General features: G+C 39.5%; 217 protein-coding genes, 2 riboswitches and 2 other annotated features (2 of these 221 cut by a window edge). Of the genes, 42 read left to right on the top strand and 175 right to left on the bottom strand.

Annotation, left to right across the window (positions count from 1 at the left end; all coding sequences use genetic code 11):
- The 4 genes from metG to A5888_RS08755 all read right to left on the bottom strand — a co-directional run.
- Positions 1–2: a 2-nt sliver of a methionine--tRNA ligase gene (gene metG / locus A5888_RS08740; RefSeq protein ID WP_086350075.1), read on the bottom strand. It extends 2,008 nt beyond the left edge of the window; just 2 of its 2,010 coding nucleotides fall inside the window; only part of the start codon is in view: it crosses the left edge, with 2 bases visible at positions 1–2; the stop codon falls past the left edge of the window.
- Between the two features lie 227 nt (positions 3–229).
- Positions 230–994, bottom strand: a complete 765-nt coding sequence (locus A5888_RS08745; protein ID WP_086350074.1) for an alpha/beta fold hydrolase — start codon at positions 992–994, stop codon at positions 230–232.
- A gap of 160 nt (positions 995–1,154) precedes the next feature.
- A complete protein-coding gene (locus A5888_RS08750; protein ID WP_086350073.1) occupies positions 1,155–1,964 on the bottom strand; it encodes a TraX family protein in 810 nt (269 codons plus the stop codon).
- A 121-nt stretch (positions 1,965–2,085) separates the two neighbouring features.
- Positions 2,086–3,744 carry a MutS-related protein gene (locus tag A5888_RS08755; RefSeq protein ID WP_086350072.1) on the bottom strand — a complete coding sequence of 553 codons (1,659 nt, stop codon included), beginning with the start codon at positions 3,742–3,744 and terminating at the stop codon, positions 2,086–2,088.
- Between the two features lie 203 nt (positions 3,745–3,947).
- On the opposite strand from A5888_RS08755, the gene A5888_RS08760 reads away from it, so the two are divergent.
- Positions 3,948–4,346 (top strand): VOC family protein, encoded by a 399-nt coding sequence (locus A5888_RS08760; protein WP_086350071.1) that lies wholly within the window; start codon positions 3,948–3,950, stop codon positions 4,344–4,346.
- 208 nt (positions 4,347–4,554) lie between these two features.
- On the top strand, positions 4,555–4,899 hold the full coding sequence (locus A5888_RS08765; RefSeq protein WP_086350070.1) for a hypothetical protein: 345 nt from the start codon (positions 4,555–4,557) through the stop codon (positions 4,897–4,899).
- A 188-nt stretch (positions 4,900–5,087) separates the two neighbouring features.
- On the opposite strand, the gene A5888_RS08770 is transcribed toward A5888_RS08765, so the two are convergent.
- The 4 genes from A5888_RS08770 to thrS form a co-directional block, all read right to left on the bottom strand.
- Positions 5,088–5,825, bottom strand: coding sequence for a hypothetical protein (locus tag A5888_RS08770; protein WP_086350069.1), 738 nt, complete (start codon positions 5,823–5,825; stop codon positions 5,088–5,090).
- A gap of 137 nt (positions 5,826–5,962) precedes the next feature.
- Positions 5,963–6,112, bottom strand: coding sequence for a 50S ribosomal protein L33 (gene rpmG / locus A5888_RS08775; RefSeq protein WP_086350068.1), 150 nt, complete (start codon positions 6,110–6,112; stop codon positions 5,963–5,965).
- Positions 6,113–6,239: 127 nt separating this feature from the next.
- Entirely contained in the window at positions 6,240–8,375 is a 2,136-nt protein-coding gene (locus A5888_RS08780) for a penicillin-binding transpeptidase domain-containing protein (protein WP_086350067.1), read from the bottom strand.
- Positions 8,376–8,650: 275 nt separating this feature from the next.
- Entirely contained in the window at positions 8,651–10,588 is a 1,938-nt protein-coding gene (thrS, locus tag A5888_RS08785) for a threonine--tRNA ligase (protein WP_086350218.1), read from the bottom strand.
- A gap of 541 nt (positions 10,589–11,129) precedes the next feature.
- Between thrS and A5888_RS08790 the strand changes: the two genes are divergently transcribed.
- Both A5888_RS08790 and A5888_RS08795 read left to right on the top strand, forming a co-directional pair.
- On the top strand, positions 11,130–11,387 hold the full coding sequence (locus tag A5888_RS08790) for a zinc-ribbon domain-containing protein (RefSeq protein WP_086350066.1): 258 nt from the start codon (positions 11,130–11,132) through the stop codon (positions 11,385–11,387).
- 468 nt (positions 11,388–11,855) lie between these two features.
- Entirely contained in the window at positions 11,856–12,476 is a 621-nt protein-coding gene (locus tag A5888_RS08795) for a CPBP family intramembrane glutamic endopeptidase (RefSeq protein ID WP_339102043.1), read from the top strand.
- A 289-nt stretch (positions 12,477–12,765) separates the two neighbouring features.
- Here the strand turns inward: A5888_RS08795 and A5888_RS08800 are convergent, their stop codons facing one another.
- Together A5888_RS08800 and A5888_RS08805 are read right to left on the bottom strand one after the other, a co-directional pair.
- Entirely contained in the window at positions 12,766–12,945 is a 180-nt protein-coding gene (locus A5888_RS08800; RefSeq protein ID WP_086350065.1) for a 2-hydroxymuconate tautomerase, read from the bottom strand.
- A gap of 194 nt (positions 12,946–13,139) precedes the next feature.
- The gene (locus A5888_RS08805) at positions 13,140–14,612 is read right to left on the bottom strand and encodes a L,D-transpeptidase (protein WP_086350064.1); all 1,473 of its coding nucleotides are present in this window, start codon (positions 14,610–14,612) and stop codon (positions 13,140–13,142) included.
- A gap of 410 nt (positions 14,613–15,022) precedes the next feature.
- Here A5888_RS08805 and A5888_RS08810 point away from each other — a divergent pair, with 410 nt between their 5' ends.
- Positions 15,023–15,604 carry a YdcF family protein gene (locus tag A5888_RS08810; protein WP_086350063.1) on the top strand — a complete coding sequence of 194 codons (582 nt, stop codon included), beginning with the start codon at positions 15,023–15,025 and terminating at the stop codon, positions 15,602–15,604.
- Positions 15,605–15,672: 68 nt separating this feature from the next.
- On the opposite strand, the gene A5888_RS08815 is transcribed toward A5888_RS08810, so the two are convergent.
- From A5888_RS08815 to A5888_RS08865, 11 genes are all read right to left on the bottom strand, one after another.
- Positions 15,673–17,064, bottom strand: a complete 1,392-nt coding sequence (locus tag A5888_RS08815; protein WP_086350062.1) for an amino acid permease — start codon at positions 17,062–17,064, stop codon at positions 15,673–15,675.
- Positions 17,065–17,523: 459 nt separating this feature from the next.
- The gene (locus tag A5888_RS08820) at positions 17,524–17,730 is read right to left on the bottom strand and encodes a helix-turn-helix transcriptional regulator (RefSeq protein WP_086350061.1); all 207 of its coding nucleotides are present in this window, start codon (positions 17,728–17,730) and stop codon (positions 17,524–17,526) included.
- 4 nt (positions 17,731–17,734) lie between these two features.
- On the bottom strand, positions 17,735–18,061 hold the full coding sequence (locus tag A5888_RS08825; RefSeq protein WP_086350060.1) for a DUF6442 family protein: 327 nt from the start codon (positions 18,059–18,061) through the stop codon (positions 17,735–17,737).
- 182 nt (positions 18,062–18,243) lie between these two features.
- Positions 18,244–19,272, bottom strand: a complete 1,029-nt coding sequence (gene sapS, locus A5888_RS08830) for a two-component system sensor histidine kinase SapS (RefSeq protein ID WP_086350059.1) — start codon at positions 19,270–19,272, stop codon at positions 18,244–18,246.
- Between the two features lie 18 nt (positions 19,273–19,290).
- Positions 19,291–19,965: a two-component system response regulator SapR gene (gene sapR, locus A5888_RS08835; protein WP_086350058.1), complete on the bottom strand. Its 675-nt coding sequence runs from the start codon at positions 19,963–19,965 to the stop codon at positions 19,291–19,293.
- A gap of 113 nt (positions 19,966–20,078) precedes the next feature.
- A complete protein-coding gene (speD, locus tag A5888_RS08840; RefSeq protein WP_086350057.1) occupies positions 20,079–21,620 on the bottom strand; it encodes an adenosylmethionine decarboxylase in 1,542 nt (513 codons plus the stop codon).
- 519 nt (positions 21,621–22,139) lie between these two features.
- On the bottom strand, positions 22,140–22,619 hold the full coding sequence (locus A5888_RS08845; protein ID WP_086350056.1) for a TrmO family methyltransferase domain-containing protein: 480 nt from the start codon (positions 22,617–22,619) through the stop codon (positions 22,140–22,142).
- Between the two features lie 48 nt (positions 22,620–22,667).
- Positions 22,668–23,495: a MerR family transcriptional regulator gene (locus tag A5888_RS08850; RefSeq protein ID WP_086350055.1), complete on the bottom strand. Its 828-nt coding sequence runs from the start codon at positions 23,493–23,495 to the stop codon at positions 22,668–22,670.
- A 25-nt stretch (positions 23,496–23,520) separates the two neighbouring features.
- The gene (locus A5888_RS08855; protein WP_086350054.1) at positions 23,521–23,727 is read right to left on the bottom strand and encodes a hypothetical protein; all 207 of its coding nucleotides are present in this window, start codon (positions 23,725–23,727) and stop codon (positions 23,521–23,523) included.
- A 121-nt stretch (positions 23,728–23,848) separates the two neighbouring features.
- On the bottom strand, positions 23,849–24,973 hold the full coding sequence (locus A5888_RS08860; RefSeq protein WP_249274514.1) for a 3D domain-containing protein: 1,125 nt from the start codon (positions 24,971–24,973) through the stop codon (positions 23,849–23,851).
- A 212-nt stretch (positions 24,974–25,185) separates the two neighbouring features.
- Entirely contained in the window at positions 25,186–26,025 is an 840-nt protein-coding gene (locus A5888_RS08865) for a putative ABC transporter permease (protein ID WP_086350053.1), read from the bottom strand.
- A gap of 204 nt (positions 26,026–26,229) precedes the next feature.
- Between A5888_RS08865 and A5888_RS08870 the strand changes: the two genes are divergently transcribed.
- On the top strand, positions 26,230–27,966 hold the full coding sequence (locus tag A5888_RS08870) for an ABC transporter ATP-binding protein (RefSeq protein ID WP_086350052.1): 1,737 nt from the start codon (positions 26,230–26,232) through the stop codon (positions 27,964–27,966).
- The gene (locus tag A5888_RS08875) at positions 27,956–29,710 is read left to right on the top strand and encodes an ABC transporter ATP-binding protein (protein ID WP_086350051.1); all 1,755 of its coding nucleotides are present in this window, start codon (positions 27,956–27,958) and stop codon (positions 29,708–29,710) included. Before A5888_RS08870 ends, A5888_RS08875 begins: the two co-directional genes overlap by 11 nt.
- Positions 29,711–29,866: 156 nt before the next feature.
- Here A5888_RS08875 and A5888_RS08880 read toward each other — a convergent pair whose 3' ends face one another.
- The 6 genes from A5888_RS08880 to A5888_RS08905 form a co-directional block, all read right to left on the bottom strand.
- Positions 29,867–30,409, bottom strand: a complete 543-nt coding sequence (locus tag A5888_RS08880; RefSeq protein WP_086350050.1) for a folate family ECF transporter S component — start codon at positions 30,407–30,409, stop codon at positions 29,867–29,869.
- A 35-nt stretch (positions 30,410–30,444) separates the two neighbouring features.
- Positions 30,445–30,540, bottom strand: a riboswitch (THF riboswitch).
- A gap of 127 nt (positions 30,541–30,667) precedes the next feature.
- The gene (mgsA, locus tag A5888_RS08885; RefSeq protein WP_086350049.1) at positions 30,668–31,090 is read right to left on the bottom strand and encodes a methylglyoxal synthase; all 423 of its coding nucleotides are present in this window, start codon (positions 31,088–31,090) and stop codon (positions 30,668–30,670) included.
- A gap of 82 nt (positions 31,091–31,172) precedes the next feature.
- Positions 31,173–31,952, bottom strand: coding sequence for an epoxyqueuosine reductase QueH (locus A5888_RS08890; protein ID WP_086350048.1), 780 nt, complete (start codon positions 31,950–31,952; stop codon positions 31,173–31,175).
- Positions 31,953–31,954: 2 nt separating this feature from the next.
- Positions 31,955–32,737 (bottom strand): M15 family metallopeptidase, encoded by a 783-nt coding sequence (locus A5888_RS08895; RefSeq protein ID WP_170924840.1) that lies wholly within the window; start codon positions 32,735–32,737, stop codon positions 31,955–31,957.
- Positions 32,738–33,099: 362 nt separating this feature from the next.
- Positions 33,100–35,052: a KUP/HAK/KT family potassium transporter gene (locus tag A5888_RS08900; protein WP_086351184.1), complete on the bottom strand. Its 1,953-nt coding sequence runs from the start codon at positions 35,050–35,052 to the stop codon at positions 33,100–33,102.
- A gap of 510 nt (positions 35,053–35,562) precedes the next feature.
- Entirely contained in the window at positions 35,563–38,199 is a 2,637-nt protein-coding gene (locus A5888_RS08905) for a cation-translocating P-type ATPase (protein WP_086350046.1), read from the bottom strand.
- A 635-nt stretch (positions 38,200–38,834) separates the two neighbouring features.
- Between A5888_RS08905 and A5888_RS08910 the strand changes: the two genes are divergently transcribed.
- On the top strand, positions 38,835–39,083 hold the full coding sequence (locus A5888_RS08910; RefSeq protein ID WP_086350045.1) for a helix-turn-helix transcriptional regulator: 249 nt from the start codon (positions 38,835–38,837) through the stop codon (positions 39,081–39,083).
- A 31-nt stretch (positions 39,084–39,114) separates the two neighbouring features.
- Positions 39,115–39,447 (top strand): hypothetical protein, encoded by a 333-nt coding sequence (locus tag A5888_RS08915; RefSeq protein ID WP_086350044.1) that lies wholly within the window; start codon positions 39,115–39,117, stop codon positions 39,445–39,447.
- Between the two features lie 230 nt (positions 39,448–39,677).
- Here the strand turns inward: A5888_RS08915 and A5888_RS08920 are convergent, their stop codons facing one another.
- The 3 genes from A5888_RS08920 to queA form a co-directional block, all read right to left on the bottom strand.
- The gene (locus tag A5888_RS08920; protein WP_170924839.1) at positions 39,678–39,845 is read right to left on the bottom strand and encodes a hypothetical protein; all 168 of its coding nucleotides are present in this window, start codon (positions 39,843–39,845) and stop codon (positions 39,678–39,680) included.
- A gap of 59 nt (positions 39,846–39,904) precedes the next feature.
- Complete coding sequence (gene lanM / locus A5888_RS08925; RefSeq protein WP_086350043.1) at positions 39,905–42,823, bottom strand: type 2 lanthipeptide synthetase LanM; 2,919 nt, start codon at positions 42,821–42,823, stop codon at positions 39,905–39,907.
- 201 nt (positions 42,824–43,024) lie between these two features.
- On the bottom strand, positions 43,025–44,056 hold the full coding sequence (gene queA / locus A5888_RS08930) for a tRNA preQ1(34) S-adenosylmethionine ribosyltransferase-isomerase QueA (protein ID WP_086350042.1): 1,032 nt from the start codon (positions 44,054–44,056) through the stop codon (positions 43,025–43,027).
- Positions 44,057–44,355: 299 nt separating this feature from the next.
- Here queA and A5888_RS08935 point away from each other — a divergent pair, with 299 nt between their 5' ends.
- The 5 genes from A5888_RS08935 (at position 44,356) to A5888_RS08955 (ending at position 49,188) form a co-directional block, all read left to right on the top strand.
- On the top strand, positions 44,356–45,246 hold the full coding sequence (locus tag A5888_RS08935; RefSeq protein WP_086350041.1) for a VOC family protein: 891 nt from the start codon (positions 44,356–44,358) through the stop codon (positions 45,244–45,246).
- A 504-nt stretch (positions 45,247–45,750) separates the two neighbouring features.
- A complete protein-coding gene (locus A5888_RS08940) occupies positions 45,751–46,938 on the top strand; it encodes a betaine/proline/choline family ABC transporter ATP-binding protein (protein WP_170924838.1) in 1,188 nt (395 codons plus the stop codon).
- A 5-nt stretch (positions 46,939–46,943) separates the two neighbouring features.
- Positions 46,944–47,582, top strand: coding sequence for an ABC transporter permease (locus A5888_RS08945; protein ID WP_086350039.1), 639 nt, complete (start codon positions 46,944–46,946; stop codon positions 47,580–47,582).
- Positions 47,579–48,517, top strand: a complete 939-nt coding sequence (locus A5888_RS08950) for an osmoprotectant ABC transporter substrate-binding protein (protein ID WP_086350038.1) — start codon at positions 47,579–47,581, stop codon at positions 48,515–48,517. The genes A5888_RS08945 and A5888_RS08950 overlap by 4 nt, the downstream gene beginning before the upstream one ends.
- On the top strand, positions 48,517–49,188 hold the full coding sequence (locus A5888_RS08955) for an ABC transporter permease (protein WP_086350037.1): 672 nt from the start codon (positions 48,517–48,519) through the stop codon (positions 49,186–49,188). Before A5888_RS08950 ends, A5888_RS08955 begins: the two co-directional genes overlap by 1 nt.
- A 102-nt stretch (positions 49,189–49,290) precedes the next feature.
- On the opposite strand, the gene A5888_RS08960 is transcribed toward A5888_RS08955, so the two are convergent.
- The 3 genes from A5888_RS08960 to A5888_RS08970 form a co-directional block, all read right to left on the bottom strand.
- Positions 49,291–50,160: an AraC family transcriptional regulator gene (locus tag A5888_RS08960; protein ID WP_086350036.1), complete on the bottom strand. Its 870-nt coding sequence runs from the start codon at positions 50,158–50,160 to the stop codon at positions 49,291–49,293.
- Between the two features lie 210 nt (positions 50,161–50,370).
- Positions 50,371–51,360: a WYL domain-containing protein gene (locus tag A5888_RS08965; RefSeq protein ID WP_170924837.1), complete on the bottom strand. Its 990-nt coding sequence runs from the start codon at positions 51,358–51,360 to the stop codon at positions 50,371–50,373.
- Complete coding sequence (locus tag A5888_RS08970; RefSeq protein WP_086350034.1) at positions 51,341–52,585, bottom strand: WYL domain-containing protein; 1,245 nt, start codon at positions 52,583–52,585, stop codon at positions 51,341–51,343. The genes A5888_RS08965 and A5888_RS08970 overlap by 20 nt, the downstream gene beginning before the upstream one ends.
- Before the next feature lie 119 nt (positions 52,586–52,704).
- On the opposite strand from A5888_RS08970, the gene A5888_RS08975 reads away from it, so the two are divergent.
- From A5888_RS08975 to A5888_RS08985, 3 genes are all read left to right on the top strand, one after another.
- Positions 52,705–53,982: a class I SAM-dependent methyltransferase gene (locus A5888_RS08975; protein ID WP_086350033.1), complete on the top strand. Its 1,278-nt coding sequence runs from the start codon at positions 52,705–52,707 to the stop codon at positions 53,980–53,982.
- A gap of 3 nt (positions 53,983–53,985) precedes the next feature.
- Positions 53,986–56,547 carry a metallophosphoesterase gene (locus A5888_RS08980; protein ID WP_086350032.1) on the top strand — a complete coding sequence of 854 codons (2,562 nt, stop codon included), beginning with the start codon at positions 53,986–53,988 and terminating at the stop codon, positions 56,545–56,547.
- Between the two features lie 100 nt (positions 56,548–56,647).
- Positions 56,648–57,424 carry a nucleotidyltransferase domain-containing protein gene (locus A5888_RS08985; RefSeq protein ID WP_086350031.1) on the top strand — a complete coding sequence of 259 codons (777 nt, stop codon included), beginning with the start codon at positions 56,648–56,650 and terminating at the stop codon, positions 57,422–57,424.
- Positions 57,425–57,482: 58 nt separating this feature from the next.
- Here the strand turns inward: A5888_RS08985 and A5888_RS08990 are convergent, their stop codons facing one another.
- From A5888_RS08990 to A5888_RS09010, 5 genes are all read right to left on the bottom strand, one after another.
- The gene (locus tag A5888_RS08990; protein ID WP_086350030.1) at positions 57,483–57,962 is read right to left on the bottom strand and encodes a hypothetical protein; all 480 of its coding nucleotides are present in this window, start codon (positions 57,960–57,962) and stop codon (positions 57,483–57,485) included.
- A gap of 105 nt (positions 57,963–58,067) precedes the next feature.
- A complete protein-coding gene (locus A5888_RS08995; RefSeq protein ID WP_086350029.1) occupies positions 58,068–59,231 on the bottom strand; it encodes a cation diffusion facilitator family transporter in 1,164 nt (387 codons plus the stop codon).
- A gap of 570 nt (positions 59,232–59,801) precedes the next feature.
- Positions 59,802–62,501, bottom strand: a complete 2,700-nt coding sequence (locus A5888_RS09000; RefSeq protein ID WP_086350216.1) for a YhgE/Pip domain-containing protein — start codon at positions 62,499–62,501, stop codon at positions 59,802–59,804.
- Between the two features lie 393 nt (positions 62,502–62,894).
- On the bottom strand, positions 62,895–63,116 hold the full coding sequence (locus A5888_RS09005) for a hypothetical protein (protein WP_086350028.1): 222 nt from the start codon (positions 63,114–63,116) through the stop codon (positions 62,895–62,897).
- Positions 63,117–63,433: 317 nt separating this feature from the next.
- Entirely contained in the window at positions 63,434–64,777 is a 1,344-nt protein-coding gene (locus A5888_RS09010) for an FAD-dependent oxidoreductase (protein ID WP_086350027.1), read from the bottom strand.
- A gap of 176 nt (positions 64,778–64,953) precedes the next feature.
- On the opposite strand from A5888_RS09010, the gene A5888_RS09015 reads away from it, so the two are divergent.
- Positions 64,954–66,432 carry a helix-turn-helix domain-containing protein gene (locus A5888_RS09015; RefSeq protein WP_339102044.1) on the top strand — a complete coding sequence of 493 codons (1,479 nt, stop codon included), beginning with the start codon at positions 64,954–64,956 and terminating at the stop codon, positions 66,430–66,432.
- A 320-nt stretch (positions 66,433–66,752) separates the two neighbouring features.
- Here the strand turns inward: A5888_RS09015 and lepB (A5888_RS09020) are convergent, their stop codons facing one another.
- From lepB (A5888_RS09020) to A5888_RS09150, 27 genes are all read right to left on the bottom strand, one after another.
- Complete coding sequence (gene lepB, locus A5888_RS09020; RefSeq protein WP_086350025.1) at positions 66,753–67,634, bottom strand: signal peptidase I; 882 nt, start codon at positions 67,632–67,634, stop codon at positions 66,753–66,755.
- Positions 67,635–67,779: 145 nt separating this feature from the next.
- Positions 67,780–68,184 carry a LysM peptidoglycan-binding domain-containing protein gene (locus A5888_RS09025; RefSeq protein ID WP_086350024.1) on the bottom strand — a complete coding sequence of 135 codons (405 nt, stop codon included), beginning with the start codon at positions 68,182–68,184 and terminating at the stop codon, positions 67,780–67,782.
- Positions 68,185–68,366: 182 nt separating this feature from the next.
- Entirely contained in the window at positions 68,367–69,713 is a 1,347-nt protein-coding gene (locus A5888_RS09030) for a hypothetical protein (RefSeq protein ID WP_086350023.1), read from the bottom strand.
- Positions 69,714–69,765: 52 nt separating this feature from the next.
- The gene (locus A5888_RS09035; RefSeq protein WP_249274513.1) at positions 69,766–70,455 is read right to left on the bottom strand and encodes a hypothetical protein; all 690 of its coding nucleotides are present in this window, start codon (positions 70,453–70,455) and stop codon (positions 69,766–69,768) included.
- Between the two features lie 255 nt (positions 70,456–70,710).
- Entirely contained in the window at positions 70,711–71,091 is a 381-nt protein-coding gene (locus A5888_RS09040; RefSeq protein ID WP_086350022.1) for a type II toxin-antitoxin system PemK/MazF family toxin, read from the bottom strand.
- A gap of 11 nt (positions 71,092–71,102) precedes the next feature.
- Positions 71,103–72,224: an alanine racemase gene (alr, locus tag A5888_RS09045; protein WP_086350021.1), complete on the bottom strand. Its 1,122-nt coding sequence runs from the start codon at positions 72,222–72,224 to the stop codon at positions 71,103–71,105.
- A gap of 35 nt (positions 72,225–72,259) precedes the next feature.
- Positions 72,260–72,610, bottom strand: coding sequence for a holo-ACP synthase (acpS, locus tag A5888_RS09050; protein ID WP_086350020.1), 351 nt, complete (start codon positions 72,608–72,610; stop codon positions 72,260–72,262).
- A 164-nt stretch (positions 72,611–72,774) separates the two neighbouring features.
- Positions 72,775–74,343, bottom strand: coding sequence for a degradosome RNA helicase CshA (gene cshA, locus A5888_RS09055; RefSeq protein WP_086350019.1), 1,569 nt, complete (start codon positions 74,341–74,343; stop codon positions 72,775–72,777).
- Positions 74,344–74,709: 366 nt separating this feature from the next.
- Positions 74,710–76,080, bottom strand: coding sequence for a UDP-N-acetylmuramoyl-tripeptide--D-alanyl-D-alanine ligase (locus tag A5888_RS09060; RefSeq protein WP_086350018.1), 1,371 nt, complete (start codon positions 76,078–76,080; stop codon positions 74,710–74,712).
- A 154-nt stretch (positions 76,081–76,234) separates the two neighbouring features.
- Positions 76,235–77,323, bottom strand: coding sequence for a D-alanine--D-alanine ligase (locus tag A5888_RS09065; RefSeq protein WP_086350017.1), 1,089 nt, complete (start codon positions 77,321–77,323; stop codon positions 76,235–76,237).
- 436 nt (positions 77,324–77,759) lie between these two features.
- Positions 77,760–78,209, bottom strand: a complete 450-nt coding sequence (locus A5888_RS09070) for a YaiI/YqxD family protein (protein ID WP_086350214.1) — start codon at positions 78,207–78,209, stop codon at positions 77,760–77,762.
- Positions 78,210–78,237: 28 nt separating this feature from the next.
- A complete protein-coding gene (locus tag A5888_RS09075; protein WP_086350016.1) occupies positions 78,238–79,242 on the bottom strand; it encodes a hypothetical protein in 1,005 nt (334 codons plus the stop codon).
- A gap of 311 nt (positions 79,243–79,553) precedes the next feature.
- A complete protein-coding gene (locus tag A5888_RS09080; RefSeq protein ID WP_086350015.1) occupies positions 79,554–80,564 on the bottom strand; it encodes a sugar kinase in 1,011 nt (336 codons plus the stop codon).
- Between the two features lie 116 nt (positions 80,565–80,680).
- Complete coding sequence (dagF, locus tag A5888_RS09085; RefSeq protein ID WP_086350014.1) at positions 80,681–81,421, bottom strand: 2-dehydro-3-deoxy-phosphogluconate aldolase; 741 nt, start codon at positions 81,419–81,421, stop codon at positions 80,681–80,683.
- 95 nt (positions 81,422–81,516) lie between these two features.
- Complete coding sequence (locus tag A5888_RS09090; protein WP_086350013.1) at positions 81,517–82,611, bottom strand: DgaE family pyridoxal phosphate-dependent ammonia lyase; 1,095 nt, start codon at positions 82,609–82,611, stop codon at positions 81,517–81,519.
- Entirely contained in the window at positions 82,601–83,710 is a 1,110-nt protein-coding gene (locus tag A5888_RS09095; protein ID WP_086350012.1) for an amidohydrolase/deacetylase family metallohydrolase, read from the bottom strand. Before A5888_RS09095 ends, A5888_RS09090 begins: the two co-directional genes overlap by 11 nt.
- A gap of 9 nt (positions 83,711–83,719) precedes the next feature.
- Complete coding sequence (locus tag A5888_RS09100; RefSeq protein ID WP_086350011.1) at positions 83,720–84,808, bottom strand: DUF871 domain-containing protein; 1,089 nt, start codon at positions 84,806–84,808, stop codon at positions 83,720–83,722.
- Between the two features lie 7 nt (positions 84,809–84,815).
- Positions 84,816–85,064 carry a hypothetical protein gene (locus A5888_RS09105; protein ID WP_086350010.1) on the bottom strand — a complete coding sequence of 83 codons (249 nt, stop codon included), beginning with the start codon at positions 85,062–85,064 and terminating at the stop codon, positions 84,816–84,818.
- Between the two features lie 99 nt (positions 85,065–85,163).
- A complete protein-coding gene (locus A5888_RS09110) occupies positions 85,164–86,474 on the bottom strand; it encodes a PTS sugar transporter subunit IIC (RefSeq protein WP_086350009.1) in 1,311 nt (436 codons plus the stop codon).
- Between the two features lie 116 nt (positions 86,475–86,590).
- Complete coding sequence (locus A5888_RS09115) at positions 86,591–87,292, bottom strand: DUF4310 family protein (protein ID WP_086350008.1); 702 nt, start codon at positions 87,290–87,292, stop codon at positions 86,591–86,593.
- Positions 87,293–87,320: 28 nt separating this feature from the next.
- A complete protein-coding gene (locus tag A5888_RS09120; RefSeq protein WP_086350007.1) occupies positions 87,321–88,100 on the bottom strand; it encodes a DUF4311 domain-containing protein in 780 nt (259 codons plus the stop codon).
- A gap of 116 nt (positions 88,101–88,216) precedes the next feature.
- On the bottom strand, positions 88,217–88,570 hold the full coding sequence (locus A5888_RS09125) for a DUF4312 family protein (RefSeq protein ID WP_086350213.1): 354 nt from the start codon (positions 88,568–88,570) through the stop codon (positions 88,217–88,219).
- Between the two features lie 313 nt (positions 88,571–88,883).
- Positions 88,884–89,240 carry a glycine-rich SFCGS family protein gene (locus tag A5888_RS09130; protein WP_086350006.1) on the bottom strand — a complete coding sequence of 119 codons (357 nt, stop codon included), beginning with the start codon at positions 89,238–89,240 and terminating at the stop codon, positions 88,884–88,886.
- A gap of 27 nt (positions 89,241–89,267) precedes the next feature.
- Positions 89,268–89,609, bottom strand: a complete 342-nt coding sequence (locus tag A5888_RS09135) for a PRD domain-containing protein (RefSeq protein ID WP_086350005.1) — start codon at positions 89,607–89,609, stop codon at positions 89,268–89,270.
- Between the two features lie 4 nt (positions 89,610–89,613).
- Positions 89,614–91,482, bottom strand: coding sequence for a BglG family transcription antiterminator (locus tag A5888_RS09140; protein WP_086350004.1), 1,869 nt, complete (start codon positions 91,480–91,482; stop codon positions 89,614–89,616).
- A gap of 550 nt (positions 91,483–92,032) precedes the next feature.
- A complete protein-coding gene (locus A5888_RS09145; RefSeq protein WP_086350003.1) occupies positions 92,033–92,989 on the bottom strand; it encodes a Gfo/Idh/MocA family protein in 957 nt (318 codons plus the stop codon).
- A gap of 424 nt (positions 92,990–93,413) precedes the next feature.
- On the bottom strand, positions 93,414–93,755 hold the full coding sequence (locus tag A5888_RS09150; RefSeq protein WP_086350002.1) for a type II toxin-antitoxin system PemK/MazF family toxin: 342 nt from the start codon (positions 93,753–93,755) through the stop codon (positions 93,414–93,416).
- A gap of 324 nt (positions 93,756–94,079) precedes the next feature.
- Here A5888_RS09150 and A5888_RS09155 point away from each other — a divergent pair, with 324 nt between their 5' ends.
- Positions 94,080–94,415, top strand: a complete 336-nt coding sequence (locus A5888_RS09155) for a hypothetical protein (protein WP_086350001.1) — start codon at positions 94,080–94,082, stop codon at positions 94,413–94,415.
- Positions 94,416–94,515: 100 nt separating this feature from the next.
- Here the strand turns inward: A5888_RS09155 and udk are convergent, their stop codons facing one another.
- Positions 94,516–95,139 carry a uridine kinase gene (gene udk, locus A5888_RS09160; RefSeq protein ID WP_086350000.1) on the bottom strand — a complete coding sequence of 208 codons (624 nt, stop codon included), beginning with the start codon at positions 95,137–95,139 and terminating at the stop codon, positions 94,516–94,518.
- 128 nt (positions 95,140–95,267) lie between these two features.
- Between udk and A5888_RS09165 the strand changes: the two genes are divergently transcribed.
- Complete coding sequence (locus tag A5888_RS09165) at positions 95,268–95,717, top strand: GNAT family N-acetyltransferase (RefSeq protein ID WP_086349999.1); 450 nt, start codon at positions 95,268–95,270, stop codon at positions 95,715–95,717.
- 141 nt (positions 95,718–95,858) lie between these two features.
- Here A5888_RS09165 and A5888_RS09170 read toward each other — a convergent pair whose 3' ends face one another.
- The 5 genes from A5888_RS09170 to A5888_RS09190 form a co-directional block, all read right to left on the bottom strand.
- Complete coding sequence (locus A5888_RS09170) at positions 95,859–96,638, bottom strand: Cof-type HAD-IIB family hydrolase (protein ID WP_086349998.1); 780 nt, start codon at positions 96,636–96,638, stop codon at positions 95,859–95,861.
- A 159-nt stretch (positions 96,639–96,797) separates the two neighbouring features.
- Complete coding sequence (locus A5888_RS09175; protein ID WP_086349997.1) at positions 96,798–97,814, bottom strand: hypothetical protein; 1,017 nt, start codon at positions 97,812–97,814, stop codon at positions 96,798–96,800.
- 692 nt (positions 97,815–98,506) lie between these two features.
- Complete coding sequence (locus A5888_RS09180) at positions 98,507–99,154, bottom strand: deoxynucleoside kinase (protein ID WP_170924835.1); 648 nt, start codon at positions 99,152–99,154, stop codon at positions 98,507–98,509.
- A gap of 461 nt (positions 99,155–99,615) precedes the next feature.
- Positions 99,616–100,821, bottom strand: a complete 1,206-nt coding sequence (locus tag A5888_RS09185; protein WP_086349996.1) for a hypothetical protein — start codon at positions 100,819–100,821, stop codon at positions 99,616–99,618.
- 97 nt (positions 100,822–100,918) lie between these two features.
- Positions 100,919–101,491 (bottom strand): TetR/AcrR family transcriptional regulator, encoded by a 573-nt coding sequence (locus A5888_RS09190; RefSeq protein ID WP_086349995.1) that lies wholly within the window; start codon positions 101,489–101,491, stop codon positions 100,919–100,921.
- A 123-nt stretch (positions 101,492–101,614) separates the two neighbouring features.
- On the opposite strand from A5888_RS09190, the gene A5888_RS09195 reads away from it, so the two are divergent.
- The gene (locus A5888_RS09195) at positions 101,615–102,523 is read left to right on the top strand and encodes an NADP-dependent oxidoreductase (RefSeq protein WP_086349994.1); all 909 of its coding nucleotides are present in this window, start codon (positions 101,615–101,617) and stop codon (positions 102,521–102,523) included.
- 748 nt (positions 102,524–103,271) lie between these two features.
- On the opposite strand, the gene A5888_RS09200 is transcribed toward A5888_RS09195, so the two are convergent.
- From A5888_RS09200 to A5888_RS09260, 13 genes are all read right to left on the bottom strand, one after another.
- Positions 103,272–103,958: a YjjG family noncanonical pyrimidine nucleotidase gene (locus A5888_RS09200; protein ID WP_086349992.1), complete on the bottom strand. Its 687-nt coding sequence runs from the start codon at positions 103,956–103,958 to the stop codon at positions 103,272–103,274.
- Between the two features lies 1 nt (position 103,959).
- Complete coding sequence (locus A5888_RS09205) at positions 103,960–104,697, bottom strand: 16S rRNA pseudouridine(516) synthase (protein ID WP_086349991.1); 738 nt, start codon at positions 104,695–104,697, stop codon at positions 103,960–103,962.
- Positions 104,698–104,826: 129 nt separating this feature from the next.
- On the bottom strand, positions 104,827–105,192 hold the full coding sequence (locus tag A5888_RS09210; RefSeq protein ID WP_086349990.1) for a hypothetical protein: 366 nt from the start codon (positions 105,190–105,192) through the stop codon (positions 104,827–104,829).
- Positions 105,193–105,239: 47 nt separating this feature from the next.
- Positions 105,240–105,623, bottom strand: a complete 384-nt coding sequence (locus A5888_RS09215) for a hypothetical protein (protein WP_086349989.1) — start codon at positions 105,621–105,623, stop codon at positions 105,240–105,242.
- Between the two features lie 40 nt (positions 105,624–105,663).
- Complete coding sequence (locus A5888_RS09220; protein ID WP_086349988.1) at positions 105,664–105,921, bottom strand: CPCC family cysteine-rich protein; 258 nt, start codon at positions 105,919–105,921, stop codon at positions 105,664–105,666.
- A gap of 242 nt (positions 105,922–106,163) precedes the next feature.
- A complete protein-coding gene (locus A5888_RS09225; RefSeq protein ID WP_170924834.1) occupies positions 106,164–106,337 on the bottom strand; it encodes a hypothetical protein in 174 nt (57 codons plus the stop codon).
- Entirely contained in the window at positions 106,334–107,275 is a 942-nt protein-coding gene (locus A5888_RS09230; RefSeq protein ID WP_086349987.1) for an L-lactate dehydrogenase, read from the bottom strand. The genes A5888_RS09225 and A5888_RS09230 overlap by 4 nt, the downstream gene beginning before the upstream one ends.
- A gap of 71 nt (positions 107,276–107,346) precedes the next feature.
- Complete coding sequence (gene cls, locus A5888_RS09235; RefSeq protein WP_086349986.1) at positions 107,347–108,873, bottom strand: cardiolipin synthase; 1,527 nt, start codon at positions 108,871–108,873, stop codon at positions 107,347–107,349.
- A 117-nt stretch (positions 108,874–108,990) separates the two neighbouring features.
- Positions 108,991–110,001 carry a S16 family serine protease gene (locus A5888_RS09240; protein WP_086349985.1) on the bottom strand — a complete coding sequence of 337 codons (1,011 nt, stop codon included), beginning with the start codon at positions 109,999–110,001 and terminating at the stop codon, positions 108,991–108,993.
- Between the two features lie 10 nt (positions 110,002–110,011).
- A complete protein-coding gene (locus tag A5888_RS09245) occupies positions 110,012–110,650 on the bottom strand; it encodes a GTP pyrophosphokinase (protein WP_086349984.1) in 639 nt (212 codons plus the stop codon).
- A 160-nt stretch (positions 110,651–110,810) separates the two neighbouring features.
- Complete coding sequence (locus A5888_RS09250; protein ID WP_086349983.1) at positions 110,811–112,019, bottom strand: hypothetical protein; 1,209 nt, start codon at positions 112,017–112,019, stop codon at positions 110,811–110,813.
- Positions 112,020–112,039: 20 nt separating this feature from the next.
- On the bottom strand, positions 112,040–112,879 hold the full coding sequence (locus tag A5888_RS09255; protein ID WP_086349982.1) for a YitT family protein: 840 nt from the start codon (positions 112,877–112,879) through the stop codon (positions 112,040–112,042).
- Positions 112,879–114,006: a M20/M25/M40 family metallo-hydrolase gene (locus A5888_RS09260; protein ID WP_086349981.1), complete on the bottom strand. Its 1,128-nt coding sequence runs from the start codon at positions 114,004–114,006 to the stop codon at positions 112,879–112,881. The genes A5888_RS09255 and A5888_RS09260 overlap by 1 nt, the downstream gene beginning before the upstream one ends.
- A gap of 1,166 nt (positions 114,007–115,172) precedes the next feature.
- On the opposite strand from A5888_RS09260, the gene A5888_RS09265 reads away from it, so the two are divergent.
- Positions 115,173–115,784, top strand: coding sequence for a 50S ribosomal protein L25/general stress protein Ctc (locus tag A5888_RS09265; RefSeq protein ID WP_086349980.1), 612 nt, complete (start codon positions 115,173–115,175; stop codon positions 115,782–115,784).
- 157 nt (positions 115,785–115,941) lie between these two features.
- Here the strand turns inward: A5888_RS09265 and A5888_RS09270 are convergent, their stop codons facing one another.
- From A5888_RS09270 to A5888_RS09320, 11 genes are all read right to left on the bottom strand, one after another.
- Positions 115,942–118,566, bottom strand: coding sequence for a YfhO family protein (locus A5888_RS09270; RefSeq protein WP_086349979.1), 2,625 nt, complete (start codon positions 118,564–118,566; stop codon positions 115,942–115,944).
- 16 nt (positions 118,567–118,582) lie between these two features.
- Positions 118,583–119,287: a signal peptidase I gene (gene lepB, locus A5888_RS09275; protein WP_086349978.1), complete on the bottom strand. Its 705-nt coding sequence runs from the start codon at positions 119,285–119,287 to the stop codon at positions 118,583–118,585.
- Between the two features lie 17 nt (positions 119,288–119,304).
- Positions 119,305–120,075 (bottom strand): signal peptidase I, encoded by a 771-nt coding sequence (gene lepB / locus A5888_RS09280; RefSeq protein WP_086349977.1) that lies wholly within the window; start codon positions 120,073–120,075, stop codon positions 119,305–119,307.
- 24 nt (positions 120,076–120,099) lie between these two features.
- Entirely contained in the window at positions 120,100–120,765 is a 666-nt protein-coding gene (locus A5888_RS09285; protein WP_086349976.1) for a hypothetical protein, read from the bottom strand.
- A gap of 21 nt (positions 120,766–120,786) precedes the next feature.
- Positions 120,787–121,875, bottom strand: coding sequence for a DUF916 and DUF3324 domain-containing protein (locus tag A5888_RS09290; RefSeq protein ID WP_086349975.1), 1,089 nt, complete (start codon positions 121,873–121,875; stop codon positions 120,787–120,789).
- Between the two features lie 230 nt (positions 121,876–122,105).
- Positions 122,106–122,867 carry a WxL domain-containing protein gene (locus A5888_RS09295; RefSeq protein ID WP_086349974.1) on the bottom strand — a complete coding sequence of 254 codons (762 nt, stop codon included), beginning with the start codon at positions 122,865–122,867 and terminating at the stop codon, positions 122,106–122,108.
- Between the two features lie 29 nt (positions 122,868–122,896).
- Complete coding sequence (locus tag A5888_RS09300; protein WP_086349973.1) at positions 122,897–123,700, bottom strand: WxL domain-containing protein; 804 nt, start codon at positions 123,698–123,700, stop codon at positions 122,897–122,899.
- A 4-nt stretch (positions 123,701–123,704) separates the two neighbouring features.
- Complete coding sequence (locus A5888_RS09305) at positions 123,705–124,082, bottom strand: LPXTG cell wall anchor domain-containing protein (RefSeq protein WP_086349972.1); 378 nt, start codon at positions 124,080–124,082, stop codon at positions 123,705–123,707.
- Between the two features lie 19 nt (positions 124,083–124,101).
- Entirely contained in the window at positions 124,102–128,496 is a 4,395-nt protein-coding gene (locus A5888_RS09310; protein WP_086349971.1) for a pectate lyase-like adhesive domain-containing protein, read from the bottom strand.
- 245 nt (positions 128,497–128,741) lie between these two features.
- Positions 128,742–129,440 carry a winged helix-turn-helix domain-containing protein gene (locus A5888_RS09315; protein ID WP_086349970.1) on the bottom strand — a complete coding sequence of 233 codons (699 nt, stop codon included), beginning with the start codon at positions 129,438–129,440 and terminating at the stop codon, positions 128,742–128,744.
- 308 nt (positions 129,441–129,748) lie between these two features.
- Complete coding sequence (locus A5888_RS09320; protein ID WP_086349969.1) at positions 129,749–130,840, bottom strand: tyrosine-type recombinase/integrase; 1,092 nt, start codon at positions 130,838–130,840, stop codon at positions 129,749–129,751.
- Positions 130,841–131,361: 521 nt separating this feature from the next.
- Here A5888_RS09320 and A5888_RS09325 point away from each other — a divergent pair.
- Both A5888_RS09325 and A5888_RS09330 read left to right on the top strand, forming a co-directional pair.
- On the top strand, positions 131,362–132,795 hold the full coding sequence (locus A5888_RS09325; protein WP_339102045.1) for a helix-turn-helix domain-containing protein: 1,434 nt from the start codon (positions 131,362–131,364) through the stop codon (positions 132,793–132,795).
- 323 nt (positions 132,796–133,118) lie between these two features.
- The gene (locus A5888_RS09330) at positions 133,119–133,445 is read left to right on the top strand and encodes a DUF960 domain-containing protein (RefSeq protein WP_086349968.1); all 327 of its coding nucleotides are present in this window, start codon (positions 133,119–133,121) and stop codon (positions 133,443–133,445) included.
- Between the two features lie 95 nt (positions 133,446–133,540).
- On the opposite strand, the gene A5888_RS09335 is transcribed toward A5888_RS09330, so the two are convergent.
- A complete protein-coding gene (locus A5888_RS09335) occupies positions 133,541–135,178 on the bottom strand; it encodes a peptide ABC transporter substrate-binding protein (RefSeq protein ID WP_086349967.1) in 1,638 nt (545 codons plus the stop codon).
- Between the two features lie 289 nt (positions 135,179–135,467).
- Positions 135,468–135,693 (top strand) — a binding site (T-box leader).
- A 377-nt stretch (positions 135,694–136,070) separates the two neighbouring features.
- Here A5888_RS09335 and A5888_RS09340 point away from each other — a divergent pair.
- From A5888_RS09340 to A5888_RS09350, 3 genes are read left to right on the top strand one after another with little or no spacing between them, the layout of a single operon-like run.
- The gene (locus A5888_RS09340) at positions 136,071–136,715 is read left to right on the top strand and encodes an amino acid ABC transporter permease (protein ID WP_170924832.1); all 645 of its coding nucleotides are present in this window, start codon (positions 136,071–136,073) and stop codon (positions 136,713–136,715) included.
- A 15-nt stretch (positions 136,716–136,730) separates the two neighbouring features.
- The gene (locus tag A5888_RS09345; protein ID WP_086349965.1) at positions 136,731–137,366 is read left to right on the top strand and encodes an amino acid ABC transporter ATP-binding protein; all 636 of its coding nucleotides are present in this window, start codon (positions 136,731–136,733) and stop codon (positions 137,364–137,366) included.
- Between the two features lie 15 nt (positions 137,367–137,381).
- Complete coding sequence (locus A5888_RS09350; protein WP_086349964.1) at positions 137,382–138,197, top strand: amino acid ABC transporter substrate-binding protein; 816 nt, start codon at positions 137,382–137,384, stop codon at positions 138,195–138,197.
- Between the two features lie 76 nt (positions 138,198–138,273).
- On the opposite strand, the gene abc-f is transcribed toward A5888_RS09350, so the two are convergent.
- From abc-f to A5888_RS09390, 8 genes are all read right to left on the bottom strand, one after another.
- The gene (gene abc-f / locus A5888_RS09355) at positions 138,274–139,887 is read right to left on the bottom strand and encodes a ribosomal protection-like ABC-F family protein (protein WP_086349963.1); all 1,614 of its coding nucleotides are present in this window, start codon (positions 139,885–139,887) and stop codon (positions 138,274–138,276) included.
- A gap of 352 nt (positions 139,888–140,239) precedes the next feature.
- Positions 140,240–140,620 carry a FosX/FosE/FosI family fosfomycin resistance hydrolase gene (gene fosX, locus A5888_RS09360; RefSeq protein ID WP_086349962.1) on the bottom strand — a complete coding sequence of 127 codons (381 nt, stop codon included), beginning with the start codon at positions 140,618–140,620 and terminating at the stop codon, positions 140,240–140,242.
- A gap of 100 nt (positions 140,621–140,720) precedes the next feature.
- Positions 140,721–143,234 (bottom strand): leucine--tRNA ligase, encoded by a 2,514-nt coding sequence (gene leuS / locus A5888_RS09365; protein ID WP_086349961.1) that lies wholly within the window; start codon positions 143,232–143,234, stop codon positions 140,721–140,723.
- 146 nt (positions 143,235–143,380) lie between these two features.
- Positions 143,381–143,595: a binding site (T-box leader), on the bottom strand.
- Between the two features lie 101 nt (positions 143,596–143,696).
- The gene (gene aroD, locus A5888_RS09370; protein WP_086349960.1) at positions 143,697–144,449 is read right to left on the bottom strand and encodes a type I 3-dehydroquinate dehydratase; all 753 of its coding nucleotides are present in this window, start codon (positions 144,447–144,449) and stop codon (positions 143,697–143,699) included.
- Positions 144,450–144,583: 134 nt separating this feature from the next.
- Positions 144,584–145,786: an MFS transporter gene (locus tag A5888_RS09375; RefSeq protein ID WP_086349959.1), complete on the bottom strand. Its 1,203-nt coding sequence runs from the start codon at positions 145,784–145,786 to the stop codon at positions 144,584–144,586.
- An 11-nt stretch (positions 145,787–145,797) separates the two neighbouring features.
- Positions 145,798–146,676 carry a shikimate dehydrogenase gene (locus tag A5888_RS09380; RefSeq protein WP_086349958.1) on the bottom strand — a complete coding sequence of 293 codons (879 nt, stop codon included), beginning with the start codon at positions 146,674–146,676 and terminating at the stop codon, positions 145,798–145,800.
- A gap of 184 nt (positions 146,677–146,860) precedes the next feature.
- Complete coding sequence (locus tag A5888_RS09385; protein ID WP_086349957.1) at positions 146,861–148,903, bottom strand: NADH:flavin oxidoreductase; 2,043 nt, start codon at positions 148,901–148,903, stop codon at positions 146,861–146,863.
- Positions 148,904–149,094: 191 nt separating this feature from the next.
- Positions 149,095–150,324: an MFS transporter gene (locus tag A5888_RS09390; protein ID WP_086350210.1), complete on the bottom strand. Its 1,230-nt coding sequence runs from the start codon at positions 150,322–150,324 to the stop codon at positions 149,095–149,097.
- 140 nt (positions 150,325–150,464) lie between these two features.
- Between A5888_RS09390 and A5888_RS09395 the strand changes: the two genes are divergently transcribed.
- The gene (locus A5888_RS09395; protein ID WP_086349956.1) at positions 150,465–151,370 is read left to right on the top strand and encodes a LysR family transcriptional regulator; all 906 of its coding nucleotides are present in this window, start codon (positions 150,465–150,467) and stop codon (positions 151,368–151,370) included.
- A gap of 79 nt (positions 151,371–151,449) precedes the next feature.
- Here the strand turns inward: A5888_RS09395 and A5888_RS09400 are convergent, their stop codons facing one another.
- Entirely contained in the window at positions 151,450–153,522 is a 2,073-nt protein-coding gene (locus A5888_RS09400; RefSeq protein ID WP_086349955.1) for a LysM peptidoglycan-binding domain-containing protein, read from the bottom strand.
- Between the two features lie 331 nt (positions 153,523–153,853).
- On the opposite strand from A5888_RS09400, the gene A5888_RS09405 reads away from it, so the two are divergent.
- The 8 genes from A5888_RS09405 to A5888_RS09440 all read left to right on the top strand — a co-directional run bounded on the left by A5888_RS09405 (position 153,854) and on the right by A5888_RS09440 (position 161,021).
- Positions 153,854–154,516 (top strand): DUF1700 domain-containing protein, encoded by a 663-nt coding sequence (locus A5888_RS09405; RefSeq protein WP_086349954.1) that lies wholly within the window; start codon positions 153,854–153,856, stop codon positions 154,514–154,516.
- 1 nt (position 154,517) lies between these two features.
- A complete protein-coding gene (locus A5888_RS09410) occupies positions 154,518–155,558 on the top strand; it encodes a DUF4097 family beta strand repeat-containing protein (RefSeq protein WP_170924831.1) in 1,041 nt (346 codons plus the stop codon).
- Positions 155,559–155,769: 211 nt separating this feature from the next.
- Complete coding sequence (locus tag A5888_RS09415) at positions 155,770–156,435, top strand: phosphatase PAP2 family protein (RefSeq protein ID WP_086349952.1); 666 nt, start codon at positions 155,770–155,772, stop codon at positions 156,433–156,435.
- Complete coding sequence (locus A5888_RS09420; RefSeq protein WP_086349951.1) at positions 156,435–157,403, top strand: TIGR01212 family radical SAM protein; 969 nt, start codon at positions 156,435–156,437, stop codon at positions 157,401–157,403. Before A5888_RS09415 ends, A5888_RS09420 begins: the two co-directional genes overlap by 1 nt.
- Positions 157,403–157,966, top strand: a complete 564-nt coding sequence (locus A5888_RS09425; protein ID WP_086349950.1) for a tRNA (mnm(5)s(2)U34)-methyltransferase — start codon at positions 157,403–157,405, stop codon at positions 157,964–157,966. The genes A5888_RS09420 and A5888_RS09425 overlap by 1 nt, the downstream gene beginning before the upstream one ends.
- Positions 157,967–158,669: 703 nt before the next feature.
- On the top strand, positions 158,670–159,929 hold the full coding sequence (locus A5888_RS09430; protein ID WP_086349949.1) for a PTS sugar transporter subunit IIC: 1,260 nt from the start codon (positions 158,670–158,672) through the stop codon (positions 159,927–159,929).
- 300 nt (positions 159,930–160,229) lie between these two features.
- Positions 160,230–160,577, top strand: coding sequence for a hypothetical protein (locus A5888_RS09435; protein ID WP_086349948.1), 348 nt, complete (start codon positions 160,230–160,232; stop codon positions 160,575–160,577).
- A gap of 282 nt (positions 160,578–160,859) precedes the next feature.
- Positions 160,860–161,021 carry a hypothetical protein gene (locus A5888_RS09440; protein WP_170924830.1) on the top strand — a complete coding sequence of 54 codons (162 nt, stop codon included), beginning with the start codon at positions 160,860–160,862 and terminating at the stop codon, positions 161,019–161,021.
- Positions 161,022–161,024: 3 nt separating this feature from the next.
- On the opposite strand, the gene A5888_RS09445 is transcribed toward A5888_RS09440, so the two are convergent.
- From A5888_RS09445 to A5888_RS09670, 46 genes are all read right to left on the bottom strand, one after another.
- A complete protein-coding gene (locus A5888_RS09445) occupies positions 161,025–161,213 on the bottom strand; it encodes a hypothetical protein (protein WP_422389735.1) in 189 nt (62 codons plus the stop codon).
- Positions 161,214–161,297: 84 nt separating this feature from the next.
- Positions 161,298–162,257 (bottom strand): N-acetylmuramoyl-L-alanine amidase, encoded by a 960-nt coding sequence (locus A5888_RS09450; protein WP_086349945.1) that lies wholly within the window; start codon positions 162,255–162,257, stop codon positions 161,298–161,300.
- Positions 162,257–162,520 (bottom strand): holin, encoded by a 264-nt coding sequence (locus tag A5888_RS09455; RefSeq protein ID WP_086349944.1) that lies wholly within the window; start codon positions 162,518–162,520, stop codon positions 162,257–162,259. Before A5888_RS09455 ends, A5888_RS09450 begins: the two co-directional genes overlap by 1 nt.
- Complete coding sequence (locus A5888_RS09460) at positions 162,513–162,800, bottom strand: hypothetical protein (protein WP_086349943.1); 288 nt, start codon at positions 162,798–162,800, stop codon at positions 162,513–162,515. Before A5888_RS09460 ends, A5888_RS09455 begins: the two co-directional genes overlap by 8 nt.
- Positions 162,800–163,168 carry a hypothetical protein gene (locus tag A5888_RS09465; protein WP_086349942.1) on the bottom strand — a complete coding sequence of 123 codons (369 nt, stop codon included), beginning with the start codon at positions 163,166–163,168 and terminating at the stop codon, positions 162,800–162,802. The genes A5888_RS09460 and A5888_RS09465 overlap by 1 nt, the downstream gene beginning before the upstream one ends.
- Complete coding sequence (locus tag A5888_RS09470; RefSeq protein ID WP_170924829.1) at positions 163,165–163,584, bottom strand: DUF1617 family protein; 420 nt, start codon at positions 163,582–163,584, stop codon at positions 163,165–163,167. Before A5888_RS09470 ends, A5888_RS09465 begins: the two co-directional genes overlap by 4 nt.
- A 10-nt stretch (positions 163,585–163,594) precedes the next feature.
- On the bottom strand, positions 163,595–167,122 hold the full coding sequence (locus A5888_RS09475) for a phage tail protein (RefSeq protein ID WP_086349940.1): 3,528 nt from the start codon (positions 167,120–167,122) through the stop codon (positions 163,595–163,597).
- A gap of 13 nt (positions 167,123–167,135) precedes the next feature.
- The gene (locus A5888_RS09480; protein WP_339102046.1) at positions 167,136–167,981 is read right to left on the bottom strand and encodes a phage tail domain-containing protein; all 846 of its coding nucleotides are present in this window, start codon (positions 167,979–167,981) and stop codon (positions 167,136–167,138) included.
- Positions 167,982–167,993: 12 nt separating this feature from the next.
- Positions 167,994–171,926, bottom strand: a complete 3,933-nt coding sequence (locus tag A5888_RS09485; protein WP_086349939.1) for a tape measure protein — start codon at positions 171,924–171,926, stop codon at positions 167,994–167,996.
- A 3-nt stretch (positions 171,927–171,929) separates the two neighbouring features.
- On the bottom strand, positions 171,930–172,196 hold the full coding sequence (locus A5888_RS09490) for a hypothetical protein (protein WP_086349938.1): 267 nt from the start codon (positions 172,194–172,196) through the stop codon (positions 171,930–171,932).
- 41 nt (positions 172,197–172,237) lie between these two features.
- On the bottom strand, positions 172,238–172,708 hold the full coding sequence (locus A5888_RS09495) for a tail assembly chaperone (RefSeq protein ID WP_086349937.1): 471 nt from the start codon (positions 172,706–172,708) through the stop codon (positions 172,238–172,240).
- A gap of 39 nt (positions 172,709–172,747) precedes the next feature.
- The gene (locus A5888_RS09500; RefSeq protein WP_086349936.1) at positions 172,748–174,229 is read right to left on the bottom strand and encodes a hypothetical protein; all 1,482 of its coding nucleotides are present in this window, start codon (positions 174,227–174,229) and stop codon (positions 172,748–172,750) included.
- Entirely contained in the window at positions 174,192–174,782 is a 591-nt protein-coding gene (locus tag A5888_RS09505; RefSeq protein ID WP_086349935.1) for a phage major tail protein, TP901-1 family, read from the bottom strand. Before A5888_RS09505 ends, A5888_RS09500 begins: the two co-directional genes overlap by 38 nt.
- Positions 174,783–174,793: 11 nt before the next feature.
- On the bottom strand, positions 174,794–175,153 hold the full coding sequence (locus tag A5888_RS09510) for a hypothetical protein (protein ID WP_086349934.1): 360 nt from the start codon (positions 175,151–175,153) through the stop codon (positions 174,794–174,796).
- Between the two features lie 10 nt (positions 175,154–175,163).
- On the bottom strand, positions 175,164–175,508 hold the full coding sequence (locus A5888_RS09515) for an HK97-gp10 family putative phage morphogenesis protein (RefSeq protein WP_086349933.1): 345 nt from the start codon (positions 175,506–175,508) through the stop codon (positions 175,164–175,166).
- Entirely contained in the window at positions 175,505–175,786 is a 282-nt protein-coding gene (locus tag A5888_RS09520) for a hypothetical protein (protein ID WP_086349932.1), read from the bottom strand. Before A5888_RS09520 ends, A5888_RS09515 begins: the two co-directional genes overlap by 4 nt.
- Positions 175,783–176,136, bottom strand: coding sequence for a phage head-tail connector protein (locus tag A5888_RS09525; protein ID WP_086349931.1), 354 nt, complete (start codon positions 176,134–176,136; stop codon positions 175,783–175,785). Before A5888_RS09525 ends, A5888_RS09520 begins: the two co-directional genes overlap by 4 nt.
- 1 nt (position 176,137) lies before the next feature.
- Positions 176,138–177,079, bottom strand: coding sequence for a phage capsid protein (locus tag A5888_RS09530; protein ID WP_086349930.1), 942 nt, complete (start codon positions 177,077–177,079; stop codon positions 176,138–176,140).
- 11 nt (positions 177,080–177,090) lie between these two features.
- A complete protein-coding gene (locus tag A5888_RS09535; RefSeq protein WP_249274510.1) occupies positions 177,091–177,723 on the bottom strand; it encodes a DUF4355 domain-containing protein in 633 nt (210 codons plus the stop codon).
- A gap of 127 nt (positions 177,724–177,850) precedes the next feature.
- On the bottom strand, positions 177,851–178,744 hold the full coding sequence (locus tag A5888_RS09540; protein WP_086349929.1) for a minor capsid protein: 894 nt from the start codon (positions 178,742–178,744) through the stop codon (positions 177,851–177,853).
- On the bottom strand, positions 178,731–180,242 hold the full coding sequence (locus A5888_RS09545) for a phage portal protein (RefSeq protein ID WP_086349928.1): 1,512 nt from the start codon (positions 180,240–180,242) through the stop codon (positions 178,731–178,733). The genes A5888_RS09540 and A5888_RS09545 overlap by 14 nt, the downstream gene beginning before the upstream one ends.
- A 12-nt stretch (positions 180,243–180,254) precedes the next feature.
- Positions 180,255–181,541: a PBSX family phage terminase large subunit gene (locus A5888_RS09550; RefSeq protein WP_086349927.1), complete on the bottom strand. Its 1,287-nt coding sequence runs from the start codon at positions 181,539–181,541 to the stop codon at positions 180,255–180,257.
- Positions 181,519–181,998: a terminase small subunit gene (locus A5888_RS09555; protein ID WP_086350207.1), complete on the bottom strand. Its 480-nt coding sequence runs from the start codon at positions 181,996–181,998 to the stop codon at positions 181,519–181,521. The genes A5888_RS09550 and A5888_RS09555 overlap by 23 nt, the downstream gene beginning before the upstream one ends.
- A 307-nt stretch (positions 181,999–182,305) precedes the next feature.
- Positions 182,306–182,824 (bottom strand): hypothetical protein, encoded by a 519-nt coding sequence (locus A5888_RS09560; RefSeq protein ID WP_086349926.1) that lies wholly within the window; start codon positions 182,822–182,824, stop codon positions 182,306–182,308.
- Positions 182,817–184,184 carry a DEAD/DEAH box helicase gene (locus A5888_RS09565; protein ID WP_086349925.1) on the bottom strand — a complete coding sequence of 456 codons (1,368 nt, stop codon included), beginning with the start codon at positions 184,182–184,184 and terminating at the stop codon, positions 182,817–182,819. Before A5888_RS09565 ends, A5888_RS09560 begins: the two co-directional genes overlap by 8 nt.
- Positions 184,181–184,480 (bottom strand): VRR-NUC domain-containing protein, encoded by a 300-nt coding sequence (locus A5888_RS09570; protein ID WP_249274509.1) that lies wholly within the window; start codon positions 184,478–184,480, stop codon positions 184,181–184,183. The genes A5888_RS09565 and A5888_RS09570 overlap by 4 nt, the downstream gene beginning before the upstream one ends.
- A 391-nt stretch (positions 184,481–184,871) precedes the next feature.
- Positions 184,872–187,289, bottom strand: a complete 2,418-nt coding sequence (locus tag A5888_RS09575; RefSeq protein ID WP_086349924.1) for a DNA primase family protein — start codon at positions 187,287–187,289, stop codon at positions 184,872–184,874.
- 19 nt (positions 187,290–187,308) lie between these two features.
- On the bottom strand, positions 187,309–187,515 hold the full coding sequence (locus tag A5888_RS09580) for a hypothetical protein (RefSeq protein ID WP_086349923.1): 207 nt from the start codon (positions 187,513–187,515) through the stop codon (positions 187,309–187,311).
- Positions 187,512–187,793: a zinc finger-like domain-containing protein gene (locus A5888_RS09585; protein ID WP_086349922.1), complete on the bottom strand. Its 282-nt coding sequence runs from the start codon at positions 187,791–187,793 to the stop codon at positions 187,512–187,514. The genes A5888_RS09580 and A5888_RS09585 overlap by 4 nt, the downstream gene beginning before the upstream one ends.
- Before the next feature lie 134 nt (positions 187,794–187,927).
- Positions 187,928–188,260 carry a nucleoside triphosphate pyrophosphohydrolase family protein gene (locus A5888_RS09590; RefSeq protein WP_086349921.1) on the bottom strand — a complete coding sequence of 111 codons (333 nt, stop codon included), beginning with the start codon at positions 188,258–188,260 and terminating at the stop codon, positions 187,928–187,930.
- Positions 188,261–188,268: 8 nt separating this feature from the next.
- Positions 188,269–188,409 (bottom strand): hypothetical protein, encoded by a 141-nt coding sequence (locus A5888_RS09595; protein ID WP_170924828.1) that lies wholly within the window; start codon positions 188,407–188,409, stop codon positions 188,269–188,271.
- Entirely contained in the window at positions 188,402–189,067 is a 666-nt protein-coding gene (locus A5888_RS09600) for a DUF1642 domain-containing protein (RefSeq protein ID WP_086349920.1), read from the bottom strand. Before A5888_RS09600 ends, A5888_RS09595 begins: the two co-directional genes overlap by 8 nt.
- 13 nt (positions 189,068–189,080) lie before the next feature.
- Entirely contained in the window at positions 189,081–191,075 is a 1,995-nt protein-coding gene (locus A5888_RS09605; RefSeq protein ID WP_086349919.1) for a DNA polymerase, read from the bottom strand.
- Positions 191,072–191,515 (bottom strand): hypothetical protein, encoded by a 444-nt coding sequence (locus A5888_RS09610; RefSeq protein ID WP_086349918.1) that lies wholly within the window; start codon positions 191,513–191,515, stop codon positions 191,072–191,074. The genes A5888_RS09605 and A5888_RS09610 overlap by 4 nt, the downstream gene beginning before the upstream one ends.
- 45 nt (positions 191,516–191,560) lie before the next feature.
- Entirely contained in the window at positions 191,561–192,148 is a 588-nt protein-coding gene (locus A5888_RS09615; protein ID WP_086349917.1) for a DUF2815 family protein, read from the bottom strand.
- A 21-nt stretch (positions 192,149–192,169) separates the two neighbouring features.
- Entirely contained in the window at positions 192,170–192,391 is a 222-nt protein-coding gene (locus tag A5888_RS09620; RefSeq protein ID WP_086349916.1) for a hypothetical protein, read from the bottom strand.
- A gap of 12 nt (positions 192,392–192,403) precedes the next feature.
- The gene (locus tag A5888_RS09625) at positions 192,404–192,709 is read right to left on the bottom strand and encodes a hypothetical protein (protein ID WP_086349915.1); all 306 of its coding nucleotides are present in this window, start codon (positions 192,707–192,709) and stop codon (positions 192,404–192,406) included.
- Complete coding sequence (locus tag A5888_RS09630) at positions 192,702–193,883, bottom strand: DUF2800 domain-containing protein (RefSeq protein WP_086349914.1); 1,182 nt, start codon at positions 193,881–193,883, stop codon at positions 192,702–192,704. The genes A5888_RS09625 and A5888_RS09630 overlap by 8 nt, the downstream gene beginning before the upstream one ends.
- Complete coding sequence (locus A5888_RS09635; RefSeq protein ID WP_086349913.1) at positions 193,876–194,076, bottom strand: helix-turn-helix domain-containing protein; 201 nt, start codon at positions 194,074–194,076, stop codon at positions 193,876–193,878. The genes A5888_RS09630 and A5888_RS09635 overlap by 8 nt, the downstream gene beginning before the upstream one ends.
- 4 nt (positions 194,077–194,080) lie before the next feature.
- On the bottom strand, positions 194,081–194,722 hold the full coding sequence (locus tag A5888_RS09640) for a hypothetical protein (RefSeq protein ID WP_086349912.1): 642 nt from the start codon (positions 194,720–194,722) through the stop codon (positions 194,081–194,083).
- Between the two features lie 45 nt (positions 194,723–194,767).
- Positions 194,768–195,061: a hypothetical protein gene (locus A5888_RS09645; protein WP_212647216.1), complete on the bottom strand. Its 294-nt coding sequence runs from the start codon at positions 195,059–195,061 to the stop codon at positions 194,768–194,770.
- 15 nt (positions 195,062–195,076) lie between these two features.
- Positions 195,077–195,358, bottom strand: a complete 282-nt coding sequence (locus A5888_RS09650) for a hypothetical protein (RefSeq protein WP_086349911.1) — start codon at positions 195,356–195,358, stop codon at positions 195,077–195,079.
- 18 nt (positions 195,359–195,376) lie between these two features.
- Entirely contained in the window at positions 195,377–195,568 is a 192-nt protein-coding gene (locus A5888_RS09655; RefSeq protein ID WP_086349910.1) for a hypothetical protein, read from the bottom strand.
- 170 nt (positions 195,569–195,738) lie between these two features.
- Positions 195,739–195,987 carry a hypothetical protein gene (locus A5888_RS09660; protein ID WP_086349909.1) on the bottom strand — a complete coding sequence of 83 codons (249 nt, stop codon included), beginning with the start codon at positions 195,985–195,987 and terminating at the stop codon, positions 195,739–195,741.
- Positions 195,988–195,991: 4 nt separating this feature from the next.
- Positions 195,992–196,216 (bottom strand): hypothetical protein, encoded by a 225-nt coding sequence (locus A5888_RS09665; RefSeq protein WP_086349908.1) that lies wholly within the window; start codon positions 196,214–196,216, stop codon positions 195,992–195,994.
- 127 nt (positions 196,217–196,343) lie between these two features.
- Positions 196,344–196,547, bottom strand: coding sequence for an XRE family transcriptional regulator (locus A5888_RS09670; protein WP_339102047.1), 204 nt, complete (start codon positions 196,545–196,547; stop codon positions 196,344–196,346).
- A 185-nt stretch (positions 196,548–196,732) separates the two neighbouring features.
- Here A5888_RS09670 and A5888_RS09675 point away from each other — a divergent pair, with 185 nt between their 5' ends.
- From A5888_RS09675 to A5888_RS09690, 4 genes are all read left to right on the top strand, one after another.
- A complete protein-coding gene (locus tag A5888_RS09675; RefSeq protein WP_422389736.1) occupies positions 196,733–197,161 on the top strand; it encodes a helix-turn-helix domain-containing protein in 429 nt (142 codons plus the stop codon).
- Positions 197,162–197,172: 11 nt separating this feature from the next.
- Positions 197,173–197,649 carry an ImmA/IrrE family metallo-endopeptidase gene (locus tag A5888_RS09680; RefSeq protein ID WP_086349906.1) on the top strand — a complete coding sequence of 159 codons (477 nt, stop codon included), beginning with the start codon at positions 197,173–197,175 and terminating at the stop codon, positions 197,647–197,649.
- A 40-nt stretch (positions 197,650–197,689) separates the two neighbouring features.
- Positions 197,690–198,508: a hypothetical protein gene (locus A5888_RS09685; protein WP_086349907.1), complete on the top strand. Its 819-nt coding sequence runs from the start codon at positions 197,690–197,692 to the stop codon at positions 198,506–198,508.
- Positions 198,509–198,606: 98 nt separating this feature from the next.
- Positions 198,607–199,734: a site-specific integrase gene (locus A5888_RS09690; RefSeq protein ID WP_339102048.1), complete on the top strand. Its 1,128-nt coding sequence runs from the start codon at positions 198,607–198,609 to the stop codon at positions 199,732–199,734.
- 84 nt (positions 199,735–199,818) lie between these two features.
- Here the strand turns inward: A5888_RS09690 and A5888_RS09695 are convergent, their stop codons facing one another.
- Positions 199,819–201,588 carry an ABC transporter ATP-binding protein gene (locus A5888_RS09695; RefSeq protein WP_086349905.1) on the bottom strand — a complete coding sequence of 590 codons (1,770 nt, stop codon included), beginning with the start codon at positions 201,586–201,588 and terminating at the stop codon, positions 199,819–199,821.
- The gene (locus A5888_RS09700; protein WP_086349904.1) at positions 201,585–203,303 is read right to left on the bottom strand and encodes an ABC transporter ATP-binding protein; all 1,719 of its coding nucleotides are present in this window, start codon (positions 203,301–203,303) and stop codon (positions 201,585–201,587) included. Before A5888_RS09700 ends, A5888_RS09695 begins: the two co-directional genes overlap by 4 nt.
- A gap of 230 nt (positions 203,304–203,533) precedes the next feature.
- Between A5888_RS09700 and A5888_RS09705 the strand changes: the two genes are divergently transcribed.
- Positions 203,534–204,187: a TetR/AcrR family transcriptional regulator gene (locus tag A5888_RS09705; protein ID WP_086349903.1), complete on the top strand. Its 654-nt coding sequence runs from the start codon at positions 203,534–203,536 to the stop codon at positions 204,185–204,187.
- Between the two features lie 127 nt (positions 204,188–204,314).
- On the opposite strand, the gene A5888_RS09710 is transcribed toward A5888_RS09705, so the two are convergent.
- The 15 genes from A5888_RS09710 to A5888_RS09780 form a co-directional block, all read right to left on the bottom strand.
- A complete protein-coding gene (locus A5888_RS09710) occupies positions 204,315–204,557 on the bottom strand; it encodes a GlsB/YeaQ/YmgE family stress response membrane protein (RefSeq protein WP_086349902.1) in 243 nt (80 codons plus the stop codon).
- Positions 204,558–204,611: 54 nt separating this feature from the next.
- On the bottom strand, positions 204,612–205,139 hold the full coding sequence (locus tag A5888_RS09715) for an Asp23/Gls24 family envelope stress response protein (protein WP_086349901.1): 528 nt from the start codon (positions 205,137–205,139) through the stop codon (positions 204,612–204,614).
- A gap of 71 nt (positions 205,140–205,210) precedes the next feature.
- Complete coding sequence (locus A5888_RS09720) at positions 205,211–205,405, bottom strand: DUF2273 domain-containing protein (RefSeq protein ID WP_086349900.1); 195 nt, start codon at positions 205,403–205,405, stop codon at positions 205,211–205,213.
- A gap of 14 nt (positions 205,406–205,419) precedes the next feature.
- A complete protein-coding gene (gene amaP / locus A5888_RS09725; protein ID WP_086349899.1) occupies positions 205,420–205,980 on the bottom strand; it encodes an alkaline shock response membrane anchor protein AmaP in 561 nt (186 codons plus the stop codon).
- A 231-nt stretch (positions 205,981–206,211) separates the two neighbouring features.
- Positions 206,212–207,015, bottom strand: a complete 804-nt coding sequence (locus tag A5888_RS09730) for an alpha/beta hydrolase (RefSeq protein ID WP_086349898.1) — start codon at positions 207,013–207,015, stop codon at positions 206,212–206,214.
- Positions 207,016–207,039: 24 nt separating this feature from the next.
- Positions 207,040–208,521 (bottom strand): DHA2 family efflux MFS transporter permease subunit, encoded by a 1,482-nt coding sequence (locus A5888_RS09735; protein WP_086349897.1) that lies wholly within the window; start codon positions 208,519–208,521, stop codon positions 207,040–207,042.
- 114 nt (positions 208,522–208,635) lie between these two features.
- Positions 208,636–209,823, bottom strand: a complete 1,188-nt coding sequence (metK, locus tag A5888_RS09740) for a methionine adenosyltransferase (protein ID WP_086349896.1) — start codon at positions 209,821–209,823, stop codon at positions 208,636–208,638.
- Positions 209,821–209,933: riboswitch (SMK box riboswitch) on the bottom strand. (Overlaps the previous gene by 3 nt.)
- A gap of 253 nt (positions 209,934–210,186) precedes the next feature.
- A complete protein-coding gene (locus A5888_RS09745) occupies positions 210,187–210,618 on the bottom strand; it encodes a hypothetical protein (protein WP_086349895.1) in 432 nt (143 codons plus the stop codon).
- A gap of 174 nt (positions 210,619–210,792) precedes the next feature.
- Positions 210,793–211,485 carry a DUF1003 domain-containing protein gene (locus A5888_RS09750; RefSeq protein WP_086349894.1) on the bottom strand — a complete coding sequence of 231 codons (693 nt, stop codon included), beginning with the start codon at positions 211,483–211,485 and terminating at the stop codon, positions 210,793–210,795.
- Between the two features lie 321 nt (positions 211,486–211,806).
- Positions 211,807–214,008: an alpha-galactosidase gene (locus A5888_RS09755; RefSeq protein WP_086349893.1), complete on the bottom strand. Its 2,202-nt coding sequence runs from the start codon at positions 214,006–214,008 to the stop codon at positions 211,807–211,809.
- Positions 214,009–214,036: 28 nt separating this feature from the next.
- Positions 214,037–214,864 (bottom strand): carbohydrate ABC transporter permease, encoded by an 828-nt coding sequence (locus A5888_RS09760; RefSeq protein WP_212647215.1) that lies wholly within the window; start codon positions 214,862–214,864, stop codon positions 214,037–214,039.
- A 14-nt stretch (positions 214,865–214,878) separates the two neighbouring features.
- Positions 214,879–215,820 (bottom strand): carbohydrate ABC transporter permease, encoded by a 942-nt coding sequence (locus A5888_RS09765; protein ID WP_339102049.1) that lies wholly within the window; start codon positions 215,818–215,820, stop codon positions 214,879–214,881.
- An 84-nt stretch (positions 215,821–215,904) separates the two neighbouring features.
- Complete coding sequence (locus A5888_RS09770) at positions 215,905–217,170, bottom strand: sugar ABC transporter substrate-binding protein (RefSeq protein ID WP_339102050.1); 1,266 nt, start codon at positions 217,168–217,170, stop codon at positions 215,905–215,907.
- Positions 217,171–217,273: 103 nt separating this feature from the next.
- The gene (locus A5888_RS09775) at positions 217,274–218,407 is read right to left on the bottom strand and encodes an aldose epimerase family protein (RefSeq protein WP_086349890.1); all 1,134 of its coding nucleotides are present in this window, start codon (positions 218,405–218,407) and stop codon (positions 217,274–217,276) included.
- A 175-nt stretch (positions 218,408–218,582) separates the two neighbouring features.
- Entirely contained in the window at positions 218,583–221,861 is a 3,279-nt protein-coding gene (locus tag A5888_RS09780; RefSeq protein WP_086349889.1) for a DUF5107 domain-containing protein, read from the bottom strand.
- A gap of 133 nt (positions 221,862–221,994) precedes the next feature.
- Here A5888_RS09780 and A5888_RS09785 point away from each other — a divergent pair, with 133 nt between their 5' ends.
- On the top strand, positions 221,995–222,924 hold the full coding sequence (locus tag A5888_RS09785; protein WP_086349888.1) for a helix-turn-helix transcriptional regulator: 930 nt from the start codon (positions 221,995–221,997) through the stop codon (positions 222,922–222,924).
- Positions 222,925–223,054: 130 nt separating this feature from the next.
- On the opposite strand, the gene A5888_RS09790 is transcribed toward A5888_RS09785, so the two are convergent.
- The 7 genes from A5888_RS09790 to A5888_RS09820 form a co-directional block, all read right to left on the bottom strand.
- Positions 223,055–224,686 (bottom strand): peptide ABC transporter substrate-binding protein, encoded by a 1,632-nt coding sequence (locus tag A5888_RS09790; RefSeq protein ID WP_086349887.1) that lies wholly within the window; start codon positions 224,684–224,686, stop codon positions 223,055–223,057.
- A 25-nt stretch (positions 224,687–224,711) separates the two neighbouring features.
- A complete protein-coding gene (locus A5888_RS09795) occupies positions 224,712–225,029 on the bottom strand; it encodes a cupin domain-containing protein (protein ID WP_086349886.1) in 318 nt (105 codons plus the stop codon).
- Positions 225,030–225,239: 210 nt separating this feature from the next.
- A complete protein-coding gene (locus A5888_RS09800; protein WP_086349885.1) occupies positions 225,240–225,719 on the bottom strand; it encodes a nucleoside deaminase in 480 nt (159 codons plus the stop codon).
- A 226-nt stretch (positions 225,720–225,945) separates the two neighbouring features.
- A complete protein-coding gene (locus A5888_RS09805; RefSeq protein WP_086349884.1) occupies positions 225,946–226,755 on the bottom strand; it encodes a histidine phosphatase family protein in 810 nt (269 codons plus the stop codon).
- A 90-nt stretch (positions 226,756–226,845) separates the two neighbouring features.
- A complete protein-coding gene (locus tag A5888_RS09810) occupies positions 226,846–228,309 on the bottom strand; it encodes a family 1 glycosylhydrolase (RefSeq protein ID WP_086349883.1) in 1,464 nt (487 codons plus the stop codon).
- A gap of 169 nt (positions 228,310–228,478) precedes the next feature.
- Positions 228,479–229,909, bottom strand: a complete 1,431-nt coding sequence (locus tag A5888_RS09815) for a 6-phospho-beta-glucosidase (protein WP_086349882.1) — start codon at positions 229,907–229,909, stop codon at positions 228,479–228,481.
- A gap of 131 nt (positions 229,910–230,040) precedes the next feature.
- A protein-coding gene (locus A5888_RS09820) for a beta-glucoside-specific PTS transporter subunit IIABC (protein WP_086349881.1) crosses the window boundary here: on the bottom strand, positions 230,041–230,686 show its 3' end. It continues 1,250 nt past the right edge of the window; only the last 646 of its 1,896 coding nucleotides appear in the window; the start codon falls outside the window, past its right edge — the gene reads right to left on this strand; its stop codon occupies positions 230,041–230,043.

The raw sequence follows: 230,686 nt of genomic DNA on the forward strand, positions 1-230,686 counted from the left end.
ATATAGAAACATCCTCCTTCTATTATTTTCCGTGATTCCTGATTTTCACTCCTAAACAGTATACCATAATTCTTTTTATAACTATATAAATCCTAAAAAAGAATTCCTCTCAGAATACGTCTCTATGCTATTGGCTACAACCATACAATGCTGCTACTTCTCTACGATTTACTTCATAAACGGTCGATTCATTTCTCTATTTTCTTTCCTGAAGCTCTTTGGATACTGCTTACAACTCCAGTAAACTTTGAGCGAAAAAAGCGGCTGTTTTATCCATTAATGTTCCCTGTACCAAATGACTTTCTCCGGTACCTGTCAAGAACTGAACGTTTTCAGCATAATCTTGGCCGTTAACAAGCTGTTCAAAGTCAGCCATATCATCATAAGGAATCTTCTCGTCCTCTGTTCCATGCCAGAATAAGACTGGTCTGTCGTCAAGCTTTTCAGGATTTCGGGATAAATCATAGTTTTCTACCCAACTCAACAGCAATGGCAAATCTTCAGGAACATACACAGCCATCCCAGCTGCTTTCGTCATAACTCGCTGGATATATCTTAGTGGGTAAGGCGTCCCCATCAAGCAGGCGGCCGCTTGAATGTTCGGATGCTGCGTCAGCAAGCCGCAGGTCGTGATACCACCCATTGACACCCCGCCAACACCAATTTTATTTTCCTGAATCATCTCAAGCTGTTCAAAGAAATGAACCAGTACAGAAAATTCAATTAGGTTATACTGAATGCTTGACCAAAACGTGATGGAAGGAATCGTTGAGATTGCCCCTGTTTTGCGCTCTCCATGGTTCATTGCATCTGGCAAGATCACGCGAAAGCCTTTAGTTGCAAGCTTTCTGGCTTGTGTCAGTGATAGCTCCTTGACAGACTGCCAGCCATGGTAATAAATGATCAGCGGTAATGCTTGATTTTTCTTTTCCTCCGGTGTAACTTCCAAAACCGGAATCTTCTTTATGTAACGGTGACGAATGCTCAATTTCATAGTTGTGCTTCTCCTATCTATTCAATACACTCATTGTCCATTCTATCATTGATCCTCCGGCAGACAAACTGAAACAACCAACAAAAAAACGATCTTAAAAACAGCTCGCCAAGAGACATGCTTTTAAAACCGTTCAACACCTATATTTGTCGGTTACTTTTTAAATAAAATGAGTATAGATGATTGAGGCAAGAATATACAGCAACCAAATATGTGCTGGATAAAACACATAGAAAAATTGTTTCATACTTTTTCCTCTTTCGCCATTGTATAGAGCAATTGGAATGATTGCAAAAATCATCATCCACTGAGTGTTCCATGTTAATAATGAAGAAACATCACGGCTGGCAAAAAGGCCTGCGACGACTGCAATAGCTAGACATTGCACTGTCCTATTTTTTCTGAACACATACATTGCCGTAGCTAAATAAATCATGATGCTATTTTCAGAGAACATGGTCGACGGAAAAATATAGCTCAATGTAAATAACGCCATTGTGCCATTTGTCAAAGCATATATTAAGATTATTGAAATCAATACGGGGAGTATCAGACATAAAATCCCTTTGAATAATTTACCATACGCCTTTTCCTTGTAGCCTTTACTGATCAGTTCTATCCCATACATTGACAGCACCGCAATAAATAAATCAGAAAAAATATTATTCATCAATCCCACATCACCCAATGAAAAAAAACGCTGGACCAAATAATTGCCAATGTTCATTAGAAAAAAGCCCAGCCAAAGCCGTTTCAAATATTTCTCCTTATTACTAGTATGACTGAATCCTTCTACACTAATGAAGAAAAATAGTGTTGCGACAGGTCGCCCAAACCAATCCAGCCAGGCTGGCGCCCCCATGATCGAAAACATTTCATGGATATGATCGATAAACATAAAAACCACACCCAGTACTTTTAAATCAAAAGTTGTGAATCCTCTTTTCCCGTTTTCTATCTGTGCATGCATCAAATTTTTTCCCTCCTTCCATCCGATTATACGCCGAGCTAGGAGGGAAAATACAGGAACAAAAACATAAGATGACATGACAAAACTGAAAGGTGAGTCCGTTTTTTGAATAACTTTGGAATCACTCAATCACATTCCAGCTACGGTGCTCATCAAAGAAAGCCGCTTCCTTCTTCGCATTGCTGACGACCTCTTCCGGGTAATCCATAATCTTAAGTAATTGGAGCGCATTTCGTGTCCGCGCTTTTCCAGGTTTCAACTCATAATCGAAACGAATACCATCTTCCTCAACCCGTTCCTCAAAATGAACATTCTCACAAGAGTGCTTCAAAATCTCTGTCAGCTCAATGTCATGAGTCGCTACAAATGCTAGAGAAGGATATGTCTTCATCCAATTGACAATGCTAGCAGAAGCAGAGATACGCTCGATCGTATTTGTTCCTTTTAGAATCTCATCAATGAAGCAGTAACACCGCTCATTAAGCTTTATCTGCTCCATCACACGTTTGATGGACTTGATTTCTGCAACAAAATAGCTATCGCCTTCAAATAAATCATCCTCCACTGCCATGGATGTCAGCACATGGCCTCTTTCCATCATGAATGTTTCTGCAGCGGTCGTATGGATTGTTTGAGCTAAGATACAATTGATAGCAATACTTTTTACATACGTTGATTTTCCTGAAGCGTTTGAACCGGTGACCAACGTATTTTTCTGCCAGTTAATTGGGTTAACAACTGCAGCTTCATCCAATAGAGGATGATAACTGGCAGCAGCGACGACTCCACCAGCTTCAAATATTGGAATGGCTACTTGCGGCATATACGAACGGAAATTGAGAATGGCATACGCCGCCTCCAATCGCCCTAAAATATCCCACAATGCAACGGCCTGCTCATGATACTGACCCAAACGTTTCAACACGAAATTATAGGAAATAAAGGGGATCATCAGGGCCATGTTCAAATAATCAAACATCACTTCTGCCTCTGAGTTTGATTTCACTCGAAACGATGCCCCAAAATGCAGAATATTTTTCAGTGGTGCTAAGTGTTTCTGTAATTCTGATTGAACAGGTGACTTCACTTTGCCAATTGCTTTAGCAGTAGCTAATGTCTGAACAAAATAACGCATACTATTCAACTCAGTTTCCAGCAGCTCCTTTTTTCTCAAATAATAAATGACATTGAAGCAGATACTTACCAACGTAAGTATAGCACCCCCGACTAACCCAAAAGCCAAGAGGAGCAACCCAATAACCGGAAGCAGTCCAAGTAAAACATGTAAATAAAAACCGGACAGCTCCTTTCCATTCGTTGTAGACAAATAGTGCTTTACGAAATTATCATCCTTCTTCCCAAGCTGTGCAAATCGAAATTGTATTTCTTCACGCTGCTCTGGATTTTCTTGATAAAAGTGAAGGAGCTCCTCTAGCTGTTCGGCTTCCTGTGAGTTAAAATCAAAGTTTCTCATTTGTTGATAAAGGGCTTCAGAACCAACGCTTGAATAAGTCGCATTGACTGCTTCAAAGACCTCCATCATATCTAAATCATACCAAGTCACATCGTCAATCTCACTATCAAATTTCTGATAGGTTTGCGCATATTTCCAAGCCTGCTTCAAACTTTCTTCTTTATCTAATCGTTGCCATGCCGGCCGTCTTCCCCATTCGAACCGTATTCGTTGCTTTAGTTTATATCCAGAATAGATATCAATAGCCCAAATCACCAATAACACCAGACAAATCAAGCCAATAACCAACCACACCGTTTGATCCATGAACGTTCACTCCTTTATTGTATCTACTTAGTGTAGCACGACAAAAATAAAGTGTAAAATGTGATTGAAATTGTTGCTTTCCATTTCTTCTCCTTTACGAATAACGCTTCCATTCTTTTTTTTTAGGCAATGTCTTTGACAAAATAGTTCGCGCATGAGATTCTTGTCCCGTAATCAATCAATTAAAAATCGGAGGGATTCCCATGGCAACAATGGTATTTGTTAATTTTCCTGTATCAGATGTACAGCGCTCTACCGACTTCTATCAAGCATTGGGTTTTGTTCAAAACAAAGAGTTTTCAACAGAACAAACCAGCTCAATGGTCTGGGATGATAATTTTTGGATCATGCTGCTCAGCCATGATTTCTATAAACAATTCATCAAAGATAAAACAATTGCCGACACAAAAACAACAAGTGGTGCTTTGACAGCCTTTAGTATGGACAGTGCAGATGCTGTGAAAAAATTTGCTGAAATAGCCAAAGCAAATGGTGGCGATTATTTCAAAGTGGAGATGGGCATACCGGAAGATCAGATGTTCGGATTGGAAGTGCAGGACCCGGATGGCAATACATTAGAACCCACATGGATGGCGATGTAGAAAGAAAAGGGGAATATGTTCGACAAGATTTGAGTAAATCATACTTGTATATAAAAAGGTTTGCAGATTCTCTTCTTCAGAGAGCTGCAAACCTTTTTCATGTATGCTTATTTCCAAACAGTGAGGATAACCATATTTATTCAAACATATATGGCAACTGTTTTTCATGCTATACTTGTTTTGATCATAAACAGAAGGGAGCTCTTTTATGAATTTTAGTGATTACAAAAAAAGACTAGATGAACACTCACCCTTTATTGAGGCCTTGCATGAAAAATGGATTTTCGATATCGATCTCTTTGAACAATATCTGGCAGATTGCCGTGGATTGATCCGCTTGATCAAACGTGAGGGTCCTTCTTCCCAGACAAAAGAGCTGGTCTGTCAAATCATCGATATTTTTGAATATACCCTCCTTACCTTTTTCTATCATTTAAAAGAAAATGATTTATCCACAATCAAAAACTATGAGGAGCTAGTCGAAAAAGATTATTTTGAAACATTGGAATATGGGATAAGACAACTATCAAAAGAGCTGATTATGGCTATCTAAACACTGATAAACAAAAAAGTTTTTCACTATTACCATAAGCAACTATAAAAAAGACAGGAGCTGGTTTACTAGACCTTCAGTAAAACAGCTTCTGTCTTTTGATTCACTACACTCCAGTTAGCTTTTTTTATTCTATTGCGTTCGTTTTAAAACCAAGTTCATTTCGTTTAGCTATCTTTAGTGATACGTTATTGCCCATTCCTTATATTCTCAATCAATTGTCGTACCTCTCGTAATGTCGTGGCTCGTAAATCTTTAGATGGATTGTACTCCCTAATAATCGTACCACTTTCATCGTATTCAATAGCAGCTGGTTCCTCATTATCGGGTCCGCTGATAAACCCAAATCCTTCTCCTTCCGGAATCGCTAAGATTTTATAGTCATCATCATCAAAGTCTTCGGTTTTCTGAAAGTACTCAAAATCCTCAGATTGCTCGACCATTTCTTTTATTTTTTGTAACGTAAAATTCAATTCATCCTTCTTTTCATATTCCATCGGTTTACTCAAACCTTCCATTTCAGGATTCGTCGTACCGCGATTTAATACAATGTTTCCATTCGATTTCAGTTCAATCCTATAAGCCACCTGATCGACCCTATTTTCAAAGCGAAAATAGATACTCTCTTTCACCGATTCTTTTGCAACAAATTCTGTCTCTACAGCTGCTTCATCACCGTACTGAATAGTTAACCCTGTCGCGTTACGTTCAATGAATACTGCATCTCCCATCTCAGCTTCATCTAAACATTCCCAGGTACCACCAAGAGAAGCATAGTCCTTTTCAGAAATATTTTCCTTTGCTTTTTCCGAAGTAGAGATCGTATCACTAGATGACTCCTTTGAAGACTCACTCTTTTTATCTAGCGAACATCCGGAAAGAATGAGCAAAAAAACAACCAGACACAAAGCAACTAACTTTTTCATCATTCTCCTCCTTTTCATTTAGTATACCAACAAATCAAGCGAAGCAGAAAGCTATTTTGAGTACATTCTATCCGAAATTTGATAAACAAAAAACTGGAAGCCCTATAATTAGGGATTCCAGCCATATCGTCAAATGATTATTTTGTTTCACGATGTAAAGTAACTTTTCTTTCACGCGGGCAGTATTTTTGTTTTTCGATACGGTCCGGAGTGTTACGTTTATTTTTGCTTGTAAGGTAGTTACGTTCTTTACAAGAAGTACATTCTAGAGTAATGTTTACGCGCATTTCTTTCCCTCCTATGTCTCAATTCATTTTATTCTAAGAGAATTCTTAGCCTTAGCTATCATATCATGTTTGATTATGAATTACCAGACTTTTTAGTAATTTTGTAAAGGAGAACTCCTTTACAAAATTACTTGTTGTACATTTCGGCATAAGCATTGATGACAGCTTTTGCCATGTACTGATTGTTCTTAAAGTTTTCGCTGTTATTATTCAGATTCGGTAAGATTACACTAACTGCAATTTCTGGATCTTCATAGGGGCCATAAGCAATCACATTACTATTGACTGTTTCATGAGCTTCACCATTTTCATCCACATACGTCGTTTCGGCTGTACCTGTTTTAGCTGCTATAGTCATTTTTGCATCACTCATATATTTCCCAGTTGTAAAGCCGCTAGTTCCGTAAACAACATTGTAAAAACCTTCTTGGATCAATTTCATTTGTTCACTTGAAATGTTTACTTCATTCAAAATTTTAGGCTGTGCTGCTTCTTTCAACGCCCCCAAGGTCCCATCAAGATTATTCTCATAAATTCCTTCAACGATATGATTTTCCATCCGTTTGCCATCATTTGCGACTGTGGCTACATACTGTGCCAGCTGCAAGGCAGTATAGTTATCATACTGACCAAAGGATAAGTCAAGTAGGTTACCGGCATTTGGCGCTAAAGCAGGATCATCAAAAGTTTTTGTTACGAGTCCTGTAGATTCGCCGGGAAGATCGATTCCTGTAGATACTCCCATCCCATATTCAGCATAGGCGTTCCGCAAGATTTCAAATACTCGAGAATCTCCTGTCGTATAAGGAACCATCATATTAGGTGTGTATTCTGTCCCTAACATCTTGAAGACTAGCTTCATCATATAGGAGTTAGAGGAGAATTCCAACGCCTGCTGTGCAGTAATTGGGATTTTGGAATACAAGTTAAAGTTTGATGACTTCACATTACTTCCGGCAATCCGTATCGGTTCATCAATCATCCCGTCATTGCCCTGAATCACGCCGCTTTCATAACCAGCAGTCAATGTTGCCCCTTTGACAACAGACCCTGGTACAAAAACTTTGTTAATTGTCGCCAACGGATTGGAGGTCAGCTCATTGGTTTTCACATCATGATCATAGGCGACCATTGCTAAAATCGCACCAGTTTTTGGATTTGTCACAGCAATATACACCCCATCAGAATATGGTGCATTACCACTTGCAAGTATCTGTTCATACTGTGCCTTGACTACTTCCTCCAATTTCTTTTGAAATTCTGTATCAATTGTTAATTTCAGATTTTTCCCTTTTTGGCCTTCTGAAAGTAAGGTTTGACTCGTTACTTTCCCCGTACTGTCAAGAGATACTTCTGATTTTGCTTTTGTTCCCTGTAAAACAGATTCATATTGCTTTTCCAAGTAGCTGGTTCCGACCCGGTCATTACGCGCATAGCCCTTGGCTAAATACTCATCGACTTCTTCGGCTGGCAGACCGGTTTTTTCCGTAGAAATCGTTCCAAGAATACTGCGTAAAACGGAGCCTTCCGGATATTCCCGTGTCCAATCCATACCTGTTGATACTCCCGGAATCTCCGCAGTGTGTTCACCAATGACTGCCACTTCATTCTCAGATACTTCTTCATTTTTGATGAATGTCGTATTCAGCTCAGAGACAGAATTCATTCGTTTGTAAATCGTCGCAGCCTGAAGCGTATGTTCATCAAAATTGATTTCTTCTTCCGCTACTTTATCAACGGTCAAGGAATAAAGCGTACTTTGATCCGTGATTGTGTTCCCGCTCTCATCCGTTTTGTCTTTGTCGGTCAAACGATCCTGCGCCGCTTTCAAGTTTTCTTTGTTTGCCAGCCAGTAATCCTTTTTATCCCGCTCAGTCAAATCATCTGCCGGCACATGAATCAGGTCATTTACTCGATTAGCGATTTCCAGAAGATCATCTGCTTGTACATTTTTTCCTCTAGTATACGTAATGGCCAAATTGGATTTGTTGCTCACCAAAAGCTTTCCTTTCGCATCATAAATCTCTCCACGTGGCGCACCGGATTGAACCACCAAATTTGACCCTTGGGCGATCCGTTCTACATAGCTATCCCCTTCCACGATTTGAAGATAGCCCAGACGGACGATTAGCGAAACAAACAGGCCAAAGATAATAAAAAATAGAAAGTTCAATCGGAAAGGAATGTGAGACTTTCTCGCTTTGTATGTATTCGGTTCTTCTTGTGTTTTCTTCCATTTATCTAAAAAGTTCATGTTTTTCATCGTCGTATCCTTTCACCCAGGAAAAGTCCTGCCTTCTTATTCTAACGAATAATGACAGAAAATCATAGAGGAAACAGCAGGTCTAAGCAAATATTTAAAATTTTTTTCTCAATTCAGCCTTTCTTTCTCTGACCATCAGAAAACAATGGGGCTCACCGTCTATTTTTAACGAAAAGAGGACATTAATAGAATAAGAGAAGGTCAATCATCACAAAGACGACTAACCTTCTCACTATACGCGACGAAATGAGCTATCCACTCGTCTCAATTCCAACCTAACGGCTGAAGTTTTGAACCTCTGACGCCATACTGTCAACAAAGATGTTCAGGTCTTCAACAGAAGTTTCTTTGCTTCCATAACGACGAACATTGACTGTTGCATCATCGGCTTCCTTATCCCCAACAACTAATTGGTAAGGAACCTTTTGTGTTTGTGAGGCACGAATTTTATACCCCATTTTTTCATTACGATCGTCAACTTCAACTCTCAACCCCTGTGCTTGCAAGCGTTCTTTGATTTCGTAAGCATACTCAGAGTGTGCTTCTACAGAAACTGGAATGATTGTTGCTTGAATAGGTGCCAACCATGTTGGGAAAGCCCCTTTATATACTTCTGTCAGGTAGGCAACAAAGCGTTCCATTGTAGAGACGATCCCTCTATGAATAACGACTGGACGATGTGTGTTTTCTCCATCATCACCTACATACGTAAGGTCAAACCGTTCTGGCAACAGGAAGTCCAATTGAATAGTAGATAATGTTTCTTCCATCCCCAGTGCTGTTTTTACTTGAACATCCAGTTTAGGACCGTAGAAAGCTGCTTCACCATCTGCTTCAAAGTACTCAAGCTCCATTTCATCCATTGCCGCTTTCAGCATTGTTTGTGCTTTTTCCCACATTGCATCATCATCAAAATACTTGTCTGTATTGTTTGGATCACGGTAGCTCAAGCGGAAACGGTAATCAGTAATATTGAAATCCGCATATACAGCAACCATCAATTCTAACGTACGTTTGAATTCGTCTTTGATTTGGTCCGGACGAACAAAGGTATGGCCATCGTTCAATGTCATTTCACGTACACGCTGCAGGCCGGAAAGAGCGCCTGATTTTTCATAACGGTGCATCATTCCTAACTCAGCAATACGAATTGGCAGCTCACGGTAGCTATGCACATCATTCTTATAGACCATCATGTGGTGCGGACAGTTCATTGGACGAAGTACCAGCATTTCTCCATCTCCCATGTCCATTGGTGGGAACATATCTTCATGGTAATGGTCCCAGTGTCCTGAAGTTTTATATAGATTAACGTCAGCCATGATCGGTGTATAGACATGCTGATAACCTAAGCTGATTTCCTTGTCTGTAATATAACGCTCAATGGTGCGGCGGATTGTCGCACCTTTTGGCAGCCAGAACGGTAATCCTGAACCAACCTCAGGAGAAATCATAAACAGATCCAGCTCTTTTCCAAGCTTGCGGTGGTCTCTTTCTTTTGCTTCTTCACGAAGCTTGATAAACTCTTTTAAATCTTTTTTATCGAAGAACGCTGTACCATAAATTCGCTGCATCATATGATTATCAGAGTTCCCTCTCCAATAAGCCCCTGCTACAGACAACAGCTTGAAGATCTGAATACGTCCAGTTGAAGGAACATGAACACCACGGCAAAGATCAACAAAATCGCCTTGATCATAGACAGTGATTACTTCATCCTCTGGAAGATCGCTGATCAGTTCAACTTTATAGGGATCATCTGCAAAAAGTTCCAATGCTTCTGCCTTTGATACAACCTTGCGAACGATTGGGTTGTTTTCTTTGACGATTTTCATCATCTCAGCCTCTATAGCTGGTAAATCCTCTACAGTGACAGGTGACTCCCCATTATCAGTATCGTAGTAAAAGCCGCTATCAATAGCAGGTCCTACTCCAAATTTGATAGTTGGAAATAGTCGGCGCAACGCGTTGGCCATCAAGTGGGCCGCCGAATGCCGTAAAATCCCCAGTGCGTCCTCATGATCTGGTGTGACGATTTCAATGGAACCATCTTCCTCAATGGGGCGAACCAAATCAACTAATTCTCCATTAAATTTTCCTGCTAAAGCTTTCTTAGCAAGGCTGTTACTGATTCCTTTGGCGATATCTAACGTAGAGATGCCCGCCTCATATTCTTTGACTGCGCCATCCGGAAATGTGATGTTGATTGACATATTCGTTATTCCTCCTCTGATTCTATTGATTGAAAAAACAATTCCTTTCTTGCCTTCACGTTCCATGTACCTTATCTGCTTCACTAGAATGATAACAGGAATATCAACGAATGAACATTAGCTAGAACTGGAAAACCCAAATAAAAAAAGTCCCAGTATCTATGACGAGATACTAGGACGAAAATTCGTGGTTCCACCTAATTTTGAACAAGACAAATAGTCGTTGTTCCTTGATCGTGATAACGGTACTGGCCGCCTTTGCTTCAACAAAGGTTTTGAAAGTGGTCATTCCCTGCGCCTTATCTGAAAAACTTTCAGCCTTGGTTTTTCTCTCTAAAAGATTGCTCTCAGGTTCAGTTGTCTTTCTCTTCAATCAATTATGTTCTAATTTAATCACTTCTGCTAAAAAAAAGCAAGTACTTCTCGGATAATTCTTTTAAACAATCCTTTCTGTTATTATTGAAACTTGCTTTGTTGTATTGATTGAAGGTGGGAAGTTTGCTATGCTAAAAATCTATAAAAAGGAAAAAGGAGATTACTTATGTTTATTGTTTGGGGATCACGAGGGTTTGAAAAGGATTTAGGAGAAACAGTTGTACGATGCACCTGTGGCAACTGCAACAATGACGTTGTCATGGAAGCAAAGCAAGTGGGCAGAAAGTTCACGCTTTTCTGGATACCGCTTTTCACAACCTCTTCTACTTATTACATGCTTTGTCCGATTTGCCACCACGGAAAAGAAATGACAAAAAATATGCTGGATCAATATTTAGTTGCTAACGCTGAAACTGCTGAATAGAAATATGAGTGCGTGGGATATAACTCCGTAAAAATAATAACTGGTTATGTCAATCGTTTTAAAACTGTAGCAAAAGTCTCTAAAAAGGGATGATGTCTACAGTTTTTGTTTTACACTTAATCTATAAAAATGAAGCACACCATCTGGATCACACATCTTACTATCCTTTACTGGGATACTGTTAACTCAAATTGAATTCGCTTAGTAGTTTGAACAAAGTTCAACTCTATTTTCTGTGTTACCATACACTTTGAAAGCCGCTCCACACACTGTACAATACTTAGCTCCAGCTATGTTTCCCCTTTCCATAAATCCCTTCCATTCTCAAAGACCATCATTTTTTGGACAATAAAAAATGCAATTGTACATGTTGAATTAAGAATTGATTAATACAAAATTAAGAATTGAATTAAGATATGCTTGATATAATAATTTTATCGATAACCTGTAGTTGAAAGGAGACTAAAAATGGACCAATTTATCAATCAATTAATTTCATCAATTTTCCAAGTGATATTTTTTGGACTTATCCCATTGTTTTGGTGGATAGTTTCTAGGAGATCAAATAACTCTTCGTTACTAGATTTCTTAGGTTTGAAAAAAATAAGTACAGAAAATAATTCCAGATTCGTTTCATTTTGTTTAATTGCACTAGTAGGATTTATGTTTGTAGGTTATTTTTCACTTATATCAGTTTCTGATCTCTCGATTTTAGCTAATAGCAAATTTACAGATATCTCTTTATGGAGTACTCTTTCTATTATTTTATACGCATTCGTTCAAACTGCACTATCTGAGGAAATATTTTTTCGCGGTTTTCTTGCGAAAAGATTGATTCATACATTCAATTATAGATTGGGAAACTTTATACAAGCGACATTGTTTGGTTTAACCCATTTCCTTATGTTAATAACTCAGAATGTACATTTTTGGACTCTAATTTTTGTAGGTATCATGACTGGAGTAATTGGCTACATCCTTTGCTATATAAACGAAAAATTGGCTGGCGGTTCACTTTTTCCAAGTTGGATCGTTCACGGAATCACTAATGTTGTTAGCACCTTATTTATCATTTTTTTACTTAACTAATCGCATATAAGATAATAAATCTTGGGTACAAAATACTCAAGTTTTTTACATCTAAAAACTATTTAAAAAGATAATTCTGTTAAAATATGACTTAATTGTGCCATTTACCGAAATAACAAAATAAGTTGGTTTGTACTATGATTTTAAACATAGGAACGCTCTTCTAATTTGATTGAGTTGCTACTTCCATTTTTGAAATAGTGGCATTTTGACAGAAAAAACGACAACGAATTCATTTTTCTTGATTCGTTGCCGTTTTCTATTTTTTATTTACATCCCAAACTCGTTCTTATTTTTTCCACTCTCCACCTTGTGCGTAACGGTCTTTCTTTAACTCATTGACGATTACATGGATGTTCTGCTCCGGAGCACCGGTATTTTTCGAAATTACTTGTGTAACTTCCTTGACCATATTCGTTAACTGTTCTTCACTGCGTCCCTCGATTAATTCAATGTGTACAAATGGCATCTTTTCTTCCTCCTTGCTTCCTATTCTTCATTCAGTATACACTACCTTAACACTCAATTGTTCTATCACCCCATTCACTTTCCAACAACCTTTTGATTGTCTTCAAATGAATTTTTTCGCCTTGAAAAAAATTACTGTTCTCAAAGAAAAACAGATTGAAGAACGTTCATCCTTCAATCTGTTACTTGTTTAAATTATACTGCCACACCATAATCTACAGGCTTATCGAATGCACCTGGCGCATCATCGTAAATTGTTCCATAGATAATGACTGGCATTCCTGGGTAGGAAGCCGCAAATATTTGTGCCATAGCATCGCCCGGTGTATTAATACATCCGTTACTTCCGAAAGTTGTCTTAAAAGCTTCTTTATTTCCAAAGTGTTCCAGTTTGTAGTCTGCATCGTGAATACCGATTTGAGTGACCACTCCGCCCATACTTAACAATGGCATCCAGTAGTTGACCGGCACACTGTAAGTTGAACCATCCAACATTGAGCCTTCAAGGTTTGTATTCGTATCCTTGTAAAGGATCGTATGGAATCCCGGTACAGTAGCTGTCCCTTTATTATAGCGACCTGTAATCACCGGTGTTTCCACCGTTTTAGCACCATTTTGGAAAAAATACATCATTTGATTATTCAAATCAATCTCAACATATGTTTGATTAACCACTGAAGACTGAGCGACATCGCCATCAATCACTGCTGTAACAGTTTCTTCCGCATTTGCACTCTCAACTGCCTGTGTGAGCAATGCAGTTGTTTCAGCAATATTGATCGACCAACCGTAGCTCCCATTATTTTGGTAACGTCTTGTTTCACCATGTACATTTGTAAATGTGATTGGTTGAGTGATAGAAGAATATTCCGGACTGATTTGTGTTAGCCAAGCTTCCACAGCTGCCGCATCCGCAACCCCTTCATTACTAAGGAAAGTTTGCAACGTTTCTTTGGGAATCTCTACTGTTTTATCACTGATCGCTACTGTAATTTTTTTATTTTCTTTCTGTGACAATGCCGTTAACTGATTAGCCAGTTCTTCACTATCCTTAAGAATCGCGGGCTTTTGATAGAAATCAGCAACATTGTAGGTATAATTCCCTGTATTTTGCTCAACATCAGCAAGAACCTTCTTCATTAGACTTTCTTTGTCAACTACGGTTCCGTACTGCTCAGCAACAATCTGAAATCCAGCGTCTCCACGTTCTATGTAGGCATCTTGACTCGGTGTTCCTTCCGCAAAGTTCAGTTCATTCAGCTTTGCTTCCAATTCTGTTTTAAAAGATTCATTGACTGGCAACTTAATTGATGCCTGCCCCATCTTCTCATCTAAAAATTCTTTCGTAACAGCATACTTTTCCGGTAAGTCGATCACCTGCTGCTCGCCATTAGCAGACTCAATGACTACCTGCTGTGTCTCATTGAGCTCTTCCAATTTCTTTTGCGCCGCATCAACGTTCATCCAGCCGATTTTTACGCCATTTGCTTCAGCTGTAGGTAAAAAATGAGACTGGAAAAATACATAGCCGACTACTAAAAATAACGTAAATACCATAACTGCAGCAAGCATGGGTATGTATATAGAACGACTCTTCTTATTTTTAGGTTGCTTGTTGTTTGACCGGGTGCTCCTTGTGTTCTGTGTGTTTAAATCTTTTTCTTCCATCTCATCGATCTTCCTTTTTATTTTTTATACTGTTTCAACCAACTCGTGCCCTTACTATTTCATTCTACAAAATAGATAATTTCTATAACTAGACATTTTCCTATTTTACCACAGATAGTTGGGTTATCGTAGGCTTTCTTTAGGAATTTTAAGAATCTCTATGGAAAAATAGTGAAAAGTGTGCCTCTTTACCTTGAAATACTACCTTCAATCATATAGGAATCGTCAAATGTTTACTACTAATTTGCTTCTGTCATTCCTTCAAAAAAAGTGTGTTTTATGCAGTTCTTTTTGTCTTAATAAGTTTAACAATAGCTAAATTTGGTTAAAAATTATTTAAAGTAGCAAGATATAAAAATAATTGGCTTCTTAATCCTCTAAACTATATACTGAGAGAAAGAAGGGGTCGAATGAAGAAAATGATGAAATTGTTGGTTGTTTTGATTGGAGTTGGCATCCTGTATGCTGCCTCGATGCTCTTTTTGATTGTACAAGGAACAAAGGAGGCACCTGCTGATAATCCAGATACTTTATTGATACTTGGTGCACAGGTACGCGGAACAAGTGAAGGGAATGCATACCCCAGTAGTGTGCTGAAAGAACGATTAAACGAAGCAATACATTTTATTGAAGAAAACCCACAAGCAACAATTATTGTTTGTGGCGGTCAAGGAAAGGATGAGCCTGATTCAGAAGCTAATGTGATGGCAAACTACCTGATTCAGCATCATGTCGATCCAACAAAAATTCTCAAAGAAGACCTATCCACAAGCACTAAAGAAAATATCTCAAATGCAATGGAAAAAACCAACCTCGGAAAAACAGTGATCGTTACAAGTGATTTTCATATTTATCGCTCAAAGCTTTTAGCACGACGCTTAGGGCTTAACGATATCAGTGGCTTACCGGCACAGTCAAACACATCTGTAACAGCAAACATGTACAGCCGAGAAATACTTGCCCTCGGTTTTGCTATGATTTTTTCTTGGTGACAAAGAGGTTGGGTTTAAATACAAATTGAGCGTAGGATTTGAGTTCTATCCTACGCTCAGCTTATTTATTATTTTTGATCTAGCTTATTCAAGTTACTATGACGATAGCCATACGCAAAATAAATAATAAAGCCAACAACCAGTGCCCCAGCAAATACTCGCCATGTTGCTGCTTGCAATTGCAGCATAAGTGCGCCACTTACCAATACTAAGACAAGTGGTAGGACAGGAACAAGAGGGAAACGAAATTCTTCTTTTTTCGGTTCTCCAAACATGCTTCTCAAGCGAATGATCCCAAATCCCATGAAGATCAAATACATCAACGTTACAATATTTGTCAGCTCTGCCAAAAGGTTTAGTGGAAAGAATCCGGCAAATAACATAGAGGCAATGCCAGCTACATAGGTTGCATTTTTAGGTGTCCGTCGTTTTGGATCGATTTTACTCATAAATTTAGGCAACAATCCATCTTTACTGATTGCATAAATGATTCGAGCCAGACTGTACATCATAGCAATCGTTACGGTCAGAAGCGTCAAAATTGCCCCTACAGAGATAATACCGGCAACTGCATCCTTTTCAACAAAACGCATAGCAAAAGCAACCGGGTCCTTCACTCCAAGAGATGTATAAGGAACGATCCCAGTCAGAATCAACGTCACCACAATATAAAGAATTGTTGCGATCAGAATCGACCCAATGATTCCTCTTGGTATATCTCGTTGTGGATTTTTTACTTCCTCTGCGGCCATACTTACCGCGTCAAAGCCAAGAAATGCAAAAAATACAATTGCTGCTCCGCTGATTACACCAGAGAAACCAAATGGCATGAATGGCTGCCAATTAGATGGTTTTACATAGAATATACCTACAAGAATAAACAAGAGAATAATCCCAAATTTCACATAAACCATTAGGTTATTTAAGCGCAATGCCGTCTTCGCTTCCAATGATACCCAGAACGTGACAAATATCAGAACAAGCACTGCAATTAAATCAACGAAAGTGCCTTCTGACGCATTGTACGCCCCGCTCAATATTTTGGGTAGTTCAACTCCCATGCTACTAAGGAAGCCTTGAACATACCCCGACCATCCCGAAGCAACAGATGAAACGGCTAAGAAAAACTCGCAGATAACTAGCCAACCGGTCATCCAAGCAACGATTTCTCCAAAAACGACATACATATAAGCGTAAGGTCCGCCTAATACCGGAATTCTTGAAGCAAATTCCGCATAACATAATCCCGAAAGAATGATTGCTCCAGCTGCGACTAAAAACGAAAGGGTCAACGCCGGCCCCGCCGTTTCATTGGCAGCTACGCCTGTAATGACAAAAATCCCAGTTCCAACAACCGCACCAATCCCCAGCATGATCAGATCGCTGGTCTTTAACTCCTTTTTCATTCCACTGCTGTCAGCCGTGGGCGCTGACAACGCTTTTCTTCTAAAAATAGACATGATATCCTCCAAAAATAATTTTGCATTCCCATATATCCCATAAGATAAGATCAACTTTAGTCACTCGCTGTTTTCTACCTTAATGCCACTCGACAATCAAATAGACAAACCCAAAAAAATGACCGACATCCAGCAGACCATACCTGAGATGAAGTCATTTCTGAACAAGAGTTGTCCAGCTTCTGTCAAATATATTCCTCCAACAGTCTAACAATAAACTGGCATGATGTACAATAAAAATATGATAAGTATTTACACACTAACTTTCGTTTCTTTCGTCGAAACCCTTCCATAGTCTCAGCCTGCCAATTTACTTTTTCGTTACCCGCCAATCTCAATAGCAATGAATCTGTATAGCTTAAAATACCTGAAAAAGATCAAAACAGTGTGCCACTTCAGCGCATGCTTTGATCCTTCCTTCGATATATTTATATGCTATCCTCTTCCTCTATAGCCCAATTAAAAATAGAACAACTCCTCAAATTTCTTTTCTAACGCAATACAAAGAATCAATGCCAGCTTCGCTGTTGGATTGAACTGACCTGTTTCAATGGAACTGATCGTATTTCTGGAAACACCAACAAGCTCCGCCAATTGCGCCTGCGATAGCTTGTTTTCTTTGCGTGCTTTCTTCAAATGGTTTTTAAGAATCAATTCTTCATTCATACCCTCACCAACTCTTGATAAAATAGGAAGCTAACAAACCTAACCCGATAATAAAACAAACAATGACTGTCTTTGTCGGCTTTTGCTTCTTATCTGCTAAACGTGCCATACCGTATAAATTAGCAGGGAAATATAGCCAAACCATAGCCAAAACCAAATTAAGCTCTGTCACCCGCCATTTTAAAAGTGTATAAATCATCAATAGAACTGCCAGAACGCTGAAAACCAAGGCCCCATATCTGGCTCCCTCCAGTACCTGTTGCTGTTCAACTCCTTCTCTTTGATTTTCTTTTGAATGTCGTGCTCTGTGTAATAGCTCCTCTTTATTCATTGTGTTTTCTCCTTTACTTTCTATTGGTACTAAGATCTTATCCAAAAATACCAAGTTTACTTGTCAAAACAAGTATAACATGCCAAGTTTTGTTGTCAATGCTTTTTTTGACAACAAAACTTGGCAATAAAATAGGACTGCTTATCTGTCTCACCTCAGATAAGCAGCCCCTTTTTTCTTTATCAACCTCTTGATTCTTGATAATAGCTAATGACTGGGAAAAACAACTGGACAGTCGTTCCTTCTCCCTGTTCAGATACAACCGTCAGCTGGTGCCCCAGTTTATCAGACAGGCTTTTTGCCAGATAAAGTCCTAAACCGGTAGAGTGCTGTTCGCTTAATCGCCCATTTTCTCCAGTGAATCCTTTATCAAAAATCCTTTGAAGGTCCTTTTTAGGAATTCCTATTCCTGAATCGCTAAGCGCCAAAGCCACTCCCTCTTTATTTTTCGACAGCTGGATATTGATTTCTCCACCAACTGGGGTATACTTTACCGCATTGCTCAATAGTTGCTTCAAAATAAACTCCAACCACTTGCCATCTGTAAGAACCATTTGATTTTCACCTGTCAGAGAGAAACGAATATTTTTCTGGATGAAATAATTGGCTTGTGTTTTTACCACAGATTGGATGAGTTTTTTCAATGAATATTCCTGAATCAAATAATCCCTGGAGAAACTGTCCAGTCTTGAATAGTAAAGAACCTGTTCAACATGTTCATCGATTTTTACCAGTTCATTTTCTGTTTGATAATAGGCCTCATCAGAGATATCATCCTCCATAGAACCTAGAAGCAAGTGAAGTGCCGCTAAAGGAACCTTGATTTCATGGACCCAGGAATCAATGTAGTCTTTATAAGCTTCTTGATTATCGATCACCTGCTCCATCATCTTATTATGTTCTATTAACAGACCATTAACATACTCCTGTACCAGCTTTTCATCTGCTCGAGACGCATTTTTCAGATACTGGTCTAGCATAGGAGGTTGAGCAGTAAGGTCTAGGCCCTTCCACCATCTTTTTTTCAGCAGAAAATCAATGACCAAAACCATTGTCAGCAGCAGAAAGCCCAACAACAATAAATAGCTGATTGATGAAAGGCTAAGATGTAATGTGGGAGACAGCCATAAAATCAAGCTAGTCAACCCCATGAACAGCACCCAACCGGAGATAATGAGCCATTGATCTTTTAAATATTTCCAAAATGCCATATCTGTCTCCTAACTCGCCTAAGGAACAATATATCCTTGCCCCACCTTGGTTTCTATATACCCATTGATACCTGCCTGCTCGATTTTTTTCCTTAATCGATTGATATTCACAGTCAATGTATTATCATCAACAAACCGTTCATCCTCCCAAAGGGAACGTAACAGCTTTTCTCTTGTCAAAATCTTTCCATGCTTTTTCATCAGTAAATACAATAGGCGGTACTCATTTTTACTCAAATCGATGGTCTCTCCCGCGATCTCCATGTTTCCATTATCTAAGTTCAACGTAATTCCATTGTGCTCCATGGTCTCATTTCCAGGTTCAGAATAATTATACGACCGTCGCAACAGCGCATTGATCTTCGCAACCAGCACATCTAGCTGAAACGGCTTCGTCACAAAATCATCTGCCCCCATATTCATCGCCATAATCATATCCATGTTTGTATTTCGACTGGAAATAAAGATGATAGGCACCTTCGATACTTCTCTGATTTTCTGACACCAATAATACCCATCATACACAGGTAGATTGATATCCAACAGAATTAGCTGGGGTTCTTCATTTTGAAAATCTTCAAACACTTGATGAAAGTCTGTCGTACCAACTACTGTCATCTCCCATTTTTCCAACTCCTTCATGATCAAGCTGCGAATCGTTGCTTCGTCTTCAACGATCATGATTTTCGCCATATAATCTCCTCCATTATTCTTCTATATCCCATTTTACATTATCAGAAATCTCCCGTCATTTATATAGGTCTTTCAGCCGATTTTCTCCTCAGTCCATTTAGCAAAGCTATCACTTAACTTATGTTCTGTGTTCTTTCTCCTCGATCAATCTTTCGATAGCTCATTCCTTCCGCTTCAAATAAATCAGCCACTACAGAAATAAACTGTTCGTTCGATGACAACTCTTGACATACAAATAAATCAACTGCCGCGTACCGTTCCTCCGGCCATGTATGGATCGTAAGATGTGATTCCGCTAAAATCACGACCCCACTGACTCCCCATGGCTCAAATTGGTGGAAGTGATGTGTCACAGCAGTCAGCTCACAGACCTCCACGATTTGAAGCATCGCTTGTTCGACGGATAGAACTGATTTTAGCCTGTGTTCTGGGCAATTTTTTAACTCGATCAGATAATGCTCCCCTAAAGGCTGTTTCTCTTTCATAATAGCCGATGGTCCACGAGCAATTCGCAAAAAGTGCGCGCCTTTACATTTTGGACAGTGCCTCGCTTTTAAGTGCTCAATCGTTTTGAATGATTCATTCAGACCTACCAGGTATTGTGTTTGACAGGCATGACACTGATACACGGTACTTCGAGGATTCCGCTCGCCTGTGTAAATAACCTCGTGATAAGGTTTGTCCGCCAAAATACCTGCATAACTATCGTTTTGTGTCGACAGTTCGTAGAGGGTACTGACGCTCCCGAGTATTGAAGCGCCTATATAGTGATTAAATTTTACTTTTATTTGATTGACAATAAGATTCTGTATGCTAAATAATTGTTGAACAGCTAGTTGACTATCCGGATCTTTTTCACCAAAGGATAAATAGATTTTACTTTCACCAAGCTTACTACACGAAACAGCTCGTGATAAGAAGAGTGCTAAGCCTGATTGTGTATAGGGTGGATCAACAAAAATATAATTAAACTGGTGGTCAAATAATTGTGCCGATCCTTGACGAAAGTCTACCTGATGACACGTTAAGCCAATAGCCAATTTTTTTGCAGTCGTCTCAAGACAATGAATAATTGGTTCAGAAAGCTCATATACAGTAAGAGCTGCAAGTGGTTCAGCAGATGCACGCTGAAGCTTTTTCATGAGTAAACCGATTGCCAATGAGGTCAAATCATCATCCCCCAATAGCAATACACGTTTTCCCACAAAATCATGGTTTTCTAGAAGTAAAAAGGCTCGTTCAACAATCGTTTCAATCGTGGCAAACGCTTGATCATAGGCCACTTCGACTGTCGGTCGTTTTTCTATCCCTTCCTCTAACTCATTGACCAGTTCTGTTCTCAATGCTTCTCGTACTTCTGATGAATCCAGTATTCGAAGATAGTATGCGGTATTGATTGTTGCCCAGCCCAGCCGCTGTTCAACATAAAGCCTACCTTTTCTTGTTAAAACCGGTCCTTGCTGCTCAGAAACAAGCCCTAATTGACCTAGCTCTTTTTTGATAGCAGCTATTATTGGAAGCGGAAGATTCACTTTCCTTCCAAGTTGTTTCGTTGACAGCCGCTTTCGTAAATAGAGTTCGATCAATAATTGATCGACTACTTTTTCTGACTCTTTCAATGCTGTTCGTTCTTTGATAATTTTTGCTATATTCATTTTTTTCGGTTCCGCCTTATGCGTTGAACCCGTCCATCCCTTCGATTTTTACTTTCGATGAAATGACTATCTACACTAGTTTAATGAGTTATCTACAATTCTCGTGATGATTGAAAAGACATGGCATATGAAGAAGCTTTTTCTCAAAAGTCACTCCAATTTCAACAGAAAAAGAGCCCAGGATTTTCTCTGTCCCAGACTCTTTCAATACGATTCATTATCACTACATAAAGTAAGTGTACCTGAATTATCTTGAGGATGTAAGAATATCTATAGACACACCAAATAAACAATTGTTTTTTTGGTTATTAAATTAGTCTAGATAGATACCGTCACACTGCTCAAAAAGCACACCTCAGCTATTTTTTATTTTCACTTACTTAACTCAAAATAATTTCCAGTTCACTATAGCATACTGGTTTGTGCAACGCAATAACGGTTTACACAACAGAGAATATCTTTTCCGTTTTTACCATATGAAACCAGATACATAGCTCTTTTTATCATTGGCCATTGGCTTTAAAAATTAAACTCCTTCGACCAATCAAACGCCTCTGAACTTTCTACATTCTTTGGCCAATGAGCGCTCCACTCAGGAACGATCGGCACTTCGACACGATCTTCACTAGGCGTATAGGGCTTCAAATCCAGTAATGGGCTGCCATTCTCCGCATCAATAGACACGATTTGAATTCTACCAATTGCTTCATCCAACGTAACTATTTTCACTGTAGATACGGCTAGAAGATTCGGACGAACAGGTGCTCGCGTTGCAAAAACACCTAATATCTCCGGCGCTTTCTTATAAGGGCTGGCTACTTGCAGGATATCCCTCATTTCCGGCAGATCCATTCCATCCAACCAATAAATCGCTTTGAGATGACTGAATCCCGCCACCCCCTCCAATGCTTCGATATACTTAGGTAACAACTGAATGTAGCTCTCTGTCTCATTTTTTTCAATGTAACCAATTGTCTGTAACGTAAATGTTTGTTCCATATCCATCCCTCCTGTACTAACAGGATAAACGCTCTCACGATGTGAGGGTCAAGAGATTTTTTTTATCGGTATTTGAATCTCAGTTAGATAATTATTCGGGTCCGTTTCTGTATCTGGACCACGGTGACTGACTTGTCGGGAAAGCTCAAGCATCTCATAATCATCATTTTCAGCCAGCCAGTTGGCAAATTGATGATAGGCTTCTTTGATATTGTCGTACGGACCGATGACAAAAATCGACGCAACCAATGAAATACGTTCTGTCTGATAACAGGTCAGCGGCTTCTTAACTGGTGCCACTTGCTTGACCTTTAAACAAATTTCAATATCTACGCCTTCTTCTCGATAACACGCATCATGAAATACAGTAAAATTATCCGGTGTTTGCTTGATATAATCCAGCTGTTCTCCCTTTAAAAGTGTACCAAACTCCTGCCACAATTCGCCCTCATGGTAATAGGTAGGAATCACTTTTCGAAGGCTGACAATTGCCTCACTAGGTAAGGCTCGAAAAATCACATGGATATTCGTCTCCTTCGGTTTTTCTATCCGTTCAATCGTCTTCGCAAGCTGTAACAAACGTCGTTGTTCCTCAAGAATGTCACGTTCAATCTGCCGATACTTCTTCTTTAATCGTTCTTGAAAATAATCGTCCGTCAACTCATCTGTGATCAACTCTTTGATTTCAGCCGTTGAAAACTTTAAATTCTTCAGTAAAATAATTTTTTGTAATTTAGAAAGCTGACTGACATGATAGAAACGATAGCCCGTTTCCTGATCGACTTTGGCAGGTGGAAGCAAGCCTTGCTCATCATAATACCTGAGCATTCGTACCGATACCTGAGATAGCTTTGAAAACTCTCCAATTTTAAACATTCTTTCAACTCCAATAATTGTTATTTCAGAGCATTGCGCCTTGCTCGATCAAGACGGCAAAGACAACTAATGCACTATCCAGCAGCAGAATCAGCATATTGATACCGAAAATAATAGCCCATTTTTCAAGCCCTTGTATCTCTTTTTTTTTCTTAAAAAAACGATAAAGAAGGAAATTCCCTCCATAAGTCACACTAAATAGCAAAACGATCACTTCTAATCCAATAATCATAATTCGTACGCTCCATTTATCTTCTTCTCTTCATTTTAAATGAAAAAGGGCTACTCTTAAACTATTTGTTTATCCAAAAAAGACAAAAAATGAGACAGAGCAAGCTCTGTCTCGATTGTTTTTATTGAACCACAACTCTTACGTTGTGACGGCGTCCCCATTGACGACATTGTTCAACTGAGTTGAAATGAACATCAATGATATGCCCTTTGATTGCACCACCCGTATCACCGGCCACTGCAAAACCATAGCCTTCTACCTCTACCAATTTACCAAGAGGTATGACACTTGGATCAACAGCTATCACATTACTTTGAACGCGTAAGTCGATGCCAATGGCTGTAATATATCCTGAACCTACCTCATTGAATGAATAGGCTGTAGACTCCATATACATAACCTGTCCGCTTCCAGCACTGCCACCACTATTTCCCGAGTTTCCAGGAGCAGATGGTTCAACAGTAGAAGGTTCTGAAGGTTGAACTTCTTCTGCAGTGTTAGCCTCAGCTTCGGCTGCTGCATTCGCTTCAGCACTTAGCCGTTGTTGCTCTTTAGCGGCTGCTTCGGCTGCTTTCGCTTCTTCATCCAAACGTGTCTGTTCAGCAATTTTTTTATTCGTAATCAACTGCAAGGTTTCATCATTGTTCGCTAGCTCTTGTTTCAGCGCTGCGACTTCGATATCCATCGACTGTGCTTCTTCTTGAAGCTTTTCCTGATTCACCTGAAGTTCGGCCTGCGTTGTTTTGATCGTCTCCTGAAGCTCGTTCAGTTTCTCTTTCTCAGCAGCCAGGCTCTCGATTTTTTCTTTCTCAGCGTTTTGTAAAATCGTCATCGCATACGCTCTGTTGAAGAAGTCTGAAAGACTTTCTGCTTCAAGCAACGCTTGCCATGTCCGCGTTTCTCCGTTCAATTGGATCGTTTTCATCCGCTCACCAATCGCATCTTTACGACGATCGATATTTTCCTCTGTTACAATAATCTCTGCTTCAGAGCTTTCAATCGTCTCTTCTGCACTGGCGATATCTCCCTTTAACTTTTCAATCTCAGCATATTTTTCATTAACTTCCGTCAATGCTGTATCAATATTTTGATTAAGAATTTGTCCCAATTCTGTCGCTTGTTGTTCTTCATTTTCCAAAGAATCTAGTGACTCCGCACGAGCAATAACAGAAGGGAAGGCCAGATTTAATAAGATGATTGCCGATAGTAATGGCATCAGCTTTTTAATTCCCACTGAATCCAACACCTTTCCTATAATAAATCCTAACTCTAACTATTATACTAATCTTAGGAGTTTATTTTGTTTCAGTCACGTTACAAATTATTACGTTTTAAAGAAAACTTAAGAAAGTCTGTAATATTGATCTGTATCTATTTGGGCAAAATACTCAGCATATGGAAAGAATTTATTCAATAAACTGCCGTCTTCTTCCTATATAATACACGAAATTCTATCTGTTACATTTTCTTTCTTTTTTCTTTAAACGATGTAACCAGTCGTTTCACGCTTTCCGGATTTTCTAATCCTCTCAAACTCAATTTAGGATAGTTTTTGATCCAACGACGTTGACTGAAGTTCAGACGTTGCAACCGCTGACTCACCGCACTGTTGCTTTTCAGTTCATCTAAAAAGGCTTGCTGCTTGGCTGTCCGCTCCCCAATTTCCTGTTCCAAGGTCTGCTTCCATTCTTCCCACTCCGCTTTCAGCGTTTCGCTTCTTTCCGTCACATTTTCTGATAGTTCCTTGGCTCTCGTTTCAAGAAGATCATTGACCTCCTTAGTGATACGCTGAAAGGCCTGCATATTCGTCACAGTATAGACCAAATCTACGAGTAGTATTACAGAGAGCAAAGTCGGCAACACCCAATGAAATTGGTTGACTAGATATTCCGACACCACTTGAATTCTCGGGTGAATAACTTTGACAATCAATACGCAGGCAATTCCCCAAAATGCTGAAACCGGCAAAGCAATTCTTCCATTTAAATTTAGTGGAACATCTTTATAATCCCACCAAGACGCATGAAACATCTTTTCCAACGCATAACTGGTCAAGTATTCCAGCACGCTGACAAGCACTGCCGAAGAAAAATAGAGCAACACTAGATTATTTTTGAGCGGCTCCAGAAAATAAAGAACCCCCAAGATACCAAAACCATAGATTGGGCAATAGGGGCCTGTCAAAAAACCTCTATACACAAATCGTCCTGCATTGATTGAACAATAGATTGTTTCCCACACCCAACCAATAAATGAATAAATAAAAAATAACAGAATAAGTTCTGACCATTGATCCATTCTCTCCACAATCCCTTCTTTTCGTTCTGCTATACAACAGTGGAAACAGCAAAATGAACTGCCTACTCTCTCCTATAAAAAATAGAACCTATCTGCTGTATGCCAATATTCCTATCCATTGTAGCAAATAAGTGACCAGAAAAGCGAGCAACTTTAATTGCGGGAAAATTTGAGATACAATAGAACAGATAAAGGGGGAAAACGATGTTTCATTTATTGGTTTATGCAAAAAAATACAAAAAACAAATTATTCTAGGACCATTTTTCAAATTTCTTGAAGCCTGTTTCGAACTGGTGCTTCCTTTGATGATGGCTCGACTAGTGGATAACGGGATTCAAGCTAACGATACCAATTACGTGTTGAAAATGGCTGGATGGATGGTTCTTATGTCGTTGATCGGCTTACTCTGCGTGATGATTTGCCAATATTACTCATCAATCGCTTCACAAGGATTTGGGACAGAGTTGCGCAATCAGCTAATCAAAAAAATCAATACCTTCTCCCACGCAGAGCTGAATGATTTCGGTACAGATACCTTGATCACACGTACAACGAATGACATCAATCAGCTACAGTTGGCATTAGCCATGCTGATACGATTGGTAATCCGTGCCCCATTCTTAAGTATCGGCTCAGTAGTCATGGCCTTTTATATCGACACACAGGCAGGTCTGCTCTTTCTTTTCCTATTACCTGTTTTCTGTCTGATCTTATTCATTATTATTCGACTAACAGTTCCCTTATATAAACGAATACAAGGAATGATCGACAAACTGAACCTACAACTAAGTCAGAATTTGAGTGGTGTTCGTGTTATTCGTGCCTTCGCCCGAAAAAACACTGAAATCAAACAAGTTGACCAAACAACCGATGAGTTGGCAGCTGTCTACCTTCGGGTTTCCAAAATTTCCGCTTTTTTGACACCTGCAACGACGCTGATCATGAATGCCGGAATCATTTTTCTTCTATATATCACTGGTTGGAAGGTTTCCATTGGTTCATTACAACAAGGAGAAGTTTTGGCATTGATCAATTACATGAACCAAATGCTGTTAGCATTGATCGTCGTCTCTAATCTGGTACTGATTTTTACTCGAGCCTCTGCTTCAGCAGCCAGAGTCAATGAGGTTTTGTCTGTCACTTCAAGCATCACGACAAGCAATCAAACAGAGTTGCCATCGGAAACAGCAAAGGAAACGAGCGGCATTATTTTTGAAGATGTCTCTTTCCGTTATCAACCAGATGCCGGACTTACGTTGAAATCTATCAATCTGCACATTCCTAAAGGCAGTATACTGGGAATCACTGGAGCAACCGGTAGTGGGAAAAGTACCTTGACACAATTGATTCCACGCTTTTATGACACATCAGAGGGGAGAGTGATCGTTGATGGTCTGGATGTACGCAGTTGGCCACTGGACGAATTACGCCGAAAAATCTCCATGGTTCCTCAAACACCGGTCCTTTTTTCCGGTACAATTCGAGAAAATCTTCAATGGGGAAAAGAAGATGCTAACGATGAGGACTGTTGGGAAGCATTGGAAATTGCCCAATGCAAAGAGTTTGTAGAGGCTTTGGAAGACGGGTTGGACACACCGATTTACGAAGGCGGGAAAAATTTTTCCGGCGGTCAGAAACAACGGCTGACAATTGCTCGTGCATTGATTGCCAAACCTGCTATTCTTGTTTTAGATGACTCACTTAGCGCATTGGATTATCAAACAGACCTCAATCTACGCACTGCTTTAAATGAACGATTAGGTGAAACGACCCTACTCGTGATTTCACAGCGTATCAGCTCGATTCGTCATGCGCAGCAAATACTCGTTTTAGAGGAGGGACGAACAGTTGGTCTTGGTACACATGATCAGTTGATGCATTCTTCTCCTCAATATCAGGAAATCGTTCATTCTCAGGAGGACTCAGACTATGATGAATAAACCAACAACTCGTTCATTCAAAAAGTTCCTCCCTTACCTACTTCGTTATCGACTGGAATTGGTTCTTTCACTCCTACTCGGTGTAGTCAGCGGCCTCACCACTGTTTGGATGACTTACGCTGTCGGAAAAGCGGTCGACACAATGCTTGGAGCCGATCAGGTTGATTTTACTCAGCTTTATGCCATTCTTGGACTACTTGCCGGAATCTTGGTTGTAACGGTTATCAGTCAGTGGTTCATCCAGCTGCTAGGAAATCGCTTGTCCTATCTCTCTGTCGCACAGTTGCGGAAGGATACTTTTTCTAAACTGAATCAGCTACCATTAAACTACTATGATCAGCACTCCCATGGCGATATCATCAGTCGCTTTACCAACGATATGGATAATATTTCCAGTGCAGGAACGGTTGTCTTTAATCAGTTGTTTTCAGGAGCTGCGGTAGTTATTATTGCATTTATCTTTATGGTTCGACTTAGCTTTACACTGACACTTGTTGTTTTGATTACGACACCGATCATCTTTCTTGTCAATTGGCTTGTGGCCACTGCTTCTCAGAGGAATTTTGCAGAGCAGCAAAAAATTGTCGGAACGATCTCAGGCTTCGTCTCAGAAATGATCGGTAATCAAAAAATCGTCAAAGCCTTTCAGCGAGAACAGGTTGTTCAACAGCAATTTGAAACAATGAATCAGGAGCTATATGTACAAGGTCAGAAGGCACAGTTTTCTTCGTCTTTAACCAATCCGCTCTCTCGGTTTATCGATCATCTTTCCTATATCGCTATCGGTTTAGTAGGTGGATTGCTTATTTTGACAGGCAATCCAGCAGTTACAGTCGGAATCATTTCCAGCTTTACGATCTATGCCACTCAGTTTACGAAGCCATTCATTGAACTGTCCGGAATGATCACCCAAATCCAGACTGCATTAGCTGGAATCGAGAGGACCTTCGAAATTCTCGAGCAAGAACCAGAGCTACCTGATCCAGCACAAGCCTTTGTACTCAACGATATCTCCGGTACAGTGACCTTTGATCATGTTTCTTTTTCCTATGTACCAACAAAGCCACTGATTGAAGAGTTTACTTTAACCGTTGAAGCTGGCGAGACCCTCGCAATCGTGGGTAAAACCGGCGCCGGAAAATCCACTTTAGTCAATCTGCTGATGCGCTTTTATGATGTCGATGAAGGATCGATCCTTATCGATGAGCATCCCATCAATACCATAACTCGAGACAGCCTGCGAAAAAGCTTTGGTATGGTTCTACAAGATACATGGCTCTTTGATGGCACGATTCGCGATAATTTAATCTATGGAAATAGTGACGCAACAGATGAAATGATTCTACAGGCATTAAAGAAGACGCACACTGCAGAATTTATCCAGCGACTCCCGAAAGGTCTCGATACAGAAATCGGTAGTCAAGGGATTAAAATCTCTGAAGGACAACGACAGCTTTTAACAATTGCCCGAACGATGATCAGCAATCCACCTATGTTGATTCTCGACGAAGCGACAAGCTCTGTTGATACGTTGACAGAGAAGCACATTCAATCGGCTTTTCTGGAAATCATGAAGGGACGAACCAGCTTTGTTATTGCTCATCGTCTTTCAACAATCAAGAATGCGGATAAAATTCTAGTAATGGAACAAGGGAAAATCGTTGAAATAGGAACACATACTTCCTTGCTCGCTTTACCGAACGGCCACTATCGAGCACTCTACGAAGCACAATTTGAGCAATAAGAGATTGGGTCAAGCGCTTAGCTTCAAGCAACACACCGAAAGAGTTGCCTTGTGAACCCCATTTTATTTGATTTCAAGGGATTCAGGCATAGTTATACTACAGTCTTTTAACAAAAAGAGGTACATTCCGGGGATGGCGGAATGTACCTCTTTTTTCTATTTATTATGAATGGGTGTTAATTTACTCAACAATTGCTTATACGGTAGTTTTTGTCCCATGTAGTAGGTAACAACTACCTGAATCGGTAAGAATATTGCACTTTTAATGATGCGGGGAATCCACCACGCAACGATTTTCAGGTCTACACCATACATCAACCCTAACCATAAAGGTGTCAAAAATAGATGAACGATGATTGTCACGAGTAATGTAGCCATGGTAACCCGAAACCAAGTAAGCTCCTTCTTGTAATAGAAAAAACCGTAAATCGCACCTGTAATAAACGCGTTCAGCGTAAATCCAGGGAAATAAGCACCGGTTTTCGGAAAAAGGATCACACCGACACCATCAGCGATCGCACTGCCGATTCCAGTCCAGAAGGGCCCGAATAGAAGTCCCATCAAGGACTCCGGTATAAAAGTAAAACTGATTCTGAGAAACTGTGTTTCATAAGAAAAGAAACGTGTAAAGACAACGATTACCGCAATCAGTAATGCCAATACAGTCAGCTTCCTTGTTTCTAAAACTCTTTTTTTCATTCCTAGCATCTCCTTTAAGAGCTGCTACAAGTCAATGCAGCGAATGCGAAAATAAAACCGCGGATTTCTCCTTCGTCCACAGGGCGACATCCCATCCCCGTAGCACTTAACGCTTTATCTTCTACTCTGTATTTATTTTTAGGCAACTAAGCCTAAAAGGACTATAGCACAGACTCTACTTAAAGGCAATTGGAGACTTATCTATTAAAGCGCTTCATTCATAATTTTCTCTTCATAGAATGAAAAAACCGGTTTCTCCTATAGAGAAATCGGCCGATTGTCTGTTTCATGTATCACTTCTCGAAAATCCACAAACCCTGCTTCAAGTCCTCGAAGTAAAATCTCAGCTGTTCCGATATTCGTTGCTAACGGAATCTCGTAAACATCACTAAGGCGAATCAACGCATTGACATCTGGTTCATGTGGCTGCGAAGCTAGTGGATCACGTAGAAAAATAACCATATCTATCTTGTCCTCGGAAATCATTGCGCCAATCTGCTGATCTCCGCCAAGCGGGCCTGACTTAAAACGATGAACAGAAAGTCCTGTAGCCTCAGTAATTCTCAATCCCGTCGTCCCTGTTGCAAAAAGCTCGTGCTTCTCCAAAATAGGTAGATACGCCAACGCCATTTTTACCATCAACTCTTTTTTTCGATCATGAGCAATCAATGCAATTTTCATATTCTAACACCCTTCCTTTCTTTCATGCGTCATACTGTCACCATATCATGGCACCAATACTCCCAAGCTGTATCTAAAGGAGCTATTGGTTCCCCACTTTTTTAGAAAAAGGCACAACTCCCTCTTCATCCGCTAAGCTACTCTCCCGATTAGCTAAAAAGCTGGTCGCATCCTTGTTCATTTGCTTCAAATCAACCCCTTGCTTTTGTGCAGCAAATAAACAGCCGCAGTAGCACTGGCGATAGATATCATACTCTTTACACAGCTCGATCGAGCGCTTATACCCGTTATTCTTTTTAAAATCTCCCGGCAAATAATTGGTCTTGTAAAATTTCTGGATATCAATTCCGAGGGTATTGATCAGCTGACTATTTTTCTTCGGTGACAACGTCAAGGCACTGCCAAAGTAATCATAGCTCAACTCCTGCGCCTTCTCCGCTACAAGATCCAATCGCAACTGAAAACAAGAGGTACAACGCTTGCCACCTTCCGGCTCATCAGAAAGTCCCTTTTCCTGCACGATTTTCATAAACTGATTCGGCTCATAAGGTGCTTCTAAAAAGCCCACTTGCTTGCCGGTTTTCTCATTAAAATCCGTGACAAATTGCTGCTGAACCAGCGCACGTCTTTGATACTCAGAACGTGGATGGATATTAGAATTGGCAAAGTAAATCGTCACATCTGCATATTCGGTCAGATACTCCAATGTGTAGGTGCTACACGGAGCACAGCAGCTATGCAGTAAAATCGTCGGTCGAACCTCCTGCTGTTCCCACATCGCAATCATTTTCTTCAGCACACGATCATAATTAATCTTTTGATTGCCTGCCATTTTATCTGTAATCTCGGTTAAATTATACATATCTACGGTTCCTCATTATAGTCTCCGCCTTCAACACCAAGGTATTCTTCCAGCGTGACCTTTTGCTCATAAATTTTTTGGGCATCTTTTTTTCCTACATAGCGAACATGCCAAGCTTCTGCCATGTAACCAGTGATTGCTTCTTGTCCTTCTTTATAGCGAACAATAAATCCGTAGCGATGTGCATTTTCTGCTATCCAATCAGCTTCTGTTTTTGTACTGACAAGCTCTCCGGCAGTGTCTATAAAATCAAAAGCCAGACCAGTCTGATGCTCGGAATAGCCTGGGCGTGAAGAGTAGCGTTCTGCTTCCGATTTCCCATCATCTGCTACATAATTCTGATAAAGAGCTTCTTGATCTGAATAGCTCCGATAACCACTGTACTCCGCAACTATGTTCAACCCAGAATCTCTCATTTCTTTATTCATTTGTTTGAAGGCAGTTACAGCCTCTTTATTTTCTCCCGGATCGTACGACTCCGGAAGCGGGTAGCGCTTATTTACAATAATGATTCCTTTGATCATCATCGGCTCCTCCATCGTCTGAGGCGTAACGTCTTTTGCTGCTGTTTTTTCTTCTTTTGGTGTTTCTTCTGTCGTCGCGGTTTCTTCTTCAGACGTATCAGCTGTTGCAATAATCGTTGCATCACTCGTTGTCGTAGAAGAAACGTTTTCTATCGTACTTGCAAGCTTTCTCTGGTTGTTTTCATAATAGAAAAAGGAAAGCAAAAGCAACGCAATGGCCACCACGCTGAGTTTCAAATATCGTTTATTTCCTCTACCCATCTCTATTCCGCCTGTTCTATATAAAATAATTATCATTTAATCATTTTTTGATCTTTTTCTATTATACTGATAAAAATCTATTCTGGCGACTCAAAACCGAAAATCCAAAAAGAACTTAAGAATTCATCCTAACAAAAATTCTCCGCTCGACAGGCAAAGAGTAAGGAAATCATAGGCGATATACAAGCTCACTCAAAAAAGAAGGGGCTGTGACATCAACATGTCCCAGTCCCTTAAAATTGGATAAACGGTGTTCCAAAAGTAACTTCTTCGCTTTATTGCCTGAAGCTGACCATCTCTGTCACAACCTCTTCCTCTAAATAAAAATCTATGAAAGCGTTGCTTGGGCGCTCGTTCCCTAGTTATTCAAGCTCTTCATGCTTTCGTTCAATCAGATGTGTTTTTCTAGTGGTTCCGATAATCAATGGAACAGACTCATATTTCACATCGCTGTATTCCAGACCAAACCAGTTTTCAGGTAAAATCGTCATCTTCTTGATTGCAAGCTTCATCTGCATAACCTGACGGTCCCATTTCTTCAATTCAGTCACTTTAGACAATTCCTCGCGAATCAAGATAAACTGGAAGTCCCCCACTTCACGCCCTGGCGTGATCGTATATTTCTGCGGCTGCTTCGGCAATCTGCCTTCCTTCATCAAATCATGGACGATTTGACGCAGATAGACATTGACCTCCTGAGAAACTCTGAATCCTAGATAAAGCTGGACTTGAACAATAAAATCTGTTCCCATCATATCTATAGAGTACTCTTTAGTAAACGGTTCATCCGTCACCTCTACATTGACAAACCAATAAACTTTAGCACGCTTTGGACGTTTATCTAAAATAGAATACATGACAGCACGTCCAATTTCATCACTGATCAGATCAGGTGTCATGAAGACAACATTCGTCTGATAATACGGAATACCCTGATCATCTCGGAGTCTATCTAATTGATCGATATAATCTCTAATCGGTACAGTATCTGAGGTTTTCTCTTTGATAAGATTGCCCCATTCCCAAATCGTCATGATTGCCAAAATCAACAAGGCAATTCCTACGGCTACATAACCACCATGGAAAAATTTTGCAATACTGGAAACAAAGAATACTGTTTCAATACTTGCAAAAAACAAAGTAATCAAGTAAACAAACAATTTTGGCATCCCTCGTTGCTTCAAGAAGAACATCAATAGAACGGTTGTCATCAGCATCGTTACCGTGATAGACAGACCATACGCAGCCTCCATATGAGAGGATGTTCTAAAACCAATAACAATAGCAGAACAAGCCAACCAAAGAATAAGATTTAATACAGGAATATACATTTGCCCAATATTTGTTCCCGGATAAATAATTCTCATTCTAGGCAGAAGCTTCAGCTTGATGGCTTCTGAAACAAGAGTAAACGAACCAGAAATCAAGGCCTGTGATGCAATGACCGCCGCCAACGTTGCAAAAATAACACTGAATAAGGTAAATGATTCAGGAATCATTTGAAAGAATGGATTCAACGATTCGATGCCTTCAATGGCAGGATTTCCTTTTGATTCCAATATCCAAGCCGCTTGTCCCAGGTAATTGAGCAGAAGGCAAATCTTCACATACGGCCAACTGAATCGAATATTTTTCTTACCCACATGCCCTAAATCTGAGTACAAAGCTTCGGCCCCGGTAGTTGCCAAAAAGACATTTCCCAGAATAAAAATCCCCAGATGGTTTTCAGAACTGAATAGCAGTTCAATCGCATAATATGGGTTCAACGCCCGAATCACTGTCCAATCCTGACTGAAATTAATCAGCCCCATAAGCCCTAAAAAGCTGAACCAGAGGAACATGATCGGTCCAAAAGCTTTCCCTACAGCATCTGTCCCAAATCGCTGAACAGAAAACAGGATCAAAATAATGACTAGCGTAATCCATACAATAATATTTTGATTCATGCCGAATTTATCAAAAAACAGCGGAATCCCTCGCAGCCCTTCTATTGCAGTTGTGACGGTTACTGCCGGTGTCAACACACCATCCGCCAACAGTGCTGCACCTCCGATCATTGCCGGGATAATCAAGTACTTCCCACTTTTTCTTACTAAGGTGTAAAGAGAGAAAATCCCGCCTTCACCATGGTTATCTGCATTTAATGCAATCATGACATATTTAACGGTCGTCAGAATCGTCAATGTCCAGAAAATCAAGGAGACAGCCCCTATGATAAAATTCTCCGACACCGCTGAAAGTCCGCCATTATCACCGACAATGGCCTTCATTACATAAAGTGGACTTGTTCCGATATCTCCGTAAACAACCCCCATTGCTACCAATACACCCGCAGCAGTTAGTTTGCGGTGATTGTTGGAAGCCTTAAACTGCTTAGTCACTATTCTCTCCTCCTACAGAAAAATCAAAGATATTGAAACAAAAAATACGTCTGAATCCTCCTATTGGCTACAGCTCATCAAACATTGCTCCGCTAATTCAAATGTCCAGTCGTCACAGTTTCATCAATACATGTCCTTCTTTGTCCCTAAATAAATTATCATTCAAAAACAGAACGGACTCATTTGCTACTCACTATAATACTCTTCCTATCTTTTGGCAACTTATATCTTTAAAAAAAAGCGTAAATTTCATGACTTATTTTCATTTTTCATGAAACTGCCTGTTTTCAGGTAAAAAAACTCATTAGCTATTGTTTCCCCCTTCAGATTTTTAAGTGACCTGAAAGAAAAAAGAAACAGATTTCTCAAAAATTACCGAGAAATCTGCTCCTAAATACCTTTTTTTGCGTATTAATCTACTCACCTTTTTCAGAATATACTATTCTACTCCTCTTCCTCTTCATCCGAGTAATGGAATTTGATCATCTCATTCACAAAAATCGGTACAATCGACAAACCGATCGCCAAGGCCCAATGTGTCAAACCAATTGGAACCAAGTAAAACAGCTCTTGAGTAAACGGTAGTAGGGCAATCACTGTTGTGATGGTAATTGCGAGAATCGCCATTTCAAACAACGATTTATTTGATGAAAGTCTGACTCTGAAAATTGATTTTGTACTTCTAACATTAAACACATGTAAAATGGACGAATAAGCTAAGACAAGGAACGCTACTGTTTGTCCAACTTCCGGACTGGCACTTACCCAATGAGAAACTCCATCAACATACGCACCAAGATAGAAGCCAAATAAAGTAACAACGGTAAAGACAAACGCATTCAACCCAATTTTCTGCCACAGACCTCTGGCAAAAATCCCTTCGTTTTTCGGAATCGGTGCCTCATTCATGATATTTTTTTCAGCTGGTTCTCTCCCTAGAGCAAACCCAGGTAAACCATCCGCCACTACATTCACAAACAAAAGCTGAACAGCTGTAAATGGTGCTCCCCAGCCCAACAGCATAGCAATCACAACAATGAAAATTTCAGAAACATTACAGCTCAGAAGGAAATTGATCGCCTTACGAATATTTCGATAGACCGTCCTTCCTTGGGCAACAGCATCAACGATTGTTGCAAAATTATCGTCGGTCAAAATCATATCTGATGCGCCTTGCGCAACATCTGTCCCCGTTATTCCCATGGCACAACCGACATCGCTGGCTTTCAAAGCAGGTGCATCATTGACACCATCTCCGGTCATCGCGACCACCGCTCCTGTTCGTTGCCATGATTTGACGATTCGAATCTTATCCTCCGGAGTAACACGCGCATAGACGGATAAATCCTTCACCCGAGCATCAAGCTCTTCATCACTCAATTTACGTAATTCGCTACCAGTTAATGCCTCTTCTTTACTGGTCAAAATGCCCAATTCTTTAGCTATTGCACCAGCGGTCACTACATGATCCCCAGTAATCATAACCGTCTTAATTCCGGCTTTCCTAGCTTTCTCAATAGCACCTTTACTCTCCGGTCTTGGCGGATCGATCATCCCGATCAAGCCAGATAAACGTAGATTTTTTTCCAATGCCTCTGAAGAAATATCCTGTGGCTCCTCATCATAAACAGCGAAACCAACTGCGATAACACGCAGCGCTCGTTTCCCAAAGCGATCATTAACTATTGCTGCTTGGTCCACATCTCCGTATCGGAAACGAGGATACAATACATCAAACGCACCCTTTGTAATTGAAATATACTTTTTCCCCATTTGATGGACTGTTGTCATCATTTTTCGCTCAGAATCAAACGGCAGCTCACCAATTCGTGGGTATTTCTCTTCCAGCTCTTCTTTTGTATGATAATTTTCCTCTACGGCACGAACAATTGCCGCTTCTGTTGGGTTCCCTTTGATAACTAGATCGTCTTTGTCCTTTTCAACCGTCACGTCCGTACAAAGTGTGGCCATTTTCAATACTTCCATGGCTTCATCCGTCATGGCATCTTCTGTATCTGTCACTTCATCTCCTCGTGACCAAACACGACGAACCCGCATCTTATTTTGAGTTAACGTACCTGTCTTATCCGAACAAATGACATTCGCAGTTCCCAAAGTTTCAACCGCCGGAAGCTGACGAATGATTGCATGTTTTTTAGCCATTTTTTGTACACCGTAGGCTAAAGTTAACGTAACAATAACCGTCAACGTTTCCGGAACTGCTGCTACGGCAAGAGAAACGGCTGTCATAAACATATCCAGCATCGGTTCACCTTGTAGCTCACCGATGATAAACACAAGTGCTGCAGCTGCCAGCGCAAGAATACTGATTCGTTTTCCTAATTGATTCAAACGAATCTGCAATGGTGTTTTTCCAGTCTCGTGATCGCCTAATAGTCCAGCGATTTTCCCCATTTCGGTATCCATACCAGTGGCAGTAACCACCGCTCTTCCCCGACCATTGGAGACTGTACAACCTTTGAAGACCATATTCAACTGGTCTCCTAAAGCCTCCTCCGCGTCAGCTATGTACTCTGCATCCTTTTCGACCGGCTCGCTTTCACCTGTCAAAGCAGATTCCTCTACTCTCATTTGAGAAGTCTCGATTAAGCGAGCATCGGCTGTAATCATTGATCCAGACTCTAATAGTAGGATATCTCCAACAACGATATTTTCTGCATCAACCGCTTCTACTTTTCCATCTCTCAAAACTGAGCTGGTCTGCTTGTTCATATCCTTCAATGCGTCTAACGACTTCTCCGCATTTCCTTCTTGAACGATCGTCAATGCCGAGTTGATAATAACAATTGCTATAATCAAGATTCCTTCAAAATAATCACCATGGTCTGTCACAATCGCCGTATAAAACGAAATAGCTGCCGCAAACAGTAAAATAATCGTAGTGAAATCCTTTAAGCTATGAAGAAACTTTTTCACTATTGATTCTCTTTTGACTTCTTTGAATTTATTGGCTCCATTTTTCTCAAGTCGAGCCTGTGCTTCCTTTGGTGACAGGCCACTTTTCTCCTTAGCTCCTGTCTCTTCAATGACTTCTTTTATGGATTTTTGATAACTATCCATCCTATCCCTCCCATAACTTTTCTTCCTATTTAAATAGGAACTCTCTACATCCACTATAACATGAGCTTTTTCATTCGTTCAATAAAAACGCTTGACTAATCATCTATGCCTGAAAGAAACTTTCCAGCTCTGATTATTCAAAATAAGCATGTACATTCAGTAACCACAACATTGAAAACGCTTTCCAGATATGCTATTATATAGATGAAAGGAAGGTGGCAACTCAGTTATATAGAACAATTTTCTCGAGTTTCAATAAATACAGTACAATCAAGTGAAGTTTGTTGGAAGTAAAATATTCAACCTTTTTATTAAGTTACAAACAGTTAAGTAACAAAGAAACATGTGCATTACACGAAAAAGTATGTCTATATTATCAAGATGAACTTGGTGTTCGCGTACCTCACGAACATTCAACTAGAAAAGAAACAGATTTGTGTTAAAGAAAGAAGCGATAAACACATTTTAGGGATAAAAATTTCTATATAACTGAAGCCTTCCATTTATTTAAGCCAAGCTATTCGAGAAGCTTGGCTTTTTGCTATGTTTTATTTGTAACAAAAACAAAGATATGGTATATTGACTATGCACTTTCTATTATTTGACCACAAATTCGAGCATTGGAGGGATTTGCATTGCCTAAAAAGAAGAACTCATCTTTTGAGAGTTCCATCCACGTCTACAGAGCTATGAAGCGTATGACCCAACAGGAATTAGCTGACAAAGTAGGCGTATCAAGACAAACAATAATCCAGCTTGAGCGTAATAGATACAACCCTTCTCTATTACTGGCTCATGATATCGCTGAGGTTTTTGAAGTGCCAATTGAAAAGATTTTTACTTTCAAAAGATTGACAGACCAACCACAAGAAGAATCAGAATAACTATCCAAACTAGCGGGAGGAAGAAACATTCATGACAACTTCTTTAACAAATTTTTTCGATAACTTACCTGTGAATCATTGGTCTAGCTTATTGGTAGGAGTACTATCACTGGCATTTTTCATCTACTCAATCTACTTCTTTTTCAGTAAAGAAGGCAAAGATGAGCGTGGCAGAAAAATTTTAGCGACTGCCAGCTTTACGGCTTTTGTCGTGACAGTTGCTGCACTTTTCGTATTCAATATTATGTTCTATGAAGTAGCTACTCATAGTTCTAACGCATATTCTTGGATGATGAATTTGATTATGTTGATTGTATCTGCTACAGAAGCTTTAATGATTACTTCATTAAAAAAAGTAATTTAAAAAGTTGAAACCTGAAGTCTCCCCGGCTTCGGGTTTTTTATTTTCTCAAAAACCCACACCTCTCTACCAGATAATCATCTTCCAAAGATAGGACGTAAATAAAAGAGGGCATAACAATAATCGAAACGGAAATAGTCACATGCTCTAAACACGAAAAAGAGAGTGAGCCAGTCTTTAAAGTTTTGTCTAAGACTAGCTCGCTCTCTTTTTATCATGCTATTATATTTTCTTTAGAACAGGCAAATAATTCTTGACCAGCCATAAAAGAAGTCAGATTTTGTTTCATCTGCTCTTTTTGAGTCTTCTGCAGCAGTACGTTCAAATCCCACTCCTACGACTCTGTCCATTCTTTTTTCATCTGTTTTTGCTTCCATTTTTTCAATTGATACATCTCTCATTCTAAAAAACTCCTCCTCTTATTTATTATTTCACAAACAAATTATAAGCCTTTTCCAAATTAAAGTAAAGTAGTTTTTTCATATTGTTCATCAAAATTAAGATGTAGAATAGATCGAACCTCTAAATGGCGATCAGCTTGTAACAACCGATAACCAATTCCAGATGCTCCGGTAAATAAATCTAATGGAAGGCATGCGGCATCAGAAGTCAGATGAACATGGTTCGTTTGTACTAAAGAGCTGCATAACAGCTCCTCAGTGGTTAAAATTCCTGCTTGACCATGGCACAAACAATCATCCAGCTGATTTGCATTTAAAGACCGTATTTTTGATTTAAGATTATCTACATTCAAGACATGAGTCACGCCTGCTAATCCTCTACACCAAGAACGATTGTGAATTCCTTCTTTTTCTAACACGTTCAACAACATGAATTTACATTGATCAATTTTCTTGTCTAACATCTTACACTGAAGAACCTCGTCCATCTTCTCTAAGCTATACAGAATTCCTGCATAGCCATGCGCAAAGCTATAATCCAGATTCTTTTCAAGGACAAATGCATCTGCATAACCATGTAACAGCTTTTTGATAATAGGGTATGGATATACTTTGTAGATTTCACATAGCAAGGTGTACACCCCTGCGGTTCCTCCAATCCACTCACTACTTTCCGGTAACTCCTGTTCTGACAAGGTACATAGATTTTCATAAAGCGCTGCCTCATGTTGTTTATCTTGCAATAGTTCCGCAGCAAAAAAGTGCACCAATAATCTCATGCCTATTCCTGTAAATATCCCTTGAAAGGCTTGATCTGGTTTCCTTTTAAAAATTTGTTGCTCTAATTGAACCAAGGTGTCTTGATACTTGGCTTTTGGTACATAATGATTCAAGGTCAGTAAAAAGAGATAAATACCGCCAAATCCATCATATAAGTTGTCATCCATATAGGTAATGATTGGTTGCTTTTCTTCATTCAGAGTAACTTTTATCCCTAGAAATTGTTGACTTGTATCGTCCCACAAGAGCTGTTCCACGACATGGTCTCCTATTTCACCAGCTCTCTTTATTACTGATGACTGATGTGAATCGTTCACACTACTGGTCGAAATTGAAAAGTCTACAGGAGTATAGTGCAGCAAACCTAGACTTTCTTTCAGCAATAACAGCGAATGCTGGATCCACTGCTTATCAATCATCCGAATGCGACGACACATTACATCAAACGGACTCTCCTCCACAACCTTCACTAACTTACCTGCAACAGGAATGCTTGTTTCAGAAGAATTAAGAAGGAACAACGGAATATCGTTCACCAACATCGCTTTGACCTCTTCCAAAATGAGCCTTTCCGGCACAAACTCCGCCTGCCATAAATTTCCAATCACTCGCTCACGCTCGATATAATTCGACATACACTCGGGATGTGCTGCAAACATCAGATACTCCGCATAATCCTGTGTATCCCGAAAAATCATGCGAACAGGGACATTGGCAAACAACGCTTCTGCTCGTTGCAGAAATATCTCTTTATGCACTAGCAGCTCCTCATTCATGCTATTAAACCCGGAAATAATAAACGTTCGATACGCTCGGTAGTCCACCTCTTTGCCATTTAAAATAGGAATATTCTGTGCACCTTCCATGTGTCCATCGGCCAACTCAAAACAGATCTCACTGGAATTGGCTTGTCGTAGCTGTCTTATTTTATATGGCAGCTTTTGTTTTTGTCCTGACAAAGCATCAATCGCAACCGACTTATTTTCCTGTTTTTTATATGGAACTAAGCCACTTGCTAAAACGGAATTTCTTTCAATTATCTGTTGCGTTGTTTGCGGTTTTTTCTCAGCTAAAAATTTTGGCCGAATGATCGTTTCTATATCGATCAGTACTGGGTAGCTGCCGCAGGCAATGACATTTTCCATATGTAAATCCGTTGATCCCAGCCAATAAGCGACAGCCATCAGCTGACCATAGCGAGAATAAAACTGCTCAACTTCCGTTTTAGTTGTACAGGCAGCATGCATTACTTTTTCCTCGATCGAGTAGGTTGGACCAACGATTCTATTCACTTTATAAAAATCAGCACCTGAAATTGTTTCTTCTAAAAAACGAAGCAGAGCATTGAAACGATTGCCCATTTCAAGGTTTTTAGGCTTAAAGAAGAGGGGCAGATCATTCAATCGAAACTCAATGACCGTTTTCCCCTTCTGATGACTGTCACCTTTGCCAACGTTCAGTTGGTCGATCAGAAAAGGCTGCGCGACAGCAAATTGATTCGACAGTTGTTTGGCACTCGACATAATCCCATCAATGAACATGTCAAAATTATCGCAGGCAAATTGGAGTCGAATAGCCAAGAGCTTCGCTAAAACCGGATACGCACTAAAAAAATTATGCACGCACTCCTTTGTCCCCAAATAATCAAGGATGTATTTTTTAAATTCCTCTTCCTTTGTCAAGCCTTTGAAAGACTCTTGCTCAGTGATTTGATGTACATCCCAAACCAATGTCTTTCTAGCCAGAAAAAATAGCTCTTCCTGAAACTGCTCAACACTGTCTTTCAGTGCTGAAGGGGTGATTACCAGTCTAGTCGCATATTTTTTTAAGGATTGTGTCATCCATTTTTCATAATATGCGACATGATAGCGTAAAGCTGATTGCAAATTCCTTGTTTTTATCGGCTGCTCTACTGAACTAAACAGACTTTGGTGAAGAGAAAACCAAGCCTCCTCTTTCACTTCATGAAAAAGTAAGGCAGCTTTTTCTTCATTAAGTGATGAGAGACCGATATCAAATTGTTTTTCGTCCAATCTATTCATTCGAAACATTTTTTCATAATCTTCAGGAACTAAATGACTGTACCTTTCCTTGTGCTTCTTAAAATTCTGGCAGTCCTCCGTTGCCGAGTACTGCTTTTGCCAACAGTTGATTCTTTGTTTTAGTGAAGCCGCATAGCTATATGTAAGATTTTCCAACTAAATTCCACTCCTAAATTCAATCGCATACTTCCTAATTTAAAGAAAACAAAATATCATCCCAATAACATTATACTTCATACCAAAAGTTAAATATACGTTTTTGATAAAATATAATTTTTATAGACGGAAGATAATTAAAATAAAAAAACAGACATACTCCTCTATAGAAAGTATATCTGTCTTAAATGAAATTCAAGCTTATTTTACAAACATCGCATCGCCAAAGCTGAAAAAGCGATACTTCTCGTTGATTGCGTGTTGGTATGCAGTCAACGTCAGTTCTCTCCCTGCAAAAGCGCTGACCAACATAACCAATGTAGATTTTGGTAAGTGGAAATTGGTCGAAAAGGCCTGAACGATTTTAAACTCGTAGCCCGGAGTGATAAAGATATTTGTCCAACCACTGTCAGCCTTGATTTCTCCATCAAATTTCGTCCCAATCGTTTCCAGGGTCCGAATCGACGTCGTTCCAACTGCAACGATTTTCCCTCCGGAAGCTCTGACCTCATTCAGTTTCACTGCAGCCTCTTCTGTCAATCGATAGAATTCGCTATGCATCTCATGCTCAGAAATATTATCGACTGAAACAGGTCGAAATGTGCCTAACCCAACATGAAGAGTTAAATAGACTAGCTGAACCCCTTTTTTCTGAATTTTTTCCAACAGCTCTTGTGTGAAATGAAGGCCAGCAGTAGGGGCCGCAGCAGAGCCGTTTTCTTTTGCATATACTGTTTGGTAGCGGTCAGGGTCATCTAGACGTTCCTTGATATACGGTGGCAATGGCATCTCTCCAAGAGACTCAATGATCTCAAGAAAAATCCCTTCGTAATCAAAGGTAATGATTCGTCCACCATGATCCAGTTCTTGGATAACTGTTGCCTTCAAGCGACCGTCTCCAAAACTGATTTGTGTGCCTACCTTCGCCCGTTTTGCCGGTTTAATTAAGGTCTCCCATGTATCGCCTTCTGTATTCGTTAATAGAAGAACCTCCAAGTGACCACCTGTATCTGGCTTCTCACCATACAATCGTGCAGGAAGTACACGAGTGTCATTCATAACCAACGCATCTCCTGACTCCAACTCATCAATAATCTCGCTGAAGTGCTTGTCTTCTATTTCACCGGTCGCCCGATCCATTACAAGCAAACGGGAAGCTGTGCGATCAGCTAATGGTGTCTGTGCAATTAGTTCTTCCGGTAAATCAAAGTCAAAATCTTCTGTACTAAGCATTTATTTATCCTCGCTCTCTATCTCTTGTCCTTGGTTATTCTACCATTTTTGAAAGGCTAAAACAAAAGCAAAAACTTCCCTGAACGGAATCCATATAGGTTTTCATTAAAACACCTTAAAATTCGAATACCTCTAAACTTTTCAAGCATGTCCTAACAACTCACAATTAATTATTTCTTTATTGGTCTCTTCCATATTCACTGTAAATGAGTGGTTTTGAAAAACGAGTTACTTGGCAAAGCAGGTAAAAACACCTATACTTATTTTTAGTAAGTGAAAATAAAAGGAGGCAACTAACAATGACACCCTTTATTCATCATATTTCTCTGCTTACACGCCATAGCGAAGAGAATCGAGCAATCTACATTGACCTATTAGGCTTGCGCGTTGTAAAACACACTGTCAATCAAGACAATCACCGAATGATTCATGACTACTACGGAAATTATTATGGCGCACCTGGCTCTGTTATTACCTTTTTTATCGTTCCCTTATTAGGGCATCGCTACGATAATGATCATTTTTTGAGTACAATCGGCTTAAAAATTCCCGCTGGCAGTTTATCATTCTGGAAAAGTAGATTGAAAAATGCTGGAATCGATTATGCTGAACGATCCAATGAAATACGGTTTTTCGATAAAGATCACATTGACATTCACCTTGTGGAAGTTGATCAGCCAGCCTTAGAAAAGGACTCTCAAGTAGACAATGATATCCCGAGAGATAAACAAATTATAGGTTTGCTGTCTACAGAATTCCATGTGGCTGAGCCAACGGAAACACAAAACTTTTTTAAACAGTTACTCGGATGGAAAGCAATAGACAACCGAATCAGACTTAATCAAACAGACTTTATTGATATTCTGGCTACCTCAAATCAGGAGCCCATGCGAATGGGACGTGGCAGTATGGATCATGTGGCGTTTGCAGTGGCTGACGATACCGCTTTGGATGCTCTTTATGAGAAGGCGAAGAATCAAGGTTGGGAAATTGAAAAAATAGCGAATCGTGGTTATTTCAGAAGCTTGTATATTCGTGAACCCGGCGGTAATCGGGTAGAATTCGCTACAATCTCTCCCGGATTTACAATTGATGAACCCTTGGAAAGTTTGGGTGAACAACTCGCACTTCCCCCCTTTTTAGAAGCCCAGCGAGTAGAAATCGAGCAAAACCTTTATGAAGAGAAATGACTTCTCTATCTGTAGCTTTTACAGAAATGTTCTAATGAAACTAGCGGCATAATCAATGTTTCCGCTAGTTTTTTTTGCTTAAATCAGCATTTTTTTAACCCTCGTTTTTCAAAGTTTTTATTTTCTTTTCCTTCCCATATGATTCTTCCGTTTTCTAGCTGTTTTTTCTTCCACAACTAACAAATAGAATAACGAAAGAAATTTATTGTTCTATTTCTTTCATTTTCAGTATTTCCACCGACTTTTTCATTCTCCCAATCCCTTGTCCTTACTACTTTAGAACAACATTCTCCTTTTAAATATATTTGTTTTCTGAAAATAATTTTGAAAATCATTCACAAAAGAAAAATTGAACTGGATTCCTTCGTTTAAGCAAGCCTATTTTTTTCCCTAAAACCTTTTAAACAATCTCAATACCCTCGAAATAAAAGGCATCTCATTTGTTTTTACACTTTATTTGCCGCATACTAATATTGAGGAACTATTACGTTAGAGGTGAGTATATTGATTGAATTTCAACATGTGTACAAAATTTATAAGGGTGGCAAAGTAGCCGTCGAAGATGTCAATTTGTCTTTCGAGAAGGGCGAATTTATTTGTTTCATCGGAACCAGCGGAAGCGGAAAAACAACTTCCATGCGGATGATCAATCGAATGACCGACCCATCCAAAGGAAAAATCTTGATCAATGACCAAGATATCAAAACGATTAATCCCGTTGAATTGCGTCGAAAAATTGGGTATGTGATTCAAAATATTGGGCTGATGCCGCATATGACTATCAGAGAAAATATCACGATTGTGCCAAAATTACTGAAAGTCGATCAGGAGAAACGAAACAAGATCGCTGAGAAAATGATCGATTTGGTCGAATTGCCCCGTGAAATGCTGGATCGCTATCCTCATGAACTATCCGGTGGACAACAGCAACGGATCGGTGTAGTCCGTGCCTTAGCAGCAGACCAAGATATCATTCTGATGGATGAACCTTTTGGTGCCCTAGATCCTATCACAAGAGATTCGCTTCAAGATTTGATCAAGGATCTTCAAGAACGTTTAGGAAAAACGATTATTTTCGTTACCCATGATATGGATGAAGCATTGAAGCTCGCAAATCGTATCGTGATCATGAGTGAGGGAAAAGTCATTCAATTTGATACACCTGATAATATTTTGAGCGCTCCAGCTAATGATTTCGTTGAAGAATTGATTGGTGAGGACCGCTTGTTGCAGGCAAAATCCAATAAGACGACTGTCGGAGAAGTGATGTCTCGAAACGCGATTACCATTACGCCGGAGAAAACATTATCTGATGCCATTAAGGTCATGAGAGAAAAACGGGTAGATACATTACTGGTCGTTGATGCATCCGGTGTTCTGAAAGGTTTTATCGATGTAGAAACATTGGATAGACAGCGGACAAAAGCAACCAGTGTCAGTGATATTTTGAATAGAGATGTTTTCTTTGTAAAAGAATCTTCTTTATTAAGAGATACACTGCAACGCATTTTAAAACGTGGGATCAAGTATGTTCCCGTTGTTGATGCCAAACAAAAAGTCGTTGGAATCCTGACAAGAGCTTCTCTTGTAGATATCGTTTATGACGTAATCTGGGGTGAAGAAGAATTGGCTACGATTGCTTCTGAAAATGTAGCGGATGAAAACAGCGATGCGCCTCAAACGGAGGTGTAAGCAGCATGAATGAATTTTTAATGGAAAAAGGCGGCGAGCTGATTGCCCGAACTGGCGAACATATTTTTATCTCTGCTGTAGCGCTAGGATTAGGTGTACTATTTGCGGTGCCTCTTGGCATTCTTTTGACTCGAACAAAACGGACCGCTTCCATCGTGATTGGTTTGGCTAGCGCATTACAGACGGTTCCTTCGTTAGCTCTATTGGCCTTGATGATCCCTATTTTCGGTGTTGGCAGATTTCCAGCCATCGTCGCATTATTCATCTATTCTCTTCTACCAATTTTAAGAAACACCTATATTGGTGTCAAAGGGGTGGATCCTGATTATAAGGATGCCGCTAAAGGGATGGGTATGACTAATACACAATCAATCTTTATGGTTGAGCTGCCTATCGCAATTCCTACAATCATGTCAGGAATTCGCCTTGCAGCCGTTTACGTTGTTGCATGGGCAACCTTGGCTTCTTATATTGGTGCCGGTGGTCTAGGTGACTTCATCTTCAGCGGATTGAATTTGTATCGTGCAGATCTAATTTTCGGTGGGACGATTCCTGTCGCATTGATTGCTCTTGCAGCTGATTTTTCATTAGGTTTGTTGGAGAAAAAACTGACTCCTGTAGCATTGCGAGGTGAATCAGAATGAAAAAAGTAAAAATTATTTTGCTTAGCTTAACGCTTTTAGTTACAACAGCCATATTAAGTAGCTGTTCTTTACCCGGGCTAGCCAGTGGTAATGACGAAAATACAATTAGTATTGCTGGAGGTTCAACATCTGAAATTCAGATTCTTGCTAATGTCGTAAAAGGAATGATTGAGCATTACACGGAAAAAGATGCTGTTATCATCAATAATCTAGCAACTACAACCGTTATCCATCAATCAATGATCAACGGAGATACCAGTATTTCTGCTGCTCGTTATACAGGAACTGATTTGACTGGTACGTTGCAGCTTCCTCCTGAAAAAGAGCCGGATAAAGCGTTCGATATCGTCAAAAAAGAATTTCAGTCTCGTTATCAACAAACTTGGTTTCCTTCTTATGGCTTTGCCAACACTTATGCGTTCATGGTGACAAAAGAAACAGCTGAAAAATACAATCTAAAAAAAATCAGTGACTTGAAAAATGTCGCCGATCAACTGACTGCTGGTGCTGATACCTCGTGGATCGATCGACAAGGAGATGGCTATAAAGGATTTACCGAGGAATACGGCTTTGATTTTAAACGAGTTTTCCCAATGCAAATTGGGTTGGTTTACGATGCTGTTGCTGCCGGTAAAATGGATGTCGTACTTGGCTACTCCACAGATGGACGAATCGGCAGTTATGATTTGGTCATGCTGGAAGATGACCTCAAGTTCTTTCCACCTTATGACGCCAGTATCGTAGCGACAGATGCTATTTTGAAAGATAATCCTGAACTAAAGGATATTTTAAGTAAACTATCTGGAACAATATCAACAAAAAAAATGCAGGAATTAAATTACCAAGCGGATAATGATTTAATGGAACCCGCCATCGTTGCAGAACGATTTTTGAAAGACAATCACTATTTTGATACGGAAGGAGGCAATAACTAATGGAAAATCTACAAGATATGAATCTTATTGAGCAGTTTTTCTATTACTTCAGCCAAAACGGCAGCTACGTCTTCAGCCAAGTGGTTCGTCACTTTCTAATTTCGGTTTACGGTGTGCTGTTCGCAGCAATCATTGGTATTCCAATCGGTATCTTCATTTCACGGAGGTATAAATTGGCTGGCTGGGTCATCAGCATTGCTAATTTGATTCAAACCGTTCCCTCTCTTGCCATGCTGTCTATTTTGATGTTGGGCTTAGGATTGGGTGTCAACACTGTTATTGTAACTGTCTTCCTTTACTCCTTACTCCCAATTATCAAAAATACGTACACTGGTATGCGCCAAGTAGACAATAATATTCTTGATGTTGGTAAGGGGATGGGTATGACAAAGCTTCAGCGACTCTATATGGTTGAGTTGCCGCTGTCTGTTTCGGTAATTATGGCTGGTATTCGTAACGCGTTAGTTGTTGCGATCGGTATCACAGCAATCGGTGCATTTGTTGGAGCCGGTGGCTTAGGAGATATCATCATCCGAGGGACCAATGCAACAAACGGTACGTCGATCATTCTGGTTGGTGCCTTACCCACAGCCTTGATGGCCATCTTTACAGACTGGATACTGGGAATGATCGAGCATCGCCTTGATCCGGCAAGTAAACATTCTTCTTGATAAAACATAAAAGAACGCCAGTAACGTCTTTTGACAGATACTGGCGTTCTTTTAGTTTCTGGAAAGTTGACCCTCCTCCCCAGTAGGTGGCCCAACAGCTACTCATTCTCTAGGTGTGTTTCCCGTTTTTACTGCAATCCAGATTTCCTTCCTGTTATCCTGCAGATAACATTCGATGACGGGCAGTGGATTCAGCTGATAGCCTGAGCCCAACAACCACTCTGAGTATGCCTGTTGGTATATGCGTTCGGTCGTTCCCGGAATCTTTTCATTGCCATCAAAAACTGCCCAAGTTGCAGCTGGAATTTCCAACTCTTTTACTCCTGAATTATTGGTTGGCGAAACGGCTGCATGCCTCATGACGCCCACCATGTATTCAAATGCACCCTTTGACAAATCTGTCGTTACCCCAAGAAGTCCTGCTGGTCGATGCTCCAGATTTTGAATCAATTCCATTAACTGATCGATCTGTCCACTCTCCCAGATATTCTCCCAAACATCTGCAATCGTCTGATCAGATCGATCGTCCCAACACGCGTAACGATAGCCTATGATTTTAAAAGCCGGCCAATGTTCGATTTTATAATCCATATACTTCTCCCCGTTGATCGTAATATGAAAGCGAAGCTTTGGACAGGATCTAAGCTGTACAGTATGCCTTCTCAGCTTTGAAGGCACGGTTCCATGAAAGTTTTTAAAAGCCCTGGCAAAAGAATCCTGTGAAACATATCCATACTTCATCGCAATATCGATCAATCGACCTTTCGTGTTCATCACTTCATAAGCAGCCATCGTCAATCGCCGGTTCCTTATATATTCCGCTAATGGTCGACCCGCCACATACGAAAAAATTCGTTGGAAGTTATAGATTGAACACCCGACAATTTTTGAAATTTCCTGATAGGAAATCTCACTGTCCAGATTTATTTCAATATAATCAATTGCCTGATTCAACTTTTCTATCCAACTCATTTCTTCACCACCATCATTAGTGTAATCTAAATCAAAATAAAACTTCCGACAATTTGTGCCGTATTAAATCGTATGTGTTCGCATCCAGTGTTCCCTACCCGTTAGAGACAAAAAAGAAGCATGATGATTGTTCATCCATGCTCCTTATGAATAGACATACGTCGGTACTCTTATTGATCTCTTAATGACTTTTGTAAAAAAGCTTCTTTCCTAACGCTCTTTCTCTTGCGGGTCATTTATCACAGGCGAATACAATTCTTTTTGACAACGTAATCGATACTTGATTTGACGAATAAATGATTGTGGTTCAATAACTTGAAGAAATGGACCAAAGGATAAAATATTGATTAAAAGCTCCGTCTCATCTTGAGAAGGATAATAAATCGTCAATTGGTATTCATGGTCATTTTCTGTCTTCTGAGTAATTTTCCGATAATTGGAAAAGTGGAACATGGCCCGTTCCAACGTATCCCTATCATCCTTCAGCAGACAAACGATTTGCTTGTTCTTTATCTTAACTGACTTTTGGGAATCATCTATTATACCAAGCCGTTCTACATGAATGATTTCAGAGAGATTGAAAACAACACGTTCCCAGCTTTCCGTTTTTGTCTTTCTTTTTGCTCTTAAGCGGAACTTATCATTTTTCTGAGAATATTCCAGTTTCTCTGGGAATACGATATGCTGAACTACGGCCTCGCGACCCAAGGTCTGGTAATCAATACGTAAGACTTCCTTAGTCAAAATTGCCTGCAATAGGTTTCTCGCATTTTCCGCATACTGACGCTCCCGATACGAATCACCTTCCTGAAAACGATCAAAATAATCGATCATCTCAGCAGAAAACAATGGCTCTACCTCTGTCAGTTCTTCCAAAAGAGCCGCAACACGTGTTGGTTCTAGAAAGTTATGAATACGTTGATCTTCAAGCATCGTTTTCAGCCAACGCTTTTCCAATAGTGTGACGGGATGAGTAGGGGTATTCTGTAAAATACTGGAATACCTGCTACCCTGCTTTTTAAAGAGATGCCAATTTTCTTCCTCTCCGGTCAAAAATGGCAAAAGACTAAAAGCAGTTTCTCCATACCCATCTTTCTCCAATTTTTTTCTGATTGTTTCTTCACTCTGATCCTCAGACTGTAACACTGTAGCAAGCAGTCTGAAATACTTCCCATAAATTTCATGAAACAGTGGATTCATCCTGTTCACCTCCAAAATACAGCGCATACATCTGCTGGTAATCCTTCCAAAATTGCTGTTCCCACGTACGATTGCTACACTGGATACGCTTGATTCGGCCAAAAAAAGTACGCAGAAAAGGATTGAGGGCAACCATATCTACTACTGCAATAGAAAATAGGTATTCATTTTCTCCTGTGCGGGTTACTGTTCCCATCCGCTTTTCTTTCTCCAAACGACGGACCAAATAGTATTCTTTCTGTTCATCAATGGCTAGATAAACATGCAGCTTCTGCGTTTTTCTCGTTGTAAATGCTGCATTCCAAGTTAAGCTCTTTTGTTTTTGAAATTGCTGCTCGACTTGCTCAAACTGTCTAGCAACACCTTCAAGTTTAACTGCAGCAATAAAATTGATACGAATAGAATAGAGGTGTCGCTTCCCAGCTACTCGACCAATCAGATATTGACGACCAGACTCACAGCTGGAACAAATTTTCACAGGAATGAAGTGTTCAAATGCCTGTCGATCTGTTTGAAAGGAAATCTCTCTTCTTGATCGAATTGCTTCGAGCAATTGCAGCAACACTTGGCTGTCTAGCACTTGAACAGGAAAAACATGCTTAAACTGAAAAGCAGAAGCTTCTCTGTCTTCTCCTCTCAGAAGGTATTCGCCTAAGATCCCAATCGGAAATATTTCTTTATAAAAGCTGATTGCCAACCGAACTTCTTCATCCAAACACAATGACGGTACTTGAGAATAAATACATTCCCGCCCACTTTTTTCCTCTATAAAAATCCCTAGCGCTGTATATTCCTTGATTTTCTTTCTGACTGTCAATGAGTCTAAAAGATACCCATCACTAAAATGGACTAAGTAAGTTTCATCGATTTGATCGACGATTTCCTGTATCGTCCATTTCTCTCCATCAGCGAAAATATCAAGTAAAACAAAATGTAGAAAGATATCATTCTTTGTAAATGATTTTGATTGCCAAACCTGTGCCAGCGGATTGCTGCTATTTTTATGAGGATCGATCTCCAGACGTACTCGCTTTTTCCCATGAACGATATCCGTCTCAATCCATTCAGACAAATAACTCTCGATTCTTCGTCGTTCATTATCGTAACCTCGTTGACTACCATAAGAGAATTCATCGCGTTCCTTAAAGCCATACACATAAAAATCTCTCGTATATTTACGGATCGTATCGAAATTTTTTACCAACTCTTGAAATTTCCTTGCCATACCAACCTCTCCTTCCCATTCATTTTAAACAAATGCGACCACACTACGCAACTTTTTTTAAAAGATAGTTGGTCATACATTCGTTATGATTAGGGTACAAACTTACAGGAGGTTCTATCATGGCAATTATCAAACTTTCATCAACCAACCCAGCGCTCTCTTACATACTTTATAAAAATCCAGCTAGCGGTATTCAATTGAGACGAATCCGAAAGGGGATGGGCTACGGCTGGTATCACGGTGAACAGAAATACCTCGCTTACTTTACCGATCAGGGAACGACAGCTCTATCCTTTCGACCAAACAGAGAGGAAGAATTTCATTATCTAAATGTGTCTCAATATCAAGCGCCTTTAGTCTATCTGGCCTTGATCACTGAATTTTTTGATCATCCATTAAAGCTACAAGAGCAAGACAGTAATGGTTTTGAGCACTGCTTAGAACTACCGTTTATTGCCATTAAAAGAGAGCACTTCCTGCTCTTCTTCCAGCGTCAATTTCCAGATATCCAGTTTGAATATACTGAGCTCATGCCCGGACATGGCAGTCTGGTACTGCATACCATGCGTCCACTCCATGATCTGCTTCATACTACGCAGTTATTTTTACTTTTTCAAGCTTTGTTTGCGAAAGAATTTCTAGATGAGTCGGACACCTTGATTCAAAAATATGTCCACTCCTTAAATGCGGTCGATGCGCCTTTTTACATCAGAAATTTATTTGTCCGTAATTTTATGGGACGTAGAAATTACTTTAACCGTTTTATCGAAGAAGCTTCAGCGACCACTCGCTATACGATTGATTTCAGCTTTGGCGGAACAGGTTTGCAGCGAAGAAATCTGGCAGAATCCTTGTTGACCTTCGATTATCCTATTTTAGATGTCGGCTGCGGTGAAGGCTTTTATATTGCTGCTTTCAGTAAGCAGTTAGGCTCATTGCCCTATTATGCAATAGATATTGATCCAGAGGTTCTGGCGACCGCACAACAACGCGCAGAGAAAAAGGAGCTGGAAAACGTAACCTTCTATTCTTCCTTAGAAAACTGGGAGAAATTGACTATAACTGAAGCAGTCGATGTTTTGATGATGGAGGTCATCGAACATATGCCACAAGAAGAAGCTGCTGCACTGATCAAAGCTGTTTTAGAAAAAAATACGCATCAGCTTATTCTTTCAACACCGAACAAAGAATTCAATACCTATTACGATTTAACAGATGAAAAAAAACGACATGAAGACCATCACTGGGAAATGACTCGTCCTGAATTTCAGCAATGGCTTTCCAAAATTATTGATCAAACCAGCTATACGCTCGAATTTCTGGCGATAGGTGATACGGTAGATGGCATTCCTACAACACAGGGTGCTCGTATTTTAAGAAAAGAAAGGAAGGGCTAACTCATGCTTATTCAAACAAACACTCACACGATCTTTCTATTGATCGGCCCAACTGAATGTGGAAAAACAACCTTCTCCAAAGAAGTTCTTATGAAGCAGCTTAGCTTCCAAGACGAAGAAAATAATTTTTACAGCAATGTCCAATACATCTCCTCTGATGATCTTCGACAAGAAGTATTGGGACACGCTTATGATAAATACGATCAAGTCATGTTGGAAGCAAGCAATATTGCATTTCCTTATTTACGTAAAAAGCTGGAATTTGTGACGACTTACCCTGTCTCTGCAGAATTTGTCATTGTGGATACGACCGGACTGGCAAAAGAGTTTAGACAAGAAATTCTTGATATCGCCAAAGCGCAAAACTACAATATTGAAGCTATTGTTTTTGATTACAAAAACCGTGATGATTTCTATGCCAGTGAACGTTCTCGCCGGTTGATCAGCACGCACATCCAACGATTGAAGCGAGAGGCTCTTCCTTCCTTGGCAAAGGAAAACTATCATGCCATTCATCGTATTCCTAAAAAAGATTTCTCTGATATTACGGTGACCATTGCTGATAAAGAGGAGTACCTTTCCTGTCTCCTTCCACCTGAACAGACATATACAGTAGTCGGGGATGTTCATGAATGCATTCAGACTTTGCAAGACTTATTGACACGACTTGGGCATACCTTGACAGATGGACAATTGATGATCAATGAGCACAATGGAAAGGTCATTCTAAATGGAGACTGGATCGATAAAGGAAAGCAGACCAAAGCAATCGTCGAGTTTCTCTACACAAACCGTGAACAACTTCTTTTTACCATCGGAAACCATGAGCATTTTGTTTATCACTATCTGAGAGGCGAAATCAAAGGAGTCGATCCTCAAATCTTGACCAGCTATTTTGATTCCATCTCCGTTCTTCAAAAAGATGAGCCGCTACGAGAAAAATTCTTTGCTCTGGTTGAACAGGCGAAACCCTTTTATCGTAGAATCGGTGGTGAGCAACAATCCTTTATCGTGACACATGCCCCTTGTAAACAGAAGTATTTAGGCAAGCTCAATACTTCTGCCAAAAGAAGACAGCGGAATTTTCGGTTGGATAGAGAACAGCTGATTGAGCCGCAACTGGCATTCTTGGAAAAAGAAAGTTACTTCAATTTACCGCTGCATATTTTTGGTCATGTAGCTTGTGAAGCACCTTTCCGCCTCAAAAATAAGCGCAGCGTGGATACCGGGGCAGCTTCCGGAAATAGGCTGACAGCAATTAAAGTTCTTCCCTATAAAACCATGCTTTATTCTGTCTCGACAGCAGTTGGTGAAGGGGCTGCGGAAAAACTGCCGCAACTTTTTTCAAAGCCTAAGAAACCGTCTTGGCACTCTTTACCGGAAGACAAGCAACGTCGTTTGCGTTATATGGCCAAGAATCAGGTACAATATCTTTCTGGAACTATGTCTCCTTCCGCAGCTGATCCTGAAGCCAATGAGTTGGAATCACTGGAAAAAGGGTTGAACTACTTTAAAGATAATGGTGTTGAACACGTCGTTCTGCAGCCAAAATATATGGGCTCTCGCTGTAATATCTACTTATCTACCGCTATCGATCAATGCTTTGCAATTACAAGAAATGGATACCTTGTTCAGCGTTTGGATCTCGTACCTGTTTATCAACAGCTCCTACTGAAATTCAACTCGTATATGATTGAGAATAATATCGCTACGCTTCTTCTTGACGGCGAGCTAATGCCTTGGAGCGCACTTGGAAAAGGTCTGATTGAAAAAGAATATCAGCCCATTGCATTAGGGATTGAAAAAGAATTGGCCTTTCTTTCTGACAATGGATTCGAAACAGCCTATCAAGAAGCTATCTATAAAATGAATCAAACGGATTACCAAATAGATCGTCATCACAAAGATAAAAAAGCACTGTCCGCACTTTATGGTAGCTATCCGGCAAGACAGTTTGCATTATTGGCAGAAACTGAGAAGCAACAGGTCCACCTGAAGGATCAGACAGCTTATCTTGAAACATATAAAAAACAGATTGAGTTATATGGCTATGAATCTGAGCTTACCTATAAACCTTTTAACTTGTTGAAAATCATTTATACCAATGGAAAAGAGGAGATTCCAGAACAAAAAACTTCGGCTATCTACTCATTCTTGTCAGATGATCCCTATCTATTGCTTGATTTGACTCACCCTACTGCTTTAACAGATGCACAAACCTATTTTCAAGACATCACAGTTGAGCGCCAAATGGAAGGGGTTGTTATTAAACCCGAGACAATTAATAACGATAAAGTCGCTCCGTTCATGAAAGTCCGAAACAAGGAGTATCTGACATTGATTTATGGCTACGATTATTGTGCTGAAAAACGTTACCATAAGCTGATCTCAGATAAAAAAATCAAAGGGAAGCTTGCATCCTCTATAAAAGAGGCCAAATTAGCAGAAGAGCTATTGAACATCCCACGGAATGAAATTTCAGAAGCAAACTCGGAATACATGGACCTTCTTGCAAGTATGATTTTCGAATTCGAAAAGGAGAAAGCGTTAGATCCAAGGCTATAATAGAACAGTGATTCAGAGTATCCGCTTTAAATAAAGATCGTCATACATCCCTGTATGGCCTTTCTAAAGAAAGCCGCACTCTACCAAAGGAGGGGAAAATATGAAAGATAAAATCATTCAAGAATTGAAAAAAATTGAGGCATCTGAAAATATTCGAATTTTGTATGCTGTCGAATCAGGTAGTCGAGCTTGGGGCTTTCCTTCAAAGGACAGTGACTACGACGTACGTTTTATCTATACTCGCCCAAAGGATTGGTATTTACAGCTGCAGAAAACAAAGGATACCTTGGAGTACCCTATTTCTGATCAATTGGATATCAGCGGTTGGGACTTGGACAAAACCTTGATGCTTTTGAGAAAATGCAACCCTTCGTTGTTGGAATGGCTTCATTCTCCCATAGTGTATATGACTGAACCGCTTTTTTACCAGGACCTTCTTGTCTTATCTGAACAAGCTCAAAATGATAAAAGCCTAATTTATCACTATTTACACATGGCAAAAGGAAACTACCGAGACTATCTTCAGGGAGAACAAGTAAAAATCAAGAAGTATTTCTATGTTCTACGCCCTCTATTAGCTTGCTTATGGATTGAACATCAAAAACAGGCACCACCTGTCAGGTTTGAACATTTGCTTGAACAGCCTCAGCTTTCAACTGCTTTTCTGGCTGAGGTTGCCAAGCTTCTCAAAAAGAAACGCTCTGGAGAAGAAATGGCTATGGAACCACAAATTCCAATTATTGACCAATTTATAAAAGAACAGCTTGAATATAACACCGCTCTGGTTTCCACTCTTCAAGCCAATCCATTTTTATCTCAAAAAGAAATCAACACTTTCTTTTTAAACTGGTATGGAATCTGTAAAATTACTATTTAAAAAACATAAAAAAACCTTTCAAACGAATAAAAATCGTCTTGAAAGGTTTTTTTATAAGTTATTGTTCTTCTCTTCTAAACAACTCATCTTCATAGCGTGAAAGAGTACGATTGTTTAAAACGATATATGGCTCTTCTTCTTCCTCGTCCTCTGACCGCTCTTTTCTTAATGGTCCTCTATCCAGCTCGTCTCTATCAATCATTCGCTCCCTTGACTTAAAGTGAGAACTTTCCGTAGCACCATTTTCAGCGAATACAGATTCCAAATGTTTTTTAGGTTTGGAATTTTCTTCAATTTGAAAAAACGACTCTTCTTCATATTCCGGTTCTTCCATCAAATAATCCATGCGTTCTTCTTCCATTTGAGGTTCTTGATCCAAACGAAGCTTCCCAAATTTCAGTGCATTGAGATCTTCTTGAAGAATATCCCGCTCATCAAGTAGCCGATACATTAATTGCTTTTCCTTCACCAACAAGAAACTCAAGACAATAATAACGACGACAAAAAAGTACATAATTGCCAAAAATGCAAAATCCATCTCCCTCAACTCCTTATGGTTAAGAATAACACGGAAATTTCTTTTTTACGTATCAGTTTTTTTTGAAAAAAAGTAATTTTATGAGAAAAAAGAACATTAGTCATTTTAAAGTAAGTAATTATGATCAAAAGTTATATCAATTTCGCATATTCCTATATATTTATTAACATTATCTTGTATTTTTTTCAAAATAGCCTGATCAGACAGCTCATATTTACTTGGAACAACCAAATCAAAATACAACGCACTTTTTCCATCGTGAGAAACAAACCGGATATCATGTGCCTTGAGAATTGGATCAATGGAAGCAAGGATTTTCTTTACCTCCTGATGAACAAATTGTTGCTGTTCATCGTATAAATTTACCGGATCTACGTGACAAACCAATTCAACCCCTAACTTCTCTTTGAAGACTGCCTCGATTTCATCAATTACCTGATGCGCTCTGTTCAATTCCCATCGATCATCCACTTCAATATGAACCGAAGCAAAAATTTTATTCGGGCCATATTGATGAATCAGCAGATCATGGTAGCCCACGATCTCATCAAATGAAGATAAAAATTGTTTCATTCGATCAATTGCCTCTTGATCAGGACGTATTCCCATCAACTCATTGATAAATCCCCAGAGTAGCTGAATCCCACTAAAAATGATATAAACAGCTATCACACCTCCAATATAGCCGTCTAATCGCCATCCGGTAACTCCCTCAATAGCCGTAGAAACTAAAACAGCTATCGTTGTAAATACATCATTCATGCTATCCTTGGAGGCAGCTATCAGGGTGTCGGAATTGATTTTCTTTGCTACTTCAGAATAAACTGTTCCCTGCCAAATTTTCAAAAATATAGACAGCAATAATACCAATAGTGTAATCCATGAAAAACCAATACTTTGTGGCTCACGAATCCGGTCAATGGACGTCAGTAAAAATTGAAAACCAACAAATGTGATCATTAAAGAAACAAACATTCCACTAATATATTCAAAGCGTTCATGTCCATAGGGATGTTCCCTATCCGCTGGTTTTCCAGCAATATAAAACCCTACTAAGGTCAAAGCAGAAGAAATCATATCTGACAAGTTATTCACAGCATCAGCCATGATCGACACACTTCCAGAGAAAAAACCGATAGAAAACTTGCCAATAACTAAAATAAGATTTGAGATAAGCCCCATTATACCGGCAAATATCCCAAAACTCGTACGTGGATCTTTCCCCGCCCCATATTTCTTTTCAACCAAACCAAGCATTCCTTTTATCATAAACCATCCCAACCTTAAATTAGAGTATTTTAAAAATATACCGCAACGGCTCACCTTTTGCACATGATATCCTACTTTTTTTAGCATCTTTTTATTATTTAGAATCCCCAATATTTCCAGTCTCAGTCCACCTTTTGATTAAAATTAGGAGTGCCTAGCTTTTTTCTTTACAAAAAAGCGGCCGGACCAAAAGCGATCTGCTTCAAGAAAAAAGCCGGAGAGCCTTGAAACACAGTGGTTTCCCACTGATGCATTCTCGCTTGTGGCTCATCACAGTTTAGGACCTACGAGTGTTGAGCGGACAGCGACGCAGCTTTTGGACCGCCGTTGATTCAGATTGTAGGTATAGAGAGATCGGTAAATTTCTTTTTGTCCTAGCCTCTCCCCTTTTGAAACATCAAAAGCTAAAATAAATGCCATTTTTTTCATCTTCTTTTTTATTGAAAGACCTGCACTCTCACTATACTCCAGAAATAGAAAATAGTGGGCAAGGTATTCCGTCGAATACCTTACCCACTAATTTTAGTATATTTTTATTTTAGAAGTTGACTTCTTCCACCTACTAAACAATCAATGGAAGATATGGCTTTTATGAGAGATTTCAGCTAATTTCTTCATTTTAGGCTCAAGTATTGGGTAAAACAGCGTGCCCAAAATACCAACCACAATCATCAATACGGTAAGTATAATGATCGCATGCCACGCATTCGGCCAATAAATCCCCCCGGCCGACTCTCTCAACAGATTCACTGCATGAGTAAACGGCAAGAACGGGTTAATAAACTGGAAGAATTTTCCTGATACTTGAATTGGATAGTTCCCGCCACCTCCGGAAATCGACAGTACGAGAATAATGATCGCTATCCCTTTCCCGACATTACCAAAGAGTGCGACGAGGACATAAACCAATGTCATGAAGCTTAAAGCAATCAGCAATGCAAACAATACACTATATACAGGTGCTTTGACATCTACACCTAGTAAGAAGTAATTCCCCAAGGTAACGATCAGTGCTTGTGCAAGTCCCATTACGATGAACGTTAACATACGTGCAGAAAACATTTCTCTTTTTGAAAAGCGTTTTTTATCCTTTTCCTCTAAATAATAATCTGTTGTTGCAATACTGGAAAACAAGACAGCTCCCACCCATAAACAAAGTGCTGTATAGAAAGGTGTGCTTGCTGAGCCATTATTCGCAATCGGATAAATCTGATTTTCTTTTACTTCAACTGGCGCAGTGAAGAACTCGCTTTCTGAAGTTGCATCCAATTTTAGCAGCTTAAGGACTTCACCTAAGTCGACTTCACTTTCTCCTTTACGAATCGCATCAGCAGCCTTATGAAGCCCAGTTTTGATATTTGGCCAATCATTCTTGATTAAATCATTTGCTTGAGTCAATACAGCCTCAACTTGTGGTAATTTTTCATCAACCATTGACAATGTACTGGTGATATCAGATTTTATCCCAGGGTAATCATTTTTAATAAAATCAGCTGCTAGCCCCAACTTCTCTTCAACAATTGGCAACTCATTATTGTACAAATCTGCTCCTTTGTTGATTCCATTTACAATCGTATCCATATGGCTATTTAACAATGTATTCGCATCATGAACTTCCTGCTTGATTGCAGGTAGCTGCCCTTGGTATTTTTCTAAAATACCAATAGCTGTTGACACTGTCGTTTCTGTCTTAGCCAAGAGTGAAGCAAAATCGATTTGTTGTGCTTGAGAAAGGACGCCTTTGGCTGTTGTAATCGTATCAATCAAGCTCGTCAATAACGTATTGACGGTTGCTGTGATTTGGTCTGTATTGATGCTGCCAGCAGCCGAAGATATATTGCTTGCTGTTGTGCTGATTTCACTCAGGATAGCTTGAAGCTCAGCTGTTGTTATTGCATCTGTATTAATCCCATCCACTCGATTCTTCAAGCCCTGAATCAGTGTGCTGATACTACTCAACTGATCAATAATTCCCTGAAGCTCTTGATTTCCTGCAGAGTTCTGGATATTTGTCAATAATTCCATCAACTGTTGAAGTGCTGTCGTCTGTCCATCCAGGCTTGTCGAAAATTGGGTCAACAATTGTTTCAATGAAGCTCGTTCCTCCGGAGTCAACTCATTATCAGCTAGCATTTGCTGAATCTGTGCTGTGATGGAAGAAATATTCGAGCTGATCGCTTTGACCGATTCCAAAGTTACCTTCACACTGCTCGAAATGCTTGGTAATGCTGCTTGCAACTTGGTTGCTCCGTCTAAAGTAAGAGTACCTAGCTGATCTGCCTGTTCCCCTAGCTTTTGAATATCCGGTAAGGATGTTTGCACCGCTTGGATAATGGTGAGCCCCTGTTTAGCTTCTTCGATACCATCACTCATCACTTGCTCTACAGAAACAAAATCCTCATCGATCATTGCCAACTGAGCACCGGCATTTTGAATTTCCGGAATCTTTTCCTGCAATGTTAAGATAACTTTTGCTTGGTCTTTAATTGTTGGCATCTTGTCATTCAGTTCAGTAACCTTCGTTGTCAATCCATCGATCTGGGGAATGTAATCAACAAACTCATTTGCTTTCGCCAACTTGTCCTTGATTTCCGGCATTTTTTCGTGAAGTGTCACGACCTCCTGAACATAGGTATCGATTGTCTCAATATTTTCATCCGTCGACAAAATCAGATTTTTCACCTTGTTGATGCTGACCAAATTCGAGTCGATATCATAACCAATCTCATTGAACACTTTGATCAACGTACTGCTGGCTGTGCTAATAAATTGAGAGGAAATCTCAGATTGCAATGACATTGCACCTTTATCGGTTATTTTTGGTGCAATTGCATTGATTTTTTCGTTAACAGAATAAATAATTTCCGGCTTCTTGATTTCTCCCGTCGTGAAACTCAATAAATCCTTTGAAAAATTCTTTGGTAAATAAATACCCGCATAATATTTTCCGGATTTTACCCCTTCATCTAATTCCTTTTTAGAATCAACAAATTTCCAGCCCAACTGTTTGTTTTCATGTAAATTAGTTAGAACTTCCTCCCCGATGCTGATCGTTTTTCCTTGAAATTCAGCTGATTGATCATCACTGTACACAGCAATCGGCAGTTCGCCAGTATTTGCGTAGGGGTCCCACAGAGCTTTGATGTTGAACCATGCGTATAATGAAGGAATAATCATCAAAGCAACGATCAATAATGCTGCAATCGGATTTTTCCAAATTCGTTTCCAGTCCAAAATAAATAATTTGAACGTATTTTTTAAATGTCTCATCATTTCACCTGCTCCTTATAACGGACTTACTTTAGCACAACTTCTATTGCTGTAACAGCTTGAATGCTTTGGCTAGACCTATTTTTTAGACAACTTTTTTGATTTGTCGTAAATATGACCAATTGTTTTAAAGAATCTCTAAAGCTTTGCCTGTATGATTAAATCATACAAACAACTGCCTATACTGTTCAAAAAGAATCTTCTGTTCGCTCGTCTTCTTTTCCTCACTTGTGCAAGACATGAAGAAAACGAGGCAGAAGTAACTATGCACCAAATATCTGTTACCTCAGAAAATCCTTATCATTCTCTGAGATAAACAATATATTCGATCATAGTATCTCTGTCCCGTACTAGTTCCTAAAAACTACAGCTACCCACAGAAAATGCTTCATGCTATTTGGCATATGCCTCAATAATTTCCTTTACCTCTGCTACCTTATCGGGATTCAAGTAAGAAAAAAGGCGCGGCATAACTCCAGCCAAGTATGCCTTGTCTAAGCCCCCACGTTGTTTTCTTTGGACAATCTCTTGAAGAAGGGCGCTCATTTCTCCTTTATGTTCTTCTGTTGCCCTATTCGTTATAGAATCAATGAACAGCTGCTCCTGTTTTTTCATACCTATTCCTCCCAGTTACATTTTCTCTATTATAAGATGAAACGGTCATAAGTAATAATAATTTGATTTATTTCTGATTGTTTTCTGATTACATTCCAAGAAGCAAATCAGACGGAAATTGTTATTTTTATTTACCAATGGTTGCTTTCCCTGTAATCGTATTTAAAGAAAGAATCAAAATAAGAATTGTTTCGAGCTCTAATTACACATGCGCTGTCGACCAAAATATCCAAAGGAACAGCAAAATAAAAAAGTGCTTTTCTCAAATTTTACAAAAAATCTGAAAAAAACACCTTTTTCCTGAACACGTTCAGTCTCTATTTTTTATACTTTTTAATCATGAATTCATATGCGGCTTGGCTAATGATTCCCATCGGTCGATTCAGTGCTGGATTAAAATAGAAGTCCATTGTAACCAATTCGTCCATGGTCACTTCTTTTTCGATTGCCAAGGATAATGTGTTGATAATCTGAGTAATATCCTTCGTTGACATAATCTGACCACCAATCAAACAGTTATCTGTTTTTGAAAATACTAGCTTAATATAAACCTCTTCTTGTATTTCCAAATAAGGTAATTGATAAGGTAATTTCAAAAAGATACTGTCAACTTCAATCCCCTCAAAGTTCGCCTCTGTTTCAGTAAGACCTGTGCTCACTACATAATAGCCAAAAACATGTGTTGCTGTTGTTTTTTGTGTTGTTGTATACCTCATAGGATTCCCTAAAGCATTCATCGCTGCCACGGTAGCACTTCTTACAACGTTATTGACCAAAGGGATGAAAGAGCGTCGATAGCTATTATGGACTGGATAAGAAACAACATCCCCCACTGCATAGATATTAGGATCACTTGTTTGCATGGACTCATTTACACGGACTGTTCCATTGGAATTTAAATCTAAAAACTCCTGAACAAGCCTCGTATCCGGTCGAGCGTTGACTGCAATCACCACAAATTCATTCTCAATTTCTTTGGTTGTTGTGACAGAAATGAAGGGCTGTTGCTCTGTATCTTTAAATCCCAGCACCGTCTCATTCAAATGAATCTGTATCCCCGCTTTAAGCATTTCCTCCTCGAGAATTTCGGAAAGCTCCCTATCTATATAGCGGAATAAAATCGTATCTGCACTTTCAATCAAATGAATCTCTTTTCCTTTATCTTTCAATGCGTCACAAAGTTCTATACCAATATATCCTCCGCCAACAATCGATATACTGTCTGCTTCTTCTATCTTATGTAACGCTTCTAAAGAGCTCGCATAACTTTTAAAATAAGTAATGCGGTCATTGTTCGGTAATGTCAAATTCATTGAAAACTGGTTTGAGCCAGTCGCAAGAATCAACTTATCGTATGTTATAACTGTTCGTTCACCAGTCAAAGATTCGTACACAATCTCCTGACTGTCTGGATCTACAGAAACAACTGTAGATTCCAAATAGACATCTATCCCCAATTTTTTCAGATCTTCTGCCGTTGCATAACGTACGTCATCCAGCTCATCTACCATGTCATTTAATTTTATAATGATCCCACTAGAAACAAAACTTATATTATCTCTTTTCTCTATCAGAATTATCTCTACTTTCGGGTCTAATTTCTTTATAGTCAAGGCAGCATGAATCCCGCCATGAGAAGCGCCAATAATTACTACTTTCAAGATTCCATTCTCCCTTCAGGTAAACTCTATTATTACCAGAGTTTGAGACACCCTTTGATTCTATTATATATAACTTCTATGAAAAAAGAAATCCGCAGTTGCGAATAATATTCTTTTCTCAGATTAATATTGCCATTTTATCATGAATCAAGTATGCTTAAAGTGAGGTGTCTATCATGCTAAAACGAGATTTTTTAGAAAAGCCCTACGACTATATGAATGATATTCTATTGTTCTTATATAACAATCAAGGACAGTCTACTAAGAGTAAATTGATCGAAGCTTTTCAAATAAGTTTACCAACATTAAATGAATATCTTTCTTTTTTGCGCCAATTCCTTGAAGAAAACGGTATATCTGAGAATGTACAAATTTCTGCAGAAGGAGACAATCTGTACTTGAAAAAAGAACTTGGATTCCCTTTAAAAAAGGTCGTTCTTCTTTTTCTTGATAAATCCATAAAATTTCAGATGGTCAATCAGCTTTTCAAAAAAAATGAAGTAAGCTGCGACTATTTCCAATTAACTTATGCGATTAGTTCTGCAACCTACTACAGAAAGGTCACTGAGTTGAATGAGCTGCTGAAGGAGTTCCGATTGCAGATTAAAAGAGGAAAATTAGTAGGTGAAGAGAAACAAATTCGTTACTTTTTCTTTAATTTCTTCTGGTTCCTTTTTGAAGATAAAACAGAATTAGAAAAAGAAACATCCAATCAATACCTAGGATTCGTCGATACATTGAAAGAATCTTTAAACGTAACCTTTGATCCTACAGAAGTATTTCAAATAAAGCTATGGATGAAAATATCTTTGCGTCGAATGACATCAGAATTTAATCCTGTCATCAGCCCAAACTATGATTATCCAGATCGTCCTTTATTTGAAGAAATCAATCTATCGTTTCATACATACATGAAAAAAATCGATCGCCCATACACTATTTATGAGGCATATATGTTTTATGATTTCTTTTGCTCAATGAACAATTTTTCGCCTAACTCCGCGTTTGCTTTCCGTCTAGCAGAAGCACAGAGAGAGAGCGGATCGTATCTTAACTACATGAACAAAGTAATCTTAAAATATTTAAAGCAACAAGGCTATCTATCCAGTTATGCCTCTTCTTCAAGATTATCTTATATTGAGAATTTGCTATTTCAGCTGCATTCCCGTCTTTATTATTTCGACGGATTCATCTTGCCCTTTGACAACTGGACGATTGAGTCTATCATTCATGCACAACGACATCCTTTTTCAAGAAATGAAGTGAATGATATCATGGCACTTGCTTCTGAAAAATTCGATTCCAGTGAAGACAAGGATCGCTTTGAAAACAGATTCACAGAAATTAACTACACAATCATTCTCAATCATATCGCAGAACTGAATGAGGAAAAAATCGTGATTGGTGTCTATCATTCACTGAATCCATTTATTGGTGAATTGGTTATTCAACACTTGGACAATGTGCTTGGCCATAAATATCCTATTAAAGCTGAGCTATATCAAGAAGATAGTTATTATGATATATTGCTATCTAACATTTATAGTGATAATATCTCTGAAAAACAGAAAATAACGTACGTCTTTTCTGATATTGGCAATAATTATGATATGAATGAGATTGAGCAGTTGATTTTACAGTTACTCAATAAATAACCAAGCATCAATCTTGACAAATTCATTATAACAAAGAAAACTTCTCAAATTTCTCTATTTTCTCTGAAAAATCGAAATTTGCTGAGAATAATTACCAAAAATAGCGATTTTATCTTATTTTACTAATTGAAAGAAATGACAAAAAAGAAAGAAAAAGCATCACTTGACAATTTCACTTGTCATGCGATGCTTTTTTATTTACTCGATTTTTTGTTCAAAAGAAAAGTTAATCCGATTGGTAAAAATAACTAAAATTATTCTATACCTACGCCTATCTAACAAGGCTATGTTTTATTCAAAATAATTTTCATTCATAAACTCTAGCTAATCCAACCGATAGAATTCATTGGACCGTAACGGAAAGAAACGATCCCTTCGATTGAGCTGCTGCCAACTAAACCAAAATCACGACTGTCAGAAGAATTGTCACGATTATCTCCTAGAACAAAATAGCAGTTCTCTGGAATCTTCTCGACATTTTCCAGCTGCTCCAAAGCTTTTGTAGAGAGTGTGACCTTGATAGTTCCATCAGGCAATTCATTAGCCGCTGTTTCTTCCATATTTTCGGGAACTTTGCCCCCTTCATTAATGAACAGCTCGGAACCATTGACCCAAATTGCATCACCAGGCATTCCAATGACACGTTTCACATATTGAAAATCACTATCTACTGGAGGGTCGAACGTAATAATGTCATAGCGCTCTGGTTTTTTCGTCCGAGTGACAATTACCTTATCTCCGTTGATCAATGTAGGATTCATCGAATCGCCATCCACCATATGAGGGGATGTATTGAAAATAAAAAGGAAAACAATTACAGCCATAATAATGACTGGTAGAACAAATTTTACAATTTCTAAAATTTGTTCTTTCTGTTTTTTCTTTCTGCGTCGCTCAATTTCTTCCGGACTCAGTTTACGTCTTTTCTTTTTAGGCCCTGACTTTCTCTCTACAGCCTTTTTCTTCTTCGGTTTGTTCTGAGGTTCCAAAGGATTTTCTGGCCTCTGTTGCGCCTCTAATGGCCGTTTTTTACGTTTCTTGAGTTCTTCGTCTGGTTTTCTTTTTAATTTCCGCTTTTCTTCTGCTATCTTTACTTGACTTGCCAAATCTATTTTTTTTCGTTTATTTGTTATTGGGCGTTTTCCTACTTGGGAATCCCCTTGGCGTTTCATCTTTTTTAAGTTTTCTACAAACTCATCCATGCTGCACCTCTATTTACACTCTTATCCTTTTAAGGATAACAAAATGCTGCTCAATTTACCATAAAAACTGGTAGATAGTAAAAGAGTTTTCAGTTTTTAATTAACAAACTGAAAACTCTACTGTATTTTTTAAGATAATGCATTTTTATTTTTCTACAAGCAGTTCCTGACCAGCAAAAATTGCACTACTACTCAGCTGATTGGTATTCATCAAATTCTGCATAGACATCTCTGTAGCCTGTGCAATCTCCCAGAGATTTTGCCCTTCTTGAACAGTGTAAATCTCTGTTTCAGGCTGCGGTTCAGCTGGAGTAGCCTCTGGAGCCGCTGGCTGTTCCACCTCTGCTGATGAGCTTTCACTAACACTTTCCGAACCAGGAGCAACGCTTGTTGTCGTTACTTTGGCATCCTTATTTTCTTCACTGGATGTCGCACCCGTCTCCGGTGTAGACCCTTCAATTTGAGTTGTATTTACAAAATAAGTCGTCAATCCAATAATCCCACACAAAAAGGACAATGTAACAACTGCTTTTATCCTATTCTTTTTCATATTGAATCACTCACTCCTTATTGTTTTTGAAGAAACGAACCAAGTAATTGATTCGTTTCTTCATTTTTGCGGTCCGTTAGCCCTTTCCTCTAAATCATCCTACATAAGAGGAAGGGTACTCCCTATTGTTTTTTTGATGAAACGAGCCAAGTAATTGATTCGTTTCTCCACTCTAACAATGGTTAGCCGTTATTCTTATCTAGTCTTGAAAGCTTGCTTAGTCTTTCTTCCAATTCACGATAAATTGTCATTACTTCATTTTTAGATTCTTCCACTTCATTCGAAATGTTCTTCGCACGGTTTCCAATATTCAACATTTCCAACTCTGCAGAGTTTATCATATGTTTGGCTTCAACTTGTGCTTCACTTATGATTCTGTTTGCTTCTTTCTTAGCAGAAACCATTACTTCACCGATTTCTTGTTGAGATTTCAGCGCGTCTTCTTGTAATGATTGGTTTTTCAACAAAAGATCATTGATTTGCTGTTTCGCTTGTAGAAGTTCCGCGAGTTGCTCACCCTTCATTTCACCAGCAGATGTTCCGCTTTGTAATGCACTTAAATCAGATTTAACTGACTCAAGCTCGTTCTCCTTAAGTGTGTAATTTTCTCTTAAAGTAGCCAATTCTGCTTCAAAAACATCTTTTTGAACAGACAACTTGTCGTTTACAGCTTGGATACGTCCCAGTGTACTTTCCAAGTCACCTTTCTCTTTCAAAACAGTAGTCAATTCTTTTTTCAATTCTTGAACATGCTCGTTAGCTCCAGCTACAGAAGTACCTGTTGTTAAAGTATCAGCCTTGCTACTCAACATGCTGTTTTCTTCTTCCAACTGAGCTAATTTTTGTTGAAGGTCAGCAATCTTTTCGTTAAGCGCCTGATTTTCTTCTTCACGTGTTTGAAGCTCTTTGTTTAATTCTTCTAATTCCATTTTCACCGTCTCCAATGCTTCTTGTTTTTCCGTCACTGCGCCACGAGAGGATAAATCAGCTTGCAGTTGTGAAATTTCCTGCTCTTTTTCTGAAATCTTTGTTTCCAATTCTTTATTTTTTACCAAGAGCTCAGCTTCCAAATTACTAATCTGTCTTTGTGCTTCAGAATTTTCTTCCTGCAATTCTTGAATTTGCTGCTTCAACTCTTCTGTTTCTGTTGAAGATGAAACTGATTGATTGCTCTTCAGCTCATCGATTTCCGCTTCTCTTTGATTCAACAAAGTTTCCAGCTCATCATTTTTATCCGCTAAAGTGTCCATTTCGTCCTGATGCGTTTCCACCTTAAGCGCTAGCTGTTTGTTTTGCTGAGAAAGCTTGAAATTTTCATCTCTTTCTTTCTCATAATCTTCTTCTTGCAAACGATACTCTTCAAGCAGTTCACGTAAATGTCTAATCTCCTGCTCTTGTTTTTCAAGCTGTTCTGTCAAAACAGCTGAACCTCCAACCTCTTCTGTACTGCTTTCCGAATTTAGCACCTCTTGTGCCAATTCTTCATCAGAAACTTCGTTAATCTTTTTAATTAACCGTCTCTTTGCCATTTGTTCTACACCCCATCTTAAATTTCTCTTAAATATAAACTATCTCGATTACTTAGGTAAGTTCAACTTTTTTCAACCCATCATTTTGATCATCTTTTGAGTAGACCATTGATTCTTTCGTCAATGTGTTTGTCTTATCCCGATATGTAAAATTGAAATCCAACATTGCGACTTCTGGTACATTTCCCAGTTCATTCACAAATTTCTCTACATTTTTTTCTGCTGTAGTGAATCCAGAATTAGCTAGTGAAGAAGAAAAAACCGAAACAGTCAAGGTATTGGTACTTGCACTTTTAAGGATCGTCACACTGATTTCACCGAAAAAAGGCTGCCATTCTCTGGAAAGCTGCAGCTCATAATTCTTTTTGGCTGCAGCATCTTTACTTTCTACGATTTTTCCCCAAGAAAAATCAGCTAATTTCAAGCTGTTCTCCTTGTATTCTTCTACTGAAACATTTTTGCTACTTCCAAGCGTTTCCACTTCCGTTTTCAACGATTCATTATCTTGTTCCAATGTGTATTGGTGATAAAGAATCCCTAATAAAAACAATGAAATGAGTATTATTGCTACGACCATGGAAACAATCAGACGGCTATTTTCCTGCTGTCTGTAAACATTGATTTTTCTCTGCATTTTGGTGTTTTCAGCCGGCAGCCGATCCAGATTGATTCTTTTGATCAGTTCATAACTGAAAAAGGCCAGCATAGCTATGACTAAAACACCTATAATGATTATGACCAAATAAAAAACCCCTTTATACCATAATAAAAACACGAATCATTTGTGAAGTTATCTATTTTTATACCTAATTATACATAATCCATTGTAACATTACACTTTATTCTTGCCAACTTTTTTTTCTGTCCCCCAACAACTGTTAAAAAAAGCCGTATTATCTAGATTCTTGAAGAGTGCAATCTTTGAAAATTGATTGTGATTCTTCATTCCTCACTATGTATAGCAATAGGTTGATCCTTTTCTTAACTGTCAGAACCACTATATTTGATATGTATCTACTGCTTCTTCTGCTTCTGCTTCGAGTATCCCCACGCTAATCCCCAACGCTCGGTCCACATCAGTCATGATCTCAATTCCAAGGTGGCAAACCTTTTCTTTTAGCCTTGCTTTGTCTATTGTTCGTATCTGTTCTAATAAAATCACTGAATCTCTTTCGATTCCAGTCTCCCCAGAGTTGATTCCAATATGTGTCGGTAATTTTGGTTTAGCCATTTTAGCCGTCACCGCCGCAACGATGATCGTCGGGCTAAAGTGATTTCCCAAATTATTCTGTATAACCAAGACAGGGCGAATCCCGCCTTGTTCTGAACCAACAACAGGAGAGAGGTCAGCAAAATAGATATCTCCGCGTTTGACCATGGTAATCCTCCCTATTTATATTCTCTGTCTATACGTTGTGAAAATGTACAGGCAACTTCGTAGTGGATGGTTGATAGATGCTCCGCAATCATCTGTAACGTGATTGCTTCCCCTTGGCTTTCTCCAACCAATATAACTTCTGTCCCATCGGGTACATATTCCGGTAGCCGAATCATGCACTGATCCATGCACACTCTTCCAACAATTTCACATTTTTTCCCATTTACTAACACATTAAATCCTTGCATATGTCTCAACCAACCATCTGCATATCCGATCGGTAAGGTCCCAATCCATTCTTTCGGTGCTGATACTGTATACGTCTTCCCATAGCCTATCCCTGCACCGGCAGATAATTCCTTGACCTGTATCAAAGTAGTCTTCAGCTGTAAAGCAGGCTTCAGCTTGTAGGTTTCTGAGATCGCGGTTCCAGAAGGATTCAGTCCATACATCGCAACCCCAAAACGAATCATATTTCCTGGGCTTTCCGGATGCCATAAAGCCGCAGCACTGTTTTCACTATGAACATATCTCGGTCGCTCCGGTAATTCAGCAAGAACTTTTTGAAAAAATCTTTGCTGCTCAAGAAAGTATTCTTGATCAATCTCATCTGCCGTAGCAAAATGAGTAAACAGCCCTTCCCACTCCATCGCAGTATTTGAACGAACCGCTTCTATTGCTTGGAGCGTGTCTTCAATTGAAGTAAATCCTAACCTCCCCATTCCTGTATCTACTTTTATATGTATTTTTAACCGCCGTTCAGCAGGAGCTTTTTCTAAAATTTCCTGTGCTTCTGTAAGCCATGGCAATGTTGCTACAGTCACAGATAAATCATATTTCAGTAATAACTCTATGTAAATCGGTTCTACAACACCCAGAATCAAAATAGGCTCCATGATTCCTGCTTCTCTTAACTCAATGCCCTCATCCAACAAGGCTACACAAAAACCTGTAGCGCCTCCTCTACGTGCACTTACGGCTGTTTGAACAGCACCATGTCCATAGCCATTTGCTTTTACTACTGCAAAGAGCTCTCGATCCTTTGGAAGTCTCGCAACTTCCTGGGAGACATTTTCAGTAATTGCCTGTGTATCAATTATTAATTTCGTAGGCCGGTAACTACCGCTAACCATTATGTATCCCTCCTGCTCCAATTGATTTTGTCCAACTACTCCTCTAAAACAATTTGTGCGATTGCAGTTGTTTCGGTGTGGGATATCGACACAAATACCTTCCCTTGGTGTGGCGACTTTGTTACTTTTGGCGCGCCGTGCTCATCTCTCAATATCTCTATTTGCTGAAAACCAACACCAGAAATCCCAGTTCCCCAAGCCTTCGAAAAAGCTTCTTTGCAACTGAAACGACCGCCAAGAAATTCTATCTGGCGTCGCTTTGAGAGGGGATGAAAAATCTCCAATTCTTTATCAGTCAACACCCTCTTAACAAAGGATGGGCGGTTTTCAATAATTTTTTCAATTCTTGACAGCTCTACAATATCGATGCCAATCCCTTTAATCATAATCTTTCCAGCACTCCAAATCAATAAATTACATTCATTCTATCAAAAAAAAGAGTTTTTTCCTACAAGAACCCCAAATAAAAAAGAAAAGATACTAAAAAATTTCAGACTGCGGGAAGCAACCACTTAAGGCTTTACCCGCAGTCTGAAATATTGTCATTTGTTTAGTTATTTCCTTTTTCGCGAATGACAAAGCCTCTACCTTTATCATTACTGCGTTTGGAAGAATAATTTTTCTTCCCTTTGTTGTAGCTTCCGCTACCACTACCATTGCTATTGCTGCCGCCGTTACCGCCATAGCTATTGCCGCTCTTATTGTTTTTACCACGGTATGAACGACCATCTTTACGTTGACGGTTTCCACCGCCGCCGCTATGACGTTTATTCTTATTGAAGCCGCCGCTTTTTGGTGAAGGTAATGGACGCTCAGGCGTGATTTTTACCGGTACTGCATCTTCCGGATCGTTTGAGATTACTTTAAGAAGTAACGCAACCAAATCCTGAGAAGAATATTTTTCCAGTAACACATCAGCTGAGTCCAAATATTTATCCAAACCATTTTCTGCTAATTTGTCGCCAACAGTTTCCAATGCAGCACCTAATTTTCCATGAAATGCTTCCTTGGCGGTTGGTGGTTTTAATGGAGACATTCTTTTCTTCGTCAATGACTCAATAACGTGAAGGTAGCCCATTTCACTTGGAGTTACGAAAGTGACAGACATACCGCCTTTTCCTGCACGACCTGTTCTACCAATGCGGTGAACATAGCTTTCAGGATCTTGAGGGATATCATAGTTGTAAACATGTGTAACGCCGGAAATATCCAGACCTCTGGCTGCAACATCAGTTGCTACAAGGATGTCTAAATTACCGTTCTTGAATGAACGTAAAACACTCATTCTCTTTTGTTGAGACAAGTCTCCGTGAATTCCTTCTGCTTTAAATCCGCGAGCTTCCAGACCACGTGCCAACTCGTCAACTCTTCGTTTGGTACGACCGAAAACAATTGTCAGTTCAGGTGACTGAACATCTAATAATCGAGTCATAACATCGAATTTTTCATAATCTTTTGAACGAACATAATACTGATCAATCAAATCAGCAGTCATTTCTTTCGCTTTGATCTTGACATGATGTGGTTCTTTCATGAACTTCACACCAATGTTCTTGATTGCTGGTGGCATCGTTGCTGAAAACAGTAATGTTTGACGCTCAGCTGGAACTTGAGAGATGATTTTTTCAATATCTTCCAAGAAACCCATATTTAACATTTCATCCGCTTCATCCAATACCAATGTTTCCACAGTACCCAATTTCAGCGTACGACGATTGATATGATCTAATAGACGTCCCGGTGTTCCAACAACGATATGTGGATGATCCTTCAAGCCTCTGATCTGACGACCAATATCCGCTCCTCCGTATACCGCTTGTACACGGATTTTTTTATCTTTTCCAAGACGATAAAGTTCCTCTTGTGTTTGAATAGCAAGTTCTCTTGTCGGTGCAATGACCAGTCCTTGTAACACGCGATTGGCAGTGTCGATTTTTTCCAGCATCGGCAGACCGAAAGCTGCTGTCTTACCAGTTCCCGTCTGAGCCTGTCCAATAACATCTTTTCCTTCTAGAGCCAATGGAATTGTTTCTCCCTGAATCGGTGTCGCTTCCTCAAATCCTGATCGTTCAATAGCAGATAGTAATGTTGATGATAAACCAAGTTCGCTAAATTTCAATGTGATCCTCCTAATATCTTATTGTTTGGGGGCTTTTGCCCCAATTCTTAAACATTTCAATAAGTCAATAAATCCAGCCGCGGAGTTTGCTTCGTTGAATGATGCTGACCACCGAAATTTGTGGGCTGCTCCATTCTATGTCAAATAGAGATATACTCTTTTATCAAACTATCTTATCAACTCTATCGAAAAATCCAAACGTATGAATGAAGTTTGACAACAGAAAAGCCAAACGGAATCGTTCAGCTGTTCAAGTTTTATATAAACAATTGACGGTTATATGTGCTCCGTCATCTATTTTAGTCAAATCTTCTGACAACAGCTTATTTTATCACAAATCACACTTTTCAGCAAGTTTTATGAAAATTAGCTTTCATTTTGCAGAGCAGCGACAACTTCCGCTAAACCCATGCCGTTACTTCCCTTTAAAACTACTATATCCTGTGATGTCAAAGTATCTTGCACATCTTGAATCAGTGTTTTTTTCGCTTCCTTCTGATAATGATGCACATGTCCACTATACCTGTCTTTCAGCGCCTCGTACAGACTGGCCATCTCTTCTCCATATAAGAAAACATCTGAGATTTCCTTTGAATTCAAATATTTCTCAACAGAGCGATGCATCGCTTTAGAATCCGGTCCCAGCTCAAGCATGTCACCTAAAACGGCAAGACGCTTACCACTAGTTTTCATTACTCTAAAATTGTCTAACACCAATTTCATTGCCGTTGGATTCGCATTGTAGACATCACTCAGAATACCTGCACCATTCCCAGCTTCCAACCACTCTGTCCGATTTTTCGTTACAACGAGATCAACCAAGCCTTTACTGATTTCTTCCATTGAAAGACCAAACCATTGACCGATGCCAACTGCTATCAAAGCATTGGTCACATTATAAGAACCTGGTACAGGAATTCGCAATACTCCTTCAAATCCAGAAACTGTAAATTCCGTATACTCTTTTCCGACTTCTTTAACTGTGCCTTGATACGTAGCATCTGATGCCCAACCAAATGTTTTGATCGTCTGACTCAGATTGCTTGTTAATGGCTGCAGCAACGGCTCTTCATTTGGCAGAAGCAATAAGCCATCTGGCTTCAACCCATCAACGATTTCCATTTTCGCACCAGCAATTCCTTGTCGTGAACCCAAATATTCAATATGGGCTTCCCCAATCATCGTGATCGCCGCCACATCAGGCTGTGCCAGCTTTGATAAGAAAGAAATTTCTCCGGCATGGTCCATTCCCATCTCAAGAATGAGCTTCTCTGTCTCATCGGGCATATGTAGAATCGTATACGGTAAGCCTATATCATTATTATAATTTCCTTGTGTCTTATATGTCCGATATTTTTGTGCGAGCACAGATTCGATCATGTCCTTAGTTGTTGTCTTCCCATTGCTTCCAGTGACTCCGATTACAGCAGGTGCCATTTTCTTTAAATAGTAGACCGACAGTTTTTGCATGGCAGTCAGCGTATCTGTTACTCTCAAAATGGGCAAATTCTTTGGTGCTGCTGATTCACTACTCCAAAATGCTGCGGAAGCGCCATTTTCCTGAGCTTTTCCGACAAACAGATGCCCATCTGCATTTCCTGTTAATGGTACGAACAGGTTGCCTGCTTGAATAATTCGACTATCAAACTCAATGCCCGTTACAGAAAAGTCCTCCCACTGTTGCCAATCATTTTCTGCTTGAACGGCTTGTGCAATTTCCCAAAAATTAAGTTTCACGGTGTTATTCCTCCTGCTTTTCTACGGATTTAAATCATCATGGACATGCGCTTTCCAATATAACGCATCAGAAAACCGAGACATTCCTCTACAATGAAAAAATGTCTCGGCCATAAGCTCTTAATCAATAATTAGATAAAGCATGTTGACTTAACTATTGAACCGATTCGTCCAATGTCGTCTGACGACGCTGTTTGTAGCGGTTCAGGGCTAATTGAATCAGCTCTTCAATCAAATCACTGTATTTCAACCCCATATTTTCCCAAAGCAATGGATACATGCTGAACTGTGTAAATCCAGGCATTGTATTCAACTCATTGAGAAATAGCTCATTCTTGCTTGTCAGGAAGAAATCACAACGACTTAAGCCACTACCATCTAAAACCATATACGCCTTTTTCGCATATTTCCTTGCTTCTTGATGCACTTCTGCTGGAATTTCTGCTGGAATTTGCATCGTGATTTTATTGTCTATATATTTTGAATTGTAATCATAGAATTCTACATCTTTAACGATTTCTCCAGCTGAAGTTGTTCGAACATCTTCATTCCCAAGAATTGCAACTTCGATTTCTCTTGCTTCAATTCCTTGTTCAACAATTACTCTTGAATCGTATTTATACGCTTCTTTTAAGCCATATTGAAGCTCTGTTCGATTTTCTGCTTTGCTGATTCCTACACTCGACCCCATATTTGCGGGTTTAATATACATCGGATAAATCAGTGAACCTTCACATTTCTCAAAAATTTGTTTAGGATTCTCTTTCCATTGATTTTCCAATACCGGAACAAATGGTACTTGAGGAATGCCAACTGTTTGAAGTAAGTATTTCGTCATAATTTTGTCCATTGCTGTTGCACTGGCCAAAACTCCTGTCCCAACATAAGGAATATCCATCGTTTCCAAGAATCCTTGGATCGTTCCATCTTCTCCGTTTGGTCCATGAAGAATCGGGAAAACAATCGAATCCTCTTCCTTTATCTCACAAGGTGTGATGACCTTGCCAGTAAAATCATCGCTCTCTGATTCTTCTCCTTGAGGATTCCAAGTCAGATGTAACACGGTTTCGTCCTCTGGTGCCTCTGTCAATAAGGGGCCTTTGACCCATTGGCCTTCCTTACTTATATATACTAGTTGAACTTGATAATAATTATAGTAAACTGCTTTTAAAATAGAAAAAGCGGATAAAATAGAAACCTCATGTTCCTCACTTTTCCCTCCATAGAGCAATACAATTTTCAAATCCTTTTCCTCCTAAATCGTTCCGTTAATATGAATACGACGAACTAAGCAACACAGTCCAACCGATGCACCATTGCTGACAAAATAAGCGTAAAACTCTTTCGCCAACTCACACTAGAATCATGTTTCTCACAGCAAAAAATTACTTTTTCATTATTTTAGCATAAAATCAAAAAATGGAATAGAAGCAAATAATAAAAGCGGAATGAACTTAGTCGGCTCCCTAATAATAAAGATGGATAGACGCATGTTGCTCATTATTTTCATGAGCATATTTCCTTTTATTATTGAGAGATGCTAGTTCATGCAGCTAAATAATAACAATAGTGGAACCAGCTTGATCAGACTTTGAATACATCTTGCTATTTTCTTATTCCCTAAATGGCTAGTTCTTCTTAAATAATATTCGCAAGAATTACTCACTTTTGCCTTATTCCTATTTTTGCTCTCGTTCAATTACCTCAATCAACTTCTCTTTGAAAGCTGCTCGGTCAACTTCTGTAAATGGCTTAGGGCCTTTTGTTCGGCCGCCACTTTTTCTAACCTTCGCACTGAAATAGCGCTGCTCCAGTAGCTGATCGATTGTTTCCTTTGTATACTCCCGACCAAGTTGATGGATGACCAGTGCTCCTTTGGGCAAAACAAGAGAAGCAAGCCCATAATCTTGGGTAACCAATATATCCCCTTTTTGAATCAACTTAAGAATCCGAAAATCCGCAGAATCTGCTCCTTTATCTACATAGACAAAAGAAACAGCTTCAGGATATTCTTTTAAGGAATAGTGATCCACACTAGTTACAATCGTTACTTCAAGTTGATACTCCAGTGCAATCTCTATCGTGGCATCCTTTACTGGGGAGCCGTCTCCATCAATGAATACTTTCATTTCCTCTACCTCTCTACCATCGTGACTGTCAACTAACATACCAAGAAGGATAACGCGTCAAAAACCGGAAAACTTCTTCCGCTATAGCTTCACGAAGGATTTTATAAAGCTCGGGATTTCTGATTTTTTGTTTCACCGCTCCCGCATAGCGTGGGCGTTTGACTTGTATCGAAAGAACGAAATCAAAGCGCTCCGGAAAGTTTTCGATAGTCATGATTTTCATGCGATTTGTTTCTTCCAAAAACCTATTCATGCCATCAACTGCTCCCTGCATGAAACCATCCATATGCGTTCCACCTTCAATTGGGAGATGGCCATTGACAAAGCTATCTCGAATGCTCGCCGAGGGATTTTTAGAGATAACCGCTTGAATCAACACATCTTCTCTCGCAGTCCTAATAACCAATGGTCGAATCCCACGGGTCAGCGCGTGATCCTTTTGGAATATATATTCAACCAAGCCTTGTTCATAACAAAGATGATTTTTCTGTTTACTGCCTTCTGACAAATTGATTGCCAAGCCACTATAGAGCATTGCTAACTGCTGACAGCGATTGAACAAAACAAAATAAGATACCTGTTTTGATCCAAGATACGCTTGATTCGGCGTGAAGGCCAGCTCCAAGCGATAATCATCGATTTTTGAGGCCATGTTAGCTGATTTGACCAACGCTGTTTCCTGATAGATCCGAATTTCTCTTTTTTTAGGCGTCTCTATACTCAATCCTAATTGCTCGGAGAGCGCCAGCAAAACCTGAAGAGATAAGTGAGGGGTAATCCCAAACTCATTGTCCTGATCTACCCGCCAGTTTTTTTTACAGGTCAAGGAAAGTATGATCTGATTTTCTGAAAGTTCAATATTCAATTGTGCGTTTTCCGGTGAATCAGGCAGCTTTAACAATTCATCTAAAAGCTGAATCATCATATTCTCAAAGCCGGACAGACCCAGCGCGCCGATATACATACCCGGACGTTTACGGATATTTTCCAGCGTCTGCTCATTTTCCAGAACAGTCCAAAAATCCTCAGACATCTTGTTTCCTCCTGCATTTACTTCATCCCTATAAAGGACCATCTCCTCTATTATAATGAAAAATGACTCGAAACGAAAGTAAGTTAGAAAACTATCTGAAACGTATAGGCAAACACCTACCATTTTAGCAAAATTTCCCTTTTACTGACGTTGTTTGACTGAGTATATGGAAAAACCGAAATATCTGAATAACAAACAGACATTTCGGCATCCCTTACTATTCATGGCTCATTATTCCGTATTACTCAGTCAATTTCCTTACACAAAGCAATTACTTAGTCAGACGATAAAACTACTAAATATCATTCAACTCAGCGAATCAAATCAACTGTCGGATGATTCATAATATGTTCGACCTGCTTCCTAGTCGTCAGCGGTACATCACCTTGAATCGTATGAGCCAGCACACCGTTAGCTGTTGCGAAGGCTACAGTCTTATCTGCCGGCCAGTTCTCCGCATACCCCAGTAAGACTCCTGCAGCATAACCATCTCCTGCTCCAATACGATCAAGATTAATGATTTCTCTTGGTTCCGCCAACTCATAGCCAGATGTAGAAAATAGGAAGCCAGAAAGATAATAATTATCCTCTTGTCTCGTTCTGAAGGTTCCGGCAAACTGCTCGATGTCATAGTTGGCCATAAACTCTTCTGCCAGCTTCTTGAACTGCTCCGTGCTATCTAAGCTTTCATCTGCAGACATGTTCAAAAGATCCGTCAAATCTCGTTGGCTACCAAATACGATATCGCAATAGGGTAGAATACGTTCGTATTGTTCGCGCATAAATGCTGCTTCATTATTTTTATTCAAGCTCGGTCTGAAATTAAAATCAAAACAGATTTTTTTTCCTTGCTCATGCGCTTTCTCTGCCAATGAAAAAGCAGCCGCTCTTGTTTGGTCCGTTAAACTCAAAGAAATACCACAGATATGCACTAAATCTGTTTCCTTTAAGAAATCATCAAAGGCATAAGCCGAAGCATCACTGACACCAAAGGAGCTGCTATGACGGTTTTGGTATGTTACTTGAGTTGGACGAGGACCGTAGCCCATTTCGGCAAAATAGGAGCCAATATGATTGCCCTCTTGTCCAATCCATTTATCGCTGATTCCTAGTTGGCGAACACTTGCTTTCGCTGCTTCTCCCAGTCGATTATCCGGAAGATTTGTAATTAAGCTCGTCTCACAGCCAAAATGTGACAGATTGCTTAAAATGTTGACACCTGTTCCTGTGAAATCCATCCGTAATTCTTTCGTCTGCTCAAGCATTAAATATTCCGGAGGAGTCAGACGCATCATGATTTCACCAAAGGCTGAAATTTTCATTGATATAACCTACCTTTCCAACATCCTGAATCAGCCCTTAAACAGCTGTCATCCGTCTTTTAACGTTTTGCGCTTTGATGACTGGGGTTTAAGGGCTGTTCAATCAGCTTATCTTTTTATTTTAAGGTATTTTTCATCATGCCAAGTAATGTTTTTACATCCTCTGGTCTTGTGTCACCTGTTTCTGAATCAATAATTGAACTGTATACGTGCGGAATGATTTTCTTCACGCCAGCATCAACAGCGATTTGAACGATTTCTTCAAAGTTTTCCAAGTCGATTCCACCTGTTGGTTCAAGATAAAAATCATATTTCGCACAAGCTTCAGCTACAGCTTTGTATTCTTCTTTATGTGCCAGACCCTTCATTGGGAAATACTTGATCGAACTGCCGCCCATATCCTGTAATAGTTTGATTGCTGTTTCGATTGGTACTTCACCAGCAGGTGCCTGTGAGCTCAAAGGCCCAGTGGCAATATTTACGTAACCAACCTTGCCTGTCGGAGAAACCAATCCGTTAACCACTGTTTCATTTTGACCAAGTAATGCACGGGAAGTACCCACGCCAGTAAATACTTGGTTTACATGTTGCGGCTGCAGCTCTTTAGAAATACGCGAAACCATTTGGCTTTGATTTGGATCGCCTGCGCCTAGACCTACAGATAGTGCATTATTCGTTGTAGCTGCATATTTCTTCATGTCTTCGATCGCTGCTTCATCTGTATCATAGTTTTTAGAAAGCACGCCTAAAATCACGTGCCCCTCTGCTGCTTCATAACACGCTTTTGCGTTCTCTACTGAGTTGGCTAAAACATTTAAACATAACCGGTCTTCTAAATAATTTGGTGTAATTGACATTCTTCTAATCTCCTCTTTCTCTACTTCTATTCGTCTACTCGTCGTAATCGATCCAACGCGGTAATCGTATGAACGAAATAATTCCTACGACTTGCTTAATTCATGATCTCTGTCAGACGTTTGGTGATTTTCGTCATTTCTTCACTATTGACTGAACGGACATCGAACTCAATAATGCCGTTATTTGCTTGATATTCTCTCGTATAAATCGCTGGATCTTCACTCTTCAGCTCTGTGATAACTTCTTTTGCTGATTTATCTCCTGACACTTTGATGCTTGCACGATAGATATCTCGTCCAGCACCATCTTGAACAACAGAAGCATCAATATTAGCAATTCCATTCAATTCACTAATAAATGGGGCCATTCGTTCTTTCATAGATGCTCCGGATTCACTACCGTTTTTTAGATAGTCTTCGACGGCTTGGGTAAAACCTAGAATATTGTCCTTGCCAATCTTCATTGCACGACCGATTCCTTTGCCCTGCAGACGAACCCATTCAATATACTCTTTTTTACCAATTACCAGTCCAGCACTCGGTCCCTCAATGGCCTTTGCTCCACTATAGATAACCAAATCTGCACCAGCTTCTGCATATTTGAACAAATCTTCTTCCGCAGCAGCATCGACAATCAATGGTAGGTTGTTGCTACGAGCAACCTCAGCTGCTTCCGCTACACTCAACATACTCTTTTGTACCGTATGATGACTCTTGATATACAAGATTGCTGCGGTTTGTTCTGTAATCATCATTTCGATATGTTCTGCTGAACACATATTGGCATAGCCGGCTTCAACCACTTGACCGCCACCTTGAGCGACCATGACCTCTACAGGCGTGCCATAATCCACGTTGTGCCCTTTCGGCAAGATGATCTCTCTGTTTTGAATTTTATCAGTATATGGATGATAGGCATGGTAGACAGAACCTTTTCCAATTAAGGCCGCCACACTTTGAGCAATTCCGGCAGAAGCCGAAGAAACGACCTGTGCATCCTCAATTTTTAATAAGTCTGCTAAATATTTTCCCGTTTGTACGCTAAGCTCGCTCATCTCAAAGAAATGCTCACCACCAAATTTCTGTGCCGCTAAAACATTTTCAGAAACCTTTGATACGCCTAAGATCGTCATTCTTCCGGATGCATTGATAACTTCCTTCAAACCGAACTTTTCATAACTAATTGTCATAAACTGCGCCTCCAATAATGGTTTTCACAGGTTGGATTAATTCTTTTGCCTCTCTGGTAAAGCCGTTTGAATCGGTCAGTGTTTTGCTTCCATCAGTAATCGTAAAGATTGTCAGGTCAGCATCATAACCGACTTCAAGACGCCCCTTCGTAGCCAAATGGAAGTTGTTCGCCGGAACAGATGTAACCTTCTCAATAATTTCTGTCCAGTCATAACCGACAACGCGTAATTTTTCCATAGTTGTCGCTAAATCGTAGACCGGACCATTCTCACGGTTACGAATATAGATATCCGTACTGATCGATTCTGCTTTCATACCTTCTTTTAGCGCAGTTTCAGCTACATTGAAGTTGAAGCTATCTGTTCCATGACCGATATCGAAGACGACCCCTTTTTCAAAGGCTGCCCAGGCAAAGTCTTTAATTTTCCCTGTTTCTTGATTTAGGATACCATTTGGTTTGCCGTTAAAGCAATGGGTCAAGATGTCACCTTTAGACATATGAGCTAAAATCTCATCTAATTCCGGCGGAGCAGAACCAATATGCACCATCAATGGAACATTGTTGTTATCCTTCTGAATTTTTTTCGCTAGCTCCAATGGCGTAATGCCATTCTCACCAATCACTGTTTTACTCATCCGCGCTTTGATTCCAATCACAAAGTCCGGTAATTCTGTTAAGACTTTCTTAACCAAATCTTCTCTAATTTTTGTTAAATCTGCCAGCTCGTCTTGTTCAACAATTCCCCATTTTGAGATATTGGCCAAAGCATAGACATTCGTTTTCGCCTGTACAGCCAGATCATAAAACTCATGAATGTTTTCTGCGCCAGTCGTCCCAGCATCAATCACACTGGTAACGCCTTTTTTCACACCGATTTCATCCGGATAATCATAGTACAACGTCATTTTTTCGAAGCAATGGACATGATCATCGATCCAACCGGCAGAAATATATGCGTTGCCTTCTAAATCAAGGATTTCTTTGCTTTCATCGTCGATCACAGCAGCTGTTTTTGCAATCTTACCATCGGATAAGGCAATTTCCAGCGGCTGTCCATCAATTGTTTTTCCATTTTTTATCAGTAGATCATACGTCATTTGTTATCCCTACTTTTCTTTCAATCTGAATTTTGTCCACGGTTTGATAAATTCCAACAGCATCCGCTCATCCGCTGTAATACTGCCAATTTTATTTTTCCGTGTATCCTTATGTGGCTGCAATACAACCTGCAGCTCATTTTTGTATTTTCCAAATCCGTCATTTCCTATAACAATATCACCGGCTTGAAACTCCTGTTCATTATCATGGACCGGATTGGCAACATCTTTGTACTTTTTGCGAACCTCAGTAGAACGCGCCATCAAATCAGTGATATCTCCTCGGCGGAAATGTTGTTCATCCAAGGCAATAGTCTTTTCCACCACATTTACCATCTCGGTAAATGTGATACTGAATTCCAATTGATAACGATTCAATTGTCCTAACGCTTCCAATTCTTCGTCAGAGGCATAGGCGTTCCCAATAATCACGTCGTCGATCAGACCTGTCGCAAAGAAATGCTTTGCTTGAACATCTATTGGTAGGTGGCGGTGACTTTCCAATGTAGGCAGTCCATCGTTGATATCCCACGGACCAATCGTTCCTACTTGTGAGGTAACAAAAGCAGCCGTACGAATACCCTTGTTTTTAAAACGAACACTACACTTTTCAAAAAAATCATAAGGAAGAGCCGTACCCTCCTGAGGATAAAAATTATGACAACCATATAAAAACGGCTTATTGGCTTCATAGGTCAAAATATTATCTAAGTATGCGACATCATTACTCATGTTCAGCTCGATTGCTAAATCATAAGGATTGTACGTCAATTTTGCTTCTTTATTTCCATCAAAACCAGCATCCAGTCTGATTCCATCCGCCCCAAGCTCATAAAAGAACGTCAAATCATCGTAAGAAATTTCCAACTCGTCGAACAACGATGGGACAACATCTAAAATCGTTTCGAAGCCTAACCCTTTTGCATAGCCAATCAATTCTTGAAATTTCTTCTTCACCGCTTCTTTGCCTTCGGTCACTTCTAACATGCTCATAAAGATTCTCGTAAAACCGCATGCCGCAGCCTTCTTCAAATATGTCTTGTCCTGCTCCATGTCACTGTGGTCAGGATATACTGATACGCCTAAAGCTCTTTTCATCCGATTGTCACACTCCAAATCCTTCATATTTATTCCGATAATTCCACGCAAGTATGGAACTGCTGAAAATCGTCACTGTTCCAACGATAAGCACTGGTTGGCTCAAAAGCACGCCAACTACTGCCGAAACAGCAATCACTAAAATAGCTTCCAGACAAAGAATTCTTAGTCTCTGCTTCACAAGTTTATCAGGTAACCATTCCTTTTCCAATATAACTTGCATACCTATAAAGACAAAGATTAACCATACAATCATTTCCTCTACGCCTCCAGACCTCTTTCGCTACTATGTAGAACAAAGAGGGGAAAACAACAGCTTTTGCGTCTTGTTTCCCCTCCTGCATTCAATTTCTTATTACGCGTCCGCCTCTTTAGAAGCAAGCTCTTCTGCTTCTTTATCCAGTTGCTGCTTCTCATACACTTTAAAGAATGGATAGTATATCGCCAGAGTAATCGCAAAGTTTACAATAACCAGTAAACCGGCCATAATACTCCAGTTCGTACTCATCCAGGCAGCAATTGGTGCCGGGAATGCAAACCCTAGACGTGCCATCATCATTGGAACAACATTGGTCACGGTCAAGAAATAAGATAGCGTTGTTGTTATAAGAGGCGCGACGATAAATGGAATGCCTAAAATCGGATTCATCACGATTGGTGTTCCAAAAATTACCGGCTCATTAATATTAAAGATTCCTGGAAGGAAGGACAGACGCCCCAAGCTCTTCAGGTATTCTGATTTCGAGAACATCATCAGGACAACTAGCGCTAATGTTGTTCCAGCACCACCGATCCAGATAAACCATTGCAGAAACTGTTCAGTAAAGATATTTGGCAGGTTGTTGGCGTCTACACCATTGGTAAAAGCATCAACATTCTCTGCAATAGACATGTCCCAGAAAGGACGGATAACAGGTCCCATGATTGCTGGACCATGAACACCTAATACCCAGAAGAAGCAAATCAAGAAGACTGTCAACAAACCACCAAACAAGCTATTTCCTGCCAAGACTCCTTTTAACGGCATAAGAAGAGTACTCAAGAAACCGTTCAAATCAAACCCGGCAATATGACGTAATGCCCAAAACAGCATGAGAATAACGGCACCTGGAATCAATGCCACAAAAGAATTGGAAACTTCCGGCGGTACGCCTTCCGGCATTTTGATCGTTATATTTCTAGCAACGAAAAACCGATAGATTTCCACAGAGAGTATTGCAGTTACGATTGCTCCAAACAACGAAGCAGACCCCAAGTTAGCTAAGTTGATATAACGCCCCGCGCTAATCACATCTACAACATCTTCAAAAACACGTGTTGGTGGTGCAGCTGTAACTAGAAATGCCATCAAGGCTAAAAGACCACAGCTTAAGGAATCCAGTTTATAGCTTTTAGCAAGTGCAGTGGCAATGCCATATGTAGCATATAAAGCTAAAATCCCCATCGTATATCTTGATGGAATATCCAACACTGGCAGATACGGCGCAATAAACTCTGTATACGCATCGATTGGAATATTTTGAAACACTGTGAAGAAAGAACCGACAATCGTCAGCGGCATCGTTGCAATTAACCCTTTACGAATTGCTACCATATGACGCTGCGAGCCAAATTTATTCGCTGCCGGCATCAAATGTTGTTCCATCCATAATACAAACCCGTTCATTCTTGTTTCCCCCGTTCAAAGATTATAATATTATAATTAGTTCGAGTACATAGTACCACGATAACATTATAATGTAAACGGATTTCCAGATATTGGAAATATTTTTTTTGCACTAATTATTGTGTCAACTCAACTGGGAAGAATGCTCCGAAAATCATCGCTCCAAGAATAGCTCCACCAGCAATCGGTTTTTTCCATGCATAGAAAATCATTGCACCAATTGTAGAACCAATTCCGATTGGAATAGAAGCACTCGCTGCACTTAAAATAATCAGAGGACCTAAGAAACGACCTGCGGCATTTCCGGCACCCATCATGATATCTGCGCCGAAGGTAGAGTTCCCTTGATTGATCGTGAACTTACGAATCAAGATGATTACGCCACCTACCATGAATCCTAAGACAGCACCTGTCAATAAGGCTAGTGGAAAACTATTGATTGGTGCATCGATATTCATACTCAGCAAGATTGCCGGTACCCCAATACCTAATCCTGTTAAAATAGATCCACCTAAATCTAAAATCCCTACTAAAGATCCTTCTAAAATACGTGCAAACAAGAAACTCGCACCAAATGCTGCGGCTGCTCCATAAGAACCACCATCCAGACCAGCTTTAAGCATCGCTACAATAGACACTTCATTAAATGCTCCTACACCATGAACAACATACATATGTGTTCCTGCAAAAACTGCGGCTGCCATCAATCCAACAAGGATCGGGAAAGACCAGTCAGCGTACCAGAAGCTTTTTGCTTTCAATGCTGCTTGAATTTCTATTTCATCTTGTGACCATTCTGTTTTTTCTTTTTCATCCATCTTTTTTGTTCCTCCTTCTGCTTAAGGCTTATTTCACTGTGAACACATCATGCAGATTGTTCAACCAGTTTGGTACAGTCATCTTAAAGCTTTCGATCAGTTGCATATCGAAGCCACGGAAGAATCCGCTGAATACGAACAGTAAAACAATCGCTGCCATCATACCTTTCGTCATACGAGTCCAGCCTAGCTCATCAACGCCTTTACCAATCAAAATCCCTAATACAACACCGGGAACAGCGTTACCCATAACTAATTGAGATAAACCTCCAAATAATGTTCCCCAGAATCCAGTACGTTTTCCTGCATCCAATGCAGCCAACCAGAACAATACAGGCATGACCGTATTGATCAGAATCGTTGCAGCAGGTACCAAAACAGCCACTGCTGTGACTTGAAGTGACTCAGGGATTGCTGCTGCAGTACTGTTCAAGAAACCAACAGTGATAATCCCTGCAATAGCTCCAGCGATCCCCATTTTCTTAGGATCATGCATCGTTTTCGTTACATCTTTGTCCTTAACCAACAATGCTGCAGCTGCCCAGTTAGGAATAATTCGGTGTGTCACATCCTGTGTGAAAGCACCTGCTCCCACTGCAGAAGCCCATGCATTAAAGAAGAAGCCCAATCCAAATGAAAAATGTGAAGCCGGATCTCCCTCTGCTGCGTTCATTTCCCCCAATGTTCTAAAAGCACCTAACCCTTGTGTCTGAGGTGCATGGAACATTCTTGCCGCTCCAACACCTGCTGCAAAGCCAAGTAGTCCGCCAATAATAACTGATTTAAATAAAATAACAATTAAGTCCACTCGCTTTTTCCTCCTTACTCATAATTGTGTTTTCTTTTTGAGACATTTGATTCCTTCATTAGATGCACTCCCTCCACCAAGTTTATGGTGTATCAGCAACAAGAGCATCTCTTTGCCTAAATCTTTTTTGTTGTAAATGGAACAGATACACCATTTGGATCCTGTGCGTCCACTTGTCTAAATGGTACTTCCGCCATGTCGATCATACTGATCTCCACTTCAACATTTAACTCAACTTCATAAGTTGTACGTTTTCTAGGAAAAAAGAAGAACAGGAAGCGCTCCGTATAGTTCTTCTCTGTCGCTGAAAGGATATCAACGTCTTTTGGTTCGATCCTTAGCAATACATCTGTTGATTCTTTTAGAATCTGTTTTGACACATTACTCAACGCACTGGAAAATGCCGCCGCCTTATTTTCCCCTTTTCCTGAAACCTTCACGATCTGAGATGTCTTTTTCGTTGCACTCACTGCTCTTCCTCCTTGTGATTTTTGTGAGAACAGCTTGATTTCTTTGTTCTGCTGTTCTTTCATTTTTGAGGTCCGGTAGCTATTATCTCTAAGCCGAGATACTCGACAAGAATAATAGTCCTCCTTGTGATTTTTGTGAGAACAGCCTATATTCTTTATTCTGCTGTTCTTTCATTTTTGAGGTCCGGTAGCTATTATCTCTAAGCCGAGGGACTCGACAAGAATAATAGTCCTCCTTGTGATTTTTGCGAGAACAGCCGATATTTTTCTGCTGTTCTTTTATTCTCGTTAATACACGGACAGTTTTTATTGCTTATTCACCATGTTTTTTTACGAATGCTTCTGTCAAGCGTTTACCTAGCTCTTCCTGATCCATAAAGCCAAAGCCCAATACAGTTTTTCCATCATTGATTGCGGTAATGCCTTCTTCAACTGAACGCATTCCATGACGCTCTGGATACCCGTATTTGTTCGCTGCTGTCAAAGCTCCTGCTCCGCCACTTCCACAGAATGAAATACCCATATCCGCATTTTCTTGCTGCATCACATCACCTAGACGCATATCTGCCCCCATCCCAGGAACAACAACGGCACGTCCGCCGGCTGCTTCAACACCTTTAGCTACATTCTGTCCTTTTCCTAAACGATCCGCGATTACTACTGTTATCATGTTTTCTTCCTCCTAGATTGTTTTTATTTATTCAGCCGCATTTTGTTTTGCAGCCTCAAAGTGTATGGATAATACATACATTTCGTCTATTGGTAGATTGCCAATATGCTTTACTAACTCGTCTGCAATCGACAACGCCTCTTTTGATACCTCTTCAAACATCTCCGGATCAACACCCGCCATTTTTTCATTTGCTTTTGAGCGCTTGATCATTTCATTGACGTGGTTAATCAGAATGGTCCATTGTAACTCCGTGGGTACAATTGCCGCTGTTGTCAAAAGCTCCTCGGTTTTTGTAATAGAAGCCTCTAACTCCTCACGATTTTCAGACTCATTGATAATTTTCTTTGCATCTTCTGCTAATTTCATCCTCTCACTCCTCTCTGATGTAATTCAATAAAGCGGTGATTTCTGCCTGATTAACAATTAGATTATTTTTTGCAAAAATCCGCTCGATTTGCTCTACCAGCTGTTGCTGAGCCATCAGGGTCTCTTTTACGATATTCCCTTCATTTTCATACTGACCATCGAAAATGATCCGGTGGACCATCAACATCACATGGAGTAAGAACGCCTCTTTGTAGCCATCATTTAATTTTTCATCAAAAGCATTCAGTAGCTCCTCGTAGATCACATATGATCGGACGAGAATGTCTCTACTTTCTGCTTCCAACCCACGATTTTCTTTCAACGGCTGACGTGGTACCAGTCGAGGGATATGACCGTCACGAACACTGGTCAAAATTTTATTGACCTCTTCCTGTATCTGTTGGATATCACTCTCTGTTGGAAGTGGATTAACCTTGATAAATGGACGATTTACCACCTCGATCGGAAAGATACTAAGAACTAAATCCGGATTTTTCTCTTCAATGATATCGTTGGCATTCAACACCGAAGCAAATCCGGCGATTTCAACATTAGATACCTCTTCCAAAATTTTCTGCTCGATCAAACTTGTTACCCCAAGTCCTGTGGAACAAACATAAACAATCCGAACAACATTGATTTCATGCTGATTTTTTTCATATGCCACCAGAAAGTGCAATGCGATATAAGCAATAAAGGAATCATTGATGAATAATGCTGCATTTTCGATGTCTCTACTACTGGCATGCTTGATTGCACGGAATAATTGCGGATATTTTGCTTTGATATCATCGACAAAAGGATTGTACTCATTGATAAACAAGTGTTTCTTAGTCAAACGTAAGGATAAATGAGCGAATAAATTCGTAAACAATTGACGATCTCGATAAAAAGGAAAGTTGATTTCCTCAGAAACATCTCGAATCAGTTCTTCGGTCAGCTCTGCGATATCCTGATGACTGTTCGTAATAAACACATCACTGTAAATATAGAAATACTCATCCGCTAAAAGTGGCAGCTCATAGTGTTCGAACACCTTATTCATTAGGAGAAACGGCAACTCCTGCTTTTTCATTAACTCCTCTTGATTTGACAAGATCCGATACCCATTCATCGTATGCTGCAGCTGCATCCTTGATGTAGCTATTGCAACTCTGAGTGTAATAGAGAGAATTTCTGCATAATTGAACTGATCCAGTAATGACGGATCAAGCAGTTTTGTCATCTCATTTAGTGACACTTGATAGATCTCCTGAAAAATCGTGCTGCCCCCCACATGAACATCTATCAACCGCTTATGATTGCCTGCTTGAACGAAATGACTCATGATTTGGTAGATATCATATTCCGTGATTTCCTTTTGACTGATATATTCCATCAACAATCGAATTTTACTTTCTTCACCATAGATAAAGAAGCCCACACGACTTTGCCGATCCAACTGAAGCTCATACTTTTGGATAAAAGCTTCTAAACGATCCAGATCTTTCAGAATTGTATTTCTGCTGACCTGAAGCTCGTCTGCTAATTCTTGAGAGGTTAGATGCTTTGGCGAAAGAATCAGATGGAAAATCAATTGGTTCATTCGCAACTCCTGATCCGGATATGTTTCAAAACGATCCACTTCTAGAATTTCATTTTTCAATGTCAACCGTTCAGAATCCTGCAGCTCCAACCAAACGCCTTTGTTTCTTCGTGCTTGCAACGTGATATTCCGCTCCTGAAACCATGTGCGTACATTGTCCAGATCATATTTAATTGTTCGTACACTCACACTAAAAGCCTCAGCGAGCTCTTTTGTTGTGATGCTATTCTCCAAATCCAGAAGCATCAGTAAAATATTAATTTCTCGTTTTGATAAGTGCAGTGACATCTTCTACTCACCTTCGTTTCTTCCCCTTACACCTGCAACTATAGCTTGATTCTTATCAAGTAACAACACAAAAAAGTTGCACTTTTGTAAGTGCAACCTTAGCCAGAATTTACTTTGTTAGATACGAAAAAAGCTGGCCTTGTTCTATTTTTTAAAATGGTCAATCGTAAAAAAAGCTTTCTATTTCAAGGGTTCTGAACAAAAATTAAGTGCAACCGCTACTTGCAGTTGTATAAAAAAAACAATTGCACTTACCCCTCATTCCGAACGGCCAAGCTCTCTTTTGCAATAAAAAAAAAGAAGATTCACATCTTCTTTTTTTACGCAGTATCTATATTGCTATAAATAGATGAATTTTCTCCACAAAAACTTCATCCGACACGCCTACAATCCGGTAGTTGATGAGTGAACATCTGTGCCTCTGCATTAACCAACCACACGCCGATAAAATCGGAATGATCGAAACGATCATCTGGTTGAGTCAACTCGTCGCATGAGACATACTTTATCACAATTTAGACAATAATACAAATAAGCTTAAATTTTTTTTTTATACCCATTGATTATACATCTCTTCAACTAATCGAACCGTATCAGTTGTTATTTTTTCCGTCATCATCGGACTTTCCAGCAAACCACCAAGCAAACAATCGTTGACATGATCCACCTCAAAAACAAACTCACTGCTTACCGTACTCGTCAACAGCTCTTCACGACCATCATTGTAATAGATAGTCGCATGATCTGTTTTCCAAAAATAAGGAATCTCAATCCTGCCGTTTTCTCCATAAATAACCATATCACTTGGGATATCTAACTGCACTGTAAGAAAAATGCTGGCTAACACCTGATCTGGAAATTTCAACGATAATTCAACCTGATCGTCTGTCTTTCCCTTTTCCATAGACGAATGCCCACAGTAGCTTATTGGCGAACTCCCTAAAATAAACTGAATGAACTCAAGAGGATAGCTCCCAGAACCATGAAGTATACCACCTCCTGCATCAAGGGAATGAAACCATTTCAAATGATCGATATTCGGATAAGCTGTGACCGAACGAATCTGACGGACAGTTCCAATCCCTCCTTGTTCTATCACTTTTTTTACTTGGCTGGCAATCGGCAGAAAAACAGCCTTTTGTGCTTCCATCAAAAAACATTTATTTTTCTTCGCCAACGCAAAAAGCTCTTCTGCTTCAGCGAATGTTAATGTAAATGGTTTTTCCAACAGAACATGTTTTTTATGCGTCAACGCCATCTTTGCTGCTTCATAATGCCCCTTATTGTATGTCGCTATATAAATGATATCTATGTCCTCATCTTGACACAGTGCTTCATAGCTTCCATAAGCCTTCGGAATAGCCAGTTCAGCCGCTACTTCCTTTGCTCGAGCTAACTCTCTAGCAGCAATCGCCTGCACCTCACCTCTTGCACTTTCTCGAACCCCTTCTACAAAGCGAGGGACAATTTGAGCTGTACTTAATATTCCATAACGAATTTGCTTCATGCCGTTTCCTCCTGTATCTTTCTACTCCAACTATACCCTGAAATCAAGAAACTTGGAATCAAAAAAGCAAAGCCAAATCAAGCTTCGAGTAAATTCAGCTATCTCCTGACTCTTCATTGACTATTCCATAAAAAAATGATTTTCAAAAGAAAATTTAACTCGCATCACTAGACAAGAAGAAATGCGAAATAATTGAGATTTTTCAAATAATAAAAGAACTATGTTTTGTAAAATGTGACCAACATCAATCTTAATAGTTTTTCCATTACTATTATTTCATCGTTCCAAAGCAGTTAAAAAACCGAGATCAACTGATCTCGGCAATCGATGACAGTAACAAAAACCTATGAACAGCCTGATAAAAACATCGTTCTCCTTGCTGACCTCAACTTACTGTTATTCTTATGTATTTAGCTAGACAAGCCTATCGAATTCCTATACTGACCTTTAACGCCTGATTGACTTTTTCCATATCGCCATCTTGAAGCTTACAAATTTTTTGTAGCATTCGCTCCTTATCCAATGTACGAATCTGCTCCAAAAGTACTAATGAAGGTGTCAGTTCTTCCTCATGTGGAATATTGACCTTCACTTGTGTCGGCTGCATCTTTTTTCGAATATTTCGCGTAATAGGTGCGACAATCAACGTTGGACTGAATAGATTCCCTTTATTATTTTGAATGATCAGCACAGGTCGAATGCCTCCCTGTTCAGAACCAATTACCGGTGAAAGATTCGCGTAAAATATTTCTCCCCTCCGCATCATTTTTTCTATCCCCCCTTATCAAGAAAAAATCTTTTTACAAATTATAACATGATTCATACAGATTTATTTTTCAACATTTTTGCTGAAAATGCAAAAATTTGATAATTCGAAGTGAAATAGCTGACAAATTATCCAGAAACAAATGTGTTGATTTTGCTATAAAATACTATTCATTTATTACTTAAAAATTTGTTTTTTATATAAATTTATTAGAAATATGCCAAGATATATGATAAAATTAATTGAATATATGATTATTTTCAGTCATATGTTTAGGGGATGATAGTTACTATCTGCGAATATTTAGAATAGAAGGAGTGCTACATGAATATATACTCAATCAAAATTTCACCAAATCGACCATTCAATAAATCCGAGCTGACTTACCTCACAGAAAGGTGTACAATATTGTCTAAAAAGGTGCTGACGTTGGATTATATCAAGGAATGTGATTACGATTACGATGAAAAAGATGAGTCATTTACGTTCAATTTTCTCTGCATCCATAACAAAACGTTTTCATTAAAAATTGTTAAAGATGATCGCTCTGACAATCATTTTTTTTCAATGCAGAAGTATGATAAATGGTCAATTTTACGAAAAGATTTTATCAAGGAACTTGAAGTCATCCATGAACTTCACTCGAATTCTCATAATTAAAGTTAAAAATAGGAATAGTACAGAAAAAAAGCAGGTAGACTATCACAGTCCATCTGCTTTTTTTATCTCTTGATTTTTGCACTTGCAGTATTCGAGAGGATCATTCCAAAATGCTCTTTACTTTTGTGGTGATCAAATCAATAGCTACATGATTTTCTCCGCCTTCTGGAACGATGATATCTGCATATCTTTTAGTTGGCTCGATAAACTGGTTGTACATCGGTTTAACTACAGTCAGATACTGTTCAATCACAGAATCGAGTGTTCGACCACGTTCTTCCATGTCTCTCTTGATTCGGCGAATAATACGGATATCATCATCTGTATCTACATAAAGCTTTATATCCATCAATTCTCGCAGCCGCGGGTCTTCCAAAATCAAAATACCCTCAAGAATAATTACTTCTTTTGGTTCCTGTATAATGACATCCGAGCTTCTTGTATGCTCAACATAATCATAGACAGGCTTCTCAATTGATTCATATGTTAATAACTGCTTCAAATGTTCGATCAACAGATCGGTATCAAAAGCAAAAGGGTGGTCATAATTTGTCGTTAATCTTTCCTCAAAACTCAAATGACTCTGGTCTTTATAATAAGAATCCTGTTCCAGCATCATAATTGAGTGATTAGGAAAATGGTTGAAGATCGCCCGACTGACGCTTGTCTTCCCACTACCTGAACCACCAGTCACTCCAATGATTATCGGTCGATTGTTTTTCATGCAGTTAAACCTCTTTCTTTTTCAGCAAATAGCCATTATCATCCTTTTCTATTATAATAAAAAGTGAGCAGATTACCACTGAAAATTACAACTTTCTTCATCAAAAACAATTTTAAGGAGATTCTATTATGAACATTACAGCGATTACGCAGCTAGAAGAGGAACATTATCAGCTTTTGCTAGATGCAGATCCTTCAAAAAAACATGTCGATGATTATACAAAAAGAGGGCAAGTATTCATCATTAGTGACCCAAAACTAGTAGGTATCATGGTATTAATACCTACCCGCCCTGATACGCTGGAACTTGTTAACATTGCAGTTGCTGAAGCCTCACGAGGAAAAGGCTACGCACAAAAATTGATTGCCTTTGCTTTTGACACCGCAAAAAAACAGGGCATCAAGACAATGGAGATTGGTACTGGAAGTACCGGGTACGAACAACTGCACCTTTATCAAAAATGCGGCTTTCGCATGACATGGATCGACCGTGACTTTTTTGTTCGCCACTACGATGAAGAAATCGTTGATAATGGAATTGTTTTAAATGATATGGTTCGTTTGAGTATCGATTTGTAGATCTGGCTCTTATAGACTATAATGGCTGACCTTAGAAGCGGATTGAGCTCTTCGTATAGAAATCAGATAGTACTTTCTTCATACATCTTAAAACACCATTTCCGAATAATATCAGAAATGGTGTTTCTTGTTTCTATTTTTTTAAATCAGCCCATGCTTCAAGCAATAATGATAAATACCATTATCTGCCACATGACCACAAATTTCATCTGCAACTGTCTTTAGTTCGTCAGATGCATTGTCCATTGCTACACCCCAACCCACAGCTTCTAACATCTCAATATCATTATTTCCATCACCAAATGCCAAGGCTTCTGATTTACTTAAGTTATAGTACTCTAGTATTTTATTTATTCCTGAGCCCTTCCCACTGCTGGTGGGAATAATATCGACTGCTCTATCCCACCATGCAACGATTTTAGAGTGATTCGTATTTTCCATTAGCTTTGGGTGATCTGCTTCCCGAGACCCCAACATTATTTGGTAGACATCTTCATTATTGACAACTTCTTCAAAGTCATCAGCAACCACAACTTTTTGATGGGCAAAGGAGAAGTATTCGATCAAATCTTCATCTTTACCATTTGCGATTGTTTTTTCCTTTGTTGCAACCGCTACTGGTCTATTTAGTTTTTCCGAGTTTTGAATGATTCTTTTTACATCACTAGTAGGAATAGGGTTTCTCAAAATAGTTTCCTGCTTGTTAAAACAACTTGAGCCATTAAAGGTAAGAAACGCATCAAATTCCACCTCATCAAAATGTGGCAATGCTATTGGGCTTCTACCTGTTGCAAGACAGATGATAATACCGTTTTCCTTTAATTGAACAAGCATTTCTAACGTTTTTTCTGATATACGCTTTTTTTCCATATCGATCAATGTTCCATCAATATCAAAAAAGACTATTTTTATATTATCCATAGATTTACCCCTTTACAATATTTTTTAGTTTCTGACCTACAAAAAAATACGCTCTTTAGTTCAACTATTGATTGTTTCTAAGTCTGAGTTGATCTTACTCACTCTACTTTTCACAATTTTATCAATATCTAAAGCAAAAGCAGCGGATTTAACAGTTACTTACGATAGTGGGTTTCCTTTTAGCTCTGCATTCCCCGCATCATTCACTTCCAGACGTCCTGTCTGACTCGTTCTTTGAACTAAGGCATGACAGTGATAGTCTCTATTGTTGTAAGCATCACTTGCAGTATTTTGGATTGTGTATTTGGGCAAGGGCCAATCGGAAGATAGCTGATAAGATTTTGCACCCAGTCCTTTTTGTGTTAGATCTGTGAATATACCTACTAGGTAATCATCGTAATTATTGACCGCAGATATATACCCATTCAAATCATTTATTTCTATACTCATATCGCTCAAAAACTCATTAAAATCGACTGCATAGAATTTAGTGGTTGCCACATTATAAGCATTTGCCCCAGTGTTTTCTTTGTCGTAAAAATTAACGCCATATTGCTGATCCTTCGTCAAACTAGACAGACTGGTTTCAGCTTCTAGATAGGCCTGATCTATAGTTGCTTGGCTAGCCTGCCCACTTTCCAACATATCATTTAAATATTTCTTATATCCATAAACCCCAGTAGCATCTTTAAGCATCGTTTCACTCAATAGATATTCCCCCGCTGTTAGATGGTCCACATGATACCTATAAGCTCTTACTTGACCTTTACTTAATGGCGTTACCCTATCATGAACGATAGGCTCTGCAACTGTTGCTGCATCAGATTCAAGAACATTGGATCTATCCATGCTGTCCTCAGCATTAGAGGTTGACGAACCTTCGTTCATAGGTTTCCCCATAAAATATAGGCCTGTTGCAGCAGCAGCTATAATCAATAAACCTGATAAAAATATACTTGCTATTTTCTTATTACGCTTGCTTCTATACAATTTAGCAGCTTTGATTCGTTTCTCTTGTTGTTCCAGATAAAATTTTTTCTCAATTTCATCAAGTAAAGCTTGGAGTGCTCCACGCTTTTCCGGATTCGTCTCGCGTGCAATTTCTTTTTTTAACTGAAATACCCTTTTTTCATGCCGCTCTCCCGGCGTATCACTCTTGTAGAATTGCTCTGGCATAGTATTAACTCCCCCAAATTACTATCGATACATTCAATTTACAATAAATATTTATTTATTACAATGTCAAGTTTATAGAAAAGCAGTTATATACGTCACGCTAGATTTTTTTCTAAAATAAATTTTAGCCGACCTGGATAAAAACTTTTTGAAATTTTATACTTGTTTCTTCTTTATCATTGTCAGTTAAGTTCTTCTTTTCGGTTTCAGTGAAATTCCTTGAATATTTTTATGGAGAAATATCTGATAATAATGCTATCTCCAGCAGATCGTCCATCTTTCAAAGTAACATCAATGTAAAAGTCACCGATCGTCAAACAATAGTGTATGACATCTCGCTTACACTCAGAAGTGTACATTTTTCTTCTAATTAACGTATCAAAATACTAGGAATCAACAATTTTAATAGACTTTCTAACAAATAATTTGTCCCGAATGCTAAAGCAATGGGCCAAGGTCTTACACCTACCATCACCGTTCTGATATGCCTCTACTACTTGTCTTTTCATAGTTAATCACTAAAAAGCCCCCTAAGTTAGACCAACAAATCTAACTTAAGGGGCACACAATATGATACAGAAGGCAACTTTTACTATATTGCCGAATCACTAAATCAATTCGTTTCTTCCTCTTATCAAGTCAGCCGTGTCATACGATCCAGGTGTCCCGAAATCTCCAAAAACTTGCTTGACTTATAAATCAGAAATTTCCTCCAATTTTTCTTCAATTATTGCTAGCACAGCTTCTCTGGCGCTCACATCATCCACAAAATCTAAAGCATCACCATCGATTTGGATTTTCGGACTTTCAGAATAGTCTTCAAACCATTGCGTATATCTCTTATTCAGTTCTTCATAATAACTATAGAGTGATTCATCATACTCGATTTGCTCAAAAGGACGCCCCCGTTTTTTGATTCTGTTCAGCATTGTCTCAAAAGAAACATGAATATGAACAAGTAAATCCGGTCGTTTCTTTTTTGTCGCATAAGGTAATTCTTCCATCATATTTTTTAAAAGCTCATCGTAAACTTTTACTTCTGGAGCCGATGCACGACCGAGATCAGCATTCAAATGAAAAAGTAACGAATCCTCATAAATAGATCGATCCAATACATTATTATCCTCAGCCAATGCCATTTTTATATTTTCAAATCGCTTGTTTAGAAAATACACCTGTAGTAAGAAGGCGTATTTCTTAGGCTCTGCGTAAAATAACGGCAATATATCATTATTGTCTACCGATTCATAAAAAGCATCCGTTCCTAAACGGTCTGCAATCAGCTTCGTCAATGTTGATTTTCCCGCTCCAATGGTTCCTGCTAATACAATCACACTCATCAATCTCCCACTTTACTAATTATCAAAAAACACAATATATAGTGTTTTTAATAGTTTTTTTTAACAACTAATACAATATACAGTTGCCTGTTAATTTTGTCAAACATTACTCATTTTGTTTTTTCCCAGCAATCTAGAAAGATGTTACATTATTTTATTGTCCTTCAAAAAACCTCTTACTTTGTATATGAGATACAAAAGCAATTGCTCACCATAACATTTTTTGACCATTTTCCTAATAAAAAACCTCAGGTATTCATTTACCTGAAGTTTGAAAAAATGACCCTCATCCAACAAAAATAAATAATTGCTTTTAAAATACCAACAATAACCACTTAATTGTCTTTACTACAAGGTTCTATTTTCATAAAAAAAATCGCTCAAGCTAATGAGCGATTTTTGTCTCTGTCTAAAGGTTGCTATACTTGAATAAGCCATCGACCATGAGTACAAACTGTTGGTCAAACCACTTTTTCAGCAAAAGCAGCAGAATTTATTACATATTCTTGATTATCCACAGCGACTCTATAATAAGGATTCCCTTTCGTCGAAGGATAATATCCAATAACATGAATAGTTTTACCATTCAATTCTAAATTCTTGGTTGTTGTATGGTTTGGTACACGTTCAAAATAATGATTGACAATCACGTCATCATTCACAAGGTACACGTTATAATTCTTTTCGCCCATCAACAAATATTGATCAACAAGCTGTTTAGATTGAATATAATTCCCTTTAAAGTCAAGCTCAGCACCATATGGGACGGATGAAGTGATCACTCCATTGTTATAAAGAACAGATGCCTCTTCCTCAGAAAATAACCATGAAGCTACTTTTCTAGGTTTTTCCCATGTCAAACCAGCCATTGCCAATGCTGCAGCATCTATTTTACTGCTTCTAACACCCTCGATATTTTCCAAGGGACTTCCAATTACTCCCACGGCCCACGAACACATAAATTCTGTCCCTAATACATTGTCTCTGATTGCATTTTCACCATCGGAACCACCACCTAAATGGGGGATGCCTAAAGCATGACCAATTTCATGAATTAAGGTTGCTACCTTCCAATTATTTTTGAATGCTTTGGGTAAAGCTGTGCTGTCTAGCTGCCAATGATTGGGGTAAAATAAAATGCCATCACCATTATAAGATTGGCCTCCTAAGGGATAGTGCAATGTCCCGTTCACCCAAATTCCGTTCGCATCACTATCACGAATCGTTTCATCACTTTCGGCTTGCGTAGCAACGATTTCCACGATTTTAGCACCTGCTAGTTTGTTCCAATAAGCAGCAGCTGACTCAGCCATCTGCATCGTCATCAATTCTGACGTATTGTACAATTGTAAAATACCATCGCTACCAACAAAATTCGTCAAATTGGCACCCTCTAACTGATACACGTAATCAGTTGATACCGTATCCAAGCTTGTATTGCCATTATATACATCTCCATGAGTAATACTGGTCAATTTCTCAAGCTCAGGTTGAGAATACATATTTCTCGTGATTTTTCCACCTACATTGCAATACGCCGGTGTTAACTGGTACTCTGAAGTGCCCTGATAAGTAGCCCCATTCTCCGCAAATCCATCCATCGGTCCGAAAAATAAAACTACTAACGCAGCAGAAATTGAAGTTAAAACTAAACCACGCTTTTTCATTTCCATTCCCCATTTCTTTTATTCTAAATACACTATATATTTTACTACAATATGTGACCTAGAAAATGGAATATTTAAAAATTTTAGCATGCTTCAATTAGCTGATAAGCCCCAGGAACTCTTGATAAACAGCTTTAACATGTGCGCCAAACGTTTGATTCCCATCCACAAGCCAGTTAGAAAATGCTAAATGGAAGAATTGCAATGCTACACGCACAGCCAGCTCAGAATGATTTTTATCAAATATGACTGACTCTCCATTTTGGAATTGTGCGCCTTTTTCAATCATCTCACTTGTTAAAAATAGTGCTAAATCTTCCATTTTCAACAATTCCCGTTCTCTAAGATCCGGATGCGACTGTACGATTTTCGTGCGTGCAATACTTTGTTCACGATCCTTGTCAAACACTTGAACTTGAATCAACGCCTTTACCAAAAGCTCAAGAGGATTGTCACTGAAGGCATCATTCTCAGATAAGTAACCGGCAATCTCCTGTCCCAGCATATTTTCCGAGTCAAAAAGTACATCTGATTTATCCTTAAACTGTCGATAAAATGTTCTTTCTGTCACGCCTGCTCCTTCCGCTATTTCTTGAATCGTTGTATTCTCATAGCCTTTACTTTTGAAAAGCTGAACTGCAGCTAAGTATAATTTTTGTTTACTTTTCATTGCTCCTCCTAAAATGTCAGTTTATGACTTTTTTATTGACAAATTTATTTCAAAGATATACAATTCATAAAATGTCAGTTTATGACATTCACTATATCAAAAAATAAACGGAGGGTCAATTTTATGAAAGCTTTACAATACAATTCCTTTGGAGGAATAGAAAACCTCAAACTTACAGATATCCCCGAACCTACAGTTTCCGAAAATAAAGTACGTATCAAAGTCACTGCTGTTGGGCTTAATCCTATGGACTGGGCAATCATGGGCAATGAAGCACTAGCACAAAATTTTGGTGTCCAGCTTCCCATGACATTTGGCTATGACTTTGCAGGTATTATCGACCAAATCAGTGAAGACGTCACAGATTTTGCTGTTGGTGATCGTGTTTATGGTTCCACATTGACTGGTGCAGCTGCTGAAAAGATCATCATGCCCGCAAGTGGCCAACAGCTGTTTCATACACCAGACAATATTTCAGATGAAATTGCCAGTACATTGACTGTTGCCGTAAGTACTGCCGCCGTAGCTATACGGAAGGCTAAAATATCCGTAAATGATACACTTCTTGTTGGCGGTGCAGCAGGCGGCGTCGGTACATTTGTTGTTCAGATTGCTAAGACTCTTGGTGCAAAAGTAATCGGAACTGCATCAGATAGTACCGCAAGCTATCTTGCGGAGCTCGGCGCAGATCAAGTCAAGTACGGAGCAGGATTAATAGATCAACTGACAGAAAAGCACATTACAGCTGCAATTGAGCTCCATAATCAAGAGGTTGTCGATACCGCACTGGCTCTTGGCATACCAGCAAATAGAATCACGACGATCATCATGTTTCCTCAACCACCTGAAGGGGTAACAACTTCAACAGGTAGTGAGGTAGAATATGAAGAGTTCCAAGCTGTGATTGATCAAGTTTCGGCTGGTACTATCAAAGTTCCTATCGCAGCCATCTATTCTATTGAAGATTATGCCAAAGCTATTTCAGCCCAGGCTGCTCGCCATGTACACGGTAAAATCGTAATGATATTTTAATAGTTGATGTAGCGAATTCAAAATAGTAATAGAAAGATTTATACCTGAAAAAAAAATGTGCTACCCACCTAAAATGTCTCAATGCCAAAAAAAGCAACTGTAGGATTAGCACTCACCCTGCAGTTGCTCTTTGAACATCGCTTATTCAGTTTCAAGGTATTGAGACACGCATATGTCACACCTTTTTTTCTCCTCACATGTTTTCAACAACGTGACTTGCCTGTTCCGATCCTTTTGAATCTATAATTTGCTTTTTTATATTCTCTTAACAAAATCCAAGAAATCTTGCTGAGCATTCTTCAAAGTAAGGATCGGTTGTATTCGAAAGCTCCATTTTTGTCCTCGTCCTTTAAACTTCCAACTATTACTTATCAATAAACCATAGTTAATCGTGCTATCAGATAGTTCCTCTATATTAAATTCAACCTTTTGAACCACCTGCTCTGTTATCCTACTGACAAATAGAATAATAAGCTTTTCGTGATTTATCAGTAAAATCGCTTGTCCTGTTATTGCCGACATTCCTTGTGCTGTTGCGAAACACGTATGCATATCGGGCGATCCGTACTTCAATTTTTTCTCGGTTATTTTTTTACTGCTTATGATAAACACATTTGTACCCCTTTTCACTACCACTAGGACAATCAATAGCTGAGACAACAATATAGAAAAAGGACACAGATCAAGATTCACTCCTTAGCTGTGTCCCGCTTATTCGTTAAACCATTTTTCCAGACCTACTCCATGATCAATCCTTCAATATAGCCAACAACTCATCCAACTGCTCGATTTCATAAGTTGGTTTGATTTCTGCTGTCTTTTCCTGCTTTGTTGGATTCAACCATACTGTTTGAATATCCGCCCGTTGCCCCCCTGCGATATCGGAATTCAGTGAATCACCGATAATCAATGTTTTTTCTTGTTCAAATGCAGGAATCCGCTCAAAAACATAATCGAAATATTCCTTCATCGGCTTTTGATAGCCAACCTCTTCTGAGACAAAAATATCATTGAAAAACGGACGTAGCTCGGAATCATCCAATCGCTTGTATTGGATTTTAGCAATGCCATTCGTCACGACATAGAGATCATAATCGGGGTTCAGTTGTTCTAAAATTTGGCGGCTATTCCCCAATAAATGGTGCCCCTCACTCAAAAACCGCTGATACTTCAAGCCCATTTCTTCCCCATCAACAGTTCTGCCAAATTGTTCAAACAACGCTTTGAATCGTGTATTGCTGATGGTCTCTTTGCTGATTTTTCCTAATTCAAACTCTTTCCAAAGATTACGGTTGATTCTCTGATACTGCTGCTCAACTTCTTGTGTTAGCTCCAAATTTTCCTCTGAAAACAGCGTGTAGAGCGCTTGCTTCTCAGTTGCGCGAAAATCTAGCAGTGTATCGTCGACATCAAATAATAGTGTTTTAAACTTCATTTTATTCATCTCCATCTTTTCTTTGAAAGTAGGGTCTCAGCTGCTCCAGCTCGCTGTCAGTCAGCTTACGATAGGCGCCCGGCATTAGCTCAGGCGATAGCTGCAATGGCCCCATACTGATTCGTTTCAAGTAAATCACCTTTTTCCCTACAGATAAAAACATTTTCTTTACCTGATGGAATTTGCCTTCTTTTATATCCAGATACGCCCGACTCTCTTTGTGTGAGCTGGACAGAATAGTCAATTCTGCCGGTTGACACCGTTCTCCACCAGTAAAGATGATCCCCTCTAGAAATTGCTGTCGATCCTCTTCGGCAAGTGCCTCATTTACAACCACTTCATAGCGCTTCGTTACCTTTTTGCCCGGGTGCATCAACTCATAGCCCAGCTGACCATTATCTGTAATCAGCAAGAGGCCTTCTGTATCACGATCCAGTCGCCCGACCGGATAAAGTTTCGTTGTCCGTTCTTCTTCTTTAATCAAATCAATCACAGTAGTATGCTCACCATCTCTTACAGCAGTCACTGCTCCTTGAGGCTTATTCATCATGAAATAGGTATGGCCTGAAAAAGAAAGGATTCTTCCTGCTACTTCAACTTCATGAAAAATCGGATCAACATTCAGTCCTTCCACTGTCACCGCTACACCGTTGACCTTAACCAGCCCTCGCTTAAACAAGCGGCGAACCACTTTTTTTGAGCCTATTTTCTGCTCCTCTAAAACCTTATCTAAGCGCATAACTTCTCTCCATCACAATAATGCTAAATTATACATGAAAATCGTGAAAAAACAACTTAGTCTGCTTTTCATAGTACCGATTTTTATAATAAAAAACCAGAAAAGCAATTTGCCTCTCTAGCTTTAGTATTATTTCCGATAATTAAACGCCATCTGTAGACAAATAGTCAATTCCTGTACAGGCAACGCATCATGAACAGATAAAAGAACTGCTCGATTTCCTGAAAATTTTAAGCCATCACCAAACAGCTCACGCCATTGCTCAACCAGTGTCGTTTGACAATGAACAAGCAAAGCAATCTCATCATCAGAGTAGCGATCTATCCTTACTGGAGTTCCATTCGAAGAAGCAAAGGATAATTGATTCCACTTCAAGCTTTGCGTGAGTTCCTCATCTACACTTGTAACAATCAGCTCATACAATTCTGCTAGCTTCTCTTTTTGCTCAGTTGAATAATTAGCATATAATTCAAAAATATCATAGGCTGGTTTCATGATTTCCCTCCTTCATTATTTAGGCTAATGCTTAAAATCAAGTCATTTTATTTCTCGTTCATCGGGCACACTGTGAGCCATGCTGCCTCCGCTTGCATCACACCATCTCCATCCAGTCCCCATTGTCCTTTATAGTCCAAATCGATCATGTCCCCTTTTTTCAGATTGGCTATCGGAAATGCTCGCCCATCTAAATAGCTACACGAGATTTTCGTGGAGGCTTTTATCTCTGCTTTCGTGTCAGTGTTGACATAAACTGCAGCTATACGAATTTCATTTTTGTCTGAATCCACAACAATTTCATCAACATATCCTCTAAAATCAAGAGTTTGTGCTTTTGGAAACAGCTTATTTGGTAAATAGACAATTGCTAAAATCAGACAGATAGACAAAACATACAACACGATCATCTTTCCATTTCCCTTTTTCATGTAACACACTCCAATCGCTCACTTTCAATCTAGCATTTGTTTAAGAATAGTACGGAGGGATCTCTTCTTCTTTTGGCTCGCGTACATACTGAACGAGCCTTTCTTGACAAGCACCAAATTTTATAAAGTTCTTCTCTCCCTCTTGTAAGGTCAGACTACGATTACAGGCACTTTTATGTGTATATTTTTTCAAAAATACATCATTCTCCCAAAAACAAACGGGACAAATATAGCCAATTGCTTCTCTATCTGGCACCGGCAAGGTCAAGTACCCACAGCACAAACAACGATACCCCATCTTATCCTCCTATATTTCTTCATTTAATTATCTACATTATACCCTATAAAAAGGTGGAAAAAGCATTGATTTATCTGAAAGCTATAGTAACCGGTTCGCTGTAAAGACAATGCACTATTTTCCAAAACAGAGGGTAGTAACTAAAATCACTGAACAAATTGAATACTTTGGAACTTTTCTATCTTGCTTAAGTTGAGCCTGATTCCTTTTGTTTTTGCTTATTCAGGCGTCCGATTCACCCTCTAACTAGCAATTTCTACACCGCTATTCTTTGCTACGACCAAACAGCTTCTCTTTCCACACAAAAACACCTCTGAAGTAGCCATTTTAGCAATGAATACTTCAAAGGTATTTGTACAAATACAAATCATTTTTTCAATAAGACTTCTTCCTATCCACAACCAGATAATAATCAAAACTCATCCTCCATCACAAGCTGCTGCATATTTTTTAAGGTTTGAATAGAGTGCTGCATCTGCTTATTTTCTTCCTCATCAAGAGGTGTCTCAATGATTTCCCGAACACCCTCTCTGTTTAGTACCGCATTTGAGCCAATGCAGACATCTCTGCTGCCATATTGCCCGTCCAGATGGACCGAAACTGGCAGTACGGCATTTTCATCTTGTAAAATTGCCTGAGTGATTCTTGCTAATGCAATGGCAATGCCATAATGAGTAGAACCCTTGTAATTGATAATCTCATAGGCCGCGTTCTTCACTTTTTCTGATAGCTCAACAAGTTCTTCCTGTGAAAATTCAGGATGCTGTGCCAACCATTCCGTGATTTTCAATCCGCCAATATTCCCATGGGACCACACAGGGAATTGTGTATCTCCATGTTCTCCTAAGATATAGATGTTCACATCTCTTGGATCTATCTGAAATTTTTCTCCTACTGCACTTCGCAGCCTAGCGCTATCCAATGATGTACCTGAGCCAATCACCTTATTTGGAGGAAAACCAGTCAATTTCATCACGTAATGTGTGAGGACATCTACTGGATTACTGGCAATTAAAAAGATTCCGTTGAAGCCATTCGCCATGACTGACTCTACAATAGATTTCATGATCTTCGCGTTACGTTTTACTAAATCCAGTCTCGTCTCATTGTCCTTTTGCGCAGCACCCGCTGTGATAACAACTAAATCTGCTTTAAAACAATCAGAATAATCTGCTGAGTATATATTTTTGGGCCCAACATAAGCCAGTCCATGTGTCAGATCCTGCACATCTCCTGCAACCTTGTTTGCATCCAAGTCAATAATTCCTACATCGCTGCCCAAGCCTTGCGCCATCAATGCAAAGCTATAGCTCGAGCCTACATCTCCATTGCCTATTACGATAATCTTATTCATAGTGGTTCCCCCTTCTATCTTATCCGTCCTATTTTACGTTCTTACAAAAATCAATCTATCCGTTTTTCTCTTTAAAGTATCGGAGCAAACAAGGCACTGATTTTTTCCTTTGTTTTCGTCAGAAGTGTTCGTCGTTCTTGTATTTCTTTATTTATCCTTAGAGACTTTTTCAAATCGGCTGAAAACTGCTCATCCAATGTTTCTACCGCAGCTGAGGGTCCATAAATGAATAGGGACAACTCATGATTGAGATAAAAACTGCGAATATCAAAATTCGTTGAACCAACCGTTGCTATATGCCCATCAATGATCATACATTTACAGTGAATAAATGAAGTACGATCATAAGCGTACACCTCAACTCCTGCTGAAAGTAGCGTATTGATAAAAGAGTTTGTCCCATGAAAAGATACGCCGCGATCTCCTTTTCCTGGAATAATCAGTTGTACCTCGATGCCACAGCGTGCGGCTCTTCTCAGAGCTCCCAGAGTCTCCTCATCTGGAATAAAATAGGGCATCGCAAGTCGGATCGAGCGAGTCGCTTTTCCAATCAAATCGACAAACGAATCCTTAATTACTCGCTCCGGATCATAGGGACCTCCATACACGACCTGAACGATTTCTGAATCGCTCGTTTCGTTCTTTACTATAGGAAAATAGTTTGTGCCTTTAGCAAGAAAGTATTCAAGTGTTTCTTCGCTTTTATCAAGAAACAACCAATCATAGATAAAACATTCCTGTACCTCGATCACCGAAGGGCCCATCAGCCGTATATTGGTGTCTCGCCAATTCACGAACCTTTTTCCTTTCCCTCTGTACTCATTTCCAATATTCATGCCGCCAACATGAGCGATTTTCCCATCGATGATAACCATTTTCCTGTGATTTCGCCAATTGGCCTTATTACTGAGCAAGGGGGAGTTTAATAGATCATAAGTTCTTACCTCGACTTCCTGACTACGTAGGTCATCCAACAGTTTATTAGGAAAGGCGATCGATCCCAGACTATCATACATGAAGCGTACCTGAATCCCTTGCTTGGCTTTTTTTACCAATGCTCGAGTCAGCGCTCTACCCGTCTCATCTCCTTTGATGATGAAAAAAAATACATGTATATGATGTTGCGCCTGTGCTATATCATCAAGCAATTGGGTAAAAGCTGCTTCCCCTTCATTCAGTACCTGCACGTTATTTGCATTCGTCGGATATTTCGATGAAAGATGATAGATTTCCCTCGATAACTCATGTTCGTTACGAATGATTTCCGGATGCTTCTGCAGAAGCTCAGAAACAAATCGTTGCAGTCGTTGTTCATTCTCGATCTGCTGTACCGGCAGTTTACGTTGATGAGGTTCTTTGCCTATCAGAAAATAAAGTATAATCCCAAAAAGCGGTAAAAAGAGCAGTGTCAGTACCCAAGCAAACTTTGAAGAAGCTTCTCTTTTATCAAAAAACACTAAGTAACCACAAAGGACGATTGCCAGAAGCTCAAGACCACCAAGAATATAGCTGAATTTGCTAAAAAATACTGCCAACAAGGCAACGACGAAAATCAACAGAAATAAAAGTAGTTTATACCGCTGTAATTTACTTTTCATACCCTTTCTCTCCAATCATACATTTTCTAAACTAGACAGAAGTCAAAGGTAGTTACGGAGAAGGTTCCCCTAACAGCTTCGAGGTCGGTTATATCCTTCCTCCATTGTTTTCTCTGTCTACGTACTTGCCTGGCTCTCGATCTGTAAATACTGAATGATCTCTTGGATGTTATTGACTGGAACAATCTCCATCTCTGATTGTAAAAAGTCTCTGGTCCTTACTGCTTCTGCATAGTTAGAGGTCATCGTCAGCTCAAGATCCGCCAGATCAGGGACGAAAAAGATCTCAGCGCCTGCCGAGTGGGCGGCAGCTACTTTTTGAGAAATACCTCCGACCTGACCAATAAGGCCTGCTTCCTCAATCGTTCCTGTCCCTGCGATGGTTCGACCATTTAATAGATCTTGTCCGGTCAGTTGCTGATAAATACTCAGTGTCAACAGTGCCCCTGCAGAGGGTCCACCAAAGCCCTTGGAATCGATCGTTAGGGTCGGTGTTTCTTCTTCAATCACCAGTACTCCGCTCAGCAAGTAACCCTTCGCAGAAATTTTCTCCACAGGCAGTTCTATGGATTCGCCATTCCTATTAACTGTTAAATTCGTCGCTTCTGTTTTAAGGGTCTCGGTCAAGGTCAACAGTGATTCCCTCGTAATTGGTATCCCATTCACCGCAGTCAGCACATCATTGACTCTAAGGCCGTCTAAATTGGAGATGGCACGATTCACGGCCATCACACGGATTCCTCGGAACGAGAGCTCATTCTCGATATCTGCTGCTCGATAAGCCTCAACAATAGCTGTTTGCTGAGAATTTGCCATAAAAGCTTGTTGGATATCGCGGTTATCCTTTCCTACTAATCCTTGGTTCGTATGATCCGTTTTTACATCTGAGTAATAAGAAGCCAAAGCAGCCAGATAACTAGCTAAAGTAGCCGGTCTTCTGCTGACAGTTGTCACTAAAATTCGTCCATCAGCACTTTCTGCTTCATTCTTTACAGAAACCATTTGAACTGCATCTCCTAAAGGACCGGGCTTCAAAACATACCTGTTCGGTAGTTTATAAAAGAATAGGAAATAAATTGCTGCTAAGCTTATGACCAAGATCACTAAATATTTCTTTTGTTTGTTCATGTTTCACCTCTTATCCTGATAAAGACGAGTGATTGAATTGCATGATTTTGTCTCTTAATACCAACATGTCCTGATCAAGCAGGTGAGCTTTTTCAGAGCAATGCTTCAATTCTTCTATCAGTTCCACGTCTTTGTGCTCGTTCTTATATTTCAGCTCATGCTCCAGATTAGCCCAGAAATCCATTGCTGCCGTACGAATCTGAACCTCCACATTTATGTTGGTTTTCATGGTTGATAAAAACACCGGTATCTGGACAATCAAATGAAGACTTCTATAGCCATTTTCTTTTGGCGACTGGATATAGTTTTTTTCTTTGATCAGCACCACATCGTCTTGCCCCAAAAACATGTCTCTTACTCGGTAGACATCATCGACATACGAGCAAATAATCCGTACTCCGGCACCATCACAAATCCCATTTAGAATACTGTCGGTCGTCACAGGTAGATTTTTTCTTTGGCACTTCTCATAAATCGAACGACTGCTTTTTACTCGAGCACTTATTCTCTGAATGGCCGTTCGCTCGTTTCTCAGAGAAAGCTCTGAAAGCAAGACATTAAATTTTGTTTCACATTCTTTTTTTACACAATCAAAAAAGAACTGAGCATTTTGAATCTCTAATTGATGTCTGGAAAGTAGCTGCTCCATTGTTTCAATCCTTCCTGATCAAGCAGCACAACGCTTCAGCTGCTTGCAGTAATTTTTATATTTTTTCGAAGAGAAACTTATGGTACAGCGTTTCCCCTCCATGAGCAGCAGTGGGAAACGAACATCCAGTCTCCCACTGCATTTTTTCTATCCTATCTAGCTAGCCACCGATCATCAAGCCAACAATCAGCCCACCTGTAAGAACAGAAGTGATCGTGATAGTTGAGAATCCCGCCGTCACCATGATCGGTAGTAGATTCTGTTCAATCACAGCTATCTCTTCTTCTGTCTCTCCAACTGCTGCGGCAGCTTCCTTTGTCAGTACCATCGTACCCGGAAAACCAAAGAGAGTGGTCATTCCAACTGCTATAGATAATGGACCAGAATAACCAACTGCTTTTCCAAGAAAATAAGAAGCTATGAAAATGACCAATACCCCTGCAACAAGGTAGAAAGCAATCGGTCCAATCAAATTCAGCAAATCAGCTGGAACAATATCAGCTAACGGACCAAATGCAATGACCATTATTGAAATCATCAGCAAGCCAAAACTATCTGTTGACGACAAGGCATTAGGCTTCAAAATCTTGAAATGTCTTAAAATGATCCCAAGTAATAAAGCAATCACAAATGTGTTGACATAGCCGTTACTCAGGTCACTTAGTAGGCGGGCAACATATACAGTTGCTCCTAATAGAAACAATGTACCGTATGCCGTCTGTAAAAACTCTGGAAGAATACTTTCTTTCCCTTCTTTGACATTTTCCTTTACTTCATTTTCATAGAAAGTCAAATTGCCCTTTCTGTATTCACCACGAACCCGAGTAGCTTCCTTTTTCAAAATATTTGCTGTGACCAAAAATCCGACAAGATTCTTCAGGTTAAGTATCAGCAATGGGAAAACAGCTAATAGGTAGCCTGTCAACAAGCCCAAATCACCACCAGCGCCCATGATTTCAGCAACCTTATCTTGCACCATCAGTATCGACAAGGTCCCTCCTGTGATTGCAGCAGTACCTGCTACAGCAATATTTCTATCAAAAATAAACTCTCCGATAAAAATCAAAACCAGCGTCAGCACAACGACTGTAATCGAACCAATGACAAAGGTTCGCCATTGAGCTTTCAAATCTTCAAAGCTCATCATCGTACCCAAATGTACAATAATGATTCCTACTACTGCATTCCCTATACCGAGTAATCCCGAGTTTTGAATCAGATCATGCGGCAGTAAATCAGCTGCAAAACCTATCAAAAAAATCATAGAAGCAACCAGCATCATTGAAATCAGTGCCTTCGTTTTAGATGAGACAAACTCCCCAACCGTCCAAATCAACATAACAATTGTAAAAGCCAATATTGGTTCCATTTTTATTCCCCCTTGTTTGGTTATTGTATTGGATGATACGTAAAGCCCAGTCCGTGAACTTCAGCAACATTATAAGTGATAACAAAGCTCTCAGGATCGATCTGATCAATGACCTTTTTCGCCTGCGGGTATTCCTGATTTGCAACAACGATCAGAATCATCTCCCGGCCATAATCATCTTTTCCGCCTCGAATATCAAAGATCGTCATCCCACGATTCATTTCAGTTTGGAGCTGTGTCCTCATTTCCTCCGCATGAGTCTGACTGATGATCATAATTGCTTTCCTTCGTTTTAACCCAGTCTCAATGTAAGTCATAACAGCCGATGTGATCCCTATTGAAAGAATGGCAAAGAGAAACTCTTCAAAACCAAAAACATAAAGACTCATAAAGACAATGACGACATCGGTCAAAAATAATCCCAAAGAAGTATTCAGTCCAAAGTATTTTTCAAAAATCAGTGGCGGAATCGTTGTCCCTCCACTTGAAGCCTGTATTTTATACAAAAGAGCAACACCAACAGCAAAGATGATACTCCCAAATACCACAGAAAGTAATCGATCCGTTGTCAACATAATTTCAGGAACCAGTCGCAAGGCAATTGGAAAAAGGATACTGCCATATAGTGTATTCAAAAAGACTTTTTTCCCAAGGGTAACTGCCGCTACAATCAAGAGAACAATATTGAATCCTAAAACAACCCATGCACGATCAATGCCTATCATGTGTTCAAGTAGAATCCCAATACCACTTACACCACCGGCCGCAATATGATGCGGCCCCAAAAACATGTTGATACTCAAAGCCAGTAGCAAAACGGCCACTACTATTTTTAAAATATGTTTGATCTGCTTTTCCATTACTGCACCTCAATTCTCCTCGGAGAATGCTTCGCCAGTTCAATGACCAGTAAAACAGCCTTTTCCATTTCTTCAACTGGAATGTACTCTTCCGTGGTATGGATTTTTTCGTAACCTACTGAAAGATTGACGACTCGCTTTCCATTCGCATTAAAAACATTCGCATCACTTCCTCCACCGCTTGTCTCTCTTATGATGTCATAGCCAAGCTCTTCGCCTGCAGCCAGAAGGACTTGCATGACTTCCTCATCGTCACTTACATCAAAACCTGTTGCCATCTTTTTAATATCGATTGCCACCGTTCCACCGTGAAGAGAAGCTGAAGTTTCAAATGCACCAATCATTTCAGTGATCAACGTATCCGCTTGTGCTGGATCAATGGCACGAACCTCTCCTTTTACTAAAAGAGAATCCATTACGATATTGGTTGCCTCTCCTCCTTGGATGACACCAATATTAGCTGTTGTCCGCTCATCAATTCGTCCGATCCTTATATCCTTTAGCGCATCAGATAAGATAGCAACTGCTGAAATGCCTTTTTCCGGTTCAAGCCCAGCATGCGCTGCCTTTCCTATTATAGAAACTTCATACATGAATAAAGTAGGACTTGCAATCGTCACACGGCCTACAGAACCACCACTATCAAGAACGTAGCCCATATCCGCTTTTATGCTTTCCATATCCAATGCCGAAGAACCAATCAAGCCGATCTCTTCGCCTGGTGATAAGACAAACTCCAAATCACCGGTATCGATCTCTTCTTCTTTTATTCTCTGAATCGCTTCGAGCATGATGGCAATTCCTGCTTTATCATCCGCGCCAAGAATCGTTTCACCTTTTGAATAGAGAATCCCGTTTTCTTCTATCATTTGAACACCATTTCCTGGAGTCACTGTATCCGTATGAGCTGAAAACAATAATGGTTTTCTTTCGTTATTGCCTTTAAGAGTTGCTATCATATTATTTGCACCTAACCCCGTCGTCCACATGCTTTCATCTTCATTTACATCCAATCCAAAAGAGAGAAATTTCTTCTTAAGAAAATCATGAATTTCCGCCTCATTTCCTGAAACCGAATCAATTGTTACCAATTCTTCAAACATCTTCACTAATCTTGTTGTACTCATTTTGACCACTCCTATTATTTTTAATTATTTTAAAAAGAAATTTAAAATAGATATATTCCTTCTTCGATTTAAACTATAACAAAATAATTAATTAAATTAGGATCAGCTTTTTCACAAAGAACTGAAAAAAACGACTTCTATTCTCCAGCTTTGAGTCAGTCAAAACAAAAATATCCATATAGGTCCAAATTTTGATTTGAGTATAGTCCTTAATGAAAACGCGGTCAAAAATTAGGATTTCTCTCCTATTTATTGATAATATTCAGTAACTTCTTTTATTCTTACCTCTGATAGTTTCATCGATTTGCCCACAGGCTATTGATTTTGCAAGCTTACTAGTATGAAATAACATTAGTAATGAGCTTTTTTAAAATTCTCACAAAATTCAAATTTATTTAATAAATTAAACATTTTTTTCTAATATAGTTAACTTATCACTAAAAGAACATCTGCGAATCGCATACCTGATTCACGATGCACATAGAAAACGACATAGAACAGCACATATTTTAGTGATACATTCATTATGAAGGGATGTGGTAATACGAGTTATCTTAGATCAGATGCATTTCATATTTTTTTGCACCAACATAGTTCGAAGAATGCTTTAAACACCCTCCTTACTGGCAGGTACTATGAAAAGAATTTCTCACAAAACTCTTTTTAAAGGAACTGCAGCATAAAGAATTCTGAGTTCTCCTTAAAAAACAGCCTAACGAAATCTTCAATGATTTCGTTAGGCTTTTACTTTGTGTGATAATTGCCACCTTTAACTTCCCTAAAATGCTAGCAAAGCTACCTGTCCTCAGCAAACCGCAAAGATATGGCTTTTGCACTTACAACAACCTCCCTGTTCTCTTTCATCAGGCACTGAATAATACCAAGAAAACCAGCTTGGGATTACTAATTCCACTTGTCGATCAAAAATAGAAATAGTCGCTTTGCTTGACTTCATGTCAAAACCGCGTTATGGTTAAATAGTAAAGTGAATATCATAGGTTTCTCAAAAACAGCGTAATGACCTGGAAGAGAGAGGTATCATAGTAGAATTTCCAGGGGACGATTATGTTAAGATCGCCCTCTTTTTGTATAGTTGTGAAATTCTTTTATGTTGCATTTTGGTTAACCAAATAAATTCACTCACTATTGAAGGAGGAATTTAGGTTATGTCAGTTTCGTTAGAAGTTCAAGAAAGAGCCGTCCGTCCCCGTTCACTTAGAAATGAGCTACGTCACTCCGGAAAAATCCCTGCTGTTGTATATGGTTATCAAATCGAAAGTACACCAATCACGGTGGATGAAAAAGAGTTAACAAAAATCCTACGTGATAATGGAGCCAATACAGTTATCACACTTTCTGTTGGTGGGAAAAAAATCAACACGTTAGTATACAAAACACAGCTTGATACATTCACAAGTAAAATCAAGCACGTAGAATTTTTAGCTGTAAACATGTCAGAAGCAACTGAAGTTGAAGCAGAAATCCTATTGACTGGTGAGTCTACAGGTGTGAAATCAGGTGGTGTGCTTGCACAAAATCTGTATTCTGTCCTTGTCTCAGCAACACCGGAAAATCTACCGGAAAGTGTCGAAGTTGATATCAGTAATTTAGCGATCGGTGATGCGATAACCGTTGCAGACCTTCCGAAAAATGATAAATTTACGATTGTAACAGACGGTGAAGAACAAATCGTCAGCATCGTGGAAGCACAAGAAAATATTGAAGAAACTCCGGCTGAAGCTGCAGAGCCAGAAGTAATCGGAGAAGATAAAGAATAAAAAATACCTCAGCTAAACAGCTGAAGTATTTTTAAGAATCGATCCATATGACTTTCCCTTTGGGAAAGTCATATGGACTTTTCTTTTATTCGATCTGATACTTTACTTCCCATCGTTCTTATAGAACAGTTCATCATAACGCATGATTTTCTGCTCTTCATTTTTTCACTCGTTCTATTTTTCGATCATTTAACCACCAAAGATAGCCAATGAAGCCACCCATACAAACAACCAATAGCAAAGCGCCTACAAGCAGGCCTTCCGGAAGAAAGACAAACTCGATCGTATGCTTTCCAGCGCTTATCGGTAAAGTTAATAAAGCTTGCTTGAACATTGGAATCTCAACACGTTTTCCATCTATATAAGCTTTCCAACCTTTATCGTAGGGAATACTGGTAAACAGTACTTGATTTTGCTCTAAGTCAACCTCAGCAGCAGCTTTTCGTCCAGCTACCTTCAGCTCTACACCTTTTTTCTGTACAGTTTCTACAGCACGGACAAACGTATCTGTATCTAATAATGCTACATCTGGTTGAACGATTTGAAAAACATTCTTTTCTTCCTTAAGATTCGTGATCTTCATTTTAAAGGTCACGCTCTTAGCCTGCTCATAGTAGCCTAAGGAATAATATTGTCCGGTCTCTGCTACTGAACTCTCGTAAGCCACTCCATCAACTTCCAAGTTAATCAATGGCGCACCAAATGTGTAGTAATCAACAGGATAGATACTCACGTATGCTTGTTTTTTCGCAGGAACCTCTACCGTCCACTCCAGTTCGATTGGTTCCTCCCAGTTTTCAGGTGAGTAAGTAACCACATCCGTCACGTTTATTTTATCCTTATCTATTTGAACATTTTTAGTAGAACGTAGTTCGATTTCCTTAAAAGTAAAAAAGTCTTCATTCATTTCTGCAAGATGATTTAGAAGTGTTGCTTGTGTTTCCACTGCCCCTTCTTTATAAATTCCCTCATCTGTCAAAATGCCTAGTGGTAGAGTATTTTCATTTTCATAAAGACTAAAGTCACCATGAGTGCCAATTTTTTTATACCCAAACTTCAAGCTATCCTCTCGTGCAATATTGTACTTTATACCTGTAAGAGAATCCATCAGCAAGGTATTATTTGCATACCGGATATTCAAGTTCGTCCCCAACGATCGATAGCCTAAAGCGTTCAAATAATAGGAAGAGTGACGGTTACGAATAGAGGAAAACATATTTATCCCGCTATACCCATAATTAAATCCGTCATTTGCCGAAACTGGATTCAGATTTTCCATTCGATAGAAGGAAGTATTCTCTTCCTTGGTTTGATCAACTAATGTCTTAATCGATTCATAGGGCTCTGCATAATATTTACGACTGGGATAATGCCATTCTACTGCAATTCCATTAATGATACCATACCCATTCATCCCCGCCTCCAAACAGACGATTAAAAGTAAAAAGCAGCCTAGCCATTTATGTTTTTTTAGCTTCTTGATGAAAAATAAACTGAATAGATATAACATAAGAAACACTACAGTCAAAACAAAGCTAAACCAGCTTAAATAGCTGTAATCCTCATCATTATTTGTGATTAAACGAACGACTAAATAGGCACCTAAAAGCCCCAAAACTAGTGTAACCAATTGATCAAAGTCTTCTCGTTCATATTTTTCCCAACCATATCCGGCAAGGGTCAACACAAGAAATGAAAAGAGAAAGCTGAAACGGAAATTAAACATATTCGGTATATGCATTCCCTGCCAGAGCAAGTTCAATGGTTCGATATAAAAACTGATAGCCAACAAGAGCAGTAGACCGCCAAAAGAAAGCTTGGTAAGGCGCGGTACTTTTTTTGTTAGAAAAAAGAAAAGGCAAAATAACAAGCCAAATAATCCAACATAAATAAACGGTGTGGAGTACAGCTTTGTACTATCGTAGATTCCAACCATGTTCTTAATGACCAGATCCCAAGGTCCAGTCGTTTGTGTCTTTAATTGCGAAATTTTACTGAGTGCCTCACCATTATTTCTCAAATCAAGAATCGTTGGTAAAATCATGATCATTGAAGCTCCGCCAGCTAGAAAAGACGTGATTAAATACATCGGAATACTACTCTTGTAACACTCGCGATCCGTCAATAATCTAGCGATAAAATACAGGAGTGAAAACACACCGACCATAAATGCCATGTAAAAATTTGAAACAAATAACAAAAAATAACTAACAAACAGCACTATGGGTTTCTGCTTATCCATAATGCGATGGATTCCTAGCGTAATCAAAGGAAGATACATCAATGCATCCAACCACATAATGATTTCTGAATAGGCTAGTGTAAAGGACATTAACGCATAAGAAACACTAAGTATTACATGCCCCCATTTAGGCAGATGAAAGGTCTGAGAAGAAAATATCCAGAACCCTCCGCCAATACACCCAATTTTAAGTAATGTCAAAAAATAGAGAAAGTCCGGCATTTCGATATTTTCAAAGAAAAGTACTAGTGGGCTGAAAATCCCCCCTAAATAGTACGCAATAAACGCCCAATAGTTCAACCCCATTGAGCTGTTCCAATTATAAAAAATACTTTGTTCGCCTTTAAAAACATTATTTAGGCTGGCAAAAAAATTGGAATACTGTGAAAAAGCATCACTGGCTAGAATCGTTCGTTGCTCGCTTCCTAGATAAACACCGATTTTTGCATAGATGAGCACCATAATGAGCATCGGTAAAAGTATACTTAAACCAGCAAATGCTCCCTGCGTTTTAATGAATGAGCCCATTTTTTTCTTCATATATACTCTCCAATCTTTAGTGAACAAAACCGAAACGGTCAAACGGATAGAAGCGAAAGTTCACAACACCCTCAATCTGTTCCAGATCAATCAGGCCAATCGATCGGCTGTCCTTAGAATTCTGCCTATTATCACCTAAAACAAAATAAGTCTTTTCAGGTATCTGCACCAAGTGTGCCAACTCCCTTTGGCTTTCTTCGGAAAGCGCAACGATCGTCGTACTATCTGGCAACTGTCTCGCCTCAATCATTTGAGCTATCTCTTTTTGACTGATACCGTTTCGAAATAAATAAAGACGATCGTCCTTGATATAAATAGTATCTCCTGGTGTCCCATACACACGCTTTACAAAAGATGAGCCAGGTTCTTCCTTTGGCTCAAAGGTAACAATATCATAGCGCTGAATCTCTTTTCCCTTATGTGTCAGCAGTCGTTCTCCATCTCGAAAAGTTGGAAACATTGATTGTCCATCGACTTCATGGGACCGAAAATTGAGCATAAAATAAAAGCAACAATAGATGAATAATAGGAAGAGCAACAGCTCCATTATTTCTGAAGCTTTTTTTACTCGCTTTCTCCAAAAAGAGATATGCTTTTGCCGTTGCATTCTCATCTTTTCTCCTGATACTTGTTTTCTATACTTTCGTTGTGGATTCGATGGACCTTTTTTTCGGACGTTCGCAGCCTCCGATGTACGACGTCTTTTCTTTTTATTCTCCATACCTAGACCTGTCTTCCTTACAATTTCATCATTTCATGAAAGGGAAAAATCTTCATTGATGCGACACCGATGATATCCTTTGCATCGATCAGCCCATAAAAACGACTATCCGAAGCAAACATTCGATTATCTCCTAATACAAGGTATTTTCCATCTGGAATCACACCTCGTTCTGTCCCTGAGATCTCTTGGCTTGTAAAATCTTCTGTCAGCCGATACCCCTCTTTCCTTGCAAGCTGTACTTGCTCAATCAGGAACCGTTCCACCTTTTCTTCTCCATTTACCCATAGCCGTTCTTCCTTGTATACCAGCTCTTCTCCAGGAAGTCCGACAATGCGGCGGACGGACACCTCGCCTTTGCGTCCCGGTACTCGAAAGTAAACAAGGGAAAATCGTTCGACTTTCCCTAATCGGTTGACAAATAGGCGGTCTCCTTCTTCAAGCTCATTCAGCATGCCGTATCCCTTTACCTGTGGCATCGTAAAGGTAAATAACGAAATTACATAAACAAGCAAAATAGCGATTAAACTGCTTAACAACAGTTCCAAAAGAAGCTTCTGATAGTTTCTCCTACGCTTTTTTCCTTTTATAGTAGAAATACGATATCCACAAAGAAGATGATTTGTCCCATTTTTAGTTTTCAATTGCTTCTCTCTGACAGTTTTTTTCTTTTCCTGTCGTTTGTTCAGCATTGTATCCGGACGCTTCTTTTGCTGTTTCTTTCTCTTCCTTTGAATATATGCTTTTGATGATGTACGCTCGGTGTTCTTTTTTGAAGATTGGGTCATCAAAAAAACTCCTTTACTTCAGACTCACTTGTTTTCCTTCAGAGAAGACTCGTTGATTCGGAAATATTTGAACACCTTTTTTTGATTTGTTTTTGTTTTTTTCATATCTGATAGATACCCTGATAACGTATCTTGATCACTCAGTGTTTCAAAGGTTTGGCTTCCTAGGTTCAGTCCCAATTCCTTCATATTCACATAGAGCCGATTCAACTCTTTTTGTCCTTCCATGCTTAAACGTCTATCTGCGGTCCGCACCCCATAATTAGCAAGTCGGGCCGCCAGATCATAGATATTCTCCTGAATTTTTTTAGGGTTATCCGTTTCATGAATTTGATTCAACTGCTCTTCGATGTTTGATAAAAGATAATGACCTTGAACTAGCGCCTCGGTATCTTCTTTTCCTAAATTTGTCGCTTGATAGTAACGAGTATAAAAAGCAGTTCCTCCGCCCAAACAAGCTATGACAAAAAACAATACAAAGAAACGAATAGAAGCACTCTTTTTCTTTTCAAGTATTCGGCAGGTACGACGCCAACGTTTTCGTTTTCTCTTTTTTCTTGGTTTTGCTTGTTTCCACTTTTTCACTTTGGAGGTATTTACAAGAACCAACACAAAATAGACCCAGGCAAGAACCAGAAAGAAAATTGCAGCAGAACATGTACCGATAAACAACCAGTCAAGTATCTCCATTTTTAAGCCTCCTCCGTCAATCTACTTTTTCTTTTTTCGCTTTGAAGAGGCATTTTTTCTTTTGTTTTGCTTATTCTTCTTTTTAAGAAAACGAATCACTAAGAAGATGATCAAAATCAATAGTAGTAGTCCGCCAACGATCATCGCTATCAGCAACCAATTAACACCAGCATCTTGAACCAATGTCAGGTCCTGATCATTAAACTTATCTGCTTCCTCATCTGTAATCTTGAACGCTTCTTCCCATTGCCATTTACCACCAGCTTTTGTTGTTACAAGAATCTTTGCTCGATATTCTCCCGGAACCATTCGCTCCCCGTTCATTGAAACCGGAAAATCAATCAATGAATTCGGTGCCATCCGCATGTTGGCTTTTTTCGTATCATATAAAACCTCATCAGATGCCTTCCCCATGATTTGAACATCAACTGTCATATCTTCTGTGTAAACAGGCTGAACATTGGAAAAATTGATAAAAATGGCATTTCGAAAATTATTCAAATCAGGATAAACGCGGTTTAGCTTCATATCTTGATTTATTTCATTTGTATCTGCCTCACTCAACAGAATACCCGTTTGATAGGCAAGCTTATTGATGATCATCCCTTGATTCGTATCTGTTTCCTGTCCTTGTGCATCTTTTTGTTGGATAGTGACTGCTCCTGAAATGTACCCCTCAAAAGAAGCTTCCGGCATCGTGATCTCCATATTCAGCATTTCTGAACTATTTGGTTGAATGACTACTTCTTCCGGTGCTTTGACAACATCCACAAAATCATACTTTAGTGATGCATCCTTCTCAATGTCATTTTTACTGTATTCAATAACCCCATTGCTATTCGTTTTAGCTCCATTTAAACTGACCAATATAGTAATTTCTTCATCCGATGAGTTATTAAGCTGCATTTGGATCGTTTGTTGCTGACTCGGCTCCATACGTAAATCGTAGTAACCTACCTCAGAATTATGTTGATTTTCCGGTAAAATCACCTTATAAGAAAATCCCTTTAGTGCTTGTTGATTTTCTGCTGCGTTTACTGCTGTTGAAAATCCCACAAGCATTCCTACTATGTAAATAAAACCTAATAGCTTAACCGCTTTTTTGATCATTCCGTGTTCCTCTCTCTTCTCTTAAAAATAAGACGAGCTTGAGACCTAATAAATCCTCAAGCTTGTATCATGCACTACATCTGAAAAAAGGACGGAACAGAAGCAACTCTTTCATAAGTAAGTAGAAATTTATCTAAAATTTGTAAAGCAATTTTCATAAATTTTTTCTTCTGTTAAAAAGCTGAATACTTCTGTCCCGACCACGACTCTTCAATCGCTAATTAAAAAAATTAGTTAGCGTCTGTAATGGTCCAAGTGATTTCTGCTGTATATTCACTTGCTTTCAATACATTTGTTCCTGGTACGTTTAGTGTAATACCATCGTATGTTCCTGCTTTTGCATTTGCGTTAGTGTCGAACATCAATTCAAATACACCGAAACCTTTACCAACTTCTTTGTTTGTGTAGAAAGGTTGTACTGTGTTTAGAGCCAATGTTTGAGTTGTTGTTGCAGCTAAAGATGGTTTTGTCGCAGCATTTGTTCCTGTTACTAATGAAATTTTCTTGTAATCCAATGTTGAACCGTCTAATGTTTGACCAGCAGCGTTTGTGAATTGTTTTGTCAATTCAGCATTCACTGTCCACCAGTTATTAGCTGTTGCTGCATCCGCACGAATATCTTGGAAACGAACAAAGTGAGCTGTTGTTTGAGATGAACCTGGATCAGTAAATGGTAATGCATCGTAAGACTTATCCGCATCATTTGCTACGATTTTATGTGTATCGAAGTCCATGCTTGTTACAGAAACCAATTTCAATGCCCCTGGATTAGGGTTTTGAGAAGGCTCAGTCATTGGCGTACCAGTAGATTCACCTGGCGGTAAGTTTGTTGGATTGGTTGTATCATCTGTTGTAAATTTGATTTTCCCTTCGCCAACACCAGTTGTTGCATCTGGATAGCCCGGTGCTGCTTTTGTAATTGATGGTACTGCAAGTCCTAGTCCTAGTACTGCTAAAAGTGCAGCGCCAGTTAATTTGTGTGAAGTTTTCATGTGTGTTCCTCCTAATTTGTGTGTGTTATTTATGGTAGCTCAGATAAAATCCAAGTTATCACCGTTGTGTATGTTACCGGATCCTTTTTAGTTGCCCCCGGTATAGACAAACTTAATGCCTTGTTTTGATAAATCGCTTTATTATCGTATGCCGGATCTGTTACGGGATTGCCGTCAGCATCCAACCTTGGAATCAGCGTGTCCTTCATACCATTCTCATTTTCAATAGATGCGCCAAAAATGATCGACCAGGTACCTTCTCCCGTGTTTGCTTTCGCCTCAGCTAAGTTGTATGTCTGACCGATATTATCGATTCGAATGACATCTTTTTGAACAATCGGTGCCTCATCGGCTCCTCTAGTCGAATTCGCCCATGAACTTCCAAGGGAGATGACCGAGCCGTCGAGCTCTTTATTTTCTGCTGTCTCATTTTTAAACTGTGTTTCCTGACGAAGCTGCAGCAGCCAACCTTTCCCCGTTCCACGAAAATCTGAGACTTGAACAAAATTCCCTCTAGCTCCCGTATTTCCATGAAAAAGCTGCGCGTTTCCGTAGACCAGCACATCTTCATCCACTTTGGCATTTGCCCAAAAGTTGAACTGAGGAACAAAATCGATGCGCAATTCCCCGTCTGTTGAAGGGCTTTCGCCTGGATCGACCGCTTGGTCTGGATACTCAGGATCCTTGATTTCTTTTTCATAGGAACCTTCAAAACCGATACTTACTTCACCAGACCAAGAACCGGCTTCTGCTGCCGCTGTTTCAGAGAAGCTGAACAGAGCTGCAGAGAATAGTGGTAGCAACAACATTGTTGCTAGTTTTACTTGCTTCATGCTGTCAATACCCCTTTCCTTCTCCGGATGCCTGTTCTTTTCTCCGTTTCACGTAGAATAGAATCAAAGCGATCAATAGCAGTGCCGCGCCGCTGATTCCTAAACTTTTCTTTATCAACTCACCTGTTGAAGGATACTTTCCTTGCGGTTTTGAGCCAGAAGGCTTTGTCGGTTCTGTTGTAGGAATTGTTGGTTCAGTCGTCGAGCTAGGCTCTGTTGAACTACTTGAGTCTGTGCTTTCTTCATAGAAAGAAATGACACCGTTCGTCTGTACTGCACCACCGTTTTCTGTTGCAAACCCAATAGCTGGTTTGCCCAAAAAGATAAACGCCATGACAACAACAGAAATAAAGAGCGATGAGAATAGCTTTATTCGTTTCATGTTTCTTTCCTCCATTGTGTTATTTCGTTTCTCCTAAGGTCCAGACAATTGTTGCCTTGTACTCACCCAACTCGCGAACTGCTCCCGCAGGAACCTCAAGCTTAAAGCCACGTTCTCCGGTTGCCCAACGTTCACTGACATCGTATTGTCCTGGGGCGTTGTGCGTGTCAACAGTAATCGCCTGGTCTGTATCATTCAGTATGATTTCACTGTCTTTTCCATCAGCCACTCGATAACGAATCGCATCCGGCAACACTTTCGTCCCTGTTCCGCTTCCGCTTGTCAAGTAATCTTCCAAACGCGCTTTTAGTGTCCAGCTTGTTGCATCTGTACGATTGTCCCAAATGATTAAATTATCATCGAAACTTGGGTTATCCACACGGACACCAAAAATCCCCGCATTTCTTGTTCCGAAATCAATTGATGTCGGATAAGAATAGATAAACAATGTGCCGTTGAAGACATATTGAACAGTCGATGGATTTTCTGTCACTGGAATAGCATCTTCCGGTGTCGGACGTGTCTTCACTTGATAATTTTCTCCAAGTAATTCATTTACCCTATCCTGAATCGCTGTATTCGTGACTAAATCAACTGTACCGCCGATATTCCCACTAACAGGAATCGGATCACGTAATTTCTGGCCCTTGTCATCGACAAATTCCACATTTACAGTAGAAATGCTCTTATTGATCGTTACTGTTATCTCTTTCTCAACTTTAGATGTTCCACTTCCATAGGAAAGTGTTACTTTGTAAGCACCATCTTGTACGACACCGCCACCTGTTACCGGACCTGGCAAGGTACCTTTATCAACAGTGATCAGCGTTGGATCAAGAGCTGTAATAGATGTCTCATCAAATTCCCAAAGAGCCAGTTTTCCTTTATCATGAATCATCGTTAAAATTTCTGCCTCACTGGTCGGGTAATCTTTTGCCGCTACAGCAAAGTCCAGTCCATCCAGAATATACTTATCACTTGAAACTGCCTTATCTTTGACAAAAATCGGTATTACAACTTCTCCAACATTGCCGGCTTCATCGGTCAAATTGACAATAAATGAAGCATTGCCCTGTTTTGACACGATATTTGCGATATCCTGACCTGGTTTCAATGAAGCAGTAATCTTGTCATTCGCAGAAACATTATCTGAATAATCCTTCAGAAATACTTTGTAATCAGCAGCATTTTCAATCGCATCCTTACCAGCAGCGCCCAAATCAACAATCGTAAATTTACCAGTTCCTGTCGGTTTGGTTTTATCATTGAAGGTCACATAAATAGTATGTGTAGCTGTGTCCCCATTCGATGCGACTGTCAATACAATTGGATAGGCCTGTTCTTCATCAGTTCCTACACCAGAGGCATTGATTGTCAATTTGGCTTTATCATCTGTGACATTTTCCAACACATTATTTATGACTTCCAATCCACGAACATTTCCTTGTGCGACTACATAAGCTCTTAGTGCGTCAGCTGTCGCAGTATTGGCTGTCCACTTCGAGCGATCCACTCTGAAATTACTTCCTTCAACGGCAACTGCGCCATCTGGCATACTGTCTACCACATAGACGGGTATTTTGATTGGTGCACTATCGTTGCCGGCCAAGTCAGTAAGTATCACAAAGAACTCACTGTCTCCGGTATTCGCGACAATTGCATCAAAATCAGTATTCTCTGCAAAGCGAACTGTTACTTGATCCTTTGGTGTGACATCGTCGCTCCAGTCCAATAGGAACTTGGTCAGATCTGTTTCGTCCCGAAGATAGGCAGCATTTCCTTTTGGTGCTAGGGTCAGCTTCCCTGTTCCGGTCGGTGCTACTTCATCACGAAATGTCACAGTGATGACTTTCGTCAAATCTGTTGCTAATCCTGAATCTGCAGCTCTCACTGTCAATGTCACATTGTAAGAACCCCCAGTAGAGCTCGGCGTTAGTCCGCCTAAATCAGTCACTTGGATTTTATCTGTCAGGCTTGTCTGCACCCCATCTACAATCTTGTAGGAGGATGCTTCACTTTCTTGAATGATGTAGGCCTTCAGTTGATCTTCTGTCATACCATTCAAAATAGTTGCACTAGCCTCAATATCTTTTGCAGCAAGTGCATTCAACGTCTCATGAATAACCAACTTAGATTTGATTTTCGTTTTGTTTGGAGCTAGAGCTCCCGTCGCATCTACTGCTTCATCCAAAAGATAGACATAGATATCATACTCTCCTTGGGTAGCCATCATTGCTGCAACCTGTGCTGGTGTATTTTCTTCTGCAAATTCATAACCAAAGTTTGGCGTTACAGGATTGGTATCCGTTGGGTTTTGAACAAATTCACTCGGTTCCGGAGCGACCTCCCCCACAGCTGAATGAACAGTTCGAGGGTCTCCTTCCGGCGGTGTTGTATCCAAAACCGTTTTGATATCATATGCTTCTTTCCCGTTCAACCAACCAACTGCTTTTATCTTTTGCCCCGCTTTCAGCGTGACATCTGCCGGCAAGTCAAAACTGAACGAGCCTGTAGTTGGATCAGCAATCGTATGGAACTTTCTACTATCTCCTTCAATTGGTGAGTTAACTTTCGGTTCAGTCAGTAAAACATCCTTGCTTGGATCATTTTCATCCACAACTAGATAGAACAAAATCGACGTCCCGTTCATATAATCTGGATCGGGATTTACAACACCCGAAAGAACCTTGCTGGATGTTTCCGCCGGATTATCTGTCGGTTGATTCAATCCGATGATGACATCTGGAATATACTCATAAAGAACTCTTGAAAAACCACTATGAGGAGACCCAGTTGCCGTCGTTCTGTAATTAGTTAAGAAATCCGTTGTAATAGGTGTGGTAACACTTTGTCCAACAATGTTTGTTGTATTTCGTCCATTGTATGTTACATCCACTCCATATATCGGATTCCAAATTTTATATGGGTCATCGCTAGCAGGTGTTTTCAACCATGAGGATACTTTTTGAACATCCGCAATAAAGTGACCTGGATTGGTCATATTCACTAGATGTGCATTGGTATTGCCTCGTGCATCCAAATCAATAGAATACGCATCAGCAAAGCGGAAAACTCCGTTTGCCCCGATGTTAAATAAGTTACGTACACCGGTACCATCCTCTAATTTGATATTGAAAGTTGCTTTTTTCCCAACAACAAATTCGCCACGAGCCCCGGCGTTTACAACATCTTGTGTACTCGTTCCTTGGTTCCGAAGATTGATCGTCATGCTACCCTCTTCAGAGACATTGAACTTAGAATCACTTCCAAGATTTAAAGCCGTTGTTCCAGCCATATTCCCTTTTATCTCGACGCCCACTTCTGCACCTTTAGCGATATTAAACGTGGTATCAGAATACAATTGAATTCCGCCACGAGTAGTAGAATCGCCGGTTCTTGCATATACTTTTGCGCCTTCTGCGACCGTTACATCACCTTTTCTCAATGACATAACATAGTTTCCAACATCCCAAGCTTCTCCTGCATTCCCATTGGTCGTGATATCCACTACAGCATTTTTCTCAATTCTGGCATATGCCGATTGATTAGATGTTGTACCGGTGTTTCCAAGATAGCTGGCCAAAATAAAGCCGTTACCATTTTGTACAGTAACAGTTGTATTACTGTCTTCTTCATAGATAGCTCGGAAAGCTTCCAATCCGGATTGGTTCGCCCAAGTATTTTTAGTCACACCTGGTCGCAATGGTGCTTCATAAGAATTCACTGAATGAAACTCATTGGTCCCTTTGAAAATCATTGTTGCCTGCCATGAAGCACTCAATTGAGAGCCTCTGTAATAAACATCCTCATAAGTGATCGTTGAAGCAATGGTTGCATAATCCCCGATTGCAAATGGTCCGTATGCACTTTGCCCATACATTTTGATATTTTTCACATAAATATTTCTATCTCTAGTTGTACTGGTCGCCCACGAAAATCTGACTTGGTTAAAGTCAACCGTATGACCCTGCCCATCGATTACATAATCGATACGAGCTGTCGGAGCATCCCTTCGTGTATCCCCGGTTCCATTATTTCCCGGATTTTCGATATCTGCAGTTACTTTGATATAGTCCGCATTATTTTTGTTTGTCTCCGTTCCTGTGTAGGTGTTCATCACCGCTTTATACAGTTCATCCCATGTAGAAACTTCAACAACATTTGTTGCTGCGGCTTCCGTCCCCCAGCCTGCTGCAGCCATTGGTGCGACCGTAGCGAAGGGTTCCACCAAAGCTTCCGGAGAAGCCATTTCCGTATCACTGTTTTCAGATACATCTTCCTCATTTGAGCCCATCACGTCAGAAGTACTTGCTTCTTCATTCGCTTTGATCGGTTCAGGAATATGCCAAAAAGCTGTTACTAGTAAGCCGGTGAATACAAGGCCTATAAAAGTACCTTTTTTTCCGATTTTCATTATCTTTTTCAACTCCTCCCTTGTATAGATAGTTGTGTGTAGTAAAGAACACACTATATTTCAATTTTTCATTTCACTTTCTCTATGAATAGACACTTAATTTCGTATTCTACAAAGAAAATGAAGAAAAAAAGAAACCGAATAAATTTTTTTGTATCAGTCAAACTGAACCAACTACTCTAAATAGTTGATGCATAACCAAATCACCATTTTCGCAATTATTTGCTTTTCCTTTTATACTTGCTTTATGTCATATTAAGAAAGTATCCTTTTGAACGTACCGTGATAATGAAGTACGGTTGTTCTGGATTTTCTTCCACTTTTTTTCTCAAGTGGAAGATTAGATTTGATATTCTAAACTTGTAGTTCTTATCTGGTTTTTGCCAAAGTCGTTCAAATAATTCTTCATAAGTAAATGCCATATTCGGTTTACTATGTAAAATTTTTAAAAGTTGATACTCCAATTTCGTTAAAGGAATCTCACGGTCATTATCAATCATGACACTAAAATTTTGATCAACTAGCTCAAAGCTTCTTTTGTAAATTTTTTTTGGTTTGGTCTCCGTTTGAATGGATTTCTTACTTTTAATATGACGATCGAGGGCATTATTGATAATTAGCTTGAATTCATTTGGATCTACAAGAGAATTGAGATTCCCGTCTGCGCCCAACTGAAGAAAAATAAGTCGATTGACCGGATCAGGCTCTTTAGTCATAACCCACACCAACGGATTCTGCCCTGCTTTCAACTTCATAATCAAGCTGCAAATCTGAGCGACATTTTCCTGAGTATCATCATTAATAATGACTGCATCAACCTGCTCTATTTTTTTGTTAACTTCAGAAGGGAGAACTTCTATGACTTTCGTATCACCATTTTCCAATACGTCTATGTAATTATCCTGAATGCTACCTGAGACTGAAATTACCCCTATGTTAAACATGTTTTATCCCTCCAAAATAGAAAATGAATAGTAAAAAGCACCAATCTGTTTTCTCGTTTTGTGTACAAACGAGAATAATCTACATGATTCTTATATTCACTGCAATGCTAAAATCATGACGGCGAATCTGACGACTATGGAAAAATATTCTTCTGAAATATCATAGAAATAATAGTTTTTTTCTTTTCATTATTTTTTTATAAGCTTCTTTGTAAAAAGAAAGGCATAGCAAATAAACCGCTCTTAGTAATTTTTTCTAACAATAGCGGTCTATGTACTGAGCATAGAATCATGTAATTTTAAGTGATTTATTCAGCAATTAACTCAATTGCCTTTCTTTCGTTATTTCTATTTGAATTCGCGTAAATATCCAGTGTCGTTTTTACTGAAGAATGGCCTAGTAACGTTGCAACAACAGCGACACTTACCCCTTTCTCCAAGCACTTACTGGCAAAAGAATGTCGTAGTGAATGAAAATTCACACGTTCTAAATTCAATTTTTTCATTATACTTTTAAAGTAATTTGTTATCGTTCTGGGCTCTGTCGGCTTATTTTTAAAGGAGATCACGTATTCTCCTACATTAGCTATCTTTCTTGTTCTTAAGCGCTGTATCATTTTCTCTGATAATGGGATTTCTCGTCGAGATAAAAATGTTTTGGGTGTATCCTCAATCACATGTGTCCTGTGTTTTTCATGATCCTGTATCCTTTGGCGTGTTCTGTTGACCACCAATGTTTTGTTATCAAAGTTTATATCTTGCCATTTCAGACCAGCGATTTCACCAATACGTAATCCTGTTTCTAAAGCCAATAAAACGGGCAACCCCTTCTCTTCTTCGCTAGCCAAGCATCGTATTTTTTGTTCTTCTTCCGAAGTTAAGGTCCGTATTCTTTTTTTATGAATTTTTGGCAGTAAGATAAATTTTAAGAGATCTTTTTCTACAAAATTCTTCTTTTCTGCTTCAAATAGACCTGTCTTCAACACTTGGAATACAGACTGTACCGAGCTAGGCATCAACTTTTCTTGTATATTTTTCATAAACGTATTTAAATCTACTGTAGTCAATTTACTTAATGGAATCTCTCCCAAAATTGGTTTGATATGCTTTTCGATTTTGCTTTTATAGCTGCTGTAAGTGCTCTGTTTGATTTCTTTTTTTATGAGCGTCTCTATCCAGTAATCAAACCAATAACCAAGATTCCCTTGGAACTCTTTGATTGAAGGGTCTGTTTGACGAAGGATGATTTTTTGTTCAATAATCTTATCTTTTGTTTCACGATAGGTTCTTGCATAGACATAGCCATAATGAATTGCTCCATTTGTTTTTCTCCCTTTTATAAAGCGACCTTCCCAGCGCCCATCTTTTCTTTTGTAAATATTCTCACCTTTGCGACTCATAACAATTCCTTCTTTCTATTTTCATTGATTTTGACGGTATTTTTGACGGCTAAAAATAATCATCAATAAATATCTTTTTGTTTTTCTCTCATTTTTTTGTTTTTATTAACAAAAATTTGATAAAACTTTCTCAAAATTTTGTTGTATAATATTTTTTGTAGATATTCAAATAGAAACAACATAATATTAAAACTTTTTTAAACTATTTTTTTAATTTCTTTATAACATTTAACTAAACAAACAACTTTTTCACTTCTCGTTTGTACACAAAACGAGAAGTTTTTCCTTTTCCAAAACCATCTCATTCATATTGAAAAAATTTAAATTTTATCTTCTTCCGAAAAAATAGTACATAGTTTTTTAAAAAAAAGCATTAACATTTTATGCTTTGTCTCATGCATAAAATGTTATTGCTTTTTTATCAAGCTAGCTAATGCGTTTATTGGATTAAATTGCTTCTATTGCCTCTTCAACATTATTGTTTTATTATTTAACCATGAATCTTTTGGAAGGAGATCAACATGCTAATTGAAAAAAGAGATGAGGAGAAGCTTAAATTACTCTATCTCCTTTGGAAGTACAATAACTATGAGGAAGTACCTTTGCAGAATTTTGCTTATGAACTATCTATAGACAAACGAAGTCTTCGTAGACGCTTGGAAGAATTGCTTGCAGATTTAGAAACTGTTGATAACAATTACGGTTCAATCCTTGTATCCGATGCTAGTCTGAAAATCTCATTTTCAAATGTATTTGATGAAAATAAGCTTATCGCTCTTTATTCTGAACGGTCTGTTCTTTTCAATCTGGCTTTATCTATTTTAATGAACGATTTTGAATCTGTAGAGACCTTTGCAAAAAGGAACTTTATCTCTTCAGTAACCTTATATAGAAAGCTTCCTGTGCTGAAAGAAGAACTGGATAGGCTTGGTTTGCGTTTAGATTTAAGAACAACAGAAAAAATTCTTGGTAACGAACGTCAAATTCGACTATTTTACTTTTACTTATTAATAGGTATCAGTGATTATCTTGATATCTTCTCTAATAAAGATGAATTTGTTGAAAATAGTTTTCATCCTTTTTTTAAGCTGTGGTTGTTGATCACTCATTTTCGTTTAGCTAATAACTATGTTATTTCCACTTATGACGATATTGATAGCATTTCTACTTTTCTTATCTCACTTGATCAATTCCAAGCATCTTATCTGCCAGAACTTGACTCTTTTCTATCTCCTTACCAACTAGATAACTTCAATAAAAGCAGAGAAATTCATTCTATGTACATTTTTATCTCTCATATATCTTTGATTTATCTTTCTCAAGATGAACTATCAACCATCCATCTTAATAGAGACAAAAGAAATTACACCAATTTACTTGAAGTGAGAACAATTATCTGGATTGAAAATTTCTGTGACTATTTTCATTTTTATTTATCTGACTATCAATTTGCCTTTATGTTTTATCTGATTCTGCAAACCCAAATAACTGAATACTACTTGGTTACTATTGATACCGAATGGTTTTATGGCCACTCATACAAATTTTCCAGTTATAATGGGATAGGGGTATTAAATGATAAATTGGATGCTTTTTTTGATCATTTAAAAAAAGTAGGGTGGTTTGTTACTAACTCAACAAGCTACTCTGTTCTCGGTTACAAAGAAAAACTCTTTTCTATTATTCCAGAGCTTTTACAACCCGTAAACGTGACTATCTTATCAAGATACGATTACTCACACAGATACTTTATCAAAAATATGCTGTTATCGATCAGTACGGTCAAAATAGTGTTTTCAGATGCCATCACTGCGGATACTCAATTCGTTATACATGACTACCCTTTACAATTCAATCACTCAATCAAGAGTATCAGAATCCGAATACACCCATTTCCTTCGGAAATAGACTATATAAAAAGAGCGTTAGAAGATGAATACTACAATCAATTATAGGACAGTTCCAGCCCTATCCGAACAGACTGACCTTTAGAATTCTCATAATCTGCCTTATTCAGTAATCTATTACAGCTATATACTGGTATTTTCTCTAATCTTACCTTAGTAAAAGATAAGGTTCTTTGACAGCCTTATTTTTTTAACGAATCGTTCCTACTCCCAAATTTGTGAAACAAATGTACTTATATCGATAAGGAGCGCTTATCTAAACTTGCAATTTACTTTTCCTCAGAGATAACTTGCTTAACCAAAAAACAGATATGGGGAATCTTCTTTCATTTTGAGGTATACTAATAGTAAGCAAAAAGGGAGGGGTTCTTATGTTTGAATCATTTGACAGAAGCCGCAGCCGCTACGCTTCACTGGGGGTTGTCTCCAGTTTACCCGGAGAGCTGATCGACAGTATCTGGCTGATCATTGATCTGAATTTAAAAGGTGTGATACCTTTGACAAACATGCTTGCATTTGACGTATTCAATAATAACGGTCGCGTAACATTGAGATTTTCTCAAGAATTCAGTGATGTTGAAATGGCTGTAGATTTGGCCTATGCTTATTCTACTTCATTTCCTGAGCGAGTTTTTGCCTTTGATGACGGAACAAGAGAAACAATTCTATTACCGACAGAAATCTCGGAACATTCTTGATTTCTAACTGAAACATTTAATTTTAAGAAGCACAAAAAAGCTGTAATCCTTAAGGACCACAGCTTTTTTATTGACACTTTTTTTATTTAGCTATTCTATTCTTCTACATAAGCGGTTCGATATGAAACTGTCCGACCAAATGAAAATACTTGTAGATCCTTCACTCGATCGGCTTTCAAGTACCCAATCGCTCCTTGATACAAAGGCAACACAGCAGCGTCGTCTTGAACAAGGATTTTTTCAAGATCCAACAATGTTTCCCAACGTTTTTCAGGCTCATTTGCTAAGGTAATCCGAGCATCATTCAAGCCTTTGTCATAGTCCGCATTATCATAACCAGCAGTATTCAATCCACTCTTTGAATCATAAAACTCTAAAAAGTTGATTGGGTCCGCATAGTCTGGCGTCCAGGTCCCAAATACAAGATCAAAATTCCCCTCTGTCTGTAGATCCAATCTATTTTGCAGCGGAATAGATTTCAAAACGATTTTCAATCCATCCAGATTTTCCTGCAGCTGTCCTTGAACAAATTCAATCGTCTTTTTAGCAATCGCTGAATCGGCAGACATCAATTCCAGTTCAATTTGATCCTTGCCCAGCTCTTGCTTCGCTAATGCCCATTCTTTTTTAGCAGCTTCCAAATCATAGGGCAGCAAATCCCCATTTTCTTCTCGGAAATCCTCTCCGCTATCTGGATCTTTTGCAAAATCTTTTGGAACGAACCCATTCAACGCTGTTGAGCCATCGCCCAAAATATCGGCAGCAAAAGCCTCTTTATCAATGGCTTGAAGAATTGCTTTACGCGTATGAACATTGCCAGTCACTTCTCTTTTATGATTCGGACTAAGGTAACCGACCATCGCTTTCGGAATAAAGTATGCTTGTGGAGAATCTTTATATTGTAATGCATACGTATCTGCCAAAACAGTATAATCTAAATCGCCACCATCAAAAAGGTTGGTCCCCGTTGCAATTTCCTTAACAACTTGAACATTGATCGTATCTAGCTTCACACTCTTTTGGTCCCAATAATCAGGATTTTTCGTCAGCTTCCAGCTTTCAGTAGTCCCGTCCCAGCCAGAAATCAGAAATGGACCATTCCCTACGAAGTCATCTGTTGATGTCCCATAAGCTGTCCCTTTCTCATCAGCAAATGCTGCATTTTTCGGCATAAAAGGAGTTCCTACCAACGCTTGAGACAGATAGGGTACTGGATATTCCAACGTCAGTTCTAAGGTTTGATCATCAATAGCTTTCACACCAAAATCATCTAGAGTCATTTCTCCATCACGGATTTTCCGACCATTTTTAAAAATATCCATTTGATTGCTGCTACTTGATCCATAAGCCGGATCAACTACATTTTTGAACGCATAGACAAAATCATCTGCAATCACCGGATCGCCATTTGACCATTTCGCCTCTCTCAATTTGAATGTATAAACGAGACCATCATCACTGACCGTAGGTTCTTCAGCAGCCATCGCCAACTCTGGATCTTGCTCCTTGTTCAAGCGATATAGCCCTTCTGATACTTGACCGATCATGTCTGAGCTGTAAACATCTGTATAATGTGCACTGTCCAATGTAGAAAGCTCTCCACCAGACGCAACATTGATTTCCTGCTTCACCTCATTAGCTCCGCCGGAAGAATCTTCCTCATTCTTCCCTCCAGTACTACAGGCACTAAGTACCAGAGCTGATACGACCATTAATAAACTAAATTTCTTCATTCCCTCTCCTCCTTTGAATGACAAAGTCACTCCACTCTCCTATATTTGCCCCAAATCTGATTAAATCACAGGCAGCTTTCTTCAAAATACTCTGACGTTTCAGCAAGACTTCAGCATCAACAAAATGACAGAGTTGTATTGAAAAAGTAAAAAGTTAAGAACCTCACAAAAGCATTTCTGTTCTTGCTCTTCCTACTATTTTACCTGAAAAAAATTGAATCCTTAACTTATATGCCTGAATTTTACCATATTTTCCGGTTGACAGAATCAAATGACGATGATAAAGTAAGTAAAAACAAAGAACAGAAGAGTAACTTGACGATTTGCTAACAGAGAGTCTTCAATTGGTGGAAGAAGACACAGATCAAAGTGAACCACATCTGGGAGTTGGTATACTGAAAAATCAGTAAGTATGTCCGGGTAGGCCCGTTACAGCACAAAGTCTATGACTTTACGAGGTTGTTATCGCGAGATAATAACAAACAAAGGTGGAACCACGATATTTCGTCCTTTGGCATGTATATGCCAAAGGACTTTTTTATTTCTAATTATTCATAATGAAAAACATATGGTCGGAACAAGTAGCTGCTATCCCTTTTTTGAAAAGAGAGTGCTTCATTTGCTGAGAGAAGCATCAGAAAACAAGTAGTGAACACATCTGCACCCAGTCAGCTTCTGAAACACCTAGTAAGAAGCTGCGGTACTCCCCGTTATCAGAGGAAGCACTTAATCACTTGAGTGCTCATGAGACTGTTCTCGCAAGATAGCAGTAAATTGAGGTGGAACCACGGTCTAACGTCCTCTTGGCAGTATTGTCGAGAGGACTTTTTTTGTTATTCTGCTGCGTTATCGGCAAAATAACAGATAGATATTAATTGATATTGGAGGATGTATGATGGATTATGTATGGGAAATTTTACCCGCTTTATTAAGCGGAGCCGGAATGACAATCAAAGTATTTATTTTTACTTTGCTTGGTTCGATTCCTTTAGGGATTTTGGTCGCTTTTGGACTACAAACACGTTTCAAACCACTGACCTATCTGATCAATGTGTATATATGGCTGATGCGGGGAACGCCATTATTACTACAGCTGATCTTTGTTTTTTATGGCTTACCACTGATAGGAATCGTATTTGAACGTTATGATGCCGCCTTGTTTGCCTTTATTTTGAATTATGCTGCTTATTTTGCAGAAATTTTTCGTGGTGGTATTCAATCGATCCCTCAGGGTCAGTATGAAGCAGCTAAGGTATTGCGACTGACAAAATTGCAGACGATCCAAAAGATTATTTTACCTCAAGTAATCAAAATTGTTTTACCCTCAATCGGTAATGAAGTAATCAATTTAGTCAAAGATACCTCCTTGATTTATGTTCTTGGACTTGGTGATCTACTGCGGGCTGGAAAAATAGCAATGAGTAGAGATGTAACCATTCTTCCATTAGCGTTGGTCGGTGTCATCTATCTGCTGTTTACAGCAGTTCTAACATTACTTTCCAAAAAAATTGAGAAATATTACCAATACTACAGATAACGAGGAGGATACAGTATGCTGACAATAAAGAATTTAACAAAACGTTTTGATGAGCGAACAATCATAGATAATCTGACTCTTGAAATACCTGACGGTGAAATCTTGACGATCGTCGGCCCCTCCGGTGGGGGAAAAACGACTTTACTACGCTGTCTCGCAGGCTTAGAAACCATTGATTCCGGTGAACTATTGATCGATGGAACCACTTTTGATCCGGTGGCTATGGATAATGCGGACCAAGTCGTTGGCATTGTTTTTCAAGACTTTCAATTGTTCCCTCACCTTTCTGTACTTGATAATATTACACTTGCACCTGTTCTATCTTTAAAACAATCAAAACAAGAGAGCGTGGATGAAGCACTTCAGCTTCTTGACAAGTTTGACTTATCCGGTAAAGAATCCCTATATCCTTATCAGCTATCTGGTGGGCAAAAGCAGCGTGTCGCTCTAGCCAGAGCTTTAGCAATGAAGCCTAAGGTGTTGGGCTATGATGAACCAACCAGTGCATTAGACCCCGAGCTTCGTCAACAAGTGGAAGCTGTGATCCTCGGGTTGAAAGAACAAGGAATCACTCAAATCGTCGTAACCCATGATATGCAATTTGCAGAAAATATTGCCGACCAGTTACTGACTGTCGCGCCAATTCAATAGAAGGGATGCATTCGTATGAAGAAAAATATCTATTGGCTCCTACCTGCCATACTGCTCCTCTTTCTGATTGTGGGCTGTGGTCGTAAAAAAACAACTGCTGACCAATGGGAACGAATCAATACGGATAAACGGATCATTGTTGGGCTGGATGATTCATTTGTACCGATGGGCTTTCAAAATAAAGCCGGAGAAATCATCGGCTTTGATGTCGATTTAGCAAAAGCAGTCTTTGCTCTCTATAATATTGATGTAGATTTTCAACCCATAGACTGGTCCATGAAGGAAAATGAATTACAAAATCAGACCATTGATTTGATTTGGAATGGTTATTCAAAAACAGCTGAGCGGGAAGAAAAAGTTCTTTTCAGTGATGACTATATGAAAAACGAGCAGGTCGTCGTCTCCCTTAAAAAGAATGGCATCGATCAATTCTCTGATATGAAAGGGAAAATTCTTGGCGCTCAAAATGGTTCCTCCGGCTATCACAGCTTTGAGGAACAGCCGGAAATCCTAAAAAATTATGTACAGGATCAAACACCTATTCTTTACGATGGATTTAATGAAGCTTTTATGGATCTAAAAAGCGGACGAATTGATGGACTGCTGATTGACCGTGTGTATGCCAACTATTATCTATCTCAAGAGAACAGTTTAGCGAATTACTCCATTATCGCCGGTGGCTTTGACAGCGAGACCTTTGCCGTAGGCATCCGAAAAACCGACCTAAAACTGGCAGAAAAGATCAACGCAGGTTTTGACACACTACGTGAGAATGGTGAGCTGGCAAAAATTTCTGAAAAATGGTTTGGCGAAGATGTGACTGCTCCTTAAAAGACGACTTTATATGAAAAAGCTCCGCCATGGATTGAGCTACTCTTAGCGAGCTGATCCATGGCGGAGCTTTTATTTATTTCCCATCTTTTAGCATCAGTACATCCGAATAACAGCCAGTGATCTTCGTGACCTTCTGTTGATTGATCAACAGAAAGTGCTGGAACATCTTTTCCAGAAAATATCGATCATGAGAAACTGTCAGCAGCGTTCCTTCGAACGTTTCGAGAATCTCTTCAATTTCCTCTCTGGTCTCAATGTCCAAATGATTTGTCGGCTCATCCAGTAGTAAAAAATTGACTTGCTTTTGCATCAATTTTGCCAACTCTAATCGCACCTTTTCACCGCCACTTAAAAAACGCAGCTGCGTCATGACGTCATCCTTATAAAAAGAATAGCCAGCCAATATCCGTCGACTTTCCTGTTCCCCCAACGAGCATTCATACATGAACTCCTGCAAAATCGTTCGTTGCGGCTGCTCAAAATCGATCATTTGAGGCAGATAGCCAATCACTACATTACTACCAAGCTTTAGCTCTCCGTCGTCTAGCATTTCTTCACCCATGATCAAGCGCATCAAGGTTGTTTTCCCAGCACCATTTTCGCCGATGATCGCCAGTCGTTCCTTCCAGTAAAGTGAAAAATCACTTTCGGTGAACAAGGTACGCGAGGCATAGCTTTTTTGTATATGTTTTCCTACTAGTACTTCCTTACCTGAACGATCAGCCTTCTGAAAATTCTTGTTTCCAAGGTTATTGGTTTCTTCTTTCGGTTTAGCTATTTTCTGGATTTTTTCAAGCCGATGTTCTAATTGCTTCGCTTTTTTAAAGAACTTTTCGTTGTCTCCCTCGTGCCCCCATTGACGGAACCTTCGTATCGCCAGCTTCATTTTCTGGATTTCCTTCTGCTGTTCCGCAAAATCTTTTCGCAGCTTCTCTAACCGTGCTTCCTTCAATGCCTTATAAGCTGTATAATTGCCAGGATAAGTCCAACCCTGGCCATCCTCTATTTCAACAATTTTTTCTACAACATTGTTAAGAAACTGCCGGTCATGAGAAACAATGATACAGGCCGTCTTTTCATGGACCAGATATCCTTCCAGCCATTGAATCCGTTGAACATCCAAATGGTTTGTTGGCTCATCTAATAGAAGAATATCCTTTTGCTGCAAAAGGATGCGAGCCAGATTAATAATCGTCTGTTCTCCTCCACTCAATGCACTAAAGGTTTGACTTAAAAGATGCGCCACAGCTAACCCATTCGTGATCATTTCCAATCGACTCTCAACTTCGTAGCCGCCAGCTGCTTCAAATGCTTCTTGCACCTTACCATAGCGAGCTAGCGTCTTCTCTATATCCTCTTCCGGGTCACACATCTGCTGCTCCAACACCTTTAACTGCTTTTGCAAATGATTCACCTGTTCAAACGAAGCCAACAGATAATCCCTGACGATTGTCTGCTCTGCTTCTGGCACTTGTGCCAAATAACCTACAGCAGCATTTTTCCTGATACTGATCGTCCCTTTGTCCGCTACCTCCAAGCCCATGATCATTTTTAAAACAGTCGATTTACCGGAGCCATTCGTTCCTACAAGACCAATACGCTCTCCTTCTTCTACTTTTAAGCTTAAGTTTTCAAACAATGGGTACGTACTATAGTTTTTTTCTATTCCTTGTAATTGAATCAACATTTTATTCCTCTTCCTGCCATTCAGTATCGTTCTACAGGAATCTCAACACTCGTTGAATTTTTGATCAAAAAAAGCCACAGGAAATATACCTATGACTTATCTTGTTATTTAATTCATTTATGGAATTCACATGAATAAGTCTGAATGGTCTCTTTATTTGATTTTTTCTTCATTTTTAGACACACTAATGCCTTGAACGAAAAAATCGGAAATAATGTTATAGCAAAAATAAATGAAGCCAAGAAAATCGAAAACTCTATATGTTATTTTTGACATAACGACCATCACGCTTATTCACCACCCTGTTCTTTTTTTGTTATTGTATCATGAAGCAAGTCTAACTGCAATCTGCTTATTTGTTGTATCGTCTCAGGCGCTCCTCTAAAGTACCTGTGTGAAGCTCAAACAAATGGTTGTCATAATCATAAAAATAGATCGACTGTCCTTCACCCGAAACACGGCGCCGCTCATCTTTGATCGTCAAACTAAGTGTTCGAATTTTTTCAAGATAGATAGGCACTTCTGATGTCTCTATTTTGAACGCAATATGATTATAGGTTTTAGATGGCAGGCTCTCCCCCTCCATTATAGCGATCCATAGTTCTCCGATCAGAAAAAACTTTTCCTTAGCTATTGAAAAAGTATCTGTTCCACTTGAATAAACCTCTTTGGCATCAAAAATCGTTTGAAAAAAAAGGGTTGCTTTCTTTAAATCATGAACTATAAATGTCATGTGGCTTAATCCTTGCAAACGCCTCTCCTCCTCTACTTGGTCAACTGTTCCAAAAAGAAGCAGGTGGGGAATTCCACACACTGCTTCCTACTATACTTCATTAATTCGCAACGATGTTTACTAGCTTATCCGGAATAACAATCACTTTACGGATCGTCTTTCCTTCAAGGAACGGCTTCATGTGTTCTGACGCCTTTGCTGTTTCTTCAAGCTCTTCTTTGCTCAAACCACGTGCCACAGTGGCTTTATCTCTGACTTTCCCATTGACTTGGAAAACCACTTCGATTTCGTCTTCAACCAATTTACTTTCATCATAAACCGGCCAAGCTACATAAGTCAGGCTCTCTTCGTTTCCAAGAATTGCCCATAGCTCTTCACTGATATGTGGTGCAAGTGGTGCAAGCAATTGAACAAAGCCTTCAATATACTCATAAGGAAGAACCTCTGCCTTATTCGCTTCATTGACAAACACCATCAGTTGAGAGATTGCTGTATTGAAATGCAGCTGCTCATAATCCTCTGTCACTTTTTTCACAGTTTGATGATACACTTTTGTCAGCTTGTCATCATTCATTGTTGTGATACGGTCACGCATTTTTCCATCGCCATCTACAATTAAACGCCAAACACGGTCAAGGAATTTACGACTGCCTTCCAGTCCATTTTCACTCCAAGCAATGGCTGCCTCCAAAGGTCCCATAAACATTTCATACATACGCAGTGTATCTGCACCATATTTCTCAATGACATCATCAGGATTGACAACATTTTTCAACGATTTACTCATTTTTGCTGGCGCTTCTTCCAGTTGTTCACCTGTCTCGATATTTACCCAGTTGCCTTCTCGTTTTTCAACCATATTTGTTGGAACCAGTGCACCGCGGCTATCACGGAAGCTTTGTCCCAGAATCATTCCTTGGTTAAATAATTTTTGATAAGGTTCTTTTGTTGGGACCACACCGATATCATACAAGAATTTATGCCAGAAACGTGCATAAAGTAAATGCAAGACTGCATGCTCTGCCCCACCAATATAAATATCTACTGGAAGCCAACTTTTTAGTTTTTCAGGATCAGCAATCGCCTTTTTGTTATGTGGATCGATATAACGCAGGTGATACCATGAACTTCCTGCCCATTGCGGCATTGTATTCGTCTCACGGCGTCCTTTCTTACCAGTCTCCGGATCAACGACATTGATCCAGTCTTCAATGTTGGCCAATGGTGATTCGCCAGTCCCGCTTGGTTTGATATCGTCTGTTTTCGGTAGTACTAATGGTAGTTCAGCCTCTGGAACGGTGGTAGTTGTTCCATCTTCCCAATGAATCACAGGAATCGGTTCACCCCAATAGCGCTGACGTGAAAATAGCCAGTCGCGAAGACGGTAGCTAGTTTCTTTTTTCCCAACACCTTGTTCTTCCAACCATTCATTCATTTTCTTGATTGCTTCTTCCTTGTTCAATCCATCCAAGAACTCAGAATTGATGTGGGCGCCATCACCTGTATAAACAGCTTCCTCTACGTTTCCACCAGCTACCACAGGAATGATTTCCAAGCCAAATGTTTTCGCAAATTCATAATCCCGCTCATCATGCGCCGGAACAGCCATGATTGCGCCAGTTCCATAAGAAGCCAGCACATAATCGGCGATCCAAATTGGAATACGAGCACCATTGACTGGATTTATCGCATAGGCACCTGTGAAAACACCTGTTTTTTCTTTCGCAAGATCTGTACGGTTCAGCTCTGATTTTTTAGAGGCTTCGTCAATATATGCTGCTACCTGTTCACGCTGTTCCTCCGTCATGATTTCTTGGACAAGTGCTAATTCTGGAGCCATTACCGCGTAAGTAGCACCAAATAGGGTATCAGGACGAGTAGTGAAGACAGTGAACTCCTTATCTGTTCCTTCAATTTTAAACGTTACGTTCGCACCTTCAGAACGACCGATCCAGTTTTTCTGCATTTCTTTGATATTGTCTGGCCAATCTACTAGCTCCAAATCATCTAACAAACGATCTGCATATGCTGTGATCTTCAACATCCATTGACGCATTGGTTTACGGACTACGTCATAGCCACCACGTTCACTCTTACCATCGATCACTTCTTCATTTGAAATAACAGTACCCAATTCAGGTACCCAGTTTACAGCAACCTCTGCTTCATAAGCCAAGCCCTTTTCATACAGCTTTGTAAAAATCCATTGTGTCCATTTATAGTATTCCGGGTCGGTTGTATTGATTTCACGGTTCCAGTCATAACTGAAGCCCAATGAATTAATCTGACGTTTAAATGTTTCGATATTTTTCTTTGTAAAATCAGCCGGATCATTTCCTGTATCCAATGCATACTGCTCAGCAGGCAACCCGAATGCATCCCACCCCATTGGATGAAGCACATTATAGCCTTGGCTTCGTTTCATACGTGATAGAATATCTGTCGCCGTGTAGCCTTCCGGATGTCCTACGTGAAGACCTTGACCTGAAGGGTAGGGAAACATATCTAATGCATAGAATTTTTTCTTTCCAGGCTCATCATGAGTATTGAACAGATTATTCTTCGCCCAATATTTCTGCCATTTTTTTTCGATTTTCTTGTGATCGTAGTTCATGTTCTTCCTCCTGTTATCATTTATCTGCTGCCATAAAAATGAGACTTGTTTCCCGCCTAGATACACCTGACGATTTGACCTTGGTTTAACGCCAGCTTGCTGATGATCACGTGACCTCAAATAAAAAAGTCCTATGGGAAATAATCCCATAGGACGTTGTGATCAACGTGGTACCACCTAAGTTCATTCGTCTTTTAAGCAGACGAATCTCGAGCGTTTTAACAGCCGCCGCCGTCCTCACCTACTTCATTTCAGCAAAGAGCAACTTCAAGGCGAGTTCAAAAGCTTCTGTGCGCATTTTCACCAGCCATACGCTCTCTAAAACAGAGTTCTTTCTACTACTCCTCATCATCGTTGTATTCATATATGAGATTCATACTATCAAATTTCTTACGATAATTCAATCGTTTTGACGATTTTCTCTTGGAAATATCAACAAAATGAACAGCGTTTTAAAAAGAATCAATGCTTCAATGTATTTAAAATCGTCCGTAATTCTCCAACCGGAACCTGTCCAGGCGCAGAGGCTTGTGCAGCGGCACCAAATGTCGCATCTGAACCAAAGGTCTGTCCTGACACACGGCTGACCATTCCCAAAGCACCCATAGACATTGTGATCAAGGGACGATCTGCATACTTACGCTTCATTTCTTCCGTTGCGGCAAGAAGTGTCAAAACATCTGCTGGACTTTGAGGCATCACGGCAATTTTACAGATATCCGCACCTTTTTCCTGCATCATTTTTAAGCGATTGACGATTTCAGTCTGTTCAGGCGTTGCATGAAAATCATGATTACACATAACGATTTTCACGCCTTGCGCTTGAGCTTTGGCAATCAATTTTGCGGACGCTTCAGATGGCATAAACAGTTCTACATCGATCAAATCGGCACTACCTGAGGCAATCACTTCTTCATAAATCGAGAAGTATTGTGCATCCGACAGCTCTAATTCTCCGCCTTCTTTTTTTGTACGGAAAGTAACCAACAATGGTTTATTTAAACATTCTCGAAGCTGCTTAGAAAGCTCTGCCACTTTTTTCTCGTTTGTTACCTCTTCAAAAAAATCAATGCGCCATTCAATTATGTCACAATCCAGTTGAGCCAATTTCTTTGCTTCTTCTAAAATCGCTGCTTCTTTTCTTTCTACTAAAGGAACAATGATTTTGGGTACTCCCTCACCAATGACCACATCAGCAACTTTCACAGTCTTCATCCAGTTTCGCTCCCTCTTTCATTAAATCTCATATAGCGACAGGTCTTGTTTATTAGTTTATTAATCCAGACCTGTACATTTCAATTGATTATCCAATAAGTCAGGCCTCTTACACTGCTTGACGATTGAGTTTCTTAATTTGTTTCACTGGTATCTACAGTTTGACGATAGCGGATAAAAATCACTACAGCCAATACAAAGCCGATCCCTGCAATGATTGTATCAAATAACATGATGTTACGAACACTGCTTTTCGCGATTTGAGCAGCTGCCACTGGAATAACAAAGGAAGCAATACTACCAAAGGTATAAAAGATGCCCGTGATCGTCCCTTTTCCTGCTGGGAACATCTCTCCCATAACTGTCAAACCAAGCTGCATCACACCACCAGCTGCAAAGAAACCAACCAAAGCGGCACCCACAGTACAAACCAATGGCGTAGGGAACATCCACATTACCAGAATCGTCGCAAAGGAAACTAATGTGTATAACAATACCAAATACACCGGACGAATTTTTGCTGCTACGATTGCCGTGAATGCCACACACAATAACGAGCCCATTGAATAGTAAGAAACCAGGACACCTGCATCAGCCGCAGCCATTCCTGCCGCTTTTTCTCCATACGTACCGATAAATTGACTGATTAAATAAAAGGTTGCCTGTGAAATAAAGCCATAAATGACAAAAGCAACGCCTTCTACCCCCATCTTGGGTTTCGATTTGAACTTAGTGGTTGGCGCCTGCTCCGCGCCGCTGTTTGTTGCTTCTTTTTCATCTTGATCCGGAAATGAACGTTTCCATAAATAAAGGCTGTTTAATACTAGCATAGCAGAAGCAATAATAAACGACCAGCCAAACCATAAGCCGGAAGACATCAAGAATTTGATGATCAACGGTAAAGCAAACTGCCCGATTTGAACGAATGCCTTAATCAAAACATTGGCTGTTCCTGCTGTTTTAGGAAACGACTCCATCAGCGCAGGATACGTCCCAGAATCCAAGAATGAATTGGATATCCCGGCAATCACGGCGAAGAACATCGCTAGCTCGACACTTGGGCTAAATAATATTCCAAAGAAATAAGCAATATAAGTCAGCATTCCCAAATAGACAAACGGTTTTCTCCCAAACTTATCAGATAAACGCCCCGAAATCATTATGGCAATCAAACGACCGATCCCCAGCATGGAGATTACTTTGGCAATTCCCATTAGGTCGGTATCCCACTGTGTCATCAGCGCATTTTGATTCTGAGAGATAATAATAACACCCATCCCATGAACAATATAATTGATATACAACCCAATCGCTGTCGGCATATATTTGTTTTTCATTTTCATTCCCCTTAATCCTTAAATAGTAATTCTTTGATGTATTCTACCGGCATCTCTTCACCCGTGAAGAGATTGAAGGCTTCTGCTCCCTGATACAGCATCATGCCAAGGCCATTGATTGTTTTCTTTGCGCCATTCTCCTGAGCAAATTTCAACAGCTTTGTTTCTTTTGGCATATAGACCACATCGAAGACCACTAATTCTTCATGAATCATCTCAGGATCATTGATCAAGCTTTCATTTTCTAAAGGCTTCATACCCACACCGGTCGCATCGATATAAATACTGCTTTCGGCAATGGATTGTTTGAAGGCTTCTTGATCATTTAATGAAGTAACAGTCGCTTTACAGTCCGTTTTTTCATTGATTTTTTTCATCGTTTCTTTGGCTGTTTCAAATGCTGCATCTTCGATATTAAAAATCCGCAACTCTTTCACGCCATCTAATGCCGCTTGGATGGCAATTGCTGTCCCTGCTCCTCCAGCACCAGTCATCGTCACGATTTCCCCTTTGACCTCCACACCTTCTTCACGCAAAGAGCGCATTGCACCAGTTCCGTCAGTAATATGACCAACTAAATGCCCTTTTCCATCTTTATTAACAACTGTATTCACTGCACCTGCCAGCTCGGCCGCCGGTGACAGTTCATCTAAATAAGGAATAATCGCCTGTTTATTCGGCATAGATACATTGGAACCGCGAATACCTAATGCCCGAATGCCTTTCACTGCATCCTCCAGCTCTTCATTTCCGACTTCAAAAGCCAGATAAGCATAATCCATCCCCAATTTGGCAAAAGCCTCATTGTGCATCGTTGGTGACAAACTATGTCTGATCGGTGTCGCAATCAACCCAATCAATAATGTGTGTCCGCTTAATCTTTCTGTCATGCTCAGTTCCTCACTTTTATGTTTATTTTGATGGGACTGGGAAAATCGGGTAAGATGCCGCTAAAAAATTAAGGTGTTTCATAAAACTTCACGCTATATTTCTTAAAACGATTCTTCTCATCCTACTCAGAGCTGGCTTATAAAGCCAATGGACTCTGTATTTTCTCAGTCCCTATTTCCTAAATCAAGCTTCTTTCACTGTTGAAAAGACTGCTCTCTGTGTGAGATCATACTCGACTTTCTCAATCGTTTTCAGTATGTCTCTTGCCTCTTTCGTTCCTTCAATGATTCTACGGGCAACTTTACTATCACCGATGTTAACTAATGCTGCATCATTCAAGCGAGCATATTGTCTTAATTCATCCATCAATGGCGCTTCGGCTTTCATACCTAGACAAATAAATCCTAAATCAAAGAAGAGGTCTTTTGTTTCACCACTTGGCAGTTCTACTTTGAAATGATCTGCATTCACCTGCATCAGCTTAGTAGAAGTATAAACATTCACTTCATAATCTCGAACAATCTCCATCATGCTTAATTTCGTAATCAAATCCAGATCTTTCGCCAGCTCTGGCTGCATTTCAACGATACTAACGGATTTTGCTCCTCGCTCAGCATAATACTCGACCATATCGAGACCGACTGCACCACCGCCGATGACCACCACTTCTTTTCCTTCAAACTCATTGAATTTCGCCATATCTCCCAGTACATCAAAAATAGAGAAGACCTTTCTATTTTCCTCAGCTAGTACAGCATGAAGTCCGTCAATCGGTGGAAGTAATGGCTTCGCTCCACTAGCGTTAACGATAATATCCACATCTTTGCCAGCTAAATCAGCCATCGTAAACGAATGATTCAGATGAATGGTCAAATTCTCCAACTCATCACAGCGATTCTTTAGATAAGTAATAAAATCATTGATTCTATTTTTATCAGGCAACCGAGAAATTTCTTGCCCTAAGCCGCCTAAATAATCTTTTTGCTCATACAAATCAACAGTTACGCCAACCTCTGCGGCTGTTGCCGCCGCTTCAAGACCAGCTGTCCCTCCACCGATAACAACCATTTTCAGTGGCTGCTTCACTTGATGTTGCTTGTACTCATCCTCATAGTAAAGGTCTGGATTCACTGTACAGCGAATGGGACGTGATTTATTGATTCGATGATCCGCACAGCCAATATTACAAGAGATACATTTTCTTAGTAAATGCTCCTGATTGTTTTCCACTTTGTTGATCCAGTTTGGTTCTGCAATCAGCCCTCTTCCCATCGCAAGTAAATCGGCAGCTCCACTTTCTAAAATCTCAGCAGCCTTTCTAGGGCTACGGATATTTCCAGAGGTTACAATTACCTTTTCCGGATATCGTTCCTTCACAGCCTTAGCCATATAAGAACGCCAACCGTCTTCTAAATTCATTTTATCGATTTGATACTGTAAATTATCATTTAATGCAGCAGATACATTCAAAATATCGACTTCTTCAGCAAAATATTTCAAAATGTCGATCGAATCATCTAATGTATTTCCACCAGCCAATAATTCATCCGCGCTAAACCTCAATGAAATTGGGAAAAAAGGTCCTACTGCTTGACGAACAGCTTCTATAACAAGCGTAGTGAAACGTGCTCGATTCTCTGCTGAACCACCAAACTGATCGGTTCTTTTATTGTATAAAGGCGATAAAAACTGACTCAATAGATAGGAATGACCTGCATGGATTTCCACACAGTCAAAGCCAGCTCGCTGTGCTCGAGCCGCCGCTTCGCCATAACGAGCTACGATGCTGTATATTTCATCTTCTGTTAAGGGCCTTGGTGATGGATTACCGGTTTTACTGGGTATATCAGATGCAGAAACTGCTTGCTGACCATTCAAGCGCAACCCATATGCTGAAGCTCCTGCATGGTTAATTTGAACAGATGTTGCTGCTCCATAGGCATGCATTGTTTCGTTAAATTTCCACAGTCCCGGAATATATTGGTCATTATCGATCCTAAGCTGAGATGTTCCATTAGTACCCATTGGATAATCAAAGCAGACGTTCTCCAGAGTAATCAACCCCGTTCCGCCTTTCGCTCTTTGTTCATAATAGGATAGATGTTCTTTATTGAAGGTTCCGTCCATATTGGCAAAATTTGTTCCCATTGGTGGCATAATCACTCTATTTTTCAGCGTCATACGTCTGATGGTCAATGGTTCAAAAATCGCTTGATAGTTATTCATGATTATCCTTCTTTCCTCAAATTAATAATTTCACAATCTAGTCATGTATAGTTTAAATCATTCGTTCAATAAAAACTAATACTTTATTTAAGGATATTCGATAAATATGGTTTATCAATAAGAGAGAGATAACAAAACCAACATTCAAAAAAAGCATTCCAGAAGCAGATAGCTACCAGAATACTTTTTATTTACTCATCCAACTGTAATACATGAGGTCCCTTTATCATCGTTTTATACCGAACCGCTATAATGATTGCTGCGCCAAAGCCAATAAATGTCAAAACCGCATTATATAAGAAGACAGTTCGAATATCAGACTCAGCCATGATCCCAGTTATATAAGGAGTAATCATCACTGAAATAGATGTCGCTAACGAATACAAACTAGTGATACGCCCTTTTCTTTGAGGGAAAAATTCTAAAATCAGTGCCAAACCCAACTGCCAGATACCTCCCGCTGCAAAGATTCCCACACAAAGCGAAGCAATAACCAATCCAATGAATGATGGTTGCAAAATCATGTAGATCAACGAGATGGCGGTAACGCCTGTACAAACAACCATCAAACTAGTAACACTGGCGCCCTTCTTGACGATCATTGACGTTAAAAATACAGAGATAAATGACCCTACACTGAAAACACTCACAAAAATCAGACTATCCTGCTGGCTGACAATATTCATCTGTTCACCAAATGTAGGAATCCATAAAATGAAGATATTGAACATCGATACAGAGACAAACGAAAAGACAAGCAGCGCAATCCCATCAATCTTGAATTTTACGCCTTCCGGTCCTTTGATCTCTGTTTCTACATCCTCGTCCTTGACTGTGGTCAATGGTGGAAACGGCTGCTTTCGTAAGAATAATAAGCTGCCAAATAAGCAAACTATACATAGAATAAATGGCCAGCCAAAGTACAGATTCTCCGTAATAATAATCCTCGTCAGAAAAGGTAGAATGAACTGCCCTAATGAAATAAAGGCTTTATTCAGTACGCTAAGTGAGCTATTGTCTTTCTCGCTTGGATAAGCTTCGACCAATGTCGGATATGTACTCGTATCTAAAAAGGCATTGCTGAAACCGCCAAACATTGCTACCACTGCTGCCATTTTGTAATTGGGGCTCAAAAGAATGCCTGAAAAAAATACAAAATAAGAAACAATCGCAATCAGCACCGTTTTCTTTCTTCCGTATTTATCGGAAAAATAGCCGGAAAAATAAAGGCTGACGATCCGCCCAAATCCAATGGCACTCATGACCAATGTCACTTGTGTTGTTGACGCCTGCCATTGCATTTTCAAGGCGTCCATGTTTTGAGATAGAATAATTGCTGCCATTCCTTGAAAAATATAATTAAAATAAAGACTGCAAATCAATGGGAAATAACGATTCTTTTTGCCTGCTCCCTTTGACATTGTGATGTTTTTCACTTTATTACCTACTTTCAGATGCTGTAGCTTTTACACTAGGATACCTGATTCGATTCAGAAATACCAATGCTTTTTTTATCTCTATATGATAAAATTCATTTATCATTTCAAAGGAGAAGATAACGATGAATTTTCGACACCTTGAATATTTTGTTAAATTAGCTGAAAACGAGCATATGAGACTCACTGCTGAGCAATTGAACACCTCGCAGCCTAATTTGAGTCATGCCATTTCTGTTTTAGAAAAAGAGCTAGGGGTGGCACTATTTGAAAAAAAAGGACGAAACATTTATTTAACAAGATACGGTAAAATATTCTATGATTATGTATCATCCGGCCTTCACCAACTTTATTCCGGTAAACAAATGCTGCAGGAAATTGCCAGTCCGGAAATCGGGCAGATTCAATTGGGGTTCATTTATACCATGGGCTCATCCCTAACACCGATATTAGCAAAGCAATTTTTATCAGTAAAAGAGAATGAACATATCCAGTTTCGCTTTTCTCAAGGGAATTCCAGTGATATCCTTCAACAACTAAAATCTGATGCAATCGACATCGCCATTTGCTCTAAAATTGATGAGGACCCTGAGATTCACTTCGACATTTTAGCAGAGCAAGAAATCGTTGTCGTCGTCCCAAATGATCACGTGTTAAGCAAACAAAATAAGGTTACACTGAAAGCTCTTGCTGAGTATGCCTTTGTCTACTACAACAAGCAAAGCGGGCTCCGACCATACATAGATGAGATTCTTCATAAGCAAAATATTCAACCAGTCGTTACCTGTGAAGTCGAGGAAGATCACAGTATGCTAGGCTTTGTCGGCTGTAATTACGGCGTTGCAATCATGCCGGATATCCCCTCGATCTCTGCTTATCCGGTAAAACGATTGATGATTTCTGATAAAATTCCTTCCCGCTATATCTACCTCGCTACTAAAAAGAGCAAAAAGAAAACACCTGCCGTACAAAAGTTTTACGACTATTGTATAGAAAAAAGCTTGACTATAAAAACAGATAGATTTAGTTGAAGAGGGACCATAGACAACTCAAAAGAGAACTGATACGGCATTGTTTCAATCGTATCAGTTCTCTTTCTATAGTAATAGCTTACGCAACCTTCAGCTGTTGCCCAATATAAATGACATCACCTGAAAGACTATTCAAGCGTTGTAATTGTTGAATCGATGTTGAATACTGAATCGCCAATCCCCAGAGTGTATCTCCACTCTTCACGGTATGCGTCTTGCCATTGCCGGTGTTTGTTGTACCGCCTGAGCTTGAGCTCCCCCCTGTATTACTACTTGAAGAACCGCTACCTTTTTTCACAATTAAACGTTGGCCTGGATGAATGATATCACCACTGATATTATTCCAGCTACGCAGATTCGCGATACTCACACCATTCGCGCTTGATATCGCCCACAAACTATCTCCGGATTTTACGGTATAGTACGTATCTGTCGTACTCGTTGATCCTCCAGTGTTACCACCAGACGATGAGCCGCCCGTATTGCCTCCCGTGCTGCCACCTGATGAGCCGCTGCCTTTTTTCACGATCAGGCGTTGGCCTGGATAAATGATATCGCCGCTGATATTATTCCAGCTGCGCAGATTCGCGATACTCACACCATTCGCACTTGATATCGCCCACAAGCTGTCCCCGGATTTTACGGTATAGTACGTATCTGTCGTACTCGTTGATCCTCCAGTGTTACCACCAGACGATGAACCGCCTGTATTGCCTCCCGTGCTGCCACCTGATGAACCACTGCCTTTTTTCACGATCAGGCGTTGGCCAGGATAAATGATATCGCCACTGATATTATTCCAGCTACGCAGATTCGCGATACTCACACCATTCGCGCTTGATATCGCCCACAAGCTGTCTCCGGATTTTACGGTATAGTACGTATCTGTCGTACTCGTTGATCCTCCAGTGTTACCACCAGACGATGAACCGCCTGTATTGCCTCCCGTACTGCCACCTGATGAACCACTGCCTTTTTTCACAATCAGCTTTTGACCAATGTAAATTGTATCACTAGACAGATTATTCCAACCTTTGATAGAGGCAATTGTTGTACCATATCTGCTTGCCAATGCCCATAAGCTATCACCGGAAGCAACTGTATGAATCGTGTCATTCGCGTTGCTTCCTGTATTACCGCCTGTACTTCCGCCTTCATTTCCACCCGTATTGCCACCTGTATTTCCCCCAGTTGATGGTGTATCGTACTGAGTTAAATTATTCGCAGCAATCAAAGAGTTTAATTTTGCCCCATAGCTTGGATCTGTTGCATATCGGCCAGTCAACCAAGCCGTTGCATCCATATAAGAGTTCGTATTGCTTTTCCACGTTCCTGAATAAAAGTAGACACCCGATTGGAAAGAGGTATTTCTCAGTACATAGGCATTATCATAGAATGATTCCGTATAAGACGGATATTTACGAAAAGCCGCATTAACAATGACATCCTGCCCGTTGATCACTTCCCAAGTATTCATATAGACACTTTGCCCATTATACGCACCTTTGATACCAAATAAGTTGTAATTTGGTGCTTGAGATAACGTACTGGCACCTGAACCACTTTCCAGAATCGCCTGAGCAATCATGACAGAAGCATACAGATCATTCGCAGCCGCAACAGTTTGCGCCTGACCGGCAATACTGGCAATAAACGATGAAGTACTAACAGCACTTCTTGCGGATGCAGCAAACGAGCTAATTCCGGCGAGAGAATCAATTGTTGTTGAGTCTTCTTCTGAAATAGCCGGCTCTTCCGAATTTTCCTCAGAAGACTCAACCGTAGGAACCTCCAGATTACTTTCTTCTGTGCTTCCTTCTACTTCAGAAGAATCAATTGTTTCTTCTGTTTGACTGGTTTCTTCTGTCTGAGTAGACTCTTCAGTCGTAGCTGTTCCTTCATTGCTACTTTCCTGTATGTTGGCTAACCCATCTTGCATTTGTTCCGTATATGTACCAACAGATGGGGTGATTTCTGCGCTGTTTGCGCCATCTTCGGTTGCCTCAACAAGGAGTGGTCCCACCACAGTTGAACCGGCGATGGATGAAACAGCTAAAGCTGAACTAAATACAGTAGTGCCCTTTTTCAAGTGTAGAGAAGCTTTCTGATATTGTTCCGCTTTCCTTCTTTCTTTACGTGATCGCTTTTCCATTATTAAGTCCTCCGTATGTTAATAAAAGCATGAAAATCTTCAATAATTAGTATACCTCTTTTCAATATAAATTTAAAGTTATATCACAACAAAACGATTCTTATTAATTTCCCATATCTTTAACATTTAAAAACAAAATTTTGTCCATTTGTTCTTTGACTTTCTTCTATTTTCCTTTCATTTCTGATCATAAAACGCTTCTCAGACTTTAGACTGATTTCCCTCTTTACCTTAGACCGATTTTGCTTAAAACCTCTTGTTATTCCGGCAATAAAAATTTATAGTGTACATGAGAGAAAGATAATAGTAAGAATAGAAATGAGGGAAAAAAATGAATAAAGAGCACTTTTTAATTGAACTTAAAATATACTTAAAACCCCTTTCCTATCAACAACAAGCTGCCATTTTGGATAAATACGAAGAAATCTTCGATGATCGTGTAGCAGCAGGAGAGTCAGAAGAACAGGTAGCAAAAAGCTTAGGCAAACCACGTACGATCGCAGAAGAAATTCTTCAGGAATTCGATATCGATGTTCCAGAAAAACGTCTGACCAAAGATGGTTGGCAAGAGATTTCTTCATCTCAGACATACGATGACTATAATCAACCTGAAAACGAGCACCCTTATGATTATTATGATGAGGACCCTTACTACAAGAATAGACCGCAAAATCCAAGGTTTAGAGCACTAAAAATCTGTGCATTATTGGCTTTTGATTTTCTATTTATGTTCTGGATGTTTTTCGCCTTTGCAGCGGTTGTATTTTCACTTTGGCTAGCAGCTGTCATTCTTGTCTTGTCTCCAATTTTAGGTACTTACTCACTAATTATCGGTTTCAACGATGCAGGGTTATTCCAACTGTTCTTTAGTATTTTCCTTTGCGGAGCAGGAATTATCGGCACAATGATTTTACTGCCATTGACTAAACTATTCTTTTCATCATTAAAACGTTACATCGCTTGGCATGGTGTTGTGTTCGGGGGGAGAGCTTAAAATGAAAAAAACGACTATTTTCTTCTTGCTTACTGGTATATTAACAATGGCTGTTGGAGGAATCGGCAGTGCCATTTTCTATCAACGAGCACAGACCACCATGATAGAACATATAAATGACAGCTATACTATCAAAAATAAGGACAAAATCAAAACGCTTAATTTGAAGCTTTCAGGTAATGCTGATTATGTTATTCAAGGCACCACTGACAGTGATGTCTCAATGGAAGCACGAAGCAGTGTGACGGAACCCTTAAAAGGCTCTCTCGATGTTGAAGAGTCCGGCGACACGCTAACGGTTTCTGTCAACGGGAAACAAAGCAATGGGACCTTTGATAATTTTCGATTTGGGTTCCACATAGAGAGTTCTCAGATTGTGTTGACAGTTCCTAACGATATCGATATTATAAACATTAGTGATGATGCATCTAGCTATATTGATTTATCCAACTTTTCAAACAAAGAAATTTCGATGAAACTAAAAAATTCTGACGTCTCTGCAAGCTCACTGGCTTCCGAAAAAGTGAAGATTACTGGTAAAAGCAGTGATATCAACTTCTGGGGCGATTCAAAAATCGATGAGTTGACAATAGAAACAGAACATGGTCAGATTGATTTGAACAACTTTGTTGGTAGCAGCGTTGATTTATCAACCTCTTCTGGAGATATTTATCTTTCTGAAGTAAAAAGTACAACAACAAATATAACTTCAAAAAATGGTGAGATTTCTTTATATAATCTACGCGGCGAAGCTGATGTTTCCGGTAATAACGGATCGATTTATCTTTACGGAGAAGAATTCCCAGATAAGCTGAATGCAACAATGGAGCATGGAGATATTGAACTTTCCCTTTATGGAGAAATCAAAAATCTAGCTATCGATATTGACACAGACCTTGGCGATAAAGAGATTTTCGGTGAAGAAAGAAGCTCTTATACTATAGGTAGTGGAAAAAATGAGTTCAATTTAAAAACAAAAACTGGTGATATTAATGTCTACGGCGATTACTATTACGACGAAGAATACACGGATGAAGACTAGGATCACATAATCATGAATTTTGGGAAGGTTGGGATAAATATATCTCAGCCTTTTTGATTTTAAAAAAAAATTTTGAGCCCACTTTCTACATCGGTGTTTCATTAACATTTTATTAAACGGCAAGTAATCCAGTATTTCAAATCCTCCACATGAGGTATACTTGTAAAGATATGCAAAAAAAGCAGAATTTTTTTCGAAAGGACACATCTTAATGAAACATAAAACAACTTATCAATTAACAGGAAGCGCCTTTCTTCTGGTATTTATCCTCTTAGGAACGATTGTCAAATTCTCACCTGAACGTCTAAACGGTTTCGATCAGACACTCACAGCCTTGATTCGGACACCTTATCCTGCACTCAATCAGCTTTTCATCGGATATACAAAGCTTGCGAATCCTATGACAGTTGCGGTTATTGCAGTTATCATAGGCTGTCTTTTGGCTTTGAAAAAGCATTACATAGAAGCTGGCTGGTTATTGATCAATACAGGCTTTGCAGCAGGTATTTTGAATTCACTTATCAAGCTTGTTTTTATGCGAGAACGGCCAACATTGGAACATTTGGTTGTTGAACATAGCTATAGCTTTCCAAGCGGTCACTCTACAGGTAGTATGTTGCTTTATGGTACAATTATTATGCTGTTGCCGCTATTTATTAAGAAAAAATCAATCTGTCGCTCATTGCAGCTTTTGCTGGGGATCGGCATTCTGTTTATTGGTATCAGTAGGATTTATCTTGGTGTACATTTCCCAAGCGACATACTTGGCGGGTTCAGCTTTGGCCTGTCGTGGCTTCTTCTTACCTATCCGCTCTATCAAAAAGCACGGGGCAATTGGCAGACTAAATACAAACAAACGAAGAAAGAAGAATCTTAATGAAGACATTTACTTATACAGACGATTCAGCGAAACGTTACCATTCATGGAACTATGCGCTTCGCCAGCAATTTGGTGGAAAAATTTTTAAAGTTCCGGTTGATGGTGGCTTCGACTGTCCCAACCGAGATGGAACTGTAGCAAAAGGCGGTTGTACTTTCTGTAGCGTCTCTGGTTCCGGGGACATGATTGTTGCGCCTCACGATCCATTACCTGTTCAATTTCAAAAAGAAATACAGATGATGCATGGGAAATGGCCCAATGTAGAACAATACATCGTCTACTTCCAAAACTTTACAAATACACATGCACCTGTAGAAGTCATTCGTCATCGCTTTGAACAGGTCGTTAACGAAAAAGGTGTTGTCGGTCTGGCAATCGGAACCAGACCAGATTGTCTACCAGACGAAGTGGTAGAATATCTTGCAGAGTTGAATGAACGTTATTATCTATGGGTCGAGCTAGGTCTGCAAACAACCTATGAAGACACCAGCTCCGCAATCAATCGCGCCCATGATTATCAGACTTACCTTGATGGAGTCGCAAAGCTTAGAAAGCACAATATTCGCGTCTGTACCCATCTAATCAACGGCTTACCAGGAGAAAGCATAGAGATGATGCGGGAAAACGTGCGCAGAACCATTCTTGATTCTGACATTCAAGGAATCAAGCTGCACTTGCTCCATCTTATGACGAACACAAAAATGATGAGAGATTACAATGAAGGGCGTCTACAATTGATGACCCGCGAAGATTATGTCACTGTCATTTGTGACCAATTGGAAATGATTCCACCAGAAATCATCATCCATCGTCTAACCGGCGATGCCCCCTATGACTCACTAATAGGACCTATGTGGAGTTTGAAGAAATGGGAAGTCCTGAATGCCATTGATAACGAGTTGAAAAGGCGTGACAGTTATCAAGGAAAATATAATGTTCGTTTAGGTAAGAAGGTGCTTGTGTAATGCTGCAAACAGCACTTCATTTTAGCCATACACTCCTAAAAGAAATTATTCAGCCTAATGACCATGTGATTGATGCGACGATGGGCAACGGAAATGATACGGCTTTTCTAGCAGAGCTTGTTGGAAAAAACGGAAAAGTTTATGCGTTTGATGTTCAAGAGATTGCCCTTCATAACACAGAAAAACGGCTACAAGAAAATGAGTTATCCACTCAAGCAATTCTTTTTCACCAAGGCCACGAATCGATTGGAGAAGTAATTGCAGATGATATCCCTATAAAAGCAGCCGTGTTTAACCTTGGCTACCTACCAAAAAGCGATAAAGAAATCATTACGCTACCCAATACCACTAAAATAGCCATCGAAGCTATTCTTGATCGCTTAGTTTCGAAGGGACGGATCATATTAGTCGTCTATTATGGGCATAAAGGCGGTGAGCAGGAGTTGGCAATGGTCAGTGAATTCTGTCAAACACTCCCTCAAAAAGAGTACAATGTACTCAGCTATCAGTTTATCAATCAGGCCAATCAGCCTCCGATTCTATATTGCATTGAAAAGAAATAGAATGTACACATAGCTAAATGTTTTTTTACGAAAGAGCAATGAATTCTTCTTGGTGGATTCATCGCTCTTTTTATATGTCTGCTAAAGAATTTTACTTTTACAAAATTCCTTATACACATTTTAGTTTCATCTGAGTCTAAAAATTTAAAAACCTATGCACTAGTGATCATGCTAGCGATCAGCAAAAGTATGTTTAACAGGAAAAGAATGGATGCTCTATTTATACAATCTAATTCTCAATTGTATTTTGTAGTATCCACTTAAACGTCTTCTTCTCTTTGCAGACAGAAAAAATCTTTCGAATATTTTCTAATGATAATCACAAAATTATTTCTCTATTTTCAGCTCAGTTTATTGATTAGTCATGTCAGAAAAGCAAAAGTTTGGGCAAAAACTAGTAAAATAATGATTTTTACCTAAAACAAGTTATTCATCTTTTGAACTAATATAATCTCATCTTTTCTGCTGAAAAACATAATAAACCAACACCCCTTTTCCAGTTTCTCCCTCTAACCGAGTCCTTCTTATCTAAAAATGAACACAATAATTTTATGAATTTTCTGTCAATTTATCTTTTCTATCATTATTTTTTAATCATTTTGATAAATCAATCATTTAATCTTCGTAACTCTTTCATTATAAAAATTGTTAGACTATAATTAAAACGGATGAAATAATCCAATAAAAATTAGGAGGGACAATTATGAATAAGTTTGTGGAGTTTATGGAAAAACGCTTCATACCTGTTGCATCAAAAATTGGTGCACAACGTCATTTGGTTGCGATTCGTGATTCATTCATGGTCAGTATGCCATTGATGATTCTGGGTGCCTTAGCAGTTATGATCAATAACTTGCCAATTCCCGGATTCCAAGAACTGATGAATTCTATTTTCGGCGGAGAAGCTTGGAAAGGATTCGGTGGTGCTGCCTGGAACGGAACGTTTGCTATTCTTTCTGTACTGATTGCATTTTTACTCGCTTATAATTTAGCAAACCATTACCGTAAAGACGGCGCTGCAGCCGGTGTTATTTCCTTAGGTTCATTCTTCGCATTAGGTGGAGCTTTAGGAATGAGCTCAACTGGATTGTTTATTGCAATCATTGTAGGAATCATCTCAACTGAAATTTATGTTCGTTTAGCTGACAATCCAAAATTGATTATCAAAATGCCGGAGGGTGTACCACCTGCAGTAGCAAAAGCCTTTGCTTCTCTACTACCTGCAATGATCACGATTTCACTGTTTGCGTTAGTTGCTGCGATCTTCGCAGGATTTGGCGTACCTGATATCGTTGGTGCATTCTACACATTGGTTCAAGAACCTTTCATGGGCTTGGCCAACTCTTATCCATCTGCACTATTGTTGGCATTTATTGCACCATTCCTATGGTTCTTCGGTTTGCACGGCGCAAACATGATCGATCCATTGATGCAAACAATCAATGCTCCAGCAATTGAAGCTAACGTAAAGGCGATCTCAGCTGGTGATCCCGCACCCTTCATCGTTAACAAACCGTTCTTTGACAGCTTTGTTAACTTAGGAGGAACAGGAGCTACAATCGGTCTTTTGATTGCAGTTTACTTAGTTGGACGTAAGAGCAAAGCCAACATGGTTATTGCTAACCTGTCTATCGGACCTGGGATCTTCAATATCAATGAACCAGTATTGTTCGGTTTACCAATCGTACTAAATCCGATTATGTTCATCCCGTTCATTCTGACACCAATGGTTCTGGTATCTGTTGCTTACTTTGCAACTAGCATGGGCTTAGTACCAGTAGCAACTGTTATGCCACCATGGGTAACACCGCCAATCATCGGTGGCGTACTAGCTACAAGCAGCATTGCTGGAGGCGTTCTTGCAGCAGTCAATGTGGTTATTTCTGTCCTTATCTATGTACCTTTCGTCAAAATTTCTGTTATGCAGGAAGAAAAACGAGCAACGACAGAAGAACAAGCATAGCAAAAAAATCCTCGCTCTGAAAAGGGCGAGGATTTTTTTATTCTAATACAAACTGATTGTCAATTCATCATCAGTTGACATACCTTAGATAGCCAAAAGAGGCATTAAATAGCCCTTTATATCAGCATTTATGTTTATTGTATGTCAATCGAATATCAATCATTTTTCTATTATGATTCTTTTTTTGCCCCTTTTTTGCCCCTTTTCAAAGTTCAATATCACATTTTCTTATCATATCGTCGCCCCTTTAATTCTCGACAAAGAGAACTAATGTTCGTATAATGTTTTTGAGGTGATTATATGAGATATGTAAAAACTGTTCATCTCAAAGAAAAGACAACAGCTTATACTTATTTCTATAGAATGAAAGTTCAACCATTCAGACGGCTATCAGCGGATCAATTCAAAATCGATGATACTTACTATCAAATCTGGACTTTCAACTCTAGAACTGAAAGGAACTACATTGCTGCTTTTCCTGTCACTCATGCTGATCACTTTCATATTTTCGAGCTAGCGCTTGAGGAAACAGGACACACACAATTCAAAAAAGAAAGTAAGCTATCAGACTTTTCAACTAAAAAAATTATGCGCTATAGCGATCTAAGAGAAGAGATATTTAGGAAGGAAGGTATTTCGTATGAATAAAAGAGCCTGCACCGGAATAGCAGATAAAATCAGACTCGTTTCTGCTTTTCCTAATATGTTAGTCAGATTTACATTGCACACTCGAACAGAAGACATCAATTGCTTTGTCGCAAAACGTGACTTAGCAAACCTAGTAATGTTCTTGGATGATAATACTTTCGAACTGTCTGTATTCGGTCATTACAACAATAGAAATCAATTAATCATCGAGAAATTCGCTGTAAGGAATCCAAATTCGTTCATCAGGGAATTTGTGAGTAAGCCTCTCAAGGCGATTGCTCAATGAATCTGATAGATGAATACGAGGCTCATTTAATCAGTTATGAGGAGTTTCAACATCATTTGTGGGGATCTGGGCAACAGCTGATAAACGCGGTGGGTCTTGATAAATTTATCTTCTATCTAAATGCTGCAGAAAATGAATATTATAAAGAAGAGGACTAGCTTTTAGCTGTCCTCTTTCGCATATCTATAAGTAACATGACCTCCATGTGTTGCCTCTCCAACAATGCTCGTCCTATCTTCCCTCTTCGTCCAAGCTTCTCTAAATAGAAAGAATTCATCGTTTGATACTTTTAGCTCGTCGATCTCCCCAGACGCAAGCTGTTCTAACAGTTCCTCGAATTTGTTTACCACTTTTACCACTCCAATCTAGATGATTATACTACAATAGGGCAAAAAAATAAGCCGGTCTCTTTTACAGAGACCGAACTTTCCTTGCTATTGAATTTTCAAGAACCACTCACTAAAGTGGATATCAGAATGGCCACCGGCAGTATTACCAGATGCATCGTTGGTGCAACGTGCCATTACATAGACTGTCTTTCCTTTAAATCTATTAATGTCAAAGTGAACATCAAATCCAGCTTTACCATTTTTAGTCACATCTGGGCGATTTACTCCTGGGGCTTTAACTCTTGCAAGTTCACGTTTAGTATTTTTGTCCATGATAAAAATGAACTCATACTTGTAATTTCCAGTATGCCATCCTGCCACATACAATTTTCCTTTCGGTTTCTCACCAAAACGATCGAGATGTGCTTTTGATTTGCTTCCATCTATTTTTACTGGATTTCCGGCACCCGATACTGTTCCATCTACAGGTGCTTTGTTCACATTGTTATTTCCATTATTCACAGTTGCTAGACTACCTGACAACCTGAATCCCTCTGCAATTCCATCACAGATAGCTTGAGCGATTGCCTGTTTGTTCGCTTTATATTTTGCTGCATCAGAAGCATTTGAAACAAAGCAGACTTCAAGCAAAGCACTACTCATCCCCATATTTTTAGCCGTTTGAATAACTGTAAAATTGGTTCTCTTAACACCTCTGTTCGTAAAGAATTTACTCAGTTTCTCCATCACTTTCTGCTCGACTGCAACAGAGTTTTCAGAGGTTGTCACATAAATTTCAGTACCATGTGCAGAAATATTCTCAACGGAGTTAAAGTGTACTTCAAATACATAATCATAACTACGCGCAAAAGGGATCGAACCACTTTGGATATTCGCAAAAGCATTGATAGATTGATTTAATACAGTAACATCTGCCCCTTTGGCTTTTAAAAGAGGTGCTAGCCGATTAACAACATCTCTCGTTTCAGTTGCTTCTACAAGTCCGTTCCCTCTAGTCCCTGGATCGCCTTGACCATGCCCCGAAATCAGTAAAATTTTAACCATTATTTCTCATCCTTTCTAAATGCACTAACCCCTAAATCGTAGAAACCTCCGGCAGACAACCCTGCAACCAAACCACCCCAGATGAAGATAATTAGCTCATCAGGAGCGAATGATAAGCTCCATCCGATACCTACTGCTAACCCTGTCAGTAAATTAATTAGAGGCAACCATTTGCTTTCCACACCTATCATTCTCTTAATGAACTCTGTAAATGCCAAAACAAAAACAGCGATCGTCGTCGCTGCAATCAAAATATTATCCATTTTCTGTTTCTCCCTTCAATTCCTTGTTTTCTGTTTCAAGTCGTTTGATCTCTTTTCTCAGTTCAGCGATTAGTTCATCTTTCGCATTCAGTTTCCTTTCAAGCTCGGCAATCTTTTTATTTTGCTTATCGACTTTATCATCGAACTCTTTCATAGCCTTCTCGACATAAGGTAGATACACTTGATCTATTTCGGAACGACTCGTTCTTTTGGTACCCATATAGGTAAACATCGCTGTGATTATCGTAGCGATAACCGTAGGTGTGATCCAGTTTTCCATCACTCAAACACCTCGTATCTCGCGGCTAGATAAATAGCAGCGTTATAGCCTAAAAAGAGTGCCCACGATAGATTAGGCACTCCTGAAACTTCATTTATAATTAGAATTGCTGTATATGCTGACCAAATCGCATTCATACTCACAAGCGACCATTTCTGCAGTTGAGATTTCTTTTTGACTAAAGAACAAATCAATAATAATCCTATCAGGATTGCTACTGAATAAAACGGCCAGCTATTTACAAAATCTAAGTGTTTGAAGCCTCTGACCTCGTTTGTGTAATTCAGTTTTCCGTGATGGAAAGCAAGCCACAACCCGATTGCCAATGACTGAACAGCTACTAAGTAACTCATAGCATTCTTTCTCATAATTTAGCGCCTTCTCGCTCAAGTTCGTCCAATAAGCGATCATACATTTCTGCATCGCTGCCAGACAACTCACTATCATAGTTTTCTAAGGCTTCTTGCAGACGTTGTACATGTTCTTGATATTCAGTAGTAACGATAGTAACTGTCTCATTGAGGAGGTCTATGCGCTCCCTTGCCACTTCGAGACTATTTTCTTCTGATAGACTAAATGTATTACTATCAATCATTATTGGTTGTCCAGATTCGTTTTTCTCTGAATAATGTTCAAGCAGTGTTCGCTCATCATTTTGAAGTTCCTCTAATTTTTTTGATAAGAGGATGATAATTTTTGAACGCGCTCGTGATGCTTTCGCTTTCAGTTCTATTTTTTGTAAAAAGTTAATCGCTGGGATTATTTCTTCATTCTTAAAATTCATAATATTCCTCCTATAATTGAACGACTTCAAGACGATCATTTTCATATCCCTTACGTTTTGCTTTGATTTCCCATGCAAAAGAAACGACTGGTTTATTCGACTTCACAATAAAGAAATCTTTTTCTCTATCTTCTACCCAAACTATGCCACCATCAGAATACGAAGATAAAAAAACATGGTATTCAATATCTGTATTTACTACTTTGCCAAACAGGTTCTCTATACTGATTTTCACTATATTCTCTTCTGTTGTGGCGGTCCCGATATCGCCTAAGTAGCTCTCTGCTGTTTCATACGCTGGTGTTGCAATCCAGTGGTTGGGTTCAATTTCATGAATGGCGTTTTTGGTTCCTGTTACTGAGAAATTACCTCTTGCAGTAATAGTTCCGTTTAACGTATACAAGGTTATTGCTGATCCCATTACAGTCGCTGCGCTACTTGTATATCCCAATTGCAATGATTGTCCACTTGCACTGCTGACAACAGTAGCCCCCTCTGCAGATACTGTCATTCCCCCAGCAAATGTTGATGTTGTGCCTCCTCCAACTGCAGTTTGCTTGTAACTACCAACTCGCACACCGTTATTTCCTATAATTTCAGGCATCTGCCCTCCTGTTGGATAATAACCGAACATCCCAAAACCTAATTTCAACTTAGGATCAGTTTTAGAAATGAAGGATGTTGTAGGTTCACCATCATAAATAATCAAGCCGTATTCGCCGAAAAGTGTTGAGAAATTGGAACCTTTATAAAACATTAGATTATTATTCAAATCGATGTTTATTTTACCGGTTGAGTTCTGAATGATTCCTTTACGAAAAAGAACTTCACCAGTAATTAGATTCATTGATAGATTAGGACCAGTTAAAGTTCCTGTCGTAATATTGCTAGCATTCAAATTAATGACGTTCACATTAGAAGCATCCAATGTCCCTGTAGTCATTTTGTTAGCTGAGACACTTCCTATTTTTGCATCAGTTATTGTAGCATTAGCAATCATCGCAGTCTTTATTACACTGTTTTCGATGTATGTCTGTCCTGTAATTTGGATTTTATTACCTGCAATTAGAATAGATTCATTTGAAACATTTATCTGGTTAACTACATCATTCTTTGAAACTCTTAAATTTATTTGATCCGATAGTTGGGTAATTTGGCTTTTCTCGGCTTTGTTTTCGACGGTCAATTGAATACTATTTATTGTTTGTTCAATGGTTGAAATCTGTGTTACTGTTGCGCTGTCTTCAGCGGCAGCAGTCCAATCAGAAACTGCTACACTGCCTTTGATTAAAGAAACCTCTCTATAATGATGAACAGCAGAAGTATTAGTATTTCCGTTGTATGGAAGCACTCTAAGATAGCCTGATTCTGCTACAGTAAAAGTATGTGACAATCTTTTCCAGACATTTACCTCTGTTGCTTTAAAGTATGACTTTGTATACAAATGTACATTCTGTAACGCATTAGCACTTGAATTCGCCGTATCTTTTTCTGGAAAAATTCTTACTCCAAACAGTACAGCATTCCTTGCTGCATCCCACATGTTTGTTTTCACATCAAATGCAAGTGTGTATATGTCTCCTTTTTCAACATAGATAGGCTCACTACGCATCTGTGACGTTCCTGCTGTAGTAGCCCCACAGTACAATAGTGAACTTGATGCTTTATCCTCTTCCGGTGATTTAACATATCTGCCACTAGCAAACCCAAGCCAACCCCCGTCTCCTAGATTCCATGTTGAGTTGAATAGAAGATTCCTGTTGCTTACATTTTTTATGTCAGACTCCACCTGACTAACTGAACTAACTAAACCAGCGGCAGTCTGTTGTAAACTTGAAATTTGAGTGGTATGACCATCGGTTTTTGTGGTTAATGCAGTAATCTGACCGGATTGAAGAGTTAAGCTTGATTCTGTTTTAGACACTCTATCTTTTAATGTATCAACGTCAGTCTTGTTCGCTTTGAGTGATATCGCTGTTGTATTGGCAGTAATTGCTGTCCCCTGCGATGTTACAGTACCTTTCAAAGCGTTATAGTCTGTCTGAGATACTTTTGCTGATAGTTCCCCATCAATTCGCTTAACTTCTGTGGAAAGCTCCGTCTTCACACCTGTGATTTCTGATAAAGCAGATGCAGCGTCTGCCTTTGCTTTCAAGGCTTCACTCGCAGCGTTTGAAGCATCGGTTTTAGCTTGTTGGGCAAGCTCTTTGCTATTATCAGCCTCAGCTATCGCATCATTGGCTTTCTCGGTAGCCAGTTGAGCTTCTTCCGCAGCTTCATTAGCAAGTTTTTTTGCCTGATCAGTTGCTTCTTTGAGTTCTTTGTTCTCTTTCGTATCAACAACAGGAACCCATTCTGCTCCATTCCATGTCTTCATTACAGTTTCTTCTCCAACTGTTTGAAACCACACGTCACCAACCCTACTTGTCTTTGGTTCATCCGGCCCATAAAATATTGTATTTTTCCCATTTGCAGACACTGCCGCCGTGTTTGCTGTGTCTTTTGCATCTTTTGCAATCTGTAATGACTCAGCAATATCCTTTTTTATAGAGGACTCAGAGGCGTCTATGCGGTCGATTACTCCAATAGAATTACAGGTTACTCTATGTGATATCAAATTCTCATCTATATCGTATTCACTAGAAAACGAAACAATCCGGATTTTCTTCTCAAATTCCAAATCCTTATTAATTGCCATGATGTAATCACCCTCTTGAGGTTGTTCGTACTCATAACCAGCAAGAGTCAGGTCCTCCATATCCAATTGAACAGAAATGGAATAAGAATTTTCTACATCTTCAGTAATTCTACTTAATAAATTTGCAGAAACAGTATATCGCTCGTCAATAACTGGATCGCCCTCTAATGTTCCATAGACAGCTACAAGTGGGCTAGCGTATTGTACCGTTAGCCGGCCTTTACTATGATCCTCTTCATCATAATAGGCTCCATATCCCTTTTTATAGGTGATAAAGTCACCAATGTTTTTTTCTAACTTCAAATCTTGGAGGTTAAAGCCTTTTTTTACGATTGTTGATAAATCAGTCCCGACCTTGTCTAGTATCCGTACAACTTTACCGGATACACTAAACTCGACCCCCGTACTGTTGACGATATCATTAAAAAGAGTGAGTCGATTTTTTAAACCGAAACTTTCCTTTTCAAAAGCAGAAACAAAAGTTTCTAATCTATACAAATACCCCGAATCCTTGAAAATAAATTCAAGATAAGTCAGCATTGTATGAGAACCATTCAACTCTTCATGAACAACACTTTTTGAAAAGTCATAAAAAAACTCATGTACTGCATCGAATTCTATTTCCAGTGCATTTCCTAAATCAATCGGTAAAGCATAGGTTATATAGTAAAACTCATTATTGAACTTAAGCTTCCATCCTCGATCAATTCCTGTTACTTCAGAATTGTCAGAAGGATAAATTGTACCGCTCAATGACTTTTCTCCATTAACTGCTTTAGTTTCTTTTACTTTAGCAAGTGCAGAGACTATATTCCCTTTTTCGTTAATAAAATTAAGCATCAGTCTCTCCTCCCTACTTGTAGAATTCTGTGAAGTTGATCAATTGAACAGTGCCTATAAAAGTAGTAGAAAAAGCATTTCGATTTTCTTCTGAAGGTAGAAGTTCAAAATGCTCATAGTTAGTATGATTATTGACGTTCACACCATTTAAAGTATTTTCCACACCTTTCAATAGAAGAATGTCTCCTTCTTTTATTTTTGCACTCGCAGTATACAGAAATGTTCGATCACCAATCTTTACAGTAAAAGATCCTGTTTGTTCTTGATTCGAAGTTAATTTTAAATACCATGGGTACTCCAACTGACTGCACATAGCGGAACCTTTGTACTCAATAAAATTCTTAGTGATTACCTTATCGACTGGCACTGTTTGTCCAAAGGGCATTTCTGCTGTAGTAAATGACACGTTAAAATTGAAAAGTAGCCCTGCTGTACTTTTACCCAGAAATGAATAGTTGATAGACCCATTTATAGTTACTTTATACCTATATTTATACGGTATATGAGGAATATCAAATAAATCAAAATCAGACAGTTTTTCTCCTGGCCGTTCAAACTCATAAAGAAAGTTTTCCTCTGGATACATCTTCGTTATATAGAACGGCTCTACATCCGAAAGTAGCGCATTGATTACATCTTTTGTTTCTTCGAAATGGTAATTTGATTGGGTAAGCAATCTACCAGAAACCTTGATTGTTTTTTCAGTAAATCTAGCTCCCGCGTAAACACTGCCGTTTCGTCCTGTTACAGTTCTTTTGTTTAATTCAATCGTTGGTGATGTGTCTTGAAAATCAAGTACAAGCAATCCTAAAGAGGAAAGCTTCGTACTTGATTCTCCTTTTTCAATTAATACATCCACTTTGCTTTCCTCCTATGGATTCAGAAACTCATTTTTCAATTTTTTTCTAGCATCCTTTTGCTTGACGATCGTGTAAATCTTATCTCCTATCAACTCGTTGTGCACTTCGATTTTCGACTCACTTAATTCAACATTTTTAACATCATCATCTATTGAATCTAATAATGAAGTTTTCACATAGGAATTAAGATTAGTATCAGCTGTCATTTTTGCATTTGCCTCATAGTCTTGCTCTTTGATGGCATTCGCTAAAGTTTGAGCTTGATTAATTACTGCTTTCTGCTGTGACGCCAGACCGTCTACAAAACCCTCCCCCGTATAAGAACCAATGGCCCTTGTTACTCTCGAAGGTGAGTGAATATCTAAAGCGGCTCGCATAGTATTAGCTACGTTTTGAGCGATAGCATTTGCAGTAGAATAAATTGCACCGGCGGAAGCTGCTAACCCGTTTGCAAGTCCGTACCCAGCGTTTGCCCCGATTGCATTCAACTGAGAGCTCAACTGTCCAAATATACTTCCAATAGTCGAAACACTACTTTGAGAAATGCCGATAGTTTGATTAAACCCACTTTGAAAAGAACTACTAACATTACTCATACCAGTGCTGGCTGACTGCGCCATCTTTCCAGTAGTATTACTTGTATCGTTAGCAAGTGTGGTTAAACTAGCATTTGAGTTCGTAGTAATGTTTGTCATAGCTGTGTCTACGCCAGTGCTCAACAGTTCGAAGTTTTCCACTCCTGATGTAGCTGCCGTGCTACTGGCTTGCGTGATGTCACTTGAAAGATTTTCAATCTCAGAAGCACCTTGTGAACCAGTAGTTTGTAGTGCAGATAGCGTATTAGCTTTCAAGCTTTCGAAATCCATCGATCCAAGTTGGCTTGCTGAGTTTGTCGCGCTCGTTACACCATTTTGAAGATCAAGAGCATATCCTTGGCTCAGATTAGCCATGTTCGACATTGCTCCATTTACATTCGTGGACATATTAGTCGAGGCCGTTGAGGCAGATGCGCTCATTGTTCCAAAACTAGAAGAAGTGCTTGCTACTAATTCATCTGTTTTCGTTTGCATCCGGTTTGCGGCTTCTTCATAGCTGGATGCCGTTTGATTACCTGCTTCAGTTGACTTTCCAGATATCCAATCCCACACAGATGCAAATCCGCTCTTAATTCCATCCCAAGCGCCTTGAAGGACATTCGGAATAGCCTCAAGAATACCACTCGCTAAAGATTTAATAATCTCCCAACCAGCAGCTAATATTTCGGGTAACATTTGAACAATTGATGTTACTAGCATAATCATGATTTGAAACCCTGCACTGATTAATTGAGGTAAATTCTCCACAATCCCTTGGATTAACGCCTGGATGATTTGTACAGTTGCTTCTAAAATCATAGGAAGGTTCTGTACAATGAATTCACACAAGCTTGTGACAATTTGAATCGCGCCATCTAAAAGCATAGGGATGTTAGACATCAAGCCCTGAATAATCATTAGAATGGCTTCAAGTGCCACTGGTAATAGTTGTGGCAATAACTGAGTAATTCCATTGATTAGACTCATTAAAATCTGAATACCAGTTTCGATGATTTGAGGCAAATTACCAATAACATTAGTTACAAATGTATCTAGAATTTGCTGTACTGAAGTTACGATCTGAGGAATATTATCAATTATCCCATTTACTAGGTTAAGTAATAATTCCATCCCAATCATAACCAATTGAGGTAAAGCAGATACTAATGAATTGACTAATGTGGCAATAACTAATAGTGCTGATTGAATCAACGAAGGTAAGTTTGAGCCAACTCCTTGAACGAGCGAAGCAATAATATTTACCCCACCTTGTACGATTGTTGGCAGATTCGCTGCAATCGCAGTTGCAATTGAACTTATCAACTGTGTACCCGAAGCAATCAATTCTGGAAGTTTGCTGACAATTCCTTGAACAAGAGTAGAAACGATTTTCGGCCCTTCTGTTGTCACTGTAGTTAACAGCTGATTGATTTGTTCACCAAACTGTTGATTGATGAGCCCAAGACCCGCTATCACTAAACCAAGAATTGCTGCTGGTCCTATAGCCGCCAAAGCGACTTGTACAATTGTTCCCATTGCGGTAGTCATATTACCCAGTGCCGACATTCCAACGCCAGATGCAGCAGCTAATCCTGTCCCGATTTTAGGAAAAAGACCGATCAATCCGGTTACTTTTGCACCTACACCAGCAGCAATAGGACCCAGCCCGCCAAATATACCAAGAAATGTAGCAAAACCTCCTGTAACAGCTGTTATTGCACCCAAGATAGCCGGCATTTTCATCAAACCTAGAATAATGGTTAATTTAGGAATAACATCCTCAACAGCTTTCTTGATCGCACCGATTGATCCTGCTGTCAGTTCAGCCCCTGTTGCTAAATGATCAAGAACATTATTAATTATTGAGAAAGTATCTTTTACACTCTTACCAATATCATCAAAATTAAGTTCTTTTCGAAAACCCTCAGACATTTTTGCAATTAAATTCATGATATTCGGAATTACTGTAGCAACTTCGCCATATAAAAAATTTACAGCATCTTTTGCTTTATCTATTGTTTCAACAATTGTAGGCATCTTATTGGCTTTTGCTGCTTCATCTATTGCACCAATAATGTTTGCTGTACCTTTGACGAATGCTGAACCTAGATTTTTCCATGAAGTCCTAATTCCAGCCGAATTAATCCGAGCCATTTCAGCAAATCCACCAACGCCATCATTCAGCTCAATTAATTTATCTTGGAATTGGCTAAATGTAATATGACCTTCCTGTAAAGCAGAATAGAAATCCCTCTGAGCGGATTCACCAGTATAACCAAACGCTTCAGCAGTTTTCTGCAAAGCAAGCGGCATTGTCTCTTGTAGAGTTTTCCAAGATTGCATATCTACCTTACCTGTTGAAAGCATTTGAACATATTGTTCTAAACCTCGACTTGCGTCTTCTGTACTTGATCCAGATGCTAGAAACGCATTGTTTAATGCTAACGCCGCATCTGTCGATTTATCAAGGTTTTTAGTAATTGCCGTCATCCGCTGAACATTCTTCGTTACATCATCTAATCGTGTTGGTAATCCATCGATGCCGTCTTTCAGCTTGTTTGTGGAAGCTGCTACTTGTTCTGTACTAAATCCGAGTTGCTCCATCATACGAGGAAAATTATTCAATGTATCATATCTGGAAATCGCGCCATCTAATGAGCTTGTGACCATATTGATTGCTTTGCTAGCAACCGCCATTAATCCCATTGCTGATACGATACTCATGACACCAGACTGTAATTTTGATGTACCTTGCGTAGCTGAAGAAAACTTTTGACTAATACTGTTCAGCGCATTAGTAGCTTTATTCCCCATAGAACTAAAAGAATTTCCTAGGCCATTTAATATAGCCTTACTGACATTCCCAGATACTTTAGAAATATTGTTAAATGCTTTTGTGATTCCAGACACTGTTGTTGTAGCTGCATTGGTCACTGCTGAAAATGCTGTTCTGATTGGTGCTGGGATTCTTGCTGCTACACTTTGCATCACTCCTGAGATTCTTTGAAAAGAACTCGTTACTCCTGAAACTGCACTAGTCGCCATACTTCCTACACGTGAAAAAGCCGACTGAAACGGTTCGGGAATTCGTTGACCGATGCCTGCAATTACACGTTGAATCATTCCGCCAGCTCTAGTGAATGGCGCAGTCATTGACTCAGGCAGTAAACTTAGAATACTTGGAATTGAAGAACGCAACTCGCTCATAATACTATTTACTCGCGAAGTCATTCCTTGCGTTCTATCTGTCGCGATCTGCTGCACTCTAGTCATAGCAGCTTGTGTCTCACTCACTACATCCGCCATAGCTCTCGTGTATGCTGACATGTCAGCACCGATTACAGCATTAATTGCTCCTGATAAGCTCATGCCTTACCTCCTTTTCTTGAAATACTCTAATGATTCTCGAATCCGATCAACTCGTTCTCGATCATAGGCCTTCTCCTTAATGTTTCGAAATGCCTTTTTGATTCTATTTTCTTCCTTGTCTTTCTTAAAAACTTTAGAAACTTTTGGCTTTTTAGCATTCATGACATACCTAAGATTAAATGCCAGTTCTACTAATTTTTCTCGATCATCAACTGATTTAAGCGATAAGCCTTCCAAAATTGCTTCGAGTTCCCACAAATAACAGTTCATAATCTTATCAATATCAGTTAAACCATATCGTGTACAGTCTACTATGAGAGCTCTTTCTTCATTTTCTCGATCAGTTCCTTGACTGCTTCTGCTTGAGTCTTGCTCTCTGCGTCTTCTTTCTTGCTCAAGACTTCGGCCGCTTTTTCCATTTGTTCGATGTACTTCAATATTTTTTTCTTGAAAAAACCGGACACAAGCATCTCCTGCTTCATTTCTTCAAAAAGCATGTCATATCCTGCAGCCTCGTCACCAACACCATGCTCATCAGAATAATTCTCGATAGCCTCGAAGATATCATTCTCTGAGTATTTGTCTTTTGCTGCCAGTTTGATAATATCAATAACTGCTTCATCATCTTGCTCTAGCATTTTACTGAAAAGGATCCCTGCACCATTATTCATAGAATTGCCTTTTTCATCTTTCGTACCCAGTTTTTTGTTGGCTCTAAAAAATAGAGAATAATTAAACTTTATTTCTAGTGGTTTGCTTTTAATATTGATTGAAAATGTCATTCTGTTTTCCTCCTAAAAAATAAAGAAGACTAGCAGCTGCTAATCTTCTTCTACTAGTATTGTTATTTTTGCACTTATATAATCAATTGATAAGTTACTCGGAATCGTTTCATTAGATCCATTTGTTCTAACATTTAATATTACATAGCCATTATCCAATAGATATGTTTTAATATCTATTTCCCTACTAACAGTATTTATTACATCACTAGTATGAGCGTAACCACCTTGCCAAGCCTTTGAATCCCACCACGCTAAAATGTACCTTACACCGGCAGCTCCTGAGCCAAAACCACTTGAGGAAACTTCTAATTTCTTTGCTTGTTCTCTCAAAACGATTGTTTTTTCAGATAACGTTGTTGCCCCACGATCAATAAAATAGTTACGATCATATCTATCTATAGACTCAACAATATTAAGAAATGCAACTGCCTGCGTTGTTCTGCTAGCTGTAGTTGTTTGTAAATTTTCTGTTATGCCGTCAAGTTTATAAATAGAATTGTATCCACTTTGAGTAAATTCATCTGATTCTATATCAGGTGGAGGTACCCATGACGAAACGATCCAACTTGCTTTATTTGGATTTTCTTCTACACTTCCAACTATCTTGTCTTTAAAATCGGCCGTGATCGTCACTTCTTTATACGTGATCTCTTTTGTCGTGAACGTTACTTCGTCACTCTCTCCGATTTTGTTCACAACTTTTACAGTATACTCTGTGTTGCTATCCAATCCAGTAAACATGTAGCCAGAAGAAACATTTTCTATTTTTTCATAAACGTTTAGTTCTAACTCAAATTTTACATAATCAACGTTTAAAGCGCTCGGCGTTGTACTGTCTGCCGCTGGAGCGTATGCTAAAATACTGAAAATTCCATCTGCGTCTATTCTTGCGACAAAGGCAGCGTTCGTGTAACTTCTCTTAACTTCTGCTACTGCTTGTGAATTAGTTATCTGTGAAGCTGTTGTATTTTCCCAGACATTCGTTAGCGTGTACAATACTGCTGTTGTTAGCTTGTTCTCTGCAGCTCCTGAGCCAAAACCGTTCAGACTGTACTTAGCAGACATGACCTCATTTTTCACAATAGCTACTTTCTCAGCAACAGTTGTTGCACCTTCATCAGAAAAATAGTTGCTGTCGTAGCGTTCAATCATTTCTATGACATTGAAATAGTGAACAAACTGCAGTTGATTGTCAGCTATAGAGTTTGTTAAAGAACATATCTTTCCGTCTCCAAGTTCCTTTATACCATCATATCTTGTCTGAATAAATTCATACAAACTTGGAGAATCTGGAAGAAGTAAATTTTTAGATCCTATCATTTTTACAATATGCGGATTCTCCACAACACTTCCAGCAACCTTGTCTTTAAAGTCTGTTGCAAGCTTGACTTTTCTCTTTACTATTACATCCCCTTTGCTACCTGACCATTTCAGAATAGCGCTGTTTTTAGTAATATCTGAAACGGTCAAGTCTTGGGGTTTAACTGGGTGTAGATGGTTCAGTTTGAATACTGTCATAGTCCCCTGTTGTTTCACCAGGCCGTTGGTAATCATACATGTTCGAAATCATATCAATGTCTTCGTCAGACAGAGGAAATGTACCTTCTCTGAGAGTCCCAACAATGTTGAGTGTGTAGCTGGCTTCTACAAAATCATCACCATCACTAAGCTCTAGTTCATCGACAAGCCCATAACCAAACTCTGCTGGATATGCCTTATGATCCCCTTCAACTTCCGCTTGACTTTCATCCACCTCAACGCGCCAAACCTTAACAGATTTTCCTTCTGTTTTAGATTTTTTGATAATATCAATCGATTCATCGCCAGGTACAAAATATTGTGTTAAATCAATATTTTGTTCATCTGTGGATTTCTGAATGATTCTTCCCATCTTTGTTTGTTCGTCAATTACATCGCCACCATATGTTGTTGTCCCCTCTGTTTGAAACGCAGGTAAAACAGCTGGGCTATTGATTGGTGCATCTACTGATTGCAAAAAATACCAAACTCTTTTGGCATTTAATGGTTTTCCGGTAGGTTTTGTAATCCCGTTATTAATTACATCTGCCATGTTTTTTCCTCCTAAATTACATAATTTTTTAATTGAATAACTATGTGATAGACTTCTCTTCCAATCGAGTCATCTATCAATATTTCGCTGGTTACGGATTGCGGACGACCTAGGCAGGCCTTTACCTTGTAAAGCAAATCCTCTATACCTGTTCGGCCAGTCATCGGATGATAAACATCTATCTGAACATCTGTTAGTACAACAGCAGCACCGATTTTTGCGCTTTGACTATCATCATCACTATGACCACCAATAACGATAAAAGGCTCTGGATACGATTCGTCCGGCAATTTATATAGAATTGGAATCTCTAATTTTTTAAGCCCTGTTTCTAAGCTCTTTAAATATTCCGTCATTGGAGAATATTTCATATGATGTCTATCACCCTTTCACAATTTTATTCAAGTTTTCGTACAAGCGAGGCCTTTCTTCATCTACGGCGGGACGTAAAAAAGGTTGAGCAACCATTTTTCGAGTTCCTTTTTCGAGATAAATTGAGTAGTGAGTCGGCGAAAGTATTTCTGCTTTGTACTTTTTGATTTTTCTGACTTGTATTCGTTGCTTTGTTGTTCCTGTGTCAACGGCTACTCGTAGTTTAGCGCCTCTTTCAATCCTAAAAGCCCCGCGCATTACTTCGGCATCCACTTCTGCTTGCACTTGCTTACTTTTAAACCGAACTTTTCTGATAAATTTATCAATACCAATCCAGCGAACCGATACACTCAATTGACAATCACCACCGTAGAATTACGATGGTATTTTCTAGCAACAATTGAACGCTCTATTCCTTGATACTTTATCTTTGAAAAGTCCTCATATTTTCCTTGAATGTGCAGTTTAAAAGCTGATTGCTTGAATGAACCGAAAAATCCTATTTGTTCATTTTGAGTCAAGGTCCCTTGATAACAGCAAACCTTTTCTTCGACTCCACCGACCACATCCTCGCCAAGATACCCGTCTTTTTTCTTGTCACGTATAAGATAGCAACGTTCGTTATAATTCATTCCAAAAACCTCGCTGTCCCTTTTCCTGCTACTTTTTTAGGTTTCGTATATTGGTCCAACAGGTCTTCATATTCGCTCAAATATGACGCTTCCCAAGAAATAGAACGCCCTTCTTCACTATCAGAAGAGGCGCCCTCACTGTTTATCTTATTAAATCGTTTTATTGACACATCTCTGTGAACAAATTTCAGTTCTTCTGGTATATCTTTCACGGGTTCCGTTTCATTGAGTTTGGCAAACATGTTGATAACAGCGATGATCCGATCATTGCTATCCTCAACTATGAGTTGCAGTAATTTATCTTGTATTTCGTCAGTAATACCTAGGAATAGTTTTACTTGTTCAATCATATTAATCACCGCTTGGCGCTGGGACCTCTGCCACTTCAATTGTTGCTTCCACAACTCCTTCTGGAATTTCAGGGAACAATACTAAAGCATTCATAAACAATGATTCAAATGTTGCGTTACGTAATGTGCGTCCTCGTGTAGCAGAAATCAATCCAGTTTCATCGACAAAATCCGCAAAGATATCACCTAGATCTGAAGTGTTCATATTTAGATAGGCTAATACAATATTATCCACAGCTGTTGAATAAACCATTCCTTCTGGGATGGCATTCAAAACGATAACATTTGCAGTGCCTAAGAAGTTTTTCAGCAACGTCATTCCGAAAACATTAGAAGCATCTGCTAACACCGTAGTATCGCCTAAGTAAGTAGCTACATCCATCGGATTTACAAATGATACAAATTGCTCACCGTCAAATTCTTCGAAAGTAGAAAGTTTTCCCCAAGACTGAGCCAAGGCTTTCTGTAATCCTACTGCAGTGATTTTTGTAGGAGCAGTTCCTAAGAAAGTGACGAACTTATCTTTAATTCCTCCTTGGATTTTTCGCAACAGTTTATTGTCAGCTTGATCAATTGCAAGAGAAGCTCCATAACGTGCAATTGCCTCTGCAGATACAGCACGACGCCATTTATTAAATGCTACTTGATAATCCTTGAGTTTCTTACGTGTTACTTTAGATAGCGGAATATCTTCTCCTTCACCGACTTCTCCACTCTTCAGCTTTGTGTCCCAGCCGTACATTTGGATTTTCATATCCTGAGATAATTCAATTTTTCGAGTAACGCCGAGCAAGGTAAGTAACTCTTTAATTCCCGCCTCAAATCGGTTGACAAAATCAATCGATTTGATTTCTCCTAGATCATCCAATTTTGTCAGATCTGTTTCAGCTGCAAACATTTGCAAGTTCATTTTCATAAAATTCTTTTTTGAAATATTTTTCATTGTTTTTCCTCCTAAAATAGATTTCGATTTTCAGCAATTAATTTTTGACGTTCTGAGCTGTCTTTTACAGCCATAATTTCCGCTTTAGTCATTCCTGAGCTAGATGAAGCAATTCTTGGAGTTGACTGTTTTAACCGCTCGTCGACTTTTTTCTCTACAGCTGCATCAAATGTTTTCTTTACAGCTGCAATATTTGTTTTAATTTGTTCCGCGTCGTCGGTCAGTACCATATCGCAAAAATCTACAGGAACACCACTTTTTTCAAGCTGAGTGATTGTTTCAATTCGAAGTTCTCCTAATCGTAAAGCAGCCTCTCTTTTTTCAATGTCTGCTAATCGACTTTTCTCTTCTTCTTTTTCGCGCTCATCTTTTGAAAGTTTTGCCAATCTTGCCGCCTCATTCTTAGCAGTTTCGATTCGTTGCTCTTGATCCTTTTCCCACTTTGCCTTTTCGGCAGACATCATTTTTGCTACATCATCACGAGAAAATGTTTTACCCGTATTTTCATTTTTATCCTGCTCATTATTCTCCGTTTTAGAATCTTTAGTAGATTGTGATTCCTGTGAGCTAGTCGACTGTCCCTCACTTCCGGTATCTGCTGAAAAGAACTGTAAATGCATTGGTAAAAATAATTTTCGTTTCATGTTTGACCTCCGTTTTACGTCCATTAGACGATACTCGTTTAACGCCCGGCGGCTAGACAGCTTTTTCTTTAGCGTCTTTAGCAGTAAAAAGACAATATAAAAAGCACTGACTGAGGCCAATGCTGATTTATTCTAATACTGGTAAAATTGCACTGCGGCAATTTGGATGCATAGGTGGGGCATTTAACCCTGGCTCATAATCGTCTAACAAGAAAACCTTTTTGTTAAACTCTTTGCAAATTTCACTGGTTCGACTATCAATGTGTGCTGAAAACTGGTAACTTGTAAGCCCCATTTCTTTATATCGTTTTGCAGCTGTGCTATTAGCCACCTGAGTAGCTTCTGTACGCGCTAACGTCTCAGCTTGAACTCTTAACACGTTGAACTTCTTTCTTAGTTCTCTGGCAATCTCAATGGGACTTAGCCCTTTCATGAAAGCATCGATCATAAGTTTTCTTATTTCATCAGTAAGCCGATCTGTATTTCCCCAAATCAATGATGAGAAATTATTTCCATTCCAATTCGTGTTTAAAATGGTTTTGATTGCCTCGGCGTCTAAGGTGCTAGGTGAGTTACCATAAACGATTTTTTTGTAAACATACTTGACTACATTTTTTAGATACTCCCAAAACGACTGCTGTAATCTACCGTTCATCAAAAGCAGCTGATATTCTACACTAGCCAACAGTGCTTCGAGTCTTGTCGCTTGAGCTCCAGAGTATTGTTCATTGAGCCTGTCGAGGGCTTGCTGATTGTTTTCAAGCGATTCTCTATATCTGTTAGCATTTTGAACATAGTCGCTTAAATCTTCTTTCCTGAGCTTCTTCATAGCATCTGCAAGCGACATATTATTATCTTTTGCATACTGTTGATAAAAGGAGAAAATTTCTTTCTGGATCTCTTTAGCGTATTGGCTGTATATATCCTGCAATTGATAAAAAAAGTCCATATCTGTTTGATCTAGATGCGAAAAGATATTATCTAAGCGATCTGACCAATATTTTGAATTACTCTTCACCATTTACATCACTTCTTCGCTTGAGTTGGTTGCGAGTAGTTTCATCACTTTCCGATTCTAACCGCTTTTTCTCATCCTCCACATCTACACCAGTGAACTGTTTCAAAAGTTCAAGGCTTGTTTCATCACTGATCAAACCATACACATTTTTCACATTAGTAATTAGCTCATTGATATTCTGAGGTATGTTTGGCATGAAAATGATATTTGTTTCATTGATTTGATCATAACCAGCTGCTTCGTTTCCTTTGATTTTCCACAGATTAACTACGAGCCTCAGCCTTCTCATTAACCCTTTAGCAAACAACCTCTCTTGAATCATACGCCGATTATCACTTGCTATCAGCTTGTACTTCATTGATTCACCAGATTGAATACCAGAAAAATTATCATCATTTGAATCGATGGTAAATGTAAAACGAAGAATATCGGAAACAAGTCGTTTCTTGTACTCTTCAGCACCTTCCGCATCGTATTCCTTTTTTAGATAAAAGGCATCTGGATCTGATCCTTCTGGGTTGGGGTTATCGTCTAAAATCATTACTCTCGCTTTTTTGAAAGCTCTAACCACTCCAAGCCTTGAATTTCTATTTACGTTACCATCTTCGTCAAACGTCTCCTCGTCAGTCCCTGTGAAGGGGTTTCCTTTTATAACTAGCATTGCATCAATTGTGTCCTGTTGAAAATTTGCTAGTTCGGATTGAGAGAGATCATAAGCGTCAATCGAATCTAAAACAGCTTCATAGGCCCCTGTTCTATCTTCGTTGTTTGCATATTCATTAATTTGAACACCGTGCAGGTGATTCTCTTCTTGCTCGTCTTCCCTGTATGTTACTCCTAAATCTGGCCGGTTCGGATCATTTGAGTATCTATGAATAGCATCAGATGTATAAACTTCATATACTCGTTTCACTTTGTGTTCCTCGTACGGGATATCATAGTATCTGACACCCATCAAAGAATTATTTTTGATTGTATCATCGTAAATGATAAATGTTTGCTCAGGATCAAGTTTTGTCAGTCTGACAGAAATCGCCTTATTTTCTTCATCCGTATAGATGAGTTCATAGGCTCGACCATAGATAGACAAGTCCGTCTTGATTAAGTTATTATGATAGGCTTCATTATTCTCTTGCTGGAATTCTCGAATTTTCATCATTACGTTTTCATTTTTATTTTTATACTCAATAGGCTTTCCAAGCATATATCCTTGCTCAAATGTCGTGATGTACCGGGCGAAGTCACTTGAGATACGATTATCCGCAGCCTCTTCATCCGTCTTGCTTGGTCTGTAATTAATATTATTATCACTAAGATAATACCTTTTTAGTTCTCGCAACCTAGGCAACTGATCCTTCTTATGTCGATTGATGAAGTGCTCTAATCGCTTAATAAATACTTCGCTTTGAAAATCAATTGTTTCGAAATCCTCTGCAGACATCCGAAAAATGTCATTTGAATGAGGATTAAATCGCGATCCTTTTAAAAATTTAGAATCCATGTGAGCTCCTTTCTAAAAATAAGCCTTAACAGCTTGAATTTTATTAGTGATTGTACTTTCCTTAAGTTTAAATATTGCTGTACTTAAGGCATATCGAACAGCATCTAGCGTATGGTTGTATGTGTCTACAGGCTCATTAATGTACTCGCCTGTTTTCTTGTCTTTTTTCCACGTATAGTTTTCAAGCTCTTCGATAGTCTTGAAGCACTGATCATCAACAACAATTTTGTATTGATTGATGAACTGTATTCCTTGCATAATCGATCCCTTACCCTTTTGGACCTTCTGGATTCGATCAATTCCTTTAAGCCTTATCTCTGTAATACTCTTGCTCTCTGCTGAGTCTGCATAAATAAATTCTTTACCATATCCTCGGCTTTTAATCATTTCTGCAATGTCATCATTAAGCATATGCTTCTTGACATATTCTTCCAGGATATACAGGGTTTTATTTTTTTCATCAATCTTCACATGCATAAATGCAGATGGATCATTTTCAAATCCGAAATCGAGACCGAAAAACGACGGTAGATGCCGGATAGATCGTCGATTGATGACTTTTTTCTCATACGTAGGAAAAATGAGCTTGTCTAATGTCGCAAACTCTCCAAGTGCATAAATTCGGTAATATGCTGGATTACGCTTTTCCAGATCCTCAATGACTTGTCTTGTATCATCATCCAAAAAGCGGTTGTTCTTATACGTTGTGTGAAAGATAACAGTACGCAATGGATCAATAGTTTGTTCAAAGAAATATTTAAAAACCCAGTTCAATTTGCTGACTGGGTTGAACATTAGATATATTTGTCGCTGCTTATGCTTTCGCTCTCTCAGCCGTAGTGTTAGCTGTGTGTAATCCTCAAGGTTGAATTCTGTTGCCTCTTCCATGACCACATCAGACAGCCCTTTGATCGATTTTATTTTCTCCGGATCGTCCATGCCTTTAAACAGGAATTCAGCCCCGTTAGGCAATGTTATACGATAATCAGTGTTATTGACCTTGCAGCGGCCTAGAATGCCAAAATCCGACAAACAGGCTTGTACATCCGCAAAGATGGAGTCTTTAATCGATCGGCCAACTTTTCGAGTGAAAAGGACCTTTCTTGGATGCTTCCATTCCTTGCAAGCTTTAAGGACGACCTTCTGAACTACACCGTGACTTTTTCCGGATGATGCACCGCCATAATGAATCTCTGTAAATTTAGAATAATCATCGCGGATATCAAACATGTGCTTGTTAAAGACTTTGGAGGGAAAAGGAAACTCAAGAATTATTTTAGGTTTCTTCTTCGTCTGCATCCCATTCACCGACCTTCACGACAATATCACCTGTATTGAGATCAACTTTATCGGTGAACAATGCATGACGTTTGCCTAACAGCTCAGCTGCTTTGATCCGGTCCTTTGCGCCTACGTCTATATCTATGATCCCCTGAGCACCTTCTCCAACGCCTATAATGGTCTGCTCTTTTTGTTTTCCTTCCATGACGGAAGTGAGATATTGTAAAACCTCAGTACCTGATGCAATAGATAACTCCGTCGTTCGTTCGTCGTAAGCAGCCCTCAGCTTTGCTATAACGGGTGGAATGTGTTCATACTTCTTCACTCCCGTCAGCATATTGGAAGCTATCGTGTTAGCTGTTTTAGCGCTGTAACCTGATTTTTTCGCCGCTTCCGATCCATTGATAAATCCATTTGCAATATAGGCTAGAATGAATTTTCGTTGCTTATTTCTCGCCGGTGGCCATTCTCTCATAAGGTCGTTGGCTAAAATAGCTATCTCTTCAGTCAGTTTTGCCTGTTTTTCATCTGTCAATGTCATTGTCTCACCTTCTTTCTATGCAAAAAACACCCACGGATTGAATAAGAAATTGAGGAGTTGGATCACCTCTTTCTCTATTTTTTCCATGAGTGCTTAATCTGATTTATAAAAACGGCCGTGTGTATGAAAAATGAAAAATGGGTATTCGAATCGAAAAAAGGAGTTTTCACGGCTGTTTAAACTTATTTCACGCTATCATAATAACATGAAACTACTTGCATTTTTTATCATGTTTTTATCATTAAGCAAAATCGATTGCTGCAGTTCCAAACAACAGCACCGACATATCTCGAATAGCAATTTTTGTATCACGATAGATTGTAGCCTGCTCAGTGTTTAATCGATCGCATAACTGCCTAACAGTCAGTTTCTCATCAACCAAATAACGATATTTCAAGACTTCATATCGGCGTTTTTCTTCGGGCAACCCTTTACTGCAATTCCATTCATAGGCTCTGATCATTGCATCTACATGCTTGATCATTTTTACTGTTTTGAAATGGTATTTCTCCAACGTCTCTAAGCTCAAAGTTGCTAAATCAAGTACCGTATCTTCGTATTCGTCTACCTCGTTTTCATACTCTTCAGCCATCGCCTTAAGTTTCGTGTAGTTTTTCATCAACAGATCTGTATTTTTCAGATTCCGTTCGCGCTGTTCCGCTTTTTGACGTTTTTCTTTTTGATCCACATGCTTTGCAGCTTCTCTGCTGGCAACAGCACTAATGATCTCAAGTTGGTGCTTCGTTAATCCTTTAGACATTCGCTTTCGCCTCCTGTATTTTTGCTTTCACTGCTGCCATTAAGGCTTCTTGCCCTGTTTCTTTATTCTTCAACGCCTGTATTACCTGTTCATCGATGGTTCCTTTAGTCACCAAGTGATGAATGATAACTGGATCTTGTTGTCCTTGTCGGTCTAGCCTGGCATTTGCTTGTTGGTAATACTCCAATGACCAAGTAAGCCCAAACCAAACAATGATATGGCCGCCCTGTTGTAAGTTCAATCCGTGCCCTGCTGATTGCGGGTGGGCTAGAAGCATCGGAAGCTTTCCTGCATTCCATTTCTGGATATCTCCGGCTTTTACGTCAAGCACTTTTACCTGTTTGAATCGTTGCTGTATTCTAGCTAGATCATGCTTGTATTGATAAAAGATTAATACGGGTTGCCCCTGTGCGTCCTCCATGATGCGTTCTAGGGCTTCCAGCTTTTCTGTGTGTATTTCCTGGGCTTCGTTGTTTTCGTCGTATATACAGCCATTGGATAGCTGTAACAGCTTGTTGGATAATGTAGCGGCATTGCTGGCCACAACATCGGAGTCGGCCAATTCAAGAACGTAATGGCGTTCCAACTCTTTATATTTCCGCTTGCTTTCTTCCGAAAGTTCAACCTCAACAATGTTATCTGTTCGTGGTGGAAGTTTTAAAAAGTCCTTCGCCTTCATGCTGATACAAATATCGCTGATTTTCTCATAAATTTGTTCTTCTGCCCCTGGGATCAATTGCCAGCTATAAACAACATGGCCATTTTTCTGTGCTGGAACAAAATACCGGTTGCGATATTCTGTAATTGTTTTCCCTAAACGCTGCCCCTGATCCAGTAAATAAATCTGTGCCCATAAATCGATCAAGCTGTTAGGGCTTGGGGTTCCGGTTAAGCCGATCACCTGTTTCATGAATGGACGCACTTTCCTTAACGCCTTAAATCGTTTTGAACTACTGGACTTGAAGCTGGATAGTTCGTCTATAATCACCGTTTTAAACGGCCATTTTCTTCCAAAGTGTTCCACCAACCAGACTACATTCTCCCGGTTGATCAGGTAGACATCCGCTTTTTTATTCAAGGCTTCCAGTCGTTGCTTCTCACTGCCTAAAATTTTGGAAGTGGTCAAGTATTGAAGGTGATCCCACTTCTCTATTTCATCGGTCCATGTTTTTTCAGCCACGCTTAAGGGGGCGATCACTAGAACATTTTCAATGATTTCAAACGTGGTTAATAATTCCACGATGGCGGACAAACTGGAAAGAGTTTTTCCCAGTCCCATGTCTAGCAGTAAAGCACAATAGGGGTGGTCAAGAATCCAGTCTTTTGAATAGTCTTGGTATCGGTGTAATACGGCTTTCATTGCAGCCAGCCCATTTCTTCAAATGTATTTATAAGCCAGTCCGCTTCTTCCTTACTGTAACAATGCCAGACTGAATGGCCCAAATCTCTAAGCTTTTCAGCTATTTTCTTCTGCGACTTACTAACTACGCCGCCCTTCGGCCTCTTCATTTCTACCACTGTGATTCTGCCTTCGGGTAAAAATACAAGCCTGTCGGGTACGCCCCTGGTTCCTGGTGATTCCCACTTCGGACACCATGCCCCCTTTTTTTCTATTTGTTTCTTGAAGTAACTCTCCACATCCTTCTCAAGAATCACAGTCAAACCTCCTAAAAAATATTTCTAACAAATTACAAGGTTACATTTTTTCTGAACTCCTTATATATATATACGTATTTATTATTATATGAGTATATGTACATATACTATTTATATACCCTTGTGTGTGAGATATAGAAAAAAATGTAACTATGTAACTTTTCTTTGATTCGCCTTGGTATGAAAGGATTTTGAGGTTACAAAACAGGGTACATTTTCGCACAAAAGTTACATTTTTTTGTAACCTTTTAGACAAAAGTTACAAAGTTACGTTTTTTCTTAGCTACAATAATTTATATGACTCGAAAAAATTTGTAACTTTGTAACTTACTTAGGTGCCTTATGATTTTCAACTCTCACTTAATCAAAAAATGTAACCTCAAATGTAACTTCAAAAACTGCCATTTCCTGTGTCAATTCCTACCCAACATCGGACGGAGCTTCCCCCAACTTTTACGGGTTTATTCTCATAGCCCAACTCTTCCATTCTGGTTTTAAACTTGTTACGGGTCATTTGCTTATAGCCTGATCCCTTACAGTACGTTACGTAGTCGCTATACGCTTCTGAAACGGGTGTCTTTTTATCCGGTCCGGTTTCGCATTCATCTTCAATAAATAGAGAAAGTACGTCATTCCCTCTTATCCATCGTTGTAGGTCGCTATCCATGCCTTCCGATATAGAAAACGTCCCCCGATCAAGCGCCGCACGTAGTCCCTTCATTGCTTTATTAAAAATGCCGGCCCCTTCCTGCTTCATTGCTTCCAAAGGATATTTCTTTTTCACTGCCGCTGTCAGCTCTTTATCAATACTCAAAATAATCACCCGTCGCCGTAGTCCTCCGGTGAAATCTCGCATAGCTGGCAGCTCATTCATGGCAAACGTCAATTTTGCATAGTTATAGAAGAAAATAGGATCTTGATTTTTACGATCGGCGTAAATCGTGTCTTCACCGGTCAACTGCTTCAATAAAGAACCATCGGCCAAGTATTCCGGTTTTGCATCGGTGTCAAAGTTCGCCGTTTTACAGTGAAGCCAGGCTGGGGCGAACCGTTCCGTCATTAAACTTTTAAGGCTAACAGCGGAATAGCTATCTGAGCCTAACATCTGCTTTAAGATATTTACTAGAGTGGACTTACCTGTCCCACCTCTCCCGTGTAAAAATAGAAGCTTCTGAATCGCGTATTCTCTATAGAAGTTATAGCCAAACCACTCATAAACAAAATCCACATTTTCAGGACCTACCACATGTTGCAGATAACCATCAAAGACTGGACAATCGGCACTGGCATCATATTCGATTGGATGGCTGTTTCTGGCATATAAATTTTTATCGAAGCCAGGGGAAAAGCTGTCCTCTTTCAGATCGTACACCCCATTAGCAAGCACTAGTTTATTGACATCCATCTCCTTGAAACCTTCCTCTTTAAATACTAGATTTTTAATACTGGCAATACATTCACTCATATAACGGATCTTAGATTCTTTTAGAAGTTTCCGGTTAGTCAGATAGCTCTTTAAATATTCGTCGGCGCCATCAACCCAAATGCCTTTCATATGGTCATATCGTAGAAATTCCGAACCATCATAGAAAAACGGAATTTCAGAAACGACCTCCTGTGCCAGTAAGTACGTATTAACTTCTGGATTACCTCGACCGTCAAAGGTCAGCCAGCCCGTTTCGATTGCGTCTGAGCTCTGTTCTAAATCAAGCCCGTCAAAGTCGTCCAAAGCTTCCCCTAGTCGCTCTTTCCGCATCTGGGTTATCACAGTTTCATCTTCTTGCAGCCACTCGTTCATAGTCTGATAGCTTTTCATTTTCTGCGGCGGTGTGCCTGGTTTTGCGTCTTCGTCCAGATCACCAAACAAATGAATACGGACCAGATCGAAAGAGTTCACCAGCTGATCGCCTACCGGATCGGTACCGTGATGGGAATACGCCCATTTATCTTCATAGATTACTAAGCCGCCGGAGGTGGAACCCCCTAAAAAGCTATAACGATCGGCGTGAATGGTTGGCCCGTAAACTTCAGGAAGAAACTTCTCAATAGCTGCAACAATGTCATAGCTGCGGCAGAAGGCACCAACAACCCCTTTTTTCTCTAATGGATCGCCGGCCTTCTTCGCTTGCCGTTCCCTGATCGAGTGCCCCCTGCTGGATTCCGGCCAAAAGCTGCTGTCCTTCCAATCTACATACTGGGCCAGAACCTCGTCAGGATTCACCCAAGGCAGATCTTGGTGATCGGTGAAATATTCGCCGTCTATGCTGTGGCTGGCCCAGTACATCAACCGTTCAGCCTGATAGGTGGTATCATCGAAGTTATCCATGCCGAACATTTCCGCTATTTTTCTGGCCAAGGGTTCATATTCTTCGGCGGTTACTGGCCGACTAAGTGGAAAGATTAACCGGTAGCGTGGTTTCTTACTGGTGTGGCTGTGTGTCGTGTAAACAGCAGCCGCATGGTCAAATAATAGGTTGACCGCTTCCCATAAGTCAGTCGTGGTGCTGTCGGCGTCAAGTGTGACCAGGCTTCGCATTTCAGCGTTGCCCTTCTTCCGCTTCCCTTCTTTCAGAAACCCACCGACAAAGCCGCCCACGTCCTTTATATCGTCCCGGCGGCTCTTGGGCATTGCTGCATAATCGGCCGCCGTTTCTTGGGTAATAGTAGGGGTCTGTAAACGTTGAAGGAACTCAGACCATTTCATCGTCCGATTTTTCCAACGTTTTTCGGTTTTGGTGCTGGCAAGTGAAAGATTCAGTTCACCGTCATAATTCACTTGCTGGGTTATTTCGTCTTTCGGACGTTGCATATAACCTACTTCCTTTCAATTAGTCAGTATTCTTAACGCTTCTCTCTAATTCTGCGTTGATCACATTCATGATTCTGCTCTTGTCATTCGCTTTTGCAATAAGAAGTGCAGCTAAAACGACGTCTATGTCCCAGTCGCCTTCTAGGATGTATCTTTCGATCACTCGCTTCACTTTGTCTTTATCAGCAGCTCCCAGGATCTCAAAACATTGCTTCAGTGTATTCATTCTTCTGCCTCCCAACCGCTCTGCACCATCTTTGGCTTGTACTCTTTTTCTGTCCACCCGTGACCATTACACAACGGGCACTCGGTTTTTTCGTGTCTAACAGCTGGCGGATAAAACCACGAAGGATCATCATTTGGAATAACAACCTCTTTCATGTAAAAGCCACTGCCTTGACAGTTCGGACATTTGTAAGGTTTTCCGTAATATTCGAAAATGGAGTCTAGGGTTTTATACCCGCCCCATTCATTTATAAGCTTCTTTATTTCGTGGGCCTTCACGATCATTCCCCTTTCTTACTTGAGATAATCACCTGGCAAATATTCAAAATTGCATAATAGATCATGTATACGATGAAAGCTGTCAGATAAGGATGCTCTCCCATGAATTCAAATAAATTCATTCTGTTAATCTCCTATCTATCCCGGTTTATGCTTTTTTCTGAACTAAAACCTTCTGGATAACGCTGTTTCAGTTTTCCAATGTTAGAGGTAGCAATATCATTCAAAGAAATTTCATAGCAGCGGGCAAGCTGTGAGATATACCAAAGGAGATCGCCCAATTCACTTTTAAGTTCCAGATCATCTACACCATGACCATGAAAAACACCTTTCTTTATGAGATCGGCCACTTCGCCAGCTTCACCGGCAACACCTAACGCATAATTTAATATTTCCCCCTCATGAGGGTTCGCTGTTCTTTCCGATATGTCTTGATATTCGTTAAATTCCCTAAGGTTTCCCTCCACTCCTAATATTAATAGCCACTAAACAGTAAAATTTCGGCTGATTCTTTTATTTCATTCAGATAATACATAGCCCCTTGGTTTTCTTCGTCTAGTTCCTCAATCACTTCTTTAACTGAATTGAGTATTTCCGCTATCTTCTCTTTATCCATTATCTTTTTCCTCCTCTACTTTCACAGCAAACGGCCAGTAACGCTCGTCGATCGCTTTTATTTCTGATTCTGTGAATTTTGTTTTTTGATTAGGCATAAGATCAATCTTAGTGTGTACTATTTGTTCTTTCTCACTCTTGCAACTTATAGCGAAACGTCCAAACCCATTAACAGTTTTTGCGAATGGCAATTCGATATAGTAAAGCTGCTCCTGCTTCACGGTGTAATTCCCAGTCAATAATGCAAAGTAGCATTTCTCACTATTGGTGTTGAAATAATAGTTCAGCTCTTTATTGTTATCTTGGTAATACAAATCAAGGAAACATCTTATAGCATCAGCTGACATTTTTCGACAGCTGTCAAATATTTCAACCATGTGTTTCGGAAATTCAGGAATCTCAACAGCCTTGCCCTGTTCCTTCAATTTATTAGTTAAATTTTTTGAAGTATCTTGCAATTTTTCGATGGTTTCGTCATTCAATTCAACTAATTTTTCTAAAAACTGGTTTCTATTCTGTAGCTCTTCCTGCTCGACTTTGATCTGTTCGAGGTCGAATAACATAGCTCTGATTAGCACACCTTGATTTTGCCGTTCATTATTGTTATATCTCGATAAACAATCTTTCCAGTCTCTCATCTTTTCATCTACCTTACCCAATCCGCTTCACCTCTTAATCTTTCATATAATAATCTGTTACAAAGCCTTCGGCATTTAACGGCAGCCCTTCCGCCCATTCTGGGTTCACGGCCATTAATTTATTGACTGTTTCCAGGGCTCCTTTTTTGTCGGGCATTTCTATAACTACCTCGTCATGTACATGAAACACAATGGGGTAATTTTTCTTGTCCAGCCGGATCATGGCCTCGGCTAAAATATCCCTGGCAGTGGCTTGTACAATGTTTTCCGCCAGCTTTCCGCCATAGGTCTGCAATTTCTGGAAGGCTACCTTATCGCCCTGGCCTTCATAAAAGATAGCTGGACCATATTTACCTTCTTCTAGGTGTGCTTTTGCATAAGACAAACGCCGACCGCTAGGAAGCTGGATAAATAGAAAGCCGCCTTTCTTGAAGAATTTCAACCCTTTGGGGCCTCTCTTCACGCCACCTTCTGCCAAACATTCAACAACTGCCCGCTGGGCTCCATACCAAAAATTAACGATCTTTTTGTTGGCTTCACGCCAACGCTGAACAATGTCCGGCAGTTCTTCTTCACTAATTCCCTGATCTAATGCCCCCATAGCTGTAAGGGCACCAGCGGCACCCTGATAGCCAAGGGCTAAGGTGGCCACTTTGCCACGCTGCCGCATTTCTTTGCCTTCGTTGGATTTCCAGTCGTAATTTTCAACCTCTCCCAGGTGGAACATTTGCGCCGCCGTTGCTTCGTAAATTTTCCCGTGGGTGCGGAAAACATCAAGCACCCAATCTTGTCCAGCATACCAAGCAATGACACGAGCCTCGATTGCTGAAAAGTCAGATACAACAAACCGACGGCCACCTTGCGGAACCAAACCGGTCCGGATCAGCTGCTTCAACGTATCAGGTACACTATCATAAAAAACTTCTATAGCTTCCCGGTCCCGATCCTTTACCAACTGGCGGGCGTAGTCTAAATCATCTAAGTAATTTCTAGGCAAGTTCTGAACCTGCAACAAGCGCCCGGCCCATCTTCCTGTTCGTGTCGCCCCGTAAAATTGTAATAGTCCATGAATCCGATTATCTGAACAGGTGGCATTATCCATCATGATATATTTTTTCGTACTGCCGTTTGATAGCTTCAAACGTAACTGTAAAGCTTCTTTCACTTGTTCTGGTAGGTTATCAGCTTGCAGGGCTGCTATAATTAAATCTTTCCCCAAGGATTCAAATGGGGTGCCCTGATCGGCCAGCCAATCCTTGAACTGTTTCAAGCTGTTAGGATTTTCTAGCCCTGTAACTTCTTTCAGGCGATCCATGTTTTCCGCCGCAACTTCATTCATTAGACTGATTGCGGCTTCTGCAAACTCGCGATCAACGCCGGTCCCATTATCATTGATTTCTTGATCAAGGTGATATATTTGCCATTCTTGATCAAGAACAGGGAAAGGAGTCAGTTTGTTTGCAATCGCCATTTCCGTGCGAACGTCTTGAATACAGTAATCAATAAACAGCTGCCATTTTTCTGGATCATGTTCCGGTAAATTCCGTACTCGGTTATTATTTGATTTTGTTGGCTTACAAGGTTTAGAAAAGAAGTTTATGAGCTGAGTGCCTCGACTGTCTTTCTTCTCTTCCACATTGATATATTTAGCACATTGGCCCAAACTCATTGGAAGCCCTAACTGGCAAGCATGAACCATTGTACAGCGCCACTGTCTCGGATCTAACATTTCCTGAAAGGCCCAAGGCTTAGATAAAAACAGACTTTGTTCAAACAGATACTTGCTTATACAAACTCGTTCAAACTGAGCGTTATAGGCCACTTTCACTGTGTAAGGACTACGTAAAGCGTTTAAGATAGAAGCCGGGATTTTCTCCCCTTGAGCTAGATCTACGCACTTTACTTCACCGCCATCAATGGAATAGGCAAATAATAAAATTTCAAAGTTCGGGGAATCGACGTATCTATAGACACCGAACTTAATATCGACATCGGAATAGGTTTCTATATCAATATTCAATGTTTTCATGCTGTCACTTCCTGTTTTATGAAAGTTGCATGGCTCCAAAACCCGACCTGAGTTTTCCCTTTGTTATAAGCCGCCTCCATCGCATCTTTGTATATATCATCGTGGAAGTAACTGACTATCCGGCGCTCTCTATGATCAAGGATATGCTTAACCAGCTTGTCCAATTGCTTTTTATTCGCTCCATAGGTGTATTGAGTAAACTTTACCTTTTCAATAAGGCAGCCACCTTTATGGTTGATGTCCACCTTAAACATGTAATTGAGATGCTTCTTTCCTCCGTGATCACCAATCCGTAAAGAGTTCGCCAGTCCACAATCAAATTTCAGATATACACTATTCGTTGAATAAGCATCATAGCGTTGGATAATGACACCCTTAGCTAAAAGCGCAGCGATCACATAATCAGCGATTCTTTTGATTTTTTCTGTATTTGATTCCATAAGATCCTCCATAAAGAAAAGGGCCGTCTCCGACCCTATTCAGTTTTATCCGAAAATACTATCAGCGTTATCGTCCTCTTCGTCCTCGATCTCGATATCACCAAAGGCTTCATCTGCTGAGATACCTCCGCCGAAGCGATCACCTTTGCAAAGCGTGAGAACATTATTCAAGCCACCCGCAATCCCTTTGCTTCCAGAAACGTTGTAAGGATACATGTTGATTGATACATAGGCATAAACACCTGAGTAAATTTCCTCTGGATCATTTGTTTCAATTCTGACCCCATTTTTCACTTTCAAAATGGCAGGCTTTCTCTTGCTGCTGACATTGATAAAATAATGACCGGGTAACTTAGGCTCACCGTCGTCGTTTAACTCTTCGTCTCCATCACGGAAAGAAGTTTTCAAGCCAGCAGGTTTCACGCCTTTTAGTGTTTCTCCTTTGGCAGCTTCATAAGCGTTTTTAATTGCTTCTTTTACAAAATTAACTGTTTCAGTATCTTCTTTCGGGATCATGACTTGAGCTGAATATTTAGGTTCTTGTCCTTCGAAAGCTTTTGGCTCTAACAACTCCACATACCCTAATCTCACTTTGTTTGTTACCACTGTTGTATTTTTTACTAATTTCGCCATAATTGTTTTCCTCTTTTCGTTTTATTTTTTTAGTTGGTCAATAATCTGTTCTGAAAAACCCATGCAAATAGCATTTACATAAGCACCATATGAACTTGTTTGAAGAGCTTTAAGCAGGTACGCTCTAACCCGTTCTCTAACTTCGTCCGTGAAGTCTTCGGTGGTTACTTCTTCTATAGTCGCCACCAAGGTTGCATCTAATTGCTCCATCACATCAGAAAGTTGAATTGTTATAGAATCCAATCAAAGCCCTCCCTATTGTAGTAAGTCGTCTAATGACAAATCGTTACTTGTTGGCGGAGTAAGATTATTCTTTATATCCGCTAAAATGATGTTTCTAACTTTTTCTAGTTCTGCTAAATAACTTTTGGCTTCAAGCTGTTGGTCTCTTTTCATGAGAAGATCCCGACGGACGACAGAAGACAGAGCTTTTTGCAGGTCCGAATAATAACCCTGAAATTTATAATCTCCGAAGCCTATTTCTGTTTCTAAAACAACATTCAGGTCATTGTGTGCCAAAATTCGATAGCCAGACCCCTGAAAGAAAATATCTTTATTCATCCGCTTCAATCCCTTCGAATTCTTCTATTGCTGAGGCTACACTTGAAAGCGCTGGGCGCTTGTCTGATTCAACCACCAATACAGGTGAGCCTGTCGGCTTCATGATGTAATCGCCAACCAGTTCTGTCAGATACTTTTTACCTACCACTTTTTCTAATTCAGTCAGCCCTTTTAGTGACTGGGGGTTGAAAATCTGATCTTCTTCATAGCCTTCTACATCAAGTAATAGGCTGACCGCATCAACATCTGTGATTACTCGATTACTGCGCCCCTCTACCAGTTTCCAACCTGGCACGACTAGCCCATGATCACGAACGCCGGTTAAACTGTAGTCTTTTACAGCTTTAAGCCAGTTCTCGATTTCTTTTGATTGCCCTAAAATGTTACTGATATCTTCTGGGCTTAACATGTCAGGATCTTGGAACTCGTACTGTGCAATTTCAAGATTCTTCTGAGCCCGTGCCTTACAAACAGCTTTCGCTTTACACCATTGACAAGTTTCTTCGCTTGGATAGAACTCGCCTTTTCCATTCTCAGCCAGTTCAGCTCTAGGTTTGACGTATTCATTCGCCCATTGCAGGAGATCAGCCACGGACATTTCAAAGGTGGATATATCGCCCAAACGAGGCTGCACAATCGTCATACGGATCAATTCAAAATCATAGATCATATCATAGGCAGCATAAGCCCCTAACCCATAAAGCATGATCTGTGGATTATTCTCAGCAGATACCGGAATCCCTTTGCCGTATTTCAGATCAATGACCTCAAGAACTTTGTCACTGGTGATCACAACATCAGAAGTACCAAAGCCACCAGGTACCCACTCACTGAAATCGACTTTTACCTCTAACTCAATAACTGGATTGGTCAACGCGTGATAGTGTTCCAGCACAAGTGCGACATACTCGTCCACGTAATCATCCATCGCTGGATTAAAGTAACTATTTTCCCGCTTAAATCGCTTATAGCGGATATTAAAAGCAGGCTTCTTAATCTTCCCTGTTTCTACTTTAAGCTTCAGCTCAGCTAAACTGTGGGCGGCTGTGCCCTCTTCTGCATAGATCGACGAGCTATCAGAAAAGCTTTCCTCCATCCGTGCAGAAGGTGTGCAGCCGAGCCACCGTTTAGCCCCAGAAGCGCTTAGTTTTGCATGAACCTCTGGGCTACTCAATAGCTCTCACCGCCTTGATATCCTCGTCAGTGACGTTAAAAACCCGCTTGAAATTCTCATAATAGTGAAGTGTAGGGACTGGATTTTCAGCCCGTTCAATGCGACTGATATAGTACGTTGGGACTTGTAACTTTTCAGCCAGATCGGCTTGGGACATTCTCGCTTTTGTTCTGATAATTCCATAAGCATTCATACAATCACCCCTTTACTAAAACTTCCAGATCTGTCAGGAATGCAGAAAAGTGTTCCTCTTTTAGCTCACTAATTTTGGTTGCATTAAAACGCCCTAAAGCAGATTTTACCGCTGATAGCTTACCGGCTTTTTGAGCTTCTTGCATCGCTACTACAATGTCCGATTTCGTTGCATCCGGGTATTTTCCTTGTGTAGCTGATACGTCTTTTTCTACATCTTCCTTTTCAGTAGGCTCTGCTGGTTCCCCAGTTTTTGATGGTTCTGTGCCTGAGGTCGAGTCCGTAGAGGCTGCCGGATCTCCTGTCTTTTTTTCTGCAGCTGCTTCTTCTTTCTGCTTCTTAATCCCTGCATCGTATTCTTTTTTAGTGATTGACTGGCTTAGTTCAAAATAAGTTTGCCCTTCTGGGATCTCATCCCCTTTTTTGAATACGTGATAACTGTCTGATTCTGGGGTATAGAAATAACTTGTCTTTTTGAAACCTGGATAATCAGGAACAGGATCACTCTTTTTCTCAGGTGCCTGAATTAGTTCAGGTGTCGGGATCACCGCTATTGATTCACTTTGTGACAAACCATCACTCAAAGCCTGCAGTCCTTTTCTGTATTCCTCCGGTGTTTCTGCTTCAATATTGACTGTAATAATCATTCTTTTTCCTCCTGTTTTGTGCTACAATGTAGCTGATTAGAATATTTATTTAATGGCTGGACTCGTTGGCAGACGTGTCTGGCTCTTGTTTTTTACTCTTAAATCTAAATGCCAGTAACTTGCATCAAAGAAAACGTCAATGACATCTTCAACACAGGTTGCCTGTTTAATTCCTTGCTTGACGCGATTCTTTTCTTTCATTGCTTTGTTGGTTCCTTGGATATTCCCAAATCGCTTCAATAGCTTTCTTTTAAACTCAACAAAGGTGTTGCATTCGAATTCCAGTAATTTAGGATTATTTAGACTTCCAGTTGTAATTGTTAAAGTGTAGTGATTCATTTATAAATACCCTCCTCACATAAATGATTTAATCTCTGGAAAATCTTTCTTAAATGCCAACCAATCGTCTTTAGCTCCTGAATGCAATTCATTGTGATTAGTAATGACATCGGATTCGCTGATAGTTTCAAGACCACGCGTGAAATGTCGGTCGATGTAAATTTTTTCTGGTTCCTCTTCATGCCACCGCAATCTCGTTTTAAACCGATCTCCTATTTTTGAAATAACTTTAACTAGGCATTGTTCCCCATCTTCTTCTGTAACTTGAAACCCATAAGCTAATAATTTACCTTTCATTCCAGTTCACTCTCCTGTTTAATCATCGTTTATTGTTGTTCCATCAAAATTCAATACTCTGTTTCCTTCGCTATCATATACGCCTAACCATGTATATAGTTCAAAAAGTGACACTCTATTATTGTGTTCCTCAAAAAACTGAATGACCTCTTCGTTCGTCTTTTCGTTTTTGAACTTAATACTTTCTTCAATTACGGTATCAATTGTCATTTCTATTTCCTCCTTAAAGTTTCCCCGCCCAGACTTTATTCTTCTGAGTCTCAAGATATACTGCGATCACTTGGGTAATTTCTCTCCTAGTTAGAACAGCGCTACAATATACATCTGTGGTAAGATCATCAGTCGATGCATTCATCACATCAGATACAATCTCAAACGGATTATTTGTAGCTGTCATGGCGTCCATTCTGTCCAATACTGTTAACTGCTGACTCGTTAGCTTTCCTCTCATTTCTCTTTCTCCTTCCAAATTGATTTTCTACTGCAAAATCATACGAAAATAACCAGACGATCATTAGCACTATCAAAACAACAAGCGACTCATTTATCCCTGTCCGTCCAATCACGATTCCCAACCCTAAAGCCATTAGCAGCAAACCCTGCCGCCGTAGTGAATGAATTTTTTGCATACGTTTACCCCTCCTTTGTAGCAGCTTGTCTTACCCTAAGACTGTTTTCTGCTTTCCAATCCTTAAACTGTCTGTATGAATCTAGATCAATCCATATTTCTTTTCCAGTGACAGCTTTGTAACCAGCTTTGAATTCAGATTTTTTAAATTCCTTCATTCGACGTTGATACGTAGATTCCGAATAGTTGAACTCTTTTTTGAAATCTGCTTTTCTGAGTTCGTTTGGCATTTTATTCCCTCCTATATTTGATAATTAGCTTCTTTCTCTGTGACATTAAAAATCGATTAACGAGAACAAGAGTTCTCTAACTGGTAAAATGAAACACTTTGAAGTATCATAGAAATGTAATTGACAGTTACTTATTTTGTATATTTGATTGCTCTAAAATTTTTTCAGAAGTAGTTCCAAGGTATCTTGCGACTTTATCTAAAGAATCAGCTCTTGGGATAGAAACGTTCCATTTAGAAATTGTAGAACTTGACAATTCTAAATCAGTTTCAATTTTGTTTATTGATACTTTTCTAAGTGTTGCCAAGTTTTTTACCACATCGTAAATCATTTTCTCACCTCTTTCGGAATATTTTCTCTTTTTACTATTGCATTACTTCGGAAAATATTCTATACTGATTTCATAGGAAATAAACACCACTATATCAGCATTGGCGTGCATTTATATTGAGTGTTTAGTAATATATTACCGTGATGTTATCTCCTACATCGATAATATATCACGGAATATTTTCCATGTCAACGTTTTTGAAAAAGAAAATTTTCCGAGGTGAAAAAATGACTGTATTACAAAGAATCAAAGAACTCGCTTTTGAAAAAGGAATTAGCCTTGCAGAGATTGAAAGATCCGCAGGCTTATCTAGTGGTTCAATTACAAAATGGGATAAGAGCTCACCGTCGACTGATAAATTATTGAAAGTTGCTACATACCTTCATGTGTCTATGGATTACTTAACAGGAAATAGCGAAAATGTACCAACTGAAACTACCCCAGAATGGGCATCAGAAGAGGATATTCTCGAGTTGGATAAAATGCTTGATTCAAATGTAAATATGAGTTACGGAGGCGAAAATCTTACAGAAGACGAAAAACAAAGAGTGAAAGATATATTAACTGGCGTTTTTTGGGAAAAGCTCGAAAAGAAAAAGAAACTTGAAAACTGAAGGTGAAGCTATTGGAAATAGTCGATCTTATTAGATCATTAAAAAAGAAATTTGGCACCACTGATCCGTTCGTACTTTGCGAATACTTAAATATTGAAGTTAAATATGTTGATTTCTTGGATAACCCAAGAGGGAGATACGATACCATACTCGGGGATAAAATTATTTTTTTAAGTAACAAAATAAAAGATTCAAATGATCGTTTTTTCATATGCGGCCATGAACTAGGGCACGGGATTTTACATTCTGATATTGCCAGTTACTATTCCCTTAACAGCCATTCAAAAAGTAAAACTGAACGAGAAGCAAACCAATTTTCTTCATTGTTGATCAAAGAACTATATTTTGAAGACCATGACCAGTACCCTTCAACAGTTAATGAATTGAGTAGTCTATATGGTTTACCAGAAGAATACTTTTACTTTTTGAAAACAGAAAAAGCCGAACAGTGCAGCAACACTGATCAGCTTAATGCCCCACTATTTTGAGACCTGATGTAAAAATATTATATCATAAGAAGGGGTTAATATGAAAAAGTTATTATTGTTTTTATCGGTGCCTTTATTTTTTGGAACAGGTTGTCAAAATAATAAAGAAGCTGATCATCAAGAAGAAAATACAAGTTCATCCTCAATCACTACTACTATCAAACAAACCAATATCGATGTAAGTGTTCCTGACTATAGAAATGGCGGAAGTTTTGAAACAGATTCTAAAGGTGATTTCAAGTTTTCGGGCTCTACAGATCCAAATACAATAATTTATGTCTTCGTTCAGGATCAAAATTCTGATAATAGTACAAATAGTTGGATAAAATCTGGCGAAAAAGGGGAATTTGAATACGAGTTTACAGGATTATCTTATGGCGATTCTGTAAAAATTTCATTAATTACTGATGTTAATATTGATAAAGAAGGGAATGCTACTGTTAAGCCAAATCCTAAAATCAGCTATGAGCTCATAGCATTCAGAAAAGAAGAGAAAACAGCTGATTCAAGTCAATCGTCTAAAAACAATGATCGAACCAACTATTTTGAACTAGATAAAATTGTAAATGATATTCAACCAGGATCTCAGACAATGAGCTATGAAGATTTCGAAGGGCTAGTTATCCAAAAAGCAACGTTAGAAGGACTAATAGCTAAATTCGGACTTCCTTCTCACGTAATTGGAGCCGATGAAGGAGACACAACTATGCAAGTTTGTTTCCCAACAACTGAGAATGACTATAGTGCTGATTTAACATTTGAGCACCAATCGGGTAATGGATTTGGTTCTTGGATATTGTCTAAAAAGGATGCCGTTGCGACAGACGGTATTGGTTTTGATAAGTACATTGCAGAATAAAAAACACATCCCCTGCCGGCAAGCTTTGAGGATGTGCTACTGAAAATAAAACCTGAATAGGCTTATTTAACTATGCCTATTTTATCAGAAAAATAGGAGTGATACAATTGTGGGTTGAACAAATAAGTGAGAAAAAATTTAAGTATATAGAACGTTATATTGATCCATTAACTGAAAAGAAGAAAAAGGTTTCTGTTACGCTTACTAGCGGATCAAGACAGGCGTGGAATCAAGCCAATTTAATCCTAAATAAAAAAATACAAGATAAGCTGTTAATCAAAGAAACGCTTCCTGTTACTTTCGGCGAGCTAAAAGAAAAATGGGACAAAAAATATAAACCTACAGTAAAGGCAAGCTCTTATAAAACTGGCCAAACCTACATTTCTTTAATTTCAGCCTATATCAGCGATGATGTTTTAGTTAAAAATGTTACGAGTAATCTGATACAGGATATGTTGGATTATTATTATTTTGAAAAGAATCTTTCTTATAACTATGTAATTCATTTAAAGACCTTCACCGGTATGATATTCAAGTTTGCGAGTAAACGTTACGGGCTAGATTATAATCCCATTACTGGTGTGTCATTAACCAGAAAGCCTAAAACGCAAGAGGATATAATACGCGAAAAGGAAGGCTACCTTTCAAAAGAAGAAGTAAGCGAGCTGGCAAAATACCAACTTTTAAATTATAAACAGCCAAGATATTCACTCATAACTAAATTCCTCTTTTTAACCGGGATTAGATATGGCGAGTTGATAGCACTTACTGAATCTGATTTCACAGGAGATAAAATAATCGTTTCAGGTACATATGATTATGACAACAAAATAAAAACCACTACAAAAAACACTGGATCGTACCGTAGTGTAGACTTGCCCGAAGATGCTAAAATTATTCTGCAGCAACTGATTGATGAGAATAATGCAAAGAATGATTCAAGTGATTATATTTTTACAACTAGAAATGGAAAGCCTCTGTCTCTTCAGTCCTACAATTTATCCTTGCGTACAAGTGCCAAAGCTCTGTCAATAGATAAAAAGGTTTCTTCACACATGTTGCGACACTCACACATTTCTCTATTGACAGAGCTTGGAATACCACTAAAGGCTATCATGGATAGGGTTGGGCACGAAGACTCTAAAACAACGCTAAAAATATATACTCACACAACCAAAAACATGCAAAACCATTTGATTGAACGGCTAGACGAAATTCAGATATAGTTGCCCCTTTTCTGCCCCTTATCATTTTTTTAAATATAAAAAAAAGAAGCTTAACCCTTTAATATCAAAGGATTAAGCTTTTAATTATTCTAATACAAATTGATTGTGGTATAACTCTGAATAGAAACCATGCTGTTTCAGCAGCTCATGATGATTCCCTTCTTCAATCACTTCACCGTTTCGTAGAACAACGATTCGATCGGCATTCAAAATAGTTTTCAACCGATGGGCAATCACGAAGCTAGTCCGCCCTCTGATCGCTTCATCCATTGCTTTCTGAATTTTCGCTTCTGTCACCGTATCTACATTACTAGTTGCTTCATCCAGAATCAGTAAAGATGGATTGGTCAGAATCGTACGAGCTATACTGATCAACTGCTTTTGCCCCGTACTAAAGACATTGTTTTCTTCAGTGATCTCTGTCTCATAACCTTTTTCAAGTGCAAGAATGAAATCATGAATATTCGCTTGTTTTGCCGCCTCAAAAACCTCTGCATCGGTTGCCTCTGGTTTACCAAAGGATATATTTTCTTTAATTGTTCCGGAAAACAGTACAGAATCCTGTAGCACAATCCCGACATGGGAGCGCAGACTACTCAACTCAATTTCTCTGATATCTGTTCCATCAAAAGTAACTGAGCCATTATTTACATCATAAAAACGATTCAGTAAATTCATGATTGTCGTTTTCCCAGAGCCCGTAGGTCCGACGAGTGCAACCATTTCGCCCTTGTTTACATTGATTGATACATCTTTCAGAATCGGTACATCGGAATCATAACCGAAATCAACATGATTTAATGAGACGGACTCATGAACACCAGTGATTTGCTTACCATTTTCAGGATCAACTTCATCAGGTTCATCAAACATTTCATTGATTCGACGCGCCCCTGTTACAGCGAGCTGAATCATGCTGTAGCCGGAAGAAATCTGCATCAATGGCTGATAATACTGTTGAGAGTATTGGACAAACATAACGATCAAGCCCAGACCTGCTGCGCGTTCCACATCGCCATTCAGCGCCAACCAACCACCAAAGAAAATCACGATTGCTGTGTTGACTAATGACATTCCCTGCATCATTGGAAACAACAGACCAGAATAAACCTGGCCCTTAAACGTTGCTTCTCGAACCTTTTTATTATGCTTAACAAAACCATCAATCGTTTCTTCCTGTAACCCATAGGTAATGATCACGCGCTGGCCGCTGATTTTTTCATCCATATAGCCATTCAGTTTTCCGACTTCGTCCTGTTGAATATCCACATATTTTCTTGCTTTTTGAATAATTACTACAGCTATCAAAACAGCTACCGGTGTAGATGCTATCGTTGCCCATGCTAGTTCAACGTTTTGTCGGAACATCATAATCAATACACCGACAATCAGTGCCACATTCGTTAGCACTTGCAACAGCGCCTGATTCAGACTATTTTGGATATTATCCAAATCACTGGTAAAACGGCTTAATATCTCGCCATCCTTATGAGAATCAAAGAAACGAATCGTCAGCTTTTCTAATTTATTGAACAAACCGATTCGCATACGATTCGTTGATTTTCCTACTACTTGAGTAAAGAGGATACTGTAAACAAAGTTCGCTGCACTAGTCAATACATAGAATATCAATAGCTTTTGAATTACATTGATAAACGCACTCTTATCATCGACTCCCTGGCTCAGAGCAAACACATACTTGGTCAGCTCTTCAATGGCTTCTCCAATAAACTGTGGAGCTTTTACCTGTAGATAGGTAGCCGCAATGATTGTAATAAAAATAATCAGAAAGGACAGCTTGTACTTCTTCAGATAATGATAGAAGAATTTACTTGCTTTAATCAAATCAGTCATTCTACCTCATCCTTTCCCCGTTGTGTTTCATAGATTTCTTTATACACCTCATTGTTGACAGACAGCTCTTTATGCGTCCCTTCGCCAACAAGATGCCCTTTATCCAGCACCAGAATACGGTCAGCATTCACAACAGATGAAATCTTTTGTGCAATGATAATCGTCGTGGTATTTCCTAAATCATTTTCTAGCGCCTCTTTCACAAGACTTTCTGACCGTGCATCCAACGCACTGGTACTATCATCCAAAATCAAAATTTTCGGTTCTCCAATGACCCCTCGAGAAATCGATAATCGCTGTTTTTGACCACCGGAAAAATTCGTGCTTCGCTCCTCCACTGGTGCTTCATACTGTAACGTTAATTTTTCGATGAATTCTCTTGCCTGTGCAATTTGTGTTGCTCTCGTCATATCCTCTTCATCTGCACTCTGTTTCCCATGGCGCAGATTCTCAGAAATCGTTCCCGAGAACAGAATAGCTTTTTGCAAAACAAAGGACACTGCCTTACGCAAGCTATGCTCATTGACATCATGCAAGTCGACTCCACCGACCTTTACATGTCCTTCGGTTGGATCGAACAATCGAGGAATCAGCTGTGCCAAGGTAGATTTACCCGCACCTGTTGCACCAACGATCCCAATCTGTTCACCTGGTTTAATAGTGAACGAAACATCCTTTAATGTATCTGCATCATCTCCCGGATAACGGAAGCTCACATGCTCAAATACAACACTGCCATCCAATTCCTGTTCCGGAACATCTGGATAAGTAATCGCAGGAACAGCATCCATGATTTCTTTGATTCGTTTGATTGAAACGGCCGCACGAGAAGTCATCATCATCATCATTCCGCCGATAATGATTGCCATCATGATCTGCATTAGATAGTTCATGAATGACGCAATCCCACCGATTAATGTTGGATCATCCTTTGCCAGATCGCTGACAAAGAAAATCGCACCTGCAACAGCTAGATTCGCAACTAGCATAAAAGAGGGAATCATTACTGAAAACAAGGTTCCAACAATCACATTGTGCGTCGTCAAATCGTCGCTGACTTTGCTAAAACGTGCCAACTCATTTTTTTCCTGTACAAAAGATTTCACTACTCGAATCCCGAGCAGATTTTCTTTTGCTAAACTATTGACCTTATCGATCAAATTTTGAATAATCATAAAATGCTTGCCCATTTGAGAAAAAGACAGCATCGTGATAATAATAACTGCAACGACAAGCAACACAATGATCCACCATAATTGTGGCAATGTCGTCATCGCCAAAGCAAAGCTTCCGATAAAAAGAATCGGTATTCTAAATAATGACTGTAAGGCAATCATTATCGCATTTTGAATTTGGGTAATATCGTTTGTCAATCGAACTACTAGATTTCCAGCAGAAAACTCTTCGATATTCGCAAATGAAAATGTCTGTATTTTGCGGAAAGCTGCTTCTCGAATATCTGCACTGACTCCTTGTGCAACTTTCGCAGAAAATATCGTATTAAAGACTCCGGCAATCAGACCCAAGCCTGCGATAGCGATTAAATAAATCCCTAAAGAATTCATTTGTTCATTATCTTCTTTAATAATTGCTTCCAGTACTTGTTGCAACAGTTTTGGCTGCCATAAAGCAGACATGACCATGATTACTACTGTAAATAAAGCTATCGCAGTTTCTTTTTTGTATTTTTTTACATGGTCCATAACAATAGTCATTTTATCCCCTACTTCCCATTTTAACTGGCCTGTTTCCCCTAATCAGGCAACCCTTTTATTAACTGGGGAATGTGTTATGATAAATAGGAACAGACGACCCGCGAGACACAAGCGGATCGTTTGATAGCTACTTATTTAACAGTGTAAAACAGACTGACCCATAATTTACCATATTATATGGAGTAAATTCAAGTCATTTATTTAAAATTCAGACTAAAGGATGAAAAAATATGGATACTAAACTCTCTCGAGAAAAAATTATCGAGGCTGCCTTTCAACTCTTAGAAGAAACACCGGATATCGAAAAATTATCCATGCGCAACATCGCTAAAAGGATTGGTGTTCAAGCTCCTGCCTTATATTGGTATTTCCAAAATAAACAGGCTCTTCTACAAAGTATGGTGGACGAGATCGAGCGCCATTTTGAGACACCGGAAAAATCAGCAAATTGGAAACAGACAATCTTCTCTTATATGGAAAACTACTACGAGCTGTACCAGCAGTTTCCTTGCTCTATTGAAATCGAAATGAGTACTATTCCTTCTTCATCACTTCGTCTGACACGTTACAATGACTTGTTAGGCATTTTGCGTTCTGCAGGTTTTTCAGTAGAATCCAGTTTTACAGCAATTAACGGTCTTCAACATTTACTATTTGGTCTACTAATAGATGTATCAAAGGAAAAACAGCTATACAAAAAAATCTTCGATGGCGATAAGTACCTGAATCAGCAGGTTGTCTTGATGAAACAATACGTTACCGACAATCAGCTTACACACGTGGAAGAAAGCTTTGCTTATCGTCAACAAAAGAAACAAAAAGATACCTTCAAACGAATGATTACTTTATTCCTAGATTCGCTAGAAATAGATAAGCCTAAATAATGCTCATCAATAATTTATACAGTAATAAGCAAGGCCCCCATCAAGTCATACATTTGATGAGGGCCTCAGCCATTCATAGAGTCTTCCTAGACTCTATGAATAAATCTATTCTTCTATACCTGTCTATCTACTTTCTTCCAACAAAGAAAGAAACAACCGCTACTAGTATCACGGCTCCGATAATGGATGGAACCAATGCCATGCCTGCTAGGCTAGGTCCCCAACTGCCAAGTAATGCCTGGCCGATAGCTGAACCAATCAACCCAGCGGCAATATTTGCAATCCATCCCATCGATCCGCCTTTATTTGTAATTGCACCCGCAATCACACCTATCAATGCTCCTACTAAAAGTGACCAAATAAATCCCATGTTCTTTTCCTTCTTTCTTCTATTCTTTACTTAATGATAACCGACTAAACGAACTTATTGAACGCGCGGTTCCATCTGTTCTTTTGCTTTATCGGTTCCTTTATTAATTGCTTTTTTTGCTTTATCTGTTTGATTAGAAGCAAATTCACCAGTGCTTTCAGCCATATTTCCTACTCTATCCTGAACCGTTACAGAGTCTTTTTCATATTGCTCTCTGGTTTTGATGTCTACAACATTCACATTGACTTCAATCACTTCTAGACTTGTCATTTTGCGAACTTCTTCAACAATCAACTTTTGAATATCAGTGAACAGTTTAGAGATATCCTTGCCATATTCAGCAACAATGTCTAAATCAACAGCAACTTGTTTCTTGCCTACTTCTACATCGATCCCAGAAGTCACATTGTCTGTATTCACTAATTTTTCTGCAATGTTAGAAAAGAATCCTCCATCAACTGTGAGTAGGCCATCAATATTTTCCAAAGCAATTCCAATGATTTTTTGAATTACTTTATCATCATACGTTAGTTCGCCTTTTACCTCTTGTACTGGTGTTGTTACTGGTTTAGTTGTATCCATTTTCTTTACCTCCTGATTTAATTTATTTAGTATAATAATATTATATTATAACCATTCCAATATTAAAATTATTATGATTTGTCGTTGAAAAGGTTTTGGAGCAGTCCGGAGTGATGTAAGTAGAAACCTACATAAATCCCTGCCAGGGTTAGAATAAGGATCAAAAGTGTTTTAAAAAATCCTACTGTGAGAAACAAAATTGCTAAAATAAAGCCGCTCAGCCCACCGATAATCGACCATTTGTACTTTTCAAAAATCTCATTCATCTTTATTCACCTCTCTACTCAACTCTGGATTTTTGCTCTTTTTTTCCCACATAATCGACAAAATCAACAACAATGTCAATTGGTCGATCCTTTACTCCTAAAAGCGATTGGATATCCGCTTTAATGTCAGCAAGCATCAACTCCGTACTAGGCACGATTCCGCTGTAAGCCTTAAAGCGCCCAAAGATATTGACCACGATTTTATTCTTCGTCATCTTAACCTTGATTTTTGGCTGCTGTATAAATTGTGCTCGATCCAAATTTGCAGCAACGTAGCTTTCAATACTCTTTCTTTCAATCTTTAGCTCGCCATGTTCCTCTTTAATGGTCACCGTTTTTTCCTTTTTTGGTAAAAAGAGGACTGCGAAAAAAGCACCCACCAATAGCACAAACAAAATGATACTTGCCCAAAACAAGTATAGATTGAGCGCAGGATGGATAAATAAAGAGTAATTGGGATACGCCAATGGCAATGAAAGAACCGTTGCCTGATTATTGAAGAGGATCAATGGTGCCAAAAGTGTCAGCCCAATAAGAATGATTAAACACAATACAAACTTGTTAAATTTATTCAACGTCTCTCCCTCCAATCACAATAAATAAAATTTTACTTTACATATTTAATTGTAAGGAGCTTGGATTTCTTTTTCAAAAGTAATGCACTTTTATTTTTTAAGAAATAAAAAAAATACGCGGAACGCCTTGTTACAGACATTCCGCATATTAACTTCTTAGTAATTTATTTTTTACTGACCAGGGACCCTCGAACATCGATTCTCCATTCATAAGTGAAAGTACTCTCAGGTTTATCCTGTTATCTCTGATTTTTCAATCGGTAGCCACGCAATAACTTTCTGAATCCATTGATCCCAAAAAGCCCAATCATGGTTCCCAACGGCTGTATCAAAGAAATGTGAGACACCTGCTTCAGTCAAACGTTTTGAAACATCTTGGCTGGCGTGAAGCAACGGGTCTTGTTCTCCACACGCAAGAAATAGCTGAGGTAGCACACACTCCTCTTGAAGTGCTTTTTCCAAAAGAAAAACCAGATCATGTTCAGACTCTTTGAACTTATTCAAAGGACCAAACACCCCTTCCCAATAAGCTTCTTTACGAAGAAGCAATAAATCTTCCACTCGTGCACCAATATTCAACGGGCCTGACAGAGAAGCAATTGCTGCAAAACGCTCTGGTTGAAGTAGACCTAGCTTAAATGCGCCATAACCACCCATCGACAATCCAGCTGCAAAAGTTTTCTCTCTTTTCCGACTCAATTGAGGAAATAGCTCGTGACAAATCTCCGGTAATTCCTCTGACAGAAAAGTCCAATACTTCATATCATATTGTGTATCTGCATACCAACCTAAATCAGTCGATGGCATAATGACCGCCAAGCCTAAATCAGACACGTAGCGTTCTATGTTGGTTCTTCTTTCCCATACGCTATGGTTGCCACCCATCCCATGCAGTAAGTAGAGGACAGGGACATCCTCATTCCTTCCTGTCGTGCTAGTCCCGATTAGTTTTTCTGTACGCTGTGGAAGTATCACGTTCATCATGACTTCCATCCCCAACACATTTGAATAAATATTTGCCTGTAAAAATGCCATTATGATCCCTCACTTTTTATCATGTTATCTTATTTTAACATGTTTCGTTGTACTTGGTCGTGATAAAAACAGGATCAGTAAAATCGACAAGACAATCAATAGAAGCCCTACAACAAAGACTGTATGCAAGCCGGAATACAGAATTCCTCTTAAAGGCTTTAGAAGCTCACTGGAAATTTCAGTTGCTGTATGCGGATTGACTAGCTGATTCATGATACCAGCCTCCACTTTCAAACTGCTTTGCATCAGATTTGAGGTCATCACTGAATTCAACAGAACACCAAAAATGGAAATCATTACCGTTTGACCAACGGTTCTTGACAAGGTATTAAAGGATGTTGCAACACCAACCTCACTATGTGGCACACTGTTTTGAGCTGTCACAGTCGTTGTTGTGATCGTTATCCCGAAACCAATACCCATTACAGCTGAGATGACAAAGAATAAATAGACTGGAGCTGAGACAGGAACAAAAACTAAACATGCTCCTCCGAATAAAATAACACTCAAGCCAATCATTAAAACTCTTTTTACTTCTGCTCTTTCAAGCAAATTACTGGCAGCAAAAGAACCCATCATCCATAAAACGGACATTGGTGCCAAAGCCAAGCCACCCAAACCAGCTGCAGTACCTAAAACACCTTGCAGCCACATCGGGATATAAACCTCTACTCCCATTAGAAATCCACTAGTCAACGCTGCAATCAAATTGACAAATACAAAGGTTGGATTTTTAAATAGATGAAGAGAAATGACAGGATCTTTCGCACGTTTTTCAACCGTAATAAAGCCTGCTAAAGCAAGGACTGACCCAATAAAGAAACCTAAAATTTTAAGTGAAAATCCGTTGTCTCCAATCATCTGAAAGCCTAACAGCAACAATAACAGGGAAGCCATAAGCAGCAAACTGCCAATAATGTCCATTGGTTTTGCTTCCTTTTTTCGCTTAGGTTCAATGAGATAGACTGAAATAAGGAATAATAATGCCAGACCAATAGGAACATTTATGAAGAATATCCAATGCCAACCAATCGTATCTACGATAAATCCTCCCGCTAAAGGACCGAACACACTGGCAACACCCCAAGCAGCACTGTTCAAACCTAGTATTTTTGCTCGTTTTTCCATTGGATAGATATCCGCAATAATCGTCAAAGCCACTGGCATTACAGCCCCAGCTCCAACACCTTGAATAGCTCTGGCAATAATCAAGGTTTCCATATTTGGTGCAAAGCCACAAAGGGATGAACCGATAATAAAAATAGAAATGCCAATCAGAAAAACCGGCTTTCGTCCAATCTTATCTGCCAATTTCCCATAAATTGGTGTGAGCATCGCATTGGTTAGTAAATAGATAGAAAACACCCAATTCATGATTTCCATTCCTTGTAACGAACCAACAATCGTCGGCATCGCAGTTGAAACGATGGTTCCTTCTATCGCTGTCATAAATGTCGCTGTAAAAACACCGAATGTTACCAGCTTGATATTAGTTTGTTTTTCCATAACACATCTCCTCTTAACTATTAAGCAAATATTCTAGACCATATTTTAGCTATTCCGGTAATTTTGAGCAAAGAAAAAGAAGCGCCCTGTCAACTAACTAACAGGGCCGCCTCTTTACTCCTCTAAACTTGCTTTCAGAGCTTCGACTTTATCTGTCTGCTCCCAAGGAAGTTCAATATCTGTACGACCAAAATGTCCATATGCTGCTGTTTGTTTATAAATCGGCCGACGTAAATCCAACATCTCAATTATACCTGCCGGGCGTAAATCGAAGTTTTCACGAACAGCTTTGATCAGCTTGCTTTCAGCAATCTCACTTGTTCCAAACGTATTAATGGAAATAGAGACTGGTTGCGCTACGCCAATTGCATAAGCCAGTTGGACTTCAACCTTCTTCGCTAATCCCGCAGCAACAATATTTTTAGCAATGTAACGTGCTGCATAGCTTGCTGAACGATCGACCTTTGTTGCATCTTTTCCAGAAAATGCACCGCCACCATGTCGGGCATACCCGCCGTATGTGTCAACGATGATTTTACGACCTGTTAAACCGGCATCGCCTTGAGGACCGCCAATCACAAATCGGCCCGTCGGATTGATGAAATATTTTGTTTCTTCATCCAACCATTTTTCCGGTATCACTTCATTTATCACATGTTCTTTTATATCTTTTTGAATCTGCTCAAGCGTGACATGCTCATCATGCTGAGTACTAATAACAATTGTATCTATACGTTTCGGCAGTCCTACTTCGTCATACTCGACAGTCACTTGAGATTTAGCATCTGGACGAAGATATTTCAGTGTTCCTGCTTTTCTCAGCTCTGCCAGACGCCGAACGAGTTGATGACTTAAAGAAATAGGTAACGGCATTAATTCCGGTGTTTCGTCAACTGCAAAACCAAACATCAAGCCTTGGTCTCCAGCACCGATTTCGTCCTTTTCATCTGCATCACCACGAACTTCTAAAGCTTCATCCACACCTTGTGCGATATCTGGTGACTGCTCATCGATCGCCGCTAGTACAGCAACAGTTTCACCATCAAAGCCATATTTCGCCCGTGTATAACCGATATCCTTAACGGTTTGACGAACGATTTTCTGGATATCCACATATGCCGATGTGGATATTTCACCAAAGACTAATACCAGCCCTGTTGTTACAGATGTTTCGCAGGCCACTCTGGCTTTTGGGTCCTGTTCCAAAATTGCGTCTAATATCGCATCACTAATCTGATCTGCGACTTTGTCAGGATGCCCTTCTGAAACGGATTCTGATGTAAATAAATGTTTCTCTGTCATAATAATGTATTCCCCCTAATCAATATTCGGTTACAAGGCATCTTTGTCTAAAAATCTGAGTATAGACAACTCATCTTCTCAGCAAATCCTTTCGGGAACTTGTAACGATACCAGTATAGCAAACTATCTTGAAAAAAGCTCATTTTATCGTCAAATAAGCGGTAATTATTTCTTAATGACCAAAAAAGTATTTTATTCCTCCAACTTTTTCAAAATGATTGAAGCATCGCCTTTTTCTGTAACTACAATAGCAGATGCCTTTCATAAATTTTCTTGCCACTTAAAATTCTTTGATATAAATAAAAAAGAGGAAACTGTCCATGAAAACAGCCTCCTCAAAGTTTTGATAATAAAATAATGACGTTACATCTTGTGTACACTGTGGGCACTTTCTATACCGCCGCACGCTTCTTTGCACGCTTGATTGATTAGTTCAAAAGACGACCGAATCCCACTTTGACCTAAATTATACTTGACGATATCAACGACCTCACACTGTTCATCCATTGCATCCAACCACAGGTAAACTCCTTGTTTGTACTCATCCAAACCTTGGCATAGTAACAAAGTTGCCGCTTTTTCTCCATAAGGGTTCAGTACTTTCCTAAAATTCGAATCTTCAACAAACAAACGGTTGATATTATTCCTGCAAAAGATGTAGGTGTCTCTCTTTTTTCTGTCTGCAGTTAGCTTATATCCCTCTTGCTGAATTTCCTTGGAAATCGTTGCGAAAATTTCGTTATATACCTCTACCCTCTGCATCACTGATAGAACTGTATCTGTATAATCAAACATAAAGCTCTCCCCTTCCAAGCAAGTCAAACGAACTGCTCATAATGTTATTATAAGGGCAAAACAAGAAATCTATCAAGTAATATGGTCGCTCTCACAGAGAAAAATCATATAAAAATTTAAATAAACTGTTATTTTATTATTAAAAAAATAAGCAAAATCATATGTTTTTCCTCTTTATTTGTCTTTTTCTTTGACATCTGCAATCTGTTCTTGAAGTTCTCCTAATAATTCCAACTGAATGTTTTGAATTTCCACCAAATGTTGCCATTGTTCATTCAGTAAATAGTCCAACTTTTCATGCAACAGATTTATTTCAATCTCTGCTTTCAAATTGACTTTATAGTCGTTTTCCGCTTGTTTTCGATCCCTCTCCTCCTGCCGATTTTGACTCATCATAATGATTGGCGCTTGAATAGCTGCCAGACAGGAAAGTGCCAAATTCAATAAAATGAACGGATACTTATCAAAAGGCTGAAAGAAAACAGCCACTGTATTCAGTGTGATCCATGAAAGCAACACAATGATGAATAAGAAAATGAACGGCCAGCTCCCACCAAATTTTGCAATACCATCGGCTGTCTTCTGCCCTAACGTCAACTTTTCAGCAATCGTCTTATTTAAATTATCAGCGACAACCTCATTATCCTTCAGCTGTTTCTCAATCAACTCATTCAATTGTTTACTTTTCAAGGATTCGTTTTTTAACAATGAACGCACATACTCTAAACGATAGCTTAAGAGCTGCGGATAGCTTATACATGATTCCTCTGTCAACTGTGGCTGACTCGTCAAAATAAAGGTCCGAATCTCCTGCTCTATATCTACTACTTTGATTTTTTCCAGCTTTTCCACTTTTCTTTTCGTCATTTTGTTCAACTCCTCTGACTCTTTTTCCCTTATCTTAGCTGTTCTTGTTGATTTTCGATACTAATACGACCTCTTTTGCTAAATAGAAATCGGTCCCTTCTGCCCCAACGCAACCTTTTCTGTTCTGTCACTGATCATCAACTTATTACCGAAGAGAGCTAGCTCGTGAAGCTAGGCATTGTTCTGAGTTTTCCCCTTAATCCTTTATTTCACTAGAGTCTCACCTTCAAAATTTTATGATCCTTTATAGTTAAAAAGAGAAGTCAGGCTCTATCATAGAGACTGCTTCTCTTAACTAAATCTATATTCCTCTTACCTCGGCTACTGCTCTTCTTTTATTGCTTTGATTTCCAGCTTCAAAGCAGTGAAGTCTCCTGACAGTCGATGCCCTAGATACAAGCCAAAGTTCATCAGCTCTTCTCCAGAAAGCTGCTGTCCCTCGACCTTATAAAGCATCGTCGGATTTAGACCAGTCAAACGAATTTTTTTCAATGGCTTTGAAGCCTGAGATAAAATCTGAAAGACCATCACAACTGCGTGAGAACGATCTTTGTCAACAAACATCCAGCTGCCGTAGTTTCCACTATAGGGATTTTCCAAACGGTAGAAGCTACCAAACTGGATCAGTTGCCTATTGTCCTGATACCACTGGATATATGCTTTGATTGCTTTTAAATCCTCCGCAGACTTTTCCTCCAGATTCATCATCAAACCAAAATTTGCAGATAATGCGACAAGTGCTCGTGTCTCCAGTTCTGTTATTCGGCCGATTTGATGGTTTGGTGAGTCTGACAGCTGTGCGCAAGTCATGATCGGTGGAAAAATCATACTCGTACTATATTGTATTTTCAGACGTTCGATAGCATCAGTATTATCACTAGCCCAGCTTTGCGGCATATAATAACACATGCCCGGGTCAAATCGCCCGCCACCACCAGAACAGTTTTCAAATAGGATTTCAGGGTAGCGAACAGTCAATTCCTCTAACACTTCATATAGCCCCAATATATATCGATGCGCTGTTTCCTGTTGCTGTTTCGATGAGCGGCCATGCGAGCCAACCTCTGTCATATTTCGATTCATATCCCACTTGATATAGCGAATCGGCACTTGATCCAGAATCGTCGTCAACTGCGCCATGATTGCCTCACGAACCTCTTTTCTACTGAAATCAAGAATTAGCTGATTTCTGCCTAAAGAAGTTGGGTAGTTCTCAACATGCAGATGCCAGTCTGGATGGGCACGAAACAGGTCACTTTGCTCTGAAATCATTTCGGGCTCCAGCCACAAACCAAATGTCAATTGCTGTTCTTCCACCTTCTTGTTTAATCCAAGTAAGCCATCCGGCAGCTTTTCTCTATTTTCTATCCAATCACCTAACGAGGTCGTATCAGAGTTTCGTTGACCAAACCAACCATCATCCAAAACAAAAAGCTCAACACCGATTGCTCTAGCATCAATTACCAGCTTCATCAGCTTTTCTTCATTAAAATCAAAGTATGTTGATTCCCAATTATTGATTAAAACCGGACGTTCTTTGTCTCTGTGGCCCCCCCTTGCCAAACGCTCTCTATACAGATGATGGAAATGCTGGGACATCCCGTTGATTCCTTGATCTGAGTAGACCATGACTACCTCCGGCGTTTGGAAGGTTTCTTGCGGCTCTAATTGCCAGCAGAAATTGAACTCATTGATTCCAGCCAAAACGCGAGTCTGTTCATATGTGTCTACTTCAACTTTCATGGTGAAATTACCACTGTATACAAAATGAAATGCTCTAACTTCTCCGCTATGCTCTGTTGTTTCCGGTGAGACTAATGCCAGAAACGGCTGTTGGGTCACTCCGCTGGCTCCACGCTTACTATTCAATACGTGTTGTCCTTGTATCAAACGATTTCGTCTTAACTGTTTTTCTTTCGCCCAAGCACCCGGCATTTGAATCAGATCATAGTCGGAATCTGGCATATCCAGACACATACTCAGCGCTTTGTTTAGAGAAATAGCTTGTTCACCATAATTTCTATACTGAACAGATTTTGTCAACACGGAATAGTTTTTGAAAATCGTATACGTAAGGACGATTTCCAGCTTCCGGTTTTCGTCAGTTAAAATGATCTCCAATGAATCGGCTTCTTCATTAGCCTCAACATAGGTGGCAGGTAACCCCTTCAACTTCTTCTTTCCAGACGATATCCGATGTTCTTTATAACTCAAACTAGTTGCTTTCGTTCCGTCAGGATAGGTGATATCCACCATCCCTTCTCGATAATCACCAGTATCATAGCCGGGAAATTCCTGCAATACCGTATCTAATGAAAACCCGCTGTTTGACAGCTCATAAGGGTTAGGAGAAAATGACGATCGATCGACCCTTGGATACACTAGCCTTTGCTGAAATGTTTCCAACCGTTTTCCATAATAAACCTGTAACAGATGATTTTCCTCAGTTATTTCCATGATGTAGCTGAAATAATCATTTTTTAAATGAAATTGCTTTTTTGATTCACTGAACTCAATTCCCATCAGTAAATATGCTCCTTTCTTCTCTCCCTTAATTTTTAGATCCTGTTGAGGCAACGCCTTGGATAAATTGTTTTTGGAAAATCAAGTATAAGATGATCATCGGTACTGTTGCCAATACAGCCCCTGCCATCAATTGCGGATAATTCGTCGTATATTGCCCTTGAAGTAAAGCAAGTCCGGAAGACAACGGCATCTTATCCGGTGAGCTGTTTACGATCAGCGGCCACATCAAATCCTTCCAAGCAAAGAGTGCTGTAAAGATCGATAATGAAATCAAGGGGGCTTTTGCCAATGGCAGCATGACCTTTAGAAATATCTGTCCATAGTTACAACCATCAAGAATCGCTGCTTCTTCGATTTCTTCCGGTACGCTCATAAAGAACTGGCGCATCAGGAATGTGCCAAAGGTGCTGGCAATCCCCGGAATAATCAACGCCATTAGGGTATTGGTCAACCCGGCCTTTGAGATCAATAGGTATTGAGGCAAAATGAACACCTGTCCCGGAACCATCATTGGCAGTAAAACCAGCAGAAATAAAATATTCATTCCTCTCACCTTGATTCGGGCAAAGGCATAGCCGGCCATGGCACTAAGAATCGTTGATGTAATCACACGTGCAATAACCATTACTACTGTATTAAAGAAAAATTTAGGGAATGGCAGTGCCTGCCAAACATCAGAATAGTTTGTCAGCTGCCAGCTATCCGGCAGGATTTTTGGTGGAAAGGTCAGAGACTCTGTCAAGGTCTTGAACGAGGTCAAAATGCTCCATATAAAAGGAAAAACCATAATGATTGCACCAATACTCAAACAAATATAAATAATGAAATAACCGTTTCCGCGCTTCTTATTCATTGTCATCCGCCTCCTCATTTGTAATGTACCCATTTCTTTTGCAGCTTCATCTGGACTGCGGTACATACCAAAATTAGTAACAGAAGTAACACAGCAATTGTCGCACCATAGCCCTTATTGTTCGCATCAAAGGTCTCACGATAGAACAGATACACAATAGATTCAGCAGATTTCAATGCCGGATTCTTTTTATCAACCATCATAAAAATCGTATCAAAAACCTGTAATGAACTGATAAATGTTGTAGTGACAACAAAGAAGAGCGTTGGCGACAACATGGGGATCGTAATATTGAAAAACTGGCGAATCGGTCCAGCACCGTCCATTTCTGCTGCCTCATAATAGGTTTTAGGTATATCCTGCAGCCCCCCCAGTAAAATGATCATGTTGTAGCCAAGCGCAGACCAAATACCGACAATCATGATTGCGATTAAGACCACATTGTTGTCGGCAATCCAGTTCGGACCTGAGATTCCCACCAAAGATAACAAATAGTTGATCAAGCCGGAGTCATAGTTGTACAGCCAACGCCAGACCATCGCAACAGCCGCCGGTGCCGAAACAACAGGGATAAAATACAGCACGCGAAAAAATGATTTGAACTTAATCTTACTATTAAGAAACACTGCTGTTACAAGAGACAACGCAGTGCCTACCGGTACAGTAACAATCGTATAGACAAAGGTATTCCATAGTGCTCGTCTTAAATCAGGGTCTTGGAATGCCTTGATATAGTTATCAAACCCGATCCACTTAGGCTGTCCAAGCCCTTTGATCTGGTTGAAGCTGAAGTAAATCGACTGCATGATCGGCCATACATTCATGACACAGACATATAGAACCGTCGGCAAAATGAAAAAGCCCGCCCACATCATTTTCTGTCTCTTTAAATTGGACAGTGAATTCATAAGAAAATCCCCTTTTTTCAGAAAGAGGCTGCTAAATTTTTCAATCATTCAGCAGCTCCTTCCTGTTTATTTTTCAGAGACTGCTCAGTTGCAGCTTCTGCTGTCATCTAGTAAAACGAAACCTACCAGCTTTTACTCGTTCAGAGCCTCATCTATTTCTTCTTGAATTTGTTTTGCCATCTGTTTGCAGCCTTCCTCAACCGTCAATTCTTTACTAAATATCTTCAGAATATATTCCTGTTCCGTTTTTGCCCAGGCATCACGTGTTGAAACATGCATCGAATTGTGACCGTAAGCTTCGGCATCAACGAATACTTGTGCGTTAATATCCGGGAAGGTTTCTACCCATGGTTGTTGTGTATCCTTCAACGCTGGAATTGCTGCGCCTGATTCTGCCTGAAGTAGGTTCGCTTCTTCACCTGCCATGAAATGTACAAATTTCCATGCAGCATCCGCATTCTTGGTGTTCGCAGAAATTGCATACCCCATACCGGAAGACACACTGCCTCGATCAACATTTTTCGGCATTGGTGCAACATCAATATTCAAACCATCGATTGCTGTGTATTCACTGGCCATCCATGAACCTGCGATCATCATAGCTACTTTTCCAGATTCAAAGTATTGATCCGGTGTCGTATTCGCCTGGTCAGAAGCTGTTGGAGAATAGCCTTTATCAATGAAAGATACGCCATACTTGATTGCTTCCACCGTTTTCTTATCATTCAACATAATTGTTTTTCCATCTTTGGAAATCAAGTCTGAACCGTTTTGCCAAACCAGATTGTACCAGAAGTTCTGTCCATCGGGTTGAGCGATCATTCCGTAGACACCAGCATCTTTATCCGTCAGCTTTTCAGCTGCTTCCATCCAAGTATCCCAAGTCCAAGTGTCATCTGGATATAATACGCCAGCTTTATCAAACAGATCTTTGTTATACCATAATCCCAACGTGCCATAGTCCTTTGGTATCGCCAGCTGTTGCCCATCCACAGAAAACCCATCTACAATGTATTCTGGAAATTGAGACATATCCAGTTCACTTTCTTTGATTTGATCATTTAAATCAAGGAGTGCTTCTCCACTGGCAAAATTATATACTTGGTCCGGATGCATCCAGAAAACATCAGCCATATCTCCACCAGATGCGGATGCCTGAAGTTTCGTCCAATACTGATCCCACGGAGTTACTTCTACCTTTACTTTGATATCTGGATTTTCCTTGGTAAACGCTTCTGCCATTTTTTCCATCCCCGGCTGCTGATTCTTATCCCAAATTTGAAAAGTAAGGTTTGTGTCTCCGGAAGACTCTCCACCGCCTGAGCCACAAGCCGCGAGTATTCCAACAGTTGCTGCTGCCGTCATTCCAAAAGCCAGCTTTTTAAGTATTGGTTTCATCATTCATCCATCCTTTTTCATTTGTTGGTGTTTCTCTATGAATCCAGTATAATATAGCGCTTCCATTTCTAGAATGGACGATAAATCAGAAAGATAGACTTTCTTACACTGAATCGTCCAATAAATCAAATGACCATTCTGTCCAGCTTGATACGATTTCTCCCTTTTCGAGCACAACACTCGATTTACCTCCTAGCGCCATCCCCTCTTCATACAGCTCTTGTGTTTCCAGCGCAATGCCTCCATGAAAAGCTGGATCACCACTAGTTTCAAAATGATTCCCAGTATAGCAGATCACATAAGAATTGGTGGTTTTGATGCGTAATTGCCTGCCTGATTCAGGATGACAAAGGGTAATAGGTGCGGATTGAGCATCGGCTACTTCTTTCAAAAAGATTGGATGATTCAGTCCATTTTCTTGTACTATCTGATGATTTTCACTTTCAAAAACACTAGTCAATCGAGCGGTCTCGTTGAAATCAAAATCCGTTCCTGTAGAGTCAATGAGCGGATAAACAGGGAGATGCACTTGATTCAAAGAAGCATAATAATCGCTGGATATTTTTAAATAATGGTTTGCAACGTTCTTTTCTCTCCCACCTGATAAATTAAAATACGTATGATTCGTTGGGTTAAGCAACGTATCCTTGTCAGCAACTCCCCGATAGCAGATCTTGATCCGCTGATCTGCAAAAACAGTATAACTAATTTCCATAGCCAAGTTCCCTGGGTAGCCTCCTTCTCCATCTTCAAAGGTATGAGAGAAAGTAACTGTGACCGCCGTCTCTTCCTCCACCACTTCATAAATCCAATGGGTCGTATCAAAACCCTTATTTCCCCCATGGAGATGATTTTCCCCCTCATTTTTTTCTAAATCAAGCCGCTGCCCATTAAGAAGATACTCCCCTCCCGCTATTCTACCTGCACAACGCCCAACCGATGCACCCAAGAAACCGCGTTCCGTCAAGTAGCTCTGTTTATTAGAAAAATTCAAAACAATATTTTCCAATTTTCCAGTCCGATCAGGTAAGCAGAGCTCTGTGATCGAAGCCCCATAGCTGAACAGCTCCACAGAAAAATCTGACTTGCTAATTTTGATTGTGCTTAGCTTTTCACACTCATACATCTCTTCAATTATTTCTACAACAAACTCTTGCTTTTTGATGATTGTTACCAGCCTTTCCAAATTTTTTTCAATCAATGGTTTTGCTGAATAGCTAAAATCAACAATTAACACGTATTAGTGCCTGAACAAGTATAGCATTGACTTGATATTCTTAGTAGCTGCTATACTAGCAATACAGTTAAGTTGCTGATCCGTCTATTTCAGCTAATAGAACAATAGCCTAAAAGAGCTGTCCTTTGATATGATCACACAAGGGCAGCTCTTCTGTTCTAGACTTCTCCTATTTTTAGACCTTTTGTTCAATCATCGATAGGTGTCGAATGGCACCTTGATGATCAGGTACTTCAAGTAAAATCGCCTGTAACAGCTCTTTCGCTTTTTCATTTTCCTTTAGGCCGATGTTTCCCAATGCAATGAGGTAACGGCAATAGACTTGATTATTTTTTGTTAAATCATTCTTAAATACAACTGTTTCCGGCATAGACACAGCAAAGAAATCATAGACTACCTCATCAAACAAATGTTTTTTACCATAGCGGATCAATTGATAGTAACAGCTTCGGGCTGCCTCCATACGACCAAGCGCTTCATGAGCCAGACCACGGTATAAAATCGAATCGGCCGGCTGATCATAATAGTACAATACACTTTCTGGCTCATTTTCACCACAACTTGCCAGCTCATAGTAATGTGTTGCCTGTTGTCTATCTTCAAGATACTCATAGGCTTTTGCAATATAGTAGTTGGATAGATTGTCTTCTACATTCGGCAACTTACCTTCACCCAGATTTTCAGGATAAGTTTGTGATTCCAACAAACAGTCGATCGCTTGTTGCGGCTTATCTTTCAACAGCTCCTTGGCTTGTTCGATCAAGCTATACATATATTGGGCACTGACTTTACCTTCGCCCCCTTCCCATGGATGGAATCGATGAGCGTTTAATAAATCTAATGCTTCCTTATACCGTTTCTGGTCATTCAATAAACTGATGTATACAATAAATAGATCGTCTCGATAAGTCGTTGTCTCCATTCGAGATTCAAGGGTAGCCAATCTTTCACTGACACTAATTCCAATTTTTTGAGCAACTAAGTCTCTCTCCATCAAAATACGGGCATCTGATGGATCGCTATCTGACGCCTGCTTGATCAGCTTCCATGCCTGCGGCAAATCATCCAGCTGATTGAAGTAAGCAAAAGAAAGATTCCGGAATACTGTTGGAAACTCTGACAGTTGTTCCTTGCTGTTTTCCCATAGTTGGATTGCTTCTTCATATCTGCGCTTATCATAGAACAGATTCCCTAAATAATACGAAGCATATCCAGTCTCATTCGGCAATAGAGCAATAGCTGTCTGCAAAATATGGATCTCTGCTAATTTGTTTGGGAAACAATAATCCGGGCAGCGTTTTTCTGCTTGGCGTATGGCAGCAAGAGCCTTGTCCGCTTCTCCCTGTTCATGGTAAAAATATGCTTGATAATAAGCAACCAGCGGCGAATCTGATGGGCATTCCATTAGAATAGTCTGAGCCTCATCGTACAGCCCAAAATGATAGTAGTCCAGTGCCAGCTCCAAATAATTATTCAAGCTGTTTCTCATCACCTTATGCCAACCAGTGCTCTGATCAAGTAAGTATTTTTCAAAATGACTGGCTAAGTCCAGTGGGTCGATCATCAACGTCGCTGTTACCCATGCTGTCGAATCAATGCCGAGCTTGTGTTGAATCGCTGTTTTCAACGCTCTTGCTCGCATATTATAGCTATTACGGACTAAGGACTTCTCAACAAAATCCATGGCCTCCGACAGATTTCCCCGTCTCATTTCAAAGCAAGCCAGTTGGAAAAATGCGGCACTTTGTGTATCGGCATTCCAAGTCGCCTTGTAAAAGCTATCATAGCTTTCTGGATAGTTCCCAAGTTGCAGTTGAACCAAGCCTAAATTAAACAACGGTTCTCCGTATAAGGGATTCGGTGATTTCCATTTTTGCTTTTGAACAGCTTGCTTCAGATAAATGAGACTCTTTTCGAATTCGCCACGTTTATAAAGGAACATACCGTAACCGTTATTGAGACGAATATCCTCTTGATCACGCTTCAAGCCTTCAAGGTAATACGCTTCTGCATCAGAGGTGGCATGGCGGTATTGCTCGATATGAGTAGCCGCTAGAAACAGTTCTTCTGTTGATTTGAGCTTTTCTGGTATCGGCAGCTCTTCAGCTGGATCTGGTAATTCCTGTTCCTTTTTTGTAAATCCTTGATACGCAACAAGCAGTTGGTTTTCCTGATCAACCACTTGGATTTCAAATTGTTCATCAAATACTGCAGCAGTGACTCCTGTTTTATTTTGTTGATAGCTTTCAGGTGATAAATCTGCTGTTTCGCTATACAACAGTTCTTTATCCCTGAAAATCCTAATGGTTGCTTGTGGCTGTTCTTGCGTACAGTACACCGTATAATTGATTTCTCCATCAATGATCTCGACATTGATTGCGCCTAGGACCGTCGCGTTCTTCACACGCCCAACCCCTTTGTATGGCATGAAATATTGCTTAAATTCTTTCTCTTCGTATGGCTTCAACCATGTAAAATCTGGTTGATTATCGGTAAAGACACCTGTCATCAGCTCGACATATGGACCGTCATCATCCGTTAGATTTCGATCCCACGCCTGACCGAAATCGCTGTTTCCCCAAACCCATTGCTTTTTTCCGGGAGAAACATGATGGTCGGCAACATGCAGTAATCCAGCCTGCAATTGTTCATCATAGTTTCCAATGAAATCATAATCTGAATGATAAGCCATGTAGGAAGTTGGGACCTTGATATTCTTATACTTAGAAATATCGACACCTGCTGAGTAATCATACTTATAGTACGTTCCTGTAGCAATTGGAAAATCTGATACCGCTCTTTTTCCATGATCCATTACAGCATGAACATCCGGTGGAAAAACAGATACGGTATGATCGTTTGCTGGAACAGCTGGATTAGCCCACCATAAAAAGGTCTGTGGAATGTCTGTTCGATTATACACTTTCCCTGTTATTTCAATGTATGCCTTATCAGGATATAGTGTAAATCCGGCCATTCCTTTTGTCCCGTACATTTGATCGATTTCACTGACCCATACTGTTTGACTGCCATCCTCATTCTTTGTTATTTGATATTCAGTTGGCATGAATGTTGTTGGTCGATGGTGCTGCGGCCAATTGAATTCAATGCCTCCAGATATCCACGGACCAATCAGTCCGACAAGTGCGGGCTTGATCACATGATTGTAGTAAACAAAATCATAGTTATTGGTTTTATCCAATGCACGTTGGATCCGTCCGCCTAATGTCGGCAAGATCGTTACCTGAAGATACTCGTTTTCCAAAATCACTGCCGGGTACTCAACTTCCGTTTTTTCATCAAAAATTTTCTCAGTGATTGGCAACGGGTATACTTTTCCGCTACTCCCCTGATACACGCGCTTCTCAAAGAAAAGTGGGTTTTTATCTGGTTCAGAAGTTAAATATGTGGGAATGACTAATTCTTTTTCAATTGCAGTTACTTGTCCCTTCAACTTTGATTCCTCCTATCGATTTGTTAGCTTCATCATAATATGACAGCACTTTCAAAAAAATAGGTTAAATCAATCAATCATGGACTATATTATTCTCTCTTGCTATAATGCTAAATTATAGGAGGCAACATTTATGAACTTTATCAAGAAAAAGGACGGATTCAAGGATGAGCGGCATATTATTATTCCTTATGATTCATCATCCCAGCTAACAACTCATCCCTTGATTTCCAATACCTTTCTATTAGAGCTTGGTTACTATCCAAACGCCAAATATCACTATCGAGAACGTTCAAATGGCGTGGATGAATATATTTTGATTTACTGTATAGATGGTAAAGGTCATGTGGAACTGACGACCGGACAAGCCGTAACGCTGCAACGAGGAGATATTTTCTGTATTCCTAGAAGAACTGGACATTATTATTATTCTGACGAGCAGGATCCTTGGTCGATCTTATGGATGCACTTCAGTACCGATTTCGCCGATATCTTTCATTTGAATGATAAAAAAATGGTTGAGGTTCGTTCAAAAGAAAAAAACTCCCTGTTGCAAAAACACTTCATCGACCTGTTCGATCTTGGAGAAACTGTCAGCTCTTTTGAAACGGTCATCTGTATGTCTCAGCTGCTGAAACTGATTCTATCTGAAATTTACTTTTTGAAGGACCACCTGACTGCTGATCAGCAAAATATCTACCTGACGAAGAGCATTCGCTATATGCATGAACATATTGAACAAGAAATCACCTTAAATGATCTTGTTGCTCATCTCAAAATATCCGCAAGCTATCTTAGCTCTTTATTTAAACGATATACTGGAAAATCACCCATTGATTATCTGATTGAAATGCGCATTGAACAAGCCTGTAAATATCTAAAGCTGTCAAAACTAAAAATTTATGAGATTTCCAAAAAGGTGGGATACCAAGACCCTTACTACTTTTCTCGAATCTTTAAGAAGCTCATGCACATGTCACCAAAGGAATACCGCGCTAAAAATCAATTGACTCAAGACTTCCATGATAGCGCTGCCCCCGATCTACCTCGGACGGAGAATTAATCCTTACCTATAGCTAAAGAAATCAGAACAGGTTGCTCACTCCAAAAGCAATACGGGTTTCATTTACACAGCAATAAAAGACCTGTAGAACAAAGTAAGCTCGTTCTACAGGTCCTTTATTTATCCTATTCTATTTGTCTTTGTACACATTTTTCAACGTTAGCGGTGCAGCAAATGTATGATAGTTCAATCCATTGACATTTTCATTTTGCATAACAGACTGCTGATTTTGACTAATAATGATCATTCCTGCAGTTGTCTCAAGCACCTCTTTTTCAGCTGCAATCAATGTTTCCCAACGTTCTTCCGGATCTAAAGCATATTTCGTTGAAGCATCATCCAACAATTGATCATACGTCGGATTTGAATAATTACGGTCATTTCCAGTATACAGCATCTTCAAAGTAGAGATCGGATCTTTGTAATCAGGTGTCCAATAAATCAAAAACATGTCGTAATCACTTTCTCGTCCAAAGTTTAATGCAGTTTCTGTTGGCAAAGCTTTGACATTGACTGTCAATCCATCGAATAATTCCTGCAAGGTTCCTTGGATACTCTCACCCATCTTCTTATAAGAACCATCATCTGTTACCATCAGTTCCAGAGTCACCTTATCACCCAGTTCAGCCTGTGCCTTCTTCCAATAATCTACTGCAGCATCTTCATCATAGGTCATCAAGTCTCCAGCCTCTGCTCTAAAGTCCTCGCCTGTTTCCGGATTTGATACAAAGCCTTCTGTCACTGCCCCATATAAAGGTTTTGAGCCATCGGCGATAATATTGTTTACTAATGTTTCTTTGTCAATTCCAAGAGCGATAGCTTTTCTCAGATTCTCATTCTTAAGGGGCGTATCTTTTCCAGCGCGTTTCTGATTCAACCGAATATAGTTCATCGTTGCTGTTGGATAAGAATGGAAGTTTTCGTTATTTTGGTTTTGCTTCGCGATTTCTCCAGTGATTGTCGCTACATCTAATTGGCCATCTTCAAACAAGTTCAAGGCAGTCGATGCTTCTTTTATCACCTCATAGTGAATCTTATCAGATTTCACATTCTCTTTATCCCAATACTTATCATTTTTCACAAGATCCCAGCTCATATCCGTTTGCTTCCAATTTTCCACAATAAATGGTCCATTGTACACAACGTCTTCACTCGTTGTACCGTATGCATTTCCATACTCCTCCACAGCCTTTTCATTTTGTGGGAAAAAAGTTGGAAAAGCCAGCAATGAAGTGAAATATGGCTTGGCATCAGTCAGCTTGATTTCCAATGTATAATCATCTAATGCTTTGACGCCTAGTTCATCTGGTTCTATTTCTCCATTGGATATCTCAGCGCCATTCTCGATCGTTTCGACAACTAGAAAGCTGTAGACTAAGCCATTTGCCGGATCAATCATTTTTTTCCATGCATATTCAAAATCATGTGCCGTCACTGAGTCATCATTACTCCAAACCGCGTCTTCTCTGAGCTTGATTGTATATGTCTTACCATCCTCTGAGATTTCCGGCATTTCTTCAGCAACTGCAGGAACCACTTCGTCCTCCTCATTCAGCGCATACAAGCCTTCAAAAGCGGCAGTTTGAACGATGGCATCTGGAAAATCCAACATGACCGATGTATTCAGTGACGTCAATTCTGATGCAGACATCAATTGTAGTGGTGTTGTTTCCTTCGCTTCTTTCTTATTCTCATTCCCGGAACAGGCAGTCAGCAATAGACTTGCTGCAACTACTCCTGTTATGATCAATTGTTTTTTCATTCACTTATCCCCCATACCTTCTTTTTTACTCTCGTTCTACCAGCATCCAAACAACAACTGCTGGTTCTGTCCCGTCATTATAGTTGATGTGTCCTTCTCCGGCTTCAATCAATTGTGCATCCCCTGGCTTTCCAATCAGATCCTGCCCATCCTCTAAAACGGTGTGAGCTTCTCCTGAAATAACATAAGAGTATTCATCCTGATCATGTCTGGCGAAACCTTCCAGCGGTCTTTTTTCTCCTGGCTGTAATGTAATCAAGCCCATCTGTACACGTTCATTTGGTTGATTCTCCTGATCGAAAAAGATATTCATCTCTTGTGGTAATGTTGGTTTTATGATCATTGTGTCCCCTCCTTTTCATTATTGATTTTTACTGTGATAGTATTTATTATTGCGTTATTAAAAGTAGAAGTCAATGCTTTTTTAGAAAATTCAGAATTTTTAGTATTTAAAAATAAATAACTGATTCTTCTCGCCATCATCCTGTCCATATAAAAAAAGCATCTGCACAAATCAGTTAAGTTTTGCACAAACACTTTTTCTTATAACTAGCTATTGCCAGTACCCTTCATGTACAGCAGCAGCGGCTTTTTCAAGCTCTGAGAACGGTCCAGTTACTTGTATGTCTTTCTGTCCTCTTGCCAGAATTTCTTTTGATGGTAAATCAAAGGTAGGATTTTGCTCATTCTCTCCCGTCAGTTCCAACAAGCGTTTTTCTGTCATCGCAAATACAATTTTACCGATATTGGCCCAATAAATGCTTCCGGTGCACATTGCACATGGCTCAGCAGTTGTGTACAGTGTACATTCCCAAAGAAAATCCTTTTCGAATTTTTTTGACGCTGCTGCTGCAAGCATCGTCTCTGCATGACCAATACATACATGTTCAGTAATCTCAACATTCTCTTGTTCTAAAAGTATCCTACCAGTTGAATCTGCTAATAGAGCACCGAATGGCGTGTTTCCATGCTCTCGAGCATTCTTTGAAATCTCAATACAACGTTCCAGTAACGCGATATGTTTATCTTTCATCTGCTCCTCCTTAACTATTCATTCTCTAAAATTTAGACACACCTCATTGTACCCTTTTCGTCGGAAAAAATCTGTATAGCAGTAAGCAGAACGAGAACAAAATCGAAGAACTCTCACTCAAATTTACAAAATATTTTATAACAGCTTACTTCTCGACTAATTATAGAATAAAGGAAGAGAGAGTAGAATTTCTCCCACTCTCTCACTTCTCTCACTCCATAATTCCCTATTTCTGACCTGCTTCTACATAACTCAGATCATTCACTTTATCTAGTGTATACTCGCCATCCTTATATTGGATTGTACAAACACTGGCATTTTTCAGTCCACCCTCTGGAATCTTGAAATCATCGAATAATGTATCCAGTAATGCAGAAATACTCAGTCCATGTGAAACAACTAGGACATTCCCTGAACCTTCATTCTTCATTTCAGCTTCTACCAATGCATCCAAGCCTTCTTTCAAACGGCTTGAGATGGTTTTATAGTCCTCCGCTGGCCAATTGACGCCCTCTTCATCACGTCCTTCATCTAGCTTAGCCACGCTGTTAGCAAAAGATTCAGGTGTCATATTTTTCATAAACTCTTCCAAAGTGACCCCTTGATCATCCGCGATATCCTGCCACATAGTATGGTTCAAGTCGCCTTCATAGGTGCCAAAGTTGAACTCTCTGAAGCGCTCATCTGTATTCAAGTTTAGCTCAGACCCTGTTTTGTTCTCAGCAAGGATCAGCTTAGCCGTCTGCATCGCACGCCCACTATCACTGCTGTATGCACTTTGGAAATCTACATCCTTCAACCCGATTCCTGCAGCTGTAACAACTTCCTCTCCAGCAGGTGTCAGTACTGCATCTGACCACCCTTGTACACGATCTGTTGTGTTCAGCATTGTTTTCCCGTGGCGAACCACATAAATCGTCAGCTCTTCCGGTGTTTCTGCTTTCTCTTTTGTCTCTGTTTTTGCTGCGTTGTTACCACAGCCGGCAAATAATAATGATAATCCCAGTATTCCTATTGCTTTCGCTATCTTTTTCATATTCTCGCTCCTATTCTTTTATCGAGAATGAGTATTGCTTCCCCAGTAAACATTCTCTCTTGCTTTATAGCTACTCATCATTTTTACGGATCATTTTGACAAATCTTCCCCATTTGTTGCGATTGCCTTTTGATACCAGTAAAATGATTCTTTTCTTGACCGCTTCAATGTACCGTTGCCGTTATCATCCATGTCAACATAAATGAAACCATAGCGTTTCTTCATCTCACCTGTTCCGGCACTGACTAGGTCAATACAGCCCCATGGTGTATACCCAATCAGATCAACGCCATCTAATTCAATTGCATCCTTCATTGCTTTGATATGTTTTTGGAAATAATCAATACGGTACGCATCCTTAATCGATCCATCTTCTTCAAGCTTGTCGACAGCGCCGAATCCATTTTCTACTACGAACAGCGGAACATTATAACGGTCATATAAGCTGCTTAATGAAATTCTTAAGCCCAACGGATCAACTGCCCAGCCCCAATCTGATTCCTCCAGATAAGGATTTTTCACAGCCGGCATTTGATTGCCGCCAACATATTTTACATCTTTTGGATCAGCGCTAGAAACTGTAGACATATAGTAGCTAAAGCCAATATAGTCAACCGTTCCTTCTTTGATGATTTCATCGTCTCCTGGTTCCTTATTGATGATAATATTGTCTCGTTCAAACTCTTTTAGCTTATGCGCCGGATAATAGCCTTTTACCTGAACATCAATGTAAAATTCTTGCTCGCGATTGAACTGTAGCGCCTCCATTACATCTTCTGGACGACAAGACATTGGATAGCTTGGAATATACGCCACCATCATCCCAATTTGGAAATCAGGATTAATTGCATGCCCAAGTTTCACTGCTTTTCCACTAGCAACAAACAAATGGTGAGCCGCCTGATATTTTGATTGGCGATCATTGTTATGAATACCGATTTGTGTCCAGCTTCTCAAAAAATTGATTTCATTAAATGTCATCCAATACTTTACTTTATCTTTGTAACGTTTAAACAAAGTCTCACAGAAAAATAGGAAGTAATCAATGACTTTTCTATTTGACCAACCGTCTAGCTCGTCTGCCAAATACATTGGAATATCGAAATGATTGATCGTGACAATTGGCTCAATCCCATGCTTCAACAGCTCATCAAACACATCATCATAAAATTGCAACCCTTCTTCGTTGATCTCTTCCGTTCCTTTTGGACAAATTCGTGACCATGCAATCGATAATCTGAAGCATTTGTAGCCCATCTCTGCAAATAACGCTATATCTTCTTTGTAATGATTGTAAAAATCAGTAGCAACATGACTTGGGTAATATTTTTCTGGATCAATATAACCTGTTGCGCCCTCAGGCAACGCTTGATCTCTTGTACAGGATTCAATAACGCCATCCTTTGTCTTATACGTAATCATTCGCGGCTCAGTATGACTGCCCCCGGTAATCGCATCTAACGTACTTAACCCTTTGCCTCCGGATAGATAACCGCCCTCATATTGATTAGCCGCTGTAGCGCCGCCCCATAAAAAGTCTTTTGGAAATGCCATATTTTCGTCTCCTTCTAAATCCCGTTATGATTCGTCCTACCAAACCATACCACTCAATAGGGAATATTTTTTGATAAAAAAGTAAAATATAAATCGGTTTCATTCCATCAAAAGTAAAAGGCTGAAATCAACATCAGAAATCGTCTCAGCCTTTTATTCTATTTTTTTCTTAGTTCGTCAAATCTTCTCCATTAGAAGCAATAACTTTTTTATACCAATCAAATGATTTTTTCTTCGTACGCTTCAAGGTACCATTTCCATCATTATCGCGATCAACATAAATGAAGCCATAACGCTTCTTCATTTCACCCGTTCCGGCACTCACTAAATCGATACAGCCCCAAGTAGTATAGCCTAACAGATCTACGCCATCCAGTTCAACAGCATCCTTCATCGCTTGAAGATGAGCTGCAAGATATTCGATACGGTAATCATCTACTACATAGCCATTTTCATCTGGTGTATCCACTGCGCCTAATCCATTTTCAACGATAAATAATGGTTTTTGATAACGATCATATAAATCATTCATCGTAATTCTCAGACCTAATGGATCAATTTGCCAGCCCCACTCGCTTGCTTCCAAATAAGGATTTTTTACTGAAGCAAAGATGTTTCCAGCTGTTTGCTCTAACAATTCTGGATCAGTTGTTGCTACACGTGAAGAGTAATAAGAGAAGGAAATGAAGTCTACTGTGTGAGCCTTCAATAATTCTTTATCTCCATCTTCCATCTTAATCTCAATACCATTACGTTCCATTTCTTTCAGTGCATAAGCAGGATATTCTCCTCTTGATTGCACATCGATGAAGAAGTAATTTTCACGATCTTTTTCTTTTCCAGCCCAAACATCATCTGGTTTTGGCGTATATGGATAATTACTTCCGGCCGCCAGCATACAACCAACTTTATTTTCCGGATCAACTTCGTGAGCAATTTTAGTTGCAATCGCACTTGCAACTAACTCATGATGAGCTGCTTGGAATTTAACTTGTTCTTTATTATCGCCTTCTTCAAAATAAAGACCTGCTCCCATAAATGGTGCATGTAATATCATATTGATTTCGTTAAATGTCAGCCAATATTTTACTAAGCCTTTGTAGCGATTAAAGATCACATGACAAAGATTTTCATAAAAACCAACCAGTTCTCTACTGCGCCAAGCGCCATACTTTTTGATCAGGTGCATTGGACAATCAAAGTGAGTGATCGTTACCAATGGCTCGATGCCATACTTATGACATTCCTTGAATAAGTCTTCGTAAAATTTCAAGCCCTCTTCATTCGGTTCTGTTTCATCTCCATTTGGAAAAATTCTTGTCCATGCGATAGATAGACGATAGGTTTTGAAGCCCATTTCTCCAAACAATGCAATATCTTCTTTATAGCGATGATACATATCGATCGCTTCTTTCGCAGGATAGAAATGCTCGTCATCAAAATCAAACATTTTCATCTGTCCGGAAATAATTGGAAATCTATCCTTACCGATCGGAACAACGTCTACGTTCGCCAGTCCGCGTCCGCCTTCGTTATAACCGCCTTCACATTGATTGGCTGCTGTTGCGCCGCCCCATAAAAAGTCTTTTCTAAATGCCATTTGCAAAATCCTCTCCTACTTTAAAGATGATTCCATACAACAATCCAGAGTAAATATAATTCATGAGTCCTATTTTTTACTTGCCCTGGACTGTTGATATCTATCTTCTTAATTTGTAATCCTTTATATGATTAAGCTAATGCCGTAATCAGTGTATCTTTTGATGTTACTTCACCGTTCTGTGTTTCTACGATATCAAGATAATCGCCAGTGTTTGTCACAATAACCGGTGTTTCCACACTAAAGCCAGCTGCTTTAATCGCTTCGATATCAAAGGTAACCAAAACATCACCTTTTTTCACTTTATCCCCTTGTGCCACCTTAGCTTCAAAATGTTTTCCATCTAACTGAACAGTATCCATACCAATGTGAATCAACAGTTCCATGCCTTGATCAGAAATCAGACCGATCGCATGTTTTGTCGGGAATAATGTCATCACTGTTCCATCAAACGGTGCTCTAACTATACCTTCAGTTGGTTCGATCAATACACCTTTTCCTAATGCACCTTGCGCAAAAGCTTGATCTTTACATTGACTCAAGGGTAATACTGAACCTTTAACTGGAGAAACCACTTCGTTTTTGCCAAGCTTGTTTTGTTTACCAGTTGCTACAAGCTTTGCTTCTTCCTTAGACATTGGTGTAGTTGTATCTTCATCATCCTTAAATCCGATAGCATATGCTAATGCAAATCCGGCAATAAGAGCAGCAGCATCAAGAATCATACTCCAAATCGCAAATTTGATATCCCCGTCCGGAGAAATTTGCCCTGTATAT

It is taken from the genome of Enterococcus sp. 9E7_DIV0242 (assembly GCF_002140975.2).
Lineage (GTDB): Bacteria > Bacillota > Bacilli > Lactobacillales > Enterococcaceae > Enterococcus_L > Enterococcus_L clewellii.

Coding starts and splice junctions, on each gene's coding strand:
- A5888_RS08745 (WP_086350074.1), bottom strand. CDS start 994: ATGAAATTGAGCATTCGTCACCGTTACATAAAGAAGATTCCGGTTTTG.
- A5888_RS08750 (WP_086350073.1), bottom strand. CDS start 1,964: ATGCATGCACAGATAGAAAACGGGAAAAGAGGATTCACAACTTTTGAT.
- A5888_RS08755 (WP_086350072.1), bottom strand. CDS start 3,744: ATGGATCAAACGGTGTGGTTGGTTATTGGCTTGATTTGTCTGGTGTTA.
- A5888_RS08760 (WP_086350071.1), top strand. CDS start 3,948: ATGGCAACAATGGTATTTGTTAATTTTCCTGTATCAGATGTACAGCGC.
- A5888_RS08765 (WP_086350070.1), top strand. CDS start 4,555: ATGAATTTTAGTGATTACAAAAAAAGACTAGATGAACACTCACCCTTT.
- A5888_RS08770 (WP_086350069.1), bottom strand. CDS start 5,825: ATGAAAAAGTTAGTTGCTTTGTGTCTGGTTGTTTTTTTGCTCATTCTT.
- rpmG (WP_086350068.1), bottom strand. CDS start 6,112: ATGCGCGTAAACATTACTCTAGAATGTACTTCTTGTAAAGAACGTAAC.
- A5888_RS08780 (WP_086350067.1), bottom strand. CDS start 8,375: ATGAAAAACATGAACTTTTTAGATAAATGGAAGAAAACACAAGAAGAA.
- thrS (WP_086350218.1), bottom strand. CDS start 10,588: ATGTCAATCAACATCACATTTCCGGATGGCGCAGTCAAAGAATATGAG.
- A5888_RS08790 (WP_086350066.1), top strand. CDS start 11,130: ATGTTTATTGTTTGGGGATCACGAGGGTTTGAAAAGGATTTAGGAGAA.
- A5888_RS08795 (WP_339102043.1), top strand. CDS start 11,856: ATGGACCAATTTATCAATCAATTAATTTCATCAATTTTCCAAGTGATA.
- A5888_RS08800 (WP_086350065.1), bottom strand. CDS start 12,945: ATGCCATTTGTACACATTGAATTAATCGAGGGACGCAGTGAAGAACAG.
- A5888_RS08805 (WP_086350064.1), bottom strand. CDS start 14,612: ATGGAAGAAAAAGATTTAAACACACAGAACACAAGGAGCACCCGGTCA.
- A5888_RS08810 (WP_086350063.1), top strand. CDS start 15,023: ATGAAGAAAATGATGAAATTGTTGGTTGTTTTGATTGGAGTTGGCATC.
- A5888_RS08815 (WP_086350062.1), bottom strand. CDS start 17,064: ATGTCTATTTTTAGAAGAAAAGCGTTGTCAGCGCCCACGGCTGACAGC.
- A5888_RS08820 (WP_086350061.1), bottom strand. CDS start 17,730: ATGAATGAAGAATTGATTCTTAAAAACCATTTGAAGAAAGCACGCAAA.
- A5888_RS08825 (WP_086350060.1), bottom strand. CDS start 18,061: ATGAATAAAGAGGAGCTATTACACAGAGCACGACATTCAAAAGAAAAT.
- sapS (WP_086350059.1), bottom strand. CDS start 19,272: ATGGCATTTTGGAAATATTTAAAAGATCAATGGCTCATTATCTCCGGT.
- sapR (WP_086350058.1), bottom strand. CDS start 19,965: ATGGCGAAAATCATGATCGTTGAAGACGAAGCAACGATTCGCAGCTTG.
- speD (WP_086350057.1), bottom strand. CDS start 21,620: ATGAATATAGCAAAAATTATCAAAGAACGAACAGCATTGAAAGAGTCA.
- A5888_RS08845 (WP_086350056.1), bottom strand. CDS start 22,619: ATGGAACAAACATTTACGTTACAGACAATTGGTTACATTGAAAAAAAT.
- A5888_RS08850 (WP_086350055.1), bottom strand. CDS start 23,495: ATGTTTAAAATTGGAGAGTTTTCAAAGCTATCTCAGGTATCGGTACGA.
- A5888_RS08855 (WP_086350054.1), bottom strand. CDS start 23,727: ATGATTATTGGATTAGAAGTGATCGTTTTGCTATTTAGTGTGACTTAT.
- A5888_RS08865 (WP_086350053.1), bottom strand. CDS start 26,025: ATGGATCAATGGTCAGAACTTATTCTGTTATTTTTTATTTATTCATTT.
- A5888_RS08870 (WP_086350052.1), top strand. CDS start 26,230: ATGTTTCATTTATTGGTTTATGCAAAAAAATACAAAAAACAAATTATT.
- A5888_RS08875 (WP_086350051.1), top strand. CDS start 27,956: ATGATGAATAAACCAACAACTCGTTCATTCAAAAAGTTCCTCCCTTAC.
- A5888_RS08880 (WP_086350050.1), bottom strand. CDS start 30,409: ATGAAAAAAAGAGTTTTAGAAACAAGGAAGCTGACTGTATTGGCATTA.
- mgsA (WP_086350049.1), bottom strand. CDS start 31,090: ATGAAAATTGCATTGATTGCTCATGATCGAAAAAAAGAGTTGATGGTA.
- A5888_RS08890 (WP_086350048.1), bottom strand. CDS start 31,952: ATGTATAATTTAACCGAGATTACAGATAAAATGGCAGGCAATCAAAAG.
- A5888_RS08895 (WP_170924840.1), bottom strand. CDS start 32,737: ATGGGTAGAGGAAATAAACGATATTTGAAACTCAGCGTGGTGGCCATT.
- A5888_RS08900 (WP_086351184.1), bottom strand. CDS start 35,052: ATGGGGGTTGTTTACGGAGATATCGGAACAAGTCCACTTTATGTAATG.
- A5888_RS08905 (WP_086350046.1), bottom strand. CDS start 38,199: ATGGATAGTTATCAAAAATCCATAAAAGAAGTCATTGAAGAGACAGGA.
- A5888_RS08915 (WP_086350044.1), top strand. CDS start 39,115: ATGACAACTTCTTTAACAAATTTTTTCGATAACTTACCTGTGAATCAT.
- A5888_RS08920 (WP_170924839.1), bottom strand. CDS start 39,845: ATGAGAGATGTATCAATTGAAAAAATGGAAGCAAAAACAGATGAAAAA.
- queA (WP_086350042.1), bottom strand. CDS start 44,056: ATGCTTAGTACAGAAGATTTTGACTTTGATTTACCGGAAGAACTAATT.
- A5888_RS08935 (WP_086350041.1), top strand. CDS start 44,356: ATGACACCCTTTATTCATCATATTTCTCTGCTTACACGCCATAGCGAA.
- A5888_RS08945 (WP_086350039.1), top strand. CDS start 46,944: ATGAATGAATTTTTAATGGAAAAAGGCGGCGAGCTGATTGCCCGAACT.
- A5888_RS08950 (WP_086350038.1), top strand. CDS start 47,579: ATGAAAAAAGTAAAAATTATTTTGCTTAGCTTAACGCTTTTAGTTACA.
- A5888_RS08955 (WP_086350037.1), top strand. CDS start 48,517: ATGGAAAATCTACAAGATATGAATCTTATTGAGCAGTTTTTCTATTAC.
- A5888_RS08960 (WP_086350036.1), bottom strand. CDS start 50,160: ATGAGTTGGATAGAAAAGTTGAATCAGGCAATTGATTATATTGAAATA.
- A5888_RS08965 (WP_170924837.1), bottom strand. CDS start 51,360: ATGAATCCACTGTTTCATGAAATTTATGGGAAGTATTTCAGACTGCTT.
- A5888_RS08970 (WP_086350034.1), bottom strand. CDS start 52,585: ATGGCAAGGAAATTTCAAGAGTTGGTAAAAAATTTCGATACGATCCGT.
- A5888_RS08975 (WP_086350033.1), top strand. CDS start 52,705: ATGGCAATTATCAAACTTTCATCAACCAACCCAGCGCTCTCTTACATA.
- A5888_RS08980 (WP_086350032.1), top strand. CDS start 53,986: ATGCTTATTCAAACAAACACTCACACGATCTTTCTATTGATCGGCCCA.
- A5888_RS08985 (WP_086350031.1), top strand. CDS start 56,648: ATGAAAGATAAAATCATTCAAGAATTGAAAAAAATTGAGGCATCTGAA.
- A5888_RS08990 (WP_086350030.1), bottom strand. CDS start 57,962: ATGGATTTTGCATTTTTGGCAATTATGTACTTTTTTGTCGTCGTTATT.
- A5888_RS08995 (WP_086350029.1), bottom strand. CDS start 59,231: ATGATAAAAGGAATGCTTGGTTTGGTTGAAAAGAAATATGGGGCGGGG.
- A5888_RS09000 (WP_086350216.1), bottom strand. CDS start 62,501: ATGAGACATTTAAAAAATACGTTCAAATTATTTATTTTGGACTGGAAA.
- A5888_RS09005 (WP_086350028.1), bottom strand. CDS start 63,116: ATGAAAAAACAGGAGCAGCTGTTCATTGATTCTATAACGAATAGGGCA.
- A5888_RS09015 (WP_339102044.1), top strand. CDS start 64,954: ATGCTAAAACGAGATTTTTTAGAAAAGCCCTACGACTATATGAATGAT.
- lepB (WP_086350025.1), bottom strand. CDS start 67,634: ATGGATGAGTTTGTAGAAAACTTAAAAAAGATGAAACGCCAAGGGGAT.
- A5888_RS09025 (WP_086350024.1), bottom strand. CDS start 68,184: ATGAAAAAGAATAGGATAAAAGCAGTTGTTACATTGTCCTTTTTGTGT.
- A5888_RS09030 (WP_086350023.1), bottom strand. CDS start 69,713: ATGGCAAAGAGACGGTTAATTAAAAAGATTAACGAAGTTTCTGATGAA.
- A5888_RS09040 (WP_086350022.1), bottom strand. CDS start 71,091: ATGGTCAAACGCGGAGATATCTATTTTGCTGACCTCTCTCCTGTTGTT.
- alr (WP_086350021.1), bottom strand. CDS start 72,224: ATGGTTAGCGGTAGTTACCGGCCTACGAAATTAATAATTGATACACAG.
- acpS (WP_086350020.1), bottom strand. CDS start 72,610: ATGATTAAAGGGATTGGCATCGATATTGTAGAGCTGTCAAGAATTGAA.
- A5888_RS09070 (WP_086350214.1), bottom strand. CDS start 78,209: ATGAAAGTATTCATTGATGGAGACGGCTCCCCAGTAAAGGATGCCACG.
- A5888_RS09075 (WP_086350016.1), bottom strand. CDS start 79,242: ATGTCTGAGGATTTTTGGACTGTTCTGGAAAATGAGCAGACGCTGGAA.
- A5888_RS09080 (WP_086350015.1), bottom strand. CDS start 80,564: ATGAAAATTTCAGCCTTTGGTGAAATCATGATGCGTCTGACTCCTCCG.
- dagF (WP_086350014.1), bottom strand. CDS start 81,421: ATGTCAATTACACCAAATTATTTAGAAGACCGGTTATGTTTAAATGTT.
- A5888_RS09090 (WP_086350013.1), bottom strand. CDS start 82,611: ATGACAATTAGTTATGAAAAGTTCGGTTTGAAGGAAGTTATCAATGCA.
- A5888_RS09095 (WP_086350012.1), bottom strand. CDS start 83,710: ATGACGTATGATCTACTGATAAAAAATGGAAAAACAATTGATGGACAG.
- A5888_RS09100 (WP_086350011.1), bottom strand. CDS start 84,808: ATGAAAAGAGCTTTAGGCGTATCAGTATATCCTGACCACAGTGACATG.
- A5888_RS09105 (WP_086350010.1), bottom strand. CDS start 85,064: ATGATTGTATGGTTAATCTTTGTCTTTATAGGTATGCAAGTTATATTG.
- A5888_RS09110 (WP_086350009.1), bottom strand. CDS start 86,474: ATGAACGGGTTTGTATTATGGATGGAACAACATTTGATGCCGGCAGCG.
- A5888_RS09115 (WP_086350008.1), bottom strand. CDS start 87,292: ATGGATGAAAAAGAAAAAACAGAATGGTCACAAGATGAAATAGAAATT.
- A5888_RS09130 (WP_086350006.1), bottom strand. CDS start 89,240: ATGATAACAGTAGTAATCGCGGATCGTTTAGGAAAAGGACAGAATGTA.
- A5888_RS09135 (WP_086350005.1), bottom strand. CDS start 89,609: ATGAAATTAGCAGAAGATGCAAAGAAAATTATCAATGAGTCTGAAAAT.
- A5888_RS09140 (WP_086350004.1), bottom strand. CDS start 91,482: ATGTCACTGCACTTATCAAAACGAGAAATTAATATTTTACTGATGCTT.
- A5888_RS09145 (WP_086350003.1), bottom strand. CDS start 92,989: ATGAAGCAAATTCGTTATGGAATATTAAGTACAGCTCAAATTGTCCCT.
- A5888_RS09150 (WP_086350002.1), bottom strand. CDS start 93,755: ATGATGCGGAGGGGAGAAATATTTTACGCGAATCTTTCACCGGTAATT.
- A5888_RS09155 (WP_086350001.1), top strand. CDS start 94,080: ATGAATATATACTCAATCAAAATTTCACCAAATCGACCATTCAATAAA.
- udk (WP_086350000.1), bottom strand. CDS start 95,139: ATGAAAAACAATCGACCGATAATCATTGGAGTGACTGGTGGTTCAGGT.
- A5888_RS09165 (WP_086349999.1), top strand. CDS start 95,268: ATGAACATTACAGCGATTACGCAGCTAGAAGAGGAACATTATCAGCTT.
- A5888_RS09170 (WP_086349998.1), bottom strand. CDS start 96,638: ATGGATAATATAAAAATAGTCTTTTTTGATATTGATGGAACATTGATC.
- A5888_RS09175 (WP_086349997.1), bottom strand. CDS start 97,814: ATGCCAGAGCAATTCTACAAGAGTGATACGCCGGGAGAGCGGCATGAA.
- A5888_RS09180 (WP_170924835.1), bottom strand. CDS start 99,154: ATGAGTGTGATTGTATTAGCAGGAACCATTGGAGCGGGAAAATCAACA.
- A5888_RS09185 (WP_086349996.1), bottom strand. CDS start 100,821: ATGAAAAAGCGTGGTTTAGTTTTAACTTCAATTTCTGCTGCGTTAGTA.
- A5888_RS09190 (WP_086349995.1), bottom strand. CDS start 101,491: ATGAAAAGTAAACAAAAATTATACTTAGCTGCAGTTCAGCTTTTCAAA.
- A5888_RS09195 (WP_086349994.1), top strand. CDS start 101,615: ATGAAAGCTTTACAATACAATTCCTTTGGAGGAATAGAAAACCTCAAA.
- A5888_RS09200 (WP_086349992.1), bottom strand. CDS start 103,958: ATGAAGTTTAAAACACTATTATTTGATGTCGACGATACACTGCTAGAT.
- A5888_RS09205 (WP_086349991.1), bottom strand. CDS start 104,697: ATGCGCTTAGATAAGGTTTTAGAGGAGCAGAAAATAGGCTCAAAAAAA.
- A5888_RS09210 (WP_086349990.1), bottom strand. CDS start 105,192: ATGAAACCAGCCTATGATATTTTTGAATTATATGCTAATTATTCAACT.
- A5888_RS09215 (WP_086349989.1), bottom strand. CDS start 105,623: ATGAAAAAGGGAAATGGAAAGATGATCGTGTTGTATGTTTTGTCTATC.
- A5888_RS09220 (WP_086349988.1), bottom strand. CDS start 105,921: ATGGGGTATCGTTGTTTGTGCTGTGGGTACTTGACCTTGCCGGTGCCA.
- A5888_RS09230 (WP_086349987.1), bottom strand. CDS start 107,275: ATGAATAAGATTATCGTAATAGGCAATGGAGATGTAGGCTCGAGCTAT.
- cls (WP_086349986.1), bottom strand. CDS start 108,873: ATGAAAAGTAAATTACAGCGGTATAAACTACTTTTATTTCTGTTGATT.
- A5888_RS09240 (WP_086349985.1), bottom strand. CDS start 110,001: ATGAACAAACAAAAGAAATATTTAGTGATCTTGGTCATAAGCTTAGCA.
- A5888_RS09245 (WP_086349984.1), bottom strand. CDS start 110,650: ATGGAGCAGCTACTTTCCAGACATCAATTAGAGATTCAAAATGCTCAG.
- A5888_RS09250 (WP_086349983.1), bottom strand. CDS start 112,019: ATGGAACCAATATTGGCTTTTACAATTGTTATGTTGATTTGGACGGTT.
- A5888_RS09255 (WP_086349982.1), bottom strand. CDS start 112,879: ATGGAAAAGCAGATCAAACATATTTTAAAAATAGTAGTGGCCGTTTTG.
- A5888_RS09260 (WP_086349981.1), bottom strand. CDS start 114,006: ATGAGTACAACAAGATTAGTGAAGATGTTTGAAGAATTGGTAACAATT.
- A5888_RS09265 (WP_086349980.1), top strand. CDS start 115,173: ATGTCAGTTTCGTTAGAAGTTCAAGAAAGAGCCGTCCGTCCCCGTTCA.
- A5888_RS09270 (WP_086349979.1), bottom strand. CDS start 118,566: ATGAAGAAAAAAATGGGCTCATTCATTAAAACGCAGGGAGCATTTGCT.
- lepB (WP_086349978.1), bottom strand. CDS start 119,287: ATGGAGAATAAAAAGAAAAGACGTCGTACATCGGAGGCTGCGAACGTC.
- lepB (WP_086349977.1), bottom strand. CDS start 120,075: ATGACCCAATCTTCAAAAAAGAACACCGAGCGTACATCATCAAAAGCA.
- A5888_RS09285 (WP_086349976.1), bottom strand. CDS start 120,765: ATGGAGATACTTGACTGGTTGTTTATCGGTACATGTTCTGCTGCAATT.
- A5888_RS09290 (WP_086349975.1), bottom strand. CDS start 121,875: ATGATCAAAAAAGCGGTTAAGCTATTAGGTTTTATTTACATAGTAGGA.
- A5888_RS09295 (WP_086349974.1), bottom strand. CDS start 122,867: ATGAAAACTTCACACAAATTAACTGGCGCTGCACTTTTAGCAGTACTA.
- A5888_RS09300 (WP_086349973.1), bottom strand. CDS start 123,700: ATGAAGCAAGTAAAACTAGCAACAATGTTGTTGCTACCACTATTCTCT.
- A5888_RS09305 (WP_086349972.1), bottom strand. CDS start 124,082: ATGAAACGAATAAAGCTATTCTCATCGCTCTTTATTTCTGTTGTTGTC.
- A5888_RS09310 (WP_086349971.1), bottom strand. CDS start 128,496: ATGAAAATCGGAAAAAAAGGTACTTTTATAGGCCTTGTATTCACCGGC.
- A5888_RS09315 (WP_086349970.1), bottom strand. CDS start 129,440: ATGTTTAACATAGGGGTAATTTCAGTCTCAGGTAGCATTCAGGATAAT.
- A5888_RS09320 (WP_086349969.1), bottom strand. CDS start 130,840: ATGAGTCGCAAAGGTGAGAATATTTACAAAAGAAAAGATGGGCGCTGG.
- A5888_RS09325 (WP_339102045.1), top strand. CDS start 131,362: ATGCTAATTGAAAAAAGAGATGAGGAGAAGCTTAAATTACTCTATCTC.
- A5888_RS09330 (WP_086349968.1), top strand. CDS start 133,119: ATGTTTGAATCATTTGACAGAAGCCGCAGCCGCTACGCTTCACTGGGG.
- A5888_RS09335 (WP_086349967.1), bottom strand. CDS start 135,178: ATGAAGAAATTTAGTTTATTAATGGTCGTATCAGCTCTGGTACTTAGT.
- A5888_RS09340 (WP_170924832.1), top strand. CDS start 136,071: ATGATGGATTATGTATGGGAAATTTTACCCGCTTTATTAAGCGGAGCC.
- A5888_RS09345 (WP_086349965.1), top strand. CDS start 136,731: ATGCTGACAATAAAGAATTTAACAAAACGTTTTGATGAGCGAACAATC.
- A5888_RS09350 (WP_086349964.1), top strand. CDS start 137,382: ATGAAGAAAAATATCTATTGGCTCCTACCTGCCATACTGCTCCTCTTT.
- abc-f (WP_086349963.1), bottom strand. CDS start 139,887: ATGTTGATTCAATTACAAGGAATAGAAAAAAACTATAGTACGTACCCA.
- fosX (WP_086349962.1), bottom strand. CDS start 140,620: ATGACATTTATAGTTCATGATTTAAAGAAAGCAACCCTTTTTTTTCAA.
- leuS (WP_086349961.1), bottom strand. CDS start 143,234: ATGAACTACGATCACAAGAAAATCGAAAAAAAATGGCAGAAATATTGG.
- aroD (WP_086349960.1), bottom strand. CDS start 144,449: ATGAAGACTGTGAAAGTTGCTGATGTGGTCATTGGTGAGGGAGTACCC.
- A5888_RS09375 (WP_086349959.1), bottom strand. CDS start 145,786: ATGAAAAACAAATATATGCCGACAGCGATTGGGTTGTATATCAATTAT.
- A5888_RS09380 (WP_086349958.1), bottom strand. CDS start 146,676: ATGACAGAAAGATTAAGCGGACACACATTATTGATTGGGTTGATTGCG.
- A5888_RS09385 (WP_086349957.1), bottom strand. CDS start 148,903: ATGAATAACTATCAAGCGATTTTTGAACCATTGACCATCAGACGTATG.
- A5888_RS09390 (WP_086350210.1), bottom strand. CDS start 150,324: ATGTCAAAGGGAGCAGGCAAAAAGAATCGTTATTTCCCATTGATTTGC.
- A5888_RS09395 (WP_086349956.1), top strand. CDS start 150,465: ATGAATTTTCGACACCTTGAATATTTTGTTAAATTAGCTGAAAACGAG.
- A5888_RS09400 (WP_086349955.1), bottom strand. CDS start 153,522: ATGGAAAAGCGATCACGTAAAGAAAGAAGGAAAGCGGAACAATATCAG.
- A5888_RS09405 (WP_086349954.1), top strand. CDS start 153,854: ATGAATAAAGAGCACTTTTTAATTGAACTTAAAATATACTTAAAACCC.
- A5888_RS09410 (WP_170924831.1), top strand. CDS start 154,518: ATGAAAAAAACGACTATTTTCTTCTTGCTTACTGGTATATTAACAATG.
- A5888_RS09415 (WP_086349952.1), top strand. CDS start 155,770: ATGAAACATAAAACAACTTATCAATTAACAGGAAGCGCCTTTCTTCTG.
- A5888_RS09420 (WP_086349951.1), top strand. CDS start 156,435: ATGAAGACATTTACTTATACAGACGATTCAGCGAAACGTTACCATTCA.
- A5888_RS09425 (WP_086349950.1), top strand. CDS start 157,403: ATGCTGCAAACAGCACTTCATTTTAGCCATACACTCCTAAAAGAAATT.
- A5888_RS09430 (WP_086349949.1), top strand. CDS start 158,670: ATGAATAAGTTTGTGGAGTTTATGGAAAAACGCTTCATACCTGTTGCA.
- A5888_RS09435 (WP_086349948.1), top strand. CDS start 160,230: ATGAGATATGTAAAAACTGTTCATCTCAAAGAAAAGACAACAGCTTAT.
- A5888_RS09440 (WP_170924830.1), top strand. CDS start 160,860: ATGAATCTGATAGATGAATACGAGGCTCATTTAATCAGTTATGAGGAG.
- A5888_RS09450 (WP_086349945.1), bottom strand. CDS start 162,257: ATGGTTAAAATTTTACTGATTTCGGGGCATGGTCAAGGCGATCCAGGG.
- A5888_RS09455 (WP_086349944.1), bottom strand. CDS start 162,520: ATGGATAATATTTTGATTGCAGCGACGACGATCGCTGTTTTTGTTTTG.
- A5888_RS09460 (WP_086349943.1), bottom strand. CDS start 162,800: ATGGAAAACTGGATCACACCTACGGTTATCGCTACGATAATCACAGCG.
- A5888_RS09465 (WP_086349942.1), bottom strand. CDS start 163,168: ATGAGAAAGAATGCTATGAGTTACTTAGTAGCTGTTCAGTCATTGGCA.
- A5888_RS09470 (WP_170924829.1), bottom strand. CDS start 163,584: ATGAATTTTAAGAATGAAGAAATAATCCCAGCGATTAACTTTTTACAA.
- A5888_RS09475 (WP_086349940.1), bottom strand. CDS start 167,122: ATGCTTAATTTTATTAACGAAAAAGGGAATATAGTCTCTGCACTTGCT.
- A5888_RS09485 (WP_086349939.1), bottom strand. CDS start 171,926: ATGAGCTTATCAGGAGCAATTAATGCTGTAATCGGTGCTGACATGTCA.
- A5888_RS09490 (WP_086349938.1), bottom strand. CDS start 172,196: ATGAACTGTTATTTGTGGGAACTCGAAGCAATTTTGGAAGGCTTATCG.
- A5888_RS09495 (WP_086349937.1), bottom strand. CDS start 172,708: ATGACATTTTCAATCAATATTAAAAGCAAACCACTAGAAATAAAGTTT.
- A5888_RS09500 (WP_086349936.1), bottom strand. CDS start 174,229: ATGACAGTATTCAAACTGAACCATCTACACCCAGTTAAACCCCAAGAC.
- A5888_RS09505 (WP_086349935.1), bottom strand. CDS start 174,782: ATGGCAGATGTAATTAATAACGGGATTACAAAACCTACCGGAAAACCA.
- A5888_RS09510 (WP_086349934.1), bottom strand. CDS start 175,153: ATGAAATATTCTCCAATGACGGAATATTTAAAGAGCTTAGAAACAGGG.
- A5888_RS09520 (WP_086349932.1), bottom strand. CDS start 175,786: ATGAATTATAACGAACGTTGCTATCTTATACGTGACAAGAAAAAAGAC.
- A5888_RS09525 (WP_086349931.1), bottom strand. CDS start 176,136: ATGATTGAACAAGTAAAACTATTCCTAGGTATTACTGACGAAATACAA.
- A5888_RS09530 (WP_086349930.1), bottom strand. CDS start 177,079: ATGAAAAATATTTCAAAAAAGAATTTTATGAAAATGAACTTGCAAATG.
- A5888_RS09535 (WP_249274510.1), bottom strand. CDS start 177,723: ATGAAACGAAAATTATTTTTACCAATGCATTTACAGTTCTTTTCAGCA.
- A5888_RS09540 (WP_086349929.1), bottom strand. CDS start 178,744: ATGGTGAAGAGTAATTCAAAATATTGGTCAGATCGCTTAGATAATATC.
- A5888_RS09545 (WP_086349928.1), bottom strand. CDS start 180,242: ATGGATTCTAAATTTTTAAAAGGATCGCGATTTAATCCTCATTCAAAT.
- A5888_RS09550 (WP_086349927.1), bottom strand. CDS start 181,541: ATGCAGACGAAGAAGAAACCTAAAATAATTCTTGAGTTTCCTTTTCCC.
- A5888_RS09555 (WP_086350207.1), bottom strand. CDS start 181,998: ATGAGAGAATGGCCACCGGCGAGAAATAAGCAACGAAAATTCATTCTA.
- A5888_RS09560 (WP_086349926.1), bottom strand. CDS start 182,824: ATGTCTAAAGGATTAACGAAGCACCAACTTGAGATCATTAGTGCTGTT.
- A5888_RS09565 (WP_086349925.1), bottom strand. CDS start 184,184: ATGAAAGCCGTATTACACCGATACCAAGACTATTCAAAAGACTGGATT.
- A5888_RS09575 (WP_086349924.1), bottom strand. CDS start 187,289: ATGCAACGTCCGAAAGACGAAATAACCCAGCAAGTGAATTATGACGGT.
- A5888_RS09580 (WP_086349923.1), bottom strand. CDS start 187,515: ATGAATACACTGAAGCAATGTTTTGAGATCCTGGGAGCTGCTGATAAA.
- A5888_RS09595 (WP_170924828.1), bottom strand. CDS start 188,409: ATGGATAAAGAGAAGATAGCGGAAATACTCAATTCAGTTAAAGAAGTG.
- A5888_RS09605 (WP_086349919.1), bottom strand. CDS start 191,075: ATGAAAACATTGAATATTGATATAGAAACCTATTCCGATGTCGATATT.
- A5888_RS09610 (WP_086349918.1), bottom strand. CDS start 191,515: ATGGAATCAAATACAGAAAAAATCAAAAGAATCGCTGATTATGTGATC.
- A5888_RS09615 (WP_086349917.1), bottom strand. CDS start 192,148: ATGGCGAAATTAGTAAAAAATACAACAGTGGTAACAAACAAAGTGAGA.
- A5888_RS09625 (WP_086349915.1), bottom strand. CDS start 192,709: ATGAATAAAGATATTTTCTTTCAGGGGTCTGGCTATCGAATTTTGGCA.
- A5888_RS09635 (WP_086349913.1), bottom strand. CDS start 194,076: ATGAATGCTTATGGAATTATCAGAACAAAAGCGAGAATGTCCCAAGCC.
- A5888_RS09640 (WP_086349912.1), bottom strand. CDS start 194,722: ATGATTATTACAGTCAATATTGAAGCAGAAACACCGGAGGAATACAGA.
- A5888_RS09645 (WP_212647216.1), bottom strand. CDS start 195,061: ATGAATCACTACACTTTAACAATTACAACTGGAAGTCTAAATAATCCT.
- A5888_RS09650 (WP_086349911.1), bottom strand. CDS start 195,358: ATGAAAGGTAAATTATTAGCTTATGGGTTTCAAGTTACAGAAGAAGAT.
- A5888_RS09655 (WP_086349910.1), bottom strand. CDS start 195,568: ATGACAATTGATACCGTAATTGAAGAAAGTATTAAGTTCAAAAACGAA.
- A5888_RS09660 (WP_086349909.1), bottom strand. CDS start 195,987: ATGCAAAAAATTCATTCACTACGGCGGCAGGGTTTGCTGCTAATGGCT.
- A5888_RS09665 (WP_086349908.1), bottom strand. CDS start 196,216: ATGCCAAACGAACTCAGAAAAGCAGATTTCAAAAAAGAGTTCAACTAT.
- A5888_RS09670 (WP_339102047.1), bottom strand. CDS start 196,547: ATGATTTACGATGTGGTAAAAAACTTGGCAACACTTAGAAAAGTATCA.
- A5888_RS09675 (WP_422389736.1), top strand. CDS start 196,733: ATGTCAACGTTTTTGAAAAAGAAAATTTTCCGAGGTGAAAAAATGACT.
- A5888_RS09685 (WP_086349907.1), top strand. CDS start 197,690: ATGAAAAAGTTATTATTGTTTTTATCGGTGCCTTTATTTTTTGGAACA.
- A5888_RS09695 (WP_086349905.1), bottom strand. CDS start 201,588: ATGACTGATTTGATTAAAGCAAGTAAATTCTTCTATCATTATCTGAAG.
- A5888_RS09700 (WP_086349904.1), bottom strand. CDS start 203,303: ATGACTATTGTTATGGACCATGTAAAAAAATACAAAAAAGAAACTGCG.
- A5888_RS09705 (WP_086349903.1), top strand. CDS start 203,534: ATGGATACTAAACTCTCTCGAGAAAAAATTATCGAGGCTGCCTTTCAA.
- A5888_RS09710 (WP_086349902.1), bottom strand. CDS start 204,557: ATGGGATTTATTTGGTCACTTTTAGTAGGAGCATTGATAGGTGTGATT.
- A5888_RS09715 (WP_086349901.1), bottom strand. CDS start 205,139: ATGGATACAACTAAACCAGTAACAACACCAGTACAAGAGGTAAAAGGC.
- A5888_RS09720 (WP_086349900.1), bottom strand. CDS start 205,405: ATGAATGAGATTTTTGAAAAGTACAAATGGTCGATTATCGGTGGGCTG.
- A5888_RS09730 (WP_086349898.1), bottom strand. CDS start 207,015: ATGGCATTTTTACAGGCAAATATTTATTCAAATGTGTTGGGGATGGAA.
- A5888_RS09735 (WP_086349897.1), bottom strand. CDS start 208,521: ATGGAAAAACAAACTAATATCAAGCTGGTAACATTCGGTGTTTTTACA.
- metK (WP_086349896.1), bottom strand. CDS start 209,823: ATGACAGAGAAACATTTATTTACATCAGAATCCGTTTCAGAAGGGCAT.
- A5888_RS09745 (WP_086349895.1), bottom strand. CDS start 210,618: ATGTTTGATTATACAGATACAGTTCTATCAGTGATGCAGAGGGTAGAG.
- A5888_RS09750 (WP_086349894.1), bottom strand. CDS start 211,485: ATGACGAAAAGAAAAGTGGAAAAGCTGGAAAAAATCAAAGTAGTAGAT.
- A5888_RS09755 (WP_086349893.1), bottom strand. CDS start 214,008: ATGGGAATTGAGTTCAGTGAATCAAAAAAGCAATTTCATTTAAAAAAT.
- A5888_RS09760 (WP_212647215.1), bottom strand. CDS start 214,864: ATGAATAAGAAGCGCGGAAACGGTTATTTCATTATTTATATTTGTTTG.
- A5888_RS09765 (WP_339102049.1), bottom strand. CDS start 215,820: ATGATTGAAAAATTTAGCAGCCTCTTTCTGAAAAAAGGGGATTTTCTT.
- A5888_RS09770 (WP_339102050.1), bottom strand. CDS start 217,170: ATGAAACCAATACTTAAAAAGCTGGCTTTTGGAATGACGGCAGCAGCA.
- A5888_RS09785 (WP_086349888.1), top strand. CDS start 221,995: ATGAACTTTATCAAGAAAAAGGACGGATTCAAGGATGAGCGGCATATT.
- A5888_RS09790 (WP_086349887.1), bottom strand. CDS start 224,686: ATGAAAAAACAATTGATCATAACAGGAGTAGTTGCAGCAAGTCTATTG.
- A5888_RS09795 (WP_086349886.1), bottom strand. CDS start 225,029: ATGATCATAAAACCAACATTACCACAAGAGATGAATATCTTTTTCGAT.
- A5888_RS09800 (WP_086349885.1), bottom strand. CDS start 225,719: ATGAAAGATAAACATATCGCGTTACTGGAACGTTGTATTGAGATTTCA.
- A5888_RS09805 (WP_086349884.1), bottom strand. CDS start 226,755: ATGAAAAAGATAGCGAAAGCAATAGGAATACTGGGATTATCATTATTA.
- A5888_RS09810 (WP_086349883.1), bottom strand. CDS start 228,309: ATGGCATTTCCAAAAGACTTTTTATGGGGCGGCGCTACAGCGGCTAAT.
- A5888_RS09815 (WP_086349882.1), bottom strand. CDS start 229,909: ATGGCATTTAGAAAAGACTTTTTATGGGGCGGCGCAACAGCAGCCAAT.